The sequence below is a fragment of the Plantactinospora sp. CNZ321 genome, from assembly GCF_004217235.1.
Genome location: NZ_SHKQ01000001.1, coordinates 7193187 through 7423872, shown reverse-complemented (window position 1 = coordinate 7423872; position 230686 = coordinate 7193187). Strand labels below are relative to the sequence as shown.

Here is a 230686-nt window from a genome sequence, read left to right as displayed (position 1 = left end):
TACATCCGATTTTTCCGATCCGCCTTGTCGGCCGGTGATCCGTGTGTCACGCAGCGTGCGTAAATCCACTGATCGCCGTCATGTCAAGCCGAAGAAAGACCTCTCACAGGGCCTCTGAGCTGCGCTAACGGTCAGGACTGCGGTGGGACATCGGTGCCTGAGCGTGTTACCCTAGACACAGCGAAAGGGGTTTCGAACCTATGGTTTTCAGTGTCGGCGAGACCGTTGTTTACCCCCACCACGGGGCCGCACTCATCGAGGCAATCGAGACTCGGGTCATCAAGGGCGAGCCCAAGCAGTACCTCGTCCTCAGGGTCGCTCAGGGTGATCTGACGGTCCGGGTGCCCGCCGAGAATGCCGAGATCGTGGGCGTGCGCGAAGTGGTTGGCGAAGAGGGCCTGGGCAAGGTCTTCGATGTCCTCCGTGCCCCGCACACCGAGGAGCCGACCAACTGGTCGCGGCGTTACAAGGCAAATCTGGAGAAGCTGGCCTCCGGTAACCCTCTCAAGGTGGCTGAGGTCGTCCGCGACCTCTGGCGCCGCGAGCGGGAGCGGGGGCTGTCGGCGGGCGAGAAGCGAATGCTCGCCAAGGCCCGCGACATCCTCGTCGGTGAGGTCGCGCTCGCCGAAAAGAGCACCAAGGACGAAGCGGAAACTCTTCTCGACAAGGTGCTCACCGAGGCATAGCCCCACGCCGGCACTTTTCGTCGTGCCTGCGACGTACCCCGAAGAAAGTCCGAGGACCGCGACGTGACCGCGCAGCTCAATCCGCGCGGTGACGTCGCGGTCCTCGTTCCGGCGGCGGGTGCCGGCGTCCGGCTCGGACCGGGCGGCCCGAAGGCACTGCGCCGGATTGGTGGCGAACCGCTGCTGGTGCACGCCGTACGGCGGATCGCCACCGCACCGTCCGTGCACACCATCGTGGTGGCGGCGCCACCCGGTGACGAGGACGCGGTCCGGGCGCTGCTCAAGCCGGTCGCCGAGCTGACCGTGGTGGCCGGCGGTGCCACCCGGCAGGAATCGGTCGCCGCCGCGTTGGCGGCGGTACCCACCGGCCCGGAGATCGTCCTGGTGCACGACGCGGCCCGGGCGCTCACCCCGACCGCCCTGGTCGAGTCGGTCGCCGAGGCGGTCCGTGGCGGCGAGGACGCCGTGATCCCGGTACTTCCGGTGGTCGACACGGTCAAGGAGGTCTCGGCCGCCGGTGTGGTGCTCGGCACCGTGGACCGGTCCGCGCTGCGGGCCGTGCAGACGCCGCAGGGCTTCCGGCGGGCGGTGCTGGCCGCCGCGCACGCCGCCGCCGTCGACCCGCTGACCGACGACGCGGGCCTGGTCGAGAAGCAGGGCGTACGCGTTGCCTGCGTCCCCGGGTCGGAGTACGCGCTGAAGATCACCCGACCGTTCGACCTGGCCCTGGCCGAGCACCTGCTCGGCGCCGTACCGCTCGCCGGGCACCACTGATCGCCTACGCTTCCGGACGTGATCCTTCCGCTGGTCGGTGTCGGCACCGACGTACACGGATTCGAGCCGGGCCGGGCCTGCTGGGTGGCCGGCCTGCACTGGCCCGGCGTGGACGGGCTGGCCGGGCACTCCGACGGTGACGTCGCCGCGCACGCCGCCTGCGACGCACTGCTCTCCGCCGCCGGCCTCGGCGACCTGGGCAGCAACTTCGGGGTGGCCGAGCCGGAGTGGGCCGGCGCCGCCGGGGTGGCACTGCTGGCCGAGACCGCCCGCCGGGTCCGGGCCGCCGGCTTCGAGATCGGCAACGTCTCGATCCAGGTGATCGGGGTACGCCCGAAGATCGGTCCCCGCCGCGACGAGGCCCAGCGGGCGCTGGCGGCGGCGGTCGGCGCCCCGGTCACCGTCTCCGGTACCACCACCGACGGTCTCGGGCTCACCGGCCGGGGCGAAGGGCTGGCCGGGATCGCCGTCGCCCTGATCCACCGGCAGCCCTGACCCGTCCGGCGGCTTCTTGCACCTGTCGAAGCACCGGGTTTCCCGTTGCGAAAACTGACTATCGTAACGTTCGATGGGTTTGTCGACGACGGGGGTGAATGCTTTGACCGATGTGCGGCCCAAGTCGCTGGACGGGAGCGCGAACACTCTGCTCGAACTCGCCGGCCTGCTCCAGACCGGCCGGAGCTGACCATCTCGGCCCGAGTGGCCAGCCCGGCGGCGCACGAGGATGTGGCCGGCAAGACATGCTGCTGGAAGCACTGCGCAACGGCTACGACAAGGCCGGCGGGGCGCTCGACGACTACCTCACCGCTGGGACGCCGCTCCGAGATCTTGGTGAATTGGGGTCCGTGGCTAACCATTCTTCAGCAAGAATCTTGGTAGGTCCTGTATGGCGCGTTGCAGTTGGCCCGCGAGCTAGATCGGTGATCCGATGCGGTCGTCCCGGTAGGCGCGTAGCAGGCCGAGACGGGCCGGCTGACAGGGCCACGGTGCGCCACAGGTCACCGGAACTCGATTCGACCAGTCGCGAGACCTGGGAGCTGGTGCGGAACAGCAAGGATCGGTCGGGGCCGGTGCTGGCGTTCGGGCCGGCGGCCTGGCGCACCTTCGTCCGGGGTGTTGCCCCGCATCGGTAGTCGATTTGACGATCGCCCCCCGCGTCCGTGTGGCAGCACGGGCACGGGGGCGTCGCCATGCTCGGCCTCGGCGGGAGTCCCTTTGACGGGATCGCATCGAGGATCGCGAGCGCGGAATCCGAGGCGGGCTCGGCAGTGGGGAGGCATCCGACCAGGTGACCGGGGCATTAGTGGACCAAGCCTGACGCCACGGGGGGAGCGCCAGGCTTGGTCCCGTCTACGGTACCGCGCATCCGGGCTGCTGGGGAGTGGGCATTCGGCGGGTCGTCGGTCAGCTGGCCGGCGACCGTCGGTTGACGGCCGGGGAGTGGGCGTTCGGTAAGTCGGGCGTGCGTATCCGGCGGGACAGCGCCGGATAGGCTCGGGCCGTGTCCAGCGACGCCGATTCCGACCAGTTCTCCTCCGCCGAAGGGTACGTCCAGCGCGCCGAACTGCTCGCCGAGCTCGGCCGCTACGACGAAGCGGCCGCGGAAGTCGGATTCGCGATCGCGCTCGACCCGTCGCATGTGCCTGCGCTGGTCATGCTCGCGATGGTCAAGCTCGCGGGTGGCAGGCCGGGGGAGGCGCTGGATGCCGCCGAGTCGGCCGTCGCCGCCGCTCCGGAGCTGATCCACCCGCTGGTGATCCGAGGACAGGCCCTGGCGGACCTGCGCCGGTTCAAGGAGGCGGCGGCGACGGCCGACGAGATCCTCGCGCTCGGCCCCGACGACGCGTACGCCCAGCGCAGCGCGGCGGCGATCCTGGGTGAGTCGCGCAACGGGCAGCAGGCGCTCAACGCCGCGTGGCGGGGTGTCGAGCTGGCGCCGCAGGAGCCGCAGGCGCACCTGGTGCTGGGCCTGGTGGCGGCCAGGATGCAGATGTTCGACCTGGCCGAGCGGGCGTACCGGGAGGCGCTGCGGCTGGACCCCGAACTGGCGGCGGCGCAGCACAACATCGGGGTGATCCGGCTGGAGCAGCGGCGCTACTCGGAGGCGCTGGAACATCTGGCGGACGCGGCGGCGCTGGAGCCGACCAGCCGGGACGGCGCCCGGGCGATCGGCGGCGGGCTGCGGCAACTCCTGATGTACGGCGCCGGCTACACCATCGTGGTGTCGATCCTGGTGGCCTGCCTGGCGGCGGCGAACCCGGTGTCGTCCCGGCTCTGGGCCGGGCTCGCGGCGGTGACCGGCGGCGTTCTGGTCTGGCGCTTCGCCAGACGGGTGCCGAACCTGGGCCGGGGGCGGCTGCCCGACCTGATCCGTTCCGACCGGCTGTTGGCCCTCGCCGTCTACGCCGTGGTTGCCGGACCGTGCCTGATCCTGCTCTACGCGATCCTCGGCTCGCCGTGGCCGCTGGTGCTGGCGCTGGTCACCACCGCCGCGACGCAGTTGGCGGTGCTCTTCGGCTGGTCACCCGACCGCGACTGATGGCATGACCTGTATCGGACAGCGTGGATGAACGGGTAGAGTCCGGGACAGAACATCCCGTTTCTCTGCGGCTTGCTCGTGCCGGCGGAACGTTCGGGGGTGCGATGGCTCGGCAGTGGACGCAGCGATGGAGCCGCCGGATCGGCGTGACGGTGTGCGGGGTGTTGGTGCTCACGGGTTGCACCAGCGAAACCGGACCGGAACCGCCGGCACCCAAGGTGAGCACCGAAGAGTTCGAGCAACGACTGACCGAGCACCTGTCCCGCGCGGTGGCCGGGGCGCTCGAGTCCGACGCGCAGGCAACCGCGCCGAGCCACTCCCGGAGGGCAGGCTGCGCAGACCTGCCCGGGGGCGGCCCGAGCTGGGGTGTCCGGCCCCGGGCGGAGCTGACGGTCTCCGCTGCGGAGCAGGCCGGGAAGTACCTCGACGACGTGGAGATGTGGATGCTTCGCGAGGGCTTCGCCGAACATGCCAAGAGGTTGCGGACCGGCACGCCCGCCGACGTCCGGGAGATCACCGCCGTGCACGAGGACGGCACCGAGTTGCTCATGGAAATGCCTCTGGAGAGTGGGCGGTTCACGGTCGCCCTGACCGGGCCGTGCACCTGGCCGCCGGATCGGCCCGGTGGCCCGCCGTCCGCCGGGCAGCTTCCACCCCTCCCGGCACCGTCCGGGCCGACGCAGACCCGCAGCGAGGACTCCGCCGACCCGTGCCGGTCGCCGAAGCTCTATGTCTACAACCTCACCTCCCGGCCCTTTGCCGGCCGCGGCCCGCACCTGATGGCGATGGTCAGGTACTCCGACGAGCGGGAGCTGGAGTACACCGAGATTCTGCTGCCCAAGAAATGGGAACCCCGGTACCAGTCCGGCACCTCCCGCCGGGACCTCGACCAGGTGCAGCTCCTCGTCTGCGTACGGGTGACGGCGTCCCGGGACTCGCGGCAGGACGTTACCTGCAGTTACGCGCATGAGCAGGCGCTGCTGGCCGGTGGCAGCCCGTTCACCTTCGACCTGTTCGAGAGCGCCTACCACGTAACGGTTCGGGAAGCCCGCAGCGGCAAGCTGGTCAGCGAGTTCACCGTGCCCGGGCGGCAGAGCGCCGAGGACAGCTGCCCGTTCCGCATGCACTACAACCGAAAGCTGGCCCGGGGCATCGACGAGGCGGCCTTGCAGAAGAGACTGCGGCCGCTGGTCGAGGCAGACCGGTGACCAGGCCGTCGGGGTCGGCTCAGCCGGTGCCCCGGCCGGACCAGGTCCAGGCGTACCCGGTGTCCTCGCAGGACAGTGCCGGGCCGCAGAGGTCGAGCGGGCGGAAGGTGTCGACCATGACGGCCAGCTCGTCGAAGCTCTCCGCCCCGATCGCCCGCTCCGGGGCGCCGGGCTGCGGGCCGTGGGTGAAGCCGGCCGGGTGCAGCGAGATCGAGCCCTGCGCGATGCCGGAGCCGCGCCGCGCCTCGTAGTTGCCGCCGGTGTAGAAGAGCATCTCATCGGAGTCGACGTTGTGGTGGTTGTACGGCACCGGGACGGCCAGCGGGTGGTAGTCGACCTTGCGGGGCACGAAGGAGCAGATCACGAAGTTCGGCCCCTGGAAGGTCTGGTGCACCGGCGGTGGCTGGTGGATCCGACCGGTGATCGGCTCGAAGTCGTGGATGGAGAACGCCCACGGGTAGAGGTGGCCGTCCCAGCCGACGACGTCGAAGGGGTGGTTGGCGTACACGTGCCGGGTCCAGCCCCGGCGGTGCTGGACGTACACCTCCACGTCGGTCTCCTCGACCAGCAGCGGGGACTCCGGGCCCCGGATGTCCCGCTCACAGTAGGGGGAGTGTTCGAGGAACTGGCCGCGTACCGAGAGGTAGCGCTTGGGCGGGCCGATGTGCCCGGAGGCCTCGACGACGAGCATCCGCAGCGGCTCCGGGGCGACCGGCACGATCCGGTACACCACCGAGGTCGGGATGATCACGTAGTCCCCGGCGGTCACTCCGAGCACGCCGAAACTGGACTCGACCCGGGCCGCGCCGGACTCGACGTAGAGGCACTCGTCGCCGACCGCGTTGCGGTAGAGCGGGGAGGGCCGGTCGGCGACGACGTAGGAGATCCGGACGTCGTCGTTGGCGAGCAGGTGCTGCCGGCCCAGGATCGCGTCGGTGCCGGCTCCGCCGTCGAGTTTGTGGGTACGCAGGTGACGGGGCTTGAGCGGCAGGTTCGGCACCCGCTGCCAGGCCGGCGGGGTGAACTCCTCGGCGGCGACGATCGCGGTCGGCAGGTAGCGGTGGTAGAGCAGCGACGAGTCGGCGGAGAAGCCCTCCTGGCCCATCAGCTCCTCGGCGTAGAGGCTGCCGTCGGGCTGCCGGAACTGGGTGTGGCGCTTCCGGGGAACCTCGCCGACGCTGCGGTAGTACGGCATGATCGCCTCCGTTTTGTCCCAGTCACCGGCCGACGGTGTCCGATAATCGGACGGTGTTGTCCGCTAGTCGTAGCGTCCCGTAAGTTCTCTGTTCGTGTCAACGCAGGTACCTCGGCTCTTCGCCGGGCTGGTCGACGACGCCGCCGTCTTCCCGCCCGGCAGCGCCACGCTGCCCGACGCGGTCGCCGCGCACCGCCGGCACCGGGGCGCCTGGTACGCCCCGCTGGTCGGCCCCCTGCTGCTGCCCGCCTCCGCCCTGCCCAGCCTGCCGGCGCTGCTCGCCGACGACGAGCCGATCGACGTCGGCGTGATCGGCGACGTCCCCGTGGCAGAGCTGTACCCGCTGCGCGACCGCACCGACCCGCGGATCCGGATCCGCCAGGTCGAGATGGCGGTGGCCAAGCGGGGCGAGGACCCGCTGCCCGGGCTCGCCGCACTCGCCGAACTTCCCGGCCAGCTCGACGACGCCGACGTCTACGCGGAGATCCCGCTCACCTGGGGGCTGCTCGGCGCGCTCGACCGGCTGGCCGACGAGCGGGCCGGCGGCCGGCGGATCGCGGCCAAGTTCCGCACCGGCGGGCTGGCCGCCGAACTCTTCCCCACCCCGGTCGAGCTGGCGGCGGTGATCGGCGCCTGTCGGGACCGGGACCTGCCGTTCAAGCTCACCGCCGGGCTGCACCACGCCATCCGGCACATCGACCCGGAGACCGGCTTCACCCACCACGGCTTCGTCAACGTCCTTGCCGGCACCGCCGTGGCCTGCGCCGGCGCCGAGGTCTCCGAGGTGGCCGAGACGCTGGCCGCGACCGACCCGCTGCCGCTGGTCGAGGCGGCCCGGTCCCGGCGCGAGGAGCCACGTCCACTATGGAGCGGGTTTGGCTCGTGCAGCGTGATGGAACCGCTGATCGACCTGGTCCGGCTGGGACTGGTGAACGGAGGCTTCGAGTCGTGACGGTTGGGGGACGGGTGTGACCTGGGTGACGGAGGCGACGGGTTCGGCGTACGGGGTGCACAACCTCCCGTACGGGGTCTTCCGGTCGGCGGGGCGGGCGCGCCGGATCGGCGTACGGATCGGCGATTTCGTCCTCGACCTGGACGGCGCGGAGGCGGCCGGGCTGATCCTGGCCGGCGATGCGCTGCGCCAGCCGACGCTGAACGCGTTCCTGGCGCTCGGCCGGGCGCAGTGGAGCACCGTCCGGACCCGGATCGTGCAGCTGCTGACCGACGAGCGGCACCGGGCGGCGGTGGCTCCGCTGCTGGTCCCGCTCGACCAGGTCGAGTTGGTGCTGCCGTTCGAGGTCGGCGACTACGTCGACTTCTACTCCTCCGAGCACCACGCGAGCAACGTCGGCAAGATCTTCCGGCCGGACGGGGAGGCGCTGCTGCCGAACTGGCGGCACCTGCCGGTCGGCTACCACGGCCGGGCCGGCACGGTGGTGGTCTCCGGTACCCCGGTGGTCCGCCCGACGGGGCAGCGCGGCACCCCGGACGGTCCGGTGTACGGGCCGTCGACCCGGCTGGACATCGAGGCCGAGGTGGGTTTCGTGGTCGGCGTACCGTCGGCGCTGGGCGAACGGGTCGGGGTGGCCGACTTCCCGGCGCACGTCTTCGGGGTGGTGCTGCTCAACGACTGGTCGGCCCGGGACATCCAGGCATGGGAGTACCAGCCACTCGGGCCGTTCCTCGGCAAGTCGTTCTGCACCTCGGTCTCGCCCTGGGTGGTGCCGTTGGAGGCGCTGGCCGACGCCTGGGTGCCGGCCCCGGAGCAGGAGCCGGCGGTGCTCGACTACCTGCGGGACGTACCGCACCTGGGGCTGGACCTGCGGCTGACGGTGGACTGGAACGGCACCCGGGTCAGCGAGCCGCCGTTCGCCGGGATGTACTGGACGCCGGCCCAGCAGCTCGCCCACCTGACGGTGAACGGGGCGGCGCTGCGTACCGGTGATCTCTACGCCTCCGGCACCGTCTCCGGTCCGCGCCGCGAGCAGGTCGGCTCGTTCCTCGAACTGACCTGGGGTGGCACCGAGCCGGTGACGCTCTCCGACGGGGCGACCCGGACCTTCCTGGCCGACGGTGACACGGTCGGGATCGGCGCCACCGCGCCGGGGCCGAACGGCACCACGGTCGGGCTCGGTGAGGTCGTCGGGACGATCGCTCCGGCCCGCCCGGACTGAGCCGGCGGTCGGTCTCCCGCCGCCGGTCGGACGAAGTGTGCGATTGATCGGTCGAGACGAGTAACAGGATTGCTCGTCGCGCGTTGACTTACCCGGACGGTGACAAACCCGTCATCAAGTGTTATTAAGCTTGAAAGGGTACAAATATGTTCAACGCGGAAGTTGCTCGCTGGCGCAAGAGCAGCCGTTCGAACGATCAGGGGCTCTGCATCGAGGTGGCCGACAACCTGCCCGGAGTGGTCGGCGTGCGTGACTCGAAGGACCCGGACCCGGTGCTGTCGTTCGAACCGGCCAGTTGGGCGGCGTTCGTGACCGCGACCAGGACGGGCGCGTTCGGAAGCTGATCGACACCGCGCGGTTCCGAGCACTGCCGGAACCGCGCGGTCACGGGGAACACTTCGCCACGACATTCGTTCGCACTCCGTACTGTCACGTTATGATCACTCTGTGGCGGTCTGGAGTGTGAACTGTCCTCACCACGCCGTACCGTGACAGGCGGGGAGGTGCCCATGTCGACGGTGGCGTTCAGCCGACTGATCCAGGCACCCGCCGACGAACTGTGGCGGGTCTTCACCGACCTGCCCGACCGCCCCCGATGGCTCTGTCAGGTCGACGAGGTGCAGGTGCTGCGCCAGACCGGGCAGCCGGCACCGGAGGAGAGCGTCGCGCCACCCAGGTCCGGCCGGGAATCCGGCACCAGCCTCGGGGTCGGCACCGTCTGGCGGGAGAGCCGGCCCGGCCCGGACGGCACCGTGATGGTCGAGGAGTTCACGGTCCAGGAGGCGGTGCCGGCCCGGCGACTCGTCGTCAGCTCGTCAGGCAACGGCGTCGACTATCTGACGACGTACACCTTCGCTCCGGTGCCGGCGCGACCGCCGGGCCGGGGCCGGACCGTGGTGACGGTCAGCCACCAGGGTGTGCCGACCGCGCGGTACAGCCGGTTGCTCGCGGTGGTCTTCGGTGGGCTCGCCGCGCGGGCCGGCGAGGGCGCGCTGCGCCGGGACCTGGCCGACCTGGCCGCGACCGCCGCCCGCTCCGGACGAAGCGGCCCGGCCGTCGCCGCCTGACCGGCCGACGGAGTCCGCGCCCGCCGGCTACCCCGATCGGGCACCTGCCAGGTGGCGGCCGCCCGACCCTGGATAGGGTTCCGGCGGAGGTGTCCGGGCATGGCAACGCCGAACGGCGCGCGAAACCGGCCGCGGACGGCGGTCGCCATCGTGGTGACGGCGCTGCTCCTGGCCGGGGCCGCCGTGATCGTCTACCGGGTGCTGGCGCCCGCCGAGGTGAGTACTCCGGCCCGGGGCGACTATCCGGCTCCGGTGACCGTCCGGCCCGGCGTCGTCGGCACCCTCAACGCGGCACCGCTGATCGTCGACGACCGGATCAGGGTCTACGCCACCACCCGGCAGATCCGAGCCGACCGGCCGATCGACGCACCGACCCGGCGCACGCCGTACTGGTCGTACCGGCGCTGGCCGGCCCAGGTGGCGGGGGTGGCGGCCGACGGTGGCACGGTGCTGACCCGCTGGTCGGACGGCGAGCTGGTGGCGCTGGACGCCCGTACCGGCACGGTCCGCTGGCGGGCGGCCGGACCGCGTCCCGGGCACGGCTACCTCGGCCGGCGTACCGGAGCGGCCACCGTCTACGCCCCGACCGGCCTGCACACCGCCCACGGCTCGACCGGGCGGCCCGTCCTGGTGGTCGGGGAGGCCGCCGACCGGCGCGGCATCGACCTCGACTCCGGCCGGGAACTGTGGCGCCTCGCCGCCGACCCGGCCTGCCCGGACGGTGCTGGCCCGGATGGCCCGGCCGGTGCTGGCCCGGACGGCGCGGACGGTGGTGGCCCGGACGGCGCGGACGGTGGTGGCCCGGACGGCGCGGACGGTGGTGGCCCGGACGGCGCGGACGGTGGTGGCCCGGACGGCGCGGACGGTGGTGGCCCGGACGGCGCGGACGGTGGTGGCCCGGACGGCGCGGACGGTGGTGGCCCGGACGGCCCGGCCGGCGCGGACGGCGGCCCGGACGGCGCGGACGCGGCGGCGGGTCAGGGGCTGACCACCGTCGACGGGCTCTTCACCGTCGTCGACGTCTGCGCCGGATCGGTCGAGGTGGAATTCCGCGACGTGGCCACCGGCGCCCTCGTCGGGCGCTGGCGTCCCGACGATTCCGGGCGGCCGGTGCAGGTCAGCCCGGTCGGCTGTGCGACCGGGAGGTCCGGTTGCCGGGCCCTGCGCACGGTCAGCGGTGGCGTGACCCGGGGCTGGCTGCTCGACGGGGCCCGCCCGGTGCCGGCCCCGGCACTGGACGCGCCCGAGGCGGTCCTGGTCGACGAGGTCGCGGTGACCCCGGACGGGACCGGGCTGCTGGCCCGGTCGGTGCGGACCGGTGCCGAACTGTGGCGCTGGTCCGAGGCCGGGCAGGCCCGGCTGATCGCCACCCAACCCGGCCGCGTGCACCTGCGTACCGCCGGAGGTGACCTGGTCACCCTGGACTCGGCGACCGGGGCGGAACGGTCGCGCTTCCCGTTCACGTACGGCCGGGACTCGACCAGCTGGACACCCGGGTTCGCGTACGCCGCCAGCGGCTTCGTCGCCGTGGAGCGGCTCGCCGAGCCGGTGGACCCGGCCGCCGGGGACGACCGCTACTACCTGGCGGCCCAGCCGGTCATCCTGGCCGGCACCTGACCAGGCCGAGGCGGTGCCGGGCCGGGCGGTGCGCTGACGGAGACTAGGACCCGGCCGCCGCACCGACCTTGCGACGGCGGTGTGCCCGGCGGGCGACGACGAAGAGTCCGCCGGTGAGGATCAGGCCGACGACCAGCGAGGTTCCGACGATCCCCCACGGGGTGCGCAGCGGCGCGAGGAGCCGGCTCGGCTCGCCGACCTCGCCCGGGTCGGGGAAGGTGATCCTTCCGGTGCCGCGCTGCCGCACCGTACCGCTCGCGAGTTCGATGTCGATCTTCCACGGGCCGTTGGGCAGTTCCCGGGGAAACCGCACGCCGACGCTGCCCGACGCACCGGGTTCGAGTGTCGTCCCCTCGATCACCTCGAACGGGCCGGCGCGGGTCCCGGCCGGTCCCTCGGAGAGCGACACCGTGCCACTGAGGTCCAGCGCCCGCCCGCCGGTGTTCGCCACCCGGATGCTCGCCGACGGTACGCCCTGGGCGTCCCGCGCCGGCACCACGTCACCGATCGTGAAACTGGACGGCGGCTCGCCACCGACACCGATGTCGAGATAGACCCGTACGCCGACCCGGTGGATCTGGCTGACGTTGGCCGACTTCTTCGGCGGGGACTTCGTCGAGGCCCAGATGACGGCGTACCGCTCACCCTTCGGTGTTGGTGGCGGTACGTCGAGGGTGGCTCGGATCCGGGTCTTGGCGCCCGGCGGGAGTTCCACCCGCTCCCTGTCCAGGGAGATCCAGGAGCTCAGCTCGTTCTGCGTCCGGCCCTCGGCAAACCGGAACCGGCCCCCTTCGACGCTGGCCGCCGCCGCGTAGAGGTCGACCCGCTGGGCGCGGGAGGTCTTGTTCACCACCAGCAGCTGGCGCCGGATCACGGTGCCGGGCGGCAGGTGGTCCACGATGTAGCGCAGCGCCCGTGGGTCGGCACGGCGGTCCACCGGTGCCTCCAGCAGCTGGATCCCGATTCTCTCGGTGTCGGGGTCGTCCCGACCGGCCGCGCCGGCCTGGGTGGGTGGCAGACCCAGGCCGACGAGGCAGGTGAGGAGCAGCGGTGCCCAGCCCGCCGGTCGCGGCACCGGTCCGGTCGGGACCGCCGCCGTCGCGCGGGGACTACGCCACCGAATGCGTCACCGTCCCGGTGTAGGTGCCGGCCTCGGCGTCCAGCGGCACGTTGATCGACAGCCCTGGATTCCAGGTGGCGGAGTTGTTGCCGGTGCCGCCGACGTGGGTGAACGCGACCACCGGGGTGACGGTGTCCAGCGGCACCGCATCGTCGGAGGTGGCCTGGCCGGGGTTGAAGGTGCCGTTGCCGGTCGAGGTGATCAGGCTCCCCGACCAGTACTCGACCTCGGAGGCGAGGATCGTCTGGCTCGGCGTACCGGTGCCGGTGGTGAAGACGCTCGACGTCACGCTCGCCGCCCAGGAGGCGTCGCCCGAGGCCCGGGCGTCGGTGACGGTGACCGCGCCGAGGGAGCCGTCGATGGTGGTGCCCGGTGCGCCGGAGCCGAGGTCGGCCGAGGTGGGCGCGTCGATGTCGAGAGTGCCGGCGGTGACGTCGAAGGTGACGGTGGTGGTGTCGGTCGGCGCCGCCACGGCGGGTGCGGCGGTGAGTCCCACCGCAGCCGCGGCGGCCGCTCCGATCACGAGCATTCTGGCAAGTCGCACGGACGGTACCTCACGCTTTCTCGAATGGATCTCGTCGATCCGGTGATCTCGGATCCCGGGCCGCGCCCGGTGACCTATTCGAGGAAGATAGGGGATATCGTCCTATTTGCGGGCCAAAAGGAGTTTAATCGTACTTTCTTCGCTTACCGCTGCTGGGTGAGCTGGTCGGCCACCGCGAGGAAGGCGTCGTTCTCGGCCGGGGTGCCGACGGTGACCCGTACGCCCTCACCGGCGAAGGGACGGACGATGATCCCGCGCGCCTCGCAGGCCTGTGCGAACGGCACCGACCGGTCGCCCAACGGCAACCAGACGAAGTTGGCCTGGCTCTCCGGCACCGTCGCCCCGACCGGCCCGGCCGGCAGCCGCTTGCGCAGCGCCTCGGTCACCCGGTCCCGCTCGGCGATCACCAGCGCGCAGCGCCGCCGTACCTCGTCGGCCTGATCGAGCGCGGCCAGCGCCCCCGCCTGGGCGGCCAGGCTGGTGGAGAACGGGGTGACCACCTTGCGTACCGCCGCGGCCACCTCCGGCTGCCCGACCAGGAAGCCGATCCGGAGCCCGGCCAGGCCCCACGCCTTGGAGAGCGTGCGCAGCACCACCACGTTCGGCCGGTCGCCGTAGGCCGCGAGGCCGTCCGGCACCGCCGGGTCGGTGACGAACTCCCGGTACGCCTCGTCGAGCACCACCAGCACGTCGTCCGGCACCGCGGCGAGGAACCGGTCCAGCTCGGGGCGGCGCAGGCTGGTCCCGGTCGGGTTGTTCGGGTTGCAGACCAGGATCAGCCGGGTCCGGTCGGTCACCGCCGCCGCCATCGCGGTCAGGTCGTGCCCGTGGCCGGCGTCGTTGGGCACCCGCACGCTGGTCGCGCCGCTGGTCGCCGCGATGATCGGGTACGCCTCGAAGGAGCGCCACGAGTACACGACCTCGTCCCCGGGCAGGCAGGTCGCCCGGACCAGGTGCTCGGCCAGCGCCACCGACCCGCAGCCGGTGGCGATCCGGTCCGGGTCGACGCCGTGGCGTTCGGCCAGCGCCGCCCGCAGCGCCAGCACGCCCATGTCCGGGTACCGGTGTGCCCCGGCGACCGCCTCGGCGACCGCCTCGACCACCCCCGGCAGCGGACCGTACGGCACCTCGTTGCTGGCCAGTTTGATCGCTTCCGGCAGGCCCAGCTCCCGGGCCAGGTCCGCCGGGCTGCGCCCGGGCACGTAGTTCGGCAGCGCGTCCAGATCGGCGCGGGTCAGCCGGGGAGTCGTCGCGGGACGCTGGCCGGAGTCGGGGGTCGGACCGGTCATGACGCGGGGCCTCCAGAGCGATCGTGCGGGGTGTCGGTGGTCTCGGCCGGGGGACTGGCCGGGGCGGGCGCTCGGACCACCACGGTCTGGCCCCGCTTGTCGTGCAGGGCCTGCCGCAGTGGCCGGTCGAAGAACGGAAGCGCGCAGTCGACGAGCTGGATCAGAAAGCCGATGCCACAGCAACTCCAGAGGAAGACCGGCAGGCCCAGCATGTTGAACCGCCGGAACGAGCGACCGAAGCCCAACTGCTCGGTCTCGGCCAGCGGTACGACCTTGATCCTCATGATCCGCTTGCCGAAGGTCTGCCCGGTGTTGGCCACCGACGGCACCTCGTAGGCGAACCAGAGCGCGACGGCGATCAGCAGGATGACCACCTGCAACCCGTCGGCCTCCGCGCTGACCTGGGGTAGGCCCTCGGTGGTCGACTCGCCGGCCAGCGCACGCCGCCAGATCTCCCGGCTGACCGGCTCGACCTCCTGCACGAAACGCCAGACGAACCAGCTGTTCACCACCACGTTGAGCAGCAGCACCAGGCCGATGTCGATCAGCCGGGCGACCACCCGGGCGCCGAGCGGCGCCAGCTCCAACCCGTGCGGCCGGGGTGGTGGCGCGGCCCAGTACGGACGCGGCCAGCCTGGCGGCGGCGGCCCGTACGGCATTCCGGGCGGCCCGTACGGGTGACCCGCCGGACCGGCACCCGGCCAACCGGGCGCGGACGGCGGTCCGCTCGGCGGTGCGCCGCTGACCGGTGGCGTACCGCCCGTCGGCGGGCCGCTGCCCGGTGGCCCACCCCACGGTGGCCCACCCCACGGCGGGCCACCCCACGGCGCGGCCGGCCCACCGGGCGCACCGGGCGGGGGTGGCGTCGCCGGTGAGCCGGGTGCGGCGGGAGAACCCGGTGCCCCGGGTGGGGCTCCGGCACCGCTGGACGGTGCCGGGGTGGGCTCGGGCTCCTCGGCCGGCGGCGGACCGGGTGGCGGGGTGGCGTCGACGGGCAGCGGTGCGCCCACCCAGCCCTCGCCGTCCCAGTACCGCTGGGTGGTCGGCTCGGCGGGGTCGGCGTACCAGCCCGGCTGCACCGTCACCGGGACGACCTTGATTGAGTCCAGACGTTCACGCTGGCACCTTAACCACCACGGTCTTGGCGAACTTGTCGTGGAGGCACTGCTGGTACGGCTTGTCCCAGAGCTGCCAGAGGCCGTCGAGGTAGTTCAGCCCGGGCACCAGGCCGCCGGCCGCCTGGACCAGGAACCGCCGGGCCAGCGGGGGCCGGCCGATCGTGCCGGCCGGATCCAGCGGGATGATCTTGATCTTCATCACCCGCTTGCCGACCGTCTGCCCGGTCCGTTTCGCCAGCTCCACGTGGTAGACGTACTGGAGGGCGAGCCCGACCAGTAGCAGGCCGGCCTCCAGCAACAGCAGCGGCACCAGGAAGTCCGACAGGTACAGCTCAAGGGTGACGGTGTCCGGATCGGTCACGGTGAAAAAGTCCGCACCCCCCGTGGTGAAGTAGACCACGAAGACCGGGATCGCGATCACCATCATCGTCCCGAAGAGGATCGCCGAGTCGATCAGGTACGCCAGCAGTCGGTCACCGAACGAGGCGAGCGGCTGCCCGGACGGGCTGACCGGCGGCGGCGCCACCGGGTAACCCGGGACCGGCCCGTGGCCCGGCCGGCCCGGCGCGTGCCCCGGAGGGCCGTAGCCGGGCGGGCCGTAGCCGGGCGGCGGGCCGTATCCCTGCGGTGGGACGTACCCCTGCGGCGGCGGATGCATGGTGGGAGGCTGCTGGGTCACGCTGACAGTGTTACAGGTTCCCGCGCGCCTCCTGCTCCCGCTCGATGGCCTCGAAGAGTGCCTTGAAGTTGCCCTTGCCGAAACCGAGGGATCCGTGCCGCTCGATCAGCTCGAAGAAGACCGTCGGCCGGTCCTGCACCGGCTTGGTGAAGATCTGCAACAGGTAGCCGTCCTCGTCCCGGTCGACCAGGATCTTCCGGGCCTTCAGCTCCTCGATCGGGGCGCGTACCTGGCCGATCCGGGCCCGCAGTTCCGGGTCGTCGTAGTACGAGTCCGGGGTGTCCAGGAACTCCACGCCGGCCGCCCGCATCGCGTCGACGCTGGCCAGGATGTCGTTGGTGGCCAGCGCGATGTGCTGGGCACCGGGTCCGCCGTAGAACTCCAGGTACTCGTCGATCTGCGACTTGCGGCGGGCCACCGCCGGCTCGTTGAGCGGGAACTTGACCTTGCGGGTGCCGTTCGCCACCACCTTCGACATCAGCGCCGAGTAGTCGGTGGCGATGTCGTCGCCGATGAACTCGGCCATGTTGGTGAAGCCCATGACCCGGCGGTAGAACTCCACCCACTCGTCCATCCGGCCCAGCTCGACGTTGCCGACGACGTGGTCGACGGCCTGGAAGAACCGCTTCGGCTGCAGGCCGGCGTCGATCATCGGCTGCCGGTCCACGATCGGGCCCTGGGCGACGAAGCCGGGCAGGAACGGGCCCCGGTAGCCCGAGCGGTCGACCAGCGAGTGCCGGGTGTCGCCGTAGGTGGCGATGGTGGCGATCCGGACCGTGCCGTGTGAGTCGGTCACGTCGTACGGGGCGGCCAGGCCGGTGGCGCCCTGCGCCATCGCGTGCGCGTACGCGGCGTCCACGTCCGGCACCGCCAGCGCGATGTCGAGTACGCCGTCGCCGTGCCGGGCCACGTGGTCGGCGTCCGGGGCGCCCGGGCGGACCGCGCCGGTGAAGACGAACCGGGCCGAGCCGCTGGTCAGCACGTACTCGGCGTGCTCCCGGTGGCCCTGCTCAGGTCCCCGGTACGCCACCCGGGTCATCCCGAACGCGGTCGAGTAGTAGTGCGCGGTCTGCTTCGCGTTGCCGACCATGAACCGGATGTGGTCGATCCCCTGGACCGGGAAGGGGTCGGCGGCGTCGTCGTGCGCGACGGCCCCGACGAGCCGGTCGACGTCGACGTCGACGTCCAGAGCCGAGCCGGCGCCGGACGGCTTGTGGAGTGCGCTGGTCATCGTCCTGCCTCCTGGGGTGCCGCGACCGGCCGGCGGCCCGGCCGGTCTTTCCGGGAGCATCCCGCTCGGGGTGCTGACTGGGCAACCAATCCGCAAAACGCTGAGCAGGTTGTGCATTTAGTATGGTGATCAGCCGTGACTACTGTGCAAGATGTGCGGCTTGATCGGCTCGACGTCCGCCTGATCGACCTGCTCGCCGCCGAACCCCGGATCGGCGTGCTGGAGTGTTCCCGCCGGCTCCAGGTGGCCCGGGGCACCGTGCAGGCCCGACTGGACAAGCTGCTCGCCCGGGGCGTGATCGCCGGTCTCGGGCCGCAGCTCGACCCGGCGGCGCTCGGCTTCGCGGTGACCTCCTTCGTCACGCTGGAGATCAACCAGCGGTCCGGCCACGACCCGGTGACCGCACACCTGCTCGGCATCCCCGAGGTGCTGGAGGCGCACACCATCACCGGCTCCGGTGACGTGCTCTGCCGGATCGTCGCCCGCTCCAACGCCGACCTGCAACGGGTGCTCGACCAGATCGTCGCGCACGAGCAGATCGCCCGGGCCTCCAGCATCATCGCGTTGGCGGAGAAGATCCCCTACCGGGTGCTGCCGCTGCTCCGCTCGGCCGTGGACGCCGCGCCCGAGGGGGCGGGCTCGGCGACGGGCGCGTCGGGCGGGGCGGGCGCGTCGGAGGGGGCGGGCTCGGCGACGAGCGCGTCGCCGAGCGCGGTCCGCTCGTAGCGGACCGAACGGCCGAGCCGGGTCCGGCTGACCAGCCCGGCGTCCCGGAGCACCGCCAGGTGCCCGCCGACGCTGCCCAACCCGCTGCCGAGCTGGGCGACGAGCTGGCTGGTCGTGGCGGGGACGGCCAGGGCCCGCAGCACCGCCGCCCGGGAGGCGCCGACCAGCCGGTCCACCGCGTCCGGGGTACGGCCGGGCGGTGGCGGGCCGAGCAGGTCGGCCACGCCCCGAGCGGGATAGACGATCGCGTACGGCCAGGGCGGCTCGGTGTAGCTGATCAGCGGGCCGAAGGCGGTGGGTACGAAGAGCAGCCCCCGGCCGGCCAGCTTCCGGCTGCCCCGGTCGGCGCAGTCGACCTCGATCACCCCGTCCACCCCGTCCGAGACCCAGCGCAGCCGGGAGTCGAGATCGGCGAGCGCGGCGGCCCAGCCGTACGTGCCGAGCTGCCCGGCCCGGCGCAGCAGGTCCCGTTCGAGTACCGCCCGCAGCCGTGGCCAGTCGGGCGCGACCAGCGCGGTCCAGGCCGCCTCGATTCCGTCGGCGATCCGGTCGACCACGTCCGGTGCCTCGAAGATCCGCCGCGCGTACTCCGGCGGGGTCCGGTGCCCGGCCAGGTTGCGGGCCAGCTCCTCGCGGGCCTGCTCCAGCGGGGTTGCCCGGATCGCGGCCAGTTCGTCGGCGAAGCTCAACCCGACCGCCGGAGGCGGCGGCTGCACGAAGTCCGCGTTGTAGCCGTCCCGGCGCAGCAGCGTCAGCAGCGCACCGACGGACGGTGAGTCCCGCCGCAACCGCAGGTACCGGTCCCGGACCCGGGCCACCCAGGGGGCCAGCGCGGCCGACCGGTGCTGCCCGGCGCAGAGCCGCAACGCCGACATCGCCTCGCCGAGCGGCGAGATGGCGAACCGGCTGGCCGCCACGTCGGCCGGGGTCACCTCGATCCGGATGGTCACCGACGCCGGCTCCTTCCGCCGATTCCGCTCCGACGGCCCGGGGACTGCCGGCACCTTTCGCTCCTGCCCGAAACACTAGTGCGGCGCGGTGGGGTCGCGCACGCTGGCCGGGTGAGCACCGCGACGGGCCCGGTCGAGGACCGGGCGAGCAGACCGGAGCCGGACGACCGGCCGGCGACGTTCGGCAGTGTGCTGGCGGTACCCGAGTTTCGGGCGATCTTCGCGGGCTTCGGCGTGTTTATGGTCGGCGAGACGGTGAAGATGCTCGCCCTCGCCGTACTGATCTACGAACGGACCGGGTCGCCGCTGCTCGCCGCGCTGGCGTACGTGGTCGGCTTCCTGCCACACGCGATCGGCGGCGTACTGCTGCTCGCCCTCGCCGACCGGTGGCGTCCCCGGGCCCTGATGGTCGGCTACGACCTGCTGCGGCTGGCCGCGGCCGCGCTGCTCGCGCTCGGCGTGCTCCCACCGGCCGGCATGCTCGGACTGGTCTTCGCGGTCGGGCTGCTGGCCCCGGTGAGCAGCGCCGCCCGCAACGCCCTGCTGCCGGAACTGCTCGTCGGGGACGGCTACGTACTCGGGCGCTCGCTCTTCACCATCGCGGCGGGTGCCACCCAGGTGCTCGGGTTCGGCCTCGGCGGCCTGCTGCTCGGCCTGGTCGGCCCGTACGGCGCGCTCTGGCTGACCGCGCTCACCTGCGGGCTCTCCGCCCTCCTGGTGCGGTACGGCGTGGCGGAGCGGCCACGCCGGGCGGCGGCACACGGGGTGGTCCGGCAGACCTGGCGGGTCAACCGGCTGCTGCTGCGCGACCGGCGGATCCGGGGACTGCTGCTGGTGCAGTGGCTGCCCGGGTCGCTGCTGGTCGGCGCCGAGGGCGTGATCGTGCCGTACGCCGACGACCTCGGTCCCGGGGCGAGCGCCGGGGTGCTCTTCGCGGCGTCGGCGTTCGGCATGCTCCTCGGTGACCTGGTGCTCGGACGGTGGGTCGCGCCGGCCCGGCGGGAGCGGTTGGCCCCGTGGCTGGCGCTGCTGCTCGGTGCGCCGATGCTGGGCTTCGCCGCCGGACCGGGGCTGGCCGCCGGCGCCGTGCTGTTCGGGCTGGCCACCTTCGGCTTCGCCTTCCAGCTCGGGCTGGCCCGGCGGTTCCTGGCGGCGGTGCCGGAACAGCGCCGGGGGCAGGCGTTCGGGCTGCTGGCCACCGGGCTGATGACCGCGCAGGGCCTGACCGCCGGGCTGGCCGGGCTGCTCGCCGAGTGGCTCCCGCCGGGCCGGGTGATGGTGCTCGCCGGGGTCGCCTCGATGGCCGCGACCCTGCTGCTGTGGCGCTGGCTCCGTCCGGAGCCGGTTGCACGAAGATCCACGACACGGACATAACGCCTAGCGGCACTTGCCGCGCCCTCTCGTTTACGGTAAGCGGATGGCCAAGGGGAGCGCCCGGAGCGCGGGCGCGATGTCCGCCCTGGCCATCGCGCTGATCGCGGTCATCGTGCTCGCGGCCACCAACGTCTGGAACCCGTTCCCCGGAGTCTGGGACTGGGTCAACCGCGACGAGCCGATCTCCGAGCCGGACGTCGTCTGGCAACAGCGGATCGGCGGTACCCCGCAGAGCGTCACCATCGCCGGCAACACGGTGGTGATCCGCTACCGCACCCGGGTCGAGGCCCGCAGCCTCGCCACGGGCCTGCGACTCTGGGAGCGCAAGGCCGACTGGGCGGCCGTCGCGGGCGGCGACCGGGACGCCGTCGTCGCCGTCGGCAAGCTGCTGAGCAAGGGCTACGAGCTGCTCGACCCCGACACCGGAGCGGTACGCCGCAAGGACAGCGCGGCGGTCGGCGTCTGGACGTACCGCAACGCCGTGCTCGACGTGCGCTGCCGGGAGCCCCGGGACTGCACCCTGACCGCGTGGGATCCCCGGGGCAGCAATCCGATCTGGACGACGTTCCTGCCCGGGGTCGAGACCGGGCCGCTCGCCGGCAACCCCGACACCCTCGGCACCCGGCCGTTGACCACCCGGCGGGTACACGAGGGTGCCGGCGGCCCGGTGGAGATGCCGCCGCTGCTCGGGCTCTCCGTCGACGGCCGGGTACACATCGTGGACACCGCCACCGGCCGGGTGATGCAGGACGTGAAGCCCGGGCAGCAGGACCGGATCGTGGTGGTCGGCGGCCGGATGCTGCGCATCGAGGCCCGCGCCGCCGACGGCACCTGCTACTTCACCGTGGTGGCCCGGGACCCGGCGACCGGGCAGGAGGTGTGGCGCCGGGACGGGCTCAACCTGCGTACCGCCGACGGTGCCGGCTGCGTACAGCGGGAGGATCCACAGGGCGGCGAGAACGTCTTCGTCGGCGTCGGGCCGGACGCCCGGGAGACGGTGATCGACGCGTACGACGGCCGGGTGCTCTGGAGCGGCCCGAAGGGTGAGAAGCTGCTCGCCGTCGACGACCGGTACGCGCTCTCCCGCTCCGCCGACCAGCGCTCGGTCATCGGCAGCGAACTCGCCATCGACCGGGCCCGGTGGACCCGGCCGGTCCACTCCGAGGGCGGGGCGGCGCTCGCCCGGCACGCCGCCCTGCTGATCGACCGGCGTCCGAACCGGATCGTCGCACTCGACCCGCGCAGCGGCCGGGAACTGGCCAACGTCCGCTCGTCGGCCGAGGTGCTCGCGGTGGGTCCGGCCGGGATGGTGATCGGCGACGGGCGGGACATCGGGTACCTCCGGTTCGCCGGGGTCTCGACCGGCGGCCCGGGGCCGACCGCCGGCCCGGGCGGGCCGGAACCGGAGCCCGGCGTCGAGTGCGGCGGCCCGAAGCAGCCGGAGTGCCCACCGGAGAACGGCAAGGACGGCTGAGCGTGTTTCCCGCGTCGGCAGCCGGATGAGAGCGACGTCGCAGGGCCGACCCGGCGGGTGGGCCGGCCGCGGTCGGCTGGCCTAGGCTTGCCGGCTATGAGCAGTGGCGCGCCGTTCTCGTACTCCCCCCTGTTGCCCGTCGGCGCAGACCAGACCGAGTACCGACTGGTCACCGACGAGGGCGTAGACGTGGTTCACGGGCCGGGCGGCCGTCGCTTCCTGACCGTGGAGCCGTCGGCGCTGACCGCGCTGACCGCCGAGGCGATGCACGACATCTCCCACTACCTGCGGCCGGCACACCTCGCCCAGCTGCGGGCCATCATCGACGATCCGGCCGCGTCTCCGAACGACCGCTTCGTCGCGCTGGACCTGCTGCGCAACGCGAACATCGCCGCCGGGGGCGTACTACCGATGTGCCAGGACACCGGCACCGCGATCGTGATGGGCAAGCGGGGACGGCACGTGTTGACGGACGGTGCCGACGACGAGGCGGTGTCCCGGGGGGTCTACCAGGCGTACACCCGGCTGAACCTGCGGTACTCGCAGCTCGCCCCGCTCACCACCTGGGAGGAGAAGAACACCGGCAGCAACCTGCCGGCCCAGGTGGAGATCTACGCCGAGGACCCGGACGGGCACCCGGACGCGTACAAGTTTCTCTTCATGGCCAAGGGCGGCGGCTCGGCCAACAAGTCGTACCTCTACCAGGAGACCAAGGCGCTGCTCAATCCGAAGCGGATGATGCAGTTCCTGGAGGAGAAGCTGCGGCTGATCGGCACCTCGGCCTGCCCGCCGTACCACCTCGCCGTGGTGATCGGCGGCACCTCCGCCGAGTACGCCCTGAAGACCGCGAAGCTCGCCTCCGCGAAGTACCTGGACAACCTCCCCACCGCCGGCTCGATGCTGGCGCACGGCTTCCGCGACCTGGAGCTGGAGGGCGAGGTACTGGAGCTGACCCGGCAGTTCGGCATCGGCGCGCAGTTCGGCGGGCGCTACTTCTGCCACGACGTACGCGTGGTCCGGCTGCCCCGGCACGGTGCCTCCTGCCCGGTCGCGATCGCGGTCTCCTGCTCCGCCGACCGGCAGGCGGTAGGCAAGATCACCCCGTCCGGCGTCTGGCTGGAGCGGCTGGAGACCGACCCGGCCCGGTTCCTGCCGGACGTCACCGACGCCCAGCTCGACCAGGGCTCCGAGGTGGTCCAGATCGACCTGAACCGGCCGATGGACGAGATCCGGGCCGAGTTGTCGAAATACCCGGTGAAGACCCGGCTCTCGCTGACCGGCCCGCTGGTGGTGGCCCGGGACATCGCGCACGCCAAGATCGCCGAGCGGCTGGACGCGGGTGAGCCGATGCCGCAGTACCTGCGCGACCACGCGGTCTACTACGCCGGACCGGCGAAGACCCCCGAGGGGTACGCCTCCGGCTCGTTCGGCCCGACCACGGCCGGCCGGATGGACGCGTACGTGCAGAAGTTCCAGGCCGCGGGTGGCTCGCACGTGATGCTGGCCAAGGGCAACCGGTCCGGTCAGGTGACCCGCTCCTGCGAACAGCACGGCGGGTTCTATCTCGGCTCCATCGGCGGCCCGGCCGCCCGGCTGGCCCAGGACTGCATCAAGCACGTCGAGGTCCTGGAATATCCGGAACTCGGCATGGAGGCGGTCTGGAAGATCGAGGTGGTGGACTTCCCGGCCTTCATCGTCGTCGACGACAAGGGCAACGACTTCTTCGCCGAGGTCACAAAGCCGGTACTGACCGTCGGCCGCCGCTGACCGACGCTATCGCTCAGCGCCTGCTGCCAGGTGGGCATCCGGGTCGTCCCGGCGGTACGACATCGGCACGGTCGCGTTGACCACCCAGTGACGCGTACCCCCCGCCGCCGAGCGGGCCGGAGCTGATCACCAGCGCCGGTCGGTGAAGTCGCCAGACCAGCAGCGGAAGGTCACGCCCGTCCTCGGATCGGTACGTCAGCTCCGGTCCGCCAAGCACCGACCTACTCTTCGGTCCCGTCCCGGACCTCTTGGCCGTCGGGCAGGCGCCCCGTCGAGCAGCCGCCTGCATTCACCTGGACAGCAGAGGCGTAACCGGAGCCCGATAACGCCTCTGCTGTCCAGGTGATCGCCAAGACGATCATGGGTTCGGTCGGGCGCCGACGCGGGCAGGGGTGCGGGTTGACTGATCGAAGTCAGACCGTAAGGGTCAGCCACCTGACCGGTCGCGGCGAGGTCAGAGCAGGGGCGGCTGATCGAGGGCTTTGTCGCGTCGGGGTTGGGTCAGCCCCGGCAGTAGAAGACCCGGAGATCGTAGATGGCGGTGGCACCGTCGCCGGAGTCGAGGACGGACAGCATCAGGTGTTCGGTGCACACCCTGATCTCGTGCCCATGGCCGGAACCGCTGTCGGTCCAGACCTGCACCTTCCCGTCCGCCGGCAACTCACGCGGACCGACCACCCGGATCTCCGTAGGCGCGAAGCTGGCCATCTGAATCTCCTCTACTTGGAGTCACCCAGCGGGCGCCCGGGGATCGCCGGCCCGTCCGAGCATCCGCAGATGCCAACTATCACACTAGATATTTGGCCAAACATCAAGCTATGAGGTTGGCCAAATCAGGGGATACATGAGTTGGCCTAACATCTGGCCTGTTGGAATGGCCAAGTGGCGGACTTGGAGTCGGCGGTACGGAAGCTGCGTGCGGCGCAGGCTGGGGTATCTCGCGCCGAGGAGCGGGCCGCCCGACTTTTAGCCGAGGCTCGCGCCCGGGTGGACCAGGCGCGTGCGGAGCTGGCCGAGGCGATTCGGGCCAAGGCAGCGGCCGGGACGCGACAGCGCGACATCGTTGAGGTCACCGGCTACAGCCGGGAGCGCATCCGCCAGATCATCCGGGACGGAGAGGAATGACGCCTGAGTGTCAACCCGCTAGGCGGATTACCTGGATCCGAAGGAACTGCAGCGTTGCCCATCGGGCGGCGCTGGACGACGGGCAACCTGAAACGCGACTCAGTCGGCGTGGGACAGGGCGCTGGTGCGGACCAGCACCTGCCGTTCGGGACCTGCGCTGCCGTCCCCGCGCAACTCCACGCCGCGTAGGGACAGCCACTCGAGCTGGGGATACCGGCCGAGATCCGCGCCGACCCGGGTGACCCGGAGGACGAGCGGGCCGGTTCCGTAGCAGTAGTCGGATTCGGCGAACTGCAACACGTCCCCGGCGGCCGGCGCCGGCCGGGTCCGCCGGGGACGTGCAGAGGCATCCATGTCCTGGCGTCTCCTCAGGTGTGGATGGCGGCGAAACCGCTGCTCCGACACGGTGCGTCCGCCGCCCCCGCAGGTCGCCGGACGCACCGCCCCCGTCGGTGCTGTACCCAACTTCATACGTGCTGTGCACAGTGTTCGCGGTGGCACTCTCGTTCCACTGCCAGCCCGCTATCAAGTCGATTCTGCCGCGCGTGATTGTCGGGTTACCCTGCTGCCGGATGTGACCTCGGTCAGGAGCCGGCATGCGGTTCGGAATTCTTGGGCCGCTCCAGGTGAGCGGCGGCGAGTCGACGGTGACCGCCGGCCGGGACAGAGTGGTTCTGGCGGTGTTACTGCTGCATGCCCCGCAGGTGGTACCCGTCGACGATCTGGTCGACGCGGTCTGGGAGGCCGATCCGCCGGTCACCGCGCGCGGGCAGTTGCAGACCTGCGTCTCCCGGCTGCGCCGGCTGCTGGTCGCCGCCGGAGTGCCCGGTGAGACGATCGTCACCGGCCCCGCCGGCTACCGCATCGTGCTCGGGCCGGACGACCTGGACGCGCACCGCTTCGAGCGGCTGGTAGCCGGGGCCCGCAGCGCCGTCGCCGAGCAGAACTGGCCGGAGGCGCGGGAGGGGTACCGGGCCGCCCTCGCGCTCTGGCGCGGTCCGGCGCTCGCCGGCATCAGCGGTCACGCCGTCCGCCGGGGCGCGGCGTCGCTGGACGAGCAGCGGATGCTGGCGATGGAGGACAGCTTCGCGCTCGAACTGCGGCTCGGCGGCCGCAGCGGCGACCTGGTCGCCGAACTGACCGAACTGGTGGAACGCCACCCGCTGCGGGAGCGGCTCCGGGGCCAACTGATGCTGGCGCTCGCCGACAGCGGCCGCCGGGCGGAGGCGCTCGCGGTGTTCCGGGCCGGCTGGGAGATCCTGACCGGAGAGCTCGGCATCGAACCCGGACCGGCACTGCGGGAGGTCCACCGGAGGATACTCGCCGGCGAGGTCGAGCCGGCGGACGAGGAGCCCCAGCCCCGGTCGCCGGTACGTGCCCTGCCCCGGGCCATCGAGGACTTCACCGGCCGGCACGAGACCATCGCCCGGCTGCGTAAGGAGATAGAGGAGGCCGATCCGAGCTTCTCCGCCGTCCACGTCATCGACGGCATGCCGGGCAGCGGCAAGACCGCGCTGGCCGTACACCTGGCGACGGCGCTGGGTGCCGCGTACCCGGACGCGCACCTCTTCGTCGACCTGCACGGGCACAGCCTGCACAGCCCGCTGCCGGCGAGCACGGCCGTCGGCACGCTGCTGCGGCAACTCGGGGTACCGGGGGAGCGGATCCCGGCCGGCCTCGATGACCGGCTGGCGCTGTGGCGCACCGAGCTGGCCAGCCGGCGCGTACTGCTGGTGCTGGACAACGCGGCCAGCACCGCCCAGGTCGGCCCGCTGCTGCCGGCCGGTCCCGGCTGCCTGACCGTGGTGACCAGCCGGCGCCGGCTGGTGGGCCTGGATGGGGTACGTGCGCAGTCGCTGACCGTGCTGGAGCCCGCCGAGGCGGTCGACCTGCTGGCCCGGATCGCCGGCCCGGAACGGGTCCGGGCCGAGCCGACGGCGGCGGAGGAGGTGGTCCGGCGCTGCGGATACCTGCCCCTGGCGATCCGGCTCGCCGCAGCCCGGCTGGCCCACCGTACGCGCTGGCGGGTCGCGGACCTCGCCCAGCGGCTCGGCGCCCCGGACCGTCCGGTACTCGCCGAGTTCGCCGTCGAGCACCGGACCCTGGCGGACGCCTTCGCGCTGTCGTACGCCCAGCTGCCGGAGCCGGTCCAGCGGACGTTCCGGCTACTCGGGGTGCGTCCCGACGTGCAGTTCGACCAGTACGCCTGTGCCGCGCTGACCGAGCTGCCGCTCGCCGTGGCCCGGGAACATCTCGACGAACTCGTCGACGCGCACCTGGTGGACGAGGTGGACGCGGGGCGGTTCCAGCTGCACGATCTGGTCCGGGAGTACGTCAGCGAACTGGTCACCGTGGTCGGTGGCGCGCCGGCGCGGCGGCAGGCGTTGCAGGCGTTGCTCGACTACTACCTGCACGCCGCCGCCTCGGTGAGCCATGTCCTCGAACCGAACGGAAACCTCCAGCTGGCCATACCGGGGCAGCCGGCCCGCCCCGAACTGGTCGCCGTCGCGGTACAGCGAGGGCAGGACTGGCTGGAGGCGGAGCGGCGCAACATGGTGGCGCTGGTCCAGCTGGCGGTGCAGGAGGGCCTGTACCGGTACGCCTGGCAGCTCGCCCGGGCCAACTGGCGGCAGCTCTATCTCGGCGGCCACCTGGACGAGCTGATCCAGACCCACACCGACGGGCTGCGGGCGGCGGAGGCGCTCGGCGACGACGCCGGGATCGCGATCATGCACAACTACCTCACCTCGGCGTACTTTCGGCTCGGCGAGTTCCAGCGTTCGCTCGAGTCGCTGCGGGTGGTCATCGCGATCTGGGAGCGGCTCGGCGACGTCGCCGGGCGGTCGGTGGCGACGGTCAACCTCGGCCTGCCGCTGGTGATGCTCGGCCGGACCCGGGAGGCGATGCACTACCTCGAACTCGGCTTGGAGCTGGCCCGGCAGACACCCGGCTGGCATGCGATGCCGGGCGCTCTGACCAACCTGGGCAGCGTCTATCTCGGGCTCGGCCGCTACTCGGACGCGCTGCGGGTGCTGCGGCACCGGCTCTTCCTGGCCCGCCAGGTCGGCAAGATCGCTGTGGTGGCGGACACCGTCGGCTCGATCGGCGGGGTGTACGGGCGGCTGGGTCAGCGCGACCGGGCGCTGCGCTACATGTCCGTGGCGCTGCGTATCCAGCGGGCCCGGGGAAACCCGTTCGCCGTCGCGGACCTGCTCAACGAGATCGGCAACGTCGAGCGGCGGTGCGGCCGGCCGGAGGTGGCGGCGCAGCGGCACCGGGAGGCGCTGGTGGCGATGCGGGACGCCGGGGACCGGGCCGGCGAGTGCACCGCCCGGAACCTCCTGGGCCGCGCCATGCTGGATCTCGGGGACACCACCGCCGCGCTGGACCTGCACCGGCAGGCACTGCTCGGCGCGACGAAGATCCAGACGCCGTACGAGCAGGCCCGCGCGCTGGATGGACTGGCCCACTGCCTGCGCCCGACCGATCCGGCGGCCGCCCGGTCGTACTGGACCCGGGCGCTCGCCCTGCTGATCCAGGTCGACTCCCCGGACCAGCACGAGATTCGGCGGCAGCTACGCGAACTCGGCTGACCCCGGACCAGCATGAGATACGGCGGCAGCTACGCGAACTCGGCTGACCCCGGAACGAGCCGGAACTGGCGGCTGAGGTGTCCGGCGGACCGATCCGTGACGGCGATCATCTGCGAGCCGGCCCGGGTCGGGGCAGGATGGAACGCGTGACCACACCAGAGGCGGCCGGCTACCGGATCGAACGCGACACGATGGGCGAGGTGGAGGTGCCCGTCGACGCGCTGTGGCGGGCCCAGACGCAGCGGGCGGTGCAAAACTTCCCGATCTCCGGACGCGGACTCGAACCGGCGCATATCCGGGCGCTGGCGCAGATCAAGGGCGCCGCCGCGGCGGTGAACGCCGAACTCGGCGTGATCGACGACGCCGTCGCCGCGGCGATCGTCACCGCGGCCGCGCACGTCGCCGACGGCGGCTACGACGACCAGTTCCCGATCGACGTCTTCCAGACCGGCTCCGGCACCTCGTCGAACATGAACGCCAACGAGGTGATCGCCACCCTGGCCGCCCGGAAGCTGGGCCGCGAGGTGCACCCGAACGACGACGTGAATGCCGCCCAGTCCAGCAACGACGTCTTCCCGTCCTCCATCCACCTGGCCGCCACCCAGGCCGTCGTGCACGACCTGCTGCCGGCACTGCGGCACCTGGAGTTCGCGCTGGAGTCCAAGGTGGACGAGTTCGCCGAGGTGGTGAAGGCCGGCCGTACCCACCTGATGGACGCCACACCGGTGACGATGGGCCAGGAGTTCTCCGGGTACGCCACCCAGATCCGGTACGGCATCGAGCGGCTGGAGAGCTGCCTGCCCCGGCTCGCCGAACTGCCGCTCGGCGGCACCGCGGTCGGCACCGGGATCAACACCCCGGCCGGCTTCGCGCCCAAGGTGATCGAGAAGCTGCGCGAGATGACCGGGCTGCCGCTGACCGAGGCGCGCAACCACTTCGAGGCGCAGGGCGCCCGGGACGGGCTGGTCGAGGTCTCCGGTCAGCTCCGCACGATCGCGGTCGGCCTCTACAAGATCGCGAACGACATCCGCTGGATGGGGTCCGGCCCCCGGGCCGGGCTGCGCGAGGTGCAGATCCCCGACCTGCAACCCGGCTCGTCGATCATGCCCGGCAAGGTGAACCCGGTGGTCTGCGAGGCGGTCCGGCAGGTCTGCGCCCAGGTGATCGGCAACGACGCCACGGTCGGCTTCGCCGGGTCGCAGGGCGACTTCGAGCTGAACGTGATGCTGCCGGTGCTGGCCCGCAACGTGCTGGAGTCGATCCGGCTGCTCGCCAACGTCAGCCGGCTCTTCGCCGACCGCTGCGTGGTCGGCCTGGTCGCGAACGTCGACGTGGCGCTGGCGTACGCCGAGGGGTCGCCGTCGGTGGTCACCCCGCTCAACCGCCACCTGGGCTACGACGAGGCGGCCTCGATCGCCAAGGAGGCGCTGGCCAAGGAGCTGTCGATCCGCGAGGTGGTGCTCGCCCGGGGACACGTCGAGGCGGGCCGACTCACCGCCGAGCAGCTCGACGAGGCGCTCGACGTACTCCGGATGACCCATCCCTGACGTTCCCGGCGGCACCTATCCTCGTACGCGTGGACGTGCGCACGGTGGTGTTCGACGCGGACGAGACACTGGTCGACCTGCGTCCGGCGGTGACCGGCGCGCTGGTCGCCGTACTCGCTGCGATGCGGCGGCTGAGCCCGGCGGCCCGGGACGTCACGCTGGCCGAGATCGAGGGGGACTGGGACGCCGTCCTCGCCGACCACGCCGGTGAGCCGGTCACCCGGATCCGCCGGGCCGCGCTGGCCCGGTCACTGGCCCGGGCCGGCCTGACCGCCGAACTGGAGCCGATCGCGGAGCTCTACTTCGCCCGGCGGTTCGCGCTGACCCGGCCCTTCGCGGACACCCTGCCGGCACTCGGGGTGCTGCGCCGGTCGTACACGCTCGGCTTCGCCACCAACGGCAACAGCCGGCCGGAGCGGTGCGGATTGGCCGCGGACTTCGCCTTCGAGATCTACGCGCACGTCGGCGGCGTACCGAAGAAGCCGGCACCGGAGTTCTACGCGGCGGTACTGGCGGCAGCCGGGACGCCCCCGTCGTCGGTGGTGCACGTCGGAGACTCGCCGAGCAAGGACGTCGAGGCGGCCCAGGCAGCCGGCCTGCGCGCGGTCTGGCTCAACCGCGCCGGCCTGGCCCGCCCGGCCGGCCTGCGCCCCGACGCCGAGATCCGCTCCCTGGCCGAACTCCCCGCCCTACTCCACCACTGGTGCCAGACCCCCTAACAGGCGGTGAAGGTCCGGGCAATATCAGGGAAAGAGTGGCCTCCAGCGCCCCGGGAGCCACTCTTTCCGGGAAGTTGCCCGGTCTCCTGGGTCAGGAGAGGGCGGTGGCGATCTCGGTGGCGGCGGCGCGGACCTGGGGGCCGGTCTTCGTGACGTCGAGGGCGGCCAGGGCGACCACGCCGACGCTGGCCTCCAGGCCGGGGACTCCGAGCACGGGTGCGGCGACGCCGTGGGCGCCGGACTGGAGTTCGCCGCTGGTCGTCACCGGGTCGGCCCGGCCCTGCCGGCCGGCCAGGATCGCCCGGCCGGCCGCGCCCCGGTCCAGCGGATGACGGGTGCCGGTCCGGTAGGCGACGTGGAACGCCGTCCAGCTCGGCTCGACGACCGCCAGCGCCACCCCCTCGGCACCGTCGACCACGGTCAGGTGCGCGGTCGCCCCGGTCTGCTCGGCCAGCCGGCGCAGCGCCGGCAGCGCCCCGTCGGCGAGCAGCGGCTGGGCCCGCCGGGCCAGGTGCAGCAGTCCCGCGCCGAGCCGCAGCCGGCCACCGGCGTCCCGGCGGACCATCCCGTGTTCGGTGAGTGCGCCCAGCAGCCGGTAGACCACCGCCCGGCCGACACCCAACCGGGTCGCCGCCTCGGTCACGGTCAGCCCGCCGGAGGCGTCGGCGACCAGGTGCAGCAGGCGCAGGCCACGGTCCAGGGTCTGCGCCGTCTCGCCGGCCCGGCCGGCGGCCTCCTCGCCGGCCCGGCCGGCGGCCTCCTCGCCGGCCCGGCCGGCGGCCTCCTCGCCGGCCCGGCCGGCGGCCTCCTCCGCTGGGTCGGCCGCTCCGTCGCCCACCACCCTCGCCACATCAGGCAGCGTACGGCCGGTGCCGGTCGGCACGGGAGCCGGCGCGACCGGAGCCGGGCCGGGTGAGGATTCTGCGGGGTGCGGGTGGGGGTCTGCGGGGTGAGCCCGAACAGACATAGGTCGGTACCCTTGTACGGTGACGCTACGCCTGTATGACACCGCCACCCGTTCGGTGCGGGACTTCGTTCCCATGCGTGCCGGCGAGGTGGGGATCTACCTGTGTGGCCTCACCGTCCAGTCCTCGCCGCACATCGGCCACCTCCGGGGCGGGGTCAACTACGACGTGCTGCGACGCTGGCTGCTGCACAGCGGCTTCCGGGTGACCTTCATCCGCAACATCACGGACGTCGACGACAAGATCCTGACCAAGGCGGTCGCGCAGGACCGCCCGTTCTGGTCGATCGCGTACGCCAACGAGGTGCTGCTCGGTGCCGCGTACCGCAGCCTCAACGTGCTCCCGCCGACGTACGAGCCGAGGGCGACCGGGCACATCCCCGAGATGCACGAGCTGATCAAGAAGCTGCTCGCCGAGGGGCACGCCTACGTCGCCGACGACGGTTCCGGCGACGTCTACTTCGACGTCCGGTCGTACGCCGAATACGGCGACCTGTCCGGCCAGCGGCCGGAGGCGACCCAGACCCAGATCGCGGAGGAGTCCGCCGAACGGGGCAAGCGGGACGTCAACGACTTCGCGCTCTGGAAGGGCGCCAAGCCGGAGGAGCCGGCGGACGCGGCCTGGCCGTCGCCGTGGGGGCCGGGCCGGCCCGGCTGGCACATCGAGTGCTCGGCGATGTGCTGGCGCTACCTCGGCGCGGAGTTCGACATCCACGGCGGCGGGCTCGACCTGACCTTCCCGCACCACGAGAACGAGCAGGCCCAGTCCCGCGCCGCGGGCCTGCCCTTCGTCCGGTACTGGGTGCACCACGGCCTGCTCAACCTCGGCGAGGCCAAGATGAGCAAGTCGCTGGGGAACGTGGTCGACCTCGACCACGTCGCCTCGATCGGGATCCGTCCGGTCGAGCTGCGCTACTACCTGGTCGCCCCGCACTACCGGTCCCGGATCGACTACTCGGACGAGTCGCTGCGCGAGTCGGCGGTGGCGTACCGCCGGGTCGAGGGCTTCGTGCGGCGGGCCGTGGAACGGGTCGGCGCGGGTACGCTCGCCGAGCTGCCGGCCGAGTTCGGCGCGGCACTGGACGACGACCTGAACACCTCGGCGGCGATCGCGGTGCTGCACGACACGGTCCGGGACGGCCAGATCGCACTCTCCGGCGGCGACGACGCCGGGACCCGGGCGGCGCTCGGTGTGGTCCGGGCGATGCTCGACGTACTCGGGCTCGACCCCCTCGACGCGGCCTGGAGCAGCAACGGGCAGGATGGGGAACTGCGGTCCGTGGTCGACTCACTGGTGGCGCTGGCCCTGGAGCAGCGGGCACAGGCCCGCAGCCGCAAGGACTGGGCCGCGGCCGACTCGGTGCGCGACCAGCTCAAGCACGCGGGCGTGGTGGTCGAAGACACCCCGCACGGGCCGCGTTGGACGATCGGAGAACAGGACTGATGCCCGGAAACTCGCCACGCCGAGGCCGTCGGGTCAGCGCCAAGAAGGGCGCCGTCAGGGGCTCCGGCGGCAAGAACCGGGACGCGCTCAAGGGCCGGGGCAAGACCCTGCCCGCCGACGAGCGCCCCTGGCACAAGGCGTACTCCGGCACCGAGCAGGTGCCGCAGCGCACCGCCTGGAAGCAGGCGAAGGAGCGCCGGGCGGCCGCCGAGGAGGGGCGGGCGCCGAAGGTCGGCATACCGGGAAGCAAGGACACCACCTGGGGTGCCGGCGGCGCCGGTACGAAGAAGGGCGGGCGCAAGTCGGTCAGCGCCGGTCGGGGTGCGGCCAGTGCCGGGCGTCCCGGTGGCAAGCCGGCTCCCCGTCCGGGTCCCCGGGTCGCGCCGGGCCGCCGCTCGGCTCCCGGGCGGGAGGCGGCGGAGCTGCTGGTCGGGCGCAACCCGGTGGTGGAGGCGCTCCGGTCACAGGTGCCGGCGACGGCGCTCTACGTCGCGCAGGGCATCGACATCGACGACCGGGTGAACGAGGCGGTCCGGACCGCCGCCGACCGGGGCATCGCGATCCTGGAGGTCAGCCGGGCCGAGCTGGACCGGATGACCGGCGGGGTGCTGCACCAGGGCATCGGCGTGCAGGTGCCGCCGTTCGCCTACCAGCCGTTCGAGGACATGCTCGCGGTGGCGCTGGAGCAGCCCTCACCGCTGCTGGTCGGGCTCGACGGCATCACCGACCCGCGCAACCTCGGTGCGGTGATCCGCTCGGCGGCGGCCTTCGGCGCGCAGGGCGTCTTCGTACCCGAGCGGCGGGCCGCCGGGATCACCGCGACCGCCTGGCGGACCAGTGCCGGTGCGGCGGCCCGGGTGCCGGTCAGTCAGGTGACCAACCTGACCAGGTCGCTGAAGCTCGCCCAGCAGGAGGGGTTCCTGGTGGTCGGGCTGGACGCCGACGGCGAGACCGAGCTGTACGACCTGGAGGCGGCGGTCGGTCCGCTGGTGCTGGTGGTCGGCTCCGAGGGACGAGGCTTGTCCCGGCTGGTCGGCAGCACCTGTGACCTGCGGGTCAGCATCCCGATGGTCTCCGAGGTCGAGTCGCTCAACGCCAGCGTGGCGGCAGCCGTGGCGCTCGCCGAGATCTCCCGCCGCCGTCTCGCCGCCTGACCGCAGCCTGACCGTCGCCCGACCGTCGACCCCGTTGTCCCCGTCGACCCCGGGAACGAGCGAGATCATCACGGCCGGGTCCGGTGCTGCGGGGTGCCCCCGTAACATGCAGGGCCGGGCAACCCCTCGCCCGGCGGAGGAGTCGGTTCATGGCGGGTCAGGACGGAGGCTACGGGCTCGGCGTCGACCTCGGGACCTCGCACACCGTGGCGGTGCTGCGCTGGCCCGACGGCCGGACCAGACCGCTGCTGCACGACGGGCAGCCGATCCTGCCGTCCGGCGTGTTCCTCGACGACGCCGGACGGCCACACGTCGGGCGGGACGCCCAGCGGCTGGCCCAGGCCGACCCGGCCCGTTACGAACCGAACCCCAAGCGGCGGATCGACGAGCCGGCCGTACTCCTCGGTGACCGCGAGATCGCCACCGTCGACCTGCTGGCCGGCGTGCTCGGTGCGGTGGCCAACGCCGCGGTGGAGGCGGTCGGGTTCCTGCCGCCGGCCGTACTCAGCTACCCGGCCAGTTGGGGGTCACGTCGCCGGGACACCCTGGCCGCCGCCGTCGCCCGGGCCGGCTGGCCACCGGTCCCGTCCGGTGCCGATCCGGCCGCCCGGCTCCCTGGTGCCGGTCCGGCTGCCCGGCCCAATGGCGGGACGCTGCTGGTGCCGGAGCCGGTTGCCGCCGCCCGCTACTTCACCGACGTGCTGCGCCGGCCGGTGCCGGTCCGGTCCGCGCTGGCCGTCTTCGACTTCGGCGGCGGCACCCTGGACATCGCGGTGGTCCGCAACGAGGGCATCGACGGGAATGGTCGGGCCCGGTTCGTGGTGGTCGGCTCGGGCGGTGTCGCCGACCTCGGCGGGCTCGACCTGGACGCGGCGCTGGTCGAGCACCTGGGCGGGGTGATCCGGACCGCGTACCCGCCGATCTGGGAACAGTTGCGCCAGCCGGCCAGCGCCGGCCAGTGGCGCGCCCGCCGGCAGTTCTGGGACGACGTACGCGGAGCCAAGGAGATGCTCTCCCGCACCGCGACCGCGCCGGTCGCCGTGCCCGGCGTCGAGCAGGCACTGCACCTGACCAGGGACGAGTTGGAGAGCGTGGTCGGCCCGCTGCTGCGCCGGGGCGTCCACGAGGCCGCCTCGGTGATCGCCAGGAGCGGGCTCGCTGTCGACCAGCTCGCCGGGTTGTTCCTGGTCGGCGGCTCCTCCCGGGTTCCGCTGGTGGCCCGGATGCTGCACGCCGAACTCGGCATCGCGCCGACCGTACTCGAACAGCCGGAGCTGCCGGTCGCGGAGGGCGCGCTCGCCGAACTCCCGCTCCCGGCGACACTCCCGGCCCGGGGCAGCGCCGGGGTGCCGACCAGCCCGGCCGCCGGTGGTGCGGTGCCGACCAGCCCGGCCGCCGCCGGCGGCGCGGTGCCGGGACAGCCCCGGGCGTACGAAACCGGGGCGGCGCCGGTCCCCGGTGCATCCGGTCCGGCTACGGCGGTCGCCGGTGCATCCGGGGCGGCGGCTGCCGGCGGCTATCCGCCGACCGGGTCGGCGCATCCGGCGGGTGGTGTCGGGTCGGCGCATCCGGCGGGTGGTGTCGGGCCGGCGCATCCGGCCGGTGGTGTCGGGTCGGCGTGGCTGGCCGGCCTGGCACGCCGCCGCCCGGTCTGGATCGGCGTCGGGGCGCTGGTCGCGCTGGTCGGTGTGGTCGCCGCGACGCTGCTCTACCTGACCCGGGACCGCTACCCCGGCCTCGACTACGTCCCCTTCCAGGAGGTCGACCGGATCGCCACCCGGGAGAAGAACCGCACCTCGCTCCTCACCGCCACCGCCGGTGAGCGGGCGTACGTCGCCTACCAGCGGACCGACCAGCGGTTGGACATCGCGGTACTCCACGCCGAGTCGGCGAAGGTCGAACGGTGGATCACCACGGCGGCCGGCGCCGAGGGGTGGAGATGGATCAAGGCGCTCCCGGACGTACTGCTGGCCAAGGCGGAGGTCAGCAGCACCAGTACCCCGCGCGACCTGATCGCCCTCGATCCGGTGACCGGTGCCCAGCTGTGGAAACGGGCCGTCCGGGGCGACGACCGGTTCTACTTCTTCGACGAGTACGTGGTGGTGCTCGACGAGACCGCCGACATGCTGATCGGGATCAACGCGCGTACCGGCAAGGAGTGGACCAGGCCGAACCCGAAGGGCGAGTACGACAGCGACGCCGCCGGTTATCCGATGCGGACCCTCCAGGAGGTGAGTGGGCCCGCCGAGCCGTACGGGGACGCGGCGCTGCCGAACCGCGGTGCCAAACCGCGACTCGTGCAGATCGGCGCGGACGGCTCGATCCGGGTCATCGACGTGACGAACGGCGAGGTGCTGAAGTCCCGGGCCGACGCCGCCGACACCGACGACGAGGTGCTGGCGTACGAGGGACAGCTCTTCGTCGCACCGAAGACCGGCGGCTACGGCCTGGCCCGGTACGACCTGGAGACCCTCGGCCCACCGACGACCATCTACAACGCGGCGGACAAGAACCGCCGGCCGACCGAACTGGAGCCCTGCGGGGAGAAGCAGGTCTGCCTGCTGGAGACCGCCGGGTCCGGCACCGACAGCACCGAGCTGGTGGCGGTCCGGACCGACCAGGGCGGCAGTCAGCAGGCCGCCTGGCGCCGGAAGGTGCCGCAGGCGAAGAGCCTGCTGGCGGTCGGCGAGCGTGTCCTGGTCCAGACCGGTTCCAGCGGCGACCCGGTGGCGAAACTCTTCTCCACCGAGGGGGCCGAGAAGCTGAGCGAGGACGGTGTGGCCGTCCGGGTCGACGGCGGCAACCTGCTGCTCTTCGCCAAGGAGTTGAGCACGATCACCCAGGATGCCAGCGTCGCCGGGGTGGTCGCCGAGTCCGGAAAGCTGACCCAACTCGGCCTGCTCAAGGAGGTCAGCACCGACTCCTGCTCCTGGAACACCTCGGTCATCGTCTGCGGGGCCGACTCCGAGTTCGTCGTCGCCCGCTTCACCGCCGGATAGCGTCCGGCCCTGGACGACGCCCAGACCGCCGGATGGTGCGCACGTCGCCGGGTAGCCGGGGTCAGCAACCGGCAGGCAGACTACGTGCATGGATATCCAGCCCGGCCGGCGGCGGCCGGTCCTGTTTCTCGGCGTACCCGCGCTGGTGCTCAGCGCCGTGGCCACGCTGCTGGCCGGTGTGGCGCTGCATTCCGCCGCCGGCGCCACCGACGCCGGACCCGACCGGGTCACCGCGAGGTTCACCGCCGCCGTCGAGCTGCTCGCCTCGCCCTCCGATGTGGTACGGGCCAGCGGCGTCCACGCGCTGGACGGCGTACTCCGGGACGCGCCGGCCGAGCAGTCGACCGTCGTCCCGGTGCTCGCCACCTTCGTACGCCGGCAGTCGCAGCTGGACGCGGCGGAGGCCGCCGCCGGGTCGGTCCGGCGGCCGGCCGGCCCGGACCGGCGGCCCGGGGTGGACGTGCAGGCGGCATTGACCGTGATCGGTCGCCGGGATGCCGCCCGGGACCGCCCGGGTGACAGGCTGGACCTGACCGGGGCGGTGCTCACCGGGGCGTCGCTGGCGCAGGCGCGGTTGACCGGTGCCCTGCTGACCGGGGCCCGGCTCGACGGCGCCGACCTGACCGGGGCCCGGCTCGACCGGGCCGACCTCACCGAGGCCGACCTGCGTGGTGCCGTACTCGACCGGGCCAGCCTGCGGGAGGCCCGGCTGGGCGGGGCGGACCTGACCGAGGCGCGACTCAACCTGGCGATGCTCGACCGGGTGACGCTGGCCGGTGCCGTGCTGGTCGGCGCCGCGCTGGACGGGGCAGGGCTGACGGGTGCGACGCTGGTCGGCGCGGACCTGCGGGGCGCCCGTCTCGATGCCACCAATCTGACCGCCGCCGACCTGACCGGGGCGAACCTCAGCGACGCGTACCTCGGCTACGTCACCGCGCCGGGAGCGGAACTGGTCCGGACCAGACTGGTCGGTGCCAACCTGGTCGACATCGACCTGACCGACGCCCGGCTGGTCGGGGCGAACCTCAACCGCGCCATGCTGCACGGCGCCACCATGGTCGCCACCGAGGTCACCGCGGAGCAGATCAGTTGCGCCGTACTCAGTGACCGGACCCGACTGCCGGCCGCGATGACCACGCCGGTCTCCCCGGCTCCGACCTGCGCGGACTGACTCCGTCCGGCCCGCTGACCGAGATCCACCCATGGCGGCGTGGCCACCGTACGGTCGCCGCTTGCGGCAGCGACATCTGTCCGGTCAGAGGGGAGATCCTCCCGATCTGATCGGGTACCATCCTCATCCACCACGTGCCTGAACTGCGGTTTGGGGCCCCGTCCTGCCCGGATCCTCCGCTCGAAGGTGAACATGACACCTCTTGAATCGTCCGGTCGTCCCTCGCCCATGGGCCGCCCACTGTGGTCGGCCACCGTCCTTCTCACCACCCTGGCCGGTACGGCGGCCGTGGTCGCCGCCGTGCTCGGCACCGGCCCGGAGGCGGCGGCGGTCACCGCGCTGGCGGCCGGAGCCGCCGGGCTGACCCTGGTGCTGCTGGCGGTGCTCCGGCGCCGGCAGCGGGCCGCCTGGGCCGCGTTCGGCGAGCGCGAGCGGGAGTTCGAAAGACAGGTGCGCGGCTACCAGCAGCAGCTGGCGGAGCGCGAGAGGCAGTGGCAGGAACGGGCCGAGGCGCGGTCGGCGGCGGTGGACAACGCCCTCGAACACCTGCTCCGGGCCCGGCTCCCGGCCGTGCTGACCGGATCGCCGGTACCGTCCACACCGCGCGATCCGCTGCTGGACGACCGGACCGCCGGCCTCGTCGACGAGGTCCTCGCCGAGGCGACCAGCGCGCTGAAGCGGTCGGACGAGCGCGAGGAGTCGTTGCGGCTGGCGGTGGTGGCGCTGTCCCGCCGGGTGCAGACGGCGGCGCACTCCATCCAGGAGCAGGTCTCGCTGATGGCCGACCGCCACCAGCACGACCCGGACGTGGTGGAGTCCAGCATGCGGGTCGACCACGCCGCCGCGCAGCAGGCCCGGCACGCGCAGAGCCTCGCCGTGCTCTGTGGAGAGTGGCCGGGGCAGCAGTGGCAGGAGCCGCTGGCCATGGTGGACGTGGTGCGTGCCGCATCGGCCCGGATCCTGGCCTACCAGCGGGTCGAGGTCTCCGGCGACCAGGACGTGGCGGTCGCCGCCGAGGTGGTGGAGCCGGTCATCCACCTGGTGGCGGAGCTGCTGGCCAACGCCACCCAGTCGTCCCCGCCGGCCACCACCGTGCCGGTGACGGTTCGGCGGGTGCAGCGCGGTGCGGTGATCGAGGTCGACGACGGCGGCATCGGGATGGACGACCACCGGCTGGAGCAGGCCCGGGAGACGGTCTCCGGGCGGCGCCCGGTCGGGCTGGGTGAGCTCGGCGAGATTCCGCAGACCGGGCTCGCCGTCGTCGGCCACTACGTCCGCCGGCACGGTTTCCGGGCTGACCTGAGCGAGTCGCCGTACGGCGGGCTGCGGGCCGTGGTGCTGATCCCGTCGAAGGTGGTGGAGACGGTGGACCCGCCGGAGGCGGTGGTGCTGCGCTCGCCGGCCGTGCTGCCGGCGCAGCCGCCGGCGGCACAGTCGGAACCGGGGCCGAGGCCGGTCGAGGCGGAACCCGCCGACCCGGCCACCGGCGTGACGCTGCCCCGCCGACGATCCCGCCGCGGCGAGTCCGCGTCGGTCACTCCGGTGGCGGCGGAACCGGCCGCGGCGTCCGCCGAGCCGACACCCGAGCAGGCCGGCTCCTGGATGGGCGCCTTCATCTCCGGCACCCGGACCGGTGACGAGCCGGACATCACAGTTGCATCCGAGGAGTTCCGCCCACACGGAGGAGTGGACGCCATGCCGTCAACCACCAACGCGCCTGACCGCCCCGTCCGCCCCACGGACGACGCCACGGGTCCCATGGGCGGCTCCTGATGAGCGCGATGCAAGACCAGAGCTGGATGCTGGCCGAGGTGGTCTCGGTGCCGTACGTCCGGCACGCCGTGGTGCTCTCCGCCGACGGCCTGGCGATGGTCCGGTCCGAGCACACCGATCAGGACGTCGCCGACCGGCTCGCGGCCGCCTCCTCCGGGTTGCAGTCGCTCGGTCGCAGTGTGGGCCGGGAGTTCGGGTCGGGCGGCCGGTCCCTCCGGCACTTGATGATCGAGTTCGACGGCGGATACCTGTTCCTGCGGCGGGCCGGCGACGGCTCACATCTGGCGGTGGTGACCGAGCCGGCCGTCGATCCGGCGCTGATCGCGCACCAGATGCAGGCACAGGTGAACCGGATCGGTGAGCGGAACCTCGCCACGACGGCACGGCACGGCAGCGGGGCCTGACGCTTCCGGCCGGTGGCCGGGGCAGCCGTAGGTGTGGCGCACCGTCGCGCCCACGCCCGCGCATCACAGTTGCATCCGAGCAGTTCCGCCCCAGACGGAGGAGTCGACGCCATGCCGCCAACCACCACGCCGCCGCCAATCATCACCACGGCTGACCGCCCCATGGCCGATGCCGCCGGCCGCCCGGGCGGCTCCAGATGAGCCGGCGGAGCAGGGTGTGACCCCGCGGGAGAAGCGGAGCGGCGCCTACCGGGACACGGCGCTGCGCCCGTACGTGCTCACGAAGGGCCGGGCTCGGCCGTCCCGCAACACCATAGGGATCGACACGCTACTGGTCGCCGCCGATCCGGCGCCACCCCTGCCGGTCTCGGCCGGTCGTCAGGAGCGCGCCCTGCTGGCCATGTGCCGTGGGCTGCTGTCGCTCGTCGAGGCCGCCGCTCGGCTGAAGTTGCCGGTGAGCGTCGTACGCGTGCTCGCCAGCGACCTGGTCGACTCCGGCCACCTGACCGCGCGGGCCGGAAGCCCGCGCGCCGAACAGCCTTCCCGGGAACTACTGCAAGAGGTGCTGAATGGGCTCCGCGCTCTCTGACCGCTACCTACCCGGCACCGTGACCAAGTCGGTGAAGATCCTCGTGGTCGGCAGCTTCGGGGTCGGCAAGACCACCCTGATCGGCTCGGTCAGCGAGATCACCCCGCTGCGGACCGAGGAGACCATGACCCAGGTCAGCGAGGGCGTCGACGACCTCACCGGCCTGCCGGGGAAGGCCACCACCACGGTCGCGATGGACTTCGGCCGGATCACCCTCGACGAGAGCCTGGCGTTGTACCTTTTCGGTGCGCCCGGGCAGCGGCGCTTCTGGGACCTCTGGGAAGGGCTGGCCGAGGGTGCCGCCGGGGTACTGGCCCTGGTCGACACCCGACCCGGCCGGCTGGAGGCCAGCTTCGAGGTGTTCGACCAGTTGGAGATCGGCACCCGGTTGCCGTTCGTCGTGGCGGTCAACCATTTCCCGGACACGGTGCGGCACAGCGCCGAGGAACTGGGTACCGCCCTTGACCTGCTGCCGGAGACGCCGATCGTGGACTGCGACGCCCGGGATCGCGCCTCGGCCCTGACCGCGCTGACGGCCCTCGTCGCGCACGCCGTCGACCTCGCCGCCCCGGCCGGCGACCCGACTCCGGACCGGACCCGTCCGGCCGCTCAGGAGGTGGTTTCGTGACAGCCGCGACGTCGCGTCGGGAGGCGGGCACTCCCGCGTCCCTCGACGACATGACCGGGTTGACTCCGCTGGTGGCGACGACGATGTGTCCGGAGCCGCGACACGTCTTCCAGAAGCTGCGTGAGGAGTACGGCCCGGTCGCGCCGATCGAGCTCGAACCGGGGATCAACGCCTGGCTCGTGCTGGGATACCACGAGGTCCTGACCGTCGCCCGGCAGGAGCAGACCTATTCCTGTGACCCCACCGACTGGTCGGTGTACCAGGCCGGCCGGCTCGCACCCGACTCACCGGTCCGCCCGATGATGTCGCCGTACAACAACGCCTTCTTCACCAACGGGGAGCGGCACCGACGGCTGCGTGCCCCGATCGACGGCGGGATCGCCACGATCGACCAGCGGCAGATGCGGCGTGCCGTCGCGGCGCTCTGCACCGAGGTGATCGCCGGTTTCGCGGCCCGGGGCGAGGCCGACCTGGTCGCCGACTACGCCGCGGTCGTCCCGATGCTCGCCATCGCGGACACGTTCGGCCTGGACGCCGTGCAGGGGCGGGCCCTTTACCTCGCGCTGCAGCAGCTCTACGCCTGGCAGGCCGACGCCGCGGCCGCGCACCGCCGGGTGATGGAGATCCTCGCCGAGGTGGTCGCGGCGCGTCGGGCGACGCCGACGAAGGACCTGACCAGTTTCCTCGCCGCCCATCCGAACCTGCGCGGGGACGCCGAGATCTACGACACCATGCTGCTGCTGATCGTGGCGTCGAACGAGAACACCGTCAACTGGATCGGCCAGACGCTGCGGCTGATGCTCACCGACGAGCGGTTCGGCGGCCGCCTCCGGGGCGGCCGGCTCGGCGTGGACGACGCGCTGGACGAGGTGCTGTGGCGGGATCCGCCCTTCACCAACGCGGCGGCCCGGTACGCGATGTCCGACGTCGAGCTGGGCGGGCAGTTGATCCGGCGTGGCGACGCGCTGATTCTCGGCCTGGCCGCCGCCAATGCCGATCCGCGAATCCATACCGCCGGTGAGACGTGGTCGGAGGTCGGCAACCGGGCTCACCTCGCCTGGAGCGCCGGTCCGCACGCCTGTCCGGCCACCATTCCGGCCCGGCTCATCGCCCGGACCGCCGTCGAGACCGCCCTGCATCAGCTGTCAGGAGTCCGGTTGGCGGTCGCGCCGGAGGAGGTGGCGCCGGTCGCCTCGTCCTGGACGCGCGGCCCGGCGTCGCTGCCGGTGCGCTTCACGCCCGCCGACCAGCCCTGACCTCCGGTCCTGGCCTCCGGTCCTGAGCACCCTCCCTGGGCGACCGGGCCGGGTCGAACCAGCCCGGGAACGGGACGGGGAGGTCCCGGGTCAGAGGTCGGTCGACGGCGGCACCCGCCCGGCCAGCCGGCGGGTGGTGGCGTGCAGCCCGAAGAGCGTGTAGCCGACCAGGATCGGGGTCAGCGGCGGGAGGACGAGCACGCAGAGCAGGAGGGCCAGCGCGACGGTACCGGTGCTGCCGAGCAGGATCACCGGCCGTTCCCGGACCGTCCGGGTCGACTCGCGGACCGCGCGCCGCCAGCCGTGGCCGCCACGCTGACCGAGGCGTACCACGGTCAGCCCGGCGAAGCCGCCGGCCGCCGCCGCCAGCGCGGCGGTGACCACCACCAGCACCGCGCCGCCGGGTACGACGCCCCGGGTCAGCGCCAGCAGGTTCACCGCGAGTACCGCGGCGGCGATCCCGGCGAGCAGGGTGGGCAGGATGCCGGGCAGCACGGCGCGGCGGAAGTCCCGCAGCACGGGTCGGGTCCCGGGCCAGCTCCCCGTCTCGATCCAGGTGTGCAGCGCGGCGCTGCCGGTGCCGACCGCCGCTCCGGCGGTGACCACCGGCAGTGCCGCGACGGTGGTGACGATGCCGAGCAGCGCCAGATCGGCGGCGTTGCGCAGGGTGTCCCGCCAGTCGGGTCGGGTGGCCGGGGCGGGCTGCTCCGGCCAGTTCGGTGCGGGTGGCTCGGTCATGTCCCGAGTCTGCATCCCCGACACCTCAACCCTTGAGCCCACTGGTGTTGATGCCCTGTACCAGCATCCGCTGGAAGGCCAGGAAGAAGACGAAGACCGGCAGCAGCGACAGTACGGACATCGCGAACATCGGCCCGAGGGATGTCTGCCCGCTGGAGTCGATGAAGAGCCGCAGCCCGATCGGCACCGTGTAGCTGGTCGGGCTCGGCAGATAGACGAGCTGGGTGAAGAAGTCGTTCCAGGTCCAGATGAACGAGAAGATCGCCGTGGTGACCAGGGCCGGCCGGCTCAGCGGCAGGATCACGTGCCGGAACACCCCGTACGGCGAGCAACCGTCGATCTTGGCGGCGTCGTCCAGCTCGCGCGGGATGCCGCGCATGAACTGCACCATCAGGAAGACGAAGAACGCCTCGGTGGCGAGCAGCTTCGGCACGATCAGCGGCAGCGGGGTGTCGACCCAGCGGAAGTAGTTGAACATCACGTACTGCGGCACGATCAGCACGTGGCTGGGAAGCAGCAGGGTACCGATCATGACGGCGAACCAGAGCCTGCGCATCCGGAACCGCAACCGGGCGAAGGCGTAAGCGGCCACCAGGCAGGAGAGCGCGTTGGCGACCACCGTGGCCAGGGCGATCACCGTGCTGTTCAGGAAGAACCGGCCGAAACTCAGGCCCCTGATGTAGTTCCAGCCGTCCGGGTAGTTGGCCCAGGTCACCTTCTCCGGAATCACCGAGAGGTTGCTGACCACCTCGGTCGGTGACTTCAGGGACGAGCCGGCCATCCACAGCAGCGGATAGAGCACGAAGGCGAGCACCCCGACGAGCGCGAGGACCCGGACCACGCCGCGCCAGCGGCGGCCGGTGGCCGAGGTTGCCCGGACTGCCTGGACTGCCATCAGTCGTCTCCGTCGGAGTAGTGCACCCAGAACCGGCCGGTGCTGAAGAAGATCACGGTGATCACCGCGATGGCCAGCAGGAAGACCCAGGAGAGCGCCGACGCGTAGCCCATCCGGAACTCTCCGAAGCCCTGGTCGTAGATATGCAGGGTGTAGAGGAGCGTGGAGTAGACCGGCCCGCCGGTGCCGTTGCTGATCACGTATGCCGAGGTGAAGCCCTGGAATCCGTTGATCGTCTCCAGCACCAGGTTGAAGAAGATCACCGGGGAGAGCATCGGCAGGGTGACGTTCCAGAACTGGCGGACCCGGCCGGCGCCGTCGACCGAGGCGGCCTCGTAGAGCTCGGTCGGCACCTGCTTCAACCCGGCGAGGAAGATCACCATCGGGGCGCCGAACTGCCAGATGGCCAGCACCATCAGCGTCTCCAGCGCCCAGCTCGGGTCGTTCACCCAGGCCCGGCCCTGGATTCCGAAGAGGCCGAGGAAGCTGTTGAACGCCCCGTCACCGCCGAACATGGCCCGCCAGACCAGGGCCAGTGCGACACTGCCGCCCAGCAGCGAGGGCAGGTAGAAGAGGCTGCGGAACAAGCCGACGCCGCGCCGTTCGCGGTTGAGCAGCAGCGCGACGCCGAGCGCGGCGGCGAGCTTGAGCGGCACCGCGATCAGGGCGTACGTCAGGGTGACCGTCACCGCGTGCCAGAACGCCGGATCCTCGCCGAACATCCGCCGGTAGTTGTCCAGCCCGACCCACTCGACGAGTTCCCAACTGGAGAGCACGTCGTAGTTGGTGAAGCTCAGGTAGAGCGAGAAGAGCATGGGGAAGGCGGTGATCGCCATCAGGCCGATCAGCCACGGGGAAAGGAAGACGTAGCCGGCGACCCCTTCGGCGCGGTGCCGGCGCCGACCGGCCCGCGTCCGCCGGCCCGGCGTGCCGGCCGGCGCCGGGTCGTCGGGACGCGGCTTGGTCGCCGTGGATAGAGCCACGGGTTGGTTCTCCTCTCGAAGGACGCTCCGGCAGGGGTGGGGAGCCGGGCAACCGGCTCCCCACCCCTGGCCTCGGGCGGTCAGCCGGCGAGCGCCGCCTGGGCCTCGGCGAAGAACTGCTTCGCGGCGTCCTCGGGGGTGGCGCGACCGTAGGTCACGCTCTCCGCGATGTCACGCAGCTTGTTGCGCAGCCCGCTGTGCCCCTTCGGCGGCGGCGTGGGCGCCGGGCCGAACTTGGGGGCGAGGGCGTTCTCGAATTCCACCGTCGTCTTCATCGCCGGGTCGGTCAGGCCCGCCGCGACGGAGGTCCGGGTGTCCATGTTCGACGGCAGGCCGCGGTCGACACCGAAAATCTTCGCCACCTCCGGGTCGTTGACCAGGAAGTTGATCAGGTCGGCCACCGCCTCCGGGTGCTTGGTGCTGCGCGACCCGGCCCAGTACAGCGAGGCACGCGCCCACTGACCCTTCGGGTCGCCGGGGTACGCGACCATGCCGAGCTCGTTCTTGGTGGCCTTCTGCAACTCGCCGAGCTGGTTGGACCACATGAACGAGGTGGCGGCCTTGCCGGTCACCACGAGCTGGGTGGCGACGCTGCCGGTGACCGCCTCGTGCACGACGTCGGCCGGCGGGGTGGCGTTCTTGGCCCGGGCACCCTGCCAGAGCCGGAACCAGGCGGCGAGGTCGGCCTCGGTGAACGCCAGCTTGTTGCCGTCGTAGAACTCCTTGCCCTGGGCCCGCAGCCACAGCCACAGCGCCTTGTAGTCGGAGCTGGTGTCCATGGTGCCCCAGTACTTGCCACCGCCCTTGGCGGTCACCTGGGATGCCCAGTCGAAGAGCTGCTCGTAGCTCCAGCCCTCTTGGGGCTCGCCGACGCCGAGCTCCTTGAGCTTGGTCTTGTCGTAGATCATGGCCGGCGTGTTCTCGCCGGTCGCGATCGCCACCTGCTTGCCGTCGAGCTGGCCGTACCTGGTCAGCCCCTCGGCGTGCTTGGACAGGTCGATCCTGTTGTCCTTGACGTACGGCGTCAGGTCGAGGGTGACGTTGCGGCTCGCGTACTCCGCCAGCCCGTTGTCGTCGATCTGGAAGACGTCCGGGGCGTTGCCACCGGCGGAGATGGTGGCGAGCTTGTCGTAGTAGCCGTCGAAGGCCTGCCAGACGGGCTTGATGGTGACGTTCGGATTCTTCTGCGTGTAGAGGTCGAGTGCCTTCTGGGTCATCTCGGCCCGGGCCTCACCGCCCCACCAGAAGAACTCGATGCTGACCGGGCCGCCCGGCTCCTTCGCCTCGTCGTCGCCGCAGGCGGCCGCGCCGAGGACGAGGGGCACGGCGACCATGGCGGCCGTGAGGCGGCGCAGCAGGTCCCGGCGATGCAGGCTGCGGTGACCAGGCGCGGTGGACGCGTCTGCTGTCGGGGGTGTGCGGGGGTGCATTGTGTTCACTCCTTGGCGTTAGGAGGCGACACTTTCGGGGGTGGCCGCGGTCGTCGCGCCGCCCGGGTCCGGATGGCCGTGCGGACCCGGGCGAGCGGGAGATGCCGCGCCCGGACGGTCGGCTGGTGCCGCCGCCCCGGGCCGGTCGGCCGAAGCCGCCGGACCGACACCCGTCGAGTCGCGGATGACCAACTCGGTCTGCAGGCTTACCTGTGCGGTGGTGCGACGGTCGTCGGTGGTGCTGGCCCGCCCGCCGCCGCGCCCGGCGCGTGCGGAGGCGGAACCGTCGTGTTGCAGGAGCATGTCGACGGCCGTCCGGCCGGCGGCCGCGGCTGGCGTGGCCACCGTCGTCAATTTGGGTCGGGTGAGTCGGCTCAGCGCGATGTCGTCGATGCCGACGACGCTGATGTCCCGGGGCACCCGTAGCCCGAGCGAGTCAAGCCCTTCCATCAGGCCGATCGCCATGAGGTCGTTGTAGGCGAGCACGGCGGTGGCGCCGGTCCGGCGTACCTGTTCCGCCATGGCGAGGCCGCCGCCCTCGGTGGGCGGGTTGGGCCCGAGCACGGTCAGCGAGGCGTCCGCGGCCCGGGCGGCGGCGGTGGCCACCCGGCGGATCTCCCGGTTGGTCCACGAGCCGCGTGGGCCGCCGAGCAGCGCGAGTGCGCGGTGCCCGAGGCCGGTCAGGTGTTCGACGGCGAGCCGGGCGCCCTGGCCGACGTCCATCACCACCGCCGGCAGGCCGGTGACCTGGCGGTTGATCACGACCAGCGGTACCTCGCGGCTGAGCTGCTCGATCAGGCTGTTGCTCATCCGTGGGCTGCACAGCAGCACGCCGTCGACCTGCTTGGCCAGGGCGTGCACCAGGTCCTCCTCGGCCGCCGGGTCCTCGTTGGTGTCGGCGATGAAGATGTGGTAGTCGCGCTGCCGGGCCTGGCTCTCCGCCGCCTTGATCAGTGGCGGGAAGAACGGGTTGGCGATGTCGGCGATGATCAGGCCGATGTTGTGGGTGCGGCCGGTGATGAGCGCTCGGGCGGCCCGGTTGGGCCGGTAGCCGAGGTCCTCGGCGCAGGCCAACACCCGGTTGCGGGTCTCCGGGTTGACCAGGTGCGGAGCCGAGAACGTCCGCGAGACGGTGGAGATGTGCACTCCGGAGGCCCGCGCGACGTCGCGAATGGTGGCTGGCACGCGAGTCCTCTCTGTGGCTGCCGATGTGTCTACCGTCACTGCGGTCCGCCAATTAATGCAAACGGTTGCTCAGGTGTCAACGGGACTCGGTCACGGCTTTGTTGCGTTACGCAGCGAGGGAGGCACTCCAATAGTTATAAATACGGATAAAGGACACAGCATTGTCGGCGGGCGTTGACGGCCGCCCCGCTGGCATGGTTACTTCTCCTGCAAACCTTTGCAGCCATCGGAGGCGAGCTGGGATGTCGGTAACCCCGGGAAGGCAGCGTTTCGCCCTGGTCGGTACGGGCGCGCGCGCCGAGATGTTCGTCCGGGCCCTGGTGCTGGACCACCCGAACACGGCCGAACTCGTCGCCTTCGCCGACGTCAACCCGGCCCGGATGAACGCGCACAACGGCTGGCTCGCCGAACTCGACTTCGACCCGGTGCCGACGTACCTGGCCAGCGAATTCTCCTCGATGCTGGAGAAGGAACGGGTCGACGTGGTCCTGGTGACCAGTGTGGACCGTACGCACGACGACTACATCGTCGCGGCGTTGCGGGCCGGCTGCGACGTGATCACCGAGAAGCCGATGACCACCGACGTGCCCCGGTGCGAGCGGATCCTGCGGGCTGTCGAGGAAACCGGCCAGAAAGTTTCGGTCGCCTTCAACTACCGCTACAACCCGTTGCACGAGAAGGTTCGGGAGGTGCTCGCCGAGGGCGCCATCGGCGAGATCGGCTCCGTGCACTTCGAGTGGCTGCTCGACGTACGCCACGGTGCCGACTACTTCCGGCGTTGGCACCGGGACAAGGCCAACTCCGGCGGCCTGATGGTGCACAAGGCGAGCCACCACTTCGACCTGGTCAACTGGTGGCTGGACGCCAAGCCGGTCCAGGTGTACGCCGCCGGACGGCTCTTCTTCTACGGCGACGCGGCCGGCCGGCGGCACGGCTACGCCCGCCGGTACGACCGGGCACACGGCTCGGCGGCCGCCGCCGACGATCCGTTCGCGCTGCACCTGGCCGACCACCCGAGGCTGCGGGCGCTCTACCTGGAGGCGGAGGCCGAGGACGGCTACCACCGCGACCAGAACGTCTTCGCCCCCGGGGTCACCATCGAGGACGACATGGCGGTGCTGGCGCAGTACGACAGTGGTGCCACGATGACCTATCACCTGACCGCGTACGCACCCTGGGAGGGTTACCGGGTGATGTTCAACGGCAGCCGGGGGCGGCTCGAACTGGAGGTGGTGGAGAGCGACTTCGTCAGCCCGCAGGCGGCCGGCGAGCTGAAGGGCGCCGCGCTGCACGGGGTACAGGCGGCCGTGGAGGAGGGCTGGGCGAAGATCACCCTGCGGCCGTTCTGGGAGCAGCCCCGGGAGGTACCGGTCTCCGGCTACACCCGCACCGGACACGGCGGCGCGGACGCCCGGATGACCGCGGTGCTCTTCGGCGGCCACACCGACCCGATGGACCGGGCCGCCACCGCCCGGGACGGCGCACTCGCCCTGCTCACCGGCCTGGCCGCGAACCGATCCTTCGAAACCGGGCAGCCGGTCCGCGTCACCGACCTGCTCACCATCCCCTGACCCGGCTGTAGGGAAGGGGCCCTTCTACAACAGAGAACGATAAGAAGGGGCCTTCCCTACCGCTCTGACCGCGAGGAGTTCGCCAGTGTCCGCGTCGTCCGATCGGCCTGATCTGCTATTTCCGTCCGAGCCCAGCCAACGCTCGATCGCCCGCGAGCTGTACGCGCTGGTCCGGGACCGGCCGCTGATCTCGCCGCACGGGCACGTGGACCCGGGCATCCTCGCCGACGACGTCGCCTTCCCGGACCCGGCGCGGCTGATCATCGTGCCGGACCACTACCTGACCCGGATGCTGCTCAGCCAGGGGGTCCCCCCGGCCGAGCTGGGCGTACCGGCGGTGGACGGCGGGCCGGTCGAGACGGACGGGCGGACCATCTGGCGGCGCTTCGCGGCGCACTGGCACCTGTTCCGGGGCACCCCGAGCCGGCTCTGGCTGGAGGAGACCTTCCGGAAGGTCTTCGGGATCGAGACCCGGCTCTCGACGGAGACCGCCGACGAGATTTACGACGCGATCGCGGCGCAGCTCGACCAGCCGGAGTTCCGGCCCCGGGCGCTCTTCGAACGCTTCAACATCGAGGTGCTGGCCACCACCGAGTCGCCCCTGGACGACCTGGGCCGGCACGCCAAGCTCGCCGCGGACGGCTGGGGCGGGCCCGGTGGACGGGTGGTCACCACCTTCCGGCCGGACAACGTCGTGGACATGGAGTTCGACGGCTGGGCCGCCAACGTCGCCCGGCTCGGCGACATCACCGGCGAGGACACCGGCCGGTACCCCGGGTACCTCGCCGCGCTGCGCAGCCGCCGCCAGGCGTTCATCGCCGCCGGAGCCACCTCCACCGACCACGGCCACCCGACCGCGCTGACCCTGCGGCTGGGCGAGGCCGAGGCGAGCACCCTCTACCAGCGCGGCCTGCGCGGCGAGGCCACCACCGAGGACGCCGAGGCGTTCCGGGCGCACATGCTTGTGGAGTTCGCCCGGATGTCCATCGAGGACGGTCTGGTGATGCAGCTGCACCCCGGCTCGGTACGCAACCACAACCGCTGGCTCTACGCCAAGCACGGCCGGGACGTCGGCGGCGACATTCCGCAGGCCACCGAGTACCTGCACGCGCTCACCCCGCTGCTGGACGCGTACGGCAACGATCCCCGGCTGCGGGTCGTCGTCTACACCCTGGACGAGTACACCTTCACCCGGGAGCTGGCCCCGCTGGCCGGCGGCTACCCGGCGCTCTACCTCGGCGCACCCTGGTGGTTCCTGGACTCACCCGAGGTGCTGCGCCGGTTCCGGGAGGCCGTCACCGAGACCGCCGGCTTCTACAACACCGCCGGATTCGTCGACGACACCCGGGCGTTCTGCTCGATCCCGGTCCGCCACGACGTGGCCCGGCGGATCGACGCCGGCTTCCTGGCCCGGCTCGTCGCCGAGCACCGGCTGCCACTGGACGAGGCGGCCGAGACCATCGTCGACCTCGCCTACCACCTGCCCAAGAAGGTCTTCAAGCTCGACAGTCCAGACCGGTGAGCGCGAGGAATGAGCGAGCGCAGCGAGTGAGTCCCGCAGTCGGGAACGAAAGGCAAGCCGGTGAGGGCGAGGAATGAGCGAGCGCAGCGAGTGAGTCCCGCAGTCGGGAACGAAAGGCAAGCCGGTGAGGGCGAGGAATGAGCGAGCGCAGCGAGTGAGTCCCGCAGTCGGGAACGAAAGGCAAGCACAGTGACGGTTACCATCACCGGTGTCGACGTGCACGACGTGCGGTTTCCGACGGCGGCGGCCGGGGACGGCTCGGACGCGATCAACCGGGGCGACTACTCGGCCAGCTACGTCGAGTTGCGCACCGACGCGCCGGACGGGACCTTCGGGGCCGGGTTCACCTTCACCAACGGCCGGGGCAACGAGCTGACCTGCGCCGCCATCCGGGCGTTGGCCCACCACGTGGTCGGCCGGACCATGACGGAGATCGTCGCGAATCCGGTGGCGTTCTGGCGGTCGCTCACCGCCGACGTGCAGCTGCGCTGGCTGGGGCCGGAGAAGGGCGTCATCCACATGGCGACCGGTGCCCTGGTCAACGCGGTCTGGGACCTGCGGGCCAAGCTGGAGGGCAAGCCGCTGTGGCGGCTGCTCGCCGAGATGCCGAGCGAGGAACTGGTCCGTAACGTCGACTTCCACCACATCGTCGACGCGATCAACCCGGCCGAGGCGGTCGCCATCCTGGAGAAGGGGCAGGTCGGCCTCCCGGACCGGCTCGCCGAGCTGGCCCGGGACGGGTTCCCGTCCTACACCACCTCGGTCGGCTGGCTCGGCTATCCGGACGACAAGGTCCGGGCGCTGACCCGTGAGGCGTACGCGCAGGGGTGGCGGGCGATGAAGATGAAGGTCGGCGGCCCGGTCGACGACGACGTTCGCCGGGCGCGGATCATCCGCGAGGAGATCGGCCCGGACGCGCTGCTGATGATGGACGCCAACCAGGTCTGGGACGTCGACGAGGCGATCGCCAACATGTCCCGGCTGGTGGAGTTCGACCCGTACTGGATCGAGGAGCCGACACACGCCGACGACGTACTCGGGCACGCCCGGATCGCCGAGGCGGTGACCGGGCTCTCCGGCGGGCGCTGCCGGGTCGCCACCGGCGAGGTGGCGGCGAACCGGGTCATCTTCAAGCAGCTCATGCAGGCCGAGGCGATCCGGGTCTGCCAGATCGACGCCTGCCGGATCGGCGGGGTCAACGAGGTGCTCTCGGTGATGCTGATGGCGGCGAAGTTCGGCGTGCCGATCTGCCCGCACGCCGGCGGCGTGGGCCTCTGCGAGTACGTCCAGCACCTGGCGATCTTCGACTACCTGCGGGTCGGCACCTCGCTGGACGGCCGGATGGTCGAGTACGTCGACCACCTGCACGAGCACTTCGTCGACCCGGTACGCACCCGAGGGGGCCGCTACCTGTTGCCGGAGCAGCCCGGTTACAGCTCCACGATGAAGCCGTCGTCGGTTGCCGAGTACTCCTTCCCGGGTGGCCCGGTATGGGCGTGACCGTCGGCGCCTCGCGGCTGGGCCTCGGCGCGCTGCGCCGACTGCCGTCCTCGTGCCGGCCGCTGATCCGGCCCGGTGCCGTACCGGCCGGGATCGTGCACCTCGGGCTGGGCGCGTTCCACCGGGCCCACCAGGCGGTCTACACCGAGGAGGCGGTGGCGGCGGCCGGTGGCGACTGGGGCATCGTCGGGGTGGCACCGCGCAGCACCGAGATCGTGACCACGCTCGCCGCCCAGGACTGCCTGTTCAGCGTCACCAGCACCTCCGGGGCGGGCAACCAGACCCGGGTGGTGGGGGCGCTCACCGAGGTCCGGCACGCGGCCAGCGACCCGGCGGCGATCGTCGCGCTGCTGGCCGACCCGGCGATCCGGGTGGTCACGCTCACGGTGACCGAGAAGGCGTACCAGCTCGACCCGGCGACCGGTCGGCTCCGGCCGGACGAGGCGATGCTGGCCGACCTGACCACCGACCGGCCGCCGCAGACCGTGCCGGGTCTGCTGGTCCAGGGCCTGCTCGCCCGGGCGGTCGCCGACGCCGGGCCGATCGCGCTGGTCAGCTGCGACAATCTGCCGTCCAACGGGGAGCGGCTGCACAGCCTGGTCGGCCAGGCGCTCGACGTGGTCGGCGACGTCGCGGGCGGCCGCTCCGAGCGGATCGCCGGCTGGCTGCGCGACAACGTCACCTTCCCCGGCACGATGGTGGACCGGATCGTGCCGGCGAGCACCCCGCAGACCCTGGCCGACGCGCAGGCGGCGCTCGGGGTCAGCGATCTGGCGGCGGTGGCCGCCGAGCCGTACCGGCAGTGGGTGATCGAGGACCGGTTCCCGGGCGGGCGACCGGCCTGGGAGCGGGCCGGTGCGGTGCTCACCGACGACGCCGGCCCCTGGGAGCGGCTGAAGCTGCGCGCGCTGAACGGCGTGCACTCGGCAACGGCGTACCTCGGCGCGCTGGCCGGCCGGGAGACCATCGCGGAGGCGCTGGAGATCCCGCACCTGGCCGTGGTGCTGCGCCGGCTGATCGCCGAGGACGTGGCGGCCAGCTTCACCCCGCCGGACGGCGTCTCGGTGGTCGACTACGGCGAGGAGGTGCTGGAGCGGTTCGCCAATCCGGTGCTACGGCACCGCACCATCCAGATCGCGATGGACGGCTCGCAGAAGCTGCCGCAGCGGGTGCTGCACACCATCACGGATCTGCGTGCGGCCGGGGCCCGGCCCCGGTGGGCGGCCCTGGTGGTGGCGGCCTGGATGCGCTTCGCACAGGGCCGGGCCGACGACGGTACGTCGCTGCCGCTGAACGACCCGCTCGCCGACCGGATCCGGGCGGCCCTGGCGGCCGGGCAGGGGACCCCGGCCGGGGTGGTGGCGGCGCTGTTCGGGTTGACCGAGGTCTTCCCGGCGGAACTCGCCGCCGACGACGAGGTACGCGAGCTCGTGGTGGAGTGGCTCACCGCGCTGGACCGGCACGGAGTGGAGAAGACGTTGGCGGGTGTCGCATGAGCGGGGTCGGTGCGCCGCCGAGGGTGGCGCTGGTCGGGGCGAGCGGGCACGGGCTGTGGCACCGCCGGATCATCGCCCCGCTGCACGAGGCCGGGCGGCTGGAGTTGGTCGCCCTGGTCGACGTACGGCCGGTGGAGGCGGAGCCGGACGCGCCGGTCCCGCCCGGGGCGCGGATCTTCACCGACCATCGCCAGATGCTTGCGGCGGTACGCCCGGAGGTGGTGGTGATCTGCACGCCGCCGCACACCCACCTGCCGATCGCGTTGGACGCGATCCGGGCCGGCGCGGACCTGCTGCTGGAGAAGCCGCCGGTGCTCTCGCTGGCCGAGCACCGCACCCTGGCCGGCGCGCTGGCCGAGAACGGCCGGGTGGCGCAGATCGGGTTCCAGGCGCTCGGCTCGGCGGCACTGCGCGAGCTGGTCGCGGCGGTCGCCGAGGGCCGGCTGGGTGGGGTCACCGGAATCTCGACGGTGGCGTGCTGGCAGCGTACCGACGGCTACTACGCCCGTGCTCCGTGGGCCGGTCGGCGCAGCCTGGACGGGCGGCCGGCACTGGACGGCGTACTCGTGAATCCGCTGGCCCACGCGGTGATGCAGTGCCTGGCGGTGGCAGCAGCGGCGGTGGCGGCCGGCGCGGTCGCGCCGTTGGGTGCGGTCGACGGCGCCGCGCCGGCCTGGCCGGTCCAGGTCGAGCTGGAGCGCTACCGGACCCGGCCAATCGAGGTGGACGACACCGCCGCGCTGCGGGTGACCCTCGGCTGCGGCCTGCCGGTGCTGGCGGCCGTGACGCTCGCAGGTGAGGACTTCGTCGCCGGTGAGGTGATCGTGCACGGCACCGCCGGCCGGGCGGTGCTGGAGTACACCGCGGACCGGTTGACGCTCCCGGGTGACCCGGGGCCGCGCGAGGTGCCGGACCGGCTGAACCTGCTGGAGAACCTGTTGGCGCACCGAACCGATCCCGCGGTGCCGCTGATCGCGCCGCTGGCCCGGACGGCGGCGTTCACCGCCCTGGTGCAGGCGATCTCGGCGGCACCGGAACCGGAGCTGGTCTCCGGGGAGCGGGTGGTGGCGTCCGGTGCGGGGTCGGACCGGGTGCTGACCATCCGGGGGGTCAACGCGGCGCTGCGCCGGGCGGCGGCCGAGGGCGTGCTCCTCTCGGAGTTGGGTGTGCCGTGGGCGGTGAAGCCGCACCGGGCGGCGGTGGAGCGGGAGATCGGCGATGCGTGACGGTCGGCTGCGGGAGACTGATGATGCGTGACGGCCGGGCCGGATGCGTCAGAACGGGCGACGGACTGCAAATCTCGGGGACAACCGTCCGATAGAAATCGGACCGAATATCCCTCTACTCGGCATTCGGCCGCCGAGCCAATCATCATTGTCCTCAATTTATGCAACATACCTGCAAACAGAACGCATTGACACTTTTAATCGCGCTTACCTACCGTTCATTTACAAGAGGATTTCGTGACCGTTACGGGATTCGGCCAAACGGTAGACAGACGCGGAGAATGGGATGCGATCGAGCAGGTTGACCGCCGCCGTGGTCGGTAGTCTTCTCGTGGTCTCCGGCGCCCTGGTGGTGGCGCCGGCGGTGGCCAGCGCGCACGGCGGAGACGGACTGTCCTGGGCGGCCCGGCTGCTGGGCCGGCAGGCGCTGCCGGCCGGCGACGGCTGGGCCGCCGCAGGACCCGGCACCACCGGCGGCTCGGCGGCCAGCCCGGACCAGGTGCACGTGGTCCGGACCCGGGCCGAACTGGTCCGGGCCCTCGGTGGCGACAACGCCACGAACAGGAACAACGCGACCCCGAAGATCATCTACGTCAGGGGAGAGATCGACGGCTTCGAGGCGGCCGACGGGCGACCGCTCGACTGCGCCGACCTGGCGGATCCGGAATACTCGCTGGACGCCTACCTGGCGACGTACGATCCGGCGACCTGGGGGCGGGTGCCGCCGTCCGGGCCGCTGGAGCAGGCCCGGATCCGGTCGGTGGCGAACCAGACCCGGCAGACGCAGATCAACGTCGGGCCGAACACCACCATCGTCGGGCTGCGCGGCGCGACACTCGCCGGGCTGACCCTGATGGTGGACACCGCCGACAACGTGATCGTGCGCAACCTGACCTTCGCCGACGCCCGGGACTGCTTCCCGGCATGGTCGCCAACCGACGGCGACGCCGGCAACTGGAACTCCCAGTTCGACCTGATGTCGGTACGGCGCAGCGAGAACGTCTGGGTCGACCACAACACCTTCACCGACGGCGACAACCCGGACAGCGGGCTGCCGGTCTACTTCGGACGGCCGTACATGGTGCACGACGGGTCGCTCGACATCACCCACACCGCCAGCCGGGTGACCGCCTCGTACAACCGGTTCCTGGCCCGGGACAAGGTGATGCTGATCGGCTCGTCGAACACCGTCGGCCCGGACGTCGGCCGGCTCGACGTCACGCTGCACCACAACCTCTTCGACGGCACCATGCAGCGGCTGCCCCGGGTGCGGTTCGGCCAGGTGGACATCTACAACAACGCCTACCGGCTCGGCGGTGACGCGTTCGGTTACGCGATCGGGGTCGGCGTCCAGTCGGCGGTGTACGCCGAGCGCAACCACTTCACCCTCGGCTCCGGCCTGACCGCGGCGGACCTGCTCCACGACTGGGGCGGCACGGTGATCACCGAGCGGGACAACTGGGTACGCGAGGGCCGCGAGCCGGCCCGGCCGGTGAGCCTGCTGGCCGCGTACAACGCCGAGCACGACCCCGACCTGGGCGGCGACGCGGGTTGGACGCCGACCCTGCGGGCCGGGCCGGTGTTGCCCGCCCCGCTCGTACCGCTGCTGGTGCAGGCGCTGGCCGGAGCCGGCCGGCTGCCGGTGTGAACGCTGGCCCGGCCGTCCCGCCGGGCCCAACCCGCGGCGGCGCGGCGCCGCCTTGGAACGCGGTACCCCCACACCACCGCCGTCGCCGCGCCGGCGGCGGCCCACCGTCCCACCACCGCACGCCGCGCGCGCCGCGGCGAGCACGGACAATTGGAGGCAAAGGTGCGGAACCGAAGAACCCGTCGCGGCCTGCTGGTCGCGGCCGGCGCGGGCCTGCTGGCCGTCGCGCTGACCATCGGAGTCATCACCGGCCCGGCCCGGGCAGCCACCCTGTTCTCGGACAACTTCGACGACGGCAACGCCGACGGGTGGTCGAAGTCCGGCGGCGACTGGGCGGTCGCCACCGACGGGTCCCCGGCGTACCGGCAGAGCAACGCGGGCAGCGAGCTGGCCCGGGGCTTCGCCGGGGACACCGGTTGGACGAACTACCAGGTCCAGGCCCGGGTCAAACCGCTGTCGTTCAACGGTTCGAACCGGCTGGTCGCGATCGCCGCCCGGGTGAGCAGCGCGACCCGGATGTACCGGCTGGCGCTGATCAACGCGAACCGGGCCGAGCTACAGGCGGTCAACGGCAGCTCGATCACGGTGATCGGCTCGGCGTCGCTCTCGGTGGGCACGGGCAGCTGGTACACCCTGCGGCTGGTGGTCAACGGCAGCTCGATCCAGGGCTTCGTCAACGGTACGCAGGTCGGTTCGGGCAGCAACTCGGCCCAGACCGCCGGCCGGATCGCCCTGGTGACCGTCTACGCCAGCGCCACCTTCGACGACGTCAGCGTCGACACGGTCGGTTCGCAGCCGACCAACCCGCCGACCGGCCAGCCGACGACCTCACCGCCGACCGGCCAGCCGACGACCCCGCCGCCGACGACCGGTCCGACGCTGCCGCCGCAGACCGGGCTGGTCGGCTGGGCCACCCAGAACGGCGGTACCTCCGGCGGCGGCAACGCCGGTGCCACGACGGTGACCAGCGCATCGGCGCTGACCAGCGCGGTCGGTTCCAGCAGCGCGGCGGTGATCCGGGTCTCCGGCACCATCTCCTGCTCCGGGATGCTCCGGGTCCGCTCCAACAAGACCATCGTCGGCGTCGGGTCGAACGCCACCATCTCCGGCTGTGGCTTCACCATCAACGGTGACCGCAACGTCATCATCCGCAACCTGAACTTCCGCAGCTGGGACGATGACGCGATCAACGTCGAGACCGGGGCCACCAACGTCTGGGTGGACCACAACAGCTTCACCGACGGGTACGACGGTGCCGTCGACATCAAGCGCGGCTCCGACTTCGTGACCGTCTCCTGGAACCGGGTGTACGGGCACGACAAGTCGATGCTGCTCGGACACAGCGACGACAACGCCAGCCAGGACGTCGGGCACCTGCGGGTCAGCTACCACCACAACTGGTTCGACGGCTCCGGGACCCGGCACCCCCGGGTGCGGTTCGGCAACCCGGTGCACGTCTACAACAACTACTACTACGACAACGAGTACGGCGTCGCCTCCACGATGGGCGCCGGGGTGCTGGTCGAGGGGAACTACTTCGAGAACGTCGAAGACCCGACCCTGGTCGGGTACGCCAGCTCCGACCCCGGCGCGATCGTGCAGCGCAACAACTACTTCGTCGGCTCCGGCACCCCGCAGAGCGGTGGCGGGAGCGTGGCGGGGATCCCGTACTCGTACCAGCTCGACAACGCCAGCAGCGTGAAGTCGATCGTGACCGGCGGCGCGGGTACCGGCCGGATCGGTCTGTAGCGGATGGCGGGGCACCCACGGTCGAGTGACCGACCGGAGGTGCCCCGCCGACACCGTGTGCGGCGTGGATGTGATTCCGCCTCCGGCCCGGCGCCGTCGACGACGACGCCGGGCCGGACCCTCACCGCGGGGCGGAGGCGGTCAGGAGGTCCCGGACCGCTGGTACACCCGTACGTAGTCGACCTGGAAGTCCGCCGGCAGTACCGTCGTCGCGTCCGGATCGCCCAGCCAGCCGCCGACCTGGTAGTTCAACCGCAGGTGGTACGGCTTGTTGAACACCTCGTCGAACCAGGTCGTGGTGGTCCGGTCCCGCTGCCACACCAGCACCCCGTCGATGTACCAGCGGAGCACGCCCGGCTCCCACTCCGTGGTGTAGGTGTGGAATCCGTCGCCCGGGTAGCCGGTGGCGAAGGTGTGCCGGTGGTCCTGCTTGATCGGCGTGTAGTCGTAGAAGATCGCCTGGGTGGCGGCCCGGTAGTACTGCGAGCCACCGGGCAGCTCGACGACGTCGATCTCGCCGGTGCCGCCGTCGTCCGGCCGCATCCAGAACGCCGGCCAGAGCCCCTTCGAGTTGGTCGGTCCGTTCGGCGACTTCGCCCGTACCTCGAACCGGCCGTACGTGAACGACGCCTTGCCGCGGTCCGTGGCCAGGTAGCTGGTGGTGTACTGGCGGGTGCCACCACCGCCACAGGTGTACTGCTCCTTCCGGACCCGCATGGTCAGCAGGCCACCCGAGACGAAGACGTTCTCCGGCCGGCTGGTGATGCAGGCCCGGTCGTAGTCCACATAGCTGTTGTTCCGGGCGTTCCATTTGCTGGTGTCCAGGGAGTTGCCGTCGAACTCGTCCCACCAGGCGAGCGTCCACGGCGACCCGGTGTCGTACGTGATCACCAGCCGGGGGCGGATCGCGGTGTTGGCGTGTTCCCGGGACGCCCAGTAGGTGCGGGTGGTCGGCGTCTGCTGGCGCAGCGCGAAGGCGAACGTACCGTTTCCGGGTACGGCCCGCGAGACGTCGAAGCCGTTGTGCCCGGCCACCAGGCTGGGCGTGGACGCCAGCGCGGCGCCGAGCGTCGGCCGGTTGGCCCAGGTGCCGGGGCCGCTCGCGCCGCCGCTGGCCGGATAGGCGGTCACCCCGGCGGTGGCCGCGGTCCAGGTGTAGACCTCGAGCCTGGCGCGGATGTTCGTCGCCGTGCTGGGCAGGCCGCCGACGGTGAAGCCGAGCACCGGCTGACGCTCCCCGTTGGGGTTGCCCTCGCAGCTCTGCGGACAGGAGGCCAGGGTCGTCTTGACGCCGTTGTCACCATCCGCGGTGACCGGCGTGTACGTGGTGTCGGCGTCAGCCTGGACGGTGAGCGTCTGCGCGGCCTGGACGCTGGGTGCTGTGGATGTCGCCTGTGCGGAGCCGACCGGCCCGACGACGGCTGGCGCCATCGCTGCGGTCGTCACTCCGAGGAAGATCGAGAGCCATCCCCGTGTTTTCTGCATCGTGCTCCTCTGTGATCTTCGGACGTCAAGGTCCGGAAGATCGGGAGGCTAGCAGGATATCGATCATGGTGGTGGCCGATCCGAGTCGTGTATACGGGTCGCTGGTCCGCTACTGGGAATGCGACCAGCGGAAACGCCCCGACCAAAAACCCGGGCCGGTCGCTCCGGAGAGCGACCGGCCCGAGGACACCACGGGGGTGCGGTCAGATCCGGCGACCGGTCACGGCGTGGAACGCGTGGTTCCGGCCGGCGCGCGGCTTGACGTAGACGGTGTCGCCCATGTTCGGCATGTTCCGACGGTCGGTACGCACCACGAACCGCTCCGAGCTGCCGTCGATCGCGGCGTGGCCGTAGATGTTCGCGTCCGAGCCCAGGTCCTCGACCAGCTCGACGACGAGGGCGAGGCCGCCCTCGCTCGGCGCGACCAGGTCGCAGTCCTCGGGACGGAAGCCGACGGTCACCTTGCCGTTGCCACCCTCGGCCCTGGCCGCGGCCACCTGCTCCCGGGTCAGCGGGATGGCCAGGTCGGCGAACATCGCCCCGCTATCGGTCAGCGGCACCGTCTTGATGTTCATCGCGGGCGAGCCCATGAAGCCGGCGACGAAGACGTTGGCCGGGGTGTCGTAGAGCTCACGCGGGGTGTCGACCTGCTGGAGCACGCCGTCCAGCATGACCGCCACCCGGTGCCCCATGGTCATCGCCTCGACCTGGTCGTGCGTCACGTAGACGGTGGTGACGCCGAGCTTGGCCTGCAGGGTCGCGATCTGGGTACGGGTCTGCACCCGGAGCTTGGCGTCCAGGTTGGACAGCGGCTCGTCCATCAGGAAGACCTGGGGCTCGCGGACGATCGCCCGGCCCATCGCGACCCGCTGGCGCTGACCACCGGAGAGCGCCTTGGGCTTGCGGCTGAGGTACTCCTCCAGTTGGAGCAGCGCGGCCGCCTCCTTGACCCGCCGGTCGATCTCCGACTTCGAGGTCTTGCGGAGCTTCAGCGCGAACGCCATGTTCTCGTAGACCGTCATGTGCGGGTAGAGCGCGTAGTTCTGGAAGACCATCGCGATGTCGCGGGCCTTCGGCGGCAGGTGGGTGACGTCCCGGGTGTCGATGTAGATCGAGCCGTCGTCGACGTCTTCCAGCCCTGCGAGCATCCGCAGGCTGGTGGACTTGCCGCAGCCGGAGGGACCGACCAGGACGAGGAACTCGCCGTCGCCGATCTCCAGGTCGAGGTGGTCGACCGCTGGGCGCTCGGTACCCGGGTAGATCCGGGTGGCCTTCGAGTAGGTGACCGTAGCCATGGTGCAGCGCTTCCTTTCACCGGCAGGAACGTGCCGGACGATCCGAGTGAAAGTGCGACCGGGGCGTCACCGCACCGGTCCGTGGAGGGCATCCGGGCGGCGCTGGGCAGCCTGGGGTGTCATCCGCGTCACGCCACGGTAAACGGGTTTTTCTCACATGCCAAGGTCGGGGGCTATTCCTGGGACGTATCTGACGAACATTTCGGGCATCCGGGCATGGTCCGCCACCAACCGCATGCGGGGTCGTCGGTGTCGGCTATCGGAATCGGTGCCGTCCATGGTAGGAGCCCATCAGTAGCTATGCTGACCACGAACATCGCGCCCCTGTAGCTCAGTTGGCCAGAGCACTCGCCTTGTAAGCGAGTGGTCGTCGGTTCGAGTCCGACCGGGGGCTCCAACGTGCCGCCTGCCACCGGGAGGATGGCCAGGGTGGGCATGCCGAGGCGGCTCAGGGTGCGGCCCGGTGCCGACGGCCGGAAGCCTGGTCACCAGCCGTCACCGGGCTGAAGAAGAGCCGACCTGGCAGGGCGAGCGTGCTGGCCTGCGGGGTCGGATCGACGACGCAGGCAGCGATCTGCCGTGGCCCCTCCGGGGTCGCTACCGAGAGGGTCAGCAGCGTCGTACCGGTGGGGCAGGTCGGACCGGGCATACCCGGCTCGCCCGACGGGCCGGCGGGACCCTCCGGGCCGGGTGGACCCTCCGGGCCGGGTGGACCCTCCGGGCCGGGTGGACCCTCCGGGCCGGGCTCGCCGGGTGGCCCGGGATCCCCTGCTGGCCCGGGATCCCCTGCTGGCCCGGGATCCCCTGCTGGCCCGGGTTCGCCTGGTGGCCCGGGTTCGCCGGGCGGGCCGGGTTCGCCGTCCCGACCGGGTAGTCCCGGTGGCCCGGGTGGACCCTCCGGCCCGGCCGGACCTTGGGCGGGGCGCAGGTCGGCCGGGTCGACGACGCACTCGCCGCCGAGCTGGCGTACCTGCTGGCAGAGCTGTTCGGCGCCGGAGACGGCGGTCGCCGCCCGGCGCTGCTGCACGGCGGCCTGCTGGTCGAGCCGGGCCCAGGCCCAGCCGGCCGTCGCCGCGACCAGCGCGGTCGCCACGACCACGATGACGAGGCGCCGCCGGATGCGCCGGTCCATCCGCCGGCGGAAAATCTCCGTCTCCTCGGTCATCGTCTCTCCTCGTCGCACCGGAGCTCGTGAGAGGTCAGGCCGGGCCGTTCGAGCGGTAGCGGTGCAGTTCGCGTTCGAGGAGGGCGAGCGCGTCCTCGGCGGCCCGCCGCGCCCGGCGGGCCTCGTCGACGGCCTGTTGCAGTCCCTCCGCCCGCTGCTCGGCGGCATCGGTCCGGCGTGCGGCGTCGTCCGCGCGCTTCTCGGCGCGGTCGATCGCCTCCTGGTACTCCTTGCGATCGGCCCGGTTGGCGTTGAGCAGGTACGCAACGATCATGACGAGCAGCCCTCCGACGCCGACGGCACCGAAGCCGCCGGACGGGACGAGATTTGCCAGTTCGCCCACACGTCAGCTCGCCGGGGTGCCCGGTTCCGCCAGCCGTCCTGTCGCCCGGTCACCGGACGTGGGCTTCCGGGCCGCCGCCACACTCCCCCACCATGGTCGCGCGGGCAATTGCGCATAGGTCAGCATCGAACCTGCCTATTGTGAATAGTTCTATAAGTCTGGGCGATCCAGGTTAGTATCGATATTTGTCGCGACTTACAATTTGCGGAAGAAACAGTCGTGAACCGGACAGTGTCGCACCGGGACACGCCAGGGCCGGTGCGTTCGTGCCGATATACCGGAACCGGAGGGGCGCATACCATCGGCTCCGATGCCACCGGCCGGGGAGCGTGGATGACCAGGTACGTGATCGTGGGCGGCGGGATCGTCGGGCTCGCGGTGGCGCACCGGCTGCGTACCGACCGGCCTCGGGACACGGTCACCGTGCTGGAGAAGGAGTCCGGCTGGGCCGCCCATCAGACCGGCCACAACTCCGGGGTCATCCACGCGGGTGTCTACTACCCGCCGGGCAGTCTCAAGGCGACCCTGTGCCGGGCCGGCAGCGCCTCGATGGTGCGGTTCTGCGCCGAGCAGGAGTTGCCGTACGAGGTCTGCGGCAAGCTGATCGTCGCCGCCGAGGCCGCCGAACTGCCCCGGCTGCACGCCCTGCACGAGCGGGCCGTCGCCAACGGACTGCCGGCCACCCTGCTCAACGCGATCGAGGCAGCCGAACACGAGCCGCACGTCGCCGCCGTCGCCGCGCTGCGGGTCGCCTCGACCGGGATCGTCGACTTCGGCGCGGTCTGCCGGCGGCTCGCCGAACTCCTCGCGGCAAGCGGTGCCGAGCTGCGCCTGAACACCAGGGTCACCGGGATCCGGAACCGGACCGGCGGCCTCGTGGTGAGCACGAGCGCGGGCGAGGTGACCGGCGACGTCCTGGTGAACTGCGCCGGGCTGCACGCCGACCGGATCGCCCGGCTGGCCGGCATCGACCCGCCGGCCCGGATCGTGCCGTTTCGGGGCGAATACCACGAGCTGGTGCTGCAGCGGCGGAAGCTGGTGCGCGGACTGATCTATCCGGTCCCCGACCCGCGGTTCCCGTTCCTCGGCGTACACCTGACCCGCATGATCGACGGCACGGTGCACGCCGGCCCGAACGCGGTGCTCGCCACCGCCCGGGAGGGCTACTCGTGGCGCCGGTTCGACCCGCGCGACGTCCGGGAGCAGGTCGGCTACTCCGGCCTGTGGGCACTGGCCCGCCGGCACTACCGGTACGGGCTGACCGAGGTGATCCGGTCACTGTCCCGGAAACGCTTCGCCGCCAGCCTGGCCCGGTTGGTGCCGGAGCTGACCGAGGCCGACATCGTCCCGGCCGGGGCCGGAGTACGCGCCCAGGCCGTACGCCCGGACGGCGGACTGGTGGACGACTTCCTGATCGTGGAGGCGGCGCGGCAGGTGCACGTGCTCAACGCGCCGTCCCCCGCCGCGACCAGCTCGTTCGAGATCGCCCGGCACATCGTCGACCGGCTCCCCGCCGACCGTTGACTGCCCGCCGGCCGTTGACTGCCTGCCGATCGTTGGCACTACGGCGACCGGTGGCACCACGGCGACCGTCGACACCCCGCCGACCGTTTACTTCGCCGGGTCAGGGCTGCCGGCGGGAGCGGCGGGCCAGCAGGCCGTACCGGGGGATGGTCCGGACCGGTTCGGTGGCGGCACCGGCGCGCCGGAGGATGTGGTTGGCGGCGAGTACTCCGGTCAGGGCGGCCCGCTCCAGCAGCGCGCTGGGCAGCTCGGTGCGGATGCCGTCGCCGGCCAGGTAGAGCCGGTCCGCGTCGGTGAGCACGCCCGGCCGGTCGGCCGAGCAGCCCGGCCGGAACGCCGGGGCCCGCCGCTCGACCCGGCAGCGCAGGTCCCGCACCGGCAGATCGGCGATCTCCGGCCAGAGCCCGGCCAGCTCGGCCAACATCCGCCGGGCCAGCTCCGGCGCGGGCACGCCGTCCGGACAGGCGTACGCGTGCAGTTCCAGCACCGCACCGCGGGTCCGGGCGGCCCAGTGGCGGGCCTGCGACTCCAGCCGGTGGTAGAGGGTCACCGAGTCCAGGGTGGGTTGCCGGGACACCCCGCTGAACACCGCCCGATCCGGTGCCACGTCGCCGGCCAGCCAGTACCGGGCGACCGCGTACGGCGGGCCGGTGCCGAGCCCGGCGACCTGTCCGGCGAGTACGGGCGCCCGGGCGGCCAGCTCCGGCGAGTCGGCCAGCAGCGCGGTCAGGGCCGGCGGGTCCACGGCCAGTACGACGTCGCGGGCCCGGTGGTGTTCCCCGGTGCCGGTCGCGAGCCGCCAGCCGTCGGCGTCGGGCGTTACCGCCGTCACCGGCGCTCCGAGGAGGATCCGGGCACCGTGCCGCCGCAGGTGATCGGCGAGCGGACGCCAGATCGCCGACTCGTAGTCCCGATCCGGTGCGTCGAAGCCGAGCCCTTCCGGGTTACCGAGGAAATAGAAGTGGAAGTTGGCCACCAGTTCGGCGGCGGAGAGTTCGGCCTCGTGGTTGAAGAACGAGTGCGAGAAGACCTCGAAGAGCATCGCCCGGGCCCGGTCCGGCAGCCGCAGCGCGTCGAGCAGCTGCTCGGCACTGCTGCCGTCGAGTTCGGCGTAGGTGCGCCGGGGGTGGTAGGCCAGCAGCGGCAGGGCCGATCGGCCGTCCATCCGGCGCAGGTCACGCAGGCGCAGGCTGGGACTGCGGGCCAGCAGCGCGAGCAGGTTCCACGGCGGCCTCGCCGGCAGCCGGCCGAAGTCCTCGGCCGGCCAGTCGGCGTGCAGCACCGGATAACCGGGTACCGGCCGGAGCAGGGTGAGTGCCGGGTCGATCCGGCGCAGGATCGCGCGCAACTGGTGGTACTGCCGGAAGAAGGCGTGGAATCCGTGGTCGACCGGCGCGACGGTGCCGTCGGCCAGGGTCGCGGCCCGGGTGTCGAGCCGGCCGCCGAGCCGGGGTCGGGCCTCCAGCACGGTGACCCGGACGCCGCGCTCGGCCAGCACGACCGCCGCCGAGATCCCGGCGACGCCGCCACCGACCACCAGGGCGTCGGTCTCCCGCCGTACCCGCTCCGGCGACCGTCGCATCAGGACCGCCCGGCCGGTGCGGGTGGTGGTGGGCGGCAGCCGGGTGGGCGGTCGGAGGAGGGCCAGACGTACGGCACCTCGGGCACCTCGCCGAAGATCGGTCCGTAGTGCACCGGGTCCTTGCGCAGCAGCGCCGAGCGGTGGCTCAGGTGCAGGTCGTCCCGGCCGATCCAGGGTGGTAGCTCACCGGCGGCGGCCAACTCGTCCTGGCGGCGTACGGTGCTCAGGCCGCAGCCGGCGGCGAGGTCGGCGACCAGCGTGCCGGCGCAGGTGTCGGCCCGGCCGGTCGAGACCCACTCGGCGCAGATTTCCAGGCCGTACCGGACCAGCGCCTCCTCGTAGCCGGCCCACATCTTCACCGCCGGGTGGTGGCGCCAGCCGTAGCCGGGGCGGACCAGGCCGCGCAGCACCTGGATCGCCTCGACCCGCTGCTTGCCCAGGCGCAGCTGGTCCAGGCTCCGGGCGGTCTGCCCGAAGTCCGGGTACGGCAGGAAGGTCTGCACCGGAGTGCACTACCCGTGACCGGGCCTTCCATTCTTCGACACGCGGGGTGATTCTCCCGTCTCGTCCCGTTCCGGCCGGCTCCCGCGCACTGATCACAGTGACTACCATCCGGGCATGGCGGATCTCTGGCGGACCCGGGCCCGGCGCGCGTTCGAGACCCGGTTACGGGACGGCCTGCGGACCAACGGGGACCATCGCCCGCACTACGTGGTGTGCGGCCAGGACGCCCTCGCCGTACACCTCGTCACCGAGCTGCTGGGCAACGATCCGCAGGGCAGCGGCATGCGGGTGACCGTCATCGTGCCGTACCGGCGACGGCCGGACGGGCCGGACATCCGGTCGATCCGGGGCGTCCGGGTGATCCAGTCGGACCGGCTCGACGAGGAGACGTTCCGGGCGGCCGGGCTGGTCGGGGCGACCGGTCTGGCGCTGCTGCACCAGGACGACGTGGGCAACATCCACGCGGCGCTCTGCGCCCAGGAGGTCGAGCCGGACCTCCGGGTGGTGCTGCGGATGTTCAACATGAGTCTGGGCAACGGGATCCGGCAACTCTTCCCGAACAGCGCGGTACTCTCCGACGCCTCGATGGCCGCACCCGCGTTCGTCGCGGCGGCGCTCGGCGAGGTCGCACCGACGTACTTCCGGCACGGCGGTCGTACCCTTTTCGTCGCGTCCCGGGCCGAGGTCCGGCCGGAACAGGTGGTCTGCGGCCTGGCCGACACCCGGGATTCGAACCACCCGGTGGTGCTGCCCGCCGATCCGTCGGACGCCGACCTGGTCCTGGCCGAGGCGGTCGGCCAGAACGGGCAGGCCGGAGAGGAGCAGGCGACCCGGCGGCGGCTGTTGCGCACCCGGCGGCTGCTGCGTACCCCGGGGTGGCGGCGGCGCCGCACCGCCGTGCTGCTCCGGGCGATGCGCTCGTTCGCCACCCGAAAGATCGGGATGGCCACCATCGCGGTGCTGATCGTGGTGGTCGTGCTCGGCTTCCTGCTCTCCTCCGCCGAGCACAAGAGCATCGGAGACGCGATCTACCTGACGATGGTGACCACGATCGTCGGTGCCGACCCGGACCTCGACAAGGGCGCGGCGGCCCAGGTCCTGCAGGTCGTGCTGAACCTGGCCGGGCTGGCGCTGATCCCGCTGATCACCGCCGCGGTGGTGGACGGCATCGTCAAGGCCCGGCTGGCGCTGGACGCCGGACTGCTGCCGGGGGAGCGCGACGGGCACGTCGTGGTGGTCGGGCTGGGCAACGTCGGTACCCGGGTGATGTGGCAGCTACACGACCTCGGCATCGAGGTGGTCGCGATCGACAAGGACCCGGATGCCCGGGGTGCGGCGGTCGCCCGGCGGCTGAACATCCCGCTGATCGTCGGGGACGCCGCCCGGGAGGAGACCCTGGACGCCGCCTCGGTCGGCACCGCCCAGGCCCTGGTGGTGGTCTCCACCGACGACGTGACCAACCTCCAGGCGGCGCTGAACGGACGGGCGCTCCGCAGTGACCTACAGGTGGTGCTGCGGCTCTTCGACGGCGACTTCGCGCAGCGGATCCAGAAGACCTTCCGGATCGGCGTCTCCCGCAGCGTCTCCTACCTGGCGGCGCCGTCGTTCTCCGCGGCGCTGCTCAACCGGGCGGTGATCGCGACGATCCCGGTCGCCCGGCACGCGCTGCTGGTCGCGGAGGTGCCGATCGCGGCCGGCGCGGCACTGGCCGGGCAGGAACTGCGGGTGGTCAGCCAGGTGGAGTGGGTCCGGGTGCTCGCGCTGACCGGCGCCGGCCAGCGGCGCGCCGAGTGGTCCCCGCCGCCGGAGCACCAACTCCGGCCCGGGGACGTGGTGACCGTGGTGGTCCGGCGGGCCGGGCTGAACCGGCTGCTCAGGGAGGCGAGTACCCCGCTGCCACCGCCACCGCCACCGCCACCGGAGCCGAGCGGGGGACCGGCGGGCCGACCGGGTGAACCGGCGGGCCGACCGGGTGAACCGGCGGGCCGACCGGGTGAACCGGCGGGCCGACCGGGTGAATCGGCGGCCCGGTCCTCGGACCCGAGCCGGCCGAGCCGGCGGACCGTGCCCCGGCAGGCCGGTCAGCCGGGCCGGGCCGGCACTCGCAGCCAGCCCGGCCGGACGGTTCGGCGGAGCCAGCCGAACCCGCCGCCGGTCCGCCGACCCGAACCCCCGCACTGAGAGCCGGGTTACCGGTCGGCTCGGTGCCGGGTTACCCCGGCCTGGTTGCCGCTCGGCTCCCGGCCTGGTTGCCGCTCGGCTCCCGGGGCTCGTCGCCGGGCGGGCGGCGGTCAGCCGATCTCGACGCCGAGTATGGCCTGCTCGTCGGGGCGGTTCACCAACTCGTCGGCGAGGAACGACTGCACGGCCGGGGCCAGCCCGACATCCCGGCCGGCCCGCTCGGAGAGCCGCCAGCGGTGCTCGATGATCTGCGCGAAGAGTTCGGCCGGTTCGAGTTTTCCGCGCAGGTGTGCCGGTACCGCCCGGACCACCGGCTCGAAAACCTCGGTCAGCCAGCGGTGCGCCGCCTGCTGCTCGTCGGTGAGGTCGCTCTCCGCCCGGTAGGTGTCCAGGTCGTTGAGGAGCCGCCGGGCCTGGTTCTCCTCGGTGTCCAGCCCGGTCAGCCGGAGCAGCCGGCGGCTGTGGTAGCCGGCGTCGACCACCTTGGGCCGGACCAGGTAGCGCCCGTTGTCCACCATCGACATCGCCACCTCCGCGACGTCGAAGCCAAGTTCGTTGAGCCGGCGGATCCGGCCCTCGATGTCGTGCCGGGCCTCCCGCTCGATCTGCTGCTCGTAGGTAATTTCGTGCCACAGCCGCTGGTAGCGCTGGACCACCTCCTCGCAGACGACCTCGGGGTCGATCGAGGGGTGCAGCAGCCCGGCCGCCTCCAGGTCCAGCGCCTCGCCGAAGATGTTCACCCGGGCGATCTCCAGATCCTCCTCCCGCTGCCCGTTGGAGAGCCGAGCGCGCAGCGCGCCGGTCTCGGCGTCGACCAGGTAGGCGGCGAAGGCGCCGGCGTCCCGCCGGAAAAGAGTGTTCGACAGCGAGCAGTCGCCCCAGAAGAAGCCGGTCAGGTGCATCCGGACGATCAGCGCGGCCAGCGCGTCGAGCAGTCGGTTGAGTGTCCCGGGACGCAGCGTGTTCGAGAAGAGCGCCCGGTAGGGGAGGGAGAACTGGAGGTGTCGGGTGATCAGCACCGGGTCGAGCGGCTCGCCCCGTTCGTCGTGCCGGTCAGCGACGATCGCGACCGCCCGCACCGACGGGAAGTCGATCCGCTCCAGCGCGCGGAGCAGGTCGTACTCCCGCTCGGCGACCCGTTCGCCGGTCTCCTTGACCGCGTACACGGTTCCGGCTAGACGGACGAATCTGACGACGTGCCGGGAGATTCCCTGGGGTAGCGCCACCAACTGGTCGGCGGGCCACTGCTCCAGCGGAGTCGACCAGGGGAGGTCGAGCAGCGCCGGGTCGACGAGGGCCGAGGTGATCCGCACGGCAACAAGCATGCCGCTCCGAGCCGCCCCGCGCTGCCTCACGTGTGCGGGCACACATCGCCGGCCGCCGTCCTGCGCCTGCGCTGGTCGCCGTCCCGCGCCGGCCGCCGTCCTGCGCCGGCTCCGGGCGGCGGACCGGTAGCGTGGGCGGAATGCGGGAAACCACGACGGTACGCCGACCGCTGCGGCCGCGCCCCGTCCGTCCGTCGGGCTGGTGGCTGGACGGGGTACTGGTCGTGGCCGTGGTCGCGTTGACCGCCGCGCTCGCCGCCGGTCAGTTGCTCGGCCTCGACCTGGCGGTACGGGACTGGGTCAATGCGCACCGGCCGGAGCCGGCGTACTGGGTGGCGGTGGTGTTCAACTTCCTTGGTCAGGGCGGCTGGGTGCTGATGCCACTCGCGTTCGGGCTGGGGGCGGTGGTCGCGCTGCGTACCCGGTCGATCCGACCGCTGCTGGTCGGTGTGGGGGCGTTCGTGCTCACCTCGTTCACCATCGGCCCGGTGAAGCTCTGGACCGATCGGGCCGCGCCAAGCTCGGACCTGCCGCCCGAGCAGTCCGTGCGGATCTTCGCCACCCTGCCGCCCGACGAGTTCGACCTGTCGTACCCGTCTGGACACGTCGGCAACGCCATCGTCTGGTACGCCGCGATCGCGGTTCTGCTCGCCGCGCTACTGCGTACGCTCGGCCGGCCGGACGCCCCGGTGGGGCTCTACCGGGCCATCCGGATCGCCCCGCCGGCAATCGTCTTCTGCACCACCATCTACCTCGGCTGGCACTGGCTCACCGACTCGGTCGCCGGGCTGCTGCTCGGGCTCGTTCTCGGCCGGATACTCGACCGGGTGCCGTGGGACGACCTACCGCTGCCGGCCCTGCCCGGCGGGGTGCACCGACGTGGAGTGTTCACCGACGACCTCTAGGCTCGGGTCGTGCAGGAGCTGGAGCGCCGGCTGGGCGTACCCGATGCGGTGGTCATCGGCCTGGGGTCGATGCTCGGGGCCGGGGTGTTCGTGGTCTTCGGCCCGGCGACCGCGGCCGCCGGCAGCGGGTCCGGTCTGCTGGGTGCGCTGGCCGTCGCCGGCCTGGTCGCCTACTGCAACGCCACCAGTTCGGCCCGGCTCGCCGCCCGCTATCCGGAGTCCGGCGGCAGCTACGTCTACGGCCGGGAGCGGCTCGGCCCGTTCGCCGGGTTCCTCGCCGGCTGGGGATTCGTGGTGGGCAAGACCGCGAGCTGCGCCGCGATGGCGCTGACCATCGGGGCCTACCTGTGGCCGGGGTACGCCCGACCGGTCGCGGTGGCCGCCGTGCTGGCGGTGACCGGGGTGAACCTGCGCGGCGTGCAGAAGACCGCCCGGGTCACCCGGTGGCTGGTGGCGGTCACGTTGGGCGTACTCGCCCTGGTGGCGGTGGTGGGGCTCCTCGGTGGGCAGTTCCGGCCGGTACGGCTCGGTGACGCCGTCGGCGGACCGGCCGGTGCCGGCATCCTCACCGCCGCCGGACTGCTCTTCTTCGCCTTCGCGGGATACGCCCGGATCGCCACCCTCGGCGAGGAGGTACGCGACCCGGAGCGCACCATTCCCCGGGCGGTACCGGTCGCGCTCGGGCTGGTGTTGGCGATCTATCTGGGGTTGGCCGTGGTCGCGCTCTCGGTGCTCGGGCCGGCCCGGCTGGCGGACTCGGCCGCGCCGCTCGCCGAGGTGGTCGACGCCGCCGGGCTGCCCGGACTGGGCTGGCTGGTCCGGGCCGGGGCCACGGTGGCGGTGCTCGGCGTACTGCTGGCGCTGGTCGCCGGGGTCGGCCGGACCACGCTGGCGATGGCGCGCCGCCGTGACCTGCCCGGTGCGCTGGCCGCCGTGCATCCTCGCTACCGGGTGCCGCACCGGGCTGAACTCGCCGTTGCCGGTGCGGTGGTCCTGGTGGTCGTGCTCGGTGACGTCCGGGACGCCATCGGTTTCTCCAGTTTCACGGTGCTGATCTACTACGCGATCACCAACGCCGCCGCGCTGACCCTCGGCCGGGACCCGGGCCGCAGGCTTCCGGTGCGGTTCCTGGCCGGTCTCGGGTTGGCCGGTTGCCTGCTGCTCGCGGTCACCCTGCCGGTCGGCAACGTGCTGGCCGGCTTCGCCGTGCTCGCCGTCGGCGCGCTCGGCTACGCGGTCCGCGTCCTGTCACGCGCAGCCGCAGGGCGTCGGTGACCGGGCGCGCCTTCGATTTTCGTCGATAGACTTGGAGGCCCCCGTAACGACCAGAGGATCGATATGGACAGCGATCGGGGAGAGCGGGTAGGAGGGCGACGCGTCTCAGCGCGACGCCGGTGCCTCGATCGGCTGCCGGCTGCGGTCGTCCTGTCGGTCGGCGTCCCGGTCGTAGGTATGGCGCTGACTGCGGCGAAACCACTACTCACCGCGTACGGCCCCGCGCTGCTGGCGGAGAACCCGGCGGGCCGGGCGCTGCTCTTCCTGCTCTGGCTCGCGGGACTCGTCCTCGTCCTGTTCACCCAGGTCTGGTACGCGAGAGCGGTCGTCTTCTTCGGCGCTGGTTTCCTGCTCCTTGCCGCGTTGCTGACTTCGTCGGAGGCGATCGAGCCCCGGCTCTTGGAGCACCGGGGCGCCGTCACGGTCTGCACGGTGCTCGACGTGCGAAGCAAGTGGGTGTCGGACACCGCAAGCGGGTACGTCTACCGTCTGTCCTGCGTCGACTCTCGGGTGACGGAGATGACCACCTACCGGTGGGCGGGCGATCCTGACGACCGCATCACTGTCCTGTACGACACGGCGCACCGACTGGGTCCTCGTCCGGTACCTGTTGCCGGGATTCCCATCGGGATTCCCATCGCGCTGCTCGGCGCCGGCATAGCGCTGCGGCTCCTCTACGATTTCGGCGTACCTCCGTTCGGCTACCGGGCCGGTGCCGGCGGGATGGTGGCCCGAGCGCTCCGCAGTGGCGGGCCGGTACGGCGCCTCGGTGCCCGTGCGGCCACCTGGTGGCTCTGCTGGCGGTTCGAAAGCGACCTCGGCCGGGCGGCGCGACGGGTACGGAGCCGAAACCGGCGACGGCAGTCGCGGCGACGGGCACTGGACGTGCGTGCACGTCGTCGGTCCGACTCTCTCCTGGACGCCGACGACAGGCTGGAGCCACGCAATGCCGACCCATTCCGCCGGATTTGGACTGTCGCCGCCGTGCTGTCCTGGTCGTCGGACACATGGTCGGTGCGCCGGGCCGCCCGAGCCCTGGAGCCGACGCCGACCGACTATCGGGTGCTGCGGAATCTGCTCGACTGCTTCGTGCACACACTCCCAGCCGGGATGTCGACCTCGCCGGCCGGTTGGCTGACCCCGGCTGCGGTGTCGTTCCTGCTCACCCCGCTGTCGAATCCAGCCTCGACGCCCCACGTTCCCGCCGTTCGGCTGGTCGGACTCCTGAGCCCGACGACACGGCACTTCCGGGGTCCTGTGGCGGGCTTCCACCGAGATGTCGCCCGCTGGCTTGTCGACGCCGCCCCGTTGATCGAGGACGCCACGGCCCGCGACGCGGTCGCCGAGCTGCTGAGCAGCACCAACCAGCCGGACCTGCTCGACGCGTTGGAGGTGGCGTTCACCGACCGGGTTCAGGTGGGCGGTAGATTGCCCGGGCATCACGGTCCTGGCGGGGCGGAGGGCCTGTGGCGCGACGGCGAGCCGACACTGCTGGTTCGCATCGTCCTGGCAAACCCGCAGCTACCGGTACCGCCGATCGAGGGGTCTGGTGACTACCACTACGACGCCAGGGTCTTGATCGCGGTTCTCAAGGACCGCCTCGACGTGGTGCAGGAGTGGGTCCGATGTCGGGGCCACGACCCGACGGTCGACGTACTGCGCACCGGGACGCGATTGCCCGCGCCAACCGACTTCCGCGAACGGTGTGAGCGCGCCCTGCGTATCACGGCGGAACGCGCCACCTAATGACCTCGACCGGCACCCCGTGGGGGCGCGGGTGGCAGGATTGTCGTGTCGGCGCAGGAGTCCGCCCGCCGGAGTACCCGTCGGCACCGGCGACGTACCGTTCTGGTACGAGGCCGGCGGTGCCACCGGCGGGTGACGCGGAGGTCGGGGCTCTTCTCCTAACCTCTGGACGTATGAAGAAGTCCCTCGGTGCCGTCGGAATCCTGTTCGGGCTCTATCTGATCGTTCGTGCGGTCGCCGAGCTGTTCGTGATCGACATGACCGATCCCGCCAGCTATCGGGAGGACTGGGGTGGACCGAGCCTGGCCGGGGTCCTGCTGGTCCACTGTGGTCCGGGCGTCGCCGCCGCGGTACTGATCGGGCTGACCGCGCGTTCCTGGTGGCGGGGCCGGACGGCAGCAGGCCGTCGGTGAGGCCACCAGGCGCTGTCCGTTGCTACCGGGTGGTGGTGATCCCGCCTCCGCAGGGTGCGCCGGGCTCGATCGCTGCGGTCTGCCGGTAGGCCGAGATGAAGGCGCCGATCGCCTTGTCGTCGGCGTCCTCGACGGTGAGCTGGTAACCCCACGCCTGGAGCGAGATCGGTGCCGACTGTCCCGGGTACGGGCTCAGCATCATGTGCGACAACCCGCGTACCCGGTCGACCAGCTTGCCCACATCGGACGCCGGCAGACCCGGCCGGTATGTGATCCACACCGCGCCGTGTTCCAGGCTGTGCACGGCGTGGCCGTCCACGATCGGCGCGGTGTAGACGTCGCCGTTGCAATTCTGCCAGCGCGGGAAGTGCGGCCCGCCGGCCGGCGGGGTCATCGGGTAGCTCACCGGCTCCTGCACGTGGTCCGTCGAGAGCGCGCCCGGGTTCGTCTCCCGGTAGTTGATCACCGCAGAGAGGTCTCCGCCGTCGTCCCGCTGCTGGTACCAGACGAACCCGCCCACCCCGCAGACCAGGAGGAGCAGCAGCGCCACCCCGCCGGCCACGATCCCGATGATCATCCCGGTACGCGACCCCGACTTCACGGGCGGCACCGGCTGCCCGCCCTGTTGCGGATATCCGGGCTGGCCGTAGCCGGGCGGCGGCGGGACGGGAGGTTGGCCGTAGCCGGGCTGGGGTGCGCCGTAACCCTGTTGCGGGATCGGCGGCGTGCCGTAGCTCGGCGGCGGTCCGGCCGATGGATGTCCGGGCTGGGCCGGAACCGGTGGGTATTCCGGTGACGCCGGGGCAGGCCCGGGGGCCGGCAGCGGGCCGGAAGGCGCGGCGTGACCCGGGGGCAGCGGGCCCGGTGGGGAGGCCGGCGGCTGCTCGGACGGCGGTTCGGGGTCGGTCATCGTTCCTCGCCTCCGGCTGGCAATGCGGAAGCACGATTCTATCGACGCTGTGCGGCGGCGGATCGCGCGGCGGCAGACCAACGGTCGAGAGAACTGTCCTGCCCGGCCGCCCCGCGTCAACCGTGAGCCGACCGGGGTCCAATTGTCGCGTTCCTCAAGCGCGCCTAAAAGGACAGCGGGCAGCGTGCAGCTCCGGTAAGTTCCCGCTGCATGTCCTCAAGCATGACCAGATGGGCGGCCGCATTGACTGCCGCGATCCTTGCCGGCCTTTCGGCTGGGGTCGTCACACCATCGGCGGCGGCTGCGGCAAGTCCCGACCTCTTCGTGTCGTACGGCATCGACGCGAACATCGACAACACCGAGACGATCGTCCCGGTTTACCTATACAACTACGGCGATGCCCCCGCGACCGACGTGACCGTGGCCTTCGACGGCAGCGGCTTGCGCGACGTGACGATCAAGGCGTGGGAGTACGCCGAGGAGTGCAAGCTCGCGGGCGCGGTGGTGACCTGCGAATACCCCAACCTCGCGCCCGGCCAGGTCGAGTCGGTCTATCCGTTCACGCTGGCCAGCAAGCCGCGTTCGGAGCCGGGGCCGGCAGGCGCGGTGAAGGCGACGATCCGGGGCGTGGCGCCCGACGGCACCACCTACACCGGTGGCGGGGATCTCGAGGTCACGGTCGTGCCGACCGGCCCCGATCTGGTCGCCGAGGCGGCCGACCTCAACACCGCGGACGACCGGGTCGGCCCCGGAGACAAGCGGGGGTTCCGGGGCGCCCTCTACAACGACGGCGACAGCCCTGCCGAGGGCTTCTACGTCCGCATCCAGACCCCGACCGGTGGCCGGTGGGTCGAGGAGTACGACGACTGCACCTACACCGACTACTGGCCGGGTGAACACCCCGAGGGATACGTCTACGGACCGTCCGAGGTGGTGTGTACCGCGCCGCTGACGCTCGCACCCGACGAGGGCTTCCTCCTCTTCGACCCGGAGACCGGCGAGACCATCTTCACCGCCGCCTTCGGCAAGAACCTGGAGGGTCCGACCGAGATTGACGGCTACTTCGAGGTCGGGCTCCTGGACGACCTGGGGGAGAGCGCGGCGCGGGTAACCACCCGCAAGGGCAAGGGGAAGTCCTTCGCCGACGCGGTGAGCGGTTTCCGGAGCACCAAGAAGGCGGCGGCATCGGTCGCGCGCGAGGTCGACACCGAGGACAACGTTACCTACTACAAGGTGTGGACCAAGGCGAACACCAATGATTTCGCGGTGTCCGCGAAGCCGGTGACCGGTGCGATCGGCGACGTCGTGACCGTGCCGTACACCCTGGTCAACCACGGTCCTTCGGATGGTGCCGCCACCTGGTACATCGTCGCGCCGAGCGGCACCGTCCTGGTCCGCGGCGGCGACCGGTGGTGCTACTTCCACGACGAAAACGGCCACGTGACCGACGAGGCGCCCGAGACGTGGTGCAGCATCGAGAGCTTCTGGCCGGCGAAGGCGTCCGGCTCGGGTACGGTGACCGGCGCCATCAAGGTGCGGATCACGTCCACGCCGGGCGACGACGGCACGATCAAGGTCACCAGCCGTGGCGCGTCGAAGGACCCGGAGCCGAGCAACGACGTGGCGCCGTTGTCGATCGACGTGACGGGCGGCGGTGGCGGTGGCGGCAGTCTTCCCATCACCGGGGTGAAGGCCGGCCTCGCCGGTGGGGTGGGAGCCGCGGTGATCGCGCTCGGCGTCCTGCTCTACGTGCTGGCCCGGCGCCGCCGCATCGTCACGGTGACCCCGAAGGAATAGTAGGGCTGCACGGTGGGAGGGCTGGGCCGCCCCGTGCCGTCCGGTCCTCCCATCGGCGAAGGAAAGGGCTATCGCGGTTCCAACGCCCGCAGGAAGTGGTGCGTGTCCGATGACAGCTCGGCCAGGTCGGTGCTGGTGAGCTGCCGGTTGCGCCGCAGTTTCCGCAGGGCGACATGGTCCTCGTGGGCGCGCAGGCAGACCCGTGCCTTCTCGCGGAACCGCTCCCGGTCGGTGCCGACGCTCACGCCGACGAACTATCGATGGCGTGCGCGACAGATGGTGCGGCGGACCGTCGAGCCGAAGCAGCGGCGGTTCTTCCGCGATCGACGTGCCGTAGCGTTCGACGCCAGCGGGTTGCGCGACGTGACGATCAAGGCGTGGGAGTACGGCCGAAGAGTCTGAGCCCCGAAACAGCAACGCGCTGATGCCCCATGGGACATCAGCGCGTTGCTGTTCTAGTACTGCAACGGCACTTGCAGTTGCGTTTCCGCTGCCCGCGCGTTGATTTTGTGTGACGTACGTTGATGTCGTGTCGTGGCAGGACGAGCTTGATGGGTTGCTGGATCAGGTAGGCAGGCGTTTTTCCAGGTCGGAGCCGCGTGAGCGGGTTGGCCGGTACGTTGGCGGGCTCGTCGCCGGCCTGGAACGTAAGAACGGCTGGACGTTGGCCGAGCATGCCGGCGAGAGCAGCCCGGACGGCATGCAGCGTCTGCTGCGTCGCGCGGACTGGGACGTCGACGGGGTACGCGACGACATCCGCGACTACGTGGTCGAGCGGTTGGGTCATACCGGGGCGGTGCTGGTCGCTGACGACACGGGGTTCGTCAAGAAGGGGACCCGGTCGGCGGGGGTGCAGCGGCAGTACACCGGGACGAGTGGGAAGAAGGACAACTGCCAGATCGGCACGTTCCTGGCCTACGTCGCTCCGACCGGGCACGCGTTGATCGACCGGCATCTGTACCTGCCGGAGTCGTGGACCACCGATCGGGACCGGTGCCGTGCTGCGGGGGTGCCCGGCGATGTCGAGTTGCAGACCAAGCCACGCGTCGCCATCGACATGCTGCAACGTGCGATCGAGGCGGAGGTGCCGTTCACCTGGTTTACCGCCGACGAGGCGTTCGGGCAGGCCAAGTACCTGCGGGTGTGGCTGGAGGAGCGGGACGTGTTCCATGTGGTGGCGACCCGATGCAACGACGACGTGTCAGCGCGAGGGATCGGGCACGGCCGGGTCGACAGCATCGTCGCGCAGCTACCGGACAGGGCCTGGCGTCGTCTGTCCTGTGGAGACGGCGCGCACGGGCCGCGGGTCTACGACTGGGCCAGGGTGCCGATCCGGTCGTGGTGGGCGCCCGGGCGTGGACACTGGCTCCTGGCCCGACGCAGCGTCAGCGACCCGACCGAGATCGCCTACTACATCTGCTACGCGCCGAGGCGTACCACCCTCGCGACGCTGGTCTGGGTCGCGGGGCGACGGTGGCCGGTCGAGGAGTGCTTCAAGCAGGCCAAGCAGGAGGCGGGCCTGGACCACTACCAGGTGCGTACCTGGCGGGGCTGGTACGCCCACATCACCTTGTCGATGCTGGCCCTGGCCTGGTTGGCGGTCATCCGCGCCGAGGAACTAAAGGGGGCAAATCGCTCTATGATGAGCAGCTCATCCCCATCACCGTTCCCGAAGCCCGCAAGCTGATCACCAAACTGCTTCACACCCGCTACCCCAACAACGACCACACCGTCGCCTGGTCACGACTACGCCGTCGCCGACAATGGCAAGCCCAACAAAGCCACTACCGGCGACGACAGCCCCCATAAGTGCCGTTGCAGTACTAGGCGTCGAGGGGTGGCGGTCAGGCAGTCCAGGTGATCTTTCGGCGGCGGCGCATGATCACCAAAGTCGCGCCGGCACCGACGAGTGCCACGCCCAGTAGGGCGAGGCCGCCGACCGCCGGCCCGGTGAGCGGCAGGCTGCCGTCCCCGCCAGCCGAGCCGCCATTGTCGCCACCCGGGACGGAGGTGCTGGGCGTACCCGGCGGGGTGGTGGGAGTTGCCGGCGGGGTGGTGGGAGTTTCCCCTCCCTGGCATGGGGCGAGCCAGAACACCTTGTGCTTGCCAGCCCCCGGTGCGTCGATCCGCTCGACGGTCAGCTTGACGTGGTAGCCATGCTGCGGGTGGGCGGGGTAGCCCTCCAGCCCGAGTTGGTCCGCGGAGAACCTGAAGGTCTCGTCCGGGTCGGGGGCAGCTCCGCCGTTCGAGTCGTCACTGACCAGTACGTTGTCCCGGCGCAACAGTTCAGCGCCCGACCCGGTTGGCGGGTGCACGGTGAAGACGATGTTGGCCCGCTCGCCCTCGTCGAAGTTGAAGAAGGCGACCTCAAAGTCGCAGGTGACATGGGGCTCGTTGGCGACGCCGTCGTCGAGCGGGATGCCGTCGATCTTCACCGTTCCGTTGGCGCCCGCCGGATCGGCGGCCAGCACGCTGCCGCCCAGCTGGCGCTCCGGAAGGGTTCCTGCTGCCCAGGCGGTTGTCGGGGCAGCGAGGCAGGCCGCTCCGACGACGGCCGAGATGACCGTTGAGCGCAAGCCCCGAGGCGTTCGCATGGTTCCTCCAAGATTATGAACACAAGAACGACTCATGCTCACCATCCGGATCATGACGCGACATCGTCCGAAGAGCTAAAACGTCGCGCTCGGGTAGGCGCTCTACCCTGGGCGAGTGGCGGATCTTGGGGCACAAAAGGGCTCAACGACCTGTCGAGGCGCTGGGCATCGACGGGATCCGTCGGGGCAGGGCCGAAGTTCGTCCTCGACGAGGCCACCGGCACGTGGCAGAGCACCGTCGATCGCTGGCACGTCCGGTTCTGTGATCTGTCGGGTGGGCAAGGGCTGCGCGTACTACGCGACCTCGGCTCTCGGAACCGCCCTGGCCCGTACCGCATTGACGATCGAAATCAGCTCGTCCACCTCGTCGGAGGCGAAGAGCGTTTCGGGGCCTCGTGGCGCGACTCCGGTGAACGGGGACTCGTAGAGGCGCTCGGGCTTCATCACGCCGTTCGCGGTCAGGTCGCCGATCATCAGGTTGACGAAGTCGAGTTGGGACGCGTTGAGCGTACGACCGTCGAGGAACTCGCCGAACGCCTCCTGGGCCGCTTCCCGGTCGAGCCCGACCAGGCCCCGGATGAACAGTCCGAGGCCCTCGGCGGCCCGCCGCGCCTGGTCGATGTCCTGCCGGTCGCCGACCCCGCTCTCGGCGAGCATCCGCTCCAGCTCGGCCAGGTCGGTGCTGGTGAGCTGCCGGTTGCGCCGCAGTTTCCGCAGGGCGACATGGTCCTCGTGGGCGCGCAGGTAGACCCGTACCTTCTCGCGGAACCGCTCCCGGTCGGTGCCGACGCTCACGCCGACGAATGCCAGCTCGGTCTCGCTGTCGAGCTGGTCGGCGAAGTCGGTGTAGACGATGGTCCGCTTCGCCTTCGGTACCAGCCGGACGAGGTTGCGGAGCCGTCGTCGGGCGAGTTCCAGCATCGGCAGGGTGACGTCCTGCCACCACTCGTCGGTGGCCACCTCGTCGAGCAGCCGCACCTCGGCCCGGATGGCCGGGATGGTCGTCTGTTCCAGCAGCGCCGAGGCGATCTCCTGCACGTTGGCGCGGAGCTTGGCGAAGTGCCGGCCGGATCCGGTGATCGCCGCGTGCTGGAGCCGCAGGATGATCAGGTCGAACCGCTTGGCCTCCTCGCCGTCGTCCTTCACCTCGCTCGGCAGGCCGGCAAGCTCGTGGGTGAGCCGTTCGGCCGCCTCGCCGCTGAGGGTCTGCCAGTTGGCGAAGTCGAAGAAGTACTCGACCGCGCGGCGGTGTGGGCGTACGACGATGTTGTCCAGGCGCATGGCGCGGACCCGGCTGTGCAGGTCGCGGGCCAGGTCCCGGCGGAGGCCGGCCTCGCTGTGCGTGCCGTCGGTGTCGTCGGCCGGGCCGCCGTCGGTGGTGAGGCGCTGGTCGAGCTGGCTGACCAGCTCCACCTTGGCCTTGAAGATCCGTTCGGTCAGGGTCGGGCTGACCGAGCCCTCTGTGGTGGTCGGGTTCTGGCCGAAGAACTCGAAGTTGCCGCAGAAGTCGAAGACGAGGAAGTCCTTCTTGTCGACGCCGGGGGCGAAGAGGTCCGGCCGGAGCCGGGTGCCCCGGCCGAGCATCTGCCAGAACTTCGTCTTCGACCGCACGATCTTGAAGAAGACGAGGTTGACCACCTCGGGTACGTCGATGCCGGTGTCCAGCATGTCGACGGAGATCGCGATGTGCGGGGTCCGTTCCGGGTTCGAGAACTTGTCGATGAGGTCCTGGTTGTCCTCGATCTGATGGGTGATCATCCGGGCGAAGTCGCCCTTGTAGTGCGGGAAGTTGGCGTCGAAGCGCTGGGCGATGAACTTCGCGTGGTTGTTGTTCTTGGCGAAGATGATCGTCTTACCGACCCGGTCGCCACCGGCGACCTTGTGCCCCCGGGTCATCAGGTATTCGAGGACCTTGTCGACGGTGTCGGCGTTGAAGAACCACTTGTTGACCGCCTCCGGGTCGACCCCGTCGGGGATCTCGCCGTCCTCGTCGCCCCACTCCAACTCGTCCCAGCGGTCCTTCTCCTCCGGGCTGAGGTCGTCGTAGCGCAGCCCTTTGCGCTGAATCCGCAGGTCGACGGCGACGACGTTCGGCGGGACGAGCCAGCGGTCGCCGACCGCCTCCGTCAGGTCGTAGGCGTCGGTGGGGACGCCGTCCTCCAGGTCGAAGAGGCTGTAGGTGTTGCGGTCCACCTCGTCCTTGGGGGTGGCGGTCAGCCCGACCAGGAGCGAGTCGAAGTAGCTGAAGATGGCGCGATACTTCTGATAGACCGACCGGTGCGCCTCGTCGATCACCACCAGGTCGAAGTAGCCCGGCCCGAACCGGCGCAGGTCACCGTCGGTCTGGTTGATCAGGCCCATAATCGTCGGGTACGTCGAGACGCAGACCCGGCCCGGCGTCACCTTGTCGTCGAGCAGGTTGACGACGGTCGCCTCCGGCAGATGCGCCCTGAAGGCGTTGGTGGCCTGCTTGACCAGCGCCTTCCGATCGGCGAGGAATAGCACCCGCTTGACCCAGTTGGCCTTCATCAGCAGCTCGACCAGGGCGATGACTGTGCGGGTCTTGCCGGCCCCGGTCGCCATCACCACCAGCGCCTTGCGCTGCCGGTCCTGCTCGAAGGTTTCCGTGATCCGCCGGATGGCCCGATGCTGGTAGGGCCGCTCGACGATCTCGGAGTTGATCGGCAACTCGGCGAGCTGCCGACGAGTGGACCGGCGCCGCACCAGCAGTTGCAGCTCGTCCTTGGTGTAGAAGCCCTGGACCTGCCGGGGCGGATAGGCGGCGTCGTCCCAGAGCCAGATCTCGTAGCCGTTGGTGTAGAAGATGACGGGACGCTGGCCAAACCTGGCTTCGAGCGCGTCGGCGTAGAGGCGGGCCTGCTGCTGGCCGCTGATCGGGTCGCGCCGGGTCCGCTTCGCCTCGATGACGGCGAGCGGCTTGTCGTCGTCACCCCAGAGCACATAGTCGGCCCGGCCGCTGCCGGAGCCGCCGGGCAGCCCGGTGATTGGATACTCGCGGTCGCGCTTCCGGTCGAGCCGCCAGCCGGCCTCGGCGAGCAACAGGTCGATGTAGAGGTCGCGGGTCTGCTTCTCGTCGTAGTCGTGGGTGTCCGGCCGGCGCTCGTTGGCGGCCTTGGCTGCCGCGATCTCCTTGCGCAGCTTGGCGATCTCGGCGTCCAGGTCGACCTTTGCGGTCTCGGCCTCGGCCAGCGCCTCGTCCTGGGCAGTGAGCCGGTCGTTGAGCGCCTGCAACTCGGCCCGGGACTGGGCCCGGACGTCCGTCGGGCGGGGGATGAGCGAGGCGTCGAAGGCGAGCCCGCTGGGTGGCATCGCCGCCGGGTCGCGGGTGTAACGGCGGGCGATCCAGTACGTCACATGGAACAGCTCGCGGACGGCGGCGACAGCTTCCCGCTCGGGTACGACGCGAGAATCGTGTACGCCCTTGTTTCCCAGCCGCCGGATGAGGTGCATCTTGGTGGTGATCGGGGGACCGGCCAGGTGCTGCATGGTCGGTTCGGTGATCATGTTATCGAGCGAGTCCTTGCGCGGTCTCTGAAGGGTGCTGTCGGCACGGTAGAGCCACTTCAGCGCGTGTTCCAGGCACCGACGGGCATAGAGGCAGGTCATCCGCGTGTCGGCATAGACGTATCGCTCGGCCTGTCTCGCCTCGGTGAACAGCTCGGGCCACTCGGTGTGCAGGAACGCGAAGTTGCTCATCGAAGATGATCTCCCCCGGAGGTGGGCAACCCTCGATAGTGACACATCACAGCTCCCCGCGAAAAGCCCGATCCTGCAACGACGCGAACAACTCGTCCAACTGGGACAGGCTCGCTCGATTGGCCGCTTTTGTCCTTCCTGTGACTTCTAGATTTTCGACGAACTTCTGCTGAAGCGAAACTGGTGGTAGTGCTACCGGCATTGCCTTGATGATTGCCATATTCAGTCCAGACATAATGGCGCCCTTGGCGGTGCGATGTAGGTAGCGGCGAGCGAGCGGATGAGTCAGAAAGTAGGCATGCAGGAAATCTGGTAAGCACCGCTTAGGATCTAATGTTATGCAGCACAAATGTTTAGAGTTGATGGCCAGGGGCGCATCTTTCGGCACGACGGCACAACGTCCACACGTTCCCATGATCGTAATCAGCACATCGCCCGGGTGAACGGTGTAACGAGCTAGTTGGCGGTACTTCTCCTCAGTGATGTACCTGCGCTCGCCCCAACGGAACTCATTGCTGACCGCGTTGTCGATTCCGAGAACGGCAATGCCCTTATCGACGAACTCGCTGTGTAGCAACTGGCTGCCAAATGGCCCGGTGCGGATGGCATCTTTGTTCGACTGGGCTAGCTTTGCGACAGAAGTCACAGGCCACGCATCTGCTGCCCGGGTAACGAACATATCGAGAAAGATGGACCTAGTCAGGTCGCTGAGGTGACTGAGCGACTCTCGCCGCTGGGTGCGTAGTTCGTCCGCACGATCCAGCAACTCCGCAAGCCTCTGCTGCTCGCTCGGTGGCGGAAGCAGCAGCCTCTTGCGGTAGGCATCCTCTCGATTTAGGCCGGGTACCGCAGCAGCTCGGTTAAGTCTAGTGAGGCCCAAAGCCGCAAGCCGGAATGAAAGCCAGCGCAAGTGGGCTTGAGTAGAACTGGCATCAACATAGTACGTAGTGTCGATCGGCCAGCAAGCCTTCTCCGAGTATGTCACCTCTCCCAGGGAGCCCTTGCGGCCGATTATGATCGTCGGCCCGCTGGTAAGTGCGGCTCGATGTGATCCGACTGCGCCGTTAGAGCCATATACCGCATATTTCCCGGGGGTTCGTGTGCTTGCTGGCAAACTCTTGCCGTACTTGAACTCGCAGATCTCACCGAGAGAGACCTCTCGCCAGTCGCTGGAAATGTTGCTCATCCGATCATCGCTTTCAGTTCGGACAAGCCTCGTTGAATCTCGGCTTCGAGTCGTTCAAGGTTAGTAAGGATATCTAATGGTGGCTGAGATTCAATTTCGTCGTGGAGAACTTCTTTGTAGCGGTTCAGGCTGAGGTCATAGTCTTGAGCGGCGATGTCCTCCTTCGACACGCAGAAGCTCTGATCACTGCGAGACCGCTTCAGTTCGTCGCCGTCGCGTTTCGCCCAGCGGGCCAGTGCGTCCGGGAGGTTGTTCTTCGCATGATTGTCCTCAATGAATTTACCTGAAGGTGTAGGTCCGAGTTGGTCGTCCGTCAGCAGTGGAACCCTCTTGTCGTCGAGGCTCAATCCATCGGCGGTTACCTCATAGAACCAGACGTTGTCCGTGCCACCGCTGTTGGTCTTGGTGAAGAACAGGATCGCGGTCGACACCCCAGCGTATGGCTTGAAGACCCCGCCTGGCAGCTTGACCACGGCATCGAGCTTGTGGTCGTCCACGAGCATGCGACGAAGCTCCTTGTGTGCCTTAGTCGATCCGAAGAGCACTCCATCGGGCACGATCACCGCTGCCTGGCCGCCAGGCTTGAGAAGCCGCAGGATTAGCACCAGGAACAGCAACTCGGTCTTCTTGGTCCTGACTACCTGGAGTAAATCTCTTGCGGTGCTTTCGTAGTCAAGACTCCCGGCGAACGGTGGATTGGCCAGGATGATCGAGTACTTTTCGGCCTCGTCGCTGACGCTTTGGGCGAGTGAGTCGCGGTATTCGATCACCGGGTGCTCGACACCGTGCAGCAGCATGTTCATGCTCCCGACTCGAAGCATTGTGCTGTCGAAGTCGAAGCCGTGGAACATGTCGTGGTGGAAGTGGCGGTTGCGTCTTGGGTCGTGGAAGGCGCTCGGGTGCTCGCGCCGGATGTACTCGCTTGCCTCCATCAGGAAGCCGGCGGTGCCGCAGGCCGGATCGCAGATGGTGTCGTCCGGTCCGGGGCCGATCATCTCGACCATGAGTCGGATGATGTGCCGGGGAGTCCGGAATTGTCCATTGTGGCCTGCCGTGGCGATCTTGCCGAGCATGTACTCGTACAGGTCACCCTTGGTGTCCCGGTCGTCCATCGACACGCCGTCGAGCATGTCGACCACCCGCGACAGCAGTGCGGCGTTGGGGACGGTGAACCGGGCGTCCTTCATGTGGGTCGAGTATGTGGAGCCGTCGCCGCCGAGCGTGCGCAAGAACGGGAAGACGTGCTGCCCGACGATTTCGAACATCTCGCCGGGCTTGGCGTGCTTGAAGTGCGACCAGCGTAGCTCCTTGTACGGCCTGCCCTGCGGATCGGCGCCGTCCGGGTAGATCGGGCGCTCGATCGGCTTGCCCGTCCGCATGGCCCTGTTCTCGGCGAGCGTGTGCAGGTCATCCAGCCGTCGGATGAAGAGCAGGTAGGTGATCTGCTCGATCACCTCAAGCGGGTTCGAGATGCCACCCGACCAGAACGCGTCCCAGATCCGGTCGATCCGACCCTTCAGTTCACCAGTGATCACGTAGCTACTTCCCCAGGTCTTCCGTACATGAAGGACATTCGAGGTCGTAGACTACGCCGCTCCGTCGATGGGTGAAATCAGACGCTGAGCCCGGCGGGCGGCACCCCAGGCTGATCGGAGTCACCCCGGCCGTTCGCTGCGGCCAACGCATGGGCTCCTCTCGGGACCGTTCGTCGGATAGTGTTCACGATGTTCGGCTGGGGCATCTGGGGCGATCGAGGCGGGCCGACCATGATCGAGTTGCGATGAGCGTCGGCGAGGCGAAGGCCCGGCTGCGAGAGGGTGTCGCATCGGCAGGCGTAGCCAGGAAGATCATTGAGGGGATCGTGCCCGAGACTGCGGATACCGCCCAGCTTGCTCAGCACACGGTTCACGACAGTCGGCACCCCGAGGTCACCAAAGGGCTGGAGACGCTGAAAGCGGCTGCCGATGAGCTGGAGTTGGTGGTGCGCCGTCTCGACACCAGCGTCAGGGCCGCTGACGAGTACCGGGAAGCGCTGGGATGAGCAGCGTCGGCGAGGTCGTTGCCCAACTGTTGATGGTGGTCGAGCGTTTGGATCGTGCGGCTGTCGGCATGACCCGTGCCCAAGCCGAAGCTGAGCAGGCGCAGAGACTATTTGCCGAAGTCGGACGCGGCACCGGCCATCGGGCGATCCGAACAGGAGTGACTGCCAGTAGCGAGGCTACGGCCAAGTCTGGCAAAGTCGCCCGCCTCCTGGCCGAGGCCGCCGACCACTTCGCCGTCTACGCCAACGAGATAGCCCCGGGCTCCGCCGCCTCAAGAAACGTGGCCAGCGAGTCGACGCCGACAGGCGACCAGATGGTCAGCGAGGCTGCCAGGGGAAGGGACGGCTTCCGCAAGCTGGCGAAGAGGCTCGCGGACAAGGCCGATTCGGCAGGGGAGACTGGAAAGAAGTTTGTCGACATCCTCTCGGAAGCGGGACCATCGGGCACGGCATCGACAACCCAGCAGTTGCCTCCGACACCCAGGAACCCGACCGCCGCAGGAACCCCGGGAGATGCTGCGCACGCCATAGTGGTTACGGCCGCTGCGGTAGTCGCAGTCGCTCTCAAGGCTGCAAGCTTGCGGAAGCAGAGGAAGGAACAGAAGCGTGACTGACCGGACTGCCTACCTTGAACTCATCCGAGAGTTGGCCAAGGGTGACGCGGAGGCTTATCGCCAGCGTTGTGAGCAACTGGATGAGAAGGGCTGGGATGAGCTAGGGCTCGTGGTCAGCGCTGCGTTCTTTCTCGCGGCCCAACAGCGTCAGGTGAGGTTCCCGGACCAAGCGGGCATCATCCGGTTCGTCGCCGAGGTGCGCGGTGAGATGGCGGGTACGAGATTCGACCTTGACCCGAAGATTGCGGAGAAGCTCATCGCGGCCACGACGACCGGGGACACCAGTGAGCTGGATGACCTTGATCCCAACCTCATCATCGAGTCGGAGATGCTGCTCCTCTGGAAGCTGCTCCGGCCACTCTCGGATGACGAGCTGTCGCGGTTCCTTGCCGAGGTCGACTCGCTCTCCGAGCAGTGGGCTGTAGAGGAGTAGTCCGACACAACCGATGATCTCGGTCGTCACCCTTCCTGTTGATCAGAGCCCTTGACGAAGACACCACGACCAGGCGCTCCAACGACAACACCACGGTCCCGCAGAAGGGCGACCGCTCGGGCGGCGGTCGAGAACGAGACCGAGTAGAGGTCAGCGAGCTGCGTGTACGACGGCAGCTTGGCCCCTGGTTCGTACTCACCCGACTTGATGCGGGCGGTGATGTCGGCAGCGATGTCGGCGTAGCTGAGCGGGATCGCGGGCAATGGAGTCCTCCCGGGTTGGCAACCTCATCTGATCACGCTCTGCATCAGCTCCTCAAGAACTTGGTTGACCTATGTCACTAGGTGGAATAGCATGGCTGCGAGCCGCCCGGGTTGGCGCCAGGGAAAGGCTCTCCCTCCGGGTGTACGGCCCGGAAACGTGTCGGGGTGGCCGTCGGGCCACCGATCAGTGGACCCGAACCTGAGCTGGTGGTTCGGGCTGCCCCGGCACGTCAATCACACCTCGTGGAAGGGGCCCAGGTGACAGTGACGGAAGTGGCCGGCACACCCACAGCCGACCGGAGTACCTACCTCGAACTCATCCGGGAGCTGGCCCGTAGTGACGCCGAGGCGTACCGCCAGCGCTGCAATGAGCTGGACGAGCAGGGTTGGGGTGAGCTGGGCCTGGTGGTCGGGGCCGGGTTCTTCCTGGCGACCCGGCGGCACCTGGCGAGCCTCGCGGACCGGGCGGCGATCATCCAGTTCGTCGCCGACACCCGCATCGACATCGTGGGCACCGGCGCCGATCCCGACCCGAAAATCGCCGAGAGCCTGATCGAGAGCGCGACGACCGGCGACATCGGCCAGGTGGACGAACTCGACCCCAACCTCGTCATCGAGGTGGAGATGCTGCTGCTCTGGAGCCTGCTCAAGCCGCTGTCGGAGGACGAGCTGTCGCGGTTCCTGGCCGACGTCGGCTCGCTCTCCCAGCAGTGGGCCACCGACGCACCCGCCGGAGGTGTGCGGTGACGATCCCGGAACCGAGGACGGCGGACGCCACACCACAGGACATCCCGACGGACACGCCGGAGGCGAGCGCGGCGTGGGCGGCCGAGCAGGTCGCGGGCGAGCTGCGGGACGCGTACCTGACCGTCTCGGCGGCGGCCGCGCTGCTGGAGCGGACCGGGGCCGGTTCGGCGCACCCGGAGCTGCGGCAGGCCCGCCGCTGCACCGAGGACGCGCTCGACCTGGCCAACCACGCGGAACAGTTGGTCGGCGGCGGCATCCGGCGGGTGCACGAACGCTTCGGCCGGGATGACGTGACCAGCATCGGGCAGGTCGCCGGCATGCTGACCGTGTCACAGACCCAGTTCGCCGAGGTGGCCGAGCGGATCGCCGGGCTGCCCGACCGGCTCCGGGGCGCCGGGCAGCGGCTGCGGGACGCGGGCGACCCCGACTGTTCCACCGACACCGTGACCGAGCAGTGGTCGCAGGCCGCCGAGCAGCTCGGCCTGATGACGGCCAGCCTGACCGAGGCGGCCGGCGCGCTGGCGTCGTACACCGATCGGCTGACCGGCGCGACCAGCTAGAGCCTCTTCCGGGCGCTGTGGGGGCACGGCGGCCGGAAGCGGGAGAAGGGCCCGGGGCGGGTGCCTGGCTCCGACCGTCGGCTGTCCGGGCAGCCGACGGCCGACCCCGCCCGCCTCGGTGCCGCCCATGCCATCCCTGACGGAGGACCGACGTGTGACACACCCATCCGCCGGCAGCGGCCGGAGGGCCGCCACGATGAGCTATCGAGCCGGGCAGCGCATCCAGCCGTCCCAGGTCCGCGCGGCCGCGTTCCGTTCGCGGTGGCGCGGCCTCGACCCGGAAGAGGTGTACGACTACCTCGGCCGCCTCGCCGACGAACTGGAGCACCTGCGACGGGCGGAGCGGATGGCCCGCACCGAGGCGGAGCGCTTCCGGCAGGCCGTGCGGCAGTGGCAGAGCCGGCACGCTCGTTGCTGGTTCGTCGCCCCGTCCCGGCCCACGCCCAACCGAGGGCCGTGGTGAGCGGGGGACCGACCTCGACCCGGCAGACCGAGGTGGCGGCGGACGGGTCAGCGGATCGGGACCGTAAGGGTTTCGCAAGATGCGACGGGCGTTTCCGCAGGTGCCGTCGCCGTACATTCGACGCATGTTGAAGCGGGTCTTCAGATCACCGTTCGCTTGGGCCGGTGTGGTGGTTCTCGGCATCGTGGCGGCGTTCGGCCTCTACTGGTTCCAGCCCTGGAAGCTGGTCACGGACAGCCAGGTCGACGACGCCCTTCCCATCGTGCCCGTGACGACCTCGGCCGCACCGAGCGTTTCCGGTACTACTCCGGCCCCTGCCGGGTCCGCTTCCCAGGCGTCGAACCAGGTACTGGCCAGGGGTGCCTTCATCACCCATGAGCACACGACGACGGGGCGAGCGGAGATCATCCGACGGTCCGACGGTCGGCACCTGCTCGTACTGCACGATCTCGACACGTCGAATGGGCCGGACCTGCGGGTCTGGTTGACCGACCAGCCGGTGGTGGCGGGTAAGGCAGGCTGGCGGCTGTTCGACGACGGTGAGTGGTTGGAGGTGGCGCGGCTCAAGGGCAATCGCGGCAACCAGGTGTACGAGCTTCCGCGCTCGTTCGATCCAGCGGACTTCCGCAGCGTCTCGATCTGGTGCAAGCGCTTCGCGGTCTCGTTCGGGGCGGCGGAACTGCGAGCCACCTGACCGCGACCTGCCCGCGACCCGGACGGCAGGCGGCGTGGCCCGGTTGATATGGATCAGGCGGCCGACAGTCGGACGACGAAACGGCATCCTTCGGCGGTGTTGTGTACCTCCACCTGGCCGCCGTGCGCCTCGACCAATCCGTGGACGATCGCGAGTCCCAGTCCGCCCGAGGCGCCCGCGCCCGCGCTGGTCTGCCGGGGGGTGCGGGCGGGCTCGCCCCGGAACGCCACGTCGAACAGGCGGGGCAGATCCGCCGGTGGGATGCCTCCGCACGTGTCGGACACCGACAGCCAGGCGCTTCCCCGTTCGCGGCCCGCCTCGATGCGGACGGTACCGTCCTCCGGGGTGTAACAGACGGCGTTGACCAGCAGGTTGGCCACCACCCGGGTCAGTTCCGGCTCGCTGGCCGACACCGTCGGCCAGCCGGTTTCCGTCGCGACCAGCCGGATCCGTCGTGCGGCGGCCAGTGGCGCCGTGCTGGACAGTACGTCCGAGACGACCTCGCGGAGCGAAACCGTGGTCAGGGACAGGGCAAGCGCCCCGGCGTTGATCCGGGACAGTTCAAACAGGTCGTCGACAAGGCGAGTCATCCGGTCCGTTTCGGCCCGGATCCGTCGGTGGTACTCCCCGGTCGTCGCCGGGTCGCTGACGACCCCGTCCTCCAGCGCCTCCGCCATCGCCCGCAGCCCGGCGAGCGGGGTGCGCAGGTCGTGCGACACCCAGGCGATGAGGTCGCGGCGCCCCTTTTCGAGATGCCGCTCCCGATCGTGGGCCTGCTTCGCCCAGACCGCCGCGGCGGCCAGTCGCCGTCCGAAGTGCCAACCCACGGCGAGGCTCACCGTCGCCGCCGCCGCGACGGTGATCAGGACCACCTCCAGGTCGTGCGGCGACAGGAACATCGCCTCCGCGACGGCGGCCACGCCGACGACGACCGCCAGCACCGTGATGGTCAGCAGGACACACAGGTGCACCGTGATCGAGCTGCGGCGGAGCAGGCGAAGCAGGACCGCGCCGGCCGAGCCGACGACGACCGCGGCGCCGAGGGCGATCACGAAGATCAGCGCGACGTCACGCATCGGCCGGATCGTAGCGGTAACCGACGCCCCAGACGGTCACGATCCGCCGCGGGGCCGCCGCGTCGACCTCTATCTTCTCCCGGAGCCGCCGTACGTGCACCGTGACCGTCGAGTGGTCGCCGAAGTCCCATCCCCAGACCCGCTGCAGCAGTTCGGCACGGGTGAACACCTGGGACGGTTGTCGCAGGAAGTGCGCGAGCAGGTCGAACTCTCGTAGCGTCAGCGCCAGCTCGGTGCCGTTCAGGTGAGCCTTCCGTGGTCCGGTGCGGAGCACCAGACCGTCGTCGGCCAGGACCTCCGACCGCCCGGATGGTGGTTCCCCACTGGCGCGGCGGAGCACCGACCCCACCCGGAGCACCAGCTCCCGGGGCGAGAACGGCTTGGTCAGGTAGTCGTCCGCGCCGAGTTGCAGGCCGAGGATCCGGTCGGCTTCGTCGCCGAGCGCGGTCAGCATGATGATCGGCAGATTGTCCGGTCGTGCCCGCAGTTCGCGACACACCTGTAGCCCGCTGACCCCGGGCAGCATCAGATCGAGTACCACCAGATGTGGTGCCTGCCGCGCGACGGCGGTCAGGGCCAGGGCGCCGTCCCCGACGTGATCGACCCGGTACCCGGCGCGCTCCAGGTAACGGCAGATCACGTCACTGACGGTCTCGTCGTCGTCGACGACCAGGACCCGTTGCGTCACCGATGATCTCCGCGTACGCCTGTCCGACGGACCGCGTTCGTCGTCATCGGGCCAGCGTAGCCACCAGCCGGCAGGGACCTGAGCTAACCTCCTAGCTAAGGAGGGAACATGTCGCACGAAGCCGCCCAGTTCAACATCCACGACGCGAAAACGAACCTGTCGCGGATCATCGATCGAGTCGAACACGGCGAGGAGATCGTCATCAGCCGGGCCGGCACCCCGGTCGCGAAGGTGATTCCACTGGTCAACCGGGTGAACCGGATCGGCCGGGGCTCCCTTCGGAATCGCCTTGTCGCGACGGAGGACTGGGACGCCCCCGAGGTGAACGAGGCCATCGCGCGCGACTTCGGGATGACCGGGTGAGCCTGCTTCTGGACACCCACGTCGTGATCTGGTGGCTGACCGACGATCCGACCCTGACCGACGACCTCAAGGATCGGCTGGACCACGAGCCAGACGTGTACGTCAGCGCCGCGACCGTGTGGGAGGTCGCCATCAAGCAGTCGATCGGCAAGCTCAAGGAGCCGGCCGACCTACCGGAGCGGATTCGGGGCAGCGGCTTCCGGGAGCTGCCCATCACATCCGACCACGCCATGGCCGCGGGTCGGCTGCCGCCGATACATCGAGATCCATTCGATCGCATACTGGTCGCTCAGGCACGCTGCGAGCAGCTTGCACTGGTCACGCGTGATCCCGAGATACGGAAGTACGAAGTCCAGATCCTCCCCGTCTGAGATGTGCCAGGGCAGCCCCCGAACCCGCTGGCAAGCGCGGTCACGGCTTACCCGATGAACGAGAGGTCGTCGAGGCTGATGCGTACGCCTGAGCCGGAACCTTCGATCCCGATCCGTCCGGGGGAGGCCGCCCCGCCCGACGTACCGGTGGCGAATCCCCTGCCGCACCAGGTCGTCCCGGCCGAGGCGTCCGCACTGGTGCCGGTGGAGCCGCCCTCGGCCGACGATCCGCAGCGGCAGTGGATTCCCCGGCAACTGCCCGTACCGGACGTCGAGGCGGTACGCCGGGTGGGCCGGGCGATGGCCGGCGAAGCCGCGCAGGCCGCGGCCTCCGTGGCGTCCGGTGCGGCGCAGACGGCTGCCTCGGTGGCGTCTGGTGCGGCGCAGACCGCGCGGACCGCCGCCTATCAGGGCACCCGGCCGATCGTGAACCTCGGTGCCGGGATCGGCTACTTCTTCCGGGGCGCCGGGCGGTTCCTCGGCAGCCCTTCACTCTGGCCCTACGCGGTGGCTCCGCTGGTGCTGCTGGCTCTGGTGATGTTCGGCATCGCGCACACGATCGAGGCTGGCACCGCCGCCGTGTTCGAGTGGTTCGCCGACACCTGGCCACAGTGGATACACGACATCCTCGGCGAGATCCTGCTCTGGGGCGTACGGGTCGGCGTGCACTTCGCCCTCGGTTACCTCGTCCTTCCGCTGAGCATCGTGCTCGGCGCCCCGTGCTACGTGCTGCTCGCCCGGCGGCTGGAGCGCCGGCTCGGTCCGGTCGAGCCGCTCACCGCCCCCACCGTCACGGCCGATCGGGCACCCTCGCTGTGGCGGGCGTCCGGGGTCGCCATCCGGCAGGCGGTCCTGGTTACCCTGGTGGTCCAGCTCGGCTGGCTGCTGCTGGTGCCCCTGCTGCTGGTGCCGGGGCTCAACGTGTTCGTGGCGATCGGCACGGTCGCCGTCTTCAACGGATTCCTGGTCGGACTGCTGATGCTGGCGATCCCGCTGCACCACCACGGGACGTCGACGTTCCGTGGGCAGCTCCGGGCGGTGTGGGCGCACCGGGCCAGCGCGATCGGGTTCGGCGCCACCAGCGGGCTGCTGCTCGGCATGCCGTTCACTTCGCTGCGGGCCCTCGTCGCGCCGATGGTCTTCACCGGCGCGGTGTTGCTGCACCGCCGGATGCGCCGGGTCGAGGCCGCGGCTCTCGGGCCGGTCGATGCCTACACCGCTGTTGACCGGGCAATTCAAGGATCGGACAAGATCTCTTGAAGGTTCACGGGTGAAGCTGTGCCAGCGGCGCTCCCGCGCCGGGCCACGTGGCAGCAGAGGCCGGCGTCTACAGAGCGTCAACCAGGAAGCAGTAGCACCGGCGAGAGGAGAATTCAATGCCGGAACGAACCGGACAGGACCAGGTCAGGCGGGCGGCGATCATCGCGGCGACCGCGGTTGCGGCGGCCGCCGCGGCCGTCGGCGTCGGGGTGAGCAACGCTCAGGCAGCGGCATCCGACGACACGGCGCTGAGCCGTGCGCTGGCCCGCGTCGTCGGCGAATCGGCCGGCACCCTCAACCGCGGTGGCGAGGAGGGGGCGGCACAGCAGGGCTACCCGGCGTTCGACAACGGGGTGGCGCAGCAGGGCTACCCGGCGTTCGACAACGGGGTGGCACCTATCGACTGATCGCGCCGCTCATGCGGGGCGTGATCGAGTCGGTAGCTCCGGTGGACTGAGACCGCCTGCCTTCTGCCGGTACGTGCGGCCCGGATGGCGTCGCACGCCGGCAGAAGGATTCTTGGCACAAGGATTCAACCAGGCGACAAGTAGGAGGGGTCGATGAACCAGCAGGAGGCCGAACGGTCGGCGGTGGACCCTGACGAGTGGCCGACGATGGAGGTGGTCAAGCAGGCACTGGCCGATCCCCATTGGCGGCCAGTGCCGTTCTATCAATTCATCATCAAGCTACATGGGCGCTGTAACCTATCATGCGACTACTGCTACATGTACGAGCTCGCCGACCAAAGTTGGCGGGGTAAGCCGGTCGCGATGACCCAGGAAACGATCGACCAGGCAGCGCGACGAATCGGCGAACACATCAGAGCGCACAACGAACTGTCCCGAGTGGAAGTCATTCTTCACGGCGGTGAGCCGCTGCTCGCCGGCCCGTCCACGCTCGCGTACGCGGCGACAGCCTTCCGAAACGCGGCCACCGCTCGCAGCCCGGTGACGCTCACCATGCAGACCAACGGCGTACTGCTCGACGACAACGTGCTGCCGGTGCTGCGGGAGCACCACATCCGAGTCGGCGTGAGCGTCGACGGTGACCGCGAAGGCCACGACCGGCACCGCCGCTACGCGGATGGGCGCGGCAGCTACGACCTCGTCATGCGCGGTCTGGAGCGGTTGCGTCGGCCCGCCTACCGCGACCTGTTCGCCGGCGTCCTGTGCACGGTAGACACGGCGAACGACCCAATCGACGTGTATGAAGCGCTGCTCGCCTGCTCGCCCCCGATGATCAACTTCTTGCTGCCGCACGGAAACTGGAATGAGCCGCCACCGGGTCGGGGCGAAGATCCCGGCTCGACACCGCACGCGGACTGGCTGATTCAGATCTTCGACCGCTGGTACGACACCGCGCCCCCGCCCACCCGGATCTTCCTCTTCGAGGAGATCATGACGCTCATCCTCGGCGGGACCGGTCGGTCGGAGACCGTCGGGCTCGGCGCCGCCGGAATAATCGTCATCGAGACCGATGGCACGTTCGAACTTGTCGACTCCCTCAAATCGTCCTTCGAGGGAGCGCCGGCCACCGGCCTGGACATCTTCAACAACTCGCTCGACGACGCCCTGCTGCATCCCGGAGTCGTCGCCCGGCAGCGCGGCTCCGCCGCGCTCTGCGACACCTGCCTGGCCTGCCCGATCCACAAAATCTGCGGCGGTGGCTACTACCCGCACCGCTACCGGGTCGGCAGCGGCTTTCTCAATCCATCGGTCTACTGCGCCGACCTGACCCGCCTCATCGGACACATCGGCCAGCGAATGGCGCGCGACATCGAGGCGCTCAAGGAAAGAACCAGCGATGCCAACACCGCAGCCGCCGCGCGTTGAAGTACGAGGGATGGCCACCGGGTCCCACCGAGCGCCTCGCGGATCTTCCCCGGTGCGACGCCGCCGGACCTCGCGGGGCGGCTTCTACCGGGCGTACGGCGACATTCGCCGGCTCGTCTGACCCGCGAGCGCGGTGAGCGCGGTGAGCGCGAGTGCCACCGCGGCCGTGCCGATCGCGCAGCACATGATCGCGGTGAAGGTGTGCGGCACCAGCCACTCGGCGACCACGAACAGGCCGACCGTCGACGCCCACAACGGCGCGGACGGCCACCGGGCGCCCGCCGCCACCTGGGCGTTGACCAGCACGAAGACCAGCGCGTAGAGGGCGCCGGTGGCAGCGAAGACCGGCGCGTAGCGGCCGAGGACGACGTAGTCGGCGCCGCCCGCCAGCCGGAACGCGAGCCCACCGGCGAGCGCCGACGCCGCCACCAGCGACGCGCCGCAGCCGGCCACCAGCCCGAGAGCGACCAGGAGGGTCCGCCGGCTGCCCTGCGCCAGGCGTGGCAGCGCCAGCACCGTGACGACCTGCGGCGCCCACAGCGCGCCCTTGGTGAGGACCGTGCCGACCGCGTAGGCGCCGGAGGCGTCCGCGGGCAGCAGGTGGCGGGCCAGGAGCAGGTCGGCGTAGGAGACGACGAGCATCGCGAGCGTCGCCGAGCAGGCGGTGACGACCTGCCGGGTGGTGATGCCGGTGCCGCCCGACGTGTCGATCCGGGACCGGGTCAACTGGGCCAGGACCGGCGGGATCAGCAGCGCGACGGCCGTACCCGCCAGGACCGACCCGGTCAGGCCGGCGCCGGCCAGCAGGCCGGCGACCAGGCCCCCGTACCGGCAGACGGCCAGCACCACCATGCCGAGCGCCAGGCGCAGGAATCGCTCGTCGCCCTGCAACTCGCCCAGCCACCTGCCGGCCACCACCACGGCGCCGGTATAGACGGCGAGCAGCAGCGGCACGACCGGCGAAAGGTCCAGCAGCGTGCTCGCCGCCGGCGTCAGGACCAGTACGGCCCCGGCGCAGACGGCCGCGGTCAGCCAGCCGATCCGGCCGCTCGCCGCGCCGGGCGTACGGGCCCGGTGGATCGCGACCGCGATCTGCAACCCCATTCCGGGTACGCCGGCGATCGCCGCGATCGCCAGGACGGCGGCCAGCGCGCCCAGGTCGTCGGGGTCGAGCTGTCGGGCGCCCAGGACGGGTACCAGGTAGCCGAGGCCGCTGGTCAGCGCGCCCGCCACGGCCACCGCCGCCCCGGACATGCCGAGGCGCCGCCGGGCGGAGGTCGGCACGGCCCGATCACCGCCGCCGTGCCGACGGCCGAGGGTCATCGGCACGGCGCTAGAGGCGGCCGTCGTGCACGGCCCGGGTCACCCACGGGATCACCTCGTCGAGCATGGCGTCGAGGTCGGTCGTCGCGGTGAAGCCGAGCACCTCGCGGGCCTTGGAGACGTCCGGCACCCGCCTGGTCACGTCGTGCGCGAACGGCTCGTCGCTGACGTACCGGAACGGCACGTCCGGTCCCTTGATCTTGCGCCAGATCAGCTCGGCCAGCTCAAGCACGGTGGTCGACTCGGCGGTCGAGAGGTTGAAGTCCTCGTTCTGCGCCGCCTCGTGCTCCATCGCCACCGCGATCCCGCGCGCCAGGTCGCCGCCGTAGGTGTAGTGCCGCACCTGCTCGCCGGTGCCGAGGATGTGCAGCGGGTCCTGCCCCTTGACGATCTTCTGCACCAGGTCGGGGACGACGTGCGACATCGCCAGCTTGACGTTGCCGGAGAGCACCTCCGCCTCGCCGAGCGCCCGCCCCTCGCCGACGCCGACGCAGTTGAACGGCCGCACGATCGTGTACGGCAGCCGGTACTGGTCCCAGGCCGCCCGCGCGTAGTACTCGACCGCCAACTTCTGGAAGCCGTACGAGGACTGCGGCGGCGGGACGTGCCGCTCGTCGCCCTCCCGGCTGGGCCAGCGGTCGGTCGACTCGTACACCATGGACGACGAGAGGTAAGTGACCTTGCGCAGCCGGCCGGCCCGGTGCGCCGCGATCGCCGCGTCACAGGACGCCGCCATGATCCGTTCGTTGGTGGCGAGGAGGTCGTAGGCGTACGTGTGGAAGTAGGAGATTCCGCCGATCATCGCGGCGCCGGCGACGAAGTGGTCGCAGCCGGCGAGCAGGTCGGCGAGGAGCGCCGCGTCGCGGGCGTCGCCCTCGACGAACCGGAAGCGGGGATGGCCGTCGTAGCTGTGCGCCACCGGCCCGTACTTCGAGTGGTTGTCGAGCCCGACCACGTCGTGCCCGCGGCCGAGCAGTTCCTCGACCAGGTAGCCGCCGATGAAGCCCGCCGAGCCGGTGACCAGCACCGTTGCCATCCGTATCTCCTCTACCGCGCCGCGTCGTCGGTCGCCACATCGCCGGTCGCGGTGTCTGGCGCAGGCGCGGGCGACGCTGGCGCAGGCGCGGGCGACGCCGGGCGCCGCGCCGCCCAACGCGCGGCGAGCTGCTGCGCGGTCAGTCGTCGACCGAAGGCGAAAAAGTACCAGCGCAGATAGCTGGGCAGGAAACGCCCGAGGTCGAAATGGGACTCACCGAGCTGCCGATCCAGCCAGATGGTCGGGATCTCGGCGACCGGCCGGCGCAGCCGGGTCGCCTTCGCGGTCAACTCGATGCCGATCTCGAACCCGGTCCGGGCCTCGATGCCGACCTCGCGGACGAAGTCGGTGTCGTACGCCTTGAAGCTGTTGGTCGCGTCGCGGGTGCCGACCCGCGCCAGCAGCCACAGGCTGCGCCCGGCCCACCGGGAGGCCATCCGCTTGAGTCGGGGCCCGCCGACCTGCTGCCCGCCGGGCATGTAGCGGGACGCGGCAGCGACCACCACCCCACGGTCGACGAGCCGGGCCAGCTCGTCGATCTGCCGTGGGTCGTCGCAGCCGTCGGCCATCGTCACGACGGCGACCGGGGCCCGTGCCGCGTCGATGCCGAACCGGATCGCGTTCGCCGGCCCGGGCCCGTACGTGTTGAGCACCGGGCGGACCCGCGGGTCGCGGCGGGCGACTTCCAGGGCGTACGGGACGGTGGTGTCCTCCGGCATGTCGTGCACGATGAGCACCTCGGCCGGCAGCAACACCTCGCGCAGGATGCGGTCGAGGCAGCGGACGACGCCCGCGCCCTCGTTGTAGACCGGGATGACCACCGAGACCCGGGGCGTCACACCAGCACGCCCTGCCCGGTCAGGCCCCACATGTCGATGAGCGGCTTGTCGGTGTCGAGGTCGGCGTAGTCGCCGTGCGGCGCGGCGATCACCAGCAGGTCGGCGCGCCGGAGTACCTCGTCGAGCGGGAGGAGCCGGTCGTCGACCACGTACGGGTCGGTGCAGAGGGTCTGCCGCGCCTTGAGCGTCAGGATCTTGCGCAGCTTGTAGGCCAGGCTGCTGCGGGTGTCGTCGCTGCCGCCCTTGAACGCCATGCCCAGGATGCCGACGGTCATCGCGGCGAGGTCGAACCGGTCCTCCAGCCGGGAGACCAGGTACAGCGGCAGGCCCTCGTTGATCAACATCGCGGAGTGGCCGAGGACGAAGTTGTTCCGGTTGAACGCCGCCAGCTGCATGGTGTCCTTGAGCAGGCACGGACCGGCGGCGAAGCCGGGCATCGGCAGGTCGGCCGCCCGCGGGTAGTCGAACGCGACAGCGTGCCGGATGCGGGCGAAGTCGAGGCCGAAGTCGTTGGCCATCATCCAGAACTGGTTGGCGGTGGCGAACTTGACGTACCGCCAGGTGTTGGTGAAGAGCTTGGCGAGCTCGGCCTCCTCCGGCTCCAGCGCGACGATCGAGTTCGTGAGCCGGCGGAAGATCAGCTCGGCCCGTTGTCTGGCCCGTGGCGTCCGGGCCGCGACGATCTGCGGCAGGGTGAACAGCTCGGTCATCGCCTGGCCCTCGGCGATCCGCTCCGGGCAGAACGCCACGTCGACCCCGAGGCCCCGACTCGCCAGCAGCTTCTCGGTCAGCGCCGTCACGCCCGGGTAGACCGTGCTGCGCAGGACCACCAGTTGCCCGTCGCGCAGGTGCTCGGCGCAGCGTTCCAGGGCACGGGGCACCGCGCCGAGGTCCGGGTTGAGGTGTTCGTCCACCGGCGTGCCGACGACCACGACGAGGGTGTCGGCCAGGCCGACGCTGCTCGCCTCGGTGCTCGCGCGCAACCGGCCGGCGGCCAGCGCAGCGGTCAGCAGCTCTGCGGCGCCCGCCTCGGCGAACGGCAGCGCACCGGAGTTGACCCGGTCGACCGCGGCGGCGTCGATGTCGTACAGCACGACGCGCAGGCCACGCGAGGCCAGCGCGATGCCCAGCGGCAGGCCGACCCGTCCACAGCCGCCCACGACGCAGACGTCGACCGCCACGCCGTCCGCTGCGTCGACCGCCACACCGGCCGCCTCTGTCATCGCCGCACCCTCCCGCCGGCCCGGCGCGGAAATCGTCCGCTGGTCAGTGCAGGTTACTGGCGAGGAAACCTCGGGTCTACCCACCCGCAGGAAAGGGTCTAAGGTTCCACACCATGGCCAGCACGCTGTCCACGGACCTGAGCTCGCGGCTAGCCGCCAGGCTCCCGACCCGTGTCGTCGGCGCCACCGTCCGGTTCGCCTATCCACGGGTCGAACCGGAGCTCGCGAGGCTGCCCTGCTACGCGCCGCGCGGCGGCACCGCCGTGGACGTCGGCGCCTGGTACGGGCCGTGGACGCGCGGCCTGCGGCGGCTGGCCGACCGGGTAGTGGCGGTGGAGCCGGCGGCCGAACTGGCGCGGTCGGTGGCGGCCGCCTACCCGGACGTACGGGTCGTCGAGGCGGTCGCCTCCGACCGGTCCGGCACGGCAGAACTCTTCGTCCCCGCCGGTGGCCCCGGCATCGGCACCTCGTCGGTGGAGCACGGCGACGGCCCGTCGGTCACCGTCGAACGGATCACGGTGGACGGCCTCGGCCTCACCGACGTGCGGTTCGTCAAGCTCGACGTCGAGGGCCACGAGCTTGCGGCGCTACGCGGCGCCGAGCGCACCATCCGACGGGACGGCCCGCTGCTGCTCGTCGAAGTCGAGGAGCGGATCCAGCCGATCGACCCGGTGCTCACGCTGCTCGACGGGTGGGGCTACCGGCCGTACGTCATGCCGGACGACCGCTGGGTGCCGCTGCCCGACTTCGACCTGGTCGCGCACCAGCGGGCGGCGGTCCGCCGGGTGGCGCAGAGCCTCGCCCGACGGATCGTCGTCGCACGGCCGCGCTACGTCAACATGGTCCTGTTCCGTCGCGTGGAACCGACCCGATGACGGAGCCGGGGACCACGGCCGCGCGCAGCACATCGGCCGCGCCGGGCAGCGCTCTTGCCAGGGCGGTCGACCCGGTCCACATCGCCGCCGTCGTGCTGATCACCGCGAGCGTGCTCTGGCGGGCGTCGATCACCACGCGCGGCTACCTCACCGCCGACGACTTCCCGATCATCGGTCAGGCCGACGCCGGTGGCCTGAGCCCGGAGCACCTCTTCGGGCTCTACAACAACCACTTCATGCCGGCCGCCCGGCTGCTCACCTGGGCAACCCACCGGCTGACCGAGTACGAGTACTGGCCGTACGCCTCGCTCATGCTGATCGGTCAGCTGGTCGTCAGCATCGCCTTCTACCGGCTGCTGCGTCTCCTGCTGCCGGCGGGCTGGGCGTTGCTGTGGCCGCTCTGCCTCTTCGTGTTCAACCCGCTGACGCTGGAGGACAGCGCGTGGTGGGCGGTGGGGATCAACCTGCTGCCGATGCAACTGGCCATGATCGTGGCCATCGGGGCCCAGGTGCGTTACCTCCGTACCCGCCGGACCCGTCATCTGGTCACGCTCGGCGCGTCGGTCGTCGTCGCCCTGCTCTTCTTCGAGAAGGCACTGCTGGTGGTCGCGGCGGTCTTCCTGCTGACGCTCTGCCTCTACGCACCGGGCGGGCCGCTGCGGGCGGTGCTGACGACGATCCGCCACTGGTGGCCCGCCTGGCTGGTGCTCGGCGGGATCTCCGTGGTGTACCTGGCCGGCTACCTGTCGGCGTCCACCTCGACGTTGCGCGCGCCGGTCTCGGCGGCCGAGGTGGGCACGTTCCTCCAGCAGTTCTACGGGCAGTCCCTCCCCGCCGGCCTGGTGGGCGGCCCATGGACCTGGCTCGACGCCTCGGACGGTCCCGCCATCGTCGCCCTGACCCGGACCGGCGAGGTGGTCTCGTGGGCGATCGTGGCGGCGCTCGTCGGATGCACGGTGTGGCTGCGCCGCGCGGTGGCGGTCCGGGCGTGGACCCTGCTGGCGCTCTACTCCGCGCTGGCCGGCGGGCTGATCGGCGCCACCCGGCTCGGGTCCGGGTTCAGCGGCGTGGCCGGCCTGGTACCGCGCTATCTGGGCGACGTGCTGCTGGTCGCGGCCCTCTGCGTCGGCGTGGCACTCTGCGGCCTGCGCCGGGCCGAGCCCGCCGGAGCCACGGAGTCGGCCGGAGTCAGGCAGTCGGCCGTTGACGCCGAGCCGGCGCCGATGCGCCGCCACCCCCAGGCGTTCGCCACCGCGTTCGCCGTCGGCCTGGTCCTGCTGGTCGGCAGCAGCGTCTACAGCGGCGTCGACTTCGGCGCCGACTGGCAGTCCAAGGCCGGGCGCGACTATCTCCACACGGCCCGCGCCGACCTGGCCGCCGCCGAGCCGGGAACCGTGTTCATGGACCAGCCGGTGCCCGAGGCCGTGGTCCCCGGGTTGTCCCACCCGTGGAACCTCCAGTCGCGATTCTTCGCGCCGCTCGACGAAGAACCGGTCTTCGTCACCAGGGCCCGGAAGTTGTGGATCTTCGATGAATCCGGCCACATCCGGCCGGCCTGGGTCAAGGGCGTCAAAGCGGCACCCGGGCCGGCGCCGGGCTGCGGATACAAGGTCACGGGTGGCCAGCCGGCGCGGATTTCCCTGGCCGGCACGGTCGTCGACTACTGGCAGGCGGTGCGGATCGCCTACCTCAGCGACCGGGACACCACCGCTACGTTCCAACTCGGCGGCGGCGAGGTGGTGCCGTTCGACGTGCACCGCGGGCTCAACGCGATGTTCCTGCTCGTGTCGGGTGGCGGCGACGCGGTCCAGCTCACGGTGGCCGACCCGGCGGCCACGTTCTGCACCGACGAGATCGAGATCGGCGCACTGGTGCCGCAGCCGGTCGGATAGCCGGTGCGCCACCGGTTGATTCCGCGCGCCGCGCCGCACGCCGTCGCGGCGACGATCACCGCCGTGGTACTCGCCCCGCTGGCCCTGCCCGGCTACGTGCTGCGCTACGACATGGTCTTCGTGCCACGCCAGCCGATGAGCTGGGAGATGGTCGCGCCGGCCGATGCCCTGCCGCGCGCCGTGCCGCTGGACGCGCTGGTGTCGGCCGCCAACCTCGTCGCGCCGGGCTGGTTGGTGCAGCGGATCGCGCTGGTCGCGATCGTCTACCTGGCGGCGCTCGGGATGGCCCGACTGATGCCGACCGGGCGGACGCTCACCCGGGTGGCCGGCGCGTTCGCCTACGCCTGGACGCCGTACCTCGCCGAGCGGCTGCTGCTCGGGCAGTGGGGCCTCCTGTTGGCGTACGCGGCCCTGCCCTGGCTGGTCGCCGCGGCGCGGGACGTGCGCACCCGCCGGCCCGGCGGGCTGGCCCGCCTGGTGCTGGCGGCGGCGCCGGCCGCGGTGACCCCGACCGGCGGCGTGATCGCGCTGGGCACCGTCGCGGTGCTGCTGCCCGGTGGCTTCCCCGGCTGGCGCCGGGCCACCGCCGTCGCCCTCGGTGCGGTCGCCGCGCTCAACGCGCCCTGGCTCGTCGCCGCCGCGACGAGCGCCGCCGACGGCCGGTCGGATCCGGAGGGCGTCGCGGCGTTCGCCGCGCGGTCCGAGAACTGGGGCGGCTCGTGGGCCGCGCTGGCCGGCACCGGCGGCATCTGGAACGCCCAGACGGTTCCGGTCAGCCGGGCCTCGCCGCTCGTGCCGGTCGCGACGCTGGTGCTGCTCGCCGTGGCCGTGGTGGGGGTGCGGGAACTGCGCAGGCGGTGGCCGGGTGGTGCCGGCCGGCTCGGGCTGCTCGCGGCCGGTGCGTTCCTGCTCGCCGCGGCGGGCACCGCGCCCGGCGCGCCGGTCCTGGAACGGCTCGTCGACACGGTTCCGGGCGCCGGGATGCTGCGTGACGGGCAGAAGTTCCTGATCCCGTACGCGGTCCTGCTGGCGCTGGGGGTGGCCCTCGGCGCCGAGGTGCTGGCGGGCCGTCTGGCGCGACGCCTCGACGCCGCGGCGGGCCGGGTCGTGCTGGTCGCGGCAGCGCTGCTGCCGGTGGCGATCCTGCCCGACCTGGCCTTCGGCGCCGCCGGGCAGCTCCGGCCGGTGGCCTACCCGGCCGACTGGGACGCGGTGGCGGCACGGGTCGCCGGCACGCCCGGCGAGGTGCTCTCGCTGCCGTTCGAGGGCTACCAGCGGTACGGCTGGGCGCACGGCACCGTGGTCCGCGATCCCGCGCCGCGTTACCTGGACGCGCCGGTGCTGATGAACGACGCGCTGCGGGTCGGCGACGTGACGGTCGACGGCGAGAATCCCCGGGCGGCGCTGGTCCGCGCCGTGCTCGATGCCGACGGCCCCGTCGCCGAACTGGGGATCCGGTGGGTGCTGGTCCGGCGCGAATCCGGCGTCGAGCGGCCCGCGACGGCCCTCGCCGGACTGCGTCCGGTCTTCACCGGCCCGCACCTCGAACTGTGGGAGAACCCGGCTGCCGTCCCGCCGCCGCCCGCCGCGCGGCGCTGGCCCACGGCCGCCGCACATCTGCTCGCCGCGGCGGTCGTGGTAATCGCTCTCTTGGCGCTGCTGCTCAATCGGCGTCGATCGTGGTATGGTCCGCCCACCTGTGAACCCGGGGAGGTAGAGCCATGGCCAAGCTGGCCACGTTCGCCGTCGCTGCCGTCCTCGGCGCGGCGCTGGGATTCATCAGTCTCCTCGCGACCGTCGGCGCGGTGAGCCCGTCGGCTGACCACGTCGCCGAGGAGACCGCCGACACCCCCGTCAGCGACGTCTACGGCAACCGCTGATCCGCTGGCCGCGACGTGGCGGCCGGCAACTGCCCGGCAACCACCTCGGCGAATGCCGCCCCCGACACCGACCAGGTGAAGCGCCGCGCATAGACGGCGGCCGCCCTGCCCAACTCCGCGCGCCGGTGCGAATCCAACAACAACGCCCGGACCGCCTGGAAAAACTGGACCTCGTCGTCGACCAGCATGCCGGTCTGCCCGTCGGCCATCGCCTCGGCGACGCCGCCGGCGGCGCGGAACGCGACGGACGGGGTGCCCCGGGCGCCGGCCTCCACGATCGTCAGCCCCCAACCCTCCTTGAGCGACGGCACCAGCGACAACCACGAACGGCACAGCAGCTCGTGTTTGCCCTCCTCCGCGACGAAGCCGGTGAACCGGACCCGCTCGGTGATGTCGAGGTCGGCGGCGAGCTGCCGCAGCGGTTCGTCCCACCAGCCCTGACCGGCCACCACCAGCTCGAGTTCTGGCAGCTCCGCGGCGAGCAGGGCGGTGGCGCGCAGCGCCAGCTCCACCCGCTTGTGCGGTACGAGCCGGCCGAGCACCACCAGGCTCGGGTGGGCGGTACGCGGCACCGGCGGGCCGACGACGTCCGGCGTGCCGTTGTGGATCACCGTGATACGCCCGGGATCCACGCCGAGCCCGGCCAGTTCCCGGCGGGTCGACTCGGAGACGGTGACATACCGGCACGCCCGGTAGACCCGGATCGCCAGCCGCGACTCGATCCACCAGCCGATCCGGGCCACCCGCGGGCCGAAGACCACCGGCCACTGCTCACGGTGCACGTGGTGGACCAGCGCGATGACCGGGCGGCGGGCGTAGACCCGGCTGAGGAACGGCATGCCGTTGCACACGTCGACGATCACGTCCGGCCGGCCCAGCCGCCGCCGGGCGAGCGGGCCGATGCCGAGGGCCCCCGCCAGGTAGACCAGGGCCGCGTACAGGTAGACGGTGTGGCGGCCACCGCGACGCAGGATGTGGGCCCCCTCGGCCATCGCCTCCAGGGCGGGGCCGTTCTCGTGCGCCTGGCAGAACAGGGTCACCCGGTAGCCGCGCGCCGCCAACTCGGCCGCGACCCGTTCGAGGAAGACCTCCGAACCGCCGCCCTCCGGATGGCGGGTGTCTCGCCAGCTCAGGAAGAGGACGTGCGGACCGGAGGTCATGGCCTACTCATCCACCCCTACTAGCGAGTACGGTTCGCGGTTGGGTCACACTAGGGCGCGCTGCAGACATCCGCAATGGTGACGTCACTGAGGAGGACACGTGACGAACGGCGGCCTGCGGACCCGGCCGGAGTTCTGGCCGGTCCTGCTGTTGAGCGGCGCCTTGGTAGCGGTGCTCGGCGGATGGGGTGCGAGCAGCTACCTGGAGCGGACCCGGCAGGAACCGCCGTGTAGGCAACGGACCACGCTCCGGATCGCGGTGGCGCCGAGCGTCGAACCGCCCGCCCGGCAGGTCGCGCGCGACCTGGCTGCCCGGGAACGCTGCCTCGACATCCTGGTGGAGGCGCGCGAGTCCGCGGACGTGCTGCGCGAACTCACGTCTCGGGCGGCCGACGGTGCCGCGCCGCCCGGCACGGCGACGCCCGCACCGTCCGGCACCGCGATGCCCGCGCCCCACGGCACAACGCCCGCGCCCCACGGCACAACACCCGCGCCCCACGGCACGACGACGCCCGCGCCGCCCAGCACGGCCGCTGCGGCGGCCGTCGTTGCCCCGGATGCCTGGCTGCCGGAGTCGACCCTGTGGCTGCGCCGGGCCCGCGCCGCCGGTGCCCTCCAGGTGCCGGCAGAGGGCGTCTCGGTCGCGAGCACCCCGGTCGTGCTGTCGCTGGACGAGCGGTCGTACGCCCGGCTCGACCGCGACCGCGACCGCACCCTCGACTGGGCCACGCTGGTCGCCGCCGAACGACCACCGCTGCCCGTCGCGCTGCCCGACCCGACGGCCAGCCCGCTCGGCTTCGGCGCGCTGGTGGCCGTCCGGGCGCTCGCCGACACCGTCCAACCGTCCAGGGGCGCGGCCGGCGCGGCGGCGATCATGCGTCGACTGGCGACCCGCACCGTCCCGTTCCCCGGTGCGGCACCCGTGCCCACCGGACCCGGGCCGGCCGAGACCGCGGTCGTCAGCACCGAGCAGGAGATCCTGCTGGCCATTGCTGACGGCAGGCGACAGGTCGCCGTATACCCGCCGGCGCCCGTGCCCGGCCCGGACTACCCGTACGCGATCCTCGCCGCCGGTGCGCCCCGGGAGGGTGCCGCCGCCTTCCTGCGCGGCATGCTTGCCGCCGAGGGCACGGCGGCGGTGACCCGGCACGGCCTGCGCACCCCGAGTGGCGGGCCACCGGCCGGCATCACCACGGAGAACGGGATCCGTACCGGGAGATACCCGCCGGTGCCGCTTCCCGGCGAGGCGGACGCGACCGCGCTGATCAACGCGTGGGGCGGGGTGCACATCAGCGCCCGGATGCTCGCGGTCCTGGACATCTCCGGGTCGATGGCCGCGCGGTTGCCGGGTACGGCGGAGACCCGGATCTCCGCCACCATCCAGGCCGCCAAGGGCGGCGTGGAGCTGCTGCTCGGCACCACCGAACTCGGCGTCTGGGAGTTCTCCACCGACCTGGACGGCGAGCGCGACTACCGCGAGGTGGTCCCGGTGGGTCCGGTCGGCCCGCGCCGGGCGGAGATCACGAAGGCGCTCGACCGGGTACGCGTCAAGCCGAACGGCGCGACCGGACTCTACGACACCACTCTGGCGGCGTACCGCGACGCGACCCGGAACTGGACCGCCGGGCGGATCAACATGGTGCTGGTCCTGACCGACGGCAAGGACGACAACGCCAGCGGGATCAGCCGGTCGAAGCTGCTCGCCGAGCTGGCCGGGCTGCGTGACAAGCGCCGTCCGCTGCCGATCCTGTTCATCGGTGTCGGCCCAGATATCGATCAGGACGAACTCCGGCAGATCGCCCGCGCCACGGGCGGCCGGGTCGCGTTGACCCCGCGACCGTCCGGCATCCAGCAGATCTTCTTCTCCGCGCTGGCCGAGTTCAGCTGCCTGCCGCCGAAGTGCCGCCGATGACGGCCACCGCGCGGGACCGCGTCGCCGGGCCGGCCGCGACCCCGTCGGCAGACGTGCACGGCGGCCCGGATCCGGTCGGCCGTCGGCGGCGGCTCGCCACGTGGGCGGGCGCGCTCCTGCTCGTGGTGCTCGCCGTGGCGCAACGCCCCGGCCAGGTCACCTTCGACACCAAGTTGGACCTGGCCGTCGACCCGATCGGGTTCATGGCCCGGGCGCTGCACCTGTGGAACCCGGAGGCGGCCTCGGGGGAGCTTCAGCAGCAGGCGTACGGCTACCTGTTCCCGATGGGCCCGTTCTTCGCCGCAGGTGACCTGCTCAACCTCCCGCCGTGGGTGACCCAGCGAGCCTGGAGCGCCCTCCTGCTCTGCGCCGGATACCTCGGCGTGGTGCTGCTCGCCCGGGCGCTGCGGATCGGCACGGAGCCCGGCCGGCTGCTGGCCGGGCTGGCCTACGCGCTCGCGCCCCGGATGCTGACCGAGATCGGTCCGCTCTCCGCGGAGATGCTGCCGGTGGTCGTGCTGCCGTGGGTACTGCTGCCGTTGGTGGCGGTGCGCCGCATCGGCTCGGCCCGGCGTGCGGCGGCCCTCTCCGGGCTGGCCGTGCTCTTCATGGGCGGAATCAACGCCGCCGCCACCGTGATGGCGCTGGTGCTGCCCGTTCTCTGGCTGGCGACCCGGCGCTGGGACCGGCACCTGGCGGCGCTCGGCGCCTGGTGGTGCGTCTTCGTGGCCGGCGCGACCCTCTGGTGGGTGGCGCCGCTGCTGCTCTTCGGGCAGTACAGCCTGCCGTTCCTGGACTACATCGAGTCGTCGGCGACGACCACCGCGGTAACCTCGCTCTTCCAGGCCGTACGCGGCACCAACCAGTGGGTCGGCTACGTCGTCCAGGGCGAACCGTGGTGGCCGGCCGGCTGGGTGCTCGTCGACAACCCGCTGCTGATGGCCACGACCGCGCTGGTCGCGTTGGTCGGGCTGGTCGGGCTGGCACTGCGCGGCCTGCCCGAACGCCGGTTCCTCGTCCTGGGCATGCTGACCGGGCTGACCCTGCTGACCGCCGGCTACCTCGGCACGCTGGACAGCCCGCTCGCCCCGTTCGTCCGCGACCTGCTCGACGGGCCGCTCGCGCCGCTGCGCAACGTGCACAAGTTCGAGCCGGTGCTGCGGCTGCCGCTGCTGCTCGGCCTCGCCCACGCGGCCAGCCGGCGGATCGCCCGACCCCGGGTACGGGTCCCGGTGGCGCCGGCCGTGGCGGCCCTGCTGCTTGTCGCGTCCGCGCCCGCGTGGTTGCTCATGCTGCGACCGGGTCCGGGCTGGACGGACCTGCCCAGCCACTGGCGGCAGGCGGCCGACTGGCTCGCCGGGCAGGATTCGCAGGCGCGCACCCTGGTCGTCCCCGGATCCGGGTTCGCGCAGCACACCTGGGGGCGGACGGTCGACGAGCCGATCCAGCCGCTGGCCGGTGCACCGTGGGCGACCCGGCACCAGATCCCGCTCGGCTCCGAGGGCAACATCCGGGTGATGGACACCGTCGAGGCGGTGCTGGCGCAGGGCCGTGGCTCACCGGCGCTCGCCGACTTCCTCGCCCGCTCCGGATACCGCTACCTGCTGGTCCGGCATGACATCGACCGGGCGGCCAGCGGCGCACCGCCGGTCGCGGTCATCCGGCAGGCGATCGTGAACTCCCCGGGGCTGCGCCGGGCCGCGTCGTTCGGTCCGGCGGTGGGCGTCGACGATCCGCGACGCAGCCCCGTCGACGCGGCTGTGTCCGTACCCGCGATCGAGATCTTCGCGGTCGACCGTGCCGTGCCCACCGTGTCGGCGTCGGCCCGCGCCGACGTGCCGGTGCTCAGCGGCGGACCGGAGTCGCTGCTCGGGGTCCTCGAGCAGGGACTGCTCGACCCGCGGCAGCCGGTCCTGCTGGCCGGCGACGCGGAGCCGGCCGACGCGATCGGCCCCCGGATCGTCACCGACGGGCTGCGTCGACGCGAGCTGAACGTGGGCCGGATGCGCGACAACATCAGCCACACCCTGACCGCCGACGAGGCGACCCGGCAGGGACGGCCGCGTAGCGACCTGCTGCCGTTCGCCCCCGCCGGGCACCAGACCGTCGCCGCGTACGAGGGCATCCGTTCGGTGGACGCGTCCAGCGGTGCCAGCTTCGCCGACTCGCTCGGCGGCACCGAGCCGTCCTACCTGCCGTTCGCGGCGCTCGACGGCGACACCGGCACCGCCTGGCGCTCCGACCCGTTCGAGCCCGCCCCCGGCCAGTGGCTGGAGGTCACCCTGGACACGCCACGTCGGGTGACCGAGGTGACCGTGGACTTCTCCGACGACCTGCGGGCGGCGCTCCCGGTCGGGCTGGTACGGGTCGGCACCGACCAGGGCGAGGTCGACCGGGCACTGCCCGACACCCCCGGGCCACACCGGCTCGAAACGCTTCCCGGCCTGACCACGACCGTACGGGTGACGGTGCTCGCCCTTCGCCAGGGCTACCGCGGCGGCGCGGTGGCCCTGCGCGAGCTGGGCATTCCAGGGCTGACGGCCCACCGTGCACTGCGCGCCCCGGCCGACCTGACCGGGGGGCCGGCACCGGCGTACGCGTTCGGCCGCGCCCCGCAGGAGCGCGGCGCCTGCTTCACCGGCTCGGACGGACTCCGCTGCGACCAGTTCCTGGCTCGGGCAGGCGAGGAGCCGCTCGGCGTGCACCGGTTCTTCGCGACGCCGGTGGCGGCGAGGTACACGCTGAGCCTGACCGCGCGACCGCGCCCGAACGGGTCGATGCCGGTGCGGCGCCCGGTGACCGCGTCGGCGTCGTCGGTGCTCGCCGGGGACGTCTCGGTCGGCGCCGACGCGGCGGTGGACGGCGATCCGACCACGGCATGGCTGGCGGAGCCGGTGGACGAGCGGCCGACGCTGCGGCTGCGCTGGACGGAGCGGCGGACGATCGACCGGGTACGACTGGTCGCGCCGACGGCGCCGGTCTCCGCCGTACCCCGGCAGGTCCTGCTGCGCAGCCGGACCGGATCGACCAGCGCGCACGTCGACCCGGACGGTTGGATCCGCTTCCCGCAGTGGAACACCGACCGACTGGACATCACGGTGACCGCGTTCGACGGCGCGGTGGCCGACCCCCGCGGCAGCGCGTGGCCGGCGCCGGTCGGTGTCGCCGAGGTCGAGGTCCCCGCGCTCGCCGACCTGCTGGCGGCGACCGACGCCGACCCGCCGGTGGCGGTGCCGTGCGGGGACGGGCCGACGGTGACGCTCGACGGCGTCGGGTACCCGACGTCGGTCTCCGGCACCCTCGCCGACCTGCGCGCCGGCCGGTCGCTCACGGTGACCGTCTGCGACGACTTCGCGAGTGAGTGGGTGCAGCTCCCGGCAGGCGAACACCGGCTGCGTACGGTCCCGTCGGACGCGTTCGTGGTGGACTCGGTGACGCTCGTGCCGGCCGGGACCGGCCCGGCGGCGCCCATCCGCCCCCGCGACGTGCAGGTCGACCGGTGGCGGGCCGCCGAACGGACGGTCACGATCGGCGCGGGCGAGGCCGCGCTGCTCGTCGTGCCGGAGAACTTCAACGCCGGCTGGACCGCCACGCTGGGCGGTCAGCGGCTGCGGGCCGAACGGGTCGACGGCTGGCAGCAGGCGTTCGAGGTGCCGGCCGGGGCCGGCGGCACCGTGACGCTCAGCTTCGCCCCGGATCGGCCGTACCGGGCCGGGCTGGCGGCGGGCGCCGGCGCCGTACTCCTGGTCGGACTCGCCGCGCTCGTGCCGGCTCGCCGCCGCCGACCGGCCGGCGGCCGGGCGACGGAACGGTCGTCGGGCGCCGGCGGGTGGTGGGTGGTGGTGCCGCTGGTGGCGCTCGCGGTCGCCCTCGGCGGCGCGGCGGCGGCCGCGCTCCTGCTCGCCGCCATGCTGGTACGCCTACTGCGGCCGGGTGCACTGCCCGGGATAGCCGTCGTCGCCGGTACCGGTGGCATCGCGGCGGCCGTCCTGGGCCGGCTGCTGGGGCACGGGCAGGAGTGGGTGTACGGCGCCGTCGTGCAGACGGCGATGCTCGCTGCGGTGTGCGCCGTCGCGGCGACCGTGGCGCCGACCGCGGGCCGCCCGCCCGGGTCCGACACCGATACCGAGCCCGGCACCGGCCCCCGAGCAGGCACCGACGCCGACGCCGACACCGTCGCGGACACCGTTGCCGGCATCGGCCCCCGACCCGGGTTCGACACCGGCGCCGACACCGTCGCGGACACCGTTGCCGGCATCGGCCCCCGACCCGGGTTCGACACCGGCGCCGGCCCCCGACCCAGGTCCGACAGCGGCACCGGCACCGACATCGTCACCGTCGCCGGGCGGGCGGCGCCAGAGCTGGAGCAGTCGCCGGAGTCGTCGGACGGGCAGCGGCACCGGGCGACGCTCGGTCGGTCGGTGGCGCTGTTCCGGGGCTTCCTGCACGAACAGTCCGATCCGGACCGGTTCTACTCGCTGCTCGCCGAGGACTCCGTGCGGCAACTGCGGTCCTACCTGGACCTGGCCGGCGCGCGGGTCCTCGACGTGGGTGGCGGCCCCGGCTACTTCGCCACCGAGTTCCGTCGAGCCGGCGCGGCGTACGTCGGTCTGGACCCGGCCGTTGGTGACTTCGCCGCGGCCGGCGCCGCCGTGTCGGGCATGGTGCGGGGCAGTGGGACGGCGCTGCCGGTACGGTCCGGCGGGGTGGAGGTCTGCTATTCGTCCAATGTGCTCGAACACGTCGCCGAACCGGAGGCGATGCTGACCGAGATGGTCCGGGTGACCCGGGCCGGCGGCACGGTTTTCGTGTCGTTCACCCCGTGGCTGTCCCCGTGGGGCGGCCACGAGACGTCGCCGTGGCACTTCCTGGGTGGCGAGCGGGCCCGGCGGCGCTACCTGCGCCGCAACGGCCGGGAACCGAAGAACCGGGTCGGACACACCCTGTTTCCGGTCAGCGCCGCGCGGGCGATGCGGTGGGCCAGGGCGGCCCGGCGTGCCGGCGCGATCGACATCGTCGACGTGCTGCCCCGGTACCACCCGGGGTGGGCGCGGTGGGTGGCCCGGGTCCCCGTGCTACGGGAGACGCTCACCTGGAACTTCACGATGGTGCTCCGCAAGACCGCGAAACCCGATGATCGGGAGCAGGAACGAACCGTGCAGGGGTCGCATCCGGAAGTGACTCGGTAGTAACCTCTGGCAGCCGGCAAGCAGTCCGCGTGCCGAATAACCGTCCCAAAATCGTGGAGGCACTATGAGGTCCCGCGTCATCGGCGCGGCGCTGTTCGGCGTCGGTGTTCTCGTGTTGGTCTTCGCCGGCGGTCTCGCGTTCGTCGTGGCTCCCCAGGTCGACCGCCTGCCGTACGACCTGGAACGCACCCAGTCCGTCGCCGAGGCGCCCAACGCCCGCTTCCTACAGATCACCGAAGGCAGGGCCGAGGTGAACCAGGCCACCCTGCGCTCGACCGTCACCGTGCAGCCGGACGCCAAGGAGACCGCCAACCTGGATGGCCCGCTCGACGGCGAGGCCGTCGTCTGGCTGGTCGGCCAGGAGGTGATCCGGACCGACACCGAGGATCTGATCAGCGCCTACAGTACGGCCCTGGCACTCGACCGGCGGACCGGCGCCGCCCGGTCCTGGGACAAGCAGTGGCTCGACACCGGCAACGACCGGCAGCGGGTCAACTACTCGGGCCAGATCTACAAGTTCCCGTTCGGCACCGAGAAGAAGACCTACCAGATCTTCGACCGGGACATCAACGCCACCCAGCCGGCGCACTTCGTCAAGACCGAGCAGATCAACGGGCTGGAGACCTACCAGTTCACCCAGGAGATCCGCGACGCGACACAGCCGTTGCCGGCCGACCGCCTCCAACTCCTGGCGAGCCAACTGCTGCCCGGCGCCACCACCGGCCAGATCCGCTACAGCAACACCCGCTCGGTGTGGGTGGAGCCGACCACCGGCCAGTTCATCAAGGTGCAGGAGACGCAGCGCAAGAACCTCGTCGGCGACAACGGGCAGGAGACGGTGATCCTCGACGCGGTCTTCACCTACACCGACGACACGATCGCGCGCAGCGCCGAGGCGGCGGGCTCCAACCGGCGGCTGCTCCAGACGGTCAAACTGTGGGGTCCGATCGCGCTCCTGGTCGTCGGCCTGGCGCTGGTGATCGTCGGCCTCCGCCAGGCACTGCGCGGTCCCCGTGCGGCGGCGGTCGACGGCAGTGTCCCGGAGCCCCGCTCCGGCCGCCACGCCGCTCCGGTTTCGGCATCGGTCGGCAAGCCCGAAGCATCGGCCGGCAGGACTGAACCTGCGGCGCCACCGGCCGATCGTGACCGGCAGCAGACGTCCGACGGATAGGGCGACCAGCGTGTCCCGAGGTGCCGGCCCCGGTCGGACGGCACCTCGGGGCGGCGACCCCGCCGAGCCGGCCACCCGGCCATCCGCACCGGCCCGACCATGACTCGCACGAGTTCTGGACCGAGCGCGTCGCACCCGCTCAGCATCGGCGGAAGCGGCGCCAGGCGCGGCATCTCCGGCTAATCGACCCACTCGCCGCCGCGCATCACCCGGACGACGTTCAGGTCGTCGTCCAGCACCACCAGGTCGGCCCGCCAGCCGGGCATCAGCGCGCCGACCCGCTCGCCGAGCCCGGTCGCCCGGGCCGGGGTGGTCGCGGCCATCCGGCAGGCGTCCACCATCGGGATCCCGGCCTCCACCGCCGCGCGCAGCGCCGCGTCCATGGTCAGTACGCTGCCGGCGATCGCACCCGGTGTCGAGTCCGAGGTGGAGAGCCGGGCCGTCCCGTCGGCCACCACCACCGGCTGGCCGCCCAGTTCGTACTCGCCGTCCGGCATTCCGGCGGCGGCCATCGCGTCGGTGATCAGCGCGGCCCGGTCCGGACCGGCCACCCCGGCGGCGAACGCCAGGGTGCCCTGGTGCAGGTGTACGCCGTCGGCGACCAGCTCGCAGACCACGTTGGGGGAGCCGAGCAGCGCGAACACCGGCCCGGGCTCCCGGTGGTGCGGGCTGGGCATGCCGTTGAAGAGGTGGGTCGCCACCGTAGCCCCGGCGACCACCCCGGCGGCGGTCTGCTCGAAGCTGGCGTCGGTGTGCCCGATCGCGGCGACGATCCGGCGGGAGACGAGCAGTTCGATCGCGGCGCGCGCGCCGGGCAGTTCGGGAGCGAGGGTGACCATCCGGACCGTACCGTCGCCGAGGGCGAGCAGCTCGGTCAACTCGTCCAGGGACGGCTCGCGGAGGAACGCCGGGTTCTGTGCCCCGCAGCGCACCGCCGACAGGTACGGCCCCTCGTAGTGGACGCCGGCCAGTACGCCCTCCTTGACCAGCGGGGCGAACGCCTCGGTGGCGTCCCGCATCAGCTCGTACGGCGAACTGACCAGGCTGGCCATCATGCTGGTGGTGCCGTGCGCCAGGTGGAACGCGGCGGCGGCCCGGGCCGCGTCGGCGTCCCCGGTGGTGAAGGTGTGCCCGCCGCCACCGTGGCTGTGCATGTCGACGAAGCCGGGCACGATCCAGTGTCCGTCCCGGATCGACGGGTACTCGGCGACGGCGGAGATCCGCTCGCCGTCCAGCTCCACACATCCCTGCCGGATCACACCGGTCGGGGTTACCACCTTGCCACTGACCCGGACGGTCATGTCGTCTCCTTGCTGCGCTCGTCGTCGCCATGACATATCAGACCGGACGGACCGACGGTCTCGTCAGGTTCGATCATGTCGCCCTCCCGTCGCGCCGGTGGGCCGGATCGGCTCGGGAGCCGGGGCGTGCCGGCGGCGGCGCTGACGTGCCGGCCGGTGACGCTGACGTGCCGGCGGCGGTGCTGACGTGCCGGCCGGTGACGCTGACGTGCCGGCGGCGGTGCTGACGTGCCGGCGGCGGCGCTGAGGTGCCGGCCGGTGGGGTGGTGCGTCCGTTCACGGCCGGTTCAGGGCGTCGAGGGCGAGCAGCGCGGCGCCGAGGGAGCCGGCCTCGTCGCCGAGGGCCGCGCGCCGCAGCCGGGGCTCGGTCTGGAAGGTCAGCCGTTGTCGCAGCGCCGCGCCGAGCGGGTCGAGAAGGTCGGCGCCGGCCTCGGCCAGCCCGCCGCCGAGCACGACGACCTCGGTGTCGTAGAGCGCCTGGGCGATGGCCAGCCCGTCGGCCAGGGCGTCGACGGTCTCCCGCCACACCAGGGTCGCGGCCTGCTCGCCACCGGCCGCCCGGGCGACCACCTCGGCGGCGGTGGCCGGGGTCCCGGTCAGCGTCGTGTAGCGCCGGCCTACCGCGGCGGCCGAGGCGACCGCCTCCAGGCAGCCGAGCCGGCCGCAGCCGCAGCGTGGCCCGTCGGGGCGTACGACGACGTGGCCCAGCTCGCCGGCGGCGCCGTGCACGCCGGCGAAGGCCGACCCGTGCACCACGTGCGCGGCGGCGATCCCGGTGCCGATGGCGAGGAAGAGCACGTGCCGGGTGCCCCGTCCGGCGCCGAGCCGGGCCTCGGCGAGCCCGCCGGAGCGCACGTCGTGGCCGAGCGCCGTGGGCAGGCCGAGCCGCGCGGTGACCAGCTCCCGCAGGGGTACGTCCCGGAAGCCCAGGTTGGCCGACCAGACGGCCCGGCCGGTGGTTTCGTCGACCACTCCCGGCACGGCGAGCCCGACCGCGACCGGGGTGAGCCCGTCGGCCCGGGCCTTTCCGGCGAGCCCTTCGGCGACGTCGAGGATGCTCTGCACCACGGCCGTCGGGCCCCGCTCGGCCCGGGTGTGGTGTCGTTCGGTGTGCGCGACGCGCCCGTCCGGCCGGACCAGGGCGCACTTCATCCCGGTCCCGCCGACGTCGAGCGCGACGACCACCGCTCCGGCCGGCGTGCCGCCCGCGACCACCTCGCCGGTCGGCCCGGCTCCGCCCGCTGGCGCGGCGGGGTCGGTCACGCGAGCACCACGGAGCGGGTGAGGTGCCGGGGTGCGTCCGGGTCGAGACCGCGCTCCTTGGCCAGGGCGACCGCGAAGCGCTGCGCCAGGATCAGGTCGGCCATCGGGTCCAGCGGGGTACGGCCGGCGGCCCAGCCGCCGATCATCGCGTGTACGCCGTGGGTCCGGCTGTGCACGAACGCCGCGCCGGTGGCCGTGATGTCCTCGGCCAGCCGCTCGGGGACCTCACCGAACGCCCAGACCATCCGACCCGGTGCGGCGATCGAGATCGGGCCGTGCCGGTAGTCCATCGCCGGGTAGGACTCGGCCCAGGCGGTGGCCGCCTCGCGGCACTTGAGCGCCGCCTCGTGGGCGATCCCGACCGTCCAGCCCCGGCCAAGGAAGGTGATCTGTTCGACCCGGGCGGGGTCGAACGGCAGCGGGGCGCGCACCGCCACCTCGGCGTCGGCGGCCAGCGTGGTGATCCCGGTGCCGAGGTGGGCCCGGAGCAGGGCCAGGACGCTGGTGGCGAACCGGGTCTGCACCACCGAGCGTTCGTCGGCGAAGGGCATCGCGACGGCCTGTTCGGCGAGATCGACGGCGGGCGAGCCGGGGTCGCCGACGATCACGGTGCTCGGCCGGCGCCCGCCCAGCACGGTGAGGACGTCCAGCACCTCGGTGGTGGTGCCGGACCGGGTGATCGCCACGACCCGGTCGTACCGGCGGTCGAGAGGGAACTCGGAGGCCTGGAAGGCGTCGGTCTCGCCGTGCCCGGCGCTCTCGCGCAGCCGGGCGTAGGCCATCGCCATGAACCAGGAGGTGCCGCAGCCGATTACGGCGACCCGTTGACCGGGTCGGGGCAGTGCGGCGGTGGAGTCGGCGGCCAGTCCGGCGGCCCGGCGCCAGCACTCGGGTTGACTTGCGATCTCCGCGTCGACGTGGCTCATCGCTGCTCCTCGCGGACGGGAGACCGCACCGGCGGGGCGGCGCCATGTGACGGCGGACCGGCCTGCGCAATACGGCTCGGTTTGACGATCTTTCGCGCGTCATTCTGCGCGAAAGACGATGGTGGTGGCAACTGCGCGCAGCTTCGCGCAGGACCATGCTTTGCGGCTGCGCGTTTCGCGCACTATTGTGCACGAAATCTCCGCACCGTATGCAGTTGGAGGCCCGGAGTGGATCGTTACGCCAGATGGAACGCGCTGCTCGAACTGCTTACCGACGCCGGTCGGGTCACCGTCGAGGACGCCGCCGCACGGCTCGGCGTCTCGCAGGCGACCATCCGGCGTGACTTCGACCAGCTCGCCCAGCAGCAGATGATTACGCGTACCCGGGGTGGGGCGGTAGCAAACGGCGTCTCGTACGACCTTCCGCTGCGCTACAAGACCGCCAAGCACTCGGCCGAGAAACAGCGGATAGGTGCCGCCGCCGCGGCCCTGGTCTCCCCGGGGACGGTGGTCGGGCTCAACGGCGGCACCACCACCACCGAGGTGGCCCGGGGGCTGGCCGTACGCCCGGACCTGAACAGCAGCGCCGACGGTGCCCAGTTGACCGTGGTGACGAACGCGCTGAACATCGCCAACGAGCTGCTGGTCCGGTCCCGGATGAAGATCGTGGTGGCCGGCGGGGTGGTCCGGCCGCAGTCCTTCGAACTGGTCGGCCCGCTCGGCGGTGCGCTGCTCCGCGAGGTCACCCTGGACGTCGCGCTGCTCGGGGTGGACGCCATCGACGTGCAGCTCGGTGCGGCGGCGCATCACGAGGGTGAGGCGTCGATGAACAACCTGATGGTGGCCCGGGCCAAACGAGTGGTGATCATTGCCGACTCGTCCAAGCTGGGCGGGCACGCCTTCGCCCGGATCTGCCCCATCGAGCGGGTCGAGACCCTGGTCACCGACTCGGGTGCCGACCCGGCGACGCTCCAGGCGTTCCGGGACGCCGGTGTGAACGTCGTCTGCGCGTGAGCGTCGCGTACGCGTGAGCGTCGCCTGCGCGTGAGCGTCGCCCTCTCGGGTACCTTGACACCGTTCGGCTAATATCATTAGCTTATTAGCTATGACTAGTCCGAGGCTCGACGCGACGGCTGCCGCCCGCACCCGGCCCGGTGCTCTGCTGCTCGCCGCCACCGGCGCCCTGTTCATCCTCTATCCGGCCACCCGGCCCTGGGACGACGAATCCACCGTGGCCGGAGCGGTCGCGGCGATGGGTTCCACCGCGTGGGTGGCGTCGCACCTGTTCGCCATGGTCGGTTTCATCCTGCTGCCGCTCGGGCTCCTCGCGCTGCGCCGGGCGGTCGACGGCACCGCGGGGGAACGGCCGGCCACCGCCGCGCTGCTGACCGGGTGGATCGGCGCCGGGCTGGTCCTGCCGTACTACGGTGCCGAGGACTTCGGCCTGCACGCCCTCGCCCGCGAGGCAGCCGACGGTCAGCGGTTCGACCTGCTCACCGCGGTCGAGACCGTACGCTTCAGCCCGGCCGCCGCCTCCACCTTCGTGATCGGACTGCTGGCCCTGGGCGTCGGCGCGGTGCTGGCCGCGGTGGCGGTCTGGCGCTCGGGGAGGCTGACCCGGCACAGCGGGGTTCCGTTCGCGCTGGGGTTCGCCCTCTTCCTCCCGCAGTTCTTCACGCCCGCCGCGGTGCGGATCACCCATGGTCTGCTCATCGGGATCGGCTCGGCCTGGCTGGCCTGGGAGCTGTGGAGAGCGGACAACCGGTAGGCCGTCGACGCGACCGAAGGGCGGTGTAAGCGTGAACCGCCCTTCACCTGTACGCCAGAGGCGTTACCGGACCCGGATAACGCCTCTGGCGTACAGGTGACCGATCCGACTGGCCCGGATGCCTGCCGGGCTTACTCGACCATCGCCAGCGAAGGTAGCGTGTATAACGCGGTAGCGTGCAAAGCGGTGGTACGGTGTCGCCGACAGCGGACAGAGCCGACAGCGGACAGAGCAGAGAGGCCGAGATGGCTGCCGTACTGGAGATCGAAGGTCTGCGCAAGACCTACCGGAGCAGACGCCGGGGGACCCGGCAGGCGTTGGACGGCTTCGACATGCGGGTCGAGGCGGGCCAGGTGCACGGGTTCCTCGGCCCCAACGGCTCTGGGAAGACGACCACCCTGCGTACGCTGCTCGGGTTGATCCGGCCCAACGGGGGCCGGATGGCGATCCTCGGCCAGGAGGTGCCGGCCGCGCTGCCGTCGGTCGCCGGACAGGTCGGCGCGATCGTCGAGAGCCCGCAGTTCTTTCCGCACTTCTCCGCCAGGGACACCCTCTCGCTGCTGGCCGGGGCCGGCGGCGTGCCGCAGATCCGGGTGATGGAGGTGCTTGAGCTGGTCGGGCTGCGGGAGCGGGCCAAGGACCGGGTCAAGACCTACTCGCTGGGCATGAAGCAGCGGCTCGCGGTCGCCTCCGCCCTGCTGAAGAAGCCGAAGCTGCTGATCCTCGACGAGCCGGCAAACGGCCTCGACCCGGGCGGCATCCGGGAGATGCGCAGCCTGATGCGCGACCTCGCCGCCTCCGGCATGACGGTGGTGGTCTCCAGCCACATTCTCGGCGAGGTGCAGCTGATCTGCGACTCGGTCACCATCATCTCGCTGGGGCGCCGGGTCGCCGCCGGTCCGGTCGCCGAGGTGCTGGCCGAGCACTCCGGCGGCGGGCTGCGGGTCCGGCTGGAGGCGGTGACCGACCTGCCGGCCGCCGCCGACCTGCTGCGCCGGGCGGGTGCCCGGGTCAGCCCGCACGACGACCATCTGCTGGTGTACGAGGTGGACAAACCCGCCACCGTCACCCGTACGCTCGCCGCCGCCAACCTCTACGTCAGCGAGCTGGCCCCGGTCACCGTCGACCTGGAGAGCGTCTTCCTGGAGCTGACCGCCACCGCGCCGGTGCCGGGCCAGCACCGTCAGGTGGACCAGTCCGTGGTGGTCGACGATCCGAGCGCCGCGACCGACGCCAGGGGGAACGGGGGGTGGGGGGTGTGAACCTCTACACCACGGAACTGCGCCGGCTCGCCAAGCGGCGGTTCATCCGCTACCTGACCCTGGCCGGGCTGCTCGTGCTGGTTGCCGTCGCGGTCGGGATGTTCCTCACCAACCAGAAGATCGGGCCGGCCCAGATCGCCGAGGCGGAACGTGCCGCGGAGCGGGACTACCAGCAGAGCATCGCGATGACCGAGCAGCACCGGCAGGCGTGCGAGCGGGCGAAGGGGGCCGGAAACGCCGCCGCGGAGAACTTCCCCGAGGACTGCGCGGTCATCCAGCCGCCGCCCCGGGAGGCGTTCCAGTCCGACTGGCACCTGCCGGCCAGCTTCGACTTCCGGGAGGAGTTTCCCAGGACCATCACCACGCTCACCGCCGTACTCGCGCTGGTGGCGTTCGTCGGGGGTGCCTCGTTCGTCGGCGCCGAGTGGAGCACCGGCGGAATGATGAACCTGCTGCTCTGGCGACCACAGCGGATCCGGGTACTCCTGACCAAGCTGGGCGCGCTGCTCTCCGCGCTCTTCGGGGTGGCCGTGCTGACCGGCGCGCTCTGGACGGCGGCGTTCTGGGCGACCGGCAGCCTCCGGGGCAGCACCACGGGCATGACCTCCGGGACCTGGCAGTCGATCGGCCTGACCGGGCTGCGCGGGCTCACCCTGATCCTGGTGGCCGGGGTGCTCGGCTTCGGCCTCGCCTCGCTCGGCCGGCACACCGCGCTGGCCCTCGGCGGGGTGCTCGGGGTGATGGTGGTCGGGCAGTTCGGCCTCGGGGTCGTCATGGCGATGGCCAAGGTCAAGTTCATCGAGAGCTGGCTGCTGCCGACGTACCTGCTGGCCTGGATGGACAAGAAGGTGACGTTGCAGGACTGGGACGCCTGCCAGGTGTCGTACACCGGTGACTGTCAACCCTTGACCAAGGACATCACCTGGCAGAACTCCTCGGTCCTGCTCGCCGTCGCGCTGGTGGTCGTGCTGGGCGGGGCGATCTGGTCGATGCGGCGGCGGGACATCACCTGACCTGCCACGGTCCGGGGGCCGGGTGACGGGGGTCGGGGGCGGCGGCCGGGGGGCGCCGCCCCCGGCGGTCGCCGGGGGCGGTGGCGAGGCGGAACCCGGCACCGCGTCCGGGCATGGTCCTCGGCACCGCGTCCGGGCATGGTCCTCGGCACTGCGTCCGGGCCGGGTCCTCCGGGGTGACGGTCGTCGCCGCGCCGAGCGGTGCGGTCCTGGCCGGGCGTCGGTAGGCTGGTGAGTTCCAGGTCGGGCCGTGTCTACTCCCGGAGGAGCACCATGCGGAACGCCTCTGCTCCGGCCGACGACGAGGCGGACGACACCATCGGAGACGCCGACGCTGTCGGGCGCGCCGACATCACCGGACACGCCGAGGCTGCGGGGAATGAAGACGCTGTCGGGCGCGCCGAGGCGAGCAGGCCCGCCGAGGCGAGCAGGCCCGCCGAGGCGAGCAGGCCCGCCGAGGCCAGCGGACCCGCCGAGGCCGCGCACGTCCCGCAGCCACGGTCCGCGCCCGGTGCCGAGTCGGCGGAGGCACCCGGGATTCCCGCCCCGGCGCCGCCGGCCGACCCGGCGCTCTCCGAGCGGGAGCGCGAGATCCTCGCCTTCGAACGGCGTTGGTGGAAGCATGCCGGCGCCAAGGAGCAGGCGATCCGGGACGCGTTCGACCTCTCCGCCACCCGGTATTACCAGGTCCTCAACGGACTGCTGGACAATCCCGCCGCGCTGGAGGCCGAGCCGATGCTGGTCGCCCGACTCCGCCGGCTGCGCGCGGCCCGCAGCCGCAATCGCCGCCGCTGACCGCGCTTCGCCCGGTAGCGGTCACTTCTCGTACGTGCGCAGCCCGTTGCCGAGTGCGATGAAGGTCGGCGCCCACTCGCCGATGAAGATGCCCCACCGGTCGGCCCGGTCGATCCCGGCATTCTCCATCTGCTTCGACAGCATCCAGCTCAGGAACGACAGCCCGATGCTGGCCGCCCCCGCCATGTACATGTGTTCGGCCCGCAGGCCCATCCGGTGCAGGTGTTCCAACATTCTGCCGCCCCCTCACGTCGAACCCACCACCGACGCTACCGTCGGTAATCGCCGCTGGTTGGCGAGTTGCTTGGATGCGTTCCGGTGCCGGGACCGCGAGCGGGTTCCCTGACCCGCCCCGGCCGTGGTTGCTCCGGTCGGCCGAGTTCGCCGAGGGCACCGGCATCGGCAAGCGGCGGCCCGCTACCGGCACCGGAACCGCTCGGCGACGGCGTCGATTCCGGCTGGACCGGCTGACGATTCGCGGTAGACATGGTGAGGAACCGCCGTGGAAGCGCTGGGGGAGCCGCCGATGACACCGCCTGGTCGAAAGCAGCCGGAGCCGCACCGATGATGCGCGTCCGATCCGCCTCGGCACCCGCCCCGGGGCGGCCGGAAAACGAGGACCACGTCTTCCGGTACGGGAACCTGGTCGGCGTACTCGACGGGGCGACGGTGCCGGAGGGCTTCGACACCGGCTGCGTACACGGACCGGCCTGGTACGTCCGACGGCTCGCGGCGCGGCTCGGGCTGGCCGCCGCGGACCGGCCCGCCGCCGCGCTGACCGGGAACCTCGCCGCCGCGATCCTGGCGGTACGCGCCGACCACGAGGGCGCCTGCGACCTCGACCATCCCGGTACCCCGTCGGCGACCGTCTGCCTGTTGCGGCACGGCGGCGATCACGTCGACTACCTGGTGCTCTGTGACAGCCCACTGGTGCTCGACCTCGGCGCGCGGGTCCAGGTGATCTCGGACGAGCGGCTCCGGACGGCAATGGCCGACCTGCGGCAGAAGGCGAATCTGGCCCGGGTCGGCGGCGAGGCGGACCGGGCGACCCGGTTCCGCCGGGCGGTGGCGTTGCAGCGGGAGCAGATGAACCAATCGCACGGTTACTGGGTGGCTGCCGCCAACCCGGACGCGGCGTACCACGCGGTCGCCGGCAGCCTGTCGTTGCGCGGCCCGGAACGGGTCCGCCGGGCCGCGCTGCTCACCGACGGCGCCTCGGTCGCGGTCGAGCAGTTCGGGCTCTTCGACTGGCGTGGGCTACTCGACCTGCTCAGTGCGGCCGGGCCGGGCGAGCTGATCCGCCGGGTCCGGCTGGTCGAGGCCGGCGACGGCCAGCGTCGCAGCGGCTTCAAGCGGCACGACGACGCGACCGCCGTGCTCTGCGAGTTCGAGGACTGAGCGCCGGCCCGGCAGGGGCACCGGCTCGGCAGGGGCACCGGCTCGGCGTCGCGCTGGCCCCGGGCGGTCCGGGTCCGGCGGCGGGTGCCGGGTGGAAACCGGGTGGCGGTGAGTCTCGGGTACGGCGACGATCGGCGTCGTGTCGATTCCGCAGCGGCAGGTCCGGGCCGGCTTCACCGACGAGACGATCACGGTCTACCAGGCGTACCCGCCGTCGATCGCCGAGCCGGCGCTGGTCGCCGGCCGGTTCGTGGCCCCGTTCAAGCGGGAGCGGATGACCTGGGTCAAGCCGTCCTTCCGGTGGATGATGTACCGCTGCGGCTGGGCGGAGAAGCCCGGTCAGGAGCGGGTACTCGCGGTCGAGATCACCCGGGAGGGCTTCGAGTGGGCGCTGGGCCGCGCCTGCCTGAGCCACCACGACCCGGACCGGTACCCGAGCCGGGCGGACTGGGCCGCGCTCCTGAGGACGAGCCCGGTACGCGTGCAGTGGGATCCGGAGCGCTCCCTGGAGCTGGCACCGCTGCCGCACCGGTCCCTCCAGGTGGGGTTGACCGGCCCGGCCGTTGTCCGGTATGTCGACGAGTGGATCGTCGGCCTGCGCGACGTCACCGACACCGCGCGGGCGATCCGGACCCGCCTGCGGGCCGGTGATCGGGACGGGGCAGCCGCGCTTCTCCCGACCGAGCGCCCGTACCCGCTGCCGGCGGTGGTGGCGGCGGTGATCGGCGCGTCCTGACGGGTCGTCCCCGATCGTCCGCCGACCCCCGCTTTCGGCCTTGATGGCCGGATTAATCGGGGTCGGCCGGCCGGTGTCGGGGGCGGCACGACCAGCCAGTCGGTGAGGGGGTCACCCGGTCGGGTCGGGATGGCCCGAACGGCGCGGGTCTGGTAAACCGGTGGACGCGGCGGCGAGGCGGCGAGAAGCATCTAGATCGTGACCCGTGAGATCCGGCTGACGCCGGTAGACGAGCAGAATCTCGAACCGCTGCTGTCGGTGGCGGTGGCCGAGACCGAGCCGGACGAGGTGATGCCGCCGGTCGAGGCGCCCGCCGGCTGGTCGCAGGCCCGGCGAGAGGCGTTCCGGGAGTTCCACCGGGCCAACTTCGGTGGCCTGGACGGGCCGACCGGCAACCTCATGTACGCGATCGTCCAGGACGGCGACGTGGTGGGGATGGCCCGGCTGGCTCGGCACGCCGAGCCGGGCACGCTGGAGACCGGGATGTGGCTCGGTAAGTCCACCCGGGGGCAGGGGGTCGGACTGATCGCACTGCGGCTGTTGCTCGCCGAGGCGATCGAGGCCGGCGCCCGACGGGTGGTGGCCGAGACCCAACCGGACAACGTGCCGGCGGTGAACCTGTTGACGCGGTGCGGCGCGGTGCTCTGCGGTGACGGCACGGCGGTCCGGGCGGAGATCCGGCTCGGTGTCAACGAGGACGTGGCCGGCGCCTGGTGAGCCGGGTGTCCGCCGGTCAGTCGAGCAGCAGCGTGTAGCCCAGGGTGAGCACGATCAGGGTCGCCGGGATCGCCAGCACGTGCAGGGTGACGACGGTACGCCAGAATCCCGGCACCTCGTCGTGGTACCGCGCCACGACCATGTCCAGCGGTCGTACGTCGGGTGCGTCCGCGCCGTCGAGGAGCCGGCGGGCGACCGCCGCGTGCAGCCGCCGGAAGAGGCGTTCCTGGCGCAGATAGTAGGCGTCCAGTCCCCAGAAGATCACTGCGGGTGCCAACGCCACCACCGCCAGCAGGCGAAGGTTCTGCCCCTGAGTGCCGAGCACGGTGAAGACGATGGACACCAGCGTGACCGACCAGCCGCGGATGACGAACGAATGCTGGGACATCCGGGCGACCGCCGCCTGCACGTCGGCGAGGTGGCGTAGCCGGAGTTCGTCCTCGTGCGCCAAGTGCGCCTCCTGGAAGATGCCGGCACGCCCACCTGGCGCACCGGTCGGGGTGTCACCACAGTAGCGGAGATCCACAAGGCTGATGTGAACGCACATTGCGTTTGGGGACTGCGACATTTGTGGTCGCCGGTTAGTGTTGTCCACGTCCTTTCCGGCCGGACAATGGAAACGCGGTGGTGGCCATGGTGAGCGAGGTACCCGGTCCGATAACGTTTGCCGGAGAACTCCGCCGGCGGCGAACCGGAGAGGGAGTCAGCCTCACGAAGTTGGCCGGACGGATCAACTACAGCAAGAGCCACCTGAGCAAGATTGAATCCGGCGCCAAGCGGCCGAGTGTGGACCTGGCGCGCCGATGCGATCAGGAACTGAATGCCGGTGGGTCCCTCGCCCGTTTGGTCGACGCACCGTCGTACGATCCGCCGCCGGAGACAGCGACTCCGAGCGAGGTCTGGGTGATGCGGATGAACGCGGACGGCAGTGGCGAATTCAGAGCTTTCGACCGGCGTACGGTGTTGACCGCAGCCGCCTCGATGATGAGTTGGGCAATTATCCCGACAGGGGGGCGACCGGAGGCGGCGGAGTACGCCCTGCCGACCTTCCGTAGCTGGCTCGACCAGATGCGCCTGCTCGGCCAGGGGGTGGATCCGTCGACCATGATCCATATGTTGGTCGGGGCCACCAACAGCGTTCGTACGCTCGCCGCCGAAGCCCGGGGCGAGACCCGGACGTCCACGTTGCGCCTGGCGGCCAGATTCGCGGAGTACACCGGCTGGATGGCGCAGGAGCAGGGCGACGAAGCTGCGTCGTGGTGGTGGACCCAGCGCGCCGTGGAACTCGCCGTGACCGGTGGAGACCACGAACTCCCCGCCTACGCCCTGGTCCGCCGGGCGGAACTGGCGCTCTACCGGGACGACTCCCGCTCGGTGGTGGCGCTCGCCGAGCAGGCGGAGCAGCGGGCGTCCAGCAGTCGGGTCGCGGCTTTCGCCGCCCAGCGTGCCGCGCAGGGGTACGCCCTGGCCGGTGACGAGCGGGCCTGTCGCCGGGCGCTCGACCGGGCGGTGACGCTGGTGACCGACGCCACGGGCGAGACGAGTGCCGAACCGGCGCTGGGCAGCATCACCATGCGGGACCCGGTCGCCTTCGCGACCGGGTGGTGCCTGTTCGACCTCGGCCGACCGGCGGAGTCCGCCGAAATCCTCGGCGCCGAACTCGACCGGCTGCCCGCCACCATGCACCGGACCCGGTCCCGGTACGGCGCCCGCCTCGCGCTCGCGCTCGCCAGCAGCGGGGAGTTGGAGCGGGCCTGCGAGGTCGTCCGATCGGTGCTCGACCAGGCGTCGACTGTCGACTCGGCGACGGTGCGGCACGACCTGCGGCACCTCAGCCGAACGTTGCGTCGCTGGCGTACCGAAAAGGTGGTCCGGGAGGTCATGCCGCTTCTTCTGGACGTCCTTCGTAGCGACAGTAAGCCACCTTCAGACTACCTGCCGTAATACGTCGGAATTGGTGCCCACTGGCCGACCAGTTTGTGGGCGGCCCGTCCCGGCCACGCCGACTACCGCTCGTTTGCTGTTGTCCGACCGCAAGGGCGAGGACAACATATTGCCAGTCCCTTGCCGCACTGACAGTCTGAACTGTGGCGGAAGGCGCCGGTCCGCTAATCGTGCATGACGGCGCGCAGTCGCTTTTCATCCCTCGGCAATAGGCACGACGTACCCGACCGCTTCGGCCGGAAGGCGACCCGATGACCGGGATTTTCATCAACTATCGAACCGGTGATGAGACATTCGCTGCACCAGTGATCGACGAGCGGCTGCGGAGGGAATTCGGTGACGATCGTGTCTTCCGGGATTCTCGTTCGCTCGAACCGGGCCTCGAGTTTCCGCCCGAGATCTGGTACCACCTGAAGCGCAGCGTCGTGTTGCTCGCGCTTATCGGTCCCCGCTGGCTCCAACTGACCGACGACTCCGGCAATCGCCGGATCGACGATCCGAAGGACTACGTTCGCCGGGAGATCCGACGGGCGCTCGAGCGGGACATCCGGGTCATCCCCGTGCTGCTGGACGGGGGGCGGATGCCGACCGAGGAGGAACTGCCCGCCGATATCAGGCGGCTGGCCCGCCGGCAGTTCCTGCCGTTGCACACCCGCAACCTGCTGGTCGACCTCCAACGACTGGTCGACGAACTGGCCAGGATCGTGCCGCGCGCCGGTTCGGGCTCGGGAAACGGATCCGCCCCCGCATCCGTCGCCACCCCGGAGACGAGCCAGGGCGTTCCGGCGCCACCGCCCGGTGGCCGGTACAGCGCCGTACGCATCACCGGCGACGGTCAGGTCTTCAACGGCCCGATCACCGGCGGTGACAGCCATGCCTGAGAAGGCCGACCGTTTCGCGAGACCTCCACAGACCGCCCCGGACGTCTCCGGCAAGGCGTCCGGGGCGCCGGCCTGGGACAGTCCGTCGCCCGGCCCTCCCGCCGCCGGCCCGGCCGACGGATCCGGACCGGACGCGAGGTCCTCCGGCGACACGGCCGACGGGTTCGCCGCGAGCCTCGGCGGTGCCAGGTCGGCCGCGCGGTCGCCGGGCGACGGGGCTGGCGACGAGGAGCGGACCTGGCAGCAGCAGGAGATCCGGAAAACTCTGGCGGCGGCGCTCAACTCCTTCGGAAGCCGCTCCTCCGGCGTCATCGTGGTCGGCGACGGGCACACCTTCAGCGGCCCGGTCACCGGCGGGGACAGCCGGTCCGGCGCGGACCGGTCCAGGGCCGTACTCAGCACCTTCACCGCCGGCTTCGTCGCCGGCACCGCCCGGGTGTACGTCCTGCCGGACGGGTTCGACGACCTCGCTGACGCCCTGGACGGCAGCCCGGTACTGCTGATCAGGGCGCGGCGGCGCTGGGGCAGCACCACGACTGCCGTCCGGCTGCTCTCCGACATGGAGACCGTGCACGAGCTGCGGTTCGCCGACGCGCTCTCCGCGCTGCCGATCGAGGACCTGCCCGAGGGGTGCGGCTTCGTCATCGAACGACTGACCACGCACCAGCTCGGCACCCTACATGCCCGCGAACTGCCGATGCTGGAGGAGCGGCTGACCCGGCGCCGCGGCAAGCTCGTGGTGATCGTCGACGACTCGGCGCGCACCCCTGACCACGCGGTCGACCGGCTGGCCCGGAAGATCGCCGCACCGCCTGCGGCACTGGAGCTGGTCACCAGCCACCTGGCGGAGCTGCTTGGCTCGGACAACGAGGCAGAGCGGTTGCTGGCGGAGGAGCATGTCGGTACCCGGCTGGCCGACATCGCGCCGGAGTCGTTCGACGCGCCGCAGCTCGTGGAACTGGCGAAGGACCTCGCGGAGGCGGCCGGCGGTACGGGCACGGTGGCGGAGGCCATGGCGCGGTTCGAGGACCGTTCCCGCCGGGACGTCGAGGACTGGTACGACGAACTCGCCACGTTCGACGAGCGTGCGCTGGTCGTCGCGATCGCCGTACTGGACCGGATGTCCTTCGACGCGGTCTCCCGGGCCGCCACGCTGCTCGAACAGGCGTGGCGGGAGGACGAGGCCGGCAACGGACCGGCACCGCCACGGTCGCGGCAGACCCGGCGCAGCCGGCTCCAGACGGCCCGGGCCCGGATCGGCGACGAGGTACGGCGCACCCGGTACGGCTGGGCGGAGCTGGAGGTCGTCTCGTTCGTCGACCCGAGCTACCCGCGCCGGCTGCTCCACCACCTCTGGCACGAGCACTACTACGACCGGAGGCTGTTGCTGGACTGGCTGAGGAGCATCGCCGACGACGTGGAGGGCGCGGTCGGGATCCGCGCGGCGACCGCGATCGGCTACCTGAGCCAGTTCGCCTTCGACACCATCCGCCGGGACATCGTGACGCCGTGGGCCGGCAGCGGCCGGGGGAACGAGCGGGAATGGGCGGTTGCCGCCCTCGCGTTGCCGGCCCGGGAGCCGGCGACGGCCAGCCGGGTCATCCGGCTCGTCCTGGACTGGGCGGACCGGGACAGTCTCGCGCTGCGGCTGACGGCAGCCCGGGCGCTGGGCGCGAGCGTCGGCGCCGTACTCGACGGCGGCCCCGACGAGCATCTCGCCGAGTTGGCGGAGGGCGCCGAGACGGCCGTCCAGCTCGCCATCGGGGACAGCATCGCGGAGCTGATGGCCGAGGCGACGCTCGACCGGCAGACCGAACTGCTCCGGCTGCTCGACGCGTGGTCGGTGGAGCGTCGCTCGGGCCGCCTCTACGCGGGTGTGGTGGGGTTTCTCGAGGTCGCGGCCACGCTCTGGACCAACCAGAGGACCCCGGACGGCGACGTGGCCTGGCCGACCCTGCTATGGCTGGCCAGCGACGGTGGGCAACCGGTGACATCTTCGGACGATGCCGTCCCGCTGGCCGAGGGCTGGTCCGAGGCGGGCCGGATCGTCGCCCGGCTCTGGGGGCGGGCTCTGGTCGCCCCCGGTGTCGACACTGCCGTTCACAACGTACTGCGCAGGTGGGCCCAGGCGGCCGAGGAAGCCCCGGTGCTTCGTCCAGTCCTGGTGGGCCTGCTGATGGAGGCCGCGGGCACCGACCGGCAGCGGCGACTGCTGACCGCGCACGCCAACCGGTGGCGCGATCCCCAGCCGTTGGCGCCGGACCTGGCGGCCAGATTGCTGAACCTACTGAGCCGAAGGGTTGGTGTGTGGTGATTCGTGGCCCCGTCCTCGAACGAAAGGAACTCCGCCGTCTGCCGTTCCAACGGCGGCCGATCGCCGAGCCGGGTACCCGGCTCGTGTTCCAGATGTCCAGCGGTCAACTGGTGGCGCCGGCCCATCCCTACACCACCGGGGACGTGTGGTGGCGCGGGCCGCGAGCGGTCTACGTGATCTACACGTCGCCACAGCCGGCGTACTTCACCTGCACGCTTCCGTGCGCCGGTGACACGCTCTTCTTCGACGCGGCGGTGCGGTTCTCGTTCGCCGTCTCCGATCCGGTGAGTGTGGTCCGCGAGCAGGTCTCAGACCCGATCGCCGACTGCCGGCGGTACCTGATGGATCCGCTGCGCGCCGTCACCCGCAAGTTCACCGCCATGCAGCCCGAGGCGGCCGAACGGGCGATCAGGTCGATGTTGGCGGAGGCACCGACCGACCTCGCGAACGGGTTGCGCATCACCGACCTGCGCGTCGAGCTGACCATCAACGCCGAGCAGGGGCAGCTTGCCAAGGATCTGGAGATCCAGACATTGCGGCAGCAGCTCGCGATGCGTACCGAGACGGACCGTATCGTCCTGACCAAGCTGAACCAGGACGCCGAACTGGCCCGGCACCAGGAGCGGGCGGCGTTCCACGAGCGGCTGCTCTCCGGTGGCGGCGCGGCGCTCGCCGGCAGCATCGTGGCCCAGGATCCGACGAAGGCGACCGAGGCCGCCAAATTCATGATGTCGCTCTATGACCAGGATCAGAAGCTGGCCGTGGAGGCACTCAAGGTGATCATGGACGGGGACCAGATCCGGCTCGGTGAGATGGACAGCGCCGTGCAGGCGGTGGTCGAACGCTTCAAGGGGATGATTTCGCAGGGCGGCGGCCAGTCGATGTCGAACCGGATCGCCGGCGAGCTGTCCAGCGCGCCGGAGCGGAACGACGGGGCCGCGCCGCCGGCGAGCGGCGACGGGGAGGAACCGTGAGCGGGTCCCGAGGGTTTCCGATGGGCGCCCTCGACGGGCTGGCGGGATGGATCCGGGACGTTCCGGTACTTCCCGGAGCGGCCCGCGGAGTGCTCTGGCTCCCCCTGCTCGTCGTGCTGGTGATCGGCGGCCTGCTACTGCTGGTGCGCCGGGTACTGCCCTGGCTGGGACGGCTCGTCGGACGCGCGCTCGGTGTCCTGACCGTCGCGGTCGGCGCCGTTCTGCTCCTGCCGGACCTGCTGGTCTCCTACCTCTACCGACGTACCGGCGGCTCGCCCCCGGGAGCGGCCTACGGCTACGGCGACCTGGTGGGGGAGTTGGCGATCGGGCTGACTCGGCTGTCCGGACTGGCCGCACCGGCCTTCGCCCGCGCGGCCCGGATGCACGCCTTCTTCGTGATCCTGCTCGGTGTGCTGTGGCTCTGGTCCTGGAACAACGGCTACTGCCCCGACGAGCAGGCGTCGAACGGCTGTGTACGCCCGGTCGCCGACTGGCTGCGGACGTTCGAGTCCTGACGGCGTTCGAGTCCTGACGGCGTTCGAGTCCTGACGGCGTTCGGCGGCCGGCCGGTGCGTACCACCGGGCCGGCCCCCTGCTCACCGCTGCGCGGCGTACGCGGCCAGCCAGGCGACCTGGCCCGGATCCAGCGACGGCCGGACCCGGGCCCGGGCCGCCGCCACGTGCCCGGCGTGCACCGTGCTCGCCTCCAGCGACTCCCGCATCGCGGCCAGCGCCGCCTCCCGGACCAGCGCCGCACAGTCCGCTGCGGAGAAGCCGTCCAACTCCTCGGCCAGCGACGCCAACTCCACCTCGTCGGCCAGCGGCACCGACCGGGCCGCCGCCCGCAGGATCTCGGCCCGCGCGGCGGCGTCCGGCGGCGGCACATATACCAGCCGTTCCAGCCGGCCCGGCCGCAGCAGTGCCGGGTCCACCAGGTCCGGCCGGTTCGTCGCGCCGACCACCACCACGTTGCGCAGCGGCTCCACCCCGTCCAACTCGGTGAGCAGCGCCGCCACCACCCGGTCGGTGGTGCCGCCGTCGGTGGCCTGGCCGCGTAGCGGGGCCAGCGCGTCGACCTCGTCCAGGAAGACCAGGGTCGGCGCCGCCTCCCGGGCCCGGCGGAACAGCTCCCGGACCGCCCGTTCGCTCTCACCCACCCACTTCGAGAGCAGCTCCGCGCCCTTCACCGAGAGCACGTTCGCCCGCCCGGTACCGGCAAGCGCGCTGACCAGGAATGTCTTGCCGCAGCCCGGCGGGCCGTAGAGCAGTACGCCGCGCGGCGGCTGCACGCCGAGCCGGGCGAAGGTGTCCGGATAGTTCAGCGGCCAGAGCACCGACTCGGTCAGCACCTCCTTGACCTCGGCCATGTCGCCGACGTCGTCCAGGGTCACATTGGCCAGCTCCAGCACCGAGGACTCGGCCATCGAGGTCGGTCGGACCACCTCCAGCGCCGCGGAGAAGTCCGCCATCGCCACCGTCGGGGCGTCCGCCTCCTTCTGGCGCAGCGCGGCGCGTACCCCGGCCTCCCGGGTCAGCGCGGCCAGGTCGGCGGCGACGAACCCGGGCGTACGGGCGGCCACCTCGTCCAGCCGGACGTCCTCGGCCAGCGGCATGCCCCGGGTCAGCACCGTCAACTGCTCCCGGCGCAGCGCCGCGTCCGGCAGCGGAATCGCGATCTCCAGCGAGAGCAGGTCGGGGGAGCGCAGGGCGGGATCCACCGACTCCGGCCGGCTGGTCGTGCAGACCACGGCGGCACCGGCGCGTACCGTCTCGGCGAGCAGTTGCCGGAAGACCGTACCCACCGGTCCGGGTGTGTCGCGCGACGCCAGCGCCTCGACGTCGGAGACCAGCAGCACCGCGGGGGGCGTGCCCCGGACCGAGGCGACGGCCTCGCGCAGCCGCCGGGCGGCGGCGTCGTTGGTCAGCGCGGCGACCTCGGGCGCCCAGATCGCGGCGAACCGGGCGCCCACCTTCCGGGAGACCGCCCGGACCAGCGCCGACTTGCCGGACCCGGCCGGGCCGGTCAGCAGTACGCCGAGCGAGACCGTCGTGCCCAGCCGACCCAGCACCTCGTGGTGGTGGAAGCCGAGGTCCAGGAGTTCGGTCAACTCCTCCGCCTGGGCCCGCAGCCCGGGCAGCTCGTCCAGGCCCGGCGCCGGATCGGGCGCCGGCCCGGTCGCCGCCCGCGGACTCCGGCCGCCGGTGACCGCCCGCGGCTCGGCCGTGGTCGTGCCGTGCGTGGCGTGGCCGTCCCGCCAGCCGACCACACTGTCCATGGTCACCAGCACCGAGTCCGGCCCGCCGTCGCCGGTGGCCGACCCGTCCGCGGACTCCGCCGAGGCGACCGTCAACAGGGTGCTGGTCCAGGCGTAGCCGACGGTGTTCGCCAGGCTGCGCCGGGCCGCCTCGACCAGGGTCCGCACCGCGGCGTCCGGGAGCACGTCCTGGGGCAGCAGGGAGACGTCGTCGCCGGCGGTGACCATCTTGCCGAGCAGCGCGAGGCGGAGCATCTCCGGCGAGACGACGGCGACGATCTCCGGCGGGCCGGTCAGCACCACCCGGCGGGCCGCCACCACCGCGATCGGCGTGACGGTGACCTGGCTGCCGTCGCGTACCCCGAGGTTCCCGAGGACCAGGTCGTCGGCGTAGAGCAGGGCGCGGCTCGCCGACGGCTCCGCCCGGGCCACGATCCCGGCGGTGGTCCGGCGCCCGGTGAGGCGTACCGGGGCGCCGGGGTGCAGGTCCAGCGCGGTCAGTACCTCCGGATGTAGCCGGACGATGCCCCGGCGGGCGTCCAGCGCGGCCGGCCGCAGGCTGGCGGTGAGCGTGAGATCCGGACCAGTCACCGGCCGAGAGTACCGGCCGGGAGCGAGCCGGACCGGAATCCACCTGGCGTCCGCGCCGTTCAGGAGGACGTGTCGCCGAACTCGCGTACCCCGTCGACGTCGAGGGTGATTCGGCCGTTCTCGATCCATGCGCCGGTGGCGGCCCGCCAGCTCCGGTCGTCGCGCTCGTCGATGGCAGCCCAGCTCAGCCGGTGGAAGCGCAGGTAGATCGGGCCGGACGAGGCGCCGGGGGCGAGCACCGCACCGGGGATGGTCAGCTCCACCCAACCGGGAATCGGGGTACCCGGCGGGGGGAACACGGTCGGGGTCGGCGTCGGCGCGCCGCTCGGCCCACCGGGCGGCGGCGGTGGCGGCCCGGGCGGCGGGAAGTACTGCAGGGTGTGCCGGATCCGGTCGCAGCCGAGCGCCGCCCAGTCGCACCTGCCCACCAGGTCGGTGTTGCCGCCCTCGAAGGTCAGGTGGTAGCGCACCCGGACGTAGTTGAGGTCGAGCGGCTCGTTGCCGGTGTTGACGATCTGGAGGGCGTAGTGGATCTGGTTGTTCGTCGGGGCCCAGTCCAGGTTCAGGTAACTGACCTTCGCCCGGCCGTACGCGGTGCGGATGGTGATCTCGGGTGAGTTGTCGGAGTAGGCGTTGGTCGCGTAGGCGCCGATGGCGATCCGGTACTCGGTGCCGGGCGCCAGGTCGGTCACCGTGAACGTGGTGTTGCCGGTGCGGCCGAGGCTGCGGTAGACGTTCGTGCCGATCAGCACCCGTACCTCGTAGGTGATCGGGTCCTCGCCGGTCGGGTCGCCGGCCCAGGTCGCGGGCGCCCAGGTCAGGGTGAGGGCGTGCGGCTCGTTGGCCAGCACGACCGGAACGCCGGGGGTGGTCAGCCTCGGCGGGTCGTCGGCCCGGGCGACGCCGACGGCAAGCAGGCTGAGCAGCGCGGCGAGGACGGAGACGGCGGTGACGCGGCGGGCACGCATGGCGAGGATGGTATCGATCGCATACACATCCACCAATGCAGAATGTCCGACTCCATCGCCCGCCGAGGACGGGACCGACCGGGAGACGGGAGGCAGATTCGCCGAAACCCGGAGGATGTCCTCCGCCCGCCGGGAATCAGCCGTGGTCGTCGGGGCCGAGCAGGGACGGGTCCCGGCGGATCAGGTCGGCGAGCCGGGCGGCGGCGTCCGGCGCCGGTGGATCCTCCGGATCGGCCCAGTTCGGCACCGTCCGCACCGACATCGGCCAGGAGCGCGGTGGCTCTCCGGCGGTCGGCAACGCCGGCTCGGCGGCGGGGCGTACGGTGACCACCCCGTCCGACCAGGCGACGTGCATCGCCGAGATCTTCGGCCCGTCGGCGACCCACATCGTGACCGCCACGTTCGGATGCTGCGCGACGACCCGCTGGACCGCGTCGGTCACCTCCTCGACCGGTGACCCGGCCCGGGCCGCCGCCTCCTGGGCCCGCCGTCGTTGCAGCGCCTCCCGGCGCTCCATCCGTGCCAGTGCGTCGTCCAGTTCGCCCCTCATCGTGTCACCCTTCCCGGCCAACCGCCGATCCGTGGCGGCCGACCCGTCGCGGGCTAAGTCTCCCGCTCCCGGATCGCTCGATCCAGAGCCCGATCCAGCACGATCAGTAAGGCATCGCGTACCGAAAGTCGATCTCGGGCGTCAAACTGGACCAATGGCACGTGTTCCCCGATCGCCAGCGCCCAGCGGATCGCCGTCAGGTCGTGTGCGATCTGGCCGTCGAACGCGTTCACCGCGACGACGAAGGGTAGCCGGGCCCGCTCGAAGTAGTCGATCGCGGGATAGCAGTCGTCGAGCCGGGAGGAGTCCACCACCACCAGCGCCCCGAGCGCACCCCGGGCCAGGTCGTCCCACATGAAGCCGAACCGGGACTGCCCGGGCGTGCCGAAGAGGTAGAGCTTGAGACTGCGGTCGATGGTGACGCAGCCGAAGTCCATCGCCACGGTCGTGGTGGTCTTCTCGGAGCGGATTCCCGGGTCGTCGACGCCGATCCCGGCGGTGGTCATCTCCGCCTCGGTGGTCAGCGGCGCGATCTCCGAGATGGCGCCGACCGTGGTGGTCTTGCCGACCCCGAAACCGCCGGCGATCAGGATCTTCACCGGGATCGGTGGTGCGCTGCCACGCCGCTGTTCGGGTCGGGGCGCCCCGGCCGGGTCGGTGCCGGTCTCCCGGGCATGCCGGGGCGGCACGGGACGGGCGGGCGGGGCGTACCCGGCGGGAAGCGTTCGACCGCCCCCGACACCGTGTCCGGCCGGGCTTCCGTAGCGGCCGGGTGCGCTGTTCGCCAGGGGGCCGGTCGGCGAGGCGGGCCAGTCAGGAGATCGCACGAAGTCCATCGATCACTCGCATAATGAGGTCGGGGTCGTGGGCATCCTCGACGGGACAGACGTGCACGTCGAGGTGGCCGGCGGCCCGCAGGTCACCGACCAGGATCTTGGTGACGCCGAGATGCATCCGGAGCCGCGCGGAGATCTCCGCCACGGACATCGGCTCGGCGCACAGCGCGACGATTTCCTGGAGTTCCGAGGAGAGCCGGTCGACCGGGTTGGTCCAGGGCGAAGCGTCGATCCTGGCCGTCACCTGGGTCTCCAGCCCGATCGCCGGGTCGGCCCCGCAGACCCGCCCGGAGGTCAGCACGAACGGGCGCAGCCCGAGCGGCACCGGCGGCACGGTCGGCAACTCCCCGGTGTCGGCCTCCGGCTCGGCCGCGTCCTCCGGCAGTACTGCCTGGAGGTAGGGACGGATCCGGACCGCCGGCAGTACGTCCGGCTCCGGCTCGGCGTCCGGCTCCGGCACCTCGCTCCGCTCGGTCATGCCGGTTCCCCACTCCGCACGGGGGGTACGGCGCGGCGGGCCGCACCCACCGCGGCACCCACGGTCACGACTGGACGGAGTTCTTCAGTTCGACGATCAGCCGAGGGGTGAGCGCGCCTCCGGCCCGACCGGCGAACAGGGTCATCTCGTAGGCGACGGTGCCGAGGTTGGCCGACCGGTCGGCGACCACCCCGAGGACCGAGCCGCTGCTGATCGCGCTGACCAGCAGGTAACCGTCGGTCATGTCCACCACCACCCGGTTGAGCGCGCCCAGCGTGTACCAGTTCGCGGCGCCGCTGGCCAGGCTGGTCATCCCGGAGACCACCGCGGCCAGTCGTTCCGCGTTCGACCGGTCCTTGATCGACGACATGGCCATCAGCAGTCCGTCCGAGGAGACCGCGATCGCCTCCTGTACGCCGGCCGTGCCGGACGTGAACGAGTCCAGCAACCAGTTGAAGGTACGCGCCTCCTGGCTCAGTTCGCCGGTGCCCGTGCCCTGCTGGTCCTGCTCGGTACGGATGAAGGGAGTGCTCATCGTGGGGTTCCCTCTTCGTGGCGGTCTTCTGTTCGGACTTCGCTCAGCGCGCGGGCGACACCGGACTCGAACTGCATCATCAGCTCACGTACCTGGTCGGGGTCGCCCGGTGCGGCGATGGCGATGGACGGTGGCTGGCCGAGTGGGGTGGTCGGCGGCGGGACGCTCAGATTGGCTCCGGGGACCCGCCGGTTGAGTCGCGGCGGTGGAGCGCCCGTGGCGGCGGGGGTTGCGGCCGCGGTGCCGTTGGTTCGGGATGCCGACCCTCCGGCGGCCCTGACGCTACCGCCCTCCGGGCCCGCGCCGGTCCGCTCCGGGGACTGGCTCCGGCCGGCTGCCCCGGACCGCTGCTCGCGCGGCTGGTTCCGGCCGACCTGCCTGGACTGCTGCTCGCGCTGCGCCCGGCGTACCCCGGCTTCGAACTCTTCGATCAGCGCCCGGACGACGGACGGGTCCGCCGGGGTCGGTTCGGGGCGGGCCCTGCTGCTGGTGTTCGGAAGTTGGGCGCCCGGGACCCGCTGGCGCAGCCCGGTGCCGGGGCCGGGCGAGGCGGGTCCCGGGCTGCTGTCGACGGAAGGCGTCGTCGGCGCACCGGAGGACGCCGTACCTCCTTCCGCGTCCGGACGGCCGGGCGGATCGGCCGGGGCGGTGCCGGCCAGTCGTACCGCCGGGTCCGCTCCGCTTCCGGTGGTGCCGGGCTGGGCGGTGGCCACCGGGCGGGTCAGGAAGGCGTTCCAGGGCTGGCCGGAGCTGAGCGACCGGGTGGCGCGTTTGATCAACTCCTCGTCGAAGACCGGTCCGGCCGGCGCCGCCACCGGCATCAGTTCGGGCAGCCGGAACGCCGGCCCCGGCTCGGCCATCGCGGGCACCGGTTCCGGTATCACCGGCTCGGCCGTCGCGGGCACCGGTTCCGGGACCACCGGCTTGGGCATCGCGGGCGCCGGTTCCGGGCTTACGGGTGCCGGCTCGGGAGTCCGAGCCGTGGCCGGTGCCGGCGTGCCGGTCCCGGCCGTGGTCGGCATGGCGATCCCGACCGGTGCCGGCGTGGCGGTCGGGGCGGTGGCCCGGCCGACCGGCGGGCCGCTCTCGGTGACCCGCACCGGCCGGACCGGCAGCGGTGTCGACGCGCTCGCCCGGGGCGTCGGCACCTCGGGTTCCGGGTGACGGGTGACCAGCAGGCGGTCGTCGATCTCCACCCCGACCGTGACCCCGCCGCCGGGCGTCGTCGCCGAGAGGGTGACCCGCCAGCCGTGCCGGCGGGCCAGCCGGCCCACCACGAACAACCCGAGCACCTCGGTCGGGACCAGGTCCAGCCGTTCCCGCCGGGTCAGCCGGGCGTTCTCCTCGGCCAGCCGCTCCGGGGTCATCCCGATGCCGTGGTCGACCAGGTTGAGGCGTACCCCGCCCGGGATGACCTCGGCGAGGACGGTGACCCGGGTGTGCGGCGGGGAGAAGGCGGTGGCGTTCTCCATCAGCTCGGCCAGCGTCAGCACCAGGTCGCCGATCACTCCGGGCGCCACCCCGACGTCGAGCCGGACCTGCACGTCGACCCGGGTGAAGTCCTCGATCTCGCCGAGCGCCAGCCGGACCACGTCACCCAGCGGCAGCGGGGCGACGTGCCCGTCCCCGCCGGCACCGCCGGAGAGCACCACCAGGCTGCTCGCGTTGCGGCGCAGCCGACTGGAGACGTGGTCGAGCCGGTAGAGGTGCTGGAGCCGGCCCGGGTCCGTCTCCTGGTGTTCCAGCCGGTCGATCAGGGCGATCTGCCGGCCGACCAGGTTCTGGGTACGCCGCCCGACGTGCCCGAACATCTGGGCCACGTTCCGCCGGCTGGCGGCCTGCCGCTCCACCAGCCGGGCGGCGGTGGCCTGCACCCGCTCGAAGGCCCGGGCCAGGTCACCGATCTCGTCGCGGCCGTCCACGTCCACCGGGTCGAGCCGGATCGGCTGGTACGACTCGGACTCGTCGTCGACGATCCGGGTCAGTTCCTCCTCGGCGGCCCGAGCCATCCGGTCGGCGGAGACGGTCAGCCGGGTCAGCGGCCGGGCGACGGTACGCGCCACCGCCAGGCTGAGCAGCATCATCAACGCAATGATCAACAGCACCAGCAGCCCGACCGTGTACGCCCCGGCGATGGCCCGCTGGCGCTGGTCGGTCACCTCGGCGACCACGTCGGTGACGATCTTCTTCTCGATGAACTGGCCCAGCGTGATCAGCGAGGAGGCGGCCGGAAACAGGTCCGCCAGGTTCAGCCCGGCGATCGCCTCGGTCGGGTCGGCGGCGCCGGCACTGAGGAACTCCGGGCTGGTCCGGGCCGCCGTGGCCCGCTCGATGAGGCTGTAGAGCTCGTTCTGGGCCGGTGTGGCGAAGCTGCGGAACCGGGCGAGGTGAGCTTCGAGCCTGGCCATGGTGCCGACGTACGCGATGCCGGCGGCCGGGGCCTTCGTCGCGGCGACCAGCACGACCAGGCAGGCGGCGGCGCTGATCCCCTCGTCGGAGCGGAGCACCGCGTCCAGGGCGATCAGTTGGCGACCCTCGGGTGTGGTCGCGTCCGCGTACCGGGTCAGTCCGAGCGACGTGATCATCGCGGTGTGTACCTGCCCGAACCCGCCGATCACCTGGTCCGGCCTGGCCCGTCGGCTCAGCACGCCGGTCCGCAGGTCGGCGAGGCGCCCGACGCCGGTGATGGCGTCGTCGATCTCCTTGGTCAGTTGCCCGCCGAGGTCGGCCCGCAGGTCGGCGATCCGGTCGCCCACCTGCGCGCCCTGCTGGACGAGTTCGGAGCGGTCCACCACGTTCAGCAGGTAGCCGACGGAGAGCAGCCGCTCCCGCTGGAGGTCCTGTAGGAGGGTGCCGACCTGGCCGGCCCGGCGCACGATGTCGGCGGTGTCGGCCGCCCGCCGAGCCGACGAGACCCGGTCGGCCAGCACCGGGACGGCGAGGCCGATGGTGCTAAGCAGCGGCAGGATGACGAGCAGGGCCAGCCGGCCCCGGATCCGGAGCCTACCGAGCATCGGGACGTCCCCACGGCGCCTGGCGCTCCGGCGCGGTCGACTGGCCGGCCTGGCCGGCGGGTACCGGATCCTGCCAGTCCGCGAGCGGGGACCGTCGGCCCGGGGCGTCCGCCGGCTCGGGCCGACGCGGCCGCCGTTCCGGCAGCGGCGGCCGCCCGCTGGTCGGCGGCCCGACCGGCAGCGGTGACCCGGTCGGCAGCGGTGACCCGGTCGGCAGCGGTGACCCGGTCGGCGGCGGTCCTTCGGCATCGGCGGCGGGGGGCAGCCCGTGCACGGTCGGCTCGCCGGCGCCAGCGGACCGGCCGCCGAACCTGGTTCCCAGCGCCGACAGGGCGGCGAGGGCGAGCACCAGCAGTACGGCCAGCACCAGCGCGCCGACCACGATCCGCCGCTCACCGGTCAGCCCGTCGATCCGTTCCCGGAGCAGGATGTCGAGTTCGGTCAGGATGATCGTGGCCAGGCCGGATCCGGCGAGCTGGGCGGAGGCGCGGGCGGCGCCGACCTGGATCGGGTTGGGTGCGGCCGAGTCGCGGGTGAGCGCGGCCAGGTCCTCCACCGCGCGCTGGTAGCCGTCGAGCCGGCTGAGCAGGTTGCCGCCGAGCGTCCGGCTGGCGGTGTTCTCCACCGCCGCGCGCAGGTTCTCGACCAGGTCGGCCGCCGGGCTGAGTACGGCGGCCCGGCCCAGGGCCAGCTCGCTGGCGGCACGGGCCCGGTCGCCAGCGGAGCGGTCCGCCGCGAGTACCGCACGGTCGGCGAGGCGCCCGGCCGCGACCAGGGCCTCCGGAAGTTCCTCGGCGACCGCGTCCTGGAGGTGGTAGGAGTCCGACTCCGGGTCCCGGATCAGGCCGGAACTCTCCCGCACCTTGGCGTAGAGCGCCAGCAGCAGGTCGGTGGTCTCGGTGTAGACCGTCCACGCGTCCTGCGGGTCGGCCGGCGGGCGGTCCGGCAGCGCCTCGATCTTGGCACGCAGCCCCGCCCAGCGTTCGCTGGTACGCAGCTCGGCACCGTACCGGACGTCGATCCCGCTGGTCTGCTCGACCGCGCTGCGCAGCGCGGCGGCCGCCGCCGCCCGGCCCGCCACGGCACCGGACTGGGCGTCGACCAGGGCCAGCGTCACGTGTCCCAGGGAACGCAGGTACTCGACCCCGTGCCGCTCGCGTCCGGCGACGGTGAGCCGGTCGTCGTTGCTGCGCCAAGCCGCGCTGAACAGCACGCCTGCCGGCAGCAGCAGGGCGATCGCGAGCAGTACTCGCAGCGCCGTACCGGTCCGGTTCGGCGCGCGCCGGGACCGTTGCGCGGGAACTGTCATAGTCCATCTCCATCGGCGCGAGGGGTCGATCCGGGTAGTGGGCGTGGGGATGCCGCCCGGTCCCGTCCACCGGACCGGAAAACTAGTGGACGTCGGACCCGCTCGATCCGGGCCGAGCAGTCAGTTATGCGTCACTTGGGTACGGGTAACACCGGGTGACCGAAATTGTGACTCCTCGTACATAGTTGCCCAGGCGCATGTATTGATTAGTGGCACGCTGCACGAAAGATCGGAATTCACAGGATCCGAAGTTGCTGCGCCGGATACCCGTTGGTGGGACGAGGAGGATGACTCACGGAGTCCGAACGGGCCAGCCGGACAGCCGTACGGCGGATCTCAGCGAACGCTCAGCTCCGGCACCGTACGGTGTGATCCATGCCTTCCCGACTGCTGGCGCGGCTGCGCCGTGCCCGGCCGACCCGGCGCCGAATGGTCGCCGGATCGACCGCGCTGGTGTTGCTGGCCGCGCTGGTCGGCTGGGCGGTGTGGCCGGAGAATCCACCCTTCTCCACAACGGACTCCATGATCACTGTCCGTTCCGGACCCGGTGGCGACCAGCCGGTCGACCTGGACACCAGGTTCTACCTGCCGGACCGGGCGAGCGCGACCCGGCCGGTACCGGCGGTCCTGCTGGCACACGGCTTCGGCGGCACGAAACGGTCCGTCGAGTCCGACGCCGAGGACCTGGCCGAGCTCGGCTACGCGGTGCTGACGTACACCGCCCGGGGATTCGGGCGCAGCGGCGGGCAGATCCACCTGGACCACCCCGACTACGAGGTACGCGACGCGTCCCGGCTGCTCGACTGGCTCGCCGCACGGCCGGAGGTCCGCAAGGACGCGGCCGGTGACCCCCGGGTGGGCGTGGTCGGTGGCTCGTACGGCGGCGCCCTGGCCCTGCTGCTCGCCGCCCAGGACCAGCGGGTCGACGCCGCCGTGCCGATGATCACCTGGAACGACCTGGCCCGCTCCTTCCTGCCCGAGTCCACCGGGCGGGAGCCGGTCGACGGCGTCTTCAAGAAGGGCTGGGCCGGGATCTTCTTCGGCAGCGGCGGCAACGGGAGTGGCCCGGGCGGGCTCGGCTCCGGCCCGGTCGGCGCACCCGGTGCCGGCGACTCGGGTGCCGGCGACTCGGGACCGGAGGACGCCGACGGTCCGGCCGGCGACCAGGATCCGGTGCTCGGCGCGGTGCCGGGCGCGGCTCCGGGCGGTACCCCGGCGGATCCGGCCTGCGGGCGCTTCGCCGCCGACGTCTGTGCCGCGTACCTGCGGATCGCCACCATCGGCCGGGCCGACCCGGCGGCGGTCGAGCTGCTCCGCCGGTCCAGCCCGGCCGGCGTGCTCGACCGGATCAAGGCACCCACCCTGCTGATCCAGGGCGCGGCCGACACCCTCTTCCCGCTGGCCGAGGCGGACGCCAACGCCCGGGGCATCGCGGCCGGCGGCACCCCGGTCCGGGTCGCCTGGTTCACCGGCGGGCACGACGGCGGCGAGGGCCCGCAGACCGACCGGGACCGGCTGCGCTTCCTGATGGCGCAGTGGCTGGAGCACTACGTCAAGGGCGCAGGCGGGGCGCCGTCGGCCAGCTTCACCTGGTCCCGGATCGCCGGCTTCGACGCCCTGGACCGGGGCCTGGTCGCCTCCGGCTTCTCCGTCGCCGACTACCCGGGCGTCGGCGGCACCGCCGGCGAGTCGATCGCGGTGACCGGGCCGGCGCAGCGGATCGCCAACCCGCCGGCCGGCAACCCGGCGGCGATCTCCGCGCTGCCGTTCGCCAGCGGCTTCTCGTCGCTGCTGGAAGGGGTCGCCGCAGACCTGCCCGGCCAGCACGCCCGGTTCGAGTCGGCACCGCTTCCCCGGGCCGTCGACGTGGTCGGCTCGCCGACGGTCACCATCCGGGCCGCGTCCCCGACCGGCGAGGCGGTGCTCTTCGTCAAGCTCTACGACGTCGACCCGAACGGCCCGGCCGCGCTCCCCAACGGCCTGGTCGCGCCGGTCCGGCTGACCGGGCTGCCCACCGACGTCGCGGCGGCCACCCCGGTCACGGTCACCCTGCCGGCGATCGTGCGCCGGATCGAGGCCGGGCACCGGCTGCGGATCGTGCTCGCCACCTCCGACCAGGGCTACGCCACCCCGGCCGAGCCGGTCACCTACACCGTGGCGCTGGCCGGGCCGGCGACCGGAGGCGTACCCGGGCTGCCGGCCGGGGCCGCGCTGACCGGCGCCGAGGTGTCGCTGCCGACCGTGCCCGGCGAGCCGATCGCCACCCCGGCGGTGGTCTGGCGCTGGGCGCTCGCCGGCCTGGTCGCCGCGATAGTGCTCGGGCTCGTCGTACTGGTCGCCGTGCTGCGCCGCCGGCACCGCCGGCACGACACCTCGGTGCATCCCGAGTACGCCGACATCCCGCTCGTCGTCCGCGACCTGCGCAAGGAGTACGCCGACGGCTTCGTCGCGGTCTCCCGGATCGACTTCGAGGTGCACCGGGGGCAGGTGGTGGGGCTGCTCGGGCCGAACGGGGCCGGCAAGACCACCACCCTGCGGGTACTGATGGGGCTGACCCAGCCGACCACCGGCGAGATCCACGTCTTCGGACACCGGCTGGTGCCCGGCTCGCCGGTGCTGTCCCGGATCGGCGCGCTGGTGGAGGGGCCGGGCTTCCTGCCGCACCTGACCGGCCTGGAGAACCTCCGGGCGTACTGGCGGGCCACCGGGCGCCCCGAGGCGGACGCGCACTTCGAGGAGGCGCTGGAGATCGCCGGGCTCGGCGACTCGATCCACCGCAGGACCCGCAAGTACAGCCACGGCATGCGGCAGCGGCTGGCCATCGCACAGACGATGCTGGGCCTGCCCGAACTGCTGGTGCTGGACGAGCCGACCGACGGGCTGGACCCGCCACAGATCGCCGAGATGCGCCGGGTGCTGCGCCGGTACGCCACCGACGGCCGGGCGGTGCTCGTCTCCAGCCACCTGCTGGCCGAGGTGGAACAGACCTGTACGCACGCGGTGGTCGTACACAAGGGGCAGATCGTGGCGGCCGGCGCGGTGGAGGAGATCGTCGGCGAGTCGCCGAGTACCCAGTTCGACGTCTCCGACGTCGACGCCGCCCGGGCGGTGCTGGACCGGCTCGACGGTGTCCGGGTCCTGCCGGAGACCAACGGGGCACTGGTGGTCGACACCAACGGCACCGCCCGCAGCGCGGTGGTGGCCGAACTGGTCCGGGCCGGCGTCGGGGTGGACCGGGTGGTGCCGCGCCGCCGCCTGGAGGACGCCTTCCTCGCCCTGGTCGGCGAGAACTCTCGGGGAAGCGGGGACCGCTGATGGCCGCGACGCAGACTCCGGCGGCACCACCGGACGCGTCCGGTGGTGCCGCCGGTTACCGGCCCCGGGCCACGTTGTCGATCGTCGCGGAGTGGCGCCGGCAGGCGTCGCGGCGGCGTACCCAGTTCGCGCTCGGCTTCATGGTGCTGCTGCCGCTGATCATCCTGGTCGCGTTCCAGTTCGAGGGATCCGGCGACGACGACAACGGCGGCGGTGAGTTCGGCAGCCTGATCGAGCTGGCCACCACCGGCGGGCTGAACTTCACCCTCTTCGCGCTGCTCGTCTCCTCGTCGTTCCTGCTGGTCGTGGTGGTGGCGCTGTTCTGTGGCGACACGGTGGCCAGCGAGGCGAGCTGGGGCAGCCTGCGCTACCTGCTGGCCGTACCGGTGCCCCGGGCCCGGCTGCTGGCGGTCAAGCTGGTGGTCGCGCTCGGGTACTCGCTGCTGGCCCTGCTGCTGCTGGCCGGCACCGCGCTGCTCGCCGGCACGCTGCGGTACGGCTGGGCGCCGCTGTCCAGCACGGTGGCCGCACAGATCCCGGCCGGGGAGGGGCTGCTGCGGCTGCTCGGCGTCCTCGGCTACCTGGCGGTGGTACTGCTGGTCGTGGCCGGTCTGGCGTTCCTGCTCTCGGTGACCACGGACGCGGCGCTCGGCGCGGTCGGTGGCGCGGTGCTGCTCTGGATCCTCTCCAGCATCCTCGACCAGATCACCGCGCTCGGGGTGCTCCGGGACTTCCTGCCGACGCACTACAGCTCGGCCTGGCTCGGCCTGCTCTCCACCCCGGTGCAGACCGACGACCTCGTCAAGGGGACCATCTCGGCGATCTGCTACGCCACCGTCTTCTGGGGGCTGGCCTTCTGGCGCTTCACCCGCAAGGACGTGGTGTCCTAGCCATTGGCGCCCATGCCTTCGGCGGCGCGCGACGAGTGCGCGCGCCGCCGAAGGCTATCCGGGGGTTGGGTCAGGTGCGGGTCACCATAGTTTCGCGGCTGTGGGGGACGTCGCGGGGATCGCGCGGGTCACGACGTTCTCGCAGCCTTGGAGAACGTCGTGGGGGTCGCGCTGGCCGAGGTAGACGACCTTGTCGCGGCCGGGTCCGCACACGATGGTGTCACGGTCTCCGTCGCGCCGGAGTGTGACGGTGTCATTGCCGGCACCGGCGTAGACGATGTCGGCCCCGTAACCGGGGGTCAGGATGTCGGCGCCCGGCCCGCCAAGGATGACGTCGGCCCCGGAACCGCCGTTGATGACGTCGTCATCGAGGTCGCCGCTGAGGATGTCGTCGCCGCGACCGCCGACGATCTGGTCCTCGCCGCCACCGCCGAGCACGACGTCGTCACCGTCGAGCGCCAGGACGTTCTCCGGACCGTCGGTGCCGTCGATCCAGTCCGGGCCGGATGTGCCGCTCCGGGTCTGGGCGAGCTCGATCGGAACGGTCACCGTGGAGTTGGCTCCGCCGTTGCCGCGGAAGACGAGCTTCGCTCCGGTGACGCCCTCGGGTACGGCGTTCCAGTCAACACTGATCTCGATCCCCTGCGACCGATTCTTGGCAAGCGTCCCGGAGTCGGTCGACACGTGCAGCCACGGAATGGTGTCCGCGGTCGGATCCGGCGTCTGCACCGTGCTGATCGTGATCGGAGCGAAGTTGCTGGACCGGACGAGGAGGTTGCCGTCCTCGTCGAGGTCTCCCAAGAAGCCGCGTGAGCGATCCAGCCGCGGGTCGGCCGTGGCATGGCAGTGCTCGGGCTCGATCCGTAGGAACCCGGTCTGAGTTTCCGGCTTGGCGAATCCTTGCAGGGTCATCGTCCACAGAGTGCGCGTTGTGGGATTGTAGGAGAGTTCCTGCGTGTCGTCGGGCAACACGCAGGTGTTCCGGACCGTCCCCGGTTCCGGATGATAGGGGCCATCCAGCGTGCGCAACCGGGTCTGGTACCCGTCGACGATGGTCATGTAGAACAGGTCCCGGTCCGGATCGTATGCGAGCCCGGTCGGTTCCTCATTCGTGTAGCCGGTGGGGATCTTCGCGCGTACCTGTGAGGTTTCCGGGTCAATGCAGGCGATGGTGTCGGCGGCCTGGAACGACGGGAACAGGCACTGCCAGCCGCGCCCGGGTAGCCAGGCCGTCGCCTTTGGCCACAGAATCCGGTCACTGGGCAGACCGAGCTGTCGGGCGACGGAGCCGAGATCGATTTCGGCACCCGTCAAGTGGCCACGGTCGAGCTCGACCACCGCGGCCGGCACGCTGCCGGCCCACCAGGTGTTGTCGTCGACGTATGCCAACGACGACAGGTATGCGGGCAATGGGAAGGCATCCGAGACGTCGACGGCGTCGAGTGCACTGCCCGGTGGTGGCGTCGACCCCGCCTCATGGGTGGTGGCCCACCAGGTCAGCTGCCGATCGCCGCGGTTGGTGAGCCGGATCTTCTCGGTGTGGCCCTGACGCAGGGTGATCGTGTCGTCGGAGAGCTGGATCCGCCCACTGTGCAGGGTGGTGGTGAGCTGGCGGACCTCACGGTCTTTGGTCAGCTCGATCGGGGTGGGCGACGGCGTCTCGTAGTCGGGCGCCTTGATCACGCCGATGGAGTATCGCTGGCCGGTCATGAGCTGCAACCAGTAGTCCCCGTCGGCGTCGGTGGTCGTGCGCATCAGGCGCGTGCCGTACTGGTTGTACAGCTCGACCGAGGCGTTGGCGACCGGTTCGCCGGTGGCCTTGTCCGTCACATGCCCGGCCACGAATCCGTTCGGAGGGAGTTCGAACCGGATCTGCCGGTCACTACTCAACACCGGCGCACTGTCTGAGTACACGAGGTGGACGCGGTTTGCGGCCCTGCCGTTCGGGCTGGAGTCGGTCAACCCGACGCGGGCCTGGCTGCCCAGCTGCCACGGTTTCGTTGGGTCGAGATCCTTGTACGCGTACACGATGTCGCCGTTCTCGTGCAGAGTCAGCTCCACCGAGACCGTGCCGGGCACTTCGACCCACGAAAGGTCCCGCCACTCCACGGTGAACGCCCGGTTCGGTGCGGTGCCCGTCACCCGCGTCAGCAGGGCTTCTGGCGGGAGGATCCCCTGCGTGAAGACGTCAAGAACCGCCGAGTGCCCGATGTCGGCATCGAATGTCGCTGTGCCGGCCGTGTTGACCAGGATCGTGTCGAACCGCTTACCGAAGTAGGTGAACGGGAACGGCAGGTCCAGCTCAACGTGGTCGAAGGCGTGCGACGGCATCTCGACGGGGGTGTCGCCGGCGATCCATTCGGTGGGCTCGACGACGCAGCTGAACCCGTACGGCGCTCCCCACCCGAACGAGGGTTGGTCGGTATTACGGGCTGGTTTCAGCACCGACATCGAGATGTCCTCGTTGACGACGACCGACCGTCGCAGCGTCTTGGAGCACGCGCCGGGCGGGTCGATGGTGATGAGGTACCGCTGGGGACCGGGAATGCCCTCGACGGCGAACGTTCCGGCGTTGTCGGTGGTCGCGGAGAACCGGGAGCCGGCGACGGTGACGGTGGTGCCGGGGATGGGCCGTCCGCTGCGCTCGTCGACCACGGTGCCGGAGACGCTGAACCCCGGGGCGGCGGTCAGCGCAATGTCGGTGGTGGTGGTCCGGCCGGCGGTGACGGAGATCGGGACCGTTATGGTCTCGTACCCGAACGCGGACACCGTGGCCTGGTAGTCGCCGGCCGGGACGTGCGCGGAGTAGGCGCCGTCGTCGCCGGTGCGGGTGGATCGGAGCAGGTCACCGGCGCTCAGCCGGATCGCGACCCCGCCGACGGGGTCACCGGTCTCGTCGTGGGTCACGGTACCGGCGATCGTGCCGGTCCCACCCGGGTTGGTGGCTTCGACCAGCGCCAACGCCTCCAGTCGGCCTTCGCCGTAGACGTTGTTGTCATCGGTGGTACCGCCGCACTGGTCGTCGGCGGTGTCGATCGCGGTGCCGTCGAGGAGCGCTCGGGTGGCGGCGATGTCCCCGATCAGGGACGGGTCGGCCGACCACAACAGCGCGATCGCCCCGGCGGCGTGCGGGGCGGCCATCGACGTACCGTTGAGCACCGCGTACCGGTTGCCCGGGTAGGACGAGCGGACGTCGACGCCGGGAGCGGAGACGTTCGGCTTGGTCTCGCCGTCCTGGCCCGGCCCGCGAGAGGAGAAGCCGGCAATCGTGTTCGTGCTGTCGTAGGCCCCGACCGAGTAGTTGAGCGTGCGGCTGCCCGGTGATCCGGACGTCGCACACCCAGAGCCGTTGTTGCCGTTCGCCCACACTCCGAAGATGCCGGCGTCGGCCCACGCGGCCAGCACGTCGGGCATCAGTGGGTCGTTGGTCGGCGTCTTGGATCCCCACGAGTTGTTGATGATGTTGGGTCGCATCGCCGGATTCGGGTCTGACCCGTCCACCCGGGTGGGTGCCAGCATCCACTGCGCCGAGGCGATCAGGTCCTCCGTGGCGCAGGTGGCGCAGCCGTTGGCCGCGATCCACGTCACGCCCGGTGCCACCCCGACCTGGTTGGCGCCGCCGTCATCACCGACCATCGTGCCCATCGTGTGCGTGCCATGACCGTGTCCGTCGATCGGGAAGTCCGAGGCGCCGGTGGCGTCGAACCAGTTGTAGTCGTTGTCGAAGGTGCCGTCGCCGTTATTTCCCCGGTACGAGTTCGCCAGTGCGGGGTGGTCGAACTGCACGCCGGTGTCGATGTTGGCGATGACGATGCCGTCGCCGCGTACCCCGTACGTCTCCCACACCTGGTCGGCCTTGATGTTCTGGACCCCCCACTCGACGGTGGCCTCGGCGTTGGGGCCCAGCCGCGAGTCCACCAGGCGTTGGTCGATCGGGTCGGGCTTCTCGTACTGGACCGGCGCGAACACCCGCTTCACGGCCGGTTCAGCGGCGAGTTGCCGGGCCAGCCCGTAGTCGCCGGCCTCGATCCGGATCGCGTTGCTGATCCAGAACGTCGTGTGGTCCACCCCGGCGGCGTCGAGCAGCGCGATGGTGTCGGCCTGGGACTCCCGCGCGGTCTCTTTGAGCCGGTCGACCACGTACTGCCCACGCTCGGTCCAGTCGTCGATCTCCCGTGCACCGCTGGTGTCGGCCGTCTGTTCGAACGACACCCAGAAGTCCTGCGGCGCGCCGGCGGAGCGTTCGAACTCGCTGTTCAGATCGGCCGCGATCTTATTGTCGGCCGACGGAGCCGGGTTCGGGCTGGCCGCCGCGACACCGCCGCCGGTGGTACCGGCGACCAGCATGCCGGCGATGACACCGAGGCCGGTGGCCGCGCTGGTCAGCGCCCGCCGCAATCGCGGCCGGCGGAAGGGTAATGGTGAACTGCGCATGGTGTGGCCTTCCTGGCTACCCCTTGAGGAACGGAACAGTGCGACTACGCGGGGACCCACCCGTCGTCTGGCTCGGATCTCACCTCCGGCGGCTCGGACGACTGTTCGTCGTCGCCGGGTGCGGGACACGGCGTGGAGGGGTCGGCTCGCGGTGGCGGCCCGCCGGCGAGCCCAGGGTCAGGGGAGTGATCGTCGCCGGAAGTGTCTGGGTCGTCCATGTCAGCAGCGTGCGGTGCCACGGTGCGAGTTGCTATGGACCGGAAGATCCATTCTCAAAGTCGTCGCCCTGGTGCCCACCCGACAGCAGGTGGGCCAGCGCCGCCCGCGAGCCGACATCGAGCTTGCGCATCGCTGCGGCGAGGTGCTTCTTCACCGTGCTGACCGAGAGGTAGAGGTGACCGGCGATGTCCTGATTGCTCCGGCCGGTGGCGGCGAGCATTGCGACCTCCCGCTCCCGGGGGGACAGCTCGGCGCCGTAGCCGCGGCTGCCGCCACGATGCCGGCCCGGCATCCGCACACTTCGCGCGCGGGCCAATCCGGCAGCGCGACGCAGATCCCAGGTGGCGCCCAGCCTCTCGTAGGTCGAGATCGCCATCAGCAGCGTCCCGGCCGCGCGTGAGTCGTCGGTCACGAACTGACATCGGGCGGCCAGTTCGCGCGCCTGCGCGGCCTCGTAGCCGCAACGCGCTGGCTCGTATAGCTCGGCCGCTGTCAGGAACTGGGCCGCCGCCGCCCGAGGATCGTCGGCGGCCCGGGCGAGGTAGCCCCGGGCGTGGGCGAGGGTCGCCGGCACCAGAGGAGCGTCCAAACCGCGCAGCGCGGTCTCGAATCGGTCCACCAGGACGCGGGCGTCGTCGATCCGGCCCGCCGCGACCATCGCGTCGGTCATCGGTGGCAGCGCCCGAACCGCTGGCGGCCACATCGGCTTCATCTCGAGTTGGGCCAGGAACCGCTCCGCGGTCGCGACTGCCGCCTCGGTGTCGTCGCGGGCCAGGGCGAGCCGGACCAGCGCGGCGGTACGAAGCGGGAGCAGGTCGCCGTCGATCGGGGCCGAGTCGCGAAGCTCGACGGCGAGTCGCTCGTACGCCGCGTCGAAGTGGCCCCGGGCGAGTTCCAGGCATCCCGCGACGACGATGATGGCGACCCGCATGAGCTGATCGTCGTCTCGCAGCCGGTCGAACACGATCGCGAGGTCGTCGTCCAACCTCGCCCAAACACCGGTGCAGTAGTCCAACAGTATCTGGGCACGTCGAAGGTACAGGCCTGGACGGGTGCTGCCGCAGTTCGGTTCGCCTGCGAAGCCGGCGGCGAGCAGCGCGGCGGCGGAGTCGTGGTGGCCGACATTGCAGGCGGCCAGGCCCACCGACCAGTACGCACCGACCTCGCGGCGATTGCGCGGCACCCCTCCGGTCAGCTCGTCCATGCGAACGGTGAGGTCTCGCCAGCGGCGATCACCCGTAACAGTCGACATCATCGCGATCTTGCCCAGGAGCAAGACCTTCATGCTCGAGTCATCGACCTCCTCGAGCGACACCCGCGCCCGTTCGAGCCAGTCCAGGTGTTCGGCCATCGCCACACCGGGAGCCATCGGCATCGAGAGGAGCACCATTGCCCACGCCCGCAGATCGGGGCGCGCCGACAGGTCACCGACCGCCTCGCTGCGCAGCTGATACTGCTGGGCCGGGTCCTGGCCGGTGGTATGAAAGACCATGGCCATCCAGAACCGCAGTTCGCCGCGCACCGGCCGGGACAGCCGGTGTCCATCCTCATCGAGGACCGCCGACAACAGATCGAGGACCCCGGCCATGCGGGCGCTCTCCATGGCGGCCTGACCGAGCCTCACCGCGATCCGGCCGCGATGCTCGGGTTCGAGGTGGGCCTCATCGAGTACGTCGCGCAGGAGCCGCACGGCCTCGTCCTCGTGTCCGAGCTCGAGCGCCTGGTCGGCGGCCCGCTCGGCCGCGACCGCCCATTCCTCCTCGCGGCCGGCGTGGTGGAGATGATGGGCGAGCTGGCCGAGCGGCACCGGCCGTTCGCGCCGGAGCGCGGTGGCGGCGCGACCGTGCAGCTCGACGCGGCGGGGCAGGGTGAGGTTCTCGTACACGGACTGCGCGGCCAGTACGTGCCGGAATCCGACCGCGTTGTCTCGCTCGACCAGGAGGCCGGACGCGAGGGCCGCGTCCAGCCCGCCGCTGATCCGGTTCGGCGGAATCGGGCAGGCCCCGACCAGGACGCGCAGCGGGACCGGGGTCTGCAACACGGCGGTGGCCGCGAGCACGGTTCGAGCGTCCTTGGGCAGACGGCTGGCCCGTTCGAGGACCGAGGCGCGGATGCCGAGCGGGACTTCCAACTCGTCGATTCTGCGACGTGCCCAGCCGTCGTCGTGCCGTACGAGGGTGCCCCGAGCACGAAGCAGCGCCAGGAGTTCTTCGATCGCGAAAGGCACCCCGGAGGACCGTTCGCGTAGCTTGGCCGCGAACTCGTCGCTGAGCCGGTCGGTGTCGAGAATCGCGGCGCCGAGCGCGCCGGTCTCGGCGACGTCGAGCGGTTCCAGTACGAGGTGGGCCCGGCTCACCGACGGCGGCAGCCTGGACGTCAGCCCGCGCATTTCAGCGGTGCACTCCTCACCGCGGTAGGTGGCCAGCAATGCCAGCCCTGGCGGAGGGTCGTCGAGTAGGTAGTTAACGAAGTCGACGGTCAGCTCGTTGGCCCAGTGCAGGTCCTCGATGACCAACGCCACCGGATCGAGCCCGTGGAGGACCTCGACCAGGCCGCGGAAGACGCGATGCCGTTCGGCGATCCGGTCGTCCAGCGGCTCCGGGCGCGGCGGCAGCAGGTCCGCCAGCTCGGGCAGCAGGGGCCGCAGCGCCCCCGCCGCCGGTGTCAGTCGGTCGGCGCGAATCTGGTCGGGGTGCTTGCGCAGCGCGTCCACCACCGCACCGAGCGGAAACGGATCTCGGATCCGTTGACACGCTCCGGTCACGAACCGTAAGCCGGCAAGCTCGGGCCGGGAGCGTATTTCGGCCAGCAGCCGGGTCTTGCCGATCCCCGCCTCGCCTTCGATGACCACGACCGCGGGCAGCCGAGTCAACGCCACCACTGCCTGCGCCACCTCGTCGGCGCGTCCGATCAGCCGCGGTGACACGGTCCGACCGACCCGGGCGCTACCCGGCACCACGTCGGGTAGCGGTGACGGCTCGTTGATCGGGGACCCCCTCATCGACGCCGCCCCACGTCCCGGCGGTGTGGCCCGCGGCCCCGGTGAAGGTGGCGATCCAGGCGGCGGGCCGTCGTGTCCACGTTCGCGTCGTCGGACATCGTCACGAGCGAGTCGATCGGGTCGATGCCGGGTCTGCCCTGCTGGCGCACTGCGTCGCGCAGGTACTCGCGCGCCAAGGTCTCGTCCGAATGCTCGCTCTTTGCCACTTTGGGTGTCCTCTCGCAATGCGCACCAAAAGCAGACGGGCAAGGGTGACGCCTTGAGGGTGAACCATGGCCGCGGTGGAGGCAAGATCACCTCGGTACGAGGTCCAGGGTCGAAGTGAACAAGATCGCGGACCTCCAAGTGGTACGTGTCCAGTTCGCTTCCCTATAGTCGGCGGTTCGGGGCTGTGGGTGGCCGTCCGGTGACTCTGTGACGGGGGTGGGGTTCGGTGCTGGACCGTGTCGCCCGGGTCGGGCGACCGCCCCGGCGGATCAGCCGGTTCCTCGCCGAGGCGCGACTGGGCTGGGTGGACGCCCGGCTGATGGTCGCGATGCCCGGCCGGGAACGGGCGCTGCGTTTTCTCGCGGTGCTGCTCTTCGGACAGCGGGCGAGCTACGTCGTGCCGGCGCTGGCCGGGATGACCAGCGGAGCCGGCCGCTACCACAGCCCGGCGCTGAACACGGCGCTGCTGCTCGCCGTGGTGCTCTGGAACGTCCTCCTCGCCGCGGCCGTGTGGCGGCGGGGCTGGTTCAGCTACGGGCACGTCGCGGTGGACGTGGCGATCACCTGCGGGCTGCTGGTGGTGGTCAACGTCAACATCCTGCCCGGCTACGAGCTGTCGGCGGCGAACTGGGCCAGCAAGTTCGCCCTCGGCTCGGCGGCGCTGGTCGGCGCGGTGCTGAGCCTGCGGGCGCTGCTCGTCGGGCTGGCGCTGCTGGTGCTGACCGCGGTCGCCGCCGCGTCGGTGCAGATCGGTGGGCTACCGCCCTGGGAGTCGGGCTTCGTCAACCACGTCAACTCCAGCCTGTGGTTCGCGCTGCTGCTGCACTTCATGCGCCGCTACCTCTGCGCACAGGCCAGCGCGGTCGACGAGGCGACCCAGCGCCGGCTCGCCGCCGAGACGACGGCGGCGGCCGTGTCGGCCCGGTACGCCGAACGCCTGCACCACCACCGCCGGCTGCACGACACCGCGCTGGCGACGCTGACCGCGATCGCCCGGGGCGGGCTGGACCATCGCGCCGACGACGTGCGGCGGCGCTGCGGCCGGGAGGCCGACTACATCCGGGGGCTGGTCACCGAGGACAGGACGGCGGCGGTGAGCACGCTCGGCGCCAGCCTGGCCGACGTGGCGGCCGACGCGACCGCGCTCGGCCTGCGGGTGCACCTGCGTTCCGGCACCGTGCCGGCGCAGCCGCCCCGACACGTCGTACAGGCGATCTGTGACGCCGCCCGGGAGGCGTTGAACAACGTGGCCCGGCACGCCGGGACCGGCGAGGCGTGGCTCACGGTGGACTGGCACGACGAGGTGCTCGGGGTACGGGTCGTCGACCGTGGGGTCGGGTTCGACACCACCGCCACCGGTGCGGGGTTCGGGCTGCGCCGCTCCATCGTCGACCGGATGGCCGAGATCGGCGGGGAGGTGCGGCTCTTCTCCGAGCCCGGTCATGGCACCAGCGTCGAGCTGCTCTGGTCGGTGCCACCCCCGGCGGCCGCCGACGGGTAGCGGTGCAGCCCGTCCTCGCGGACCCGGTCGGCGAGGTCGAGTTTCGTGTACGTCGGCCGACCCGCCTCGCAGTATTTCGCCTTGACCCGGTCCAGGTACTGCCGGGCGGTCGCCGGCTGGATCCCGACCTTGCGGGCCGCGGCCGTCAGCGTCATCCCGGAGGCGTACGCGACCAGCACCGCCCGTTCCCGGGGTGCCAGCCTTGGCCGGTCCGGCCGCTCGTCACAGGACCAGGCGAAGGCCAGCTCGGGGGAGTGCGCGACGTCGCCCCGGGCGACGGTCCGGATCGCCTCGGCGAGGCTCGGCAGGTCGTGGTCCTTGGTGAGGTAGCCCGACGCGCCGGCCCGGATCACGTCCACGCCGTGCACCACGTGCGGTACCACGCTGACCACCAGCACCGGGCGGCCGGTGGCGACGAGTCGGCGTACGTTCTCGACCGGCGCCGACCCGTCCGCCAGCAGCAGGTCGAGGACGACGACGTCGGCCCGGCCGGGCTCGGTGTCGAGGAGCTGGTCGACGGTGGCAGCCGTGCCGAGCAGCCGCAGGTCGGGTACTGAGCCGAGCCAGGCGGCCATGCCGTCCAGCAGCATCCGGTCGTCGTCGACCACGGAGACCGAGATCACGGGCACGGGAGACGGCACCTACCTTCCGCCGGGGAGGGGACCCGGAACGTGGGACGGGTGGCGGGAGAAACCGGACGTTAGGTCCGGGTCGACCGGCTGTCAAGACGACACTTTTGCTCTCTGGCAGACGTCGATCACAGTCAGTGATGATCACGGGGGCCCGGGTTCACCGTGTGGGGCCAGACCCCGCCGCCCGGGATCTTGCCAGGAAGAGGGGACACCGCAATGACCAAATGGGTGAAGCCCGCCATCCAGTCCGCCGACTTCGCCGCCCAGCTCGGCTGCGCGTGCGCCTGTGGCGCGCTGGCCGGCGCCGGCTCCGGCCAGGCCCAGTAGCCACGTCCGACGGTTGACCGGGGGAGCCGCCCGACGGCGGCTCCCCCGGCGGGGAAGGGAGTGGTCATGCGGCTGTCGACGATGTGGAACTCGCTGGTCGTCCCGGACGACCTCGTCTATTTCCAGTGCCGGGACCGGTATCTGGTGGAGAATCCCGGCCTGGCCGCCTGGGCGGTGCTCACCGAGGACGAACTCGGGTTGCTGCGGGCGCTCGCCGGTGATGCCCCGCCGCCGGCCTGGGCCACCGGACCGACCGCGGCGGCGACCGAGCCGGGCGGGCGGACCGAACTCGAACGGGTGCTCGCCACCCTGGTGCTGAACTGGCTGGTCTACCTGCCGGGCCAGCAGCCCCGGGTCCGGCCGGCCGAACCCGCGCTGAAGATGGTCTACTACGCCATCACCGACGGCTGTAACCTGCGTTGCCCGTACTGCTACGCATCCTCCACCCGCAAGCTCCCCGGCGAACTGGAGCCGGCGGAGTCCCTCGACCTGGTGGACCAGATCGCGGACATGGGTGCGGAGCTGCTCATCCTGACCGGCGGCGAGCCGATGCTGCGCCGCGACTTCTTCGCCGTGGCCGACCACGCCCGCAGCCGTGGCCTGCGGGTCAACATGATCACCAATGGGACCCGGATCCGCGACGCCGCCACCGCCCGGCGGATCGCCGACACCTTCGCCAGCGTCACCGTCAGCCTGGACGGCGGCACCGCCGAGACGCACGAGAAGACCCGGGGCGAGGGCACCTTCGCGCAGACCGTACGCGGGCTGACCCTGCTCAACGCCGCCGGTGTCAAACCCGCGATCAACCACGTGGTGTCGCCGGAGAACCTGTCCGGGCTGGACGACCTGATGTCGTTCCTGGACGGGATCGAGTTCAGCAAGGTCCGGATGATGAACCACACCGGGATCGGCCGGGGCGCCTCCGACGGCGTCCACTTCGGCTGGGAGCACCACCTCGCGGTGCAGCGTTTCACCTGGACGAACCCGGTGGCCCGGAAGATCCTCACCGAGGGCCCGAAGGCGGTCAAGCCCTGCTCGATCCGGGCCAACTGCGGGCTCGGCGGCACCGAGATCTACATCAACTCGCTCGGCGACGTCTACCCCTGCAAGCTGGTCACCGGCCCGCTGCACAAGGCCGGCAACGTCCGGACCCAGCCGCTGCGCGAGGTCTTCGCCTCACCCGTCCTGGCCGACCTGCGGGCGAACAACGTCTTCGAGGGCGAGAACCTCGCCGACTGCCGGCGCTGCTACATCCGGGCGGCCTGCGGCGGCGGCTGCCGGGCGTACCACGCCGCCGAGTCCGGCTCGGTGAAGCGGAACAGCCGCGACCACTGCCGGATCCTCCGGCACTCGATGATCACCAACATCTGGCGCTCCACCGGTTTCGGCGGTGCCGACCTGCTGGAACGGGAGTCCGAGATGACCGTGCCCCGACTGGTCCGGGACGGCTCGGTGCACCCGGTGTACGACGACTGGCGCACCTGGTCCCCGCCCGCCGGGGCCCGCCGGTCGCTGCCGCTGCTGGTCACCGGAGCGGGAGGTGCCGCGTGACGGTCGGAATCAACCCCGAGATCGTCTGGGTCGACAACGAGGACGAGGTCCGGCTCTACAACCCTGACGACGGTGAGTTCCAGACGTTCAACGCGAGCGCCGCGCTGATCTGGCGGCGGCTCGCCGCCGGCAGTGACGTCGAGACCGTGATCCGCGAGCTGGCCGACGAGTTCGGCAGCGACGACGAGCGGGAACGCGACGTCATCGGCCGGGACGTCCGCGAGTTCGTCGCGCTGCTCCAGGCCCGCAACCTGCTCGGCACCCCCGAGCCGGCGCCGGGCGGCGGGGACGGTGACCGGTGAGCGGAGCCGGCTTCGCCGATCTGGTCCGGGCGGCGCTGGCCGCCGGACGTACCGCCCGGGTGCCGGTCAGCGGCTCCAGCATGTTGCCGGCGCTGCAGGCCGGAACCGTCGTGGTCGAACCGGTCGAGTTCGACCGGCTCCGCCCCGGCGAGGTCGTCGCCTACCAGCACGGTGAGCGGATCGTCGTGCACCGGGTGGTCGCCTGGCGGCCGGACCACCTGCTGACGGCCGGCGACAACCTGCCGCTGTACGACCCACCGGTGCCCCGGGCGGCGGTACTCGGCCGGGTGCCGCAGGTCCCGGCGCGCGCCCCGGGTGCCCGGGACGGTACCGAAGCGGCGGTACCGCTCCCGGACGGCGTCACGCTCTGGCTGGCCGGGGCGGCGGCCTGGGCGGTACCGGAGACCGATCACCAGCTCCCGGCAGCGGGGGCCAGCCATTCGGCGACCCTGGTCCGGGTACGCCACCTCGCGGCCGGCTCCGCCCTCCCCGACCGGGTACGCCGGGCGCTCGACGCGCTCGACGCGCTCGGCGGGGTGACCGTCGGCATCTCCCCGGCGGCGGTACGACCGGTGGACGACCTGCGTACCGGGCTCGTCGGCCGGAGCCGCCCGGCCCGTCCGGTGGACCGGCTCGACATCGTGCTCGGCTGCCGGTTCGGGCGGCCCGCAGCACACCCGGCAGCCGGACCCGCCGAGCGCGACACCGAACGCGACACCGAACGCGACACCAGACGCGACACCGCTTGGGGTGACGGGTGGGGCGCCGCTTGGGGCGACGGATGGGGCGATGGGAGTGACGGCGTCGAGCCGGTGGTCGCCCCGGAGGACGTCGACCACCACCTGCGGACCGGCCCACCCCTACGGGAGACCGGCCCGCAGGACGAGATCCGGATCGTCCTCGCCACGCTCGGGGTGCCGCCGTCGAGGTTCCCGGCCGAGCCGGCGATCGACGGTGCGCGATGAATCCGGCGATCGTCGCGGCCGACCTGTGCAAGACGTACGCCGGTGCCGCGACCCCGGCCGTCGACGGGCTCGACTTCAGCGTGCCGCCCGGCCAGTCCGTCGGGCTGCTCGGCCCCAACGGCGCAGGCAAGACCACCCTGCTCAAGATGGTCTGCGGTGCCTGCCCGCCCAGCTCCGGGCAGATCCTGGTGCACGGCCGCCGCCCCGACGCCGGCGCGAAGCGGGACGTGGCGGTGGTGCACCAGTCCGGACCCTTCGACATGATGCTGACGGTCCGGGACAACCTGAAGATCGCCGCCGCGTTCCGGGGCCTGTCCTGGCGAAGCGCCAGTTCCCGGGTCGACGAACTGCTCGGCGCCTTCGAGCTGACCGGCAGCGAGGAGCAGCTCGTCTTCACCCTCTCCGGCGGGCAGCGACGGCGGCTCCAGGTGGTCCGGGCCCTGCTGCGGGTGCCGAGGATCCTGCTGCTGGACGAGCCGTCGGCCGGGCTCGACGTCGAGGGGCGGCGCCGGGTCTGGGCCACCCTGGACGAACTGCGGACCCGGCACGAGCTGACCATCGTGCTGACCAGCCACTACCTCGACGAGGTGGAACGCAACACCGAGCGGGTCCTGGTGGTCCACCACGGCCGGCTGGTCCGGGACGGCAGCCCGGACCAGCTGCGGGACGAACGCGGCGAGGCACGGGCCCGGCTGCGTACCGGATCGGAGGACGCCTGGCCGGCGGTTGCCGCCGGGGCGCGGCGGCTCGGCCTGGCGGCGGTCAGGGGCGGCGACGACATCGTGCTGACCGGGCCGGACCTGCGGCAGCGGCTGCCCCGGCTGCTGGCCGAGCTGGCCGAGCTGGAGATCCCCGTGCTCAGCATGGAGCTGGCGACGGCATCGCTGGAGGACGCCTTCGTGGCGCTGACCCGATCGGAGGTGACGGCCCGGTGACCCCGACGGTCGGAGGTGACGGTCCGGTGACCCCGACGGTCGGTGGTGACGGCCCGGTGACCACACCCGGTCCGGTTGACCGGGACGCCGCCGCCCCACCGCCCTGGCAGGGCTCGGGGCTCACCGCGACGCTGCGGCGGGAGTGGCTGCTGCTCACCCGCAACCGCACCAACCTGCTGCTCGCGGTGGTGCCGACCGCCGTCTACATCGCGCTCTTCGCCACCTCGCTCACCGCGCTGGTCGGCGAGGTCAACTACCGGGGCCGGCCGGTCAGCTACCCGGACTTCGCGATCCCGGCGTTGATGTTCTCCTCGCTGTTGGCGGCCGCCACCACCTCGGGTACGGCGCTGTTCCAGGAGCGGATGAGCGGGATGGCGCTGGAACTGTGGTCGTACCCGCTGACCCGCCGGCAGTACGTCGCCGGCAAGCTGCTCGCCGGCTCCGCCCTGGTACTGGCCCAGACCGTCGCCGCGCTGGCGGTCTCGGCGGCTCTTTTCCGGGGCCGCTGGCCGACGGAGAGGTGGGTGGCGCTGCTCTGCGGGGCGCTGCTCGCCGCACTGGCCTTCAACGCGCTCTACCTGCTGCTCGCCACCCTGGTGCAGGACTTCCAGCGGTTCACCGTGCTGGTGAACGTGCTGGCCCCGGTGTTGCTTTTCGCCAGCCCGTCGTTCTATCCGATCGAGAACCTGGGGCCGGTGCAGCGGATCCTCGCCGCCGTCAACCCGGTCACCTACGGGGTCACCGCGCTGCGCGAGGCGCTGCTGCGCGGCTTCGCCGGCGCCTGGCCGTACTTCCTGCTGCTCGGGCTGGTCGGCGTGGTCGCGGTGGCCGGGGTGGGTCGGGCCCTGCTGCGGCAGTCCCGGGCGCTCTGAGCCGGCGCCCCGGACCGGGATCTTGCTCACACCGAAAACAGACCCGGGACAGCGGCCCCCCGGACCCGTAGACTGACGGCACAACTTCATACCTCATCCAGAGGGGCTGAGGGATACGGCCCGACGACGCCCCGGCAACCACTCCACGGCGGAGCAGGTGCCAAATCCGTCCCCGCCGCGCGGTGCGGCGCCAGGGAAAGATGAGAGGACGGCAGTCGCCATGACGTCGATCATCGACGCGACCCCCAGCCAGACCAGCCCGGTAACCCCCAACCCCGCCCGCGTGCTCGTCTGTCGCGGCTGCGGCACGGACTACCCGCTGGTGGCGCAGCACGCCTGTTACGAGTGTTTCGGCCCGCTGGAGGTCGGCTACGACGCCGCGACCCTGGCCCGGGTCACCCGGGCCGACATCGAGGCCGGCCCGAAGAACCTCTGGCGGTACGCCGCCCTGCTGCCGACCGGCCAGGACCCGAGCGCCCGGGTCACCCTCGATCCCGGGCTGACCCCGCTGGTTCCGGCGGCCGGCCTCGCCGCCGAGCTGGGCATCCGGGCACCGCTCTGGATCAAGGACGACAGCGCCAACCCCACCCACTCGTTCAAGGACCGGGTGGTGTCGGTGGCGCTGACCGCCGCCCGTGGTCTCGGCTTCACCCGGTTCGGTTGCGCCTCGACCGGCAACCTGGCGAACTCGGTCGCCGCGCACGCGGCCCGGGCCGGGGTGCCGTCGATCGTCTTCATTCCCGGCGATCTGGAGCAGGGCAAGGTGGTGACCACCGCCGTCTACGACGGTGACGTGGTCGCCATCGACGGCTCGTACGACGACGTCAACCGGCTCTGCGGGGAGCTGGTCGAGACCGACGAGTTCGCTGACACCGCGTTCGTCAACGTCAACGTCCGGCCGTACTACGCCGAGGGGTCCAAGACGCTGGGCTACGAGGTCGCCGAGCAGCTGGGGTGGCGGATTCCCGAGCAGGTGGTGATCCCGATGGCCAGCGGTGAACTGCTGACCAAGATCGACAAGGCGTTCAGCGAGCTGGTCGAGATCGGTCTGGTCGAGGCGCCGGCCAACGGGTGGAAGGTCTTCGGCGCCCAGTCGGCCGGCTGTAACCCGATCGCCGCCGCGCTGCACGCCGACACCGACGTGATCACCCCGGTCCGGCCGACCGGGATCGCCAAGTCGCTCAACATCGGCGACCCGGCCGCCGGGCTCTACGCCCTGGAGGCGGTCCGCCGCACCGGCGGCTGGATGGACTACGCCGACGACGACGAGATCCGCGCCGGCATCCGGCAGTTGGCCCGCACCACCGGAGTCTTCGCCGAGACGGCCGGCGGGGTGACGGTCGCCGTGCTCGGCAAGCTGGTGGCGAGCGGCCGGCTGGACCCGGACGCCGAGACGGTGGTCTACAACACCGGCGAGGGACTCAAGACCCTCGACGCGGTGGCGGCGCTGGTCGGTCCGACGTACCGGGTCAAGCCGTCGCTGCGGGCGGCCCGCGAGGCCGGGCTGCTCGGCTGAATTTTTCTCGGGGAAATTTTCGGCACCGGCCCTGGCCTGCCCGGGCAGATGCACGTGCAACTTGCAGGTGAGGTCGTTCCGTGTCGCCGGGAGCACGCCGGGCCCGGCGGTACAGATGCGGTGCGTAGCTGCTGTTTTGCCACGGGTGACGAAAACGCACGGAGGAGGGCTTGACGCCTGCATCTGCACGACGCAAGATGCTCCATGCGGGAGGACGCACCGCCGTAGACTTTCAAAGCTCTAACGACCCAGCGCCGGAGGCGTTGTGCGGGCGTCCTCCCGACCAAATTCTTCCCGGCCGGGCCGACGCCGTCGCCCGGCCGTTCTGCGCGACGCGGCTCCCCTGACGCGCATTCGTCGAACGAACCCTGACCCGCATCCTTCGACGTCGATCAATCGAATTCCCCCGCCTAGCTCCCTCGATATTCGGTCGCGCCCGGCTGGGTCAACCGGCACCCTCGAAGACCATGGACATCGTGGTCACCCCACTGGACGTCGCCGACGTCGCCGCCACCGAGCGGGCGTACGAGATCGAGGCCGCCGCTAGGGCCGCCGACCAGCCGGACCTGCCCAGGCTCTCCCGGCAGCGCTTCTTCGCGGGACTCCGGCGCCCCTGGCCGGGCGACGACGACCGGCACGCACTGGGTCATCTCGACGGCGTGGCCGTGGGCTACCTCGGGATCTCGCTGCCGCAGCGGGAGAACCTGGAGAACGCCGGGCTGGTGCTCGCCGTCCACCCGGAGTACCGACGCCGGGGTGTCGGCCGCGCTCTCTACGAGTACGCGGTGCGGATCGTCCGGGAGGAGGGCCGCAAGCGGGTCATCGGCGAGGTGGCGACAACGAGCCCGGAGGCAGCCCCGACGGCGCCGGGCGACGCCTTCGCCGCCGCGATGGGCGCCAAGGCGGCGCTGGCCGACGTACGCCGCCGGCTCGACCTGACCACCCTTGACGACGCGGAACTCGACCGGCTGCTGGCCGAGGGTCTGGCCCGGGCCGAGGGCTACTCGGTCGTGCGCTGGCAGGGCCCGACCCCCGACGAGTACGCCGAGGACATCGCCTACCTCGACAGCCGCCTGATCAGCGACGCACCGCTCGGCGACCTCACCTGGGAGGCGGCCCGACCGGAGGTGACCCGGTTGCGGGAGATGGAGCAGGCGCACCAGGAGCGCGGCCACCACTGGTACAACAGCGCTGCCCGGCACGACGCGACCGGCACCCTGGTGGCCTGGACCGCGATCGGCATGAGCGCCGGCTGCGACTGGCACGGGTTCCAGCAGATCACCCTGGTCGAGCCGGCACACCGGGGACACCGCCTCGGCATCGTGATCAAGGTCGACAACCTCCGGCACATCCGGGAGCACGAGCCGGCGCTGCGGGTCCTCGACACCTTCAACGCCGCGGTGAACGGCCACATGATCTCGATCAACGAGGCGCTGGGATTCCGTGCGGTCGCCGGGATGAACAGCTGGCAGGCAACCCTCTGACCAGCGCCGCCCGCCCCGGGTGCGGAAGGCTGGGACCGGCCGGGCCGGTGCGGCATGATGGCGGGATGACGGAGACCCCGCACCCCCACTACGCCCGGCACGCCGACACCCTGGAACGGGCACTCACCGCGATCACCGAACGCTCCTACTGGTCCGCCTACCCGGAGTCACCCAGCCCTCGCGTCTACGGCGAGACCGCCGCCGCCGAGGGTGAGGCGGCGTTCCGGGCGTACCTGGGTGGCAAGTTCCCGCTCGACCAGCCCGGCACCGGCGACTGGGTCGGCACCGAGGCGAGCCCGTTCGGCATCGACCTCGGGGTGACCTACCCGCACGCCGACCCGGAGGTGCTGCTGGCCGCCGCCGCGGCCGCGCTGCCGGCCTGGCGGGACGCCGGGCCGCAGACCCGGGTCGGGGTCTGCCTGGAGATCCTCGCCCGGTTGCACGCCAACATCTTCGAACTGGCCAACGCGGTGCACGCGACCAGCGGGCAGGCGTTCGTGATGGCGTTCCAGGCCGGTGGCGCGCACGCGCTGGACCGGGCGCTGGAGGCGCTCGCCTACGCGTACCGGGAGATGACCCGGCACCCGGCGACGGCGGACTGGGAGAAGCCGGCCGGCAGGGGTGACCCGCTGCGGATGACCAAGAACTTCCACGTGGTGCCGCGCGGCGTGGCCCTGGCGATCGGCTGCAACACCTTCCCGACCTGGAACAGCTACCCCGGGCTGTTCGCCTCGCTGGTCACCGGGAACCCGGTGGTGGTCAAGCCGCACCCCCGGGCCGTGCTACCGCTCGCCATCACCGTCCGGCACGCCCGCGAGGTGCTCGCCGAGGCGGGCTTCGACCCGAACCTGATGCTGCTCGCCCCGGAGGCGCCGGGCGAGAGGCTCGCCTCCACCCTGGCGCTGCACCCCCGGGTACGCATCGTCGACTTCACCGGCTCCACCGAGTACGGCGACTGGCTGGAGGCCAACGCCCGGCAGGCCGTCGTCTACACCGAGAAGGCCGGTGTCAACACGGTCGTGGTCGACTCGACCGACGACTTCGCCGGGATGTGCCGCAACGTCGGCTTCTCGCTGGTCCTCTACAGCGGGCAGATGTGCACCACCCCGCAGAACATCCTGGTGCCGCGAGGCGGGATCGAGACCGACCAGGGGCAGAAGAGTCTCGACGAGGTCGCCGAGGGCATCGCCGGGGCGGTCGGCAAGCTCACCGGCGACCCGGCCCGGGCGGTCGAGCTGATCGGCGCGATCGTCAACGACGGCGTGCTGGCCCGGCTGGACGAGGTCGCCGGGATCGGTGAGCCGGTACTGCCGTCCCGCCCGGTCGAGCACCCGAACTACCCGGGCGCGGTGGTGCGTACGCCGCTGATCGCTAAGCTCGGCGCGGACGACGTCGGCACGTACGGGCGGGAGTGGTTCGGGCCGATCTCGTTCGTGATCGCCACCGACTCCACCCCGCACAGCCTGGCGATCCTGCGGCAGACCGTCGGTGAGCGCGGAGCGTTGACCGCCTCGGTCTACTCCACCGACCCGGGGGTGCTGGACGCGGCCGAGAGCGCGGCGATCGAGACCGGGGTGCACCTCTCCTGCAACCTCACCGGCGGGGTCTTCGTCAACCAGTCGGCGGCGTTCTCGGACTTCCACGGCAGCGGCGCCAACCCGGCGGCGAACGCCGCGCTGACCGACGGCGCCTACGTCGCCAGCCGGTTCCGGGTGGTGCAGGCCCGCCGGCACGTGTAAGGAAGGGCCCCCGCTATCGCTTCCGGTAGCGGAAGGGCCCCTTCCCGACCGGGCTGGGCGCTGGTGGGGTGCCGGGTCAGGCGGCGCGGCGCATCTGTAGCTCGCGGAGGGTGGGCACCGTCGGGTGTGCCACCCGTACCCCGGTGTCGACGAAGCCGAGCCGCTCGTAGCCCCGTACCGCCCGGTCGTTGCCGACCACCACCTCCAGCAGCAACTCCTGCCGACCGGCCGCCCTCGACCAGTCGGCCACCGCCTCGACCAGGGCGTCCAGCAGGCCACTGCCCCGCCAGGCCGGGGTGAGGTAGACCGCGAAGACCACCGTGAGCTCCGGCTGACCGGGCGCCGCCTGGCCACCCGCGTGCCCGACGACCCGACCGTCGACCTCGGCGACGAAGGCAGCCGTCCGGTGCCCGGTCGACATCCCGGCGATCCGGGCCGCGAACTCGGCGTGCGGCCGGGCCGCCGCGTCGGCGAGCGTCTCCAGGAAGGCCAGTGGCGAGTCCGCGAGCATCTCCAGGCGGATCGCCCGGACCCGGGCGGCGTCGGCGGGGCGTACCCGGCGGACCGGTGGCAGGTCGCGGCCGGGACACCCGACACCGGCCTTCCCTGCGCCGGGCGCCGGCCCGCTCTGGGCGTTCGGCCGGAGACCGGAACTGCCCGTCCCGGTGGACCGGTCCGGGGGAGCCGCTCCGGCCCGGTCGGTGGAGTGCCCGGACTCCGGCTCGGCGGCGGTCTGCGGGATGGAAGCCGGCACGTCCGTCATGGTCGCACGCCGTACGGCGACCAGTTCCGGGGGGTGACGGTGCCGCGTTCGGTTTCTGTACGGGCCCGTTGAGCTGCGTAGCGACGATCGCCAATGGGTCGGGCCGGAAAAGGACCGCCCGGATGGGGGACCGGTGACCGTTTTGGCCTAGTGCGCTGCGACCCGACCTTGGTGTACCGTGCGGATTCGGCCGCTCGATTTGTTGGACTCCAAATACATGATCCATTTGGAGAACGGCGACTCGGTTGGCCCCGGCAGGCATACGGCGTCGCCGGAGCTCGGGCAGCTCCGACGCGACCGAAGTAAGGAAGTGCACCGTGGCGCAGGGCACCGTGAAGTGGTTCAACAGCGAAAAGGGCTACGGCTTCATCGCGGTCGATGGCGGGCAGGACGTCTTCGTCCACTTCTCCGCGATCGAGATGGACGGCTACAAGGCGCTTGACGACGGTCAGCGCGTCGAGTTCGAGATCGCCCAGGGGCAGAAGGGCCCGCAGGCGGAAAAGGTCCGGGTCATCGCCTGAGCTGTCGGGCCACCGGCCCGCCGCTGAGGGCTCGACCCCGTTCCGTCACCATCCCACCGCCGGTGCACCCCCGGTCGGGGATTCCCTTGCCGGCCCAGTCCGGACTCCCCCCGTTGCGCCGACACGCCATGCAGGTGTGCCTGCACAACGGAGGTCGCCTGCCGGCCGGTTGACGGTCCACTGCGGGCCGGTCCACTGCGGGGCCAGGTCGCGGCGGGCCGGTCCGGCCGGACCAGGTCGCTGGACGGGTCCGCGCCAGGACGCTGGATGGGTCCACGTTCCGGCCCCCCGGGGTTTGGTCCTGGCGCCCCGGTCCGGCTGTCCAGTTCGGCTGCCCGTTCGACCCTACTTCCGGTCCCGTCCGGGCGCCGGTCTCCCGTCGATCCCCCGGCCGCCGCCGGCCCGCCCTGGGACTCGGGTCAACCGACCCACTCGCTTGCACTCGGCATGGGAGAGTGCTAAACAAGTGGTTGGCACTCGCACCCCGTGAGTGCCAAGGTCGGGGCGGTAGGGCCACGGTCGCGGGCCCGTGGAGCGGGTGTGCGGCACATGGCCGGTCGTCGCGGGCTGTCCGGCCCGGCCGGCGGACGTCACTGTCGCACAGCGCGACGGAGTCGAGCAGGCACCCTTGGGTGTCGGCAGACCCCGTCCGCCAGTGCCGTAGTGACGTCCGAAGGTGCGTAACCAGGCGGTAGGTCGGGGTCGACAAGGCTCCGGCGGCCGTGAGTGTCCAGGAGGACAACGCCGTATGGCCAAGATGATCGCGTTCGACGAGGAGGCGCGCCGCGGCCTTGAGCGGGGCATGAACACCCTCGCCGACGCCGTAAAGGTGACGCTGGGCCCGAAGGGCCGCAACGTCGTGCTCGAGAAGAAGTGGGGCGCCCCCACCATCACCAACGATGGTGTGAGCATCGCCAAGGAGATCGAGCTCGAGGACCCGTACGAGAAGATCGGTGCGGAACTGGTCAAGGAGGTCGCCAAGAAGACCGACGACGTCGCCGGTGACGGCACGACGACGGCGACCGTCCTCGCCCAGGCGCTGGTCCGTGAGGGCCTGCGCAACGTCGCGGCCGGTGCCAACCCGATGGCCCTGAAGCGGGGCATCGAGGCCGCCGTCGCGAACGTCTCGGAGGAGCTGAGCAAGCTCGCCAAGGACGTCGAGACCAAGGAGCAGATCGCCTCCACCGCGTCCATCTCCGCTGGTGACACCAGCGTCGGCGAGATCATCGCCGAGGCGATGGACAAGGTCGGCAAGGAAGGCGTCATCACCGTCGAGGAGAGCAACACCTTCGGGCTCGAGCTGGAGCTGACCGAGGGCATGCGCTTCGACAAGGGCTACATCTCGGGGTACTTCATGACCGACCCCGACCGGATGGAGGCCGTGCTCGACGACCCGTACATCCTGATCGTCAACAGCAAGATCTCGACGGTCAAGGACCTGCTGCCGATCCTCGAGAAGGTCATGCAGTCGGGTAAGCCGCTGGCCATCATCGCCGAGGACGTCGAGGGCGAGGCCCTGGCGACCCTGGTGGTCAACAAGGTCCGGGGCACCTTCAAGTCCGTCGCCGTCAAGGCGCCGGGCTTCGGTGACCGCCGCAAGGCCATGCTGGGCGACATCGCCATCCTGACCGGCGGACAGCCGATCAGCGAGGAGGTCGGCCTCAAGCTGGACGCCGTCGGCCTCGACATGCTGGGCCGGGCCCGCAAGGTCGTGGTGACCAAGGACGAGACCACCATCGTCGACGGTGCCGGTGACGCCGACCAGATCAACGGTCGGGTCAACCAGATCCGTGCCGAGATCGAGAAGAGCGACTCCGACTACGACCGCGAGAAGCTGCAGGAGCGCCTGGCCAAGCTGGCCGGCGGTGTTGCGGTGATCAAGGTCGGCGCGGCCACCGAGGTCGAGCTGAAGGAGCGCAAGCACCGCATCGAGGACGCGGTGCGCAACGCGAAGGCCGCCGTCGAGGAGGGCATCGTCCCCGGTGGTGGTGTCGCGCTGGTGCAGGCCGGCAAGACCGCCTTCGACAAGCTGGACCTGGTTGGCGACGAGGCGACCGGCGCGCAGATCGTCAAGATCGCGCTGGACGCCCCGCTGCGGCAGATCGCCGTCAACGCCGGCCTCGAAGGTGGCGTCGTGGTCGAGAAGGTCCGCAACCTGGACGCCGGGCACGGCCTCAACGCGGCCAACGGTGAGTACGTCGACCTGCTCCAGGCCGGCATCATCGACCCGGCCAAGGTGACCCGTTCGGCGCTGCAGAACGCGTCGTCGATCGCGGCCCTGTTCCTGACCACCGAGGCTGTGGTGGCGGACAAGCCGGAGAAGACCCCGGCTGCCCCGGCCGCGCCGGGCGGCGGGGACATGGACTTCTGAGTCCAGGCTCCACGTCGTGGGGGCGGGCCGCGTCAGCGGTCCGCCCCTTCGTCATGTCGGCATCCGCCGCTGGTTCCGTCGTTTCTCCGCCTGGCTGAACGGTTCCCGGATCGAGACCGGCGCGTCGTCCGCCGGCGCCACCGGCTCCTCGGGAGACAGGTCGTCGCCCCCGTCAACCGCTGCCCGCCACTCGGCGTCCCCGTAGTCGTCCTCCGTCATACTTCCTCCTCCACCGCAACGGTAGGAGGCGCGGGCCGGCTACATCGGCAAATCGCGCGGTCTCGATGTACGCCGCCCTGCGACCGCACCGTCGACGCCGACGACGACCGCGTACCCGGATCTCCTGCCGGCGGTGGAGTCAGGCCCGCCGGCGCCGCGTCCGATGCCACACGGCGGTGGGTGTGGCGACGAGGAGGAACACGACGCCCGCGCCGTAGCAGAGCGGCATCGCCCGGAGGACACCGGCGACCCACATCACCGTGAAACTGACGACGGAGATCGAGAACAGCGTCCGGAACAGTGCCTGCCGTGGCGCCGTACCGGTGCGGGTGGCGGCTTCCTCGGCGGCGGCCGCCTGGCCGGCGGCGCCGAGCATCAGATCCGGCGCCGCGCCGCCCAACGCCGCCACCAGGCCGGGCCGGAACGTGTCGGGATTTCGCCGGTCGCCCTTAACGACCGAGTGGACGACGGCCGCCCCGCCGGACGAGAGCAGGAACTCGAGCCCTCGGGCCGCGCCGAGTCCGTCGACCGCGGCGCGGAGCGCGGTGGCGAATCCCGGGTGCTCCTGCGCCGCCAGCTCGACATCCCGGGCGAACGTGCGGCGTGCCCTGCCGCTGCGCGGGCTCTGGAACAGGTACGTGGCGCCGATGGCGTCGTCGTCGTCGAGTCGCCGCCGGATCAGCTCGGACAGCTGACGGACAGCCTCACCCAGCCCCGGATCGGGCGGCGTCTGTGCACTCTGGAGCCAGACGGTGACGTACGCCGTGGCGGCCGCCGCGTACCCCGGCAGCTCCCGGGCCATCGCCGCTCAGTCCCCACCGGTGAAGCGGATCCGGCGACGACGTGCGACCAGCAGGACCGCCGTACCGGAGGCCAGCAGTAGCCCTCCGGCCACCAGCAGCGCGACGGCCGGCGTACCGGTGACCGGCAGGCCACCGCCCGCGCCGGCATCGTCGTCGCCACCTCCCGGACCGCTGCCCGGACCGGCGCTGCCGTCGGAGGTCGGTGACCCGCAGGGCACCGCCCGGACCGTGTGCGTGGCCAGGTCCAGGCCGAGTTCCGGGTTCCGGACCACCACGACCGCACCAGGCCCGGCCGGCACGGTGAACGTGTCGTTCGCGCGGGCCGGCACCACCCGGTGCACGGCCGCGACGCCGTCGACCAGCACGGTGACCCGGGTGGCTCCGTCGGCCCGACTGCTCAGTGCGACCCGCACCCCGGCACAGGCGTCCGCGACCTCCACCGCGATGGCGTCCGGACCACAGCCCGCGGGTTCCCGGTAGGTTCCCACCATCCAGGTGACCTGCTCGGGCCCGGGTGCCCCGCCGACGAGCGCGTAGTTGTCACCGTCGGCGAGCCCACGCACCAGCGTCACCGCGCCCGGCGGCACCGGTGCCAGCTCCTCCGCCGCCGGGCTCGCCGGGGTGTACAGCCGCAGCCCGGTGACCGCGGTGGTGCCCTCGTTCGACAGGCGCAGTTCGAGCACGTGGCACTGGGCCCCGGCGGTGACCGTCAGCCGGGGGACGTCCGCGCATCCGTCAGGCTCGCGGAACACCAGGTTCACGTCCGGCAGCCCGGCACGCCGCACGACGAAGGCGTCCCGGTCGGCGGCGCCGTACCGGCGGTTGCCGCGCTCGCGCATCTCGAACCGGTCGACCGCCACACCGTTGCGCAGCACGGTCGTCGCCCACGTCTCTTCGCCGCCGATCGTGCCGGTGTCCCAGCTGAGCACCGCGACGCCGCAGCGTTCGGTCAACGTGATGGGGGGCGGATCGGCGTGCGCGGGGGACGCCGAGCCGAGGATGAGGCCACCGGCGAGCAGGACGGCGGCGCCGGGGGCAGCGAGCAGGCTACGCAACCAGGTGGGGACACGCATCAACGAAACAACCTTCGGCTGGAACGACGGTGGCAGGTCACGGCGAGGGGGCACCGCACCCCGGACCGAGCTACTCCAGCACAGCGCCGCGCCGCTGGCATGAGTCCCGGGGCACTCATATCGCGCGGGGCGGGTACTCAGGCGCCGGCCTGCGCCGGGTCGGCGACGGCACGATGGTCGACCGGACCGGCGTGGCGAGCGGACGGTTGCGGACCCGGTGCAGCCGTCAGCAACCTCAGCCCGCCGGCCCGAGGACGTCCCTCAGCCCGGTCCGTCCGGAGACACCGAGCTTCCCGTACGCCCGATGCAGGTGGTTCTCCACCGTTCGTTCGGCCACGTGCAACCGGGTGGCGATGGCTCGGGTCGACTCGCCGCGCGCCGCGGCGAGCACGACGTCCCGTTCCCGTTCGGTCAACCCGATGAGCGGGCCGGCCGCCGCCAGCGCCGGTGTGCCGGCGGGTTCGGCGGCCCTCGACTGCAGTACGGCCAGCAGCCGGGCCCGGGCCGCGGCCCGGGGCTCGCCCGCTCGTTGCCATGCGGCGGCCGCCAGCGTCGCCGCCTCCGCGGCGTGCAGGGGCATGCCGAAGCCGGCGAACCGCTGGGCGGTCGCGAGCAGCCCCGCCCCGTCGCCGGTCGATGCGCCGGCGGCGTACCGCACGACCACCTCACCCAGCACCCATCCCGCCGGTGGGGGATAGGCGGTCAGCAGGCGTACCGCGAGGTCGGCCGCGCCCAGCCGCACGAGGTCGAGGGCGCCGAGGGTCGTGCTGCCGAAGGCGCCGCCCGCACCGTGGCGAGCGATCTCGTCGCCGAGCAGGGTTCGCACACTCGCCGGATCGGCCCGGACGCTGGCCCGCCAGGCCCCGGCGCGCGCCACCTCCATCTCGAACAGGCGGTTGGGATGCTCGCCGCCCCGGTAGCGGTCCAGGTCGGCGGTGGCGGCGGCGAGCTCCTCCTCGTCGCCGCACTGCGCCGCTGCCTGTACCCGCACCGCCGCCGCCCATCGGCACACCGGCCGCAGCGACCCTTCGGCGACGACGAAGGACTCCCTGGCCCAGCGCAACGCGGTCGCCGGCCGGCCGAGCATCAGGCCGATCATGCCGAGCGCGAAGGCGCTCAGCGCCTGCGCGGTCCGGTCCGGCGGATGCAGGCTCGACTGGTACGACGCCTCGGTCTGGGCGAACCCGCCGGCCGGGTCACCCAGGACGCAACGCAGCCAGCCGCCCGCCGGCCGCATGCTGTCGGCGTGCACCAGGCTCGGGCCGGTGTGCCGCGCGGCCAGTGGGACGGCCCGCGCGATGAGCCCGGCCGCGTCGGCGTACCGGCCGGCGAGCATCAGCGCCGCCGCGGCCGCGCTGGCCGCCGTGACCCGCGACTCGACCGGGTCCGCGTCGTCGCCCGGCGAACCCGGACCAGCACCCTGCGCCGTCGTCTCGAACACGGCCAGCGCCGCGTCGACCGTCGCGCAGTCCAATCCGTACGAGCGCAGGTAGAGGCGGGACACGTCGAGCTGTCCGGCCAACTCCGGGCCGGCCACCTCGGCCGCGTCGAGGACCGCCCGCGCTGCCGCCAGGTCGTCGGCATGATGTGCGAGCGCGGCGGCGTGCTGGACGGCGATCTCCAGCCGCTCGGTGGCGTTCGTGGCCTTGCCGGCCAGATCGGCGCAGCGCAGCAGGGCCTCGTCGATGCGCCCGAGGCAGAGCATGGCGCGTACCTCGGTCAACCCTGCCGCGACCCCGGCACCGTTGTCGTAGGCGTGCCAGGCCAGCCGCTCGGCCAACGCGTACTCCCGGATCAGGGCCGCCTGCTCGGCGGCCTGAAGCATCCGCTGCGGGTGTACGGTGCCACCCCCGTCGAGGCGCCAGATCGCGGTCCGCATCACGTCTTCGCTGCGCCGCGCACCGGTGCCGTCGATGGCGTCCGCGAGCCGACGGCTGTGCCGCACCCGGGCCAGCCCGGGCAGATCGGCGCGCAACAACTCGCCGTACAGCGGATGGCTGAGCCGGACGACGCGGCGCCGACCGGTGGTGCCGACCGTGACGAGGCCACGTCGCTCCAGCGTTTCGAGGGTGGCCTCACCGGCGAGTTCGACCGCGACCGGCAGCGGCAGGGGTTCACCGAGCGCGAGCGTCTCCAACGCGTCCCGTTCGGCCGGATCCCGGACGGCGAGCCGGTCGCGGAGCAGTTCGACCAGCCGCGCCGCCCGGCCGAGCGAGGCGGTCAGCCGCCAGACCCCGTCCGCCAGGCGCAGGTTGCCGCCGTCCAGGGCCGAGATCAGCAACTCGCGCAGGAAGAGCGGGTTGCCTCCGGTGGCCGCACGGAGCTGGCGCAGCGTGCGACCCTCGACGGGACCGCCCAACGCGGCGCCGATCAGCCTGTCGGTCTCGGCGGCGGTGAGCGCGTCAAGGTCCACCCGGACAACGCCGTGGTCCTTCCAGAGCGCGGTGAGCGGACCGGGTACGGCCGCTTCGGCGCGTACGGTGGCGAGCAGGGTGAGGGCACGCTCGGCGACGAGCTGGTGGATCACGATCGCCGAGATCTCGTCGAGTTGGTGCAGGTCGTCGACGAGAAGCACGGTGCGCGTCCCCCGGGTGAGCCCGCGCAGCACGTGCAGCCCGCGCTCGACGAGTCCGACCGGTGCGGCCGCGTCCGGCGGAAGTGCCCCGGTCGGGGCGGGCAGCAGGCCGGCGAGCCCGCTCAGGGGCAGTCGGGAACTTCCTGCGGCCGGCCGAGCCACCAGCATCCGGTGGCCGGCCGCCTCGGTGCCCGACGCCACCTCCTGGGCGAGTCGCGTCTTGCCCACCCCCGGTGTCCCGGCGATCAGGGCGCCACAGCGGCCGCCGCCGAACACCGCCCGGGTCACCACCGCCAGCTCGCGATCGCGCCCGATCAGCGGCAGCATGTCCGGGCCAGGCAGCATGCCGGCAGCGCAACTCCGCACCCGAGGCGTGACCTGAGCCGTTCGGTCCGGTTCTCCCCGTCGCAGCCGGTCGAAAACCGTGGCCGCCGTCGTCGGTGCAGCTGACATCCGACTAGAGCTGCTTGCGGTAGAGGAAGAACACCCGCTCGATCCGCGCCCCGGTGCTGCCGGCGTAGAACGGCACCGGCCCGACCCAGCCGATCTCGACCCGCAGATGTCCGGCCGCCCACTGGTCGCGCAGGCAGCGGCGGAGCAGCACGCCGCCGATCCCCAGCCCCTGGGCGGCGGGTGCGGTGCCCATCGGACCGAACCAGCTCGGCCGGGACGAGCCGTACGCGGCGAAGCCGAGCAGTTCCGGCGTACCGCCACCGGTGGGCGTACGGACGGCGACGTGGCAGCCGGCGCCCGCTCGACCGACCGAGTGCAGCAACTCGACGTCCCAACTGCCGCCGAAGGTCGACCGGGCGAACCCGGTCAACATCTCCAGATCTGCCGGCTCGGCTCGGCGTACCGTGACGCCCTGCTCCGCCAACCGTCGCTCGGCCGCCTCGGTGGGACGCAGCCCAGGAGCGGACTCGGTGGAGAGGTCGACGGTCATGTTCCAGGCGGTGCCCTCGGGGCTGTACCCGAGGGCCAGCACGGTGCAGATCGCCGGGGTGTACCGGACGTCGATGCCGGGCCAGACGTAGTGCGGCGGATTGCCGACGACGCGTACCTGGGACGCACCGAGCCCGGCGAGGGCCTGCTCCACCCGCGACACCAGCGCCCGGCCGATGCCCCGCCGTCGCCGGTCGGGATGCACAGCGACCAGGTCGAGGTGCCCGGTGGACCGGTCCGAGCCCCGGTCGGCCATCGAGCCGAGCGCGACCCCGGCGAGCGCGCCGTCCTGCCAGGCGACCACCCCTACGGTACGGCGTCGCCCGGCGGCACCCGGCAGCGGCGAGTCGTCCCGGAGCCGGGCCACGATTTCCGCCGCCTCGGCCGAGTCGTCGGGCAGATCCAGCGCCGCCCGGCAGAGTTCCACCACGGCGGGCACCTGGTCGTCGGTCAACTCGGTCAGCGACGGCGCGGCAGTCATGGTCGCCGACCCTACCCGCCGAGATCGCCGGTCGGCGGCGACGGCCGGGCCACGGCTACCGGTTCGGCTGGCCGGCCTGCCGGGCGGCCTGGACCGCCGCGTACGCGTCGACCAGGCCGGCACCGGTGATGTTGCGTATCGAGCCGCAGGTGTCGGTGCGCTCGCCCGGCTCGGCGGTCGGCCTGGCCGGCGTGGCGGTGTCCAGCAGGATGCGTCGGGTCGTCTCCAGGTCGCCGACCAGCGCCGGATTGGCCGACCACATCAACGCGACCACCCCGGCCAGGTGCGGTGCCGCCATCGAGGTGCCGCTCAGCTTGCCGTACCCGCCGCCGGGCAGCGCCGAGAGCACGTCGTCGCCCGGCGCGACCAGGTCCGGTTTGGTCATCCCGCCGGGCACCGGACCCCGACTGGAGAAGTAGGTGACCCGGCGCTGCCGGTCGACCGCGCCGACGGTGAAGACGTCCGGGTACGGCGCGGGCGGGTCGTCGATCGAGCCGCAGGCGGAGCCGGTGTTACCGGCGGCGGCGACGAAGAAGACGCCGGCCGCCGCGAGCGCCGAGGTGGCCGGCTGCAGGGTGTCCGGCGCGCAGCCCTCGATCGCCGGACAGCCCCACGAGTTGCTGAGCACCTGGGGTGCCCGGTCCGGGTGGCCGTCGGTGAACGGGTCCGCGCCGGGCGGGAACGGCGCCAGCATGAACTGGAGACAGTCCAGGTAGCGCGCGGGATTGCCGAGGTTCCGGTCGAGGTTCACGCAGCCGACCCACTCCGCGCCCGGCGCCACCCCGACCCGCTGCCCGCCGACGGCGGTGGCCAGGGTGTGCGTACCGTGCCCGCCCAGGTCGGTGGGGGATCGGGAGCCGTTCCACGGGTCGTACCAGGAGTCGTCACCGCCCCGGAAACCGGCGGCGAGCGCGGGGTGCCGGCCGTCCACTCCGGAGTCCGAACTCCCCACCACGATGCCCGAGCCGTCGACGCCGAGCTGCGACCAGACCCGGTCCGCGCCGATCAGGCCCAGGTTCCAGCTGGGTACCGCCGGTGCCGGCTCGGCACCACGCTCCGGGGACCCGCTGGCCGGCAGCGGGCGCAACCGCTGGCTGACCAGTACCCGGTCGACGTCCGGCCGCCGGGACAGCCAGGCCCGTACCGCCGTGCCGCCGTCCACCTCGACCGCGTTGACCAGGTAGTACGGCGTGTAGTCCAGGTGCAGCCGGTCGAGTTCCCGGCGCAGGTCCGCCTGGGAACGCTCGGCGGTCTCGACCAGCCGGCGGTACACCTCCCGACCCCGGGCCTGTCGACCGGCCGGCCCGGTCAGCGCAGGCACCGCGGTCAGGTCAGTCTGTTCCCGAAGGACCACGAAGAGCCGCTCACCGTGCCAACCGGGGGCGCCGAGCCCGGCGTACACCGCACCGGTGGCGAGCAGCAGGACCCCGGCGACGGCGGCGGCGACCGGCCGGCGCGGGATCGGTGCGGAGGGGCGGCCGAGGCCGACGCCGTACCCGATGCCGAGCAGCAGTGCGACGGCGAGCGAGCAGCCGGCGGCGACGGCGGCCCAGAACGGCACGTCCCGGGCGGTGGAGAGCAGCAGCGTGATCTCCTCCGGGTCGACCAGGGCCAGCGGACCGGCGGCGGCGATGCCGACCAGCCAACCGACCGGGGCGGAGCCGACCGGCCGGTGCCCGGCTTCCGCCGCGCCGGTCCCGGCCGTCGACCGGGCCCGGGATGTCACCCGGAGGGCGGCGATCGCGAAACCGGCCGGTGGGAGGACGAGCAGCGCGGCGAGTTGCGCGCCGGACTGGCCGATCCCGCCCGCGACCAGTGCCAGCGCCACCCCGGCGACCAGGCCGCCGACCAGGACCAGCCGGACCCCACCCACCGCCCGCTCCGGTGCCGGGCCGCCGTGGATCGCGGCGTGCTCCGGTGCCGGGCCGCCGCCGTGGCTCGTCACCTGTTCCGGGGCGGGGCCGCTACCGCGGTTCGCGGCGCGTTCCGGGGCGGGGCCGCCGCTCGTGGCCGGTCGTTCGTAGCCGGCCCAGAACCGTCCATCCAGGATGGCGGCGGCCAGCCAGCCGACCGCGGCCGAGGCGAGCAGCGCGCAGACCGTCTCCAGTACACCGCCCAGGGCGCCCAACCAGACCCAGGGCAGCAGCAGGGCGAGTCCACCGGCCACGGCCAGACCGGTCGCCGCAGGCTCGGCGCGGACCCGCTCCGGCCGGCCGCCGAGGCGCCGGATCAGCAGGGCACCCAGTCCGGCCAGCGCGGCCAGCCCGCCGAGATAGGCCTCCGGCAGGGTGAGCGGCACCGCCCGGAGCAGCCCGAGCGTGCCGAGCGCGATCGCGCCGAGCAGCCAGGCGCGGCCGGCGGCCCGGACGGCCGCAGAGCGGGGGAGCACGGCCAGCAGTCCGGCGGGTACCCCGACGAGCAGCGCGGTCACCACCCCGGTCACCGGCCAGAGCCAGACCTGCTGATCGAGGCCGGAGACGAGCAGGACCTGTTCGACGAGCCAGGCGACGCTCTGGCTGCCGACGGTCGCGCCGACCGCCCAGACCCCGACCAGTGCGGCGGCGACCACCGGCCAGACCCCGCCCCCGGCCCCCGGCATCGGCCGGGCCGGGGGCGCCGGCCACACCTGGCGCGGCGGCCAGGGTTGCGGTGGGCCCGCCGGCCACGGCTGGTACGGAGCCGACGGCGACTGGTGCGCGGCCGGCGGCCAGGGGTGGTGCGGTGTAGGCGGCAACGGCTGCTGCGGTCCTGGCGGCGACGGTGGCGCCGGCCGGGACGGTTCGTCGGGCGGCGGTGGCGGACCATCCTGCATGTCGGAACAGTACGACGTCGCGCGGCGCAGCGCCGACCTCGGCCGCCGCGCGTACGCCGCGTTCAGTTCTCCGCCGCCTCCGCCGCCTCCGCCGCCTCCGCCGCCTCGGCGGTGGCGTTGCGCAGCCGGCTCACCAACTGTTCCAGCGCGGCGACCTCGGCGCGCAGGGCGGCCCGGCCCTGTCGGGTGAGCCGCAGCCAGGTGCAGGGGCGGCGTCCCTCGTACCCCTTGATCACCCGGAGCAGTTCGGCCTGTTCGAGGATGCGCAGGTGCCGGTTGAGGTTGCCGTCGGTCAGCCCCAGCTCGTCCCGGAGGGTGGCGAACTTGCACTCCCGGGTCTCACTCAGCACGGTGAGGATGCCGAGGCGGACCCGCTGGTGCACGGTGTCGTCCAGGGCCAGTGCCGGATGCGCGGGAGTCGGCCGGTCGTCAGGCATTTGGGAGGCGTCTGGTGCGGGCCGCGCGTACGGCGGCGAAGACGACGAGCGGCAGCGCCATAAGGACAAGGTAGTGCCCGGGGCGGAGCGAAAGCTGGCCGCCGAGCGAGCCGGAGGCGCCGCCGAGGATGTTGGTTGCCCAGGGTGGCAGGTAGCCCAGCGGGGAGGCGCAACACAGCCAGGCGGTGAGCAGGACGATCCAGGTCCCGGCGGCGGCCAGACCCGGACTGCGCTCGGCCCAGGCGAGCGCCAGCACGGCCACCGCGACCGGCAGCAGCGGCGTACTCAACAACCCCTGCCAGATCCAGTCGGGTGCGGGGGCAAGGATGTCGGGCCGGACCTCCGTTTCCGGTACCGCCGCGAGGACCGCGAGCAACAGCAGCACCCCGAGACCGGCGCCGGCGAAGAGTGGCCAGGAGACCCGCAAGCCGAGCCGCCGGGCACGCATGGTGTACCAGGCGGCGGTCACGGCGAACAGCAGGGGGGTGCCGACGAACCAGAAGGCGTACGACAGGACCGGGTGCCGCTGCCTGTCGGGGAGCCCGGCCCAGAAAGGATGGTCGATGCTGAGGGCGTTCGGCTGGTCGAAGGGCGTCTGGTAGAGCGCGATACTGGCCAGCAGCATGACGGCGATGGCGAGCGCCGGCAGCCAGGCCCCGCCGTGCGTCCGGGTGCGGGTGCGGGTGCGCAGCCGGTCCAGTTCGGCCAGGATCTCCGCGGACCGCTCCTTGTCGGTGGAACCCATCACAACCTCCTCGACCTTGCGGCGGTATCGACTTTGCATCAGCGCGTTACTCTGCAATGCAAAGCATATGGCCACTGTCAATCCTCCGCCGGCGACTCCGTCGGAAGTGACACCGGGGAACGCGCCCCGGACATCGCTGCGGCTACCGTTGACGGGTGCGTGATCCCAGCCTTTCCCGGAACACGGCCAGCCGGCTCTCCCCGTCCCGCCGCGCCGCCGACCTGCGTCGGCTCCGGAGCGAGCGGTTCGACGTACTCGTCATCGGTGGTGGGGTGACCGGCGCGGGCGCCGCACTCGACGCGGCCTCCCGTGGGCTCAAGGTGGCCCTGGTGGAGGCCCGCGACTTCGCCGCCGGGACCTCCAGCCGGTCCAGCAAACTGATCCACGGCGGGCTGCGCTACCTGGAACAACTGGAGTTCCACCTGGTCCACGAGGCGCTCACCGAGCGCGGCCTGCTCGCCACCCGGCTCGCCCCGCACCTGGTCCGCCCGGTGCCGATCCTGGTGCCGTTGCCGCCTGGCAGCGGTCCGGCCGGGCTCGCCGGGCGGGCCTGGCGGCGCTCCTACTACGGCACCGGGGTCGCGGCCTACGACGCCTTCGCCGGGATCTTCGGCGGCGGGCGGGGGATGCCGCTGCACCGGCACCTCACCCGCGAGGGCGCCCGGCGGACCTTCCCCAGCCTGCGCGCCGACGCCATCTCCGGGGCCATCCGCTACTACGACGGCCAGGTCGACGACGCCCGCCTGGTGGTCACCCTGGCCCGCACCGCGGCCAGCCTCGGCGCCGCGATGGTGACCAGCGCCCGGGTCGTCGGCCTGCTCCGGCAGGCCCGCGAGGTGACCGGGGTACGGATCCGCGACATGGAGGCGCCGCCCGGCTCACCGGACGCCGAGTTCGAGGTGCAGGCCCGCACCGTCATCGCCGCCACCGGGGTGTGGAGCGACGACATGTCCGAACTCCTCGGCGACGTCGGAGTGCGGCGCGGCGTGCGGGTACGCGCATCCAAGGGAGTGCACCTGGTGGTGCCCCGCTCGGCGATCACCGGCGACGCCGGGCTGATCCTGCGTACCCCGACCTCGGTGCTCTTCGTGATCCCGTGGGGCGGGCACTGGATCATCGGCACCACCGACACCGACTGGCGGCTCGACCGGGCCCACCCGGCGGCCTCGGCCCGGGACATCGACTACCTGCTCGACCAGGTCAACACCGTGCTGGACCGGCCGCTGACCACCGCCGACATCGAGGGCGTCTACGCCGGGCTGCGCCCGCTGCTGGGCGGCGAGGCGGACTCGACCTCGAAACTCTCCCGCGAGCACGCCGTGTACGAGCCGATGCTCGGGCTGCTACTGGTGGCCGGCGGCAAGTACACCACCTATCGGGTGATGGCCGCCGACGTGGTCGACCGGGCCGCCCGCCGGCTCGGCGGGGTACGCCCGTCCCGCACCGCCGACCTGCCACTGGTCGGCGCCGACGGGTACGCCGCGCTGTGGCGGGACCGGGCCGACCTGGCCCGCCGGCACGGGGTGCAGGCCGGGGTGGTCGAACACCTGCTGGAGCGCTACGGCAACCTCGCCACCCACCTGCTGGACATGGTCGACGCCGACCCGCTGCTCGGCTCTCCGCTGGCCGGAGCACCGGAGTACCTCGCCGCCGAGGTGGCGTACGCGGCTCGGGCCGAGGGGGCGCTGCACCTCGACGACGTGCTGACCCGGCGTACCCGGATCTCGTTCGAGACGGCGCACCGGGGCGCCGAGTCGGCCGAGCAGGCGGCCGAGATCATGGGCCGGGTGCTCGGCTGGGACGCCCCGGTCCGGGCCCGCGAGATCGAGCACTACCTGGCCCGGGTGCAGGCGGAACGGCAGTCGCAGCGGATGCCGGACGACGCCACCGCCGACGCGGCCCGCATCGGTGCGCCGGACGTCCGGGGTTTCGCGGCCGACCGGGGCGCCGGCCTGGACGGGGCGGAGTTGCCCGGCTGACCTGCCCGGTGGATACCGGCGAGCCGGGCGACGGTCACTGTGCGGTGCGTCGCTCCCGCCCCTAGCCGTCGGCCGGGAGCACCTTGCCGGGGTTGAGCAGCCCGGTCGGGTCGAGCGCGTCCTTGATCGCCCGGTGCACCCGCAGGCCCACCGGCCCGATCTCCCGGGCCAGCCAGTCCCGCTTGAGCAGGCCGACCCCGTGCTCGCCGGTGCAGGTGCCGCCGAGCGAGAGACCGAGTTGCATGATCGCGTCGAACGCACGCCGGCCCCGCTCCAGGCTCGCCGGGTCGGCCCGGTCCACCACGATGTTCGGGTGCATGTTGCCGTCACCGGCGTGCCCGACCACGCCGATCGGCACGTCGTACTCGGCGGAGATCCGGGTGACGCCGTCGAGCAGCGCCGCCAACGCGTCCCGGGGTACCGCGACGTCGTCGATGACCAGCCCGCCGTTGCCGTCCGGATAGCTGGCGGCGGCGAACCGTTCCATCGCCGGGTGCGCCAGCCGGCGGGCCTGGAGCAGGGCGGCCGCCTCCTCCGCGTCGGTGGCCGCGAAGACCTCGTCGGCGCCGCTCGCGGTGCAGACCTCGGCCAGCACCGCCAGGTCGGCGGCGGCCCGGGTCCCGGTGTCGGCGGCGGCCAGCAGCAGCGCCTCGGCGTCGGTCCGCAACCCCATCGGCCGGTACGCCTCGATCGCGCCGAGATGGGTGCGGTCCAGCAGTTCCAGCAGGCTCGGGCTGAGTCCCCGGGCGGAGATCTCCCCGACCGCCCGGCCGGCGGCGGCGGTGGACGGGAAGACCGCGACCAGGGTCAGCGACTCCTCGGCGGCCGGGCGGAGCGAGACGGTCACCTCGGTGATCACCCCGAGGGTGCCCTCGGAGCCGACGAAGAGCCGGGTCAGGTCGTACCCGGCGACCCCCTTGGCGGTACGCCGTCCGGTGCGCAGTACCTCGCCGTCGGCCAGCACCACCTCCAGGCCGAGGACGTACTCGGTGGTGACGCCGTACTTGACGCAGCACATCCCACCCGCGTTGGTCGCCACGTTGCCGCCGATGGTGGACGACTCCCAGGAGCCGGGGTCGGGCGGATAGCGCAGGCCGTGCTTGGCGACGGCGGCGGCCAGCATCGCGTTGACCACCCCGGGCTGGACCACCGCGATCCGGTTCACCGGGTCGACCTCACGGATCTCGTCCATCAGCGCGGTGGAGAGCAGCACCGCCCCGTCGACCGCGTTGGCGGCCCCGGCCAGCCCGGTCCGGGCCCCCTGCGGCACCACCGGTACGCCGTGCGCGGCGGCGGCCCGGACCACGGCGACCACCTCCCCGGTGGTCCGGGGCCGGACCACCACGGCCGGCGTACCGGCAGCGCAGAGGTCCGCCTCGTCGCGTTGGTGGCCGCGGAGCAGGTCGGGGTCGGTCAGTACGGCGGACTCGCCGAGCGCCGCCCGCAGGTCGTCGAGAAGATCCGGCATGCCTGGGAGGCTAGTCGTCGACACGTACGCCGACCATGGTCGTTTTCGGCCGGCAGGGAACACCTCGGACAACGGGGTCGAGGTGCACCGCGCGGTCCGGACGGGTTCGGCGGGTACGTCAGCGGGTAGTCCCCGCCATGCGCTCTGTCCGGACCACCGTGGCGAAAACGCCCGTGGAGCTGGATCGGGAGCGGATCGCCAAGCTGGCGAAGGAGCTTCGGAACCGGTCCCGGGCCACCATACGGGACCGCTGGTACGCCGTACGGTTCAACCTGATCCTGGCCCTCCAGGCCGCGGTGGCGGCCGCGCTGGCCTGGATCGGCTCGCACGAGTTCCTGGGCAACCCGTCGCCGGTCTTCGCACCGATCTCCGCGATCGGTACCCTCGCCTCCTCGGTTGGTCAGCGATTCCGCCGGACCGTCGAAATGATCTTCGGCATCGCGATCGGCATCGGCATCGGCGACGCGCTGGTCTACGCCGCCGGTAGCGGGCCGTGGCAGCTCGGTCTGATCGTCTTCCTGTCGATCGTGGTCACCATCTTCCTCGGCGGCGGCCCGGCCGTGATCAGCCAGGCGGCGGCCACCGCCGTGCTGATCGTGACCATCGAGGCGCCGCTGCGGGGCACCATCGAGTCTCCCCGGGTGATCGACGCGCTGATCGGCGGCTTCTCCGGGCTCGTGGTCCTCGCGCTGCTGCTGCCGCTGAACCCGTTGCGGGTGGTGGACCGGGCGGCCCGGCCGGCGCTGGGCCAACTCGCCGACGAACTCTCCGAGACCGCGGAGGCGCTGAAGGCTCGGGACGCGCCCCGGGCACAGGCCGCGCTGGACCGGCTCCGCCAGGTGGAGGCGCACCTTCAGGGCTTCGAGGAGGCGCTCAAGGGCGGCCGGGAGACCGCGCTGCTGGCACCGTTGCGCTGGCACCGCCGGGGCGCGCTGTTCCGGTACGTGGAGAGTTCCGAGTACATCGAACACGCCGTGCACAACAGCGGAACCCTGGTCCGGCGGGCGGTCACCGCGCTGGAGGACGACGAGCCGATTCCGGAGGCCATGTCCAACGCGGTGGCGTCGCTTGCCGAGGCGGTACAGCTGCTGCGCAGGGAACTCGGGCAGGGCGTACGCCCGGACGCCACGCGGGAGCAGGCGCTGCAGGCGATCGGCCAGGCCGGTCGGGCGTACGCCGAGGGGGTCGGGTTCTCCGGCAGCGTGGTGATCGCGCAGCTGCGTACCACCGGCAGTGACCTGCTCCGGGCCACCGGCATCGAGCGGCTGGAGGCGAACCAGCTCGTCCGCCGGGCGGCGGGCGGGCACGCCGACGCCGCCGTCACGGAGGCCGCCCAGCAGCCCGAATTCTCGTCGTCGGACCGGCCCGCCGAGCGCACCTCCTCGGACCGCGGCCCGGCCCGGTAGCCCGGCGATCGGACCCCGGCCCGGCCCGGTAGCCCGGCGATCGGACCCCGGCCCGGCCCGGTAGCCGGGACGGCCGGGTCAGCGGGGGGTCGACAGGGCGGTCAGCAGGCGGTCGACGTGTGCGGCGGTGCTGCCCAACCCGATGCTCGCGCGCAGCGCGGTCGGCGGCAGGTCCCGCCGTCCGCTCCGGGTGGCAGCCTCGGCGAGCAGCCGTCGGGCCAGCGGATGCGCGCAGAACAGCCCGTCTCGCAGCCCGATCTGCCAGTGCTGGGCGAGATCGGCCGCGACCGCCGCCGAGTCCCGGCCGGCGACCACGAACGACACGATGCCGACCCGGGGTGCGCTCGGGTCGAAGGTGCGCAGTTCGACCACGTCCGGCAGGGCGGCGAGCCCGGACCGCAGCCGGCCGAGCAGGGACTGCTCCTGCGCGTACAGCGCCTCGCGGTCCGCCTCGGCCAGGGCGACACAGACCGCGGCCAGCGCCACCGCGCCGAGCAGGTTGGGGGTGCCGGCCTCGTGCCGGGCGGGCCCGTCGACCCAGCGCACGTCGTGGGTGGCCGCCCCGACCCCGAGGGTCGCCCCGCCGCCGGCCAGGTACGGCGGTGCGGCGTCCAGCCAGTCCGCCCGTCCGGCCAGTACGCCGATCCCGAACGGCGCGTACAGCTTGTGTCCGGAAACGGCCACGTAGTCGACCGTCAGGGCGGCGATGTCCAGTTCGGCGTGCGGGGCGAGCTGGGCGGCGTCCAGTGCGATCCGAGCGCCGTACCGGTGGGCGATCCGGGCCAGCTCGGCGACCGGCCAGCACTCGCCGGTGACGTTGCTCGCCCCGGTCACCGCGACCAGGATCGGTGCGCCGCCGCCGCTGCCCCGGCGCAGTTCCCGCAGTGCCGCGTCGACCGCCCGGACGGCCTCCCCGGCCGAGCCGGGCACCGGCAACCGGACCGCACCGGCGGGCCAGGACAGCAGGTTGGCGTGGTGCTCGGCCGCGAAGGTCACCACCCGGGTGCCCGGCGGCAGTGCCCGGGACAGCAGGTTGAGCGCGTCCGTCGTGTTGCGGGTGAAGACGACGTGGTCGTCGGGGCGTACCCGGAGGAAGTCACCGACGTCCTGCCGGGCCCGCTCGTACGCCAGCGTGCTGCGCCGGGAGAGCGCTCCGGCGCCCCGGTGCACGCTGCCGTACCAGGGCAGCAGCTCGGCCACCGCGTCGGCGGCGGCTCGCGCGCAGGGCGCGGTGGCGGCGTAGTCGAGGTTGACCTGGCCCGGCACCCCGAGTATGCCGAGCGGACCGCTGGCGGTGCCCCCGGAGCCGACCACCGGCCCCGGTGCGGTCGGCGTCGCTACGCCGGCAGAGCGGGCGGGTGCGGGGAAGAGACCGGTGCTCATCGCGCATACCTCCGAAGGTCAGGGACCCCGGAGCGGGCGGGAACGGGGTCCGCGCTTGCCCGGTGCGGAACCGCACCAGGCCCGGTCATCACCCGGGGCACCCCACCGCGAACCTCGACGAGGGTTGCCGGCCAGCAAGCCGGGGCTTGGACGCTGGCACTCGTGACCTGCCGGGAAGCATAACCAAGCCGGATGCGGTCCGGCCAGGCTGTCCGGAGGAACTACGCTGATCGCATGGCCGACACCCCGCCCGGTGCGGCGGCACCCCAGCCGCCGTCGCCGACCCCGCCGTGGCCGACCGCCCCGGCGTGGCAACTCTCGCAGCCGGCAGGCAGCGTGCCGGAGGCGATGGGCGGTGCGCCGCACGGCAACGCGCCGCAGTCCGCAGACGGCGGACCGCAGCCGGCAGGCAACGCGTCGCAGCCGGCGGCGCCCGAGCGGCGGAGCCGGGCCCGCCTGCTGATCGCGATCGGGGCGATCACGCTCATCGTCGTCTGCGCGGTGCTGATGGCGTGGGAGCTCGTGTCGCCGGCCGGGGTCACGCCGCCGCTGATCGGGTTGGTCGCGGCGGCGCTGCCGGTGCCGGTGCTGGTCGCCTGCTTCCTCTGGCTCGACCGGTACGACCCGGAGCCGGTCAAGTATCTCGCCTTCTGCCTCGGCTGGGGCGCGGCGGTCTCCACCTACGTGGCGCTGCGCACCAACACGTTCGCGGCAGACACACTGGAGCTGCCCCTCCCGCTGGTCGGGGTGCTGGTCGCGCCCTTCATCGAGGAGCTGACCAAGGCGCTCGGGCCGCTGCTGCTCCTGCTCTACCAGCGCCGCAAGTGGTCCGGGATCACCGACGGAATCGTCTACTGTGGCCTGTCGGCGGTCGGGTTCGCGATGGTCGAGAACATCCTCTACTTCGGCCTGCACGGCTATGCCGAGGGCGCCGACCAGTACGGCCCGGCCACGGGTGCGCAGAACGTCTTCGGGATCTTCATCCTGCGGGTCCTGATCAGCGGTTTCGCCCACCCGCTCTTCACCGCGATGACCGGCATCGGGCTGGGCATCGCCGTCCGGTCGGCCAGTCGCCCGATCCGGATCGTCGCCCCGCTCGCCGGCCTGCTGCTGGCGATGATCCTGCACGGCGCCTGGAACCTGGCCGCCACCCTCACCCAGCTCGCCGGAGAGCCGCTGATCCTGCTCTACAGCTACGTCGGGCTGATGGTGCCGATCTTCCTGGGCGTCGTCGGGCTGGCCGTCTGGGTCCGGAGCTGGGAGGGGCGGCTCACCCAGCGCCGGCTTCCCGAGTACGTGTCGACGGGTTGGCTCACCCCGCCCGAGCTGGCCGCGCTCGGCACCCTCGGGCGGCGACACGCGGCCGGCCGCTGGGCCCGGCGGGTCGCCGGTGACGAGGGTGTCAAGGCGATGCGGGCATTCCAGACCTCGGCGACCCGGCTCGCCCTGCTCCGCGACGGACTGGTGCGCGGGCTGGAGCGGCAGCCGGGGCGGCTGGCCCGGCAGGTCGACGAGGAACGCCGGCTGCTCGACGCGATCCAGGCGGCCCGCAGGGTCTTCGTGGGGCGCGATCCGCAGGCGCCGGCCGGAGTCTGGGACGGTTCCCGCTACCACCTGTCGTTCCCGGACGGCTCACGCCGCACCCTGCCGGCGCCGGCCGAGCCGGTGGTGCCGATCCCGGTCGTCCTGGTGGCACCGCCGCCGCGCCCGATGGTTCCGGTCAGGCCCGGTCATCCACCGCTACCCGGCTACCACCGCCCGTACACCGGCCAACCGAGTCCGTACGCGGGCCCGCCAGCCCGGTACCCCGGCCCACCGAGTCCGTACGCCGGGCCACCGGCCCCGCACGCCGGGCCACCGAGTCCGTATGCCGGGCCACCGGCCCCGTACGCCGGGCCACCGAGTCCGTACGCCGGCCCGCCAGCCCCGTACGCCGGGTCACGGTCCCCGGATGCCGGCCCGCCGGGTACGTACGACGGGTCGTCCACGCCCGGCTCCGGACCGGCCGGGCCCTGGCCGGGTCCGTACCACCGCTGAACTGCCTTCCGTCGACGGTCGGGAGGCGGAGCGGGGGCGGTTGTCAGTGGCGGCGGGTCACAGGTAGAGGCCGGTGGAGTCGGTCTCCACCCGCCGGGCGGCCACGGCGTGCACGTCGCGCTCGCGGAGCAGGACGTACTCCCGGCCGTGCAGCTCGACCTCGGAGCGGTCGTCCGGGTCGAACAGCACCCGGTCACCGGAGACGATGGAGCGCACGTTCGGACCGACACCCACCGCGGTCGCCCAGGCCAGTCGCCGGCCCATCGAGGCGGTCGCCGGGATGACGATGCCGGCGGTCGAGCGGCGCTCGCCCTCGCCGTTGTCCGCCCGGACCAGCACCCGGTCGTGTAGCAGGCGGATGGGCAGGCCGTTGTCGTTGGTTTCCTCGGCGGTCACGACGGAACGGTACCGTGTGCGGCCACCAGGCAGGTTGGGTGCCCGCCGCCCCGCCGGCCGCTCCGAGCCGGCCAGCGCCGGTGCCGCTACCGTAGGAGGGCCGATTCCGCCGTGGGAGGTGCGCTTGCGCCGTTTCGAGCAGCTACGAGCAAGGATCCGTCGCGCGTACTTGTCCGGGCGGTCGTCGAGTCCGGCCGGCGCGGTCGAGGCGGCGGAGGGCCACCCGGCGGCCGCGCCCGAGCCGGTGCCCGGGACGGCGCCGGTCGGGAGTGAACCGGCCCGGGAGGTGCACCCGTCGACGTCGAGCCGGGACGACGCGGACGTACCGCACGCGCTGCGGATCGCCGCCGCCTGGTCGTGGCGTCTGATCGTCATCGGTATCGTCGCCTGGGCGTTGCTGCGGGTGGTCGGCACCATCCGGATCGTGATCATCCCGCTGGCGATCGCCCTGCTGCTCTCCGCCCTGCTGGCCCCACTGGTCGGACTGCTGCTCCGGGCCCGCTTCCCCCGGTCCCTGGCCACCGCGCTGGTGCTGGTCGCCGGCCTGGCGGCGGTGGTGGGCACGCTCACCCTGGTGGTCAACGAGTTCATCCAGGGCGTACCCGACCTGAGTCGCAACGCCACCAGAGGTATCCGGCAGATACAGGAGTGGCTGAAGACCGGCCCGCTGCACATGTCCGACAACCAGCTCAACTCGTACATCGAGCAGGGCGAGAAGTGGATCAACGAGAACACCCAGTCGCTGACCAGCGGGGCGGTCTCCACGGCCGCGACCGTCGCCGAGTTGCTCACCGGGGCGCTGCTGGTGCTCTTCGCCACCTTCTTCTTCCTCCGCGACGGTGAGAAGATCTGGCGCTTCATGGTGCGGCTGCTTCCGTTGGCCGCCCGGTGGCGGGTCGACGACGCCGGTCGGGCCTCCTGGTCGACGCTGGTCGCGTACGTCCGGGCGACCGTACTCGTCGCGTTCATCGACGCGGTCGGGATCGGCATCTTCCTGGTGATCTTCGACGTCCCCTTCGCGTTCCCGCTGGCCGCGCTGGTCTTCCTCGGCGCGTTCATCCCGATCGTCGGCGCCACCCTCTCCGGCGCGGTGGCGGTGCTGGTCGCGCTGGTCGACAGTGGCTGGCTGCGGGCGCTGGTCATCCTCCTCGTGGTGATCGGGGTGCAGCAGGTGGAGGGGCACATCCTGCAACCGTTGATCATGGGCCGGGCGGTGGCGATCCATCCGCTCGCGGTGATCGTCGGTATCGCCGCCGGTGTGGTGCTGGCCGGCATCGTCGGCGCCCTGGTCTCGGTACCGCTGATCGCGGTCTTCAACACCGCGATCCGTCGACTGGCGCACCGCCGGCCGCCGGAGGTGCCGCCGGACGCCGTGGTGGTCGCCGCGAAGGCCCCGTGACCGCCCGGGCGGCTGGCCGTACCCGTCCGTTACGCCCGGCCGAGCCGCTCCAGCGCGCCCCGGGCGACCTCCGGCCGGGTGGTGTACCAGAACGGCGGCAGCGACTTCCGCAGGAACGCGCCGTACCCCCGGGCGGTCTCCAACCGGGAGTCGAGCACCGCCACCACGCCCTTGTCGCCGGTGGACCGGATCAGCCGGCCGACCCCCTGGGCGAGGCGGACGGCGGCGATCGGCACGCTCACCGAGGCGAAGCCCGAGCCGCCCGAAGCGTCCACGGCGGCGGCCCGGGCGGCCGCCAGCGGCTCGTCCGGGCGGGGGAACGGCAGCCGGTCGATCACCACGAGCTGGCAGGAGTCGCCGGGCACGTCCACGCCCTGCCAGAGCGACATCACCCCGAAGAGGCAGCTCGCCCGCTCCTGCCGGAACCGGCGGACCAGCAGCGGCAGCGCCTCCTCGCCCTGGAGCAGGATCGGCAGGTCGGTACGCGCCCGGAGCAGCTCGGCGGCCTGCAACGCCGCCCGGCGGGACGAGAAGAGCCCCAGGGTACGACCGCCGAGCGCGCCCACCAGCGCGAGCAGTTCCTCGCCGGCCGCCGCCGGCAGGCCCGAGGCGGTGGGCCGGGGCAGGTGCGCGGCGACGTAGAGGATGCCCTGGCGCGGGTAGTCGAACGGGGACCCGACGTCGAGCGAGCGCCAGCCCGGGTCCGCCGCCGGCCCGTCCGCGTTCGCCCGGTCCGTCTTTGACGCGTCCGCTGTCGGGGTCTCCGCCCCGGCACCGGACCGTGCCTCGTCGGGTCCTACGGTGCGCAGCGCCGCCGCCCGGGGATGCGGCCGGGTCGGGTCGACTCCCGCCGGGGCGGCCAGCCCGAGGGCCCGGGCCACGGTGTCGAAGCGGCCGCCGAGGGCGAGCGTGGCCGAGGTCGCGACGACGGTACGGTCCTCGTACAGGTGGGTGGCGAGGGTGCCGGCCACGGAGAGCGGGGCGACGACCAGAGCCCGCCGCCCGGCGCCGCCGCCGTCGGGCTTCTCCACCCAGGCCACGTCGTGGTCGGCCTCCTCCAGCAGTCGCTGGGCGGTCTTCGACAGGTCGTCGAGTACGGCCTTGGCCTGCTGCTTGCGCACCGGGTCCGGGTCGTCGGCCTTGACGTCGCCGATCTTCTCCAACGCGGCCCGGGTGGCGGCGTCGAGCAGCGTGCACGCCGCACGCAGCGGCCCCGGCAGCTCGCCGGTGATCCGGCCGCCGGGCGCCTCGGCGAGCCCGACCGCCAGCGAGTCACCGGCCGCCGTCAGCGATTCGGCCAGCTCCGGGGTGAGCAGCGGCCGACTCCGCCGGGCGGCCCGGTCGATCAGCTCCGGGATCAGTTCCGCCTGGGCCGCCGAGGAAACCCGGTCGGCCAACTCGTGTGCCTCGTCGATCACCAGCAGCTTGTGCGGTGGCACGATGTGCCGGCCGGCGAGCATGTCGACGGCGAGCAGGCTGTGGTTGGTCACCACCACGTCCGCCTCCCGGGCCCGGGCCCGGGACGCCTCGGCGAAGCACTCGGTCCCGTACGGGCAGCGGGCGGCGCCGACACACTCCCGGGCCGGCATCGAGACCAGCCGCCACGCCTGGTCGTCGACGCCCGGGTCGAGTTCGTCGCGGTCGCCGGTACCGGTCTCCATCGCCCAGTCCCGGAGCCGCTCGATCTGCTTGCCCAGCCGGCCCGCCTCGCCGAGCCACTTCGTCCCGCCAGCGCCCCGGCCGGGTGCGTCGAAGAGAGTGTCCTCCGGCTCGTCCTCTGTGGAGTTCTCCAGGCGGGCCAGGCAGAGGTAGTGGTGCCGGCCTTTGAGCACCGCGAAGGTCGGCGGCTGGCCGAGGAGCGGGGTGACCGCGTCGGCGAGCCGGGGCAGGTCGTGGTCGACGAGCTGGGACTGGAGCGCGAGGGTGGCGGTGGAGACCACCACCGGGCCGTCGACGGTCAGCGCCGGGGCAAGGTACGCCAGTGACTTGCCGGTGCCGGTGCCGGCCTGCACCAGCAGGTGCTCGCCGGAGCGGATGCTCTGCTCGATCGCGGTCGCCATCTGCTGCTGGCCCGGTCGGGCCCTGCCGCCCGGCACCGCGCCGACCGCCGCGGCGAGCAGCTCCGTCCCGCTGGGGCGGTCCCCTCGACGCCGTCTGCCGGGGCGCGGCCCTGCCGGCCGGCCGGAGTCCGCCGCCGCGGAGTCGATCAGGGTGGGGACGCTGGCGTCGGTGGCGGGCACGGTCACCGTGCGACCGTACCCGCCGAGCCCGACACCGCCACGCCGCCGCCCCGGCGGGTCCACCCGGCGGGGCGGATCGGCGCACGGACCCAGGGGCCTCGCGCACCGCGCGTAACGGGTGCCATCCGCTAGGGTGCGGACATGCCGAGCGATGTGGTCCGGGTCGTCTACCGCAAGTACGACGGCGCCGCACACCGGGACTACCCCGCCCGCAGACTGACCGAGGACGACCTGGGCGTGTGGCTCGGCGTCACCGCCGGTACCGAGTCGGTCTACCACGGCCGCCCGTCGGTGGAACAGATCCCGTTCGTGTTGCTGGTGCCGCACGACGCGTGGTGGAGCGCGATGTTCAACCCGCCGCCGCGGACCAGTGAGGTCTACTGCGACATCGCGAGCCCGGCCCGCTGGGAGGGGGAGACCGTCCACCTGATCGACCTCGACCTCGACGTGGTGCGCCGACGCGGCACCGGCCTGGTGGAGCTGCGCGACGAGGACGAGTTCGCCGAGCACCGGGCCCGGTTCGGCTATCCGGAGGAGACGGTGGGGCGGGCCCGGGCGGCGGCGGAGTGGCTCTACGTCGCGCTCGGTGACGGTACCGAGCCGTTCGCGTCGGCGTACCGGAAATGGCTGGCGCTGGTGGTCTGAGCCGGCGCTCCTCCCAGCGGCGGTGAGCCGGCGCGCGCTATTCCCAGCGGAAGAATGCCGCCGAGAGCAGGGTGCCGACCACGACCGTCGCGCCGAGGCCGAGCAACTGTGCCGCTCCGACCGGCGTGCCGGCCCAGGCCGACGAGACGGCTTCGACCGCGGCCCCGAAGGGCAGCCATCCGCCGATCTCGGCGAGCGGCCCGGGCAGCGCCTGTCGGCCGCCGAACATGCCGCCGAGAGCGCCGAGGACGAAGAAGGCGACCAGGCCGATCGCGACGGCGGAGTTCGGGGTGGGTGCGATCGCGGCGACGACCATGCCGGTGCTGTACATCGCCGCCATCGCCAGGACGACCACACCGAACGTGGCGCCGGTGTTGCCGGGCGGGTCGACGCCGAACGCGAGGAACGCGACGACCAGTGCGGCCGCGAGGCCGACGACGGTCTGGAGAACGCTGACGACCACCTGGGCGGCCAGGACCATGAGGGGCGACGCGGGGGTGACCGCGAGCCTGCGCAGGATCCCGGATCGCCGGTAGTAGGCCAGGAAGCTCGGCATGTTGATGATGCCGACCATCGCGATGACCATCGTGAGCACCAGCGGCAGGACGAACACGTCCAGCGCCGTGCGCCCGCCGTCGACGACCAGGTCGCTGGCCGAGGAGGCGCTGGTCAGCAGGATCAGCAGGGGCAGGCCCAGCGGCACGATCAGCCCGGGGGTGTCCCGGGCGACCATCTTCGCCTCACAGCCGACGAGCGTGAGCAGGGACCGCATCCCCGGGCGGCGGGCCTCGACGGCGGTGCCCCTCATCCGGCCTGCTCCAGTTCCTGTCCGGTCAGCGCGACGAAGGCGTCGTCGAGAGTGTCGGTGCCGGCCCGGGCGACGAGCCCCGCCGGGGTGTCGAGCGCGACGATCCGGCCGGCGTCCAGCACGGCGACCCGGTCGCAGAGTCGCTCGACCTCCGTCATGGCGTGGCTGACGAGCAGCACGCTGACGCCCTCGCCTCGGAGCCGCTCCACCGTGCGCCACATCCGCCGCCGTGCGTGCGGGTCCAGGCCGGTGGTCAGCTCGTCGAGGATCACGACCCGCGGGCGGCCGGCGAGGGCGAGGGCGATCGAGAGCCGCTGTTGCTGGCCACCGGAGAGCTTCTGGAAGGCGGTCCGACGCTCCGCGGTGAGTTCGACCATGTCGAGCAGTTCCTCGCTGGAGCGGGGGGCCGGGTAGAAGCTTCGGTACAGGTCGAGCAGTTCCGTGACCCGCAGCGCGCCGTGCAGGTGGGCGTGCTGCAACTGCACGCCGAGGACCTGGCGGAGCCGGGTACGGTCCCGGCGCGGATCGAGGCCGAGGACGCGCACCCGGCCACGGTCGGGTACCCGCAGCCCGGCGATCATCTCGACCGTCGTCGTCTTGCCCGCCCCGTTGGCACCGACCATGCCGACCGCCTCACCGACGTCGACCCGGAGGCTCACGTCGACGACCGCCCGGGTCCGGCGGTAGCTCTTGGCAAGGTTCTCGGCGAGGATCGCCGGTTCGGCGCTGGGCATGTGTCGACGCTACGAGCAGGTCGGGCGCGATGTCCTGTCCCAGAAGTCACCACTCGTGGCCGTTACTTTCGGCACGGGTACCCGGCCGATCCCGTCACCTAGAGTAGGAGCCGTGCGCCGGGGCATCGGGACGGAGGAGTGGAGCGGGATCGCCATGCTGGTGGTCGCGGTCGTCATCGCGGCGCCGGGCCTCCTCGGCGCCTTCGACACCGCGATCCCGCACGGCTGGTGGATCGCGCTGTTCGTGCTGTTCATGGCGGCTTTCCTGGTTGCGGCCTACACCCCCGTGCCGCGTCCACGCCGGTATGCGGCCTACGCCGCCGCCGTCGTCGCGGCCTGGACGGTCGTACTCACGACGCCGGGCCAGGGACTGCTGCCGGTCCTGCTGGTCCTGACCGTGGCCGCGAGTGCGTACGTGGTCCCGCCGTGGGTGGGCCTGATCGTCGTCGGCCTCAACACCCTGGTGATCTCCTTCGGCATCGGGGCGCCCCGACGCAGTCCGGCGGACGTCGTCGGTCTCGTGGTCTTCTACCTGCTGATCCAGGCGGCGGCGCTGCTCAGCACGGTCACCCTGCTGCGGGAACAACGGATGCGCCGCGAACTCACCGAGGCGCACGTCGAGTTGCAGGCGGCCAGCGTGCTGCTGTCGGAGTCGGCCCGGACGGCGGAACGGCTGCGGATCTCCCGGGAGCTGCACGATCTGATCGGCCACCAGCTGACCGTGCTGACCCTGGAGCTGGAGACCGCCCGGCACCTCGACGGAGCGGCTGCCCGGATGCACGTGGAGCGTGCCGACCGGGTCGCCCGGGACCTTCTCGGTGACGTCCGGAGCACTGTCGGCCAGTTGCGGACCGAGACCCCCGACCTTGAGCAGACGCTGCGACGCATGGCGGGCGACCTGCCGGGGCTCGACGTGACGATCGACGTCTCGCCCGACGTGCGGGTCAGCGAGGAGGCCGGTGCGGCGTTCGTCCGGGCGACCCAGGAGATCGTCACGAACACGATCCGGCACGCCGACGCGTCCACGCTGCGGATCTCGGTGACCGCCGACGACCGCGATGCCGTCCTCGACGCCCGGGACGACGGCTGCGGCGCCCGCGACCCGGTGCCCGGCAACGGGCTGCGCGGACTCGGCGAGCGGCTACGGGCCCTCGGTGGTGACCTGTCCTTCGATGGCGGCGACGGGTTCCGGGTGACGGCGCGGGTGCCGGCGTCGTGACCCGCGTCGTGGTCGTCGACGACCAGACCCTGGTCCGGCAGGGAATCCGTGGGCTGCTCGAGGTCGCCGACATCGAGGTGGTGGGCGAGGCCGGGGACGGACAGGCGGCGCTCGCGGTGATCGCGGAGACCTCGCCGGACGTGATCCTGCTCGACCTGCGGATGCCCCGGTACGACGGCATCTGGACGCTCGATCGGCTGCACGCCGAGCAGATCGACATTCCGGTGCTGGTGCTGACCACCTTCGACGACGACGAACTCGTGATCGGGGCGCTCCGGGCCGGCGCCCGGGGCTATCTCCTCAAGGACGTGACGCTGGAACGGCTCACCCGGGCGATCCGGACGCTGGCCGACGGCGGGACGCTCATCGCGCCGTCGATCACCGACCGGATGCTCCGGGCCATCCGTTCCGGTCCCTCCCCGGCCGGCCCGGATCCCTCCGCGGCCTCCGCGGCGGGGCCGGGGGCGACGACGATCGTGCAGAGCCTCACCGAACGCGAACAGGACGTGCTGGGGCTCGTCGCGCGGGGGTACAGCAACCGTGAGATCGCGGAGATCCTTTTCCTCGCGGAGGGAACCGTCAAGAACCACGTCTCCGCGATCCTCACCAAGCTCGGCGCCAGGGACCGGACGAACGCGGTGCTACGGGCACTGCACGAGGGGATCCTCGAATAGCCGGCTCTCCGGCCGGGGAGTCAGGGTGCGGACGGCCGGGCCCGCTCGTCCTCGCCGATCCTCGGTACCCGGGCCAGCTTCTCCGGGTTGAGCTGGTGGTAGGCGGCGGTGATCCGGCCGTCGGCGACGGCGAACCACATGACGCCGTGCAGCGGCAGCCCGGGCCGGTAGTCCGCCTCGATCTGGAGGCCGAGCGCGCCGTTGACGAGTACCGGCCGCATCCGCAGGTGGTGCGTGTCCGAGCCCACCCGGCGCTTCAGTCCGAGCGCGAACCGGGTGACCTTGGCCGCGCCGACCACCGGCTGTCGCGCGGTCGGGAAGAGGCCGCCGCCGTCTCCGACGACGACCACGTCCGGGGCGAGCACCTCGAGCAGCCGTTCGGGTTCGCCGGACTCGACGGCGTGTAGGAACGCGCGGACCAGGCGCTGGTGTTCGGCCGGGTCGGCGGAGTGCCGGGGGCCGTCCTCGGCGACCGCGCGCCGGGCCCGGGAGGCGAGCTGCCGGGCGGCGGCCGGGCTGGTCCCCAGCACCGTGGCGATCTCCGCGAAGGGTACGGCGAAGACGTCGTGCAGCACGAACGCGACCCGCTGCTCCGGGGTCAGTCGTTCCAGCACGGTCAGCAGAGCGATCCCGACCTGCTCGGTCTGCGCGGCCCGCTCGGCCGGGTCGGGGGCGAACCCGTCCGTCCCGTCGGCGGGGCCGGGAAGCCGGCTGACGATCGGCTCCGGCAGCCACTCGCCCGGGTACGCCTCCCGGCGTACCCGGGCCGAGCGGAGCACGTCGAGGCAGATCCGGGCGGTGGCGGTGGTGAGCCAGCCGCGCAGGTCGCGGATCTCGGCGCGGGCCCGCGGGGTCTCCAGGGCGGCGGCGTACCGCAGCCAGGTCTCCTGTACGGCGTCCTCCGCCTCGGCCCGGCTGCCGAGCATCCGGTAGGCGACCGAGGTGAGGTGGTCCCGTTCGGCCTCGAACTCGCTGGCCAGATCCCGCACCGCCGCCTCCCCCGCCGCCGTACGTCCCTTCCGCGAAGGGTAGCCCCCGACGGTGCCGGGAGCCGAAGATGATCCTCGGCCGTGCCGGGAGCGCAAGGGTGGTCCTCGGCCGTGCCGGGACTCGTGGTCGGCGCGGGGACTCGCGGTCGGCGCGGGCGGCGGCGTGCCGGACGCCGCCTCTCGGCCTGTTCGGTCGGATTCGTGCCGGCCTGTCGCCGGACGAAGGTGAACATCAGATGAATGGCAGGTGAATCGCCCCTGACCAGGGGTGGGCGGGCGAATATTCCGATCCGAGGTTTCCTAGCATTCCCCAGGGGCAGCCTCCTGCGGCCCGCCACCCGTCCGCCGACGCAACGAGGTTCTGTGCCGTGAAGTTTTCCCTCCGCCCCTCCGAGGGCGCGTTCTACGAGTTGTTCACCAGAGCCGCTCAGAACCTCGTGCGGGGTACCGAGCTGCTGAACGAGCTGGCGCTGCCCGGGGTCGACGTGCAGTCGGTCAGCGAGCGGCTCACCGAGGTCGAGCACGACAGCGACCAGATCACCCACGACCTGTACAAGAAGATCAACTCGACCTTCGTCACCCCGTTCGACCGGGAGGACATCTACCGGCTCGGCTCGCTGCTCGACGACGTGATGGATCACCTGGAGGCGGTCGGCAACCTGCTCTACCTCTACGGGCTGACCAAGCTGCCGTCGCTGCCCCGGGAGATGCACGAGCTGGTGAACGTCCTCGACCAGCAGGCCAAGCTCACCGCCGAGGCGATGCCCCGGCTGCGGGCGATGAAGGACCTCGAGGACTACTGGATCGAGTGCAACCGGCTGGAGAACGACGGCGACCAGGCGTACCGGATGCTGCTGGTCCGGCTCTTCTCCGGCGAGTACGACGCGCTGACCGTGCTCAAGATGAAGGAGGTCGCCGACGAGCTGGAGGCGGCCTGCGACGCGTTCGAGCACGTCGCCAACACGGTCGAGACCATCGCGGTCAAGGAAAGCTGACCCGTGAGCCCTGAACTCATCGCCGTACTGGCGGTGATCGCCGTCGCGCTGCTCTTCGACTACACCAACGGGTTCCACGACGCCGCGAACGCGATCGCCACCAGCATCTCCACCCGGGCCCTGACGCCCAGGGTCGCGCTCGGCATGGCGGCGATCGGCAACTTCATCGGCGCGCACTTCGGCGCGGACGTGGCCAAGACGGTCGGCTCCGGCCTGGTCGCCCTGCCGACCGGCGTCTCCAGCCTGGGCATCGTCTTCGCCGGGGTGATCGGAGCGATCACCTGGAACCTGATCACCTGGTACTTCGGGCTGCCCTCGTCGTCCTCGCACGCCCTGATCGGCGGGCTGGTCGGGTCGACGCTCGCCGCCTCCGGCACGGTGCTCTGGAAGGGCATCGGGGAGAGCGTCGTACTCCCGATGATCCTCTCTCCGCTGGTCGGTTTCCTGCTCGGCTACCTCGTCATGATCGCCGTGCAGTGGATCTTCCGGAACGGGCAGCCGGGCAAGCTGAACCGGGGCTTCCGGTGGGCCCAGACCGCCTCGGCGGCGGCGATGTCGATCGGGCACGGCATGCAGGACGCCGCCAAGACGATCGGCATCGTGGTGCTCGCCCTCTTCGTCGGCGGCTACCAGAACAGTCCCGAGCACATCCCGGAGTGGGCGTTCTGGACCTCGGCGACGGTGCTGGCGCTGGGCACGTACGCGGGCGGCTGGCGGATCATCCGTACCCTCGGACGGAAGATCATCGATCTCCGGCCGCCGGAGGGCTTCGCCGCCGAGACCGTGGCCAGTGGCGTGCTCTACTTCAACGCGCTGGTGCTCGGCGCCCCGATCTCCACCACCCACACCATCACCTCGGCGATCATGGGTGTCGGGGCGACCAAGCGGCTCTCCGCCGTCCGCTGGGGCGTTGCCGGCAACATCGTCGGCGCCTGGATCCTCACCTTCCCTGCGGCCGGCTCGATCGGCGCCCTGATGTACCTCCTGGTCAACCCGCTCTTCTGAGCCCGGGGTGGTAGGAAGGGCCCCCGCTACGACAGAGAACGACAAGCGGGGCCCTTCCTCTCACGGGTGCGTGACGCCGATCACGGGTACGTGACGCCGAGTTGCGCGCGGATGTCGTCGAGCAGGCCCATCACCTGCAGGGTCGCGGCGTGCGGCACCAGCGGGCTCTCCGGCAGCCCGGCGGCGAGGCAGCGCTGCACCTCGGCCGCCTCGTGCTGGTAGCCCGAGCCGGTCAGGTCGACCGGCAGCGGTTCCGGGTCGGCGCCGTCCCGGAACAGGGTGACCTGGCCGGGCCGGTAGAACGGCGGTGCCAGCTCGATCCGGCCGGTCCGCCCGGTGATCACCGCCGCCACCCGGGTGGCGCCGATCATGCCGCAGCCGAGCGTGGCGACCGCGCCGGAGTCGTAGCCGAGGATGATCCCGGTGTTCTCGTCGACGCCCTCCGGGCTGATCTTCGCCCAGGAGCGGACGTGGTCGGGCACGCCGAGCAGCAGGTGCGCCAGGCTGATCGGATAGATCCCGAGGTCCAGCAGGGCGCCGCCGCCGAGCGCCCGGGCCCGCATCCGGTGCTCGGGCGGGAACGGCCCGCCGACCCCGAAGTCCGCCTGCACGCCGGTCACCTCGCCGATCGCGCCGTCGGCGATCAGCTCCAGGATCCGGAGTACGACCGGATTGCACCGCATCCACATCGCCTCCATCAGGAAGCGCCGGTTGGCGGTGGCGGTGTCGACGAGTCGCTGGGCGGCTGCCCGGTCCAGGGTGATCGGCTTCTCGACCAGTACGGCCCGGCCGGCGTCGAGGCAGGTCATCGTGGCGTCGAAGTGTGCCGCGTGCGGGGTGGCGACGTACACCACGTCGAGGTCGTCGTCGGCGGCGAGTTCCTGCCACGACCCGTACGCCCGGGGGATGCCGTGCCGGTCGGCGAAGGCGCGGGCGGTCTCGACGGTACGGGAGCCGACGGCGACGACCTCGGCGTCCGGCAGCAGCCGGAGATCCTCGACGAAGGTGGCGGCGATGTAACCGGTGGCCAGGATGCCCCAACGTGTCCTGCCGTCGGGGCTGGGCTGCTGCGCCATGGAACCTCTTCAGGTGTGGGCCGGCGGGTACGTCCGGCGGTCAACGGCCGGGGGAGGAAGCTTCACGCTTGGGTTGACCCGGTTCTACGGACAGGATCGATAGTTGATCTCACGCTACCGTGGACGTGATCTGCCGGAATAGGCGGTCGTCGCGTTGGTGCCCCGCCGCCGCCAAATTGCCTCATCACCGGCAACCTGCCTTGCCTCATCACCGGCAACCTGCGGCCCTCCCTGGAAATGGTGGCCGAGGTAAGAAACGGCGTGCGCGAGACATTTCCTGGTGACGGACAAACTCCGACAGGGAGGCTGAAGCCAGTGCCAGAACCTTCACCGGAAGATCAATTTACCTCTCTGTATCAAGAGCACTACCGACAGGTGTATGCGTATGCCGTCACGCGCGTCGGTCGCCGGCTGGCCGACGAGGTTGTCGCCGAGACGTTCCTGGTGGCGTGGCGGCGGCTGCCGGCACTGCCGAAGGCAGCGCCCCTACCGTGGCTGCTTGCCGTCGCCCGCAACGTCGTAGGTGAGCGCTACCGCGCGGAGGAACGACAGCAGGCTGTCGCTGCCGAAATGCGCGCGTGGATCACCGAAGCGGAGGTGTCCGTCGCCGACGTGGCAGACGGCGTCGCCGAGCGGGCCGGGGTGCTCACCGCACTGGCCCAATTGTCCGACGACGACCGCGAACTGTTGACGCTGGTCGCCTGGCACGGGCTGTCGCCAGGTCGCGCGGCTCGGGTTCTCGGTTGTTCCACGGCGACGTACTACGTGCGCCTGCATCGCGCCCGACGTCGCTTGAGGAACGCCCTGGCTGCCGCCGCCGAAGTGGAGTTGCCTCGCCCCACCACCACGCTGATCCCGAAGGAGTCGACCCGATGAGCCGATCAACGGATGTCATGAACGTGCTTGCGAAGGCCCGGCCGGCACGACTGAACGCACCGGGCAACCGAGGCGAGCTTGCCGGCATCGTGGCCAACGCTGTGGCCGCCGAAGGGCCCGCCACGCTCAACCAGGTGGCCGACGCCGCGGCCGCCGAAGGGCCCGCCACGCTCGGCCAGGTCCGTAGGCCCAGGCCGCGTCGGATGGCTCTCGTCGGCGCGGTGGGGGCGATCGCGGCAGCAGCCGTCGTCGTGGCCGTCGCCGGACCAAACGGCGCGCCCGACAGCGCGCCCGAAGCCGCATCGGGCGTCGCGTCGTCCGCTCCGGACGCGCCGATGGACTACAAGCGGTTGTTGCTCGTGGCAGCCGAACGCAGCGACAAGGCCCCGCGGGCCAGCGGACGCTATCTGACCGTGCAAACGGAGCGCGGGTACGCACAACCGGTCGAGACCGCCGAGGGCACGTACGTCATGTTCGAGAGATTCGGTGACCAGTATTGGCTGGCCCGCTCCAGCGCTGACAGCAGTTGGGCAATTTCGCAGGAGCTCGGCGCCAAGCCCGCCACACCCACCGATGAGGCCCGCTGGCGCCGCAACGGTTCCCCGGCCGTCATGAGGGTCACCAAGCCGAAGCCATCCGAGCTGAAGATCGCCCAGGGCGAGGTCGAGCGCTGGAAGGTCGACCCGGACAAGCAGTTCGCGCTCGGCGACCTGAACGTGTCGCAGGCGGAACTCGACGCGCTGCCGACCGACCCGGCCGCCCTCCGCAGCGTGCTGCTCAGCCGGTTCACCGGAGAGAACGTCGACATGTCCCGTGACCTCGACCAGTGGCTGTTCACCGTCGCCTCCGCCGTGGTGTTCGGCCTGCCGGTCAGCAACCAGGTCCGCGCCGCCGGATACCGCCTGCTCGCTACCGTGCCAGGGGTGCGGGGGCTGGGAGTGGTGCATGACGTTCGTGGCCGGCGTGGGCAGGCAATCGCTTACGACCGCGGGCAGGTCACCCCAGGGAAGGGCCTTGAGGTACGGCTGATTTTCGACCCGGAGACCGGACGACCCCTGGCCGAGGAGACCCGCGTGGTGGAGCCGCAGGGCGAATTCTCGTGGATGGCGCCGGGGTCGCTCTCCTCGTATTCCCTGGTACTGGCAGCGGGAGCCACCAACGACAGTCCGCCGGTTGACGACGCCAGGGACTGACCCTCTGCGGCACCCGGCCGGTGGCGCGGCACAGCAGCGCCGCCGGCCGGGTGCCGCCCGGCGAGCCGATGGCGGGTCCTAGCCATGACCCTGGTGCGATGGTCGTGTCCCGAAGGAGAAAGCACGATGTCTGGTCCGACGGAGATGCCGACCGAGGAGTTCAGTCGGATCCCACCGGCACCGTCGGCACGGTCGGCACCGGCGCCGCCGGGCCGCCGGAGCCGGTGGCGCCCGCCGTGGCTGCTGGTGGGCCTGCTGGCGCTGCTGCTGTTCGTCGGCGGCGCCGTGTACGCCGTCGCGCCGCTGTGGCACCCGCTGCCCGCCCCGGCGGTCGAGCTGACCCTGCCCCGGGCGATGGCCATCCCGGGTAAGGCACCGCGGCTGCCCTGGCCGCGCGCCGGTCAGGCGATGGTCTCGGTCGAGGGACTTGGCACGCTCGGTACGTCCGGCGGATCGAAGCCGATGCCGATCGGAAGCGTGGCGAAGGTGATGACCGCCTACGTCATCCTCACCGAGCATCCACTCGCCGTCGGCGAGCCAGGACCGGAGCTGACGGTCAGCGCCGAGCAGGCCGCGGCGTACCCGGCGGAGCTGGCGCGCGGCGAGTCGCTGGTCGAGGTGCGGGCCGGTGAGGTGATCACGGAGCGGCAGGCGCTGCAGGCGGTGCTGCTGCCGTCGGCGAACAACATGGCGCGCATCCTGGCCGCCTGGGACTCCGGCAGTGTGGCCGCGTTCGTCGAGAAGATGAACGCGACCGCAGCCCGGCTGGGCATGTCGCGCACCCACTACACGGATCCGTCCGGCCTCGATCCCGGCACCGTGAGCACGGCTCGGGACCAGGTGGTCCTGGCCGGCGAGGCGATGGCGTTGCCGGCGTTCGCGGAGATCGTCAAGCAGGAGCGGGCGACCCTGCCGGTGGCCGGTGTCGTGCGGAACTACAACGAGTTGGTCGGCCGCGACGGCGTGGTGGGGATCAAGACCGGTTCCACCGACGAGGCCGGCGGCTGCCTCGTCTTCGCGGCGGTGGTCGACGTCGGCGGCCGGAAGCTCACCGTTGTCGGTGCCGTACTGGGCCAACCTGGCGCCAACACCCCGATCCAGCTGGACCGGGTGTTCGCGGTGACCCGGTCGCTGCTGCGGTCGACGGCGGCCGCGCTCGACGTCCACACGCTGGTCGAGGCCGGCGAGCAGGTCGCCACCGTACGCGGTCCGCTGGGCACCGGCACCACCATCAACGCCGTCGAGAAGGTCGAGGTGGTCGGCTGGCCGGGCCTCAAGGTGCGGCTCGACGCCCAGATCCCGGCCGTGCCGTCGCGGATCGCGGCCGGCACCGAACATGGGCGAGTCACTTTCCGCGCCGGTGGCGGCGAGCCGGTCGGCTCGGCGCTGCGCACCGGCGTCGATCTGGAACCGCCGAGTACCTGGGAGCGCATCCGCCACCACCGCTGACCCTCCCGGCACGCACGATCCTGGTGCCGGGGCCGGGCACTACGCTCGCTGCATGACCAGCTTTGCCGTCCCGGAGTCGATCGCCGCGCACGCCCGCCGGTTCTACGTCGAGGGCGGGACGCCGGTGCCACCCCGGCCGGCCGCGACCGTGCTGCTGCTCCGGCCGGACGAGTCCGGTCGGTCGGGCTTCGAGGTGTACGTGATCCGTCGCGCCGCCAGCATGACCTTCGGCGGCATGTACGCCTTCCCGGGCGGCAGCGTCGACCCGGGCGACTCGGAGGTCCGGCTCGACTGGAGCGGGCCGGATGCGGCCGGTTGGGGCGACCGGCTCGGCCTGGCCCCCGGGGCGGCCCAGGCGGTGGTCTGCGCGGCGGCCCGGGAGGTCTTCGAGGAGGCGGGCGTACTGCTCGCCGGGCCGGACCACGGCACCGTGGTCGGCGACGTCAGCGGCGACGAGTGGGAGCGGGCCCGGCAGGCGCTGGTGAACCGGCATACCCGCTTCGCCGACCTGCTCCGGGACTGCCGGCTCACGCTCCGCTCCGACCTGCTGCTGCCGTGGAGCCGCTGGGTCACCCCGGAGTTCGAGCCGCGCCGCTTCGACACGTACTTCTTCGTGGCGCTGCTGCCGGCGGGGCAGCGGCCCCGGGACGTCTCCGGAGAGGCCGACCGGACCACCTGGATCCGACCGGCGGACGCGTTGGCCCGGGTGGCGGCGGGGGAGATGTCGATGCTGCCGCCCACCCTGGTCACCCTGACCGAGCTCGGCGCCTGCCCGGATCTGGCCGGGGTCCCGGTGGCCGCCGCCGCCCGCACCCCGGCCACTCCGGTGATGCCTCGGTTGGCGGAGACCGAGGATGGCACCCCGCACTTCGTGCTGGATCAGACCTGATCGATCGCGGGTCAGCCGAAGCGGCCGGTGATGTAGTCCTCGGTCTTCTGCACGCTCGGGTTGCTGAAGATCTTCTGGGTGTCGTCGTACTCGACGAGCCGGCCCGGGTCGCCGGTGCGCTCGATCGAGAAGAAGGCCGTCCGGTCCGAGACCCGGGCCGCCTGCTGCATGTTGTGCGTCACGATGATGATCGTGTAGCGGTCCTTCAGCTTGAACATCAGGTCCTCGATCGCCAGCGTGGAGATCGGGTCCAGCGCCGAGCAGGGCTCGTCCATCAGCACCACCTGCGGCTCGACCGCGATGGTCCGGGCGATGCAGAGCCGCTGCTGCTGCCCGCCGGAGAGCCCCGCTCCGGGCCTGCCGAGCCGGTCCTTCACCTCGTCCCAGAGGTTCGCCGAGCGCAACGCCCGTTCGGCCGCCTCGGCCAGGACCGACTTCCTCCGTACGCCGTTGAGCCGCAGCCCGGCGACCACATTGTCGAAGATCGACATGGTGGGGAACGGGTTGGGGCGTTGGAAGACCATCCCGATCATGCGGCGGACGGCGGTCACGTCCACGTCCCGCTCGTAGATGTCCTGGTCGTCGATGGCGAGCCTGCCGTCGACCCGGGCACCGGGCAGCACCTCGTGCATCCGGTTGATGGTGCGCAGGAAGGTCGACTTGCCGCAGCCCGAGGGGCCGATGAGCGCGGTGACGGTCTTCGGCTCGACGGTGAGGTCTATCTTCTCAATCGCCTTGAACGAGCCGTAGTAGGCGGTGACGCCGGTCGCGTCGATTCGCTTGGCCATGATCATTCCTTCGGGTCAGCGGCCGAACCGGTTTCGGCGGGCCAACAACTTCGCCGCGATCGTCAGGATCAGCACGAGTGCGACGAGGGTGAGGGCGGCGGCCCAGGCGCGGGCCGGCGCGTACCGGGAGGCGTCCCCGGCCTGCTGGTAGACGAAGAGCGCCAGTGACGACTGGTTGTTCTCGAACGGGTTGAAGTTGATCGAGGCGCCGCCGCCGGCGACCAGCAGCACCGGCGCGGTCTCCCCGGCGGCCCGGGCGACCGCGAGCATGACGCCGGTGACGATCCCGGGCAGCGCGGTGGGGAGCACGATCCGCAGGATCGTCTTCCACTTCGGAATGCCGAGCGCGTACGCGCCCTCGCGCAGCGGCGCCGGCACCAGCCGGAGCATCTCCTCGGTGGACCGGACGACGGTGGGCAGCATCAGCACGCTCAACGCCAGCGAGGCGGCGAAGCCGGAGTAGCCCGGCCGCCCGTCGTTGAGGTACGGCGAGACGATCAGAATCCAGAAGGCCAGTACGAAGAGGCCGGCGACGATCGACGGGATGCCGGTCATCACGTCCACGAAGAACCGGATGGTGAGGGCGAACCGACCCCGGCCGTACTCGACGACGTAGACGGCGCAGGCGATGCCGAGCGGCACGGTGATCAGGGTGGCGATGCCGACCTGCTCCAGCGTGCCGACGATGGCGTGGTACGCCCCGCCGTCCGGGTCCCGGGCCCCGATGTTGTTCATCGAGGTGCCGAAGAAGTCGCCGTCCAGCCGTTCCGTCCCCTTGCTGAGCAGTGTCCAGCTGACCGAGGCGAGCGGCAGCAGGGCGAGTACGCAGGCGGAGTGGATCAGCGCACTCCAGGTCCGGTTGCGCGCCCGCCGCCGCCCCTCCACCGCGTTGCTGGCGAGGAAGAGGCCGACCAGGTAGAAGACCACCGCGAGGACGGCGGCCAGGGCGGCGCCGCCGCTGATCCCGGCGCCGTAGACCAGCGCGGCGGAGAGCGCCAGGGCGGCCACCGCGATGCCGAGGACCGCCACGACCGGCAGTTTCCGGGTACGCAGTCGCGGGCTCTGCCCCGGCGTGGCCGAGGGCGGGGCCGGGGTGAGGGTGGTGGTCATGCCGCGGCCTCCGTGAACTCCCGGCGCCGGTGGATGATGGCCCGCGCGGTGATGTTGACGATCAGCGTGATCGAGAAGAGCACCAGGCCGGAGGCGATCAGCGCACCCCGACCGACGTCGTTGGCCTCGCCGAACGCGTTGGCGATGTTGGCGGCGACGGTGTTGCCGCCGTTTTCGATGATGTTGAACGAGATGCTCGACACGATGCCGAGGGTCATCGCCAGGGCGATGGTCTCGCCGAGCGCCCGGCCCAGGCCGAGCATCGTGGCGCCGATGATGCCGGGGCGGCCGTACGGCAGCACCGCCATCCGGATCATCTCCCACTTGGTGGCGCCGAGCGCCAGCGCGGCCTCCTCGTTGGCGGTCGGGGTCTGTCGGAACACCTCACGGCAGAGCGAGGTGATGATCGGCAGCACCATGATGGCCAGTACCAGGGAGCCGAGCAGGATCGACCGGCCGAACGGCCCGTCCCCGCCGAAGATCGGAATCCAGCCGAAGTACATGTTCAGCCAGACCGAGAACTCCCGCACCGGGCCGTAGAAGTAGTCCCGGCCCCAGAGTCCGAAGACCACACTCGGCACCGCTGCCAGCAGGTCGACCAGGAAGCCGAGCGCGGTGCCGATCCGGCGGGGCGCGTAGTGCGACAGGTAGAGCGCGATGCCCAGCGCCACCGGTACGGCCAGCAGCAGCGCCAGCACCGAGGTGAGTACGGTGCCGAAGGCGAGCGCGCCGATGCCGAACCTCGGCTGCGCCTCGTTGGGGAACCAGCCCTCGAAGGTGAGGAAGCTGGCGGTGTTGGCGCGCAGCGCCGGTACCGCCTCGGCGATCAGGAAGACCGCGATCGCCACGATGATGACCAGCACCATCGTGCCGGCGGCCATGGTGAACCCCTGGAAGAGCCGCTCGGCGCCGAAGGCCCGCCGCCGGGGCAGCGCGCCACCGCCGCCCAGGGCCGGCCCGCCACCGTCCAGGTCCGGGTCGCCGCCGTCCAGGCCGGCACCGCCACCGCCGCCACCACCGCTGCCGCCACCGCCGCCGGGCTGGCCGGCTCCGGGCGGAGCGGGGTGCGCGGGTGTCACTGGTACGTCGACCGACAGCGCGGCACCGGCGGACCCGGCGTGACCGATGGTCACCCGACGTCCGCCGGTGCCGGCGTTGGCCGAGCGGTCTGGGGTGTCGCCCATCTGCTCGCTCGCTCCGTTGACGAAGTAGTGAGGATGATCTGGTGGCGGATCAGGCGAGAGCCCGGACGGCCGCCTCGACCTTGCCGCGGACCGACTCCGGCAGCGGGGCGTAGCCCAGCTCGGTCAGCTCGGCCTGCCCCTCGGTGCTGGCGGCGTGGCCCAGGAAGCCCTTGACCAGCGCCAGCTTGTCGGCGGCGAGGCCCTTGGAGCAGACGATCTCGTAGGTCACCAGGACGATCGGGTACGCGCCGGGCTCCCTGGTGTTGAAGTCGATCGACATCTTCAGGTCGTCGCCCTCGCCGGTGACCTGCGCACCGGCGATGGTCTTACCGGCCGACTCCGGGGTCAGTTCGGCGAACTCGCCGGCGCCATTGCCGATCTTGGCCATCTTCAGGCCGCCGTTCTCGGCGTACGACATCTCGACGTAGCTGATGCTGCCCTCGGCCTGCTTGACCGCGCTGGCCACCCCGTCGGACTTGGCCGCACCGGTGCCGCCCGGCGCCTTCCAGGCCTTGCCCTTGCCGAAGGTCCAGTCGGCCCCGGCGGTCCTGGTCAGGAAGTCGGTGAAGTTGTCGGTGGTGCCCGACTCGTCCGAGCGGTGCACGGTCTGGATCGTCGCCGACGGCAGGGTCGCGCTCGGGTTGTCGGCCTTGATCGCGGCGTCGTCCCACTTGGTGATCTTGCCGGCGAAGATCTTCGCGAGGGTGGCCGGCGTGAGCTGGAGGTCGTCCAGGCCGCTGACGTTGTAGACCACCGCGACCGGACCGATCACCATCGGCAGGTGGATCGCCGCGCCGCCGGGGCACTTGGCGTCGGCCTTCGGCTGCTCGTCGTCCTTCAGCGGCGAGTCCGAGCCGGCGAAGTCCGCCGTACCGGCGATGAAGGCCTGGATGCCCGCGCCGGAACCGCTCGGCTCGTAGTTGATGGTCGAGCCGGTGCACTTCTGCTGGTACGCCTTGCGCCACTCGTCGACCGCGTTCTTCTGCGCCGACGAACCCTGGGCGTTGATCGTGCCCGTGGCGCAGTCGGTCGCCGGGGTGGAGCCGGCGGCCGATGCCTCGGTGGGCTCGTTGTTGTCCGAGCCGCAGGCGCTGACTGCCAGTGCCGTGGCCAGAGCGAGGCAGGCAATGGTGCCGTGCCGCTGGAGCTTCACCTGAAAGGTTCCCTTCACCTTGTACGAAGCAAGCCCGGGACGCGTCCCCGGGAGCCGACTGGTGATCGGCTAGTAGGGAAGTTAGGAGCGCCAGGTAGCCGGCTCGCCGGTCGTGGGTGAACTCAGGGTGAACAGGGGGAACCGGCTGGGTGGCCGGATCCTGAGGGCGAGATGTCCGTTTCGTGAACCGTGTGCCGGTGCGCGCGGTGGGACCGGGCCGTCAGTGCGCCTCGGACCCGTCCCCGGTCATCCTGTCCGCCGGTGACCACCGGTACCGCACGTGCCGTACCCAGTTCGCGAAGCCGAGCCGGGTGTAGAGCGCCATCGCACCGGTGTTGGACTCGTCGACGTAGAGCATCACCCGGGTCAGTCCCCGGTCGCGCAGGTGGTGCAGGCCGGCGAGGGTGAGCGCCCGGCCGAGCCCGAGCCCGTGGCTGTCCGGGTCGACACCGACCACGTACACCTCGCCGATCGGCGCGGACCCCGCAGCCGGGCCGGTCGGCGCGGACCCCGCAGCCGGGCCGGACCGCTCGGGGGCGCCGTGTCCGTCGGCCCGGTTGCCGTGCCCCGCGATCCGGCCGTGCACCTTGGTCCAGTGGAAGCCGAGCAGCCGTCCCGACGACTCCTCGACGGCGAGCAGGAACCCGGCCGGGTCGAACCACGGCTCGGCGAGGCGCAGCCGCAGGTCGGTCCGGTCCCAGCGACCCTGCTCCGGGTGGCTGGCGAAGGCCCGCCCGTTGACCGCCAGCCACGCCTCGTCGTCGTCGCCCGGTCGGAACGCGCGTAGCGAGACCCCGGCGGGCAGCTCGGGCTCGGGCAGCGGGTCCCGTAGCGAGCGGCGCAGTTGCCACAGCACCCGGGCCCGGTGCAGCCCCAGGTCGAGGGCGAGCGCGGCGGCCGACGGATGGTCGCTGTGCGCCCACAGCAGCAGCGCGCCGGTTCCGGGTACCCGTTGCAGCGCCGCCGTGACCAGCGCCCGGCCGATGCCCTGCCGGCGCCACATCGGGTGTACGACGAGTTCGGCGGAGACCTCGGCGGCCCCGTCCAGCGGCTCCAGGTACGCGTAGCCGACCACCGCCCCGGCCGGCCCCCGGACGATCAGGTGGCTGACGGTGCTCTCCCCGCCCTGCCGGAGTCGTAGCGTCACGTGCTCGGAGAGCGGGTCGGCGCCGTCGGCGGCGCCCGCCAGACCGGCCAGGGCGAGCACCGCCTCGACATCGTCCGGGGCGAGCCCGTCGAGGCTGGTCACCCGGGGGTCCGCCGGCTGCTCGACGATCATCTTCCCACCGTAGACCCCGCTCCGCCGGTCCCCGCCAGCCGGACGCTCAGGACCGCACGGGCGGTCCGGCCGGCTGTCCGGCTGGTGGTCTGGCTGGCGGTCCGGCTGGCTGTCCGGCTGGTGGTCCGGCTGGTGGTCCGGCTGGCTGTCCGGCTGGTGGTCCGGCCGGCTGTCCGGCCGGCTGGCCGGGCGAGGCCGGTGCCGGTGTACCGGCCGACGGTGACCCGCCCGGGGCGGTTCCGGCCGGCACCGGGCCGGGCGGCAGTGCGGCGAGGGCGTACGCCCGGGCGAGGTCGGGCAGCAGCCAGCGAAGTGCGACCACGGTGCCCTGCCGGTTGCCCCCGGCGTCGTGCAGCAGCACGATCGCCCCCGGTCCGATCCCGGCGTTCACCCGCGAGACGATGGCGCCGACGCCGGGGCGGGTCCAGTCCTGCGGGTCCACCGCCCAGTGCAGCGAGGTCATGCCCAACTGCTGGGCCACCGAGACCACCCGGGAGGTCCAGGCACCGCCGGGCTGCCGGAAGTACCCGATCCGCGCGTCGGGCGCGGCGGCCCGGATCGCCTCGTTGGTGCGTTCCAGGTCGAACCGGATGCTGGCACTGGGCTGGCTGCCCAGCCGGGTGTCGTGCCGCCAGGAGTGGTTGCACAGGGTGTGCCCCTCGGCCACGATCGCCCGGACCAGTTCGGGGTGCTCCCGGGCGTTCTCACCGACCAGGCAGAAGGTGGCCTTGACGTGGTACTCGCGCAGTGCGGCAAGGGTCTGCGGGGTGTACCGGGGATCGGGGCCGTCGTCGAAGGTCAGCGCCACGTAGCGGGCGCCGGTGCTGATCCGGGCGCCGTACGGCCCGTCCTGCTCGGGCGGGAGCCGCGGCGGCTCGTCCCCCCGGTGCCGGTCCGGGTCGGCGGGCTGCCCGGTGCCGCCCGGTGCCGTAGTGGCCGTCGGAGCCGGAAGCGCCGGTCCCCCCGGGGGCGGCCCGCTGCGCTGCCCCGGGTCGACCCGCCCCTCGACAGGTCCGCCGGCCGGGTCACCCGACCGCTGGTCCGGTTCGCCGTCCGGTTGGGGATCGGTCTGGTGCCGGGCCCGGTTCTCGGGCGCGGCCAGTGGCCCGCCGGGTCGGCCGAGGGTGTGGCCGAGCGCGTACGCACCGCCGAGTACCGCGACGGTGACCAGCGTGGCGACCGCGAGCATGTGGGTTCGGGACATGGCCGGCATCAGCGGACCGCCCCGCAAGGTGCTGCCCGTTCCGCGCCGACAACCACCGTCGAAACCGCTGTTGCCACCTCAGCCTCCTCCGGACCCTTCCGGTCAAGGCTACGTAGATATCGCCCGAATCATTATGTTTTCTCGTATTCGTTCCACGCCATCACCCGGACCGGCATGCCAACGGGCCACCGGTACACCAGCAGGCGCCGTACACCAGAAGGCCACCCGGCGGAACGGGTGGCCTTCGTGGTCGATCGAGGTCGGGGTGCTCTCCCGTCAGGCGGGCAGCGGCACGCTCTCCGACTCCGGCAGCTGCCGGGACGGCGGGGTGACGAACTTGTAGCCCACCTGCCGGACCGTGCCGATCATCGACTCGTACTCCGAGCCGAGCTTGGCCCGCAGTCGCCGTACGTGCACGTCGACGGTGCGGGTACCGCCGAAGTAGTCGTAGCCCCAGACCTCGCGGAGCAACTGGTCGCGGGTGAAGACCCGGCCGGGGTGCTGGGCGAGGAACTTGAGCAGCTCGAACTCCTTGTAGGTCAGGTCGAGTGGCCGGCCCTTGAGCTTGGCGGCGTACGTGTCGGGGTCGATGGACAGATCGCCGGCCCGGATCAGCCCGCCGGCCGCCGCGGTCGCGTTGCTGAGCCGGCCGACCGCCAGGCGCAGCCGGGCCTCCACCTCGGCCGGACCGGCGCTGGCCAGGATCACGTCGTCGACGCCCCAGTCCGCGTTCAGGGCGATGAGACCGGCCTCAGTCACCACCGCGACCAGCGGCACACCGAGCCCGGTGGCGTGCAGCATCCGGCAGGTCGCCCGGGCCTCGCTCAGTTCCGAGCGGGCGTCGACGAGTACGGCGTCCGGGCTGGGCCCGGAGACGAGGGTGCGGACGTCGCGCGGGGCGGTGCGCACCGAGTGGGGGAGCAGGTCGAGGGCGGGCAGCACAACGGACGGTTCGCCTGCGCGCGCGGTCACCAACAGCAGGATCTCCACACATCACCTCCGTCCCGGCGGGCATGCAGCGCCGCGCGGTGGCCAGCGGCGCTGGGGCCGGGGACTCCGGGGGACCGCTGGGAGATTGGGTGTCGTCCCGGCGTCACTGACGGGCAGGTAGGGACCAACCTTATCGGAACTTCCGCCGGACGCTCTCACATGTTCGGTTCATGGGCTGTGTGATCGGTCATTACCGGCATGTTTCCGGACCGGGTTCGATTCGGGGGCGCCGGGCCCGGCGCGTCGGGCGGTCGGTCTGGCACGATCGGGGCGTGTACCCCTCGACGCCACCGGAGACCGGCCGCGACTCCTGGCCGGAGAACCGCACCGGTCCGGCCGGCCCGCACCGCGCCCCCGACCCGCGCGGTCGCCCCGCCGGCCCTGACCCCCGCAGCCCTCTCGACGGCCCGCGCGGGCCGGAGGCCTCCCGGCACGGTGCCGGGGCCAGATCCGGCGACGGCCACCGGAGCGTCGACGGCCACCGCTCCGGCGACGGTGCCCGGGGCATCGACGGCCCGCGCCCGGACGGCGAGGTGGACGGGGATCTCGACGGCGAGGAGGAGTTGCCGCCGGTACCGGTCCGCCGGCTGCTCTCGGTGGCGATCGCCGGCTTCGCCGCGCTGCTCGGGGTCGGCCTGATCTTCGGGGCACAGACCGCCGGGCCCGGTGCCCGGCTGCCGTTCGCCGTGGTCGTCTTCGGGGTGCAGTTGCTCTTCGTCCTCGCCTGGACCATGGCGATGCGCCCGCCGGCCCTGCCGCTGGTCGGCGGGGTGGCGGTGGCGGTGGCGGTCGCCGCCGACGCCGCCGCCGTACTGCCGCAGATCGCCGCGCTCGCCCCGCTCGGGTACGTGGCGGCGGGCGGGTTCCTGCTCGGGGTGCTCGGCCAGCTCGTCCGGCGGGCCGACCGGGCCCGGGTTACCGAGTCGCTCGGCGCCACCCTGTTCATCGTGGTCGGCGTGGTGGCCTTCGGCACGCTGATCGTGCTCAGCCGGATCCCGAAGGGTACCCAGGCGATCTTCGTCTGCCTGACCGCGGCGGCGGTGGCACTGGCCGTCGCCCGGGCGACCGACGCGGTGCTGCCCTGGCCGAGGCTGGCCCCGCAGGTGCCGCGCGGCGCCGCCGGTGTGGTGATCGGGGCGATGCTCGGCACCCTCGCCGCCGGCATCCTCGGCAGCTATCTGGTGGCCTTCACGCCGACCAGCGGTGCCCTGGTCGGGCTGGTCGCGGCCGCCGCGGCGGCCCTGGCCGACCTCGCGGTGGGCTACGCCGAGGCGGGCCGGCTGATGGCCGGGGAGCCGCCGACGATGTGGGTCGCCCGGCACATGCAGGGACCGCTCGGCGGCTTCGCGCTGGCCGCACCGGCCGCGTACGCGATGAGCGTCTTCTTCCTCTGAGCACGGGCGGTTCCGCTGGGCGGTGGCGGGTGCCCGGGCTTCCCGCCGGCTGCCGGCGGCGTACCCCGGTGGTGGGAACCGGCGACGTACCCCGGTGGTTGGAACCGGCGGCGTACCTCGGTGGTTGGAGATGTGCCCGTTCGGGTAGATAGTGGTCCGACGACGACGGCGGTGGCCGGGTGCGACGGCACCGGATCGGGGAGGCGGCGTGGCGGAGAGCTATCCGGCAGACGGCAGGGTGTACGCCGGACGGCCCCGCCGGCGCAGGGGGCGCCGGGCGCTCATCATCCTGGTCATCGTGCTCCTGGTGCTGGCCGGACTGCTGGTGGTGGCCGACCGGGTCGCCGCCGGAGTCGCCGAGCGGGTCGTCGCGGAGCAGATCGACCAGGAGATCTCCCGGCAGAACGTGCAGTCCGCCGCCCCCGAGGTGACGGTCGGCGGCTTCCCGTTCCTCACCCAGGTGCTCGACGGCCGCTACGACTCGATCAGGGTGCTGCTCCGCGACGTACAGGGGCCGGTGCAGGGCACCGACGCGGCGGTGAAGGTGCCGGAGCTGACGGTCGACGCGCGGGACGTCACGGCGTCGTTGGACACGCTCCGCTCCGGCCAGGGCGAGGTCACCGCGAAGACGGTTCGGGGCACCGGCACCGTCAGCTACGACAGCGTGGTGGCGCTGATCGACCGGCCGGGGGTACAGCTGCGGGAGCAGGACGGCAAGCTCGGGGTGACCGCGCCGGTCCGGGTGCCGATCCTGGAGCAGGAGCTGACCGTGCAGGGCACCGCGAACGTGACCGTCGACGGCGACGACATCGTGATCACCTTCGACCGGCTCACCTCTGCCGACCTGCCGGACAATCCGGTGGTCCAGACCTTCGTCAACAACTTCGCCCGGCAGCTCTCGGTCCGGGTGCCGCTGCCGCCGCTGCCGTTCGCGCTGCGCCTGCACGAGGTACGGCCCCTGCCGGATGGACTGGCCGTCACCGCCAGTGCTCAGGATGTGGCGTTGAGCGAGGTTCGCTGATCCAGACTCCGGGTCGCATGATCCCGGATGGTGGTTGGTCCTGGGTAACGGGTCGGTTGCGCTGGTAGGCTCCCGATTCATGGGGACGCTCCTCACCAAACGGCGCGCGGTCGACCTGTGCCGCGTGGCCACCTGCCTGTGTCGCCCCGTCATCTGACGGCGGGGCTGTCCTGCGTTCCCTTCTGGTCCCACCTCACGCCCGGCAGCGGCGCCGTCGCACGTACCCGTGATCCGTCCTACCAATGGGTCCCGCGCGTGACATGCGACAACAACACCGGTCGATCTCCACGCGCAGGCTCACACACGTATCCTCACCAAGGAGTGATCTGATGAGTCGCGACACCGCACTCGTCTCGGCCGACTGGGCCGAGAAGAACCTCGACGCCCCCGGCGTGGTCTTCGTCGAGGTCGACGAGGACACCACCGCCTACGACGGTGGGCACATCGCCGGTGCGATCAAGCTCGACTGGAAGACCGACCTCCAGGACCCGGTACGCCGGGACTTCGTGAACAAGGCCCAGTTCGAGGCGCTGCTCTCCGAGCGCGGCATCTCCAACGACGACACCGTCGTGCTCTACGGCGGCAACAACAACTGGTTCGCCGCCTACGCGTACTGGTACTTCAAGCTCTACGGGCACCGCGACGTCAAGCTGCTCGACGGCGGTCGCAAGAAGTGGGAGCTGGACGCCCGCCCGCTCGTCACCGACCCGGTCTCCCGCCCCGCCACGCAATACATTGCGCAGGAGCCGGACCTGTCGATCCGGGCCTTCCGCGACGAGACGGTCGCCGCGATCGGCACCAAGAACCTGGTCGACGTCCGCTCCCCCGACGAGTACGCCGGCCGGCTGCTCGCCCCGGCCCACCTGCCGCAGGAGCAGGCGCAGCGGGGTGGGCACATCCCGACCGCGCTCAGCGTGCCGTGGTCGAAGGCGGCCAACGAGGACGGCACCTTCAAGTCCGACGACGAGCTGCGCAAGATCTACGGCGAGGCGGGGCTGGACGGCAGCCGGGACACCATCGCCTACTGCCGGATCGGCGAGCGCTCCTCGCACACCTGGTTCGTCCTCAAGGAGCTGCTCGGGCACCAGAACGTGAAGAACTACGACGGCTCCTGGACCGAGTACGGCTCGCTGGTCGGGGTGCCGGTCGCGCTCGGCGACGAGCCGGGGCAGGTGTGACGACCATGACCGCACCGATCGCCGCCGGCTGCGCGGCGCCCGACCAGGCGGCTCCGCTGCCGGCGGGCCTCGACCTGGAGAAGGAAACCGTGATCACCGGGATCGTCAGCGCCGCCAGCGGCGAGGTCGTCCCCGGGGCGTACGTCCGGCTGCTCGACGCCACCGGTGAGTTCACCGCCGAGGTGGTCACCTCGCCGGCCGGGCAGTTCCGGTTCTTCGCCGCACCGGGCACCTGGACGCTGCGGGCACTCTCCCGGCACGGCAACGGCGACCTCTCGGTCACCGCCGGCCGGGGCGTCAACGAGGTAGCGGTCACGGTCGCCTGATTCCCGTACCCAACGTGTGAGGGTCCCGCCGATCTGCCCGATCGGCGGGACCCGCTGTCTTCAGGTGTGTGAGCCAGCGAACAGACAGCGGGCGGATCTGACCGCCCCGCGAGCTTGACCCTGACGCTACGTCAACCCTCCATGCTGGCTGCCATGAGCATCCCGCGAACAACCGACCGGGCCGACGGACCCGCGATCCAGGTGCAGGGCCTGGAGAAGTCTTACAAGGAGCTGCGCGTACTGCGCGGCGTCGATCTCGAGGTGGCCCGGGGCAGCATCTTCGCCCTGCTCGGCTCGAACGGGGCGGGCAAGACCACGCTGGTGAGGATCCTGGCCACGCTGCTGCGGGCCGACTCCGGGACCGCCCGGGTCAACGGTTTCGATGTCGCGGCGCAGCCCGCCGAGGTACGCGGTTCCTTCAGCCTCACCGGGCAGTTCGCGGCGGTCGACGGAATCCTCACCGGGCGGGAGAACCTCGTCCTGGTCGCCAGGCTGCGGCACCTCGACAACCCGGGCGCGATCGCGGACGACCTGCTGCGACGCTTCTCGCTGACCGAGGCGGGCGGCCGGCGGGTGGCGACGTACTCCGGGGGCATGCGCCGCCGCCTAGACATCGCGATGAGCCTCATCGGGAATCCGCCGGTCGTCTTCCTCGACGAGCCGACGACCGGGCTGGATCCGGAGGCGCGAATCGAGGTGTGGCAGGCCGTCAAGAAGCTCGCCGAGGGCGGTACGACGGTGCTGCTCACCACGCAGTACCTGGACGAGGCCGAGCAGTTGGCCGACCGGATCGCGATCCTGCACCACGGCCGGATCATCGTCGACGGCACCCTGGCCGAACTCAAGCAACTGCTGCCGCCCGCGAAGGTCGAGTACGTCGAGAAGCAACCCACCCTCGAAGAGGTCTTCCTCGCGGTCGTCGGCGACACCGTAGGGGGACAGCCATGACCACGCACTTCCTCGCCGACACCGCCGTCCTGACCGGACGGACGATGCGGCACGTCACACGCAGCATGGACACCATCATCACGACCGCGATCACACCGATCGCCATGATGCTGCTCTTCGTCTACGTCTTCGGCGGCGCGATCGACACCGGGTCGGTCTCGTACGTGAACTACATGCTTCCCGGCATCCTGCTCATCACCATCGCCTCGGGCATCTCCTACACGGCGTACCGGCTCTTCACCGACATGCAGGGCGGGATCTTCGAACGGTTCCAGTCCATGCCGATCGCCCGTTCGGGCGTGCTGTGGGCGCACGTGCTGACCTCGCTGCTCGCCAACATGATCTCGCTGGTCCTCGTCGTCGGTGTCGCCCTGCTGATGGGCTTCCGCTCGGGCGCCGACGTGCTGGCCTGGCTCGCGGTCGCGGGCATCCTCGTCCTGCTGACCCTGGCCCTGACCTGGATCGCCGTGATCCCCGGTCTCATCGCGAAGTCGATAGACGGCGCGACCGCGTTCTCCTATCCGCTCATATTCCTGCCCATCATCAGCTCGGCCTTCGTGCCCACCGACACCATGCCCGGCCCGGTGCGCGCCTTCGCCGAGCACCAGCCGGTGACCTCCATCGTCAACGCGATTCGCGGCCTCTTCACCGAGCAGCCGGTCGGCACCGACGTCTGGACCGCCCTCGCCTGGTGCGTCGGCATCCTCGTCGTGGCCTACGTCCTCGCGAACATCACCTACCGGCGCAGGATCTCCTGAGCCGGCGCCGACCGGCGTTGGGCGAGTTGAGGGCAGGATGAGAGCATGCTGACGATCAGCCAACTGGCGGCGTACGCCGGCGTGACGGTGCGGGCGGTGCGGCACTACCACCAGATCGGGCTGCTGCCCGAGCCGGCACGGGACGCCTCGGGTTACCGACGGTACGGCGCCATGGCTGTGGTCGCCCTCATCAAGATCCGTACCCTCGCCAACGCCGGCGTGCCGCTGTCCGAGATCGGTCAGATGCTCGAAGCCGACGCGTCGACCTTCGCCGAAGCCGTGCAGAGGATCGACCACCAGCTACGCGACGAGATCGAACGGCTGGAGAACAGCCGCAAGCAGGTGGCGCAACTCGTCGCCGGGGACAGTCTGGTGCTTCCACCCGAGGTGATCGACTATCTTGATCGGCTTCGGGAGCTCGGGGTGTCGGAGCGGCTCGTGCAGGGTGAGCGGGACGGGTGGATCCTGGTCGGGGCTCACTCGCCCGATCGGATCCGCGGGTACATCTCTGGGAAACTCGCACAGCTCGACGACCCGCGGTACCTCCGGCTCTACCGGGTGCTGTCCGAGGTCATCGACAGCGACGCGGAGGACGACGATCCACGGCTGGCGGAGGCCGCCGACATCATGGCCGCCAGCCTGGCCGAGTACGTGGCCAACTCCGGCGAGGCGACGCAGGACGACCTGTCGTCGCAGCTGTTGGACGCACTCGCCCTGGAGACCGACCCGCGGGCGCAGCGGATGCTGGACCTGATGCGCGAGCGTGGTTGGGCCAGTTGGACCCGGCTGGAGCGGTTGGCGAAACCGCCCGACTGATGACTGATGCCGGTTCCGCCCGTCGACGGCGCCGCGCCCGTCGTTGTCGCCCCGCCCGATCAGTCGTCGATCGCCTGGTAGACGGTGGTCCAGATGTCGTTCCACATCGGCAGCGTCTGGTTTCCCATGTGCGCCCGCTGCATCAGGACGATCGCCGTGAGCTGCTCGGCGGGATCGTTGTACCAGGCGGTGCCGTAGAAGCCGGGCCATCCGTAGCTGCCGACCGAGGGGCCGAGCCGGGTGCGGCGGGTGTGCACCGACATGCCGAAACCCCAGCCCATGTGGTCGAAGTACCCGGGCCAGAACCCGGAGACGGCCCGCTGTGCCGGGGTCAGGTGGTCGCTGGTCATCAAGGTCACCGACGGCCGCGACAGGACCCGCTCGCCGTGGTGGGTGCCGCCGGCGAGCAGAGTCGAGGCGAAGGCGAGGTAGTCGTCGGCGGTTGAGACGAGACCGCCACCACCTGATTCGAACACCCGTGGCCGGCTCCACCGCCCGTCCGGGCCGTCGTCGACCGCCGGCCTGCCGGAGGCGGCATCGTCACGCTCGTACGCCGTGGCCAGCCGGCCGATGCTCGCGTCGCTCACCGTGAAGGCGGTGTCCTTCATCCCGAGTGGATCGCAGATGCGCTCGCGCAGGGCGTCCCCGAACGACCTGCCCGTGGCCCGGGCGATGAGCACGGACGTCACGTTGGCGGCGACGTCGTACATCCAGCGCTCACCCGGCTGGTGGACGAGCGGGAGCGCGCCGAGCCGGCGGATCCATTCGTCGGGCGGCTGCGCACCGAGGGTGTCCAGCGCGTCGGCGATCGGGACGGTTCCCGGCTCGGCGGGAACCACGCCGGTACCGAGGGTGTAGGTCAGCAGATCCCGCACCATGATCGGACGTTCCGCCGGAACGGCGGCGTCCAGTGGCCCGTCGGGATCGGCGAGCACGGTCATGTTCGCCAGCTCCGGGAGGAGATCGTCGACCGGGTCATCCAGGCGCAGGGTGCAGTCCTCGACGAGCGTCATCGCACACGCGGCGACGATCGGCTTGGTCATCGAGCCCAGGCGGCAGATCGTGTCGGTTGCCATCGGCGTCTGGGACCCGGCACCCTCGAACGCGAGAGTGCCGGTCGCTTCGATGTGCACCTCGCCGTGGCGGGCGAGGACGACCAGTACACCTGGGACGAAGCCCGACTCGACGTGCCGCTCGAGCAACTCGCGTAGCCGGACCAGCCGTGTCGTTGAGAAGCCACCAGCGGCCATCTTTCTCCTCCCGGGCCGGCACCCGGCGGCCTGGTGATGCGAATCTGCAACTACTCACGGCCGACACTAGGGTAAGCAATGGTAGATTGCAATCACTATGCAGGAGCCGCGGACGAACACCGGGACACGGTCCGGATGTCCCATCAACCAGGCGCTGGAGATACTCGGCGACCCTTGGGCGATGCTCGTGCTGCGCGACATCATGTTCGGCAACCGCCGCCACTTCCGTGAACTCCTCGCCGGCAGCGAGGAGGGCATCGCCACCAACATCCTGAGCAGCCGTCTGCGACGGCTCACCGAGGCCGGGCTGCTCACCCGGCAGAGCGCCCGGCGCGGCCAGCGGGTCGCCTACTCACTCACCGAAGCGGGCATCCAGGTGCTGCCGATCATGGTGGCGCTCGGGTCCTGGGGCCTGACCCACCGCGACGGCGAACGACGCCTGCGCGTCCGTGCGGAGGTGCTCCGCGACGGTGGCCCCGAACTTCTCGACCAGTTCATGGAGGAGCTACGCCACCTCCATCTCGGCATCCCGGGGCCGGGTCCGCAGGCTCCCCGGGCCAGCGACAAGCTTCGTGCGGCGTACGAGGCCGCGATGGGCGACACGGTTGATTCCGGTGCAACCGTTGATCCCGGTGCTACCGCGATCCAGAGCCGCGTCTGAGGTCGGCTCCGCCGGCCCGGAACCTATGATCGTCATTCGTCGGTCTTTCAAGGATTCCGCGATGGAGCGCTCGATGGGGAGGGCACGTGAGAGCGTGGGGCGAGGTGTGGCGGTACTGGCCGTGGTCGACGGCATGGCTGTCGGGGGGCAGCGTCGCGGGCATCCTTCTGGTCCTCTGGCTCACCGACGCCAACCGGACCGCCGGTGGCCTGATCGCGGCGCTGATGAACGGCGTCACCCTCTTCTTCCTTGTCGGCGGTGTCTTCGCAGCTCTTGCCGCGGCGGGCCAGGGCTCGTACCTGGCGCGGCACCCGTGGCGGTTCGCGCTGGTGCCCGCCGGGGTGGCCCTGCTGATCCTCGCGGCGATGCGGCTGTCGGCTCTGGCCCTGAACCTCTCCGGGCCGTGGCGGACCGTTCCGGACAGCCTGCTCGACGTCACCGCCCGCGCCGTGGTCGTCCAACTGATCATCGGAATCGTCGCCGTCCGGCTCGGCCGGAAGGATCGGTGACGAGAGTGCTGTCCGGAGCACCCCGGCACGGGTAGCTGGCAGCCCGTGCGGGTTCCGTCCCGTTCTGGGCAACTCGCCGCACCTGCCCTGGCCGATGAGATGGTCCTCGACCGCGCCGGCCGTGTTGACTACATCCGATCAGGCCGTCTGGGCTGCTGGTGGTGACACGGGGGCTGCGGAGTGCGCGCCCCAGCAGAGGCCGTTCCTCTGGCTGGGGCTCGCATCGCCCGGGCTACGGGCAGCCGATGAAGCCGATCGACGAAGCCTCGTCGTTCCAACCGGTGGTGGTGAAGTTCCCGTAGGTGCCCGGGGGCATGCTGTTGTCGGGGTTGCCGCCGTTTATGCCCCAGGAGACGCAGTAGGTCCTGTTTGTATTGTTGTGCCAGGAGCTGGCCTCATCGTTGAAGTCACCGAGGGTTTTGCATTTCCAACCTGGTTCACACGGAAGTTGTGTGAAGTTGCTGTGGTAAGCACCAGCCGCCCACATGTACCCGCCTGTTTTCTGATCGACGTCCACAAACAGGCACACGTACCCAGCCGGGCAAATCGGGGCCGCCGCGTCCAGGACCAGTGGCGATGCGGTGGGCGTGGTCCTGTCGTCGCCCGCGCTGGCGTGACTGGTGCCGGTCGTCGACAGCATCGACGCCAGAACAGCAGCCACCAACATCAAGGCTCTTACTTTCCTCATGCTTGTGCCTCTCCCGTATTTGTCAGGTCCACCAACTCGTGGCCTAGACCTGTCGGATGTGCTCGGTTCGGACACTCTCGTCAGCGCTGTTGGCGCGGTTGAGTCGGCCAGAATCCGGCCTCCCTTCGTGTTGGCCCGCGATAACGCGAGCGAATCAAGCCAGTCGTCAGCCCGCGGTAACGGCCACGATTTGGGCCCGGTGGCGGACGGAACGTTACGCTCGGCTGGTTTCATATCGACTTCAAGCGGCAGACACAGTCCCCACCCCGCCGCGCTCGGGCATCGGTAGGTCCAGTCAACGGACGCTCGCCCGACCCCAGGGGACGCACGGCCGCGGTCCCGCCGTGCACGAGATCCGCGAATTCGTCCGCGACGCACGGGCTCAGTTCGAGGCGTTCATCTCCGCCGTCGAATGGCTCGTCGACTATCCCCTGCGGCATGTCGAATCCTCGAAGTGGGACAGTTTCACCGGCACTACAACGATCGACTACCGCGAGCTGATGGGCGCCCACAACGTCGTCGCGGTCAAAACCGAGGCGACGCAGGGCCACATGGAGGCCGGCAGCACGCGAGTCGTGCTCGGTGGCTCACGCAGCGACGATTTCGTCCTTCAACTTGGCGAGATCGAGCGCACTCAACTCGGATGCGGAAGCTGAGCGGCCTGCGTACCGGGTGCGTCCTCACGTACGGTGAACCCCCGCACCGGTCGCCCGAGTTCACCGTCGGCACGGCGGCCGACCGCTGGAGATGGCGTCCGTCGACTTGATCGACACCATTCCTCGCCCTGTCGAGCTAACTCCCGTCAGCCGTGCCTGATCGGTCGGGACCGTCCGGTGTCAGCTTTTCGACAGTGCTGCTCCGCCCCGACGGTCGCAGTGGAGAGTCGGTCGAGACACTGATCAACAAGTGTCTGAGCAGGTGCTTTTCATTCCTTCGGTAAGGAGTGGGCGGCCCGAGACGACTTAGATGTGGGTCGTTCGTGGGTCTTCGGCTCCGATCGACGGCCCTTATCCTGGCCTGTTCGCCGACGGCTACGGAGCGAGTGGGACTCATGGATCCTCGGTACACACGCAAACTGGCGGAGCAGTCCGCCAACTTCGGCTTCCTGGAGGCGCACCCACTGCTGCTCTGGTACGGCGCCAGTGCCGAATCACTGATCTATGTGGACGCCCAGGCGGCGATGTTCAAGACCCGCACCTTCGGCGACGTACTGGCCCGGGAACTGGTGCGGCGTACCGGGGCGCAGCCGGTGAGCGGGAGCTTCTATCACCAGGTGCAGGCGCTGAACGCCAGTGGGGCGCTGGTGCCGCACATCTTCGCCGCCTTCAACCGCCTCCGGAACGTCGGCAACAAGGCGGTGCACGATCACCTGGACGAGCTGCGCAGCGCCCTGGAACTGCTGCGTACCAGCTTCGACCTCGGCGTGTGGTTCCACCGCGCCCTGACCGGAGACCGTACCCCGATCGGTTTCGTGCCGCCGAGCCCGCCTCCGCAGCAGGTGCCGCAGTCCGTGGTGGATGGCCTGCACGCCGAGCTGCGCCGCTACCAGGAGGAACTCGCGCAGACGAAACTGCTGCTCGCCGGCAAGAAGTCCCTGGCGGTCGCGAAGGCGGACGCGGTCGCGGCGGCGGACCGGGCGGTGCGGGAGTCGGACGCGCGCCGGGAGACGACGGTCGACCTGGTGGCCACCCTCGAAGCTCAGGCCGAGTACGCGCAGCGCGAGTTCGACAGCCGCAAGCCGGTCAAGGTCTCGGCGGCCAAGCGGGAGGAGTTCATCTCCCGGGCCCGCCGGGCGTCCCGGGAGCCGCTCAACGAGTTGCAGACCCGGGCGGAGATCGACCGCCAGCTGTCGGCGGCCGGCTGGGTCGTCCAGCACGAGAACCAGCTCAACCTCTTCGCCGGGCCGGGCGTGGCCGTCCGCGAGGTCACCCTCGCCACCGGTCGGGCCGACTATCTGCTGTACGTCGACCAGAAGCTCGTCGGCGTCATCGAGGCGAAGCGGGAGGGCACCGCACCGCGGGGCGCGGAGGCACAGCTCGACCGCTACCGGGGCGGGTTGACCGCCGAGCAGCGGATGCGGGCATGGCGGCGGGACGAGCCGCTGCCCTTCGGCTACCTGGCCACCGGCACCGAGACGGCCTTCGTGAACGGGTTGGACCCGTCTCCGCGTACCCGGGAGGTTTTTGCCTTCCACCGGCCCGAGACGTTGGCGCGGTGGATGCGGGAGGCCGAGGACGACCCGGCGACGCCGACGCTGCGGGCCCGGCTGCGCCGGATGCCGGCGCTCGACGGCGACGGACTGCGGCCCGCCCAGCTCGACGCGATCCGGGCCTTGGAGCGGTCGCTGTCGGAGGACCGCGCCCGGTCGCTGATCCAGATGGCGACCGGCGCGGGCAAGACCTTCACCGCCGTGACCAGCAGCTTCCGGCTGTTCAAGCACGCGCGGGCCCATCGGGTACTGTTCCTGGTCGATCGCAACAACCTCGGCAAGCAGACCCTTCGGGAGTACGCGGCCTACCAGACGCCCGGGGACGGGCGGAAGTTCACCGAGCTGTACAACGTCGACCGGCTCTCCGGGGCGGGGATGCTCGGCTCGTCCAAGGTCGTCATCTCCACCATCCAACGCCTCTACGGGGCGCTGAGCGGGCGCGAGCTGCCCGACGTCGACTCCGACGACCAGGCGTACGACGACTACGACCTGGACGAGCCGGCCGAGGTCGGCTACAACCCGGAGATCCCGCCGGAGACGTTCGACCTGATCGTGGTGGACGAATGCCACCGCTCGATCTACGGCAAGTGGCGGGCGGTGCTCGAATACTTCGACGCGTTCATGGTCGGGCTGACCGCCACCCCGGTGAAGCAGACCATGGGCTTCTTCCAGCAGAACCTCGTCTCGGAATACACCTACGAGCAGGCGGTCGCCGACGGCGTCAACGTCGACTTCGACGTGTACCGGATCAAGACGCACATCACCGAGGCCGGCGAGCGGATCGACGCCGGCACGGTGGTGCCGATGCGGGACCGGCGGACCCGGGCCGAGCGCTACCAGGAACTGGAGGACGATTTCGCGTACGAGGGCGGCCAGGTCGGGCGGTCGGTCATCTCCCGGGGACAGCTCCGGCTGGTGCTGGAAACCTTCCGGGAGCGGCTCTTCACCGAGATCTTCCCCGGGCGGTCGAGGGTGCCGAAGACGCTGATCTTCGCGCGGGACGACAACCACGCCGAGGAGGTGGTGAAGATGGTCCGGGAGGTCTTCGCCAGGGGCAACGACTTCGCGCAGAAGATCACCTACGCCTCCCGGCGGGAGGGGAACAACCCCGACGACCTGATCCAGGCGTTCCGGAACAGCCCGGAGCTGAGGATCGCGGTCACCGTCGACATGATCGCCACCGGCACCGACGTACGGCCGCTGGAGTGTGTCTTCTTCCTCCGCCGGGTGCGCAGCGCCACGTACTTCGAGCAGATGAAGGGGCGGGGCGCCCGGACCATCGACCCCGCCGAGTTCCAGGCGGTCACCGAAGACGCCGAGGTGAAGGAGCGGTTCGTCATCGTCGACGCGGTCGGGGTGACGGATGCCGACCTGGACGAGGCCGTACCGCTGGAGCGGCACACCGAGCGGCAGGTCTCGCTGAGCCAACTGCTCGGCAAGGCCGGCCGGCTCAGCGCCACCCCGAACGAGGTCGCTACGCTCGCGTCCCGGCTGTCGCGGCTCAACCAGCAGCTCAGTGAGGACGAGAAGCGCGAACTGGACGAGCTGGCCGGCCAGCCGATGACCGAGATCGTGCGCGGCCTGGTCGACGCCGTGGCACCGGAACAGTTGAACTCGGCCCGCGAGGCCGGCCCGGAGGCGGTACGCGGACTGATGGCGACCGCGCTGCGCCCACTGGCCGCCAAGCCGGAGCTGCGAGAGCGGATCATGGAGATCCGGCGGGCGCACGACATCGTCATCGACGAGGGCAACGTCGACACGCTGCTGGAGGCTCGCGGCGTACCGGTGGAGGAGCGGGCCCAGGTGACCGTGCGAAGCTGGCACGACTACATCGAGCAGCACCGGGACGAGATCACCGCGTTGCAGCTTTTCTACGAGGGGGAGGGGCGGGTCGGCTTCGACCAGCTCAAGGAGTTGGCGGCCCGGATCGCCCGGCCCCCGCAGGCATGGACGCCGGACTCGCTCTGGCAGGCGTACGTGCTGCTGGGGAGGACGGCGGATGCGCCGGGGCACCGGGGTGTCACCGACCTGATCTCGTTGGTCAGGTATGAGTTGGGGATCGACCAGGAGTTGAAGCCGTACCGGTCGCTGGTCGAGGAGCGCTTCCGAGGGTGGCTGCACCAGCAGAAGCAGGGCGGGGCTACGTTCACAGCCGACCAGGTGTGGTGGCTGGAAAGGATCAAGGACGTGATAGCGGTCAGCGTGGAACTCACCCCCGACGACCTGGACGGCGCCCCCTTCACCGAACGCGGCGGCGTCGACGGCTTCGTCAACGCCTTCGGCACCCGCGCCGCCCCCCTGATCACCGAACTCAACCAGGAGCTGTCGGCGTGAACGATCTACCTTCTGGCTGGGTCTGGGCAACTCTGGACGAGCTGCAAGCCTCCGAGCCTCGCGCGATCACAGACGGTCCGTTCGGTTCGAATCTAACTTCGGCGCACTATACAGATGAAGGCGCACGAGTCATAAGGCTTCAGAATATCGGCGATGGTCAGTTTGTTAACGAGAGAGCGTATATAAGCCTTGATCACTACGAGAAGCTGCGCGTACATAACGTGCGCCAGGGTGATCTTCTTGTCGCATCTTTAGGGCAAGAGTTGCCGAGAGTGTGTTTGGCGCCGACGCTCGACGGGCCAGCGATAGTGAAAGCCGATTGTATTCGGGTCCGGTTGCATTCAGGAGTGGTGGCGAAGTGGGTTGTCTACGCCATGATGGCGCCGACGACTCGGCGATATGCTGCCAGCCGCATTCGCGGCGTCGGCAGGCCCCGCCTTGGGTTGGGCGAAATCCGTAAGGTTCCCATCCCGGTTCCGCCACTCGCCGAGCAGCGCCGCATCGTAGCCACTCTCGAAGATCACCTCTCGGTTGTTGATTCGGGGATTGCGCAGCTATCTGCGCTTACCGGACGCATAAACCGCTTTCGTGATCAGGTTATGCTCGCTGCAAGTACCGGTCAGCTCAGCCTGGGGCCCGATCGCGTAACAGCGTCCCGTCCCGCCCCAGCCGGCGTTGATGACGGTGAGCTGCCGCCTATTCCCGAAGCATGGAAATGGATGCGCCTGCGGGAGATCGCTGACGTTGTGGGCGGAGTTACGAAGGACAACAAACGGCAATCTGATCCGAGTTTCGTCGAGGTCCCGTATCTCCGGGTTGCGAACGTACAACGGGCCTATCTGGACCTTACCGAAGTAGCGCATATTCGGGTCTCGCCGCAGAAGGCTGAGCAGTTGCGGCTTCGGCAAGGGGACGTGCTCCTCAATGAGGGCGGCGATCGGGACAAGCTTGGGCGAGGGTGGATCTGGGAGAATCAGGTGCCCGGCTGCATCCACCAGAACCATGTATTCCGCGCCCGGATCTCCGGGGGTGTCCTTCATCCCAAACTGCTAGCGTGGCACGCGAACGGCTTCGGGCGACGATGGTTCGAGGTTAACGGGCTCCAGAGCGTTAACCTAGCCTCGATTAGCTTGCGCAAAATGAAAGAGTTCCCTGTCCCTGTCCCGCCGTTGGTCGAGCAGTCCTACCTGGTCGAGTTGGCAGAAAAATACCTGTCGTTGTTGGACGGGATGGAAAAGGCTATCGAGTCCGCCCGTCTCAAGGCTGACGGGCTACGCACTGCTCTACTGGCGACAGCATTCGCCGGGCGCCTCGTGCCGCAGGACCCGAACGACGAGCCTGCGTCGGAGTTGTTGGCGCGGATCAGGGCCGAGCGGGCGGCCGTACCACCTAAGCAGCGGGCGGCGCGCGGGCGCCGTACGCAGAAAGACAAGCCGGCGCCGCCGACCAGGGTGATCGGCCGCGACTACCAGCAGGGAGAGCTGCCGCTGTGAGCAATGTGGATCCGCGCCGGCTGGTGCAGAAGCTCTGGAACTACTGCGACGTGCTGCGCGACGACGGGGTGTCTACAATCGACTACGTCGAGCAGTTGACGTTCCTGCTGTTCCTGAAGATGGCCGACGAGCGGGCCAAGCGGGAGATCAAGCCGGAGCAGATCGTCCCGGACGAGCTGAGCTGGCAGACCCTGCTGGACACCGACGGCGACGACCTGGAGGTGCAGTACCGGAAGATCCTGACCGGGCTGGCGCACGAGCCCGGCACCCTCGGCACCATCTTCCGCAAGGCGCAGAACAAGATCCAGGATCCGGCGAAGCTGAAGCGGCTGATCGTGGACCTGATCGACAAGGAGAAGTGGTCGCAGGCGGGCGTCGACGTCAAGGGCGACGCCTACGAGGAACTGCTGGCCAAGGGTGCCGAGGACACCAAGTCCGGTGCCGGGCAGTACTTCACGCCGCGCGCCCTGACCGCTGCGATGGTCGACTGCATGTTGCCGACCCCGGACGACACGATCACCGACCCGGCCTGCGGCACCGGCGGCTTCCTGCTCGCCGCGTACGAGCACATCCAGCGCCACCACGGCGCCGCGCTCACGCCCGACCAGCGGCGCCGGCTCGCCCACGGCGCGATCCACGGCACCGAGCTGGTCGACGGCACCGCTCGGCTGGCCGCGATGAACATGCTGCTGCACGGCATCGGCACCCCCAACGGGCCGTCGCTGATCGAGGTGCGGGACGCCCTCGGCAAGAAGCCGGAGCGGCGGGCCAGCCTGGTGCTGGCCAACCCGCCGTTCGGGCGCAGCTCCTCGATCCGGATGGTCGGCGAGGACGGCCGGGCGACCCGCGAGGAACGGGAGATCGAACGCGACGACTTCTGGGCGACCACCGCCAACAAGCAACTCAACTTCGTCCAACACATCGCCTCGCTGCTGGAGATCGACGGCCGGGCCGCCGTCGTGCTGCCGGACAACGTGCTCTTCGAGGGTGGCGCGGGCGAGGTGATCCGCCGCCGGCTGCTCAAGCAGTACGACCTGCACACCCTGCTCCGGCTCCCCACCGGGATCTTCTATGCCGGCGGGGTCAAGGCCAATGTGCTCTTCTTCGAGCGCAAGCGCGCCCGCGAGGAGCCGTGGACGACCAAGCTCTGGGTGTACGACTTCCGGACCAACCAGCACTTCACGCTGAAGCAGAACCCGCTGCGCCGGGAACACCTCCAGGACTTCGTCGACTGCTACCTACCCGGCAAGGACCGCGCCGAGCGGGTCGCGAACGAGCGGTTCCGGGCCTTCGACTACGACGAACTGCTCGCCCGGGACAAGGTCAACCTCGACATCACCTGGCTCAAGGACGCCTCGCTGGAGGACGCCGACGCACTGCTGCCGCCCGAGGTGATCGCCCAGGAGATCGTGGAGGACCTGGAGGCGGCTCTGCGCGAGTTCACTGCCATCGCCGAGGCGTTGTCGTCGCGTACGACGACGACCACAGTCGACGAGCCTGCGCAGGAGGGCTCGGCATAGGCGCGGGTGCCGGAGGACGCCGGGCGGCAGGACACCCGATGCGAATATGCGTCAAGGCCCGAGACTTCCCGACGCTACGGCGAGCCGTACGGCTCTTACGGGAGGTGCAGCCCGAAGCTGGTTATACTGCGCAACCGCCCGGGTCGCGGAAGATCCGGCGGCAGAGCGGTCCGCCGTGCTCGGCGCCGCCCGCCACGCAGAGTTTCCGGCTGAAGTTTTCGCCGAACGAGCTTGTCGAGAGTACGGGTTCGATGAACGGGGGATGCGGCGGCACAGCTGCGAGGTAGGAATCGCTGTCTATGACCCGGTGACCGCGCCGGAGAGGAGTCAGATGCAGATGTGGCGTCTCCTGGCAGGTGCCGCGATGAGCGTGGCCGTGGGTCTCGTCGGCGTCGCCTTGGCTACCAACTTCCGTGGCGTGACAGAGTGGCACGTGCGGCAGTCGATGGCGACCGCGAGCGTGTTGCGTCGGGTGCCACCGTGGCGCTGGTCATTAGGTGTCCCGTACGAGAAGCGTCTAGCGCGTTTCATCCTGCTGGAACGGCTGATTGGCGGGGTCCTCGCTGCGGTCGGCGTCGTGACCCTTGTTGGTGTCGGTTATGGCATCCTAGCCGGTCAGCCGGTGCGGATGGTGAAGTAGGCAGCTCGACCCGACTGCCGCTAGGTTGTCGAACAGCGCAGCTAACGCTTCAGATCCGCGATCCTGGAAGTCGTCCGGTAACGGCTCTAGCTCCGGCGGCGCGCACGGACGGCGGCATGTGGCGTGGACCTGATCAAGCGCTCCGGCAGCGAGGCAGCGTACATCGGTGGTATGTGCGGAAACTGGCTAGCGTGTGGAACGCGGGCTCGGCGAAGCTGGG

The 230686-nt window shown here is 71.7% G+C and carries 194 protein-coding genes, 1 tRNA gene, 4 pseudogenes and 2 riboswitches; of the genes and pseudogenes, 118 read left to right on the top strand and 81 right to left on the bottom strand.

The window, feature by feature from the left end:
- Positions 1 to 200: 200 nt before the first annotated feature.
- The 6 genes from EV371_RS32285 to EV371_RS32260 all read left to right on the top strand — a co-directional run bounded on the left by EV371_RS32285 (position 201) and on the right by EV371_RS32260 (position 5207).
- Positions 201 to 686, top strand: a complete 486-nt coding sequence (locus EV371_RS32285) for a CarD family transcriptional regulator (RefSeq protein ID WP_007073334.1) — start codon at positions 201 to 203, stop codon at positions 684 to 686.
- Between the two features lie 63 nt (positions 687 to 749).
- Complete coding sequence (gene ispD, locus EV371_RS32280; protein ID WP_130465386.1) at positions 750 to 1460, top strand: 2-C-methyl-D-erythritol 4-phosphate cytidylyltransferase; 711 nt, start codon at positions 750 to 752, stop codon at positions 1458 to 1460.
- Between the two features lie 18 nt (positions 1461 to 1478).
- On the top strand, positions 1479 to 1955 hold the full coding sequence (ispF, locus tag EV371_RS32275) for a 2-C-methyl-D-erythritol 2,4-cyclodiphosphate synthase (RefSeq protein ID WP_130465385.1): 477 nt from the start codon (positions 1479 to 1481) through the stop codon (positions 1953 to 1955).
- A 245-nt stretch (positions 1956 to 2200) separates the two neighbouring features.
- Positions 2201 to 2593 carry a DUF397 domain-containing protein gene (locus EV371_RS34870; RefSeq protein ID WP_486484880.1) on the top strand — a complete coding sequence of 131 codons (393 nt, stop codon included), beginning with the start codon at positions 2201 to 2203 and terminating at the stop codon, positions 2591 to 2593.
- Positions 2594 to 2961: 368 nt separating this feature from the next.
- Positions 2962 to 3999, top strand: coding sequence for a tetratricopeptide repeat protein (locus EV371_RS32265; protein WP_130465383.1), 1038 nt, complete (start codon positions 2962 to 2964; stop codon positions 3997 to 3999).
- 218 nt (positions 4000 to 4217) lie between these two features.
- Positions 4218 to 5207 (top strand): hypothetical protein, encoded by a 990-nt coding sequence (locus EV371_RS32260; protein ID WP_130465382.1) that lies wholly within the window; start codon positions 4218 to 4220, stop codon positions 5205 to 5207.
- Positions 5208 to 5226: 19 nt separating this feature from the next.
- Here EV371_RS32260 and EV371_RS32255 read toward each other — a convergent pair whose 3' ends face one another.
- On the bottom strand, positions 5227 to 6402 hold the full coding sequence (locus EV371_RS32255) for a homogentisate 1,2-dioxygenase (protein WP_130465381.1): 1176 nt from the start codon (positions 6400 to 6402) through the stop codon (positions 5227 to 5229).
- Positions 6403 to 6496: 94 nt separating this feature from the next.
- Between EV371_RS32255 and EV371_RS32250 the strand changes: the two genes are divergently transcribed.
- The 5 genes from EV371_RS32250 to EV371_RS34005 all read left to right on the top strand — a co-directional run bounded on the left by EV371_RS32250 (position 6497) and on the right by EV371_RS34005 (position 11260).
- Entirely contained in the window at positions 6497 to 7354 is an 858-nt protein-coding gene (locus EV371_RS32250) for a hypothetical protein (protein ID WP_130465380.1), read from the top strand.
- Between the two features lie 16 nt (positions 7355 to 7370).
- Positions 7371 to 8576: a fumarylacetoacetase gene (gene fahA / locus EV371_RS32245; protein WP_130465379.1), complete on the top strand. Its 1206-nt coding sequence runs from the start codon at positions 7371 to 7373 to the stop codon at positions 8574 to 8576.
- Positions 8577 to 8722: 146 nt separating this feature from the next.
- Positions 8723 to 8920 carry a DUF397 domain-containing protein gene (locus EV371_RS32240; protein ID WP_107257431.1) on the top strand — a complete coding sequence of 66 codons (198 nt, stop codon included), beginning with the start codon at positions 8723 to 8725 and terminating at the stop codon, positions 8918 to 8920.
- A gap of 165 nt (positions 8921 to 9085) precedes the next feature.
- The gene (locus tag EV371_RS32235; protein WP_130465378.1) at positions 9086 to 9643 is read left to right on the top strand and encodes an SRPBCC family protein; all 558 of its coding nucleotides are present in this window, start codon (positions 9086 to 9088) and stop codon (positions 9641 to 9643) included.
- 99 nt (positions 9644 to 9742) lie between these two features.
- Positions 9743 to 11260 (top strand): outer membrane protein assembly factor BamB family protein, encoded by a 1518-nt coding sequence (locus tag EV371_RS34005; RefSeq protein ID WP_207230667.1) that lies wholly within the window; start codon positions 9743 to 9745, stop codon positions 11258 to 11260.
- 43 nt (positions 11261 to 11303) lie between these two features.
- Here the strand turns inward: EV371_RS34005 and EV371_RS32225 are convergent, their stop codons facing one another.
- The 6 genes from EV371_RS32225 to hppD all read right to left on the bottom strand — a co-directional run bounded on the left by EV371_RS32225 (position 11304) and on the right by hppD (position 17241).
- Positions 11304 to 12335 (bottom strand): hypothetical protein, encoded by a 1032-nt coding sequence (locus EV371_RS32225; RefSeq protein ID WP_130465377.1) that lies wholly within the window; start codon positions 12333 to 12335, stop codon positions 11304 to 11306.
- Positions 12336 to 12369: 34 nt separating this feature from the next.
- A complete protein-coding gene (locus tag EV371_RS32220) occupies positions 12370 to 12924 on the bottom strand; it encodes a hypothetical protein (protein WP_349338930.1) in 555 nt (184 codons plus the stop codon).
- Positions 12925 to 13067: 143 nt separating this feature from the next.
- Complete coding sequence (gene hisC, locus EV371_RS32215) at positions 13068 to 14213, bottom strand: histidinol-phosphate transaminase (RefSeq protein ID WP_130465376.1); 1146 nt, start codon at positions 14211 to 14213, stop codon at positions 13068 to 13070.
- The gene (locus tag EV371_RS32210; RefSeq protein WP_130465375.1) at positions 14210 to 15298 is read right to left on the bottom strand and encodes an RDD family protein; all 1089 of its coding nucleotides are present in this window, start codon (positions 15296 to 15298) and stop codon (positions 14210 to 14212) included. Before EV371_RS32210 ends, hisC begins: the two co-directional genes overlap by 4 nt.
- Before the next feature lie 28 nt (positions 15299 to 15326).
- On the bottom strand, positions 15327 to 16010 hold the full coding sequence (locus EV371_RS32205) for an RDD family protein (protein ID WP_486484879.1): 684 nt from the start codon (positions 16008 to 16010) through the stop codon (positions 15327 to 15329).
- 10 nt (positions 16011 to 16020) lie between these two features.
- Entirely contained in the window at positions 16021 to 17241 is a 1221-nt protein-coding gene (gene hppD, locus EV371_RS32200) for a 4-hydroxyphenylpyruvate dioxygenase (protein ID WP_130465374.1), read from the bottom strand.
- Positions 17242 to 17376: 135 nt separating this feature from the next.
- Between hppD and EV371_RS34865 the strand changes: the two genes are divergently transcribed.
- Positions 17377 to 17967, top strand: coding sequence for an Lrp/AsnC family transcriptional regulator (locus EV371_RS34865; protein WP_130465373.1), 591 nt, complete (start codon positions 17377 to 17379; stop codon positions 17965 to 17967).
- On the opposite strand, the pseudogene EV371_RS32190 reads toward EV371_RS34865, so the two are convergent.
- A pseudogene (locus EV371_RS32190) lies at positions 17937 to 18911 on the bottom strand (ArsR/SmtB family transcription factor); the annotation flags it as partial. The gene EV371_RS34865 and the pseudogene EV371_RS32190 overlap by 31 nt on opposite strands.
- A 117-nt stretch (positions 18912 to 19028) precedes the next feature.
- Between EV371_RS32190 and EV371_RS32185 the strand changes: the two are divergent.
- From EV371_RS32185 to EV371_RS32175, 3 genes are all read left to right on the top strand, one after another.
- Positions 19029 to 20291 carry an MFS transporter gene (locus EV371_RS32185; RefSeq protein ID WP_486484878.1) on the top strand — a complete coding sequence of 421 codons (1263 nt, stop codon included), beginning with the start codon at positions 19029 to 19031 and terminating at the stop codon, positions 20289 to 20291.
- 43 nt (positions 20292 to 20334) lie between these two features.
- On the top strand, positions 20335 to 21765 hold the full coding sequence (locus tag EV371_RS32180; protein WP_130465372.1) for an outer membrane protein assembly factor BamB family protein: 1431 nt from the start codon (positions 20335 to 20337) through the stop codon (positions 21763 to 21765).
- A 96-nt stretch (positions 21766 to 21861) separates the two neighbouring features.
- Entirely contained in the window at positions 21862 to 23532 is a 1671-nt protein-coding gene (locus EV371_RS32175; RefSeq protein WP_130465371.1) for a fumarate hydratase, read from the top strand.
- Between the two features lie 9 nt (positions 23533 to 23541).
- Here EV371_RS32175 and EV371_RS34860 read toward each other — a convergent pair.
- Positions 23542 to 23749: pseudogene (locus tag EV371_RS34860) on the bottom strand (adenosylcobinamide amidohydrolase); the annotation flags it as partial.
- A 284-nt stretch (positions 23750 to 24033) separates the two neighbouring features.
- Complete coding sequence (locus EV371_RS32165; protein ID WP_130465370.1) at positions 24034 to 24240, bottom strand: hypothetical protein; 207 nt, start codon at positions 24238 to 24240, stop codon at positions 24034 to 24036.
- A gap of 174 nt (positions 24241 to 24414) precedes the next feature.
- Here EV371_RS32165 and EV371_RS32160 point away from each other — a divergent pair, with 174 nt between their 5' ends.
- Complete coding sequence (locus EV371_RS32160; protein ID WP_130465369.1) at positions 24415 to 24657, top strand: hypothetical protein; 243 nt, start codon at positions 24415 to 24417, stop codon at positions 24655 to 24657.
- Between the two features lie 99 nt (positions 24658 to 24756).
- Here EV371_RS32160 and EV371_RS32155 read toward each other — a convergent pair whose 3' ends face one another.
- Entirely contained in the window at positions 24757 to 25011 is a 255-nt protein-coding gene (locus EV371_RS32155; RefSeq protein WP_130465368.1) for a hypothetical protein, read from the bottom strand.
- 242 nt (positions 25012 to 25253) lie between these two features.
- On the opposite strand from EV371_RS32155, the gene EV371_RS32150 reads away from it, so the two are divergent.
- The 3 genes from EV371_RS32150 (at position 25254) to EV371_RS32140 (ending at position 30516) form a co-directional block, all read left to right on the top strand.
- Positions 25254 to 28250: a BTAD domain-containing putative transcriptional regulator gene (locus EV371_RS32150; RefSeq protein ID WP_130465367.1), complete on the top strand. Its 2997-nt coding sequence runs from the start codon at positions 25254 to 25256 to the stop codon at positions 28248 to 28250.
- A 146-nt stretch (positions 28251 to 28396) separates the two neighbouring features.
- Entirely contained in the window at positions 28397 to 29797 is a 1401-nt protein-coding gene (locus EV371_RS32145; RefSeq protein ID WP_130465366.1) for a class II fumarate hydratase, read from the top strand.
- Positions 29798 to 29826: 29 nt separating this feature from the next.
- On the top strand, positions 29827 to 30516 hold the full coding sequence (locus EV371_RS32140) for an HAD family hydrolase (RefSeq protein WP_349338919.1): 690 nt from the start codon (positions 29827 to 29829) through the stop codon (positions 30514 to 30516).
- Positions 30517 to 30607: 91 nt separating this feature from the next.
- On the opposite strand, the gene EV371_RS32135 is transcribed toward EV371_RS32140, so the two are convergent.
- Positions 30608 to 31216, bottom strand: coding sequence for an IclR family transcriptional regulator (locus EV371_RS32135; protein WP_349338939.1), 609 nt, complete (start codon positions 31214 to 31216; stop codon positions 30608 to 30610).
- Positions 31217 to 31502: 286 nt separating this feature from the next.
- On the opposite strand from EV371_RS32135, the gene cysS reads away from it, so the two are divergent.
- The 9 genes from cysS to EV371_RS32090 all read left to right on the top strand — a co-directional run bounded on the left by cysS (position 31503) and on the right by EV371_RS32090 (position 42898).
- On the top strand, positions 31503 to 32924 hold the full coding sequence (gene cysS, locus EV371_RS32130; RefSeq protein ID WP_130465365.1) for a cysteine--tRNA ligase: 1422 nt from the start codon (positions 31503 to 31505) through the stop codon (positions 32922 to 32924).
- A complete protein-coding gene (rlmB, locus tag EV371_RS32125; RefSeq protein ID WP_130465364.1) occupies positions 32924 to 34078 on the top strand; it encodes a 23S rRNA (guanosine(2251)-2'-O)-methyltransferase RlmB in 1155 nt (384 codons plus the stop codon). Before cysS ends, rlmB begins: the two co-directional genes overlap by 1 nt.
- A gap of 149 nt (positions 34079 to 34227) precedes the next feature.
- Positions 34228 to 37077: an Hsp70 family protein gene (locus EV371_RS32120; protein ID WP_130465363.1), complete on the top strand. Its 2850-nt coding sequence runs from the start codon at positions 34228 to 34230 to the stop codon at positions 37075 to 37077.
- Between the two features lie 88 nt (positions 37078 to 37165).
- A complete protein-coding gene (locus tag EV371_RS32115; protein ID WP_130465362.1) occupies positions 37166 to 38248 on the top strand; it encodes a pentapeptide repeat-containing protein in 1083 nt (360 codons plus the stop codon).
- 228 nt (positions 38249 to 38476) lie between these two features.
- A complete protein-coding gene (locus tag EV371_RS32110) occupies positions 38477 to 40021 on the top strand; it encodes an ATP-binding protein (protein WP_165436890.1) in 1545 nt (514 codons plus the stop codon).
- Positions 40021 to 40425 (top strand): roadblock/LC7 domain-containing protein, encoded by a 405-nt coding sequence (locus tag EV371_RS32105; RefSeq protein ID WP_207230665.1) that lies wholly within the window; start codon positions 40021 to 40023, stop codon positions 40423 to 40425. Before EV371_RS32110 ends, EV371_RS32105 begins: the two co-directional genes overlap by 1 nt.
- 217 nt (positions 40426 to 40642) lie before the next feature.
- A complete protein-coding gene (locus EV371_RS32100; RefSeq protein ID WP_207230664.1) occupies positions 40643 to 41014 on the top strand; it encodes a DUF742 domain-containing protein in 372 nt (123 codons plus the stop codon).
- Positions 40995 to 41642: an ATP/GTP-binding protein gene (locus tag EV371_RS32095; RefSeq protein WP_130465359.1), complete on the top strand. Its 648-nt coding sequence runs from the start codon at positions 40995 to 40997 to the stop codon at positions 41640 to 41642. The genes EV371_RS32100 and EV371_RS32095 overlap by 20 nt, the downstream gene beginning before the upstream one ends.
- Positions 41639 to 42898: a cytochrome P450 family protein gene (locus EV371_RS32090; protein WP_207230663.1), complete on the top strand. Its 1260-nt coding sequence runs from the start codon at positions 41639 to 41641 to the stop codon at positions 42896 to 42898. Before EV371_RS32095 ends, EV371_RS32090 begins: the two co-directional genes overlap by 4 nt.
- 90 nt (positions 42899 to 42988) lie before the next feature.
- On the opposite strand, the gene EV371_RS32085 is transcribed toward EV371_RS32090, so the two are convergent.
- The 5 genes from EV371_RS32085 to EV371_RS32065 all read right to left on the bottom strand — a co-directional run bounded on the left by EV371_RS32085 (position 42989) and on the right by EV371_RS32065 (position 48129).
- Positions 42989 to 43636: a hypothetical protein gene (locus EV371_RS32085; protein ID WP_130465358.1), complete on the bottom strand. Its 648-nt coding sequence runs from the start codon at positions 43634 to 43636 to the stop codon at positions 42989 to 42991.
- Between the two features lie 25 nt (positions 43637 to 43661).
- Positions 43662 to 44531 (bottom strand): ABC transporter permease subunit, encoded by an 870-nt coding sequence (locus tag EV371_RS32080; RefSeq protein ID WP_130465357.1) that lies wholly within the window; start codon positions 44529 to 44531, stop codon positions 43662 to 43664.
- The gene (locus tag EV371_RS32075; protein ID WP_349338911.1) at positions 44531 to 45514 is read right to left on the bottom strand and encodes a carbohydrate ABC transporter permease; all 984 of its coding nucleotides are present in this window, start codon (positions 45512 to 45514) and stop codon (positions 44531 to 44533) included. The genes EV371_RS32080 and EV371_RS32075 overlap by 1 nt, the downstream gene beginning before the upstream one ends.
- An 80-nt stretch (positions 45515 to 45594) precedes the next feature.
- A complete protein-coding gene (locus tag EV371_RS32070; protein ID WP_130465356.1) occupies positions 45595 to 46944 on the bottom strand; it encodes an extracellular solute-binding protein in 1350 nt (449 codons plus the stop codon).
- An 18-nt stretch (positions 46945 to 46962) separates the two neighbouring features.
- On the bottom strand, positions 46963 to 48129 hold the full coding sequence (locus EV371_RS32065; RefSeq protein WP_130465355.1) for a LacI family DNA-binding transcriptional regulator: 1167 nt from the start codon (positions 48127 to 48129) through the stop codon (positions 46963 to 46965).
- Between the two features lie 242 nt (positions 48130 to 48371).
- Here EV371_RS32065 and EV371_RS32060 point away from each other — a divergent pair, with 242 nt between their 5' ends.
- The 7 genes from EV371_RS32060 to EV371_RS32030 all read left to right on the top strand — a co-directional run bounded on the left by EV371_RS32060 (position 48372) and on the right by EV371_RS32030 (position 58841).
- Positions 48372 to 49700 (top strand): Gfo/Idh/MocA family protein, encoded by a 1329-nt coding sequence (locus EV371_RS32060; RefSeq protein ID WP_130465354.1) that lies wholly within the window; start codon positions 48372 to 48374, stop codon positions 49698 to 49700.
- An 85-nt stretch (positions 49701 to 49785) separates the two neighbouring features.
- A complete protein-coding gene (gene uxaC, locus EV371_RS32055; RefSeq protein ID WP_130465353.1) occupies positions 49786 to 51222 on the top strand; it encodes a glucuronate isomerase in 1437 nt (478 codons plus the stop codon).
- Positions 51223 to 51411: 189 nt separating this feature from the next.
- Positions 51412 to 52722: an enolase C-terminal domain-like protein gene (locus EV371_RS32050; RefSeq protein WP_130465352.1), complete on the top strand. Its 1311-nt coding sequence runs from the start codon at positions 51412 to 51414 to the stop codon at positions 52720 to 52722.
- Complete coding sequence (locus EV371_RS32045; protein WP_130465351.1) at positions 52713 to 54218, top strand: mannitol dehydrogenase family protein; 1506 nt, start codon at positions 52713 to 52715, stop codon at positions 54216 to 54218. Before EV371_RS32050 ends, EV371_RS32045 begins: the two co-directional genes overlap by 10 nt.
- The gene (locus EV371_RS32040; protein WP_130465350.1) at positions 54215 to 55444 is read left to right on the top strand and encodes a Gfo/Idh/MocA family protein; all 1230 of its coding nucleotides are present in this window, start codon (positions 54215 to 54217) and stop codon (positions 55442 to 55444) included. The genes EV371_RS32045 and EV371_RS32040 overlap by 4 nt, the downstream gene beginning before the upstream one ends.
- Before the next feature lie 286 nt (positions 55445 to 55730).
- Positions 55731 to 57092: a pectate lyase family protein gene (locus EV371_RS32035; protein WP_130465349.1), complete on the top strand. Its 1362-nt coding sequence runs from the start codon at positions 55731 to 55733 to the stop codon at positions 57090 to 57092.
- A 162-nt stretch (positions 57093 to 57254) separates the two neighbouring features.
- The gene (locus EV371_RS32030) at positions 57255 to 58841 is read left to right on the top strand and encodes a pectate lyase family protein (protein ID WP_349338904.1); all 1587 of its coding nucleotides are present in this window, start codon (positions 57255 to 57257) and stop codon (positions 58839 to 58841) included.
- A gap of 141 nt (positions 58842 to 58982) precedes the next feature.
- Here the strand turns inward: EV371_RS32030 and EV371_RS32025 are convergent, their stop codons facing one another.
- Positions 58983 to 60326, bottom strand: a complete 1344-nt coding sequence (locus EV371_RS32025; protein ID WP_130465348.1) for a family 16 glycosylhydrolase — start codon at positions 60324 to 60326, stop codon at positions 58983 to 58985.
- 203 nt (positions 60327 to 60529) lie between these two features.
- The gene (locus EV371_RS32020; RefSeq protein WP_130465347.1) at positions 60530 to 61621 is read right to left on the bottom strand and encodes a sn-glycerol-3-phosphate ABC transporter ATP-binding protein UgpC; all 1092 of its coding nucleotides are present in this window, start codon (positions 61619 to 61621) and stop codon (positions 60530 to 60532) included.
- Positions 61622 to 61941: 320 nt separating this feature from the next.
- Here EV371_RS32020 and EV371_RS32015 point away from each other — a divergent pair.
- Positions 61942 to 62018 (top strand) — tRNA-Thr (locus EV371_RS32015).
- Between the two features lie 51 nt (positions 62019 to 62069).
- Here EV371_RS32015 and EV371_RS32010 read toward each other — a convergent pair.
- Positions 62070 to 62786: a hypothetical protein gene (locus EV371_RS32010; RefSeq protein WP_165436889.1), complete on the bottom strand. Its 717-nt coding sequence runs from the start codon at positions 62784 to 62786 to the stop codon at positions 62070 to 62072.
- 34 nt (positions 62787 to 62820) lie between these two features.
- Positions 62821 to 63129 carry a hypothetical protein gene (locus tag EV371_RS32005; protein WP_130465346.1) on the bottom strand — a complete coding sequence of 103 codons (309 nt, stop codon included), beginning with the start codon at positions 63127 to 63129 and terminating at the stop codon, positions 62821 to 62823.
- Between the two features lie 333 nt (positions 63130 to 63462).
- On the opposite strand from EV371_RS32005, the gene lhgO reads away from it, so the two are divergent.
- A complete protein-coding gene (lhgO, locus tag EV371_RS32000; protein ID WP_130465345.1) occupies positions 63463 to 64653 on the top strand; it encodes an L-2-hydroxyglutarate oxidase in 1191 nt (396 codons plus the stop codon).
- A gap of 100 nt (positions 64654 to 64753) precedes the next feature.
- Here the strand turns inward: lhgO and EV371_RS31995 are convergent, their stop codons facing one another.
- On the bottom strand, positions 64754 to 66235 hold the full coding sequence (locus tag EV371_RS31995; protein ID WP_130465344.1) for an FAD-dependent oxidoreductase: 1482 nt from the start codon (positions 66233 to 66235) through the stop codon (positions 64754 to 64756).
- Positions 66235 to 66738: an MSMEG_6728 family protein gene (locus EV371_RS31990; protein ID WP_130465343.1), complete on the bottom strand. Its 504-nt coding sequence runs from the start codon at positions 66736 to 66738 to the stop codon at positions 66235 to 66237. The genes EV371_RS31995 and EV371_RS31990 overlap by 1 nt, the downstream gene beginning before the upstream one ends.
- A gap of 115 nt (positions 66739 to 66853) precedes the next feature.
- Between EV371_RS31990 and EV371_RS31985 the strand changes: the two genes are divergently transcribed.
- A complete protein-coding gene (locus EV371_RS31985) occupies positions 66854 to 68920 on the top strand; it encodes an NAD-binding protein (RefSeq protein WP_130465342.1) in 2067 nt (688 codons plus the stop codon).
- Between the two features lie 110 nt (positions 68921 to 69030).
- Here EV371_RS31985 and EV371_RS31980 read toward each other — a convergent pair whose 3' ends face one another.
- A complete protein-coding gene (locus EV371_RS31980) occupies positions 69031 to 70287 on the bottom strand; it encodes a DUF4032 domain-containing protein (protein ID WP_486484877.1) in 1257 nt (418 codons plus the stop codon).
- Positions 70288 to 70385: 98 nt separating this feature from the next.
- Here EV371_RS31980 and EV371_RS31975 point away from each other — a divergent pair, with 98 nt between their 5' ends.
- From EV371_RS31975 to EV371_RS31960, 4 genes are all read left to right on the top strand, one after another.
- The gene (locus EV371_RS31975) at positions 70386 to 71150 is read left to right on the top strand and encodes a phosphatase PAP2 family protein (protein ID WP_130465340.1); all 765 of its coding nucleotides are present in this window, start codon (positions 70386 to 70388) and stop codon (positions 71148 to 71150) included.
- A 9-nt stretch (positions 71151 to 71159) separates the two neighbouring features.
- Positions 71160 to 72425, top strand: a complete 1266-nt coding sequence (locus EV371_RS31970) for an amino acid permease (protein WP_130465339.1) — start codon at positions 71160 to 71162, stop codon at positions 72423 to 72425.
- Positions 72426 to 72602: 177 nt separating this feature from the next.
- Complete coding sequence (locus tag EV371_RS31965; RefSeq protein WP_130465338.1) at positions 72603 to 74171, top strand: hypothetical protein; 1569 nt, start codon at positions 72603 to 72605, stop codon at positions 74169 to 74171.
- Positions 74172 to 74344: 173 nt separating this feature from the next.
- Entirely contained in the window at positions 74345 to 74584 is a 240-nt protein-coding gene (locus EV371_RS31960) for a hypothetical protein (RefSeq protein WP_130465337.1), read from the top strand.
- 22 nt (positions 74585 to 74606) lie between these two features.
- On the opposite strand, the gene EV371_RS31955 is transcribed toward EV371_RS31960, so the two are convergent.
- A complete protein-coding gene (locus EV371_RS31955; protein WP_130465336.1) occupies positions 74607 to 75161 on the bottom strand; it encodes a thioredoxin-like domain-containing protein in 555 nt (184 codons plus the stop codon).
- Between the two features lie 555 nt (positions 75162 to 75716).
- Here EV371_RS31955 and EV371_RS31950 point away from each other — a divergent pair.
- Positions 75717 to 77291: a COG1361 family protein gene (locus EV371_RS31950; RefSeq protein ID WP_486484876.1), complete on the top strand. Its 1575-nt coding sequence runs from the start codon at positions 75717 to 75719 to the stop codon at positions 77289 to 77291.
- A 68-nt stretch (positions 77292 to 77359) separates the two neighbouring features.
- Here the strand turns inward: EV371_RS31950 and EV371_RS33650 are convergent, their stop codons facing one another.
- The gene (locus tag EV371_RS33650; RefSeq protein WP_165436888.1) at positions 77360 to 77536 is read right to left on the bottom strand and encodes a hypothetical protein; all 177 of its coding nucleotides are present in this window, start codon (positions 77534 to 77536) and stop codon (positions 77360 to 77362) included.
- A 266-nt stretch (positions 77537 to 77802) separates the two neighbouring features.
- Here EV371_RS33650 and EV371_RS31945 point away from each other — a divergent pair, with 266 nt between their 5' ends.
- Positions 77803 to 78978, top strand: a complete 1176-nt coding sequence (locus tag EV371_RS31945) for an IS701 family transposase (RefSeq protein WP_130461034.1) — start codon at positions 77803 to 77805, stop codon at positions 78976 to 78978.
- A 157-nt stretch (positions 78979 to 79135) separates the two neighbouring features.
- Here the strand turns inward: EV371_RS31945 and EV371_RS31935 are convergent, their stop codons facing one another.
- Positions 79136 to 79885, bottom strand: coding sequence for an isopeptide-forming domain-containing protein (locus EV371_RS31935; protein WP_130465334.1), 750 nt, complete (start codon positions 79883 to 79885; stop codon positions 79136 to 79138).
- Positions 79886 to 80034: 149 nt separating this feature from the next.
- Between EV371_RS31935 and EV371_RS34855 the strand changes: the two are divergent.
- Positions 80035 to 80173 (top strand): annotated as a pseudogene (locus tag EV371_RS34855) (ISL3 family transposase); the annotation flags it as partial.
- Between the two features lie 6 nt (positions 80174 to 80179).
- Here the strand turns inward: EV371_RS34855 and EV371_RS31925 are convergent.
- The 3 genes from EV371_RS31925 to EV371_RS31915 are packed head-to-tail and all read right to left on the bottom strand — an operon-like array spanning position 80180 to position 86323.
- Positions 80180 to 83602, bottom strand: a complete 3423-nt coding sequence (locus EV371_RS31925) for a DEAD/DEAH box helicase family protein (protein ID WP_130465333.1) — start codon at positions 83600 to 83602, stop codon at positions 80180 to 80182.
- A gap of 46 nt (positions 83603 to 83648) precedes the next feature.
- Complete coding sequence (locus EV371_RS31920; protein ID WP_130465332.1) at positions 83649 to 84788, bottom strand: restriction endonuclease subunit S; 1140 nt, start codon at positions 84786 to 84788, stop codon at positions 83649 to 83651.
- The gene (locus tag EV371_RS31915; RefSeq protein ID WP_130465331.1) at positions 84785 to 86323 is read right to left on the bottom strand and encodes an HsdM family class I SAM-dependent methyltransferase; all 1539 of its coding nucleotides are present in this window, start codon (positions 86321 to 86323) and stop codon (positions 84785 to 84787) included. Before EV371_RS31915 ends, EV371_RS31920 begins: the two co-directional genes overlap by 4 nt.
- Positions 86324 to 86568: 245 nt before the next feature.
- Between EV371_RS31915 and EV371_RS31910 the strand changes: the two genes are divergently transcribed.
- From EV371_RS31910 to EV371_RS31900, 3 genes are read left to right on the top strand one after another with little or no spacing between them, the layout of a single operon-like run.
- Positions 86569 to 86829: a hypothetical protein gene (locus EV371_RS31910; protein ID WP_130465330.1), complete on the top strand. Its 261-nt coding sequence runs from the start codon at positions 86569 to 86571 to the stop codon at positions 86827 to 86829.
- Entirely contained in the window at positions 86826 to 87443 is a 618-nt protein-coding gene (locus tag EV371_RS31905; RefSeq protein ID WP_130465329.1) for a hypothetical protein, read from the top strand. The genes EV371_RS31910 and EV371_RS31905 overlap by 4 nt, the downstream gene beginning before the upstream one ends.
- Positions 87436 to 87876: a hypothetical protein gene (locus EV371_RS31900; protein ID WP_130465328.1), complete on the top strand. Its 441-nt coding sequence runs from the start codon at positions 87436 to 87438 to the stop codon at positions 87874 to 87876. Before EV371_RS31905 ends, EV371_RS31900 begins: the two co-directional genes overlap by 8 nt.
- Before the next feature lie 26 nt (positions 87877 to 87902).
- Here the strand turns inward: EV371_RS31900 and EV371_RS31895 are convergent, their stop codons facing one another.
- Positions 87903 to 88139, bottom strand: a complete 237-nt coding sequence (locus EV371_RS31895; RefSeq protein ID WP_130465327.1) for a winged helix-turn-helix domain-containing protein — start codon at positions 88137 to 88139, stop codon at positions 87903 to 87905.
- A gap of 258 nt (positions 88140 to 88397) precedes the next feature.
- Between EV371_RS31895 and EV371_RS31890 the strand changes: the two genes are divergently transcribed.
- The 4 genes from EV371_RS31890 to EV371_RS31875 all read left to right on the top strand — a co-directional run bounded on the left by EV371_RS31890 (position 88398) and on the right by EV371_RS31875 (position 90603).
- Positions 88398 to 88886, top strand: a complete 489-nt coding sequence (locus EV371_RS31890) for a hypothetical protein (protein WP_130465326.1) — start codon at positions 88398 to 88400, stop codon at positions 88884 to 88886.
- Entirely contained in the window at positions 88883 to 89446 is a 564-nt protein-coding gene (locus EV371_RS31885) for a hypothetical protein (RefSeq protein WP_130465325.1), read from the top strand. Before EV371_RS31890 ends, EV371_RS31885 begins: the two co-directional genes overlap by 4 nt.
- 196 nt (positions 89447 to 89642) lie before the next feature.
- Positions 89643 to 89909, top strand: a complete 267-nt coding sequence (locus tag EV371_RS31880; RefSeq protein WP_130465324.1) for a DivIVA domain-containing protein — start codon at positions 89643 to 89645, stop codon at positions 89907 to 89909.
- A gap of 124 nt (positions 89910 to 90033) precedes the next feature.
- Positions 90034 to 90603, top strand: a complete 570-nt coding sequence (locus EV371_RS31875; RefSeq protein ID WP_130465323.1) for a DM13 domain-containing protein — start codon at positions 90034 to 90036, stop codon at positions 90601 to 90603.
- A 53-nt stretch (positions 90604 to 90656) separates the two neighbouring features.
- On the opposite strand, the gene EV371_RS31870 is transcribed toward EV371_RS31875, so the two are convergent.
- A complete protein-coding gene (locus tag EV371_RS31870; protein ID WP_130465322.1) occupies positions 90657 to 91679 on the bottom strand; it encodes a sensor histidine kinase in 1023 nt (340 codons plus the stop codon).
- Positions 91672 to 92367 carry a response regulator transcription factor gene (locus tag EV371_RS31865; protein ID WP_130465321.1) on the bottom strand — a complete coding sequence of 232 codons (696 nt, stop codon included), beginning with the start codon at positions 92365 to 92367 and terminating at the stop codon, positions 91672 to 91674. The genes EV371_RS31870 and EV371_RS31865 overlap by 8 nt, the downstream gene beginning before the upstream one ends.
- 108 nt (positions 92368 to 92475) lie before the next feature.
- Between EV371_RS31865 and EV371_RS31860 the strand changes: the two genes are divergently transcribed.
- From EV371_RS31860 to EV371_RS31840, 5 genes are all read left to right on the top strand, one after another.
- Entirely contained in the window at positions 92476 to 92730 is a 255-nt protein-coding gene (locus tag EV371_RS31860) for a type II toxin-antitoxin system prevent-host-death family antitoxin (RefSeq protein ID WP_130465320.1), read from the top strand.
- Positions 92727 to 93101: a type II toxin-antitoxin system VapC family toxin gene (locus EV371_RS31855; RefSeq protein ID WP_130465319.1), complete on the top strand. Its 375-nt coding sequence runs from the start codon at positions 92727 to 92729 to the stop codon at positions 93099 to 93101. Before EV371_RS31860 ends, EV371_RS31855 begins: the two co-directional genes overlap by 4 nt.
- Positions 93102 to 93179: 78 nt before the next feature.
- The gene (locus EV371_RS31850; RefSeq protein ID WP_165436887.1) at positions 93180 to 94361 is read left to right on the top strand and encodes an EI24 domain-containing protein; all 1182 of its coding nucleotides are present in this window, start codon (positions 93180 to 93182) and stop codon (positions 94359 to 94361) included.
- 116 nt (positions 94362 to 94477) lie between these two features.
- A complete protein-coding gene (locus tag EV371_RS31845) occupies positions 94478 to 94768 on the top strand; it encodes a hypothetical protein (protein WP_130465317.1) in 291 nt (96 codons plus the stop codon).
- 153 nt (positions 94769 to 94921) lie between these two features.
- Positions 94922 to 96193: an FxsB family cyclophane-forming radical SAM/SPASM peptide maturase gene (locus EV371_RS31840; protein ID WP_130465316.1), complete on the top strand. Its 1272-nt coding sequence runs from the start codon at positions 94922 to 94924 to the stop codon at positions 96191 to 96193.
- Positions 96194 to 96277: 84 nt separating this feature from the next.
- On the opposite strand, the gene EV371_RS31835 is transcribed toward EV371_RS31840, so the two are convergent.
- The 4 genes from EV371_RS31835 to EV371_RS31820 are packed head-to-tail and all read right to left on the bottom strand — an operon-like array spanning position 96278 to position 100614.
- On the bottom strand, positions 96278 to 97516 hold the full coding sequence (locus tag EV371_RS31835) for a polysaccharide biosynthesis protein (RefSeq protein WP_130465315.1): 1239 nt from the start codon (positions 97514 to 97516) through the stop codon (positions 96278 to 96280).
- 10 nt (positions 97517 to 97526) lie between these two features.
- Complete coding sequence (locus tag EV371_RS31830) at positions 97527 to 98552, bottom strand: NAD-dependent epimerase/dehydratase family protein (protein WP_130465314.1); 1026 nt, start codon at positions 98550 to 98552, stop codon at positions 97527 to 97529.
- A gap of 11 nt (positions 98553 to 98563) precedes the next feature.
- The gene (locus EV371_RS31825; protein ID WP_130465313.1) at positions 98564 to 99391 is read right to left on the bottom strand and encodes a glycosyltransferase family 2 protein; all 828 of its coding nucleotides are present in this window, start codon (positions 99389 to 99391) and stop codon (positions 98564 to 98566) included.
- Positions 99388 to 100614, bottom strand: coding sequence for a nucleotide sugar dehydrogenase (locus tag EV371_RS31820; protein WP_130465312.1), 1227 nt, complete (start codon positions 100612 to 100614; stop codon positions 99388 to 99390). Before EV371_RS31820 ends, EV371_RS31825 begins: the two co-directional genes overlap by 4 nt.
- A 113-nt stretch (positions 100615 to 100727) precedes the next feature.
- Here EV371_RS31820 and EV371_RS31815 point away from each other — a divergent pair, with 113 nt between their 5' ends.
- Genes EV371_RS31815 through EV371_RS31805 form a run of 3 tightly spaced genes read left to right on the top strand, consistent with a single transcriptional unit; the run spans position 100728 to position 105190 of the window.
- Positions 100728 to 101489, top strand: a complete 762-nt coding sequence (locus EV371_RS31815) for an FkbM family methyltransferase (protein ID WP_130465311.1) — start codon at positions 100728 to 100730, stop codon at positions 101487 to 101489.
- Positions 101486 to 103381 (top strand): hypothetical protein, encoded by a 1896-nt coding sequence (locus EV371_RS31810; protein ID WP_130465310.1) that lies wholly within the window; start codon positions 101486 to 101488, stop codon positions 103379 to 103381. The genes EV371_RS31815 and EV371_RS31810 overlap by 4 nt, the downstream gene beginning before the upstream one ends.
- A gap of 3 nt (positions 103382 to 103384) precedes the next feature.
- Positions 103385 to 105190, top strand: a complete 1806-nt coding sequence (locus tag EV371_RS31805) for an MmpA family trehalose lipid delivery protein (protein WP_349338874.1) — start codon at positions 103385 to 103387, stop codon at positions 105188 to 105190.
- Positions 105191 to 105245: 55 nt separating this feature from the next.
- Here the strand turns inward: EV371_RS31805 and EV371_RS31800 are convergent, their stop codons facing one another.
- The gene (locus EV371_RS31800) at positions 105246 to 106421 is read right to left on the bottom strand and encodes a glycosyltransferase (RefSeq protein WP_130465309.1); all 1176 of its coding nucleotides are present in this window, start codon (positions 106419 to 106421) and stop codon (positions 105246 to 105248) included.
- Between the two features lie 100 nt (positions 106422 to 106521).
- Here EV371_RS31800 and EV371_RS31795 point away from each other — a divergent pair, with 100 nt between their 5' ends.
- The 3 genes from EV371_RS31795 (at position 106522) to pgfA (ending at position 114693) form a co-directional block, all read left to right on the top strand.
- On the top strand, positions 106522 to 108333 hold the full coding sequence (locus EV371_RS31795; RefSeq protein ID WP_130465308.1) for a substrate-binding domain-containing protein: 1812 nt from the start codon (positions 106522 to 106524) through the stop codon (positions 108331 to 108333).
- Positions 108330 to 113522, top strand: coding sequence for an alpha-(1->3)-arabinofuranosyltransferase domain-containing protein (locus EV371_RS31790; protein ID WP_486484875.1), 5193 nt, complete (start codon positions 108330 to 108332; stop codon positions 113520 to 113522). Before EV371_RS31795 ends, EV371_RS31790 begins: the two co-directional genes overlap by 4 nt.
- Before the next feature lie 64 nt (positions 113523 to 113586).
- Positions 113587 to 114693, top strand: a complete 1107-nt coding sequence (gene pgfA, locus EV371_RS31780; RefSeq protein ID WP_130465307.1) for a cell envelope lipid trafficking protein PgfA — start codon at positions 113587 to 113589, stop codon at positions 114691 to 114693.
- 179 nt (positions 114694 to 114872) lie between these two features.
- Here the strand turns inward: pgfA and nagA are convergent, their stop codons facing one another.
- From nagA to EV371_RS31765, 3 genes are all read right to left on the bottom strand, one after another.
- The gene (gene nagA / locus EV371_RS31775) at positions 114873 to 115994 is read right to left on the bottom strand and encodes an N-acetylglucosamine-6-phosphate deacetylase (protein WP_130465306.1); all 1122 of its coding nucleotides are present in this window, start codon (positions 115992 to 115994) and stop codon (positions 114873 to 114875) included.
- Positions 115995 to 116270: 276 nt separating this feature from the next.
- A complete protein-coding gene (locus EV371_RS31770) occupies positions 116271 to 117209 on the bottom strand; it encodes an ROK family protein (RefSeq protein WP_349338938.1) in 939 nt (312 codons plus the stop codon).
- Positions 117210 to 117253: 44 nt separating this feature from the next.
- Positions 117254 to 118183, bottom strand: coding sequence for a sugar isomerase (locus tag EV371_RS31765; protein ID WP_130465305.1), 930 nt, complete (start codon positions 118181 to 118183; stop codon positions 117254 to 117256).
- A 228-nt stretch (positions 118184 to 118411) separates the two neighbouring features.
- On the opposite strand from EV371_RS31765, the gene EV371_RS31760 reads away from it, so the two are divergent.
- From EV371_RS31760 to EV371_RS31740, 5 genes are all read left to right on the top strand, one after another.
- Positions 118412 to 119197, top strand: a complete 786-nt coding sequence (locus tag EV371_RS31760) for a DeoR family transcriptional regulator (protein ID WP_130465304.1) — start codon at positions 118412 to 118414, stop codon at positions 119195 to 119197.
- 91 nt (positions 119198 to 119288) lie between these two features.
- Positions 119289 to 119951, top strand: coding sequence for a hypothetical protein (locus EV371_RS31755; protein ID WP_130465303.1), 663 nt, complete (start codon positions 119289 to 119291; stop codon positions 119949 to 119951).
- 245 nt (positions 119952 to 120196) lie between these two features.
- Positions 120197 to 121213: an ATP-binding cassette domain-containing protein gene (locus EV371_RS31750; protein WP_130465302.1), complete on the top strand. Its 1017-nt coding sequence runs from the start codon at positions 120197 to 120199 to the stop codon at positions 121211 to 121213.
- On the top strand, positions 121210 to 122226 hold the full coding sequence (locus tag EV371_RS31745; protein ID WP_130465301.1) for an ABC transporter permease subunit: 1017 nt from the start codon (positions 121210 to 121212) through the stop codon (positions 122224 to 122226). The genes EV371_RS31750 and EV371_RS31745 overlap by 4 nt, the downstream gene beginning before the upstream one ends.
- A gap of 273 nt (positions 122227 to 122499) precedes the next feature.
- The gene (locus EV371_RS31740) at positions 122500 to 123021 is read left to right on the top strand and encodes a DUF3263 domain-containing protein (RefSeq protein WP_130465300.1); all 522 of its coding nucleotides are present in this window, start codon (positions 122500 to 122502) and stop codon (positions 123019 to 123021) included.
- A gap of 21 nt (positions 123022 to 123042) precedes the next feature.
- Here the strand turns inward: EV371_RS31740 and EV371_RS31735 are convergent, their stop codons facing one another.
- Entirely contained in the window at positions 123043 to 123255 is a 213-nt protein-coding gene (locus EV371_RS31735; RefSeq protein WP_101369286.1) for a hypothetical protein, read from the bottom strand.
- A gap of 330 nt (positions 123256 to 123585) precedes the next feature.
- Between EV371_RS31735 and EV371_RS31730 the strand changes: the two genes are divergently transcribed.
- The 3 genes from EV371_RS31730 to EV371_RS31720 all read left to right on the top strand — a co-directional run bounded on the left by EV371_RS31730 (position 123586) and on the right by EV371_RS31720 (position 125872).
- Entirely contained in the window at positions 123586 to 124419 is an 834-nt protein-coding gene (locus EV371_RS31730) for a hypothetical protein (RefSeq protein WP_349338866.1), read from the top strand.
- A 139-nt stretch (positions 124420 to 124558) separates the two neighbouring features.
- Complete coding sequence (locus EV371_RS31725) at positions 124559 to 125155, top strand: DUF4291 family protein (RefSeq protein ID WP_130465299.1); 597 nt, start codon at positions 124559 to 124561, stop codon at positions 125153 to 125155.
- Positions 125156 to 125353: 198 nt separating this feature from the next.
- Positions 125354 to 125872, top strand: coding sequence for a GNAT family N-acetyltransferase (locus tag EV371_RS31720; RefSeq protein ID WP_130465298.1), 519 nt, complete (start codon positions 125354 to 125356; stop codon positions 125870 to 125872).
- Positions 125873 to 125888: 16 nt separating this feature from the next.
- On the opposite strand, the gene EV371_RS31715 is transcribed toward EV371_RS31720, so the two are convergent.
- Positions 125889 to 126323, bottom strand: a complete 435-nt coding sequence (locus tag EV371_RS31715; RefSeq protein WP_130465297.1) for a hypothetical protein — start codon at positions 126321 to 126323, stop codon at positions 125889 to 125891.
- A gap of 182 nt (positions 126324 to 126505) precedes the next feature.
- On the opposite strand from EV371_RS31715, the gene EV371_RS31710 reads away from it, so the two are divergent.
- The 5 genes from EV371_RS31710 (at position 126506) to EV371_RS31690 (ending at position 132500) form a co-directional block, all read left to right on the top strand.
- A complete protein-coding gene (locus tag EV371_RS31710) occupies positions 126506 to 127816 on the top strand; it encodes a helix-turn-helix domain-containing protein (protein ID WP_130466357.1) in 1311 nt (436 codons plus the stop codon).
- Positions 127817 to 128067: 251 nt separating this feature from the next.
- Positions 128068 to 128697, top strand: coding sequence for a toll/interleukin-1 receptor domain-containing protein (locus EV371_RS31705; RefSeq protein ID WP_130465296.1), 630 nt, complete (start codon positions 128068 to 128070; stop codon positions 128695 to 128697).
- Positions 128690 to 131011, top strand: coding sequence for a hypothetical protein (locus EV371_RS31700; RefSeq protein WP_130465295.1), 2322 nt, complete (start codon positions 128690 to 128692; stop codon positions 131009 to 131011). Before EV371_RS31705 ends, EV371_RS31700 begins: the two co-directional genes overlap by 8 nt.
- Complete coding sequence (locus EV371_RS31695; protein ID WP_130465294.1) at positions 131008 to 131985, top strand: hypothetical protein; 978 nt, start codon at positions 131008 to 131010, stop codon at positions 131983 to 131985. The genes EV371_RS31700 and EV371_RS31695 overlap by 4 nt, the downstream gene beginning before the upstream one ends.
- Positions 131982 to 132500 (top strand): hypothetical protein, encoded by a 519-nt coding sequence (locus EV371_RS31690; RefSeq protein ID WP_130465293.1) that lies wholly within the window; start codon positions 131982 to 131984, stop codon positions 132498 to 132500. The genes EV371_RS31695 and EV371_RS31690 overlap by 4 nt, the downstream gene beginning before the upstream one ends.
- Positions 132501 to 132581: 81 nt before the next feature.
- Here the strand turns inward: EV371_RS31690 and EV371_RS31685 are convergent, their stop codons facing one another.
- The 8 genes from EV371_RS31685 to EV371_RS31650 all read right to left on the bottom strand — a co-directional run bounded on the left by EV371_RS31685 (position 132582) and on the right by EV371_RS31650 (position 142521).
- Positions 132582 to 134831 carry an AAA family ATPase gene (locus EV371_RS31685; protein ID WP_130465292.1) on the bottom strand — a complete coding sequence of 750 codons (2250 nt, stop codon included), beginning with the start codon at positions 134829 to 134831 and terminating at the stop codon, positions 132582 to 132584.
- A gap of 59 nt (positions 134832 to 134890) precedes the next feature.
- Positions 134891 to 135799 carry a cellulose binding domain-containing protein gene (locus EV371_RS31680; RefSeq protein WP_130465291.1) on the bottom strand — a complete coding sequence of 303 codons (909 nt, stop codon included), beginning with the start codon at positions 135797 to 135799 and terminating at the stop codon, positions 134891 to 134893.
- Between the two features lie 136 nt (positions 135800 to 135935).
- Positions 135936 to 136349 carry a hypothetical protein gene (locus EV371_RS31675; RefSeq protein ID WP_130465290.1) on the bottom strand — a complete coding sequence of 138 codons (414 nt, stop codon included), beginning with the start codon at positions 136347 to 136349 and terminating at the stop codon, positions 135936 to 135938.
- A gap of 53 nt (positions 136350 to 136402) precedes the next feature.
- Complete coding sequence (locus tag EV371_RS31670) at positions 136403 to 137185, bottom strand: ATP/GTP-binding protein (RefSeq protein ID WP_207230661.1); 783 nt, start codon at positions 137183 to 137185, stop codon at positions 136403 to 136405.
- The gene (locus EV371_RS31665) at positions 137163 to 137663 is read right to left on the bottom strand and encodes a DUF742 domain-containing protein (protein ID WP_130465289.1); all 501 of its coding nucleotides are present in this window, start codon (positions 137661 to 137663) and stop codon (positions 137163 to 137165) included. Before EV371_RS31665 ends, EV371_RS31670 begins: the two co-directional genes overlap by 23 nt.
- A gap of 64 nt (positions 137664 to 137727) precedes the next feature.
- Complete coding sequence (locus EV371_RS31660) at positions 137728 to 138198, bottom strand: roadblock/LC7 domain-containing protein (protein ID WP_130465288.1); 471 nt, start codon at positions 138196 to 138198, stop codon at positions 137728 to 137730.
- Entirely contained in the window at positions 138195 to 141212 is a 3018-nt protein-coding gene (locus EV371_RS31655; RefSeq protein WP_130465287.1) for a sensor histidine kinase, read from the bottom strand. Before EV371_RS31655 ends, EV371_RS31660 begins: the two co-directional genes overlap by 4 nt.
- Positions 141202 to 142521: a YML083C domain-containing protein gene (locus EV371_RS31650; protein WP_130465286.1), complete on the bottom strand. Its 1320-nt coding sequence runs from the start codon at positions 142519 to 142521 to the stop codon at positions 141202 to 141204. Before EV371_RS31650 ends, EV371_RS31655 begins: the two co-directional genes overlap by 11 nt.
- 375 nt (positions 142522 to 142896) lie before the next feature.
- Here EV371_RS31650 and EV371_RS31645 point away from each other — a divergent pair, with 375 nt between their 5' ends.
- Both EV371_RS31645 and EV371_RS31640 read left to right on the top strand, forming a co-directional pair.
- The gene (locus tag EV371_RS31645) at positions 142897 to 145836 is read left to right on the top strand and encodes an alpha/beta fold hydrolase (RefSeq protein ID WP_130465285.1); all 2940 of its coding nucleotides are present in this window, start codon (positions 142897 to 142899) and stop codon (positions 145834 to 145836) included.
- Positions 145836 to 146726, top strand: a complete 891-nt coding sequence (locus EV371_RS31640) for an ABC transporter permease subunit (protein ID WP_130465284.1) — start codon at positions 145836 to 145838, stop codon at positions 146724 to 146726. Before EV371_RS31645 ends, EV371_RS31640 begins: the two co-directional genes overlap by 1 nt.
- Positions 146727 to 146807: 81 nt before the next feature.
- Here the strand turns inward: EV371_RS31640 and EV371_RS31635 are convergent, their stop codons facing one another.
- The 3 genes from EV371_RS31635 to EV371_RS31625 all read right to left on the bottom strand — a co-directional run bounded on the left by EV371_RS31635 (position 146808) and on the right by EV371_RS31625 (position 154586).
- Complete coding sequence (locus tag EV371_RS31635) at positions 146808 to 151124, bottom strand: S8 family serine peptidase (protein WP_165436886.1); 4317 nt, start codon at positions 151122 to 151124, stop codon at positions 146808 to 146810.
- A gap of 286 nt (positions 151125 to 151410) precedes the next feature.
- The gene (locus tag EV371_RS31630) at positions 151411 to 154380 is read right to left on the bottom strand and encodes a LuxR family transcriptional regulator (RefSeq protein ID WP_130465282.1); all 2970 of its coding nucleotides are present in this window, start codon (positions 154378 to 154380) and stop codon (positions 151411 to 151413) included.
- Positions 154377 to 154586, bottom strand: a complete 210-nt coding sequence (locus EV371_RS31625) for a hypothetical protein (protein ID WP_130465281.1) — start codon at positions 154584 to 154586, stop codon at positions 154377 to 154379. The genes EV371_RS31630 and EV371_RS31625 overlap by 4 nt, the downstream gene beginning before the upstream one ends.
- 227 nt (positions 154587 to 154813) lie before the next feature.
- Between EV371_RS31625 and EV371_RS31620 the strand changes: the two genes are divergently transcribed.
- Positions 154814 to 156088, top strand: a complete 1275-nt coding sequence (locus tag EV371_RS31620) for an ATP-binding protein (protein WP_130465280.1) — start codon at positions 154814 to 154816, stop codon at positions 156086 to 156088.
- Here EV371_RS31620 and EV371_RS31615 read toward each other — a convergent pair.
- The gene (locus EV371_RS31615; RefSeq protein ID WP_349338853.1) at positions 156028 to 156717 is read right to left on the bottom strand and encodes a response regulator; all 690 of its coding nucleotides are present in this window, start codon (positions 156715 to 156717) and stop codon (positions 156028 to 156030) included. The two genes, EV371_RS31620 and EV371_RS31615, sit on opposite strands and share 61 nt — an antisense overlap.
- 219 nt (positions 156718 to 156936) lie before the next feature.
- Here EV371_RS31615 and stsA point away from each other — a divergent pair, with 219 nt between their 5' ends.
- From stsA to paaN, 9 genes are all read left to right on the top strand, one after another.
- A complete protein-coding gene (gene stsA / locus EV371_RS34850; RefSeq protein WP_349338852.1) occupies positions 156937 to 157047 on the top strand; it encodes a StsA family sactipeptide RiPP in 111 nt (36 codons plus the stop codon).
- Positions 157048 to 157113: 66 nt separating this feature from the next.
- On the top strand, positions 157114 to 158598 hold the full coding sequence (stsB, locus tag EV371_RS31610; RefSeq protein WP_130465279.1) for a StsB family radical SAM/SPASM domain sactipeptide maturase: 1485 nt from the start codon (positions 157114 to 157116) through the stop codon (positions 158596 to 158598).
- A complete protein-coding gene (locus tag EV371_RS31605) occupies positions 158595 to 158900 on the top strand; it encodes a PqqD family peptide modification chaperone (protein ID WP_165436885.1) in 306 nt (101 codons plus the stop codon). Before stsB ends, EV371_RS31605 begins: the two co-directional genes overlap by 4 nt.
- Entirely contained in the window at positions 158897 to 159865 is a 969-nt protein-coding gene (locus EV371_RS31600) for a S24/S26 family peptidase (protein WP_130465278.1), read from the top strand. Before EV371_RS31605 ends, EV371_RS31600 begins: the two co-directional genes overlap by 4 nt.
- Positions 159862 to 160800, top strand: a complete 939-nt coding sequence (locus EV371_RS31595) for an ABC transporter ATP-binding protein (protein ID WP_130465277.1) — start codon at positions 159862 to 159864, stop codon at positions 160798 to 160800. Before EV371_RS31600 ends, EV371_RS31595 begins: the two co-directional genes overlap by 4 nt.
- Positions 160797 to 161672, top strand: a complete 876-nt coding sequence (locus EV371_RS31590; protein WP_207230660.1) for an ABC transporter permease — start codon at positions 160797 to 160799, stop codon at positions 161670 to 161672. The genes EV371_RS31595 and EV371_RS31590 overlap by 4 nt, the downstream gene beginning before the upstream one ends.
- 90 nt (positions 161673 to 161762) lie before the next feature.
- Positions 161763 to 161879, top strand: a riboswitch (SAM riboswitch).
- Positions 161880 to 161892: 13 nt separating this feature from the next.
- A complete protein-coding gene (gene thrC, locus EV371_RS31585) occupies positions 161893 to 163188 on the top strand; it encodes a threonine synthase (RefSeq protein ID WP_130465276.1) in 1296 nt (431 codons plus the stop codon).
- A 467-nt stretch (positions 163189 to 163655) separates the two neighbouring features.
- A complete protein-coding gene (locus EV371_RS31580) occupies positions 163656 to 164672 on the top strand; it encodes a GNAT family N-acetyltransferase (RefSeq protein ID WP_130465275.1) in 1017 nt (338 codons plus the stop codon).
- Between the two features lie 65 nt (positions 164673 to 164737).
- Positions 164738 to 166411 (top strand): phenylacetic acid degradation protein PaaN, encoded by a 1674-nt coding sequence (gene paaN, locus EV371_RS31575; RefSeq protein WP_130465274.1) that lies wholly within the window; start codon positions 164738 to 164740, stop codon positions 166409 to 166411.
- 76 nt (positions 166412 to 166487) lie between these two features.
- Here the strand turns inward: paaN and EV371_RS31570 are convergent, their stop codons facing one another.
- Positions 166488 to 166985, bottom strand: a complete 498-nt coding sequence (locus EV371_RS31570) for a GNAT family N-acetyltransferase (protein ID WP_349338937.1) — start codon at positions 166983 to 166985, stop codon at positions 166488 to 166490.
- A gap of 506 nt (positions 166986 to 167491) precedes the next feature.
- Between EV371_RS31570 and EV371_RS31565 the strand changes: the two genes are divergently transcribed.
- Together EV371_RS31565 and groL are read left to right on the top strand one after the other, a co-directional pair.
- Entirely contained in the window at positions 167492 to 167695 is a 204-nt protein-coding gene (locus EV371_RS31565) for a cold-shock protein (RefSeq protein ID WP_033342363.1), read from the top strand.
- A gap of 748 nt (positions 167696 to 168443) precedes the next feature.
- The gene (groL, locus tag EV371_RS31560; RefSeq protein WP_130465273.1) at positions 168444 to 170066 is read left to right on the top strand and encodes a chaperonin GroEL; all 1623 of its coding nucleotides are present in this window, start codon (positions 168444 to 168446) and stop codon (positions 170064 to 170066) included.
- Between the two features lie 51 nt (positions 170067 to 170117).
- Here the strand turns inward: groL and EV371_RS33645 are convergent, their stop codons facing one another.
- The 8 genes from EV371_RS33645 to EV371_RS31525 form a co-directional block, all read right to left on the bottom strand.
- Positions 170118 to 170285, bottom strand: a complete 168-nt coding sequence (locus EV371_RS33645) for a hypothetical protein (protein ID WP_165436884.1) — start codon at positions 170283 to 170285, stop codon at positions 170118 to 170120.
- A gap of 139 nt (positions 170286 to 170424) precedes the next feature.
- A complete protein-coding gene (locus tag EV371_RS31555) occupies positions 170425 to 171087 on the bottom strand; it encodes a hypothetical protein (RefSeq protein ID WP_130465272.1) in 663 nt (220 codons plus the stop codon).
- Between the two features lie 6 nt (positions 171088 to 171093).
- On the bottom strand, positions 171094 to 172161 hold the full coding sequence (locus tag EV371_RS31550) for an LPXTG cell wall anchor domain-containing protein (protein ID WP_130465271.1): 1068 nt from the start codon (positions 172159 to 172161) through the stop codon (positions 171094 to 171096).
- A gap of 235 nt (positions 172162 to 172396) precedes the next feature.
- The gene (locus tag EV371_RS31545) at positions 172397 to 175081 is read right to left on the bottom strand and encodes a LuxR family transcriptional regulator (RefSeq protein ID WP_130465270.1); all 2685 of its coding nucleotides are present in this window, start codon (positions 175079 to 175081) and stop codon (positions 172397 to 172399) included.
- A 112-nt stretch (positions 175082 to 175193) separates the two neighbouring features.
- A complete protein-coding gene (locus EV371_RS31540; RefSeq protein ID WP_130465269.1) occupies positions 175194 to 176159 on the bottom strand; it encodes a GNAT family N-acetyltransferase in 966 nt (321 codons plus the stop codon).
- Between the two features lie 55 nt (positions 176160 to 176214).
- A complete protein-coding gene (locus EV371_RS31535) occupies positions 176215 to 178785 on the bottom strand; it encodes a S8 family serine peptidase (protein ID WP_486484874.1) in 2571 nt (856 codons plus the stop codon).
- Between the two features lie 248 nt (positions 178786 to 179033).
- Positions 179034 to 179408, bottom strand: a complete 375-nt coding sequence (locus EV371_RS31530; RefSeq protein ID WP_130465267.1) for a transcriptional regulator — start codon at positions 179406 to 179408, stop codon at positions 179034 to 179036.
- Entirely contained in the window at positions 179401 to 180153 is a 753-nt protein-coding gene (locus tag EV371_RS31525) for a hypothetical protein (RefSeq protein ID WP_130465266.1), read from the bottom strand. Before EV371_RS31525 ends, EV371_RS31530 begins: the two co-directional genes overlap by 8 nt.
- 155 nt (positions 180154 to 180308) lie before the next feature.
- On the opposite strand from EV371_RS31525, the gene EV371_RS31520 reads away from it, so the two are divergent.
- Entirely contained in the window at positions 180309 to 182132 is a 1824-nt protein-coding gene (locus EV371_RS31520; protein WP_130465265.1) for a glycerol-3-phosphate dehydrogenase/oxidase, read from the top strand.
- Between the two features lie 61 nt (positions 182133 to 182193).
- On the opposite strand, the gene EV371_RS31515 is transcribed toward EV371_RS31520, so the two are convergent.
- Entirely contained in the window at positions 182194 to 183600 is a 1407-nt protein-coding gene (locus tag EV371_RS31515; protein ID WP_130465264.1) for an FAD-linked oxidase C-terminal domain-containing protein, read from the bottom strand.
- Between the two features lie 158 nt (positions 183601 to 183758).
- On the opposite strand from EV371_RS31515, the gene EV371_RS31510 reads away from it, so the two are divergent.
- Positions 183759 to 185006 (top strand): FUSC family protein, encoded by a 1248-nt coding sequence (locus EV371_RS31510; RefSeq protein ID WP_165436883.1) that lies wholly within the window; start codon positions 183759 to 183761, stop codon positions 185004 to 185006.
- A gap of 78 nt (positions 185007 to 185084) precedes the next feature.
- Here EV371_RS31510 and EV371_RS31505 read toward each other — a convergent pair whose 3' ends face one another.
- Positions 185085 to 186389, bottom strand: coding sequence for an aminotransferase class V-fold PLP-dependent enzyme (locus EV371_RS31505; protein WP_130465262.1), 1305 nt, complete (start codon positions 186387 to 186389; stop codon positions 185085 to 185087).
- Between the two features lie 46 nt (positions 186390 to 186435).
- A riboswitch (SAM riboswitch) is annotated at positions 186436 to 186557 on the bottom strand.
- 66 nt (positions 186558 to 186623) lie between these two features.
- Between EV371_RS31505 and EV371_RS31500 the strand changes: the two genes are divergently transcribed.
- Positions 186624 to 188426 (top strand): PrsW family intramembrane metalloprotease, encoded by a 1803-nt coding sequence (locus EV371_RS31500; RefSeq protein ID WP_486484873.1) that lies wholly within the window; start codon positions 186624 to 186626, stop codon positions 188424 to 188426.
- A 57-nt stretch (positions 188427 to 188483) separates the two neighbouring features.
- Here the strand turns inward: EV371_RS31500 and EV371_RS31495 are convergent, their stop codons facing one another.
- The gene (locus EV371_RS31495) at positions 188484 to 188822 is read right to left on the bottom strand and encodes a co-chaperone GroES (protein ID WP_130465260.1); all 339 of its coding nucleotides are present in this window, start codon (positions 188820 to 188822) and stop codon (positions 188484 to 188486) included.
- Between the two features lie 169 nt (positions 188823 to 188991).
- On the opposite strand from EV371_RS31495, the gene EV371_RS31490 reads away from it, so the two are divergent.
- Positions 188992 to 190221, top strand: a complete 1230-nt coding sequence (locus EV371_RS31490; RefSeq protein WP_486484872.1) for an AI-2E family transporter — start codon at positions 188992 to 188994, stop codon at positions 190219 to 190221.
- A 29-nt stretch (positions 190222 to 190250) separates the two neighbouring features.
- On the opposite strand, the gene EV371_RS31485 is transcribed toward EV371_RS31490, so the two are convergent.
- A complete protein-coding gene (locus EV371_RS31485; protein ID WP_486484992.1) occupies positions 190251 to 192341 on the bottom strand; it encodes an ATP-dependent DNA helicase in 2091 nt (696 codons plus the stop codon).
- 261 nt (positions 192342 to 192602) lie between these two features.
- On the opposite strand from EV371_RS31485, the gene EV371_RS31480 reads away from it, so the two are divergent.
- The gene (locus EV371_RS31480) at positions 192603 to 193106 is read left to right on the top strand and encodes a DUF402 domain-containing protein (RefSeq protein WP_130465258.1); all 504 of its coding nucleotides are present in this window, start codon (positions 192603 to 192605) and stop codon (positions 193104 to 193106) included.
- A 37-nt stretch (positions 193107 to 193143) separates the two neighbouring features.
- On the opposite strand, the gene EV371_RS31475 is transcribed toward EV371_RS31480, so the two are convergent.
- On the bottom strand, positions 193144 to 193914 hold the full coding sequence (locus tag EV371_RS31475) for an ABC transporter permease (RefSeq protein WP_130465257.1): 771 nt from the start codon (positions 193912 to 193914) through the stop codon (positions 193144 to 193146).
- Complete coding sequence (locus EV371_RS31470; protein WP_130465256.1) at positions 193911 to 194648, bottom strand: ATP-binding cassette domain-containing protein; 738 nt, start codon at positions 194646 to 194648, stop codon at positions 193911 to 193913. Before EV371_RS31470 ends, EV371_RS31475 begins: the two co-directional genes overlap by 4 nt.
- Before the next feature lie 112 nt (positions 194649 to 194760).
- Here EV371_RS31470 and EV371_RS31465 point away from each other — a divergent pair, with 112 nt between their 5' ends.
- A complete protein-coding gene (locus EV371_RS31465; protein WP_349338834.1) occupies positions 194761 to 195867 on the top strand; it encodes a sensor histidine kinase in 1107 nt (368 codons plus the stop codon).
- A complete protein-coding gene (locus EV371_RS31460; RefSeq protein ID WP_130465255.1) occupies positions 195864 to 196541 on the top strand; it encodes a response regulator in 678 nt (225 codons plus the stop codon). Before EV371_RS31465 ends, EV371_RS31460 begins: the two co-directional genes overlap by 4 nt.
- A 20-nt stretch (positions 196542 to 196561) precedes the next feature.
- Here EV371_RS31460 and sigJ read toward each other — a convergent pair whose 3' ends face one another.
- Positions 196562 to 197530: an RNA polymerase sigma factor SigJ gene (sigJ, locus tag EV371_RS31455; protein ID WP_130465254.1), complete on the bottom strand. Its 969-nt coding sequence runs from the start codon at positions 197528 to 197530 to the stop codon at positions 196562 to 196564.
- Between the two features lie 368 nt (positions 197531 to 197898).
- On the opposite strand from sigJ, the gene EV371_RS31450 reads away from it, so the two are divergent.
- Together EV371_RS31450 and EV371_RS31445 are read left to right on the top strand one after the other, a co-directional pair.
- Positions 197899 to 198525, top strand: coding sequence for a DUF47 domain-containing protein (locus tag EV371_RS31450; RefSeq protein WP_101369324.1), 627 nt, complete (start codon positions 197899 to 197901; stop codon positions 198523 to 198525).
- A 3-nt stretch (positions 198526 to 198528) separates the two neighbouring features.
- Complete coding sequence (locus EV371_RS31445; protein ID WP_130465253.1) at positions 198529 to 199530, top strand: inorganic phosphate transporter; 1002 nt, start codon at positions 198529 to 198531, stop codon at positions 199528 to 199530.
- Between the two features lie 80 nt (positions 199531 to 199610).
- Here EV371_RS31445 and EV371_RS31440 read toward each other — a convergent pair whose 3' ends face one another.
- On the bottom strand, positions 199611 to 200606 hold the full coding sequence (locus EV371_RS31440; RefSeq protein ID WP_130465252.1) for a Gfo/Idh/MocA family protein: 996 nt from the start codon (positions 200604 to 200606) through the stop codon (positions 199611 to 199613).
- 315 nt (positions 200607 to 200921) lie between these two features.
- On the opposite strand from EV371_RS31440, the gene EV371_RS31435 reads away from it, so the two are divergent.
- The 4 genes from EV371_RS31435 to EV371_RS31420 all read left to right on the top strand — a co-directional run bounded on the left by EV371_RS31435 (position 200922) and on the right by EV371_RS31420 (position 205013).
- Positions 200922 to 201482 carry an RNA polymerase sigma factor gene (locus EV371_RS31435; protein WP_486484871.1) on the top strand — a complete coding sequence of 187 codons (561 nt, stop codon included), beginning with the start codon at positions 200922 to 200924 and terminating at the stop codon, positions 201480 to 201482.
- The gene (locus EV371_RS31430; protein WP_130465251.1) at positions 201479 to 202675 is read left to right on the top strand and encodes a CU044_5270 family protein; all 1197 of its coding nucleotides are present in this window, start codon (positions 201479 to 201481) and stop codon (positions 202673 to 202675) included. Before EV371_RS31435 ends, EV371_RS31430 begins: the two co-directional genes overlap by 4 nt.
- Before the next feature lie 126 nt (positions 202676 to 202801).
- Positions 202802 to 204124 carry a D-alanyl-D-alanine carboxypeptidase family protein gene (locus EV371_RS31425; RefSeq protein WP_486484870.1) on the top strand — a complete coding sequence of 441 codons (1323 nt, stop codon included), beginning with the start codon at positions 202802 to 202804 and terminating at the stop codon, positions 204122 to 204124.
- A gap of 52 nt (positions 204125 to 204176) precedes the next feature.
- Positions 204177 to 205013, top strand: coding sequence for an NUDIX hydrolase (locus EV371_RS31420; protein WP_130465250.1), 837 nt, complete (start codon positions 204177 to 204179; stop codon positions 205011 to 205013).
- Between the two features lie 11 nt (positions 205014 to 205024).
- On the opposite strand, the gene pstB is transcribed toward EV371_RS31420, so the two are convergent.
- The 7 genes and pseudogenes from pstB to EV371_RS31385 all read right to left on the bottom strand — a co-directional run bounded on the left by pstB (position 205025) and on the right by EV371_RS31385 (position 212721).
- Entirely contained in the window at positions 205025 to 205801 is a 777-nt protein-coding gene (pstB, locus tag EV371_RS31415) for a phosphate ABC transporter ATP-binding protein PstB (RefSeq protein ID WP_130465249.1), read from the bottom strand.
- Between the two features lie 15 nt (positions 205802 to 205816).
- The gene (pstA, locus tag EV371_RS31410) at positions 205817 to 206911 is read right to left on the bottom strand and encodes a phosphate ABC transporter permease PstA (RefSeq protein WP_130465248.1); all 1095 of its coding nucleotides are present in this window, start codon (positions 206909 to 206911) and stop codon (positions 205817 to 205819) included.
- Complete coding sequence (gene pstC / locus EV371_RS31405) at positions 206908 to 208095, bottom strand: phosphate ABC transporter permease subunit PstC (protein WP_130465247.1); 1188 nt, start codon at positions 208093 to 208095, stop codon at positions 206908 to 206910. Before pstC ends, pstA begins: the two co-directional genes overlap by 4 nt.
- Positions 208096 to 208144: 49 nt before the next feature.
- Entirely contained in the window at positions 208145 to 209248 is a 1104-nt protein-coding gene (gene pstS / locus EV371_RS31400) for a phosphate ABC transporter substrate-binding protein PstS (RefSeq protein WP_130466347.1), read from the bottom strand.
- Between the two features lie 220 nt (positions 209249 to 209468).
- On the bottom strand, positions 209469 to 210527 hold the full coding sequence (gene mshD / locus EV371_RS31395; RefSeq protein ID WP_130465246.1) for a mycothiol synthase: 1059 nt from the start codon (positions 210525 to 210527) through the stop codon (positions 209469 to 209471).
- Between the two features lie 247 nt (positions 210528 to 210774).
- Positions 210775 to 211740: pseudogene (locus EV371_RS31390) on the bottom strand (polysaccharide deacetylase family protein); the annotation flags it as partial.
- 267 nt (positions 211741 to 212007) lie between these two features.
- Positions 212008 to 212721, bottom strand: a complete 714-nt coding sequence (locus tag EV371_RS31385; RefSeq protein ID WP_130465245.1) for a winged helix-turn-helix domain-containing protein — start codon at positions 212719 to 212721, stop codon at positions 212008 to 212010.
- 272 nt (positions 212722 to 212993) lie between these two features.
- Between EV371_RS31385 and EV371_RS31380 the strand changes: the two genes are divergently transcribed.
- From EV371_RS31380 to EV371_RS31350, 8 genes are all read left to right on the top strand, one after another.
- Complete coding sequence (locus EV371_RS31380) at positions 212994 to 214115, top strand: hypothetical protein (protein ID WP_130465244.1); 1122 nt, start codon at positions 212994 to 212996, stop codon at positions 214113 to 214115.
- A gap of 208 nt (positions 214116 to 214323) precedes the next feature.
- Complete coding sequence (locus tag EV371_RS31375) at positions 214324 to 215136, top strand: LmeA family phospholipid-binding protein (RefSeq protein ID WP_130465243.1); 813 nt, start codon at positions 214324 to 214326, stop codon at positions 215134 to 215136.
- Between the two features lie 79 nt (positions 215137 to 215215).
- Complete coding sequence (locus tag EV371_RS34845; RefSeq protein ID WP_311202345.1) at positions 215216 to 215293, top strand: Ms5788A family Cys-rich leader peptide; 78 nt, start codon at positions 215216 to 215218, stop codon at positions 215291 to 215293.
- A gap of 172 nt (positions 215294 to 215465) precedes the next feature.
- Positions 215466 to 216314, top strand: coding sequence for a rhodanese-like domain-containing protein (locus EV371_RS31370; protein ID WP_130465242.1), 849 nt, complete (start codon positions 215466 to 215468; stop codon positions 216312 to 216314).
- Positions 216315 to 216319: 5 nt separating this feature from the next.
- Positions 216320 to 216640 carry a DUF1416 domain-containing protein gene (locus EV371_RS31365; RefSeq protein ID WP_130465241.1) on the top strand — a complete coding sequence of 107 codons (321 nt, stop codon included), beginning with the start codon at positions 216320 to 216322 and terminating at the stop codon, positions 216638 to 216640.
- Positions 216641 to 216793: 153 nt separating this feature from the next.
- On the top strand, positions 216794 to 217588 hold the full coding sequence (locus EV371_RS31360; RefSeq protein WP_486484869.1) for an ABC transporter ATP-binding protein: 795 nt from the start codon (positions 216794 to 216796) through the stop codon (positions 217586 to 217588).
- Positions 217585 to 218346, top strand: coding sequence for an ABC transporter permease (locus EV371_RS31355; RefSeq protein ID WP_130465239.1), 762 nt, complete (start codon positions 217585 to 217587; stop codon positions 218344 to 218346). Before EV371_RS31360 ends, EV371_RS31355 begins: the two co-directional genes overlap by 4 nt.
- Before the next feature lie 45 nt (positions 218347 to 218391).
- Positions 218392 to 219162, top strand: a complete 771-nt coding sequence (locus EV371_RS31350) for a MerR family transcriptional regulator (RefSeq protein ID WP_130465238.1) — start codon at positions 218392 to 218394, stop codon at positions 219160 to 219162.
- A gap of 59 nt (positions 219163 to 219221) precedes the next feature.
- On the opposite strand, the gene EV371_RS31345 is transcribed toward EV371_RS31350, so the two are convergent.
- Positions 219222 to 220412, bottom strand: coding sequence for a serine hydrolase (locus EV371_RS31345; RefSeq protein ID WP_130465237.1), 1191 nt, complete (start codon positions 220410 to 220412; stop codon positions 219222 to 219224).
- A gap of 97 nt (positions 220413 to 220509) precedes the next feature.
- Between EV371_RS31345 and EV371_RS31340 the strand changes: the two genes are divergently transcribed.
- Positions 220510 to 221073, top strand: a complete 564-nt coding sequence (locus EV371_RS31340; RefSeq protein WP_130465236.1) for a winged helix-turn-helix transcriptional regulator — start codon at positions 220510 to 220512, stop codon at positions 221071 to 221073.
- An 86-nt stretch (positions 221074 to 221159) separates the two neighbouring features.
- Positions 221160 to 221582, top strand: a complete 423-nt coding sequence (locus EV371_RS31335; RefSeq protein WP_130465235.1) for a hypothetical protein — start codon at positions 221160 to 221162, stop codon at positions 221580 to 221582.
- 232 nt (positions 221583 to 221814) lie between these two features.
- Here EV371_RS31335 and EV371_RS33640 read toward each other — a convergent pair whose 3' ends face one another.
- Positions 221815 to 222243, bottom strand: coding sequence for a peptidase inhibitor family I36 protein (locus tag EV371_RS33640; RefSeq protein ID WP_165436882.1), 429 nt, complete (start codon positions 222241 to 222243; stop codon positions 221815 to 221817).
- 371 nt (positions 222244 to 222614) lie between these two features.
- Between EV371_RS33640 and EV371_RS31325 the strand changes: the two genes are divergently transcribed.
- The 5 genes from EV371_RS31325 (at position 222615) to EV371_RS31305 (ending at position 230466) form a co-directional block, all read left to right on the top strand.
- Positions 222615 to 222926 carry a hypothetical protein gene (locus EV371_RS31325; RefSeq protein WP_130465233.1) on the top strand — a complete coding sequence of 104 codons (312 nt, stop codon included), beginning with the start codon at positions 222615 to 222617 and terminating at the stop codon, positions 222924 to 222926.
- A 395-nt stretch (positions 222927 to 223321) separates the two neighbouring features.
- Positions 223322 to 226813: a DEAD/DEAH box helicase family protein gene (locus EV371_RS31320; protein WP_130465232.1), complete on the top strand. Its 3492-nt coding sequence runs from the start codon at positions 223322 to 223324 to the stop codon at positions 226811 to 226813.
- Positions 226810 to 228306 carry a restriction endonuclease subunit S gene (locus EV371_RS31315; protein ID WP_130465231.1) on the top strand — a complete coding sequence of 499 codons (1497 nt, stop codon included), beginning with the start codon at positions 226810 to 226812 and terminating at the stop codon, positions 228304 to 228306. Before EV371_RS31320 ends, EV371_RS31315 begins: the two co-directional genes overlap by 4 nt.
- On the top strand, positions 228303 to 229826 hold the full coding sequence (locus EV371_RS31310) for an HsdM family class I SAM-dependent methyltransferase (RefSeq protein ID WP_130465230.1): 1524 nt from the start codon (positions 228303 to 228305) through the stop codon (positions 229824 to 229826). The genes EV371_RS31315 and EV371_RS31310 overlap by 4 nt, the downstream gene beginning before the upstream one ends.
- Before the next feature lie 364 nt (positions 229827 to 230190).
- Positions 230191 to 230466: a hypothetical protein gene (locus tag EV371_RS31305; protein ID WP_130465229.1), complete on the top strand. Its 276-nt coding sequence runs from the start codon at positions 230191 to 230193 to the stop codon at positions 230464 to 230466.
- Positions 230467 to 230686 lie beyond the last annotated feature (220 nt).

Excerpts from the sequence above, each read along its gene's own strand:
- EV371_RS31425 (WP_486484870.1), top strand. The coding sequence starts at position 202,802 with ATGTCTGGTCCGACGGAGATGCCGACCGAGGAGTTCAGTCGGATCCCA.
- EV371_RS32255 (WP_130465381.1), bottom strand. The coding sequence starts at position 6,402 with ATGCCGTACTACCGCAGCGTCGGCGAGGTTCCCCGGAAGCGCCACACC.
- pstC (WP_130465247.1), bottom strand. The coding sequence starts at position 208,095 with ATGGGCGACACCCCAGACCGCTCGGCCAACGCCGGCACCGGCGGACGT.
- EV371_RS31935 (WP_130465334.1), bottom strand. The coding sequence starts at position 79,885 with ATGCGAACGCCTCGGGGCTTGCGCTCAACGGTCATCTCGGCCGTCGTC.
- EV371_RS31540 (WP_130465269.1), bottom strand. The coding sequence starts at position 176,159 with ATGACTGCCGCGCCGTCGCTGACCGAGTTGACCGACGACCAGGTGCCC.
- hppD (WP_130465374.1), bottom strand. The coding sequence starts at position 17,241 with ATGACCAGCGCACTCCACAAGCCGTCCGGCGCCGGCTCGGCTCTGGAC.
- EV371_RS32180 (WP_130465372.1), top strand. The coding sequence starts at position 20,335 with ATGGCCAAGGGGAGCGCCCGGAGCGCGGGCGCGATGTCCGCCCTGGCC.
- EV371_RS31960 (WP_130465337.1), top strand. The coding sequence starts at position 74,345 with ATGAAGAAGTCCCTCGGTGCCGTCGGAATCCTGTTCGGGCTCTATCTG.
- paaN (WP_130465274.1), top strand. The coding sequence starts at position 164,738 with ATGACGGAGACCCCGCACCCCCACTACGCCCGGCACGCCGACACCCTG.
- EV371_RS31875 (WP_130465323.1), top strand. The coding sequence starts at position 90,034 with ATGTTGAAGCGGGTCTTCAGATCACCGTTCGCTTGGGCCGGTGTGGTG.
- EV371_RS31800 (WP_130465309.1), bottom strand. The coding sequence starts at position 106,421 with ATGACCTCCGGTCCGCACGTCCTCTTCCTGAGCTGGCGAGACACCCGC.
- EV371_RS32105 (WP_207230665.1), top strand. The coding sequence starts at position 40,021 with ATGAGCGCGATGCAAGACCAGAGCTGGATGCTGGCCGAGGTGGTCTCG.
- EV371_RS31700 (WP_130465295.1), top strand. The coding sequence starts at position 128,690 with ATGCCTGAGAAGGCCGACCGTTTCGCGAGACCTCCACAGACCGCCCCG.
- EV371_RS31820 (WP_130465312.1), bottom strand. The coding sequence starts at position 100,614 with ATGACAGAGGCGGCCGGTGTGGCGGTCGACGCAGCGGACGGCGTGGCG.
- EV371_RS31680 (WP_130465291.1), bottom strand. The coding sequence starts at position 135,799 with ATGCGTGCCCGCCGCGTCACCGCCGTCTCCGTCCTCGCCGCGCTGCTC.
- EV371_RS34870 (WP_486484880.1), top strand. The coding sequence starts at position 2,201 with ATGCTGCTGGAAGCACTGCGCAACGGCTACGACAAGGCCGGCGGGGCG.
- EV371_RS32045 (WP_130465351.1), top strand. The coding sequence starts at position 52,713 with ATGGGCGTGACCGTCGGCGCCTCGCGGCTGGGCCTCGGCGCGCTGCGC.
- EV371_RS31595 (WP_130465277.1), top strand. The coding sequence starts at position 159,862 with ATGAATCCGGCGATCGTCGCGGCCGACCTGTGCAAGACGTACGCCGGT.
- EV371_RS31305 (WP_130465229.1), top strand. The coding sequence starts at position 230,191 with ATGAGCGTGGCCGTGGGTCTCGTCGGCGTCGCCTTGGCTACCAACTTC.
- EV371_RS31500 (WP_486484873.1), top strand. The coding sequence starts at position 186,624 with ATGGCCGACACCCCGCCCGGTGCGGCGGCACCCCAGCCGCCGTCGCCG.
- EV371_RS31480 (WP_130465258.1), top strand. The coding sequence starts at position 192,603 with ATGCCGAGCGATGTGGTCCGGGTCGTCTACCGCAAGTACGACGGCGCC.
- EV371_RS31475 (WP_130465257.1), bottom strand. The coding sequence starts at position 193,914 with ATGAGGGGCACCGCCGTCGAGGCCCGCCGCCCGGGGATGCGGTCCCTG.
- EV371_RS31950 (WP_486484876.1), top strand. The coding sequence starts at position 75,717 with ATGACCAGATGGGCGGCCGCATTGACTGCCGCGATCCTTGCCGGCCTT.
- EV371_RS32285 (WP_007073334.1), top strand. The coding sequence starts at position 201 with ATGGTTTTCAGTGTCGGCGAGACCGTTGTTTACCCCCACCACGGGGCC.
- EV371_RS34845 (WP_311202345.1), top strand. The coding sequence starts at position 215,216 with ATGGGGACGCTCCTCACCAAACGGCGCGCGGTCGACCTGTGCCGCGTG.
- EV371_RS31850 (WP_165436887.1), top strand. The coding sequence starts at position 93,180 with ATGCGTACGCCTGAGCCGGAACCTTCGATCCCGATCCGTCCGGGGGAG.
- EV371_RS32095 (WP_130465359.1), top strand. The coding sequence starts at position 40,995 with ATGGGCTCCGCGCTCTCTGACCGCTACCTACCCGGCACCGTGACCAAG.
- EV371_RS31420 (WP_130465250.1), top strand. The coding sequence starts at position 204,177 with ATGACCAGCTTTGCCGTCCCGGAGTCGATCGCCGCGCACGCCCGCCGG.
- EV371_RS31320 (WP_130465232.1), top strand. The coding sequence starts at position 223,322 with ATGGATCCTCGGTACACACGCAAACTGGCGGAGCAGTCCGCCAACTTC.
- groL (WP_130465273.1), top strand. The coding sequence starts at position 168,444 with ATGGCCAAGATGATCGCGTTCGACGAGGAGGCGCGCCGCGGCCTTGAG.
- EV371_RS31340 (WP_130465236.1), top strand. The coding sequence starts at position 220,510 with ATGCAGGAGCCGCGGACGAACACCGGGACACGGTCCGGATGTCCCATC.
- EV371_RS31830 (WP_130465314.1), bottom strand. The coding sequence starts at position 98,552 with ATGGCAACGGTGCTGGTCACCGGCTCGGCGGGCTTCATCGGCGGCTAC.
- EV371_RS31360 (WP_486484869.1), top strand. The coding sequence starts at position 216,794 with ATGAGCATCCCGCGAACAACCGACCGGGCCGACGGACCCGCGATCCAG.
- EV371_RS31910 (WP_130465330.1), top strand. The coding sequence starts at position 86,569 with ATGAGCGTCGGCGAGGCGAAGGCCCGGCTGCGAGAGGGTGTCGCATCG.
- EV371_RS31750 (WP_130465302.1), top strand. The coding sequence starts at position 120,197 with ATGGCTGCCGTACTGGAGATCGAAGGTCTGCGCAAGACCTACCGGAGC.
- EV371_RS31640 (WP_130465284.1), top strand. The coding sequence starts at position 145,836 with ATGGCCGCGACGCAGACTCCGGCGGCACCACCGGACGCGTCCGGTGGT.
- EV371_RS31870 (WP_130465322.1), bottom strand. The coding sequence starts at position 91,679 with ATGCGTGACGTCGCGCTGATCTTCGTGATCGCCCTCGGCGCCGCGGTC.
- EV371_RS31515 (WP_130465264.1), bottom strand. The coding sequence starts at position 183,600 with ATGCCGGATCTTCTCGACGACCTGCGGGCGGCGCTCGGCGAGTCCGCC.
- EV371_RS31530 (WP_130465267.1), bottom strand. The coding sequence starts at position 179,408 with ATGCCTGACGACCGGCCGACTCCCGCGCATCCGGCACTGGCCCTGGAC.
- EV371_RS32155 (WP_130465368.1), bottom strand. The coding sequence starts at position 25,011 with ATGGATGCCTCTGCACGTCCCCGGCGGACCCGGCCGGCGCCGGCCGCC.
- EV371_RS31430 (WP_130465251.1), top strand. The coding sequence starts at position 201,479 with ATGAGCCGATCAACGGATGTCATGAACGTGCTTGCGAAGGCCCGGCCG.
- EV371_RS34005 (WP_207230667.1), top strand. The coding sequence starts at position 9,743 with ATGGCAACGCCGAACGGCGCGCGAAACCGGCCGCGGACGGCGGTCGCC.
- EV371_RS31955 (WP_130465336.1), bottom strand. The coding sequence starts at position 75,161 with ATGATCATCGGGATCGTGGCCGGCGGGGTGGCGCTGCTGCTCCTCCTG.
- EV371_RS31555 (WP_130465272.1), bottom strand. The coding sequence starts at position 171,087 with ATGGCCCGGGAGCTGCCGGGGTACGCGGCGGCCGCCACGGCGTACGTC.
- EV371_RS31545 (WP_130465270.1), bottom strand. The coding sequence starts at position 175,081 with ATGCTGCCTGGCCCGGACATGCTGCCGCTGATCGGGCGCGATCGCGAG.
- EV371_RS31965 (WP_130465338.1), top strand. The coding sequence starts at position 72,603 with ATGGCGCTGACTGCGGCGAAACCACTACTCACCGCGTACGGCCCCGCG.
- EV371_RS31525 (WP_130465266.1), bottom strand. The coding sequence starts at position 180,153 with ATGGGTTCCACCGACAAGGAGCGGTCCGCGGAGATCCTGGCCGAACTG.
- thrC (WP_130465276.1), top strand. The coding sequence starts at position 161,893 with ATGACGTCGATCATCGACGCGACCCCCAGCCAGACCAGCCCGGTAACC.
- EV371_RS31645 (WP_130465285.1), top strand. The coding sequence starts at position 142,897 with ATGCCTTCCCGACTGCTGGCGCGGCTGCGCCGTGCCCGGCCGACCCGG.
- EV371_RS31660 (WP_130465288.1), bottom strand. The coding sequence starts at position 138,198 with ATGAGCACTCCCTTCATCCGTACCGAGCAGGACCAGCAGGGCACGGGC.
- EV371_RS31470 (WP_130465256.1), bottom strand. The coding sequence starts at position 194,648 with ATGCCCAGCGCCGAACCGGCGATCCTCGCCGAGAACCTTGCCAAGAGC.
- EV371_RS32115 (WP_130465362.1), top strand. The coding sequence starts at position 37,166 with ATGGATATCCAGCCCGGCCGGCGGCGGCCGGTCCTGTTTCTCGGCGTA.
- EV371_RS31755 (WP_130465303.1), top strand. The coding sequence starts at position 119,289 with ATGACTAGTCCGAGGCTCGACGCGACGGCTGCCGCCCGCACCCGGCCC.
- stsB (WP_130465279.1), top strand. The coding sequence starts at position 157,114 with ATGCGGCTGTCGACGATGTGGAACTCGCTGGTCGTCCCGGACGACCTC.
- EV371_RS31975 (WP_130465340.1), top strand. The coding sequence starts at position 70,386 with ATGCGGGAAACCACGACGGTACGCCGACCGCTGCGGCCGCGCCCCGTC.
- EV371_RS31985 (WP_130465342.1), top strand. The coding sequence starts at position 66,854 with ATGGCGGATCTCTGGCGGACCCGGGCCCGGCGCGCGTTCGAGACCCGG.
- lhgO (WP_130465345.1), top strand. The coding sequence starts at position 63,463 with ATGACCAGGTACGTGATCGTGGGCGGCGGGATCGTCGGGCTCGCGGTG.
- EV371_RS32010 (WP_165436889.1), bottom strand. The coding sequence starts at position 62,786 with ATGACCGAGGAGACGGAGATTTTCCGCCGGCGGATGGACCGGCGCATC.
- EV371_RS32240 (WP_107257431.1), top strand. The coding sequence starts at position 8,723 with ATGTTCAACGCGGAAGTTGCTCGCTGGCGCAAGAGCAGCCGTTCGAAC.
- EV371_RS31740 (WP_130465300.1), top strand. The coding sequence starts at position 122,500 with ATGCGGAACGCCTCTGCTCCGGCCGACGACGAGGCGGACGACACCATC.
- EV371_RS31370 (WP_130465242.1), top strand. The coding sequence starts at position 215,466 with ATGAGTCGCGACACCGCACTCGTCTCGGCCGACTGGGCCGAGAAGAAC.
- EV371_RS31845 (WP_130465317.1), top strand. The coding sequence starts at position 94,478 with ATGCCGGAACGAACCGGACAGGACCAGGTCAGGCGGGCGGCGATCATC.
- EV371_RS31655 (WP_130465287.1), bottom strand. The coding sequence starts at position 141,212 with ATGCTCGGTAGGCTCCGGATCCGGGGCCGGCTGGCCCTGCTCGTCATC.
- EV371_RS31675 (WP_130465290.1), bottom strand. The coding sequence starts at position 136,349 with ATGAGGGGCGAACTGGACGACGCACTGGCACGGATGGAGCGCCGGGAG.
- EV371_RS32035 (WP_130465349.1), top strand. The coding sequence starts at position 55,731 with ATGCGATCGAGCAGGTTGACCGCCGCCGTGGTCGGTAGTCTTCTCGTG.
- EV371_RS32110 (WP_165436890.1), top strand. The coding sequence starts at position 38,477 with ATGGGCCGCCCACTGTGGTCGGCCACCGTCCTTCTCACCACCCTGGCC.
- EV371_RS31440 (WP_130465252.1), bottom strand. The coding sequence starts at position 200,606 with ATGGCGCAGCAGCCCAGCCCCGACGGCAGGACACGTTGGGGCATCCTG.
- EV371_RS32070 (WP_130465356.1), bottom strand. The coding sequence starts at position 46,944 with ATGCACCCCCGCACACCCCCGACAGCAGACGCGTCCACCGCGCCTGGT.
- EV371_RS31860 (WP_130465320.1), top strand. The coding sequence starts at position 92,476 with ATGTCGCACGAAGCCGCCCAGTTCAACATCCACGACGCGAAAACGAAC.
- EV371_RS31670 (WP_207230661.1), bottom strand. The coding sequence starts at position 137,185 with ATGGACTTCGTGCGATCTCCTGACTGGCCCGCCTCGCCGACCGGCCCC.
- pstB (WP_130465249.1), bottom strand. The coding sequence starts at position 205,801 with ATGGCCAAGCGAATCGACGCGACCGGCGTCACCGCCTACTACGGCTCG.
- EV371_RS31920 (WP_130465332.1), bottom strand. The coding sequence starts at position 84,788 with ATGAGCAACATTTCCAGCGACTGGCGAGAGGTCTCTCTCGGTGAGATC.
- EV371_RS31840 (WP_130465316.1), top strand. The coding sequence starts at position 94,922 with ATGAACCAGCAGGAGGCCGAACGGTCGGCGGTGGACCCTGACGAGTGG.
- EV371_RS31815 (WP_130465311.1), top strand. The coding sequence starts at position 100,728 with ATGGCCAGCACGCTGTCCACGGACCTGAGCTCGCGGCTAGCCGCCAGG.
- EV371_RS31580 (WP_130465275.1), top strand. The coding sequence starts at position 163,656 with ATGGACATCGTGGTCACCCCACTGGACGTCGCCGACGTCGCCGCCACC.
- EV371_RS32060 (WP_130465354.1), top strand. The coding sequence starts at position 48,372 with ATGTCGGTAACCCCGGGAAGGCAGCGTTTCGCCCTGGTCGGTACGGGC.
- EV371_RS31905 (WP_130465329.1), top strand. The coding sequence starts at position 86,826 with ATGAGCAGCGTCGGCGAGGTCGTTGCCCAACTGTTGATGGTGGTCGAG.
- EV371_RS32120 (WP_130465363.1), top strand. The coding sequence starts at position 34,228 with ATGGCGGGTCAGGACGGAGGCTACGGGCTCGGCGTCGACCTCGGGACC.
- EV371_RS31995 (WP_130465344.1), bottom strand. The coding sequence starts at position 66,235 with ATGCGACGGTCGCCGGAGCGGGTACGGCGGGAGACCGACGCCCTGGTG.
- EV371_RS31550 (WP_130465271.1), bottom strand. The coding sequence starts at position 172,161 with ATGCGTGTCCCCACCTGGTTGCGTAGCCTGCTCGCTGCCCCCGGCGCC.
- EV371_RS32235 (WP_130465378.1), top strand. The coding sequence starts at position 9,086 with ATGTCGACGGTGGCGTTCAGCCGACTGATCCAGGCACCCGCCGACGAA.
- EV371_RS31705 (WP_130465296.1), top strand. The coding sequence starts at position 128,068 with ATGACCGGGATTTTCATCAACTATCGAACCGGTGATGAGACATTCGCT.
- EV371_RS32080 (WP_130465357.1), bottom strand. The coding sequence starts at position 44,531 with ATGGCAGTCCAGGCAGTCCGGGCAACCTCGGCCACCGGCCGCCGCTGG.
- EV371_RS31355 (WP_130465239.1), top strand. The coding sequence starts at position 217,585 with ATGACCACGCACTTCCTCGCCGACACCGCCGTCCTGACCGGACGGACG.
- EV371_RS31630 (WP_130465282.1), bottom strand. The coding sequence starts at position 154,380 with ATGAGGGGGTCCCCGATCAACGAGCCGTCACCGCTACCCGACGTGGTG.
- EV371_RS31365 (WP_130465241.1), top strand. The coding sequence starts at position 216,320 with ATGACCGCACCGATCGCCGCCGGCTGCGCGGCGCCCGACCAGGCGGCT.
- EV371_RS32025 (WP_130465348.1), bottom strand. The coding sequence starts at position 60,326 with ATGCAGAAAACACGGGGATGGCTCTCGATCTTCCTCGGAGTGACGACC.
- EV371_RS31925 (WP_130465333.1), bottom strand. The coding sequence starts at position 83,602 with ATGAGCAACTTCGCGTTCCTGCACACCGAGTGGCCCGAGCTGTTCACC.
- EV371_RS31345 (WP_130465237.1), bottom strand. The coding sequence starts at position 220,412 with ATGGCCGCTGGTGGCTTCTCAACGACACGGCTGGTCCGGCTACGCGAG.
- pstA (WP_130465248.1), bottom strand. The coding sequence starts at position 206,911 with ATGACCACCACCCTCACCCCGGCCCCGCCCTCGGCCACGCCGGGGCAG.
- EV371_RS31350 (WP_130465238.1), top strand. The coding sequence starts at position 218,392 with ATGCTGACGATCAGCCAACTGGCGGCGTACGCCGGCGTGACGGTGCGG.
- EV371_RS31810 (WP_130465310.1), top strand. The coding sequence starts at position 101,486 with ATGACGGAGCCGGGGACCACGGCCGCGCGCAGCACATCGGCCGCGCCG.
- EV371_RS32020 (WP_130465347.1), bottom strand. The coding sequence starts at position 61,621 with ATGGCTACGGTCACCTACTCGAAGGCCACCCGGATCTACCCGGGTACC.
- EV371_RS31790 (WP_486484875.1), top strand. The coding sequence starts at position 108,330 with ATGACGGCCACCGCGCGGGACCGCGTCGCCGGGCCGGCCGCGACCCCG.
- EV371_RS31765 (WP_130465305.1), bottom strand. The coding sequence starts at position 118,183 with ATGAGCCACGTCGACGCGGAGATCGCAAGTCAACCCGAGTGCTGGCGC.
- EV371_RS31650 (WP_130465286.1), bottom strand. The coding sequence starts at position 142,521 with ATGACAGTTCCCGCGCAACGGTCCCGGCGCGCGCCGAACCGGACCGGT.
- EV371_RS31665 (WP_130465289.1), bottom strand. The coding sequence starts at position 137,663 with ATGACCGAGCGGAGCGAGGTGCCGGAGCCGGACGCCGAGCCGGAGCCG.
- stsA (WP_349338852.1), top strand. The coding sequence starts at position 156,937 with ATGACCAAATGGGTGAAGCCCGCCATCCAGTCCGCCGACTTCGCCGCC.
- EV371_RS32175 (WP_130465371.1), top strand. The coding sequence starts at position 21,862 with ATGAGCAGTGGCGCGCCGTTCTCGTACTCCCCCCTGTTGCCCGTCGGC.
- pgfA (WP_130465307.1), top strand. The coding sequence starts at position 113,587 with ATGAGGTCCCGCGTCATCGGCGCGGCGCTGTTCGGCGTCGGTGTTCTC.
- mshD (WP_130465246.1), bottom strand. The coding sequence starts at position 210,527 with ATGATCGTCGAGCAGCCGGCGGACCCCCGGGTGACCAGCCTCGACGGG.
- EV371_RS31835 (WP_130465315.1), bottom strand. The coding sequence starts at position 97,516 with ATGACCCTCGGCCGTCGGCACGGCGGCGGTGATCGGGCCGTGCCGACC.
- hisC (WP_130465376.1), bottom strand. The coding sequence starts at position 14,213 with ATGACCGGTCCGACCCCCGACTCCGGCCAGCGTCCCGCGACGACTCCC.
- EV371_RS31880 (WP_130465324.1), top strand. The coding sequence starts at position 89,643 with ATGAGCTATCGAGCCGGGCAGCGCATCCAGCCGTCCCAGGTCCGCGCG.
- EV371_RS32150 (WP_130465367.1), top strand. The coding sequence starts at position 25,254 with ATGCGGTTCGGAATTCTTGGGCCGCTCCAGGTGAGCGGCGGCGAGTCG.
- EV371_RS32165 (WP_130465370.1), bottom strand. The coding sequence starts at position 24,240 with ATGGCCAGCTTCGCGCCTACGGAGATCCGGGTGGTCGGTCCGCGTGAG.
- EV371_RS32040 (WP_130465350.1), top strand. The coding sequence starts at position 54,215 with ATGAGCGGGGTCGGTGCGCCGCCGAGGGTGGCGCTGGTCGGGGCGAGC.
- EV371_RS31730 (WP_349338866.1), top strand. The coding sequence starts at position 123,586 with ATGATGCGCGTCCGATCCGCCTCGGCACCCGCCCCGGGGCGGCCGGAA.
- EV371_RS31710 (WP_130466357.1), top strand. The coding sequence starts at position 126,506 with ATGGTGAGCGAGGTACCCGGTCCGATAACGTTTGCCGGAGAACTCCGC.
- EV371_RS33645 (WP_165436884.1), bottom strand. The coding sequence starts at position 170,285 with ATGACGGAGGACGACTACGGGGACGCCGAGTGGCGGGCAGCGGTTGAC.
- EV371_RS31505 (WP_130465262.1), bottom strand. The coding sequence starts at position 186,389 with ATGAGCACCGGTCTCTTCCCCGCACCCGCCCGCTCTGCCGGCGTAGCG.
- rlmB (WP_130465364.1), top strand. The coding sequence starts at position 32,924 with ATGCCCGGAAACTCGCCACGCCGAGGCCGTCGGGTCAGCGCCAAGAAG.
- EV371_RS32085 (WP_130465358.1), bottom strand. The coding sequence starts at position 43,636 with ATGACCGAGCCACCCGCACCGAACTGGCCGGAGCAGCCCGCCCCGGCC.
- nagA (WP_130465306.1), bottom strand. The coding sequence starts at position 115,994 with ATGACCGTCCGGGTCAGTGGCAAGGTGGTAACCCCGACCGGTGTGATC.
- EV371_RS31735 (WP_101369286.1), bottom strand. The coding sequence starts at position 123,255 with ATGTTGGAACACCTGCACCGGATGGGCCTGCGGGCCGAACACATGTAC.